Annotated in this window: 226 protein-coding genes, 1 tRNA gene and 2 pseudogenes (1 of these 229 only partly in view); 126 read left to right on the plus strand and 103 right to left on the minus strand. The window is 68.3% G+C overall.

From position 1 onward, the window contains the following. Positions 1 to 262: 262 nt before the first annotated feature. The 3 genes from IXW21_RS00010 to IXW21_RS00020 are packed head-to-tail and all read right to left on the minus strand — an operon-like array spanning position 263 to position 3,600. Positions 263 to 1,546 carry a glutaminase gene (locus IXW21_RS00010; protein ID WP_194762214.1) on the minus strand — a complete coding sequence of 428 codons (1,284 nt, stop codon included), beginning with the start codon at positions 1,544 to 1,546 and terminating at the stop codon, positions 263 to 265. 52 nt (positions 1,547 to 1,598) lie between these two features. Next, entirely contained in the window at positions 1,599 to 2,906 is a 1,308-nt protein-coding gene (locus IXW21_RS00015; RefSeq protein ID WP_194762215.1) for a sensor histidine kinase, read from the minus strand. Between the two features lie 16 nt (positions 2,907 to 2,922). Then, positions 2,923 to 3,600, minus strand: coding sequence for a response regulator transcription factor (locus tag IXW21_RS00020; RefSeq protein ID WP_194762216.1), 678 nt, complete (start codon positions 3,598 to 3,600; stop codon positions 2,923 to 2,925). 226 nt (positions 3,601 to 3,826) lie between these two features. Here IXW21_RS00020 and IXW21_RS00025 point away from each other — a divergent pair, with 226 nt between their 5' ends. Then, the gene (locus tag IXW21_RS00025; RefSeq protein ID WP_194762217.1) at positions 3,827 to 4,366 is read left to right on the plus strand and encodes a hypothetical protein; all 540 of its coding nucleotides are present in this window, start codon (positions 3,827 to 3,829) and stop codon (positions 4,364 to 4,366) included. Positions 4,367 to 4,390: 24 nt separating this feature from the next. Here the strand turns inward: IXW21_RS00025 and IXW21_RS00030 are convergent, their stop codons facing one another. Both IXW21_RS00030 and IXW21_RS00035 read right to left on the minus strand, forming a co-directional pair. Then, positions 4,391 to 4,597: a CDGSH iron-sulfur domain-containing protein gene (locus IXW21_RS00030; protein ID WP_194762218.1), complete on the minus strand. Its 207-nt coding sequence runs from the start codon at positions 4,595 to 4,597 to the stop codon at positions 4,391 to 4,393. Next, positions 4,594 to 5,634, minus strand: a complete 1,041-nt coding sequence (locus tag IXW21_RS00035) for an iron-containing redox enzyme family protein (RefSeq protein ID WP_194762219.1) — start codon at positions 5,632 to 5,634, stop codon at positions 4,594 to 4,596. Before IXW21_RS00035 ends, IXW21_RS00030 begins: the two co-directional genes overlap by 4 nt. A 143-nt stretch (positions 5,635 to 5,777) precedes the next feature. Between IXW21_RS00035 and IXW21_RS00040 the strand changes: the two genes are divergently transcribed. Continuing rightward, a complete protein-coding gene (locus IXW21_RS00040) occupies positions 5,778 to 5,957 on the plus strand; it encodes a hypothetical protein (RefSeq protein WP_056311101.1) in 180 nt (59 codons plus the stop codon). A gap of 16 nt (positions 5,958 to 5,973) precedes the next feature. Here the strand turns inward: IXW21_RS00040 and IXW21_RS00045 are convergent, their stop codons facing one another. The 3 genes from IXW21_RS00045 to IXW21_RS00055 all read right to left on the minus strand — a co-directional run bounded on the left by IXW21_RS00045 (position 5,974) and on the right by IXW21_RS00055 (position 8,762). After that, positions 5,974 to 7,359: an LLM class flavin-dependent oxidoreductase gene (locus tag IXW21_RS00045; RefSeq protein ID WP_194762220.1), complete on the minus strand. Its 1,386-nt coding sequence runs from the start codon at positions 7,357 to 7,359 to the stop codon at positions 5,974 to 5,976. 147 nt (positions 7,360 to 7,506) lie between these two features. Next, positions 7,507 to 8,238, minus strand: coding sequence for a nicotinamide riboside transporter PnuC (gene pnuC, locus IXW21_RS00050; RefSeq protein ID WP_194762221.1), 732 nt, complete (start codon positions 8,236 to 8,238; stop codon positions 7,507 to 7,509). Continuing rightward, entirely contained in the window at positions 8,235 to 8,762 is a 528-nt protein-coding gene (locus IXW21_RS00055) for a GNAT family N-acetyltransferase (RefSeq protein ID WP_194762222.1), read from the minus strand. Before IXW21_RS00055 ends, pnuC begins: the two co-directional genes overlap by 4 nt. An 83-nt stretch (positions 8,763 to 8,845) precedes the next feature. On the opposite strand from IXW21_RS00055, the gene IXW21_RS00060 reads away from it, so the two are divergent. Next, positions 8,846 to 9,733, plus strand: coding sequence for a serine hydrolase domain-containing protein (locus IXW21_RS00060; RefSeq protein WP_194762223.1), 888 nt, complete (start codon positions 8,846 to 8,848; stop codon positions 9,731 to 9,733). Between the two features lie 22 nt (positions 9,734 to 9,755). On the opposite strand, the gene sigJ is transcribed toward IXW21_RS00060, so the two are convergent. After that, positions 9,756 to 10,664, minus strand: a complete 909-nt coding sequence (gene sigJ, locus IXW21_RS00065; protein WP_194762224.1) for an RNA polymerase sigma factor SigJ — start codon at positions 10,662 to 10,664, stop codon at positions 9,756 to 9,758. A gap of 171 nt (positions 10,665 to 10,835) precedes the next feature. Between sigJ and IXW21_RS00070 the strand changes: the two genes are divergently transcribed. After that, the gene (locus IXW21_RS00070) at positions 10,836 to 11,588 is read left to right on the plus strand and encodes an SDR family oxidoreductase (RefSeq protein WP_194762225.1); all 753 of its coding nucleotides are present in this window, start codon (positions 10,836 to 10,838) and stop codon (positions 11,586 to 11,588) included. A gap of 80 nt (positions 11,589 to 11,668) precedes the next feature. Next, positions 11,669 to 13,018 (plus strand): HNH endonuclease signature motif containing protein, encoded by a 1,350-nt coding sequence (locus IXW21_RS00075; RefSeq protein WP_194762226.1) that lies wholly within the window; start codon positions 11,669 to 11,671, stop codon positions 13,016 to 13,018. A gap of 22 nt (positions 13,019 to 13,040) precedes the next feature. On the opposite strand, the gene IXW21_RS00080 is transcribed toward IXW21_RS00075, so the two are convergent. Further along, positions 13,041 to 13,958, minus strand: a complete 918-nt coding sequence (locus tag IXW21_RS00080) for a DUF808 domain-containing protein (RefSeq protein WP_194762227.1) — start codon at positions 13,956 to 13,958, stop codon at positions 13,041 to 13,043. Between the two features lie 149 nt (positions 13,959 to 14,107). Here IXW21_RS00080 and msrB point away from each other — a divergent pair, with 149 nt between their 5' ends. Both msrB and msrA read left to right on the plus strand, forming a co-directional pair. Further along, positions 14,108 to 14,578, plus strand: a complete 471-nt coding sequence (gene msrB, locus IXW21_RS00085; protein WP_194762228.1) for a peptide-methionine (R)-S-oxide reductase MsrB — start codon at positions 14,108 to 14,110, stop codon at positions 14,576 to 14,578. Beyond that, positions 14,575 to 15,120, plus strand: coding sequence for a peptide-methionine (S)-S-oxide reductase MsrA (gene msrA / locus IXW21_RS00090; protein WP_194762229.1), 546 nt, complete (start codon positions 14,575 to 14,577; stop codon positions 15,118 to 15,120). The genes msrB and msrA overlap by 4 nt, the downstream gene beginning before the upstream one ends. 6 nt (positions 15,121 to 15,126) lie before the next feature. Here msrA and IXW21_RS00095 read toward each other — a convergent pair whose 3' ends face one another. From IXW21_RS00095 to IXW21_RS00105, 3 genes are all read right to left on the minus strand, one after another. Continuing rightward, positions 15,127 to 15,936 carry an alpha/beta hydrolase gene (locus IXW21_RS00095; RefSeq protein WP_228528013.1) on the minus strand — a complete coding sequence of 270 codons (810 nt, stop codon included), beginning with the start codon at positions 15,934 to 15,936 and terminating at the stop codon, positions 15,127 to 15,129. Between the two features lie 90 nt (positions 15,937 to 16,026). After that, on the minus strand, positions 16,027 to 17,490 hold the full coding sequence (locus IXW21_RS00100; protein ID WP_194762231.1) for a catalase: 1,464 nt from the start codon (positions 17,488 to 17,490) through the stop codon (positions 16,027 to 16,029). Positions 17,491 to 17,551: 61 nt separating this feature from the next. Continuing rightward, entirely contained in the window at positions 17,552 to 17,974 is a 423-nt protein-coding gene (locus IXW21_RS00105) for a Fur family transcriptional regulator (protein WP_194762232.1), read from the minus strand. Positions 17,975 to 18,089: 115 nt separating this feature from the next. Here IXW21_RS00105 and IXW21_RS00110 point away from each other — a divergent pair, with 115 nt between their 5' ends. Then, positions 18,090 to 18,659, plus strand: a complete 570-nt coding sequence (locus IXW21_RS00110; protein WP_194762233.1) for a hypothetical protein — start codon at positions 18,090 to 18,092, stop codon at positions 18,657 to 18,659. Positions 18,660 to 18,764: 105 nt separating this feature from the next. On the opposite strand, the gene IXW21_RS00115 is transcribed toward IXW21_RS00110, so the two are convergent. From IXW21_RS00115 to cycA, 6 genes are all read right to left on the minus strand, one after another. After that, positions 18,765 to 19,430, minus strand: coding sequence for a histidine phosphatase family protein (locus IXW21_RS00115; RefSeq protein ID WP_323742121.1), 666 nt, complete (start codon positions 19,428 to 19,430; stop codon positions 18,765 to 18,767). A 134-nt stretch (positions 19,431 to 19,564) separates the two neighbouring features. After that, positions 19,565 to 20,545: a squalene cyclase gene (locus IXW21_RS00120; RefSeq protein WP_194762235.1), complete on the minus strand. Its 981-nt coding sequence runs from the start codon at positions 20,543 to 20,545 to the stop codon at positions 19,565 to 19,567. Between the two features lie 57 nt (positions 20,546 to 20,602). Further along, positions 20,603 to 21,532 carry a J domain-containing protein gene (locus tag IXW21_RS00125; protein WP_194762236.1) on the minus strand — a complete coding sequence of 310 codons (930 nt, stop codon included), beginning with the start codon at positions 21,530 to 21,532 and terminating at the stop codon, positions 20,603 to 20,605. Positions 21,533 to 21,602: 70 nt separating this feature from the next. Continuing rightward, on the minus strand, positions 21,603 to 22,256 hold the full coding sequence (locus IXW21_RS00130; protein ID WP_194762237.1) for an IMPACT family protein: 654 nt from the start codon (positions 22,254 to 22,256) through the stop codon (positions 21,603 to 21,605). A gap of 47 nt (positions 22,257 to 22,303) precedes the next feature. Then, positions 22,304 to 23,290: an aldo/keto reductase gene (locus IXW21_RS00135; RefSeq protein WP_194762238.1), complete on the minus strand. Its 987-nt coding sequence runs from the start codon at positions 23,288 to 23,290 to the stop codon at positions 22,304 to 22,306. A gap of 75 nt (positions 23,291 to 23,365) precedes the next feature. Continuing rightward, complete coding sequence (gene cycA, locus IXW21_RS00140) at positions 23,366 to 24,826, minus strand: D-serine/D-alanine/glycine transporter (protein ID WP_228528014.1); 1,461 nt, start codon at positions 24,824 to 24,826, stop codon at positions 23,366 to 23,368. 148 nt (positions 24,827 to 24,974) lie between these two features. On the opposite strand from cycA, the gene IXW21_RS00145 reads away from it, so the two are divergent. Together IXW21_RS00145 and IXW21_RS00150 are read left to right on the plus strand one after the other, a co-directional pair. Further along, positions 24,975 to 26,447 carry an MATE family efflux transporter gene (locus tag IXW21_RS00145; protein WP_194762239.1) on the plus strand — a complete coding sequence of 491 codons (1,473 nt, stop codon included), beginning with the start codon at positions 24,975 to 24,977 and terminating at the stop codon, positions 26,445 to 26,447. A gap of 130 nt (positions 26,448 to 26,577) precedes the next feature. Beyond that, positions 26,578 to 26,997 (plus strand): hypothetical protein, encoded by a 420-nt coding sequence (locus tag IXW21_RS00150; RefSeq protein WP_194762240.1) that lies wholly within the window; start codon positions 26,578 to 26,580, stop codon positions 26,995 to 26,997. Between the two features lie 10 nt (positions 26,998 to 27,007). Here the strand turns inward: IXW21_RS00150 and IXW21_RS00155 are convergent, their stop codons facing one another. The 3 genes from IXW21_RS00155 to IXW21_RS00165 form a co-directional block, all read right to left on the minus strand. Further along, positions 27,008 to 28,717 (minus strand): AMP-binding protein, encoded by a 1,710-nt coding sequence (locus tag IXW21_RS00155; protein ID WP_194762241.1) that lies wholly within the window; start codon positions 28,715 to 28,717, stop codon positions 27,008 to 27,010. A gap of 170 nt (positions 28,718 to 28,887) precedes the next feature. Continuing rightward, on the minus strand, positions 28,888 to 29,355 hold the full coding sequence (locus tag IXW21_RS00160) for an acyl-CoA thioesterase (protein WP_194762242.1): 468 nt from the start codon (positions 29,353 to 29,355) through the stop codon (positions 28,888 to 28,890). 186 nt (positions 29,356 to 29,541) lie between these two features. Next, positions 29,542 to 29,997 (minus strand): Lrp/AsnC family transcriptional regulator, encoded by a 456-nt coding sequence (locus IXW21_RS00165; protein WP_194762243.1) that lies wholly within the window; start codon positions 29,995 to 29,997, stop codon positions 29,542 to 29,544. 112 nt (positions 29,998 to 30,109) lie between these two features. Here IXW21_RS00165 and IXW21_RS00170 point away from each other — a divergent pair, with 112 nt between their 5' ends. Next, the gene (locus IXW21_RS00170; RefSeq protein WP_194762244.1) at positions 30,110 to 30,724 is read left to right on the plus strand and encodes a LysE family translocator; all 615 of its coding nucleotides are present in this window, start codon (positions 30,110 to 30,112) and stop codon (positions 30,722 to 30,724) included. A 20-nt stretch (positions 30,725 to 30,744) separates the two neighbouring features. After that, positions 30,745 to 31,530: a thioesterase family protein gene (locus IXW21_RS00175; RefSeq protein ID WP_323742122.1), complete on the plus strand. Its 786-nt coding sequence runs from the start codon at positions 30,745 to 30,747 to the stop codon at positions 31,528 to 31,530. 9 nt (positions 31,531 to 31,539) lie between these two features. Here the strand turns inward: IXW21_RS00175 and IXW21_RS00180 are convergent, their stop codons facing one another. The 3 genes from IXW21_RS00180 to IXW21_RS00190 all read right to left on the minus strand — a co-directional run bounded on the left by IXW21_RS00180 (position 31,540) and on the right by IXW21_RS00190 (position 33,708). Further along, the gene (locus IXW21_RS00180; RefSeq protein ID WP_416361083.1) at positions 31,540 to 32,439 is read right to left on the minus strand and encodes a helix-turn-helix transcriptional regulator; all 900 of its coding nucleotides are present in this window, start codon (positions 32,437 to 32,439) and stop codon (positions 31,540 to 31,542) included. Positions 32,440 to 32,575: 136 nt separating this feature from the next. Further along, positions 32,576 to 33,049 (minus strand): MarR family winged helix-turn-helix transcriptional regulator, encoded by a 474-nt coding sequence (locus IXW21_RS00185; RefSeq protein WP_194762564.1) that lies wholly within the window; start codon positions 33,047 to 33,049, stop codon positions 32,576 to 32,578. Continuing rightward, a complete protein-coding gene (locus IXW21_RS00190; protein ID WP_194762247.1) occupies positions 33,049 to 33,708 on the minus strand; it encodes a GTP cyclohydrolase II in 660 nt (219 codons plus the stop codon). Before IXW21_RS00190 ends, IXW21_RS00185 begins: the two co-directional genes overlap by 1 nt. Positions 33,709 to 33,824: 116 nt before the next feature. On the opposite strand from IXW21_RS00190, the gene IXW21_RS00195 reads away from it, so the two are divergent. Continuing rightward, the gene (locus IXW21_RS00195; protein ID WP_194762248.1) at positions 33,825 to 34,844 is read left to right on the plus strand and encodes a zinc-dependent alcohol dehydrogenase family protein; all 1,020 of its coding nucleotides are present in this window, start codon (positions 33,825 to 33,827) and stop codon (positions 34,842 to 34,844) included. 17 nt (positions 34,845 to 34,861) lie between these two features. Here the strand turns inward: IXW21_RS00195 and IXW21_RS00200 are convergent, their stop codons facing one another. Then, positions 34,862 to 35,791, minus strand: coding sequence for a DMT family transporter (locus IXW21_RS00200; RefSeq protein ID WP_228528015.1), 930 nt, complete (start codon positions 35,789 to 35,791; stop codon positions 34,862 to 34,864). A 134-nt stretch (positions 35,792 to 35,925) separates the two neighbouring features. On the opposite strand from IXW21_RS00200, the gene IXW21_RS00205 reads away from it, so the two are divergent. Continuing rightward, entirely contained in the window at positions 35,926 to 36,762 is an 837-nt protein-coding gene (locus IXW21_RS00205; RefSeq protein WP_194762249.1) for a sulfurtransferase, read from the plus strand. Between the two features lie 16 nt (positions 36,763 to 36,778). Here the strand turns inward: IXW21_RS00205 and IXW21_RS00210 are convergent, their stop codons facing one another. Beyond that, a complete protein-coding gene (locus IXW21_RS00210; protein WP_194762250.1) occupies positions 36,779 to 37,681 on the minus strand; it encodes a hypothetical protein in 903 nt (300 codons plus the stop codon). Between the two features lie 309 nt (positions 37,682 to 37,990). Between IXW21_RS00210 and IXW21_RS00215 the strand changes: the two genes are divergently transcribed. Next, positions 37,991 to 38,641, plus strand: coding sequence for an acyl-CoA synthetase (locus tag IXW21_RS00215; RefSeq protein ID WP_194762251.1), 651 nt, complete (start codon positions 37,991 to 37,993; stop codon positions 38,639 to 38,641). Beyond that, on the plus strand, positions 38,638 to 38,991 hold the full coding sequence (locus IXW21_RS00220) for a hypothetical protein (protein WP_194762252.1): 354 nt from the start codon (positions 38,638 to 38,640) through the stop codon (positions 38,989 to 38,991). Before IXW21_RS00215 ends, IXW21_RS00220 begins: the two co-directional genes overlap by 4 nt. Positions 38,992 to 39,143: 152 nt before the next feature. Here IXW21_RS00220 and purB read toward each other — a convergent pair whose 3' ends face one another. Together purB and IXW21_RS00230 are read right to left on the minus strand one after the other, a co-directional pair. After that, positions 39,144 to 40,526, minus strand: a complete 1,383-nt coding sequence (purB, locus tag IXW21_RS00225; RefSeq protein WP_194762566.1) for an adenylosuccinate lyase — start codon at positions 40,524 to 40,526, stop codon at positions 39,144 to 39,146. A gap of 14 nt (positions 40,527 to 40,540) precedes the next feature. Next, a complete protein-coding gene (locus tag IXW21_RS00230; RefSeq protein WP_194762567.1) occupies positions 40,541 to 41,038 on the minus strand; it encodes a low molecular weight protein-tyrosine-phosphatase in 498 nt (165 codons plus the stop codon). Between the two features lie 193 nt (positions 41,039 to 41,231). Here IXW21_RS00230 and IXW21_RS00235 point away from each other — a divergent pair, with 193 nt between their 5' ends. After that, positions 41,232 to 41,495, plus strand: a complete 264-nt coding sequence (locus tag IXW21_RS00235) for a hypothetical protein (protein ID WP_194762253.1) — start codon at positions 41,232 to 41,234, stop codon at positions 41,493 to 41,495. After that, positions 41,492 to 42,862 carry a hypothetical protein gene (locus IXW21_RS00240; RefSeq protein ID WP_194762254.1) on the plus strand — a complete coding sequence of 457 codons (1,371 nt, stop codon included), beginning with the start codon at positions 41,492 to 41,494 and terminating at the stop codon, positions 42,860 to 42,862. The genes IXW21_RS00235 and IXW21_RS00240 overlap by 4 nt, the downstream gene beginning before the upstream one ends. Here IXW21_RS00240 and IXW21_RS00245 read toward each other — a convergent pair. The 3 genes from IXW21_RS00245 to IXW21_RS00255 are packed head-to-tail and all read right to left on the minus strand — an operon-like array spanning position 42,825 to position 43,842. After that, complete coding sequence (locus IXW21_RS00245) at positions 42,825 to 43,226, minus strand: phage holin family protein (protein WP_194762255.1); 402 nt, start codon at positions 43,224 to 43,226, stop codon at positions 42,825 to 42,827. The genes IXW21_RS00240 and IXW21_RS00245 overlap by 38 nt on opposite strands. A gap of 44 nt (positions 43,227 to 43,270) precedes the next feature. Next, the gene (locus tag IXW21_RS00250) at positions 43,271 to 43,639 is read right to left on the minus strand and encodes a type II toxin-antitoxin system death-on-curing family toxin (protein WP_194762256.1); all 369 of its coding nucleotides are present in this window, start codon (positions 43,637 to 43,639) and stop codon (positions 43,271 to 43,273) included. Further along, positions 43,636 to 43,842 carry a ribbon-helix-helix protein, CopG family gene (locus IXW21_RS00255; protein ID WP_194762257.1) on the minus strand — a complete coding sequence of 69 codons (207 nt, stop codon included), beginning with the start codon at positions 43,840 to 43,842 and terminating at the stop codon, positions 43,636 to 43,638. The genes IXW21_RS00250 and IXW21_RS00255 overlap by 4 nt, the downstream gene beginning before the upstream one ends. Before the next feature lie 64 nt (positions 43,843 to 43,906). Here IXW21_RS00255 and IXW21_RS00260 point away from each other — a divergent pair, with 64 nt between their 5' ends. The 8 genes and pseudogenes from IXW21_RS00260 to IXW21_RS18635 form a co-directional block, all read left to right on the plus strand. After that, on the plus strand, positions 43,907 to 44,974 hold the full coding sequence (locus tag IXW21_RS00260; protein ID WP_194762258.1) for a histidinol-phosphate transaminase: 1,068 nt from the start codon (positions 43,907 to 43,909) through the stop codon (positions 44,972 to 44,974). Positions 44,975 to 45,069: 95 nt separating this feature from the next. Continuing rightward, entirely contained in the window at positions 45,070 to 46,197 is a 1,128-nt protein-coding gene (gene pdhA, locus IXW21_RS00265) for a pyruvate dehydrogenase (acetyl-transferring) E1 component subunit alpha (protein ID WP_194762259.1), read from the plus strand. 11 nt (positions 46,198 to 46,208) lie between these two features. Continuing rightward, entirely contained in the window at positions 46,209 to 47,174 is a 966-nt protein-coding gene (locus tag IXW21_RS00270; RefSeq protein WP_194762568.1) for an alpha-ketoacid dehydrogenase subunit beta, read from the plus strand. 36 nt (positions 47,175 to 47,210) lie between these two features. Beyond that, entirely contained in the window at positions 47,211 to 48,590 is a 1,380-nt protein-coding gene (locus IXW21_RS00275) for a dihydrolipoamide acetyltransferase family protein (protein ID WP_194762260.1), read from the plus strand. Between the two features lie 719 nt (positions 48,591 to 49,309). Further along, entirely contained in the window at positions 49,310 to 50,059 is a 750-nt protein-coding gene (locus tag IXW21_RS00280) for a hypothetical protein (protein WP_194762261.1), read from the plus strand. After that, positions 50,052 to 50,285 (plus strand): annotated as a pseudogene (locus IXW21_RS18630) (helix-turn-helix domain-containing protein); the annotation flags it as partial. The gene IXW21_RS00280 and the pseudogene IXW21_RS18630, both read left to right, overlap by 8 nt. After that, the gene (locus tag IXW21_RS00285) at positions 50,286 to 51,200 is read left to right on the plus strand and encodes an ImmA/IrrE family metallo-endopeptidase (protein WP_323742123.1); all 915 of its coding nucleotides are present in this window, start codon (positions 50,286 to 50,288) and stop codon (positions 51,198 to 51,200) included. Between the two features lie 694 nt (positions 51,201 to 51,894). After that, a pseudogene (locus tag IXW21_RS18635) lies at positions 51,895 to 52,086 on the plus strand (zinc-ribbon domain-containing protein); the annotation flags it as partial. Between the two features lie 381 nt (positions 52,087 to 52,467). On the opposite strand, the gene IXW21_RS00295 reads toward IXW21_RS18635, so the two are convergent. Both IXW21_RS00295 and IXW21_RS00300 read right to left on the minus strand, forming a co-directional pair. Then, positions 52,468 to 54,180 (minus strand): ATP-dependent nuclease, encoded by a 1,713-nt coding sequence (locus IXW21_RS00295; protein WP_194762263.1) that lies wholly within the window; start codon positions 54,178 to 54,180, stop codon positions 52,468 to 52,470. A 41-nt stretch (positions 54,181 to 54,221) separates the two neighbouring features. Continuing rightward, a complete protein-coding gene (locus tag IXW21_RS00300) occupies positions 54,222 to 54,680 on the minus strand; it encodes a hypothetical protein (protein WP_194762264.1) in 459 nt (152 codons plus the stop codon). A gap of 402 nt (positions 54,681 to 55,082) precedes the next feature. Here IXW21_RS00300 and IXW21_RS00305 point away from each other — a divergent pair, with 402 nt between their 5' ends. The 3 genes from IXW21_RS00305 to IXW21_RS00315 all read left to right on the plus strand — a co-directional run bounded on the left by IXW21_RS00305 (position 55,083) and on the right by IXW21_RS00315 (position 57,831). After that, entirely contained in the window at positions 55,083 to 56,036 is a 954-nt protein-coding gene (locus IXW21_RS00305) for an ATP-grasp domain-containing protein (RefSeq protein WP_194762265.1), read from the plus strand. Then, positions 56,033 to 56,665, plus strand: a complete 633-nt coding sequence (locus tag IXW21_RS00310) for a hypothetical protein (RefSeq protein ID WP_194762266.1) — start codon at positions 56,033 to 56,035, stop codon at positions 56,663 to 56,665. Before IXW21_RS00305 ends, IXW21_RS00310 begins: the two co-directional genes overlap by 4 nt. A gap of 251 nt (positions 56,666 to 56,916) precedes the next feature. After that, entirely contained in the window at positions 56,917 to 57,831 is a 915-nt protein-coding gene (locus IXW21_RS00315) for an aldo/keto reductase (RefSeq protein WP_194762267.1), read from the plus strand. On the opposite strand, the gene IXW21_RS00320 is transcribed toward IXW21_RS00315, so the two are convergent. Further along, complete coding sequence (locus tag IXW21_RS00320) at positions 57,822 to 58,763, minus strand: DMT family transporter (protein WP_194762268.1); 942 nt, start codon at positions 58,761 to 58,763, stop codon at positions 57,822 to 57,824. The genes IXW21_RS00315 and IXW21_RS00320 overlap by 10 nt on opposite strands. 71 nt (positions 58,764 to 58,834) lie before the next feature. Between IXW21_RS00320 and IXW21_RS00325 the strand changes: the two genes are divergently transcribed. Next, positions 58,835 to 59,737: a LysR family transcriptional regulator gene (locus IXW21_RS00325; RefSeq protein WP_194762269.1), complete on the plus strand. Its 903-nt coding sequence runs from the start codon at positions 58,835 to 58,837 to the stop codon at positions 59,735 to 59,737. 117 nt (positions 59,738 to 59,854) lie between these two features. Here the strand turns inward: IXW21_RS00325 and IXW21_RS00330 are convergent, their stop codons facing one another. Both IXW21_RS00330 and IXW21_RS00335 read right to left on the minus strand, forming a co-directional pair. Continuing rightward, entirely contained in the window at positions 59,855 to 60,394 is a 540-nt protein-coding gene (locus IXW21_RS00330) for a 2'-5' RNA ligase family protein (RefSeq protein WP_323742124.1), read from the minus strand. A gap of 141 nt (positions 60,395 to 60,535) precedes the next feature. Beyond that, positions 60,536 to 61,756, minus strand: a complete 1,221-nt coding sequence (locus tag IXW21_RS00335) for an ROK family protein (RefSeq protein ID WP_194762270.1) — start codon at positions 61,754 to 61,756, stop codon at positions 60,536 to 60,538. Positions 61,757 to 61,881: 125 nt separating this feature from the next. Here IXW21_RS00335 and IXW21_RS00340 point away from each other — a divergent pair, with 125 nt between their 5' ends. From IXW21_RS00340 to IXW21_RS00395, 12 genes are all read left to right on the plus strand, one after another. Then, positions 61,882 to 63,183 (plus strand): ABC transporter substrate-binding protein, encoded by a 1,302-nt coding sequence (locus IXW21_RS00340; RefSeq protein WP_194762271.1) that lies wholly within the window; start codon positions 61,882 to 61,884, stop codon positions 63,181 to 63,183. Then, positions 63,180 to 64,136: a carbohydrate ABC transporter permease gene (locus tag IXW21_RS00345; RefSeq protein ID WP_194762272.1), complete on the plus strand. Its 957-nt coding sequence runs from the start codon at positions 63,180 to 63,182 to the stop codon at positions 64,134 to 64,136. The genes IXW21_RS00340 and IXW21_RS00345 overlap by 4 nt, the downstream gene beginning before the upstream one ends. Further along, on the plus strand, positions 64,136 to 65,014 hold the full coding sequence (locus IXW21_RS00350) for a carbohydrate ABC transporter permease (RefSeq protein ID WP_194762273.1): 879 nt from the start codon (positions 64,136 to 64,138) through the stop codon (positions 65,012 to 65,014). The genes IXW21_RS00345 and IXW21_RS00350 overlap by 1 nt, the downstream gene beginning before the upstream one ends. Positions 65,015 to 65,176: 162 nt before the next feature. Beyond that, positions 65,177 to 66,859, plus strand: coding sequence for a glycoside hydrolase family 13 protein (locus tag IXW21_RS00355; protein ID WP_194762274.1), 1,683 nt, complete (start codon positions 65,177 to 65,179; stop codon positions 66,857 to 66,859). Between the two features lie 122 nt (positions 66,860 to 66,981). Next, positions 66,982 to 67,995 (plus strand): metal ABC transporter solute-binding protein, Zn/Mn family, encoded by a 1,014-nt coding sequence (locus tag IXW21_RS00360; RefSeq protein WP_194762275.1) that lies wholly within the window; start codon positions 66,982 to 66,984, stop codon positions 67,993 to 67,995. An 86-nt stretch (positions 67,996 to 68,081) separates the two neighbouring features. Next, positions 68,082 to 68,888: a metal ABC transporter ATP-binding protein gene (locus IXW21_RS00365; protein WP_194762276.1), complete on the plus strand. Its 807-nt coding sequence runs from the start codon at positions 68,082 to 68,084 to the stop codon at positions 68,886 to 68,888. Positions 68,889 to 68,893: 5 nt separating this feature from the next. Next, the gene (locus tag IXW21_RS00370; RefSeq protein WP_194762571.1) at positions 68,894 to 69,760 is read left to right on the plus strand and encodes a metal ABC transporter permease; all 867 of its coding nucleotides are present in this window, start codon (positions 68,894 to 68,896) and stop codon (positions 69,758 to 69,760) included. Between the two features lie 116 nt (positions 69,761 to 69,876). Beyond that, positions 69,877 to 70,293 (plus strand): Fur family transcriptional regulator, encoded by a 417-nt coding sequence (locus tag IXW21_RS00375; protein ID WP_194762277.1) that lies wholly within the window; start codon positions 69,877 to 69,879, stop codon positions 70,291 to 70,293. After that, a complete protein-coding gene (locus IXW21_RS00380; protein ID WP_194762278.1) occupies positions 70,290 to 71,336 on the plus strand; it encodes a permease in 1,047 nt (348 codons plus the stop codon). The genes IXW21_RS00375 and IXW21_RS00380 overlap by 4 nt, the downstream gene beginning before the upstream one ends. Next, the gene (locus IXW21_RS00385; protein ID WP_194762279.1) at positions 71,329 to 72,150 is read left to right on the plus strand and encodes a TIGR03943 family putative permease subunit; all 822 of its coding nucleotides are present in this window, start codon (positions 71,329 to 71,331) and stop codon (positions 72,148 to 72,150) included. The genes IXW21_RS00380 and IXW21_RS00385 overlap by 8 nt, the downstream gene beginning before the upstream one ends. After that, positions 72,140 to 73,999 carry an Ig-like domain-containing protein gene (locus IXW21_RS00390; protein WP_228528017.1) on the plus strand — a complete coding sequence of 620 codons (1,860 nt, stop codon included), beginning with the start codon at positions 72,140 to 72,142 and terminating at the stop codon, positions 73,997 to 73,999. The genes IXW21_RS00385 and IXW21_RS00390 overlap by 11 nt, the downstream gene beginning before the upstream one ends. 5 nt (positions 74,000 to 74,004) lie before the next feature. After that, the gene (locus IXW21_RS00395; protein ID WP_194762280.1) at positions 74,005 to 74,718 is read left to right on the plus strand and encodes a DNA-3-methyladenine glycosylase; all 714 of its coding nucleotides are present in this window, start codon (positions 74,005 to 74,007) and stop codon (positions 74,716 to 74,718) included. Positions 74,719 to 74,852: 134 nt separating this feature from the next. Here IXW21_RS00395 and IXW21_RS00400 read toward each other — a convergent pair whose 3' ends face one another. The 3 genes from IXW21_RS00400 to IXW21_RS00410 all read right to left on the minus strand — a co-directional run bounded on the left by IXW21_RS00400 (position 74,853) and on the right by IXW21_RS00410 (position 77,566). Continuing rightward, positions 74,853 to 75,044: a hypothetical protein gene (locus IXW21_RS00400; protein WP_194762281.1), complete on the minus strand. Its 192-nt coding sequence runs from the start codon at positions 75,042 to 75,044 to the stop codon at positions 74,853 to 74,855. Positions 75,045 to 75,436: 392 nt separating this feature from the next. Beyond that, positions 75,437 to 76,423: a hypothetical protein gene (locus IXW21_RS00405; RefSeq protein ID WP_194762282.1), complete on the minus strand. Its 987-nt coding sequence runs from the start codon at positions 76,421 to 76,423 to the stop codon at positions 75,437 to 75,439. A 132-nt stretch (positions 76,424 to 76,555) separates the two neighbouring features. Further along, the gene (locus IXW21_RS00410) at positions 76,556 to 77,566 is read right to left on the minus strand and encodes a LacI family DNA-binding transcriptional regulator (RefSeq protein ID WP_194762283.1); all 1,011 of its coding nucleotides are present in this window, start codon (positions 77,564 to 77,566) and stop codon (positions 76,556 to 76,558) included. 140 nt (positions 77,567 to 77,706) lie between these two features. Between IXW21_RS00410 and IXW21_RS00415 the strand changes: the two genes are divergently transcribed. From IXW21_RS00415 to IXW21_RS00465, 11 genes are all read left to right on the plus strand, one after another. Beyond that, the gene (locus IXW21_RS00415) at positions 77,707 to 79,716 is read left to right on the plus strand and encodes a beta-galactosidase (protein WP_194762284.1); all 2,010 of its coding nucleotides are present in this window, start codon (positions 77,707 to 77,709) and stop codon (positions 79,714 to 79,716) included. Beyond that, positions 79,713 to 80,642, plus strand: a complete 930-nt coding sequence (locus tag IXW21_RS00420; protein WP_194762285.1) for a carbohydrate ABC transporter permease — start codon at positions 79,713 to 79,715, stop codon at positions 80,640 to 80,642. The genes IXW21_RS00415 and IXW21_RS00420 overlap by 4 nt, the downstream gene beginning before the upstream one ends. 5 nt (positions 80,643 to 80,647) lie before the next feature. Further along, complete coding sequence (locus IXW21_RS00425) at positions 80,648 to 81,547, plus strand: carbohydrate ABC transporter permease (protein ID WP_416361084.1); 900 nt, start codon at positions 80,648 to 80,650, stop codon at positions 81,545 to 81,547. Positions 81,548 to 81,647: 100 nt separating this feature from the next. Beyond that, entirely contained in the window at positions 81,648 to 82,973 is a 1,326-nt protein-coding gene (locus IXW21_RS00430; RefSeq protein WP_194762286.1) for an ABC transporter substrate-binding protein, read from the plus strand. Positions 82,974 to 83,050: 77 nt separating this feature from the next. Beyond that, on the plus strand, positions 83,051 to 85,171 hold the full coding sequence (locus IXW21_RS00435; protein WP_194762287.1) for an alpha-galactosidase: 2,121 nt from the start codon (positions 83,051 to 83,053) through the stop codon (positions 85,169 to 85,171). 161 nt (positions 85,172 to 85,332) lie between these two features. Further along, positions 85,333 to 85,569: a 50S ribosomal protein L28 gene (gene rpmB / locus IXW21_RS00440; RefSeq protein WP_194762288.1), complete on the plus strand. Its 237-nt coding sequence runs from the start codon at positions 85,333 to 85,335 to the stop codon at positions 85,567 to 85,569. Then, on the plus strand, positions 85,569 to 85,739 hold the full coding sequence (rpmG, locus tag IXW21_RS00445) for a 50S ribosomal protein L33 (protein ID WP_194762289.1): 171 nt from the start codon (positions 85,569 to 85,571) through the stop codon (positions 85,737 to 85,739). The genes rpmB and rpmG overlap by 1 nt, the downstream gene beginning before the upstream one ends. A gap of 3 nt (positions 85,740 to 85,742) precedes the next feature. Beyond that, positions 85,743 to 86,048 carry a 30S ribosomal protein S14 gene (gene rpsN / locus IXW21_RS00450; RefSeq protein ID WP_017829734.1) on the plus strand — a complete coding sequence of 102 codons (306 nt, stop codon included), beginning with the start codon at positions 85,743 to 85,745 and terminating at the stop codon, positions 86,046 to 86,048. 256 nt (positions 86,049 to 86,304) lie between these two features. Continuing rightward, positions 86,305 to 87,132: an endonuclease domain-containing protein gene (locus IXW21_RS00455; protein WP_194762290.1), complete on the plus strand. Its 828-nt coding sequence runs from the start codon at positions 86,305 to 86,307 to the stop codon at positions 87,130 to 87,132. Between the two features lie 384 nt (positions 87,133 to 87,516). Further along, the gene (locus tag IXW21_RS00460) at positions 87,517 to 87,804 is read left to right on the plus strand and encodes an HU family DNA-binding protein (protein ID WP_042541574.1); all 288 of its coding nucleotides are present in this window, start codon (positions 87,517 to 87,519) and stop codon (positions 87,802 to 87,804) included. 126 nt (positions 87,805 to 87,930) lie between these two features. Then, entirely contained in the window at positions 87,931 to 89,952 is a 2,022-nt protein-coding gene (locus IXW21_RS00465) for a cytochrome c oxidase assembly protein (protein ID WP_323742125.1), read from the plus strand. A gap of 271 nt (positions 89,953 to 90,223) precedes the next feature. Here the strand turns inward: IXW21_RS00465 and IXW21_RS00470 are convergent, their stop codons facing one another. Continuing rightward, positions 90,224 to 91,297, minus strand: a complete 1,074-nt coding sequence (locus tag IXW21_RS00470) for a hypothetical protein (RefSeq protein WP_194762291.1) — start codon at positions 91,295 to 91,297, stop codon at positions 90,224 to 90,226. A 209-nt stretch (positions 91,298 to 91,506) separates the two neighbouring features. Between IXW21_RS00470 and IXW21_RS00475 the strand changes: the two genes are divergently transcribed. Continuing rightward, the gene (locus IXW21_RS00475) at positions 91,507 to 92,889 is read left to right on the plus strand and encodes an ATP-dependent DNA helicase (RefSeq protein WP_194762292.1); all 1,383 of its coding nucleotides are present in this window, start codon (positions 91,507 to 91,509) and stop codon (positions 92,887 to 92,889) included. 258 nt (positions 92,890 to 93,147) lie between these two features. On the opposite strand, the gene IXW21_RS00480 is transcribed toward IXW21_RS00475, so the two are convergent. Together IXW21_RS00480 and IXW21_RS00485 are read right to left on the minus strand one after the other, a co-directional pair. Continuing rightward, positions 93,148 to 93,801, minus strand: a complete 654-nt coding sequence (locus IXW21_RS00480) for a heme oxygenase (biliverdin-producing) (RefSeq protein WP_194762293.1) — start codon at positions 93,799 to 93,801, stop codon at positions 93,148 to 93,150. Between the two features lie 88 nt (positions 93,802 to 93,889). Beyond that, positions 93,890 to 94,204, minus strand: coding sequence for a DUF2470 domain-containing protein (locus IXW21_RS00485; RefSeq protein WP_194762294.1), 315 nt, complete (start codon positions 94,202 to 94,204; stop codon positions 93,890 to 93,892). An 89-nt stretch (positions 94,205 to 94,293) separates the two neighbouring features. Between IXW21_RS00485 and IXW21_RS00490 the strand changes: the two genes are divergently transcribed. The 11 genes from IXW21_RS00490 to IXW21_RS00540 all read left to right on the plus strand — a co-directional run bounded on the left by IXW21_RS00490 (position 94,294) and on the right by IXW21_RS00540 (position 110,235). Then, a complete protein-coding gene (locus IXW21_RS00490; protein WP_194762295.1) occupies positions 94,294 to 95,589 on the plus strand; it encodes a serine hydrolase domain-containing protein in 1,296 nt (431 codons plus the stop codon). 49 nt (positions 95,590 to 95,638) lie between these two features. Further along, complete coding sequence (gene corA, locus IXW21_RS00495) at positions 95,639 to 96,655, plus strand: magnesium/cobalt transporter CorA (protein ID WP_194762296.1); 1,017 nt, start codon at positions 95,639 to 95,641, stop codon at positions 96,653 to 96,655. 156 nt (positions 96,656 to 96,811) lie between these two features. Beyond that, a complete protein-coding gene (locus IXW21_RS00500; RefSeq protein ID WP_228528019.1) occupies positions 96,812 to 98,158 on the plus strand; it encodes an ABC transporter substrate-binding protein in 1,347 nt (448 codons plus the stop codon). 71 nt (positions 98,159 to 98,229) lie between these two features. Beyond that, on the plus strand, positions 98,230 to 99,141 hold the full coding sequence (locus IXW21_RS00505) for a carbohydrate ABC transporter permease (RefSeq protein WP_194762297.1): 912 nt from the start codon (positions 98,230 to 98,232) through the stop codon (positions 99,139 to 99,141). After that, positions 99,138 to 100,064, plus strand: a complete 927-nt coding sequence (locus tag IXW21_RS00510; protein ID WP_228528020.1) for a carbohydrate ABC transporter permease — start codon at positions 99,138 to 99,140, stop codon at positions 100,062 to 100,064. The genes IXW21_RS00505 and IXW21_RS00510 overlap by 4 nt, the downstream gene beginning before the upstream one ends. A gap of 5 nt (positions 100,065 to 100,069) precedes the next feature. Next, complete coding sequence (locus IXW21_RS00515; protein ID WP_194762298.1) at positions 100,070 to 100,756, plus strand: hypothetical protein; 687 nt, start codon at positions 100,070 to 100,072, stop codon at positions 100,754 to 100,756. Continuing rightward, positions 100,753 to 102,813 (plus strand): alpha-galactosidase, encoded by a 2,061-nt coding sequence (locus IXW21_RS00520; RefSeq protein WP_194762299.1) that lies wholly within the window; start codon positions 100,753 to 100,755, stop codon positions 102,811 to 102,813. Before IXW21_RS00515 ends, IXW21_RS00520 begins: the two co-directional genes overlap by 4 nt. Then, on the plus strand, positions 102,810 to 103,703 hold the full coding sequence (locus tag IXW21_RS00525) for a family 43 glycosylhydrolase (RefSeq protein WP_323742126.1): 894 nt from the start codon (positions 102,810 to 102,812) through the stop codon (positions 103,701 to 103,703). The genes IXW21_RS00520 and IXW21_RS00525 overlap by 4 nt, the downstream gene beginning before the upstream one ends. Beyond that, a complete protein-coding gene (locus IXW21_RS00530) occupies positions 103,700 to 104,701 on the plus strand; it encodes a hydroxyacid dehydrogenase (protein ID WP_323742127.1) in 1,002 nt (333 codons plus the stop codon). The genes IXW21_RS00525 and IXW21_RS00530 overlap by 4 nt, the downstream gene beginning before the upstream one ends. Continuing rightward, on the plus strand, positions 104,701 to 106,302 hold the full coding sequence (locus IXW21_RS00535) for a glycoside hydrolase family 43 protein (protein ID WP_194762300.1): 1,602 nt from the start codon (positions 104,701 to 104,703) through the stop codon (positions 106,300 to 106,302). Before IXW21_RS00530 ends, IXW21_RS00535 begins: the two co-directional genes overlap by 1 nt. Positions 106,303 to 106,395: 93 nt before the next feature. Then, positions 106,396 to 110,235 (plus strand): carbohydrate-binding protein, encoded by a 3,840-nt coding sequence (locus IXW21_RS00540; protein WP_194762301.1) that lies wholly within the window; start codon positions 106,396 to 106,398, stop codon positions 110,233 to 110,235. Between the two features lie 87 nt (positions 110,236 to 110,322). On the opposite strand, the gene IXW21_RS00545 is transcribed toward IXW21_RS00540, so the two are convergent. After that, the gene (locus IXW21_RS00545; RefSeq protein WP_194762302.1) at positions 110,323 to 111,411 is read right to left on the minus strand and encodes a LacI family DNA-binding transcriptional regulator; all 1,089 of its coding nucleotides are present in this window, start codon (positions 111,409 to 111,411) and stop codon (positions 110,323 to 110,325) included. Between the two features lie 64 nt (positions 111,412 to 111,475). After that, on the minus strand, positions 111,476 to 111,697 hold the full coding sequence (locus IXW21_RS00550) for a multidrug transporter (protein ID WP_194762303.1): 222 nt from the start codon (positions 111,695 to 111,697) through the stop codon (positions 111,476 to 111,478). A gap of 265 nt (positions 111,698 to 111,962) precedes the next feature. On the opposite strand from IXW21_RS00550, the gene IXW21_RS00555 reads away from it, so the two are divergent. After that, positions 111,963 to 112,607: an MIP/aquaporin family protein gene (locus IXW21_RS00555; RefSeq protein WP_194762304.1), complete on the plus strand. Its 645-nt coding sequence runs from the start codon at positions 111,963 to 111,965 to the stop codon at positions 112,605 to 112,607. Positions 112,608 to 112,722: 115 nt separating this feature from the next. Next, on the plus strand, positions 112,723 to 113,394 hold the full coding sequence (locus tag IXW21_RS00560) for a GOLPH3/VPS74 family protein (protein ID WP_194762305.1): 672 nt from the start codon (positions 112,723 to 112,725) through the stop codon (positions 113,392 to 113,394). A gap of 6 nt (positions 113,395 to 113,400) precedes the next feature. Here the strand turns inward: IXW21_RS00560 and IXW21_RS00565 are convergent, their stop codons facing one another. After that, positions 113,401 to 114,150, minus strand: coding sequence for a DeoR/GlpR family DNA-binding transcription regulator (locus tag IXW21_RS00565; RefSeq protein WP_194762306.1), 750 nt, complete (start codon positions 114,148 to 114,150; stop codon positions 113,401 to 113,403). A gap of 69 nt (positions 114,151 to 114,219) precedes the next feature. On the opposite strand from IXW21_RS00565, the gene IXW21_RS00570 reads away from it, so the two are divergent. Beyond that, positions 114,220 to 114,591, plus strand: coding sequence for a DUF4406 domain-containing protein (locus tag IXW21_RS00570; RefSeq protein ID WP_194762307.1), 372 nt, complete (start codon positions 114,220 to 114,222; stop codon positions 114,589 to 114,591). Between the two features lie 18 nt (positions 114,592 to 114,609). Here the strand turns inward: IXW21_RS00570 and IXW21_RS00575 are convergent, their stop codons facing one another. Then, entirely contained in the window at positions 114,610 to 115,062 is a 453-nt protein-coding gene (locus tag IXW21_RS00575; RefSeq protein WP_194762308.1) for an META domain-containing protein, read from the minus strand. A gap of 193 nt (positions 115,063 to 115,255) precedes the next feature. Between IXW21_RS00575 and IXW21_RS00580 the strand changes: the two genes are divergently transcribed. Together IXW21_RS00580 and IXW21_RS00585 are read left to right on the plus strand one after the other, a co-directional pair. Next, positions 115,256 to 117,538, plus strand: a complete 2,283-nt coding sequence (locus IXW21_RS00580) for a beta-galactosidase (RefSeq protein WP_194762309.1) — start codon at positions 115,256 to 115,258, stop codon at positions 117,536 to 117,538. A 68-nt stretch (positions 117,539 to 117,606) separates the two neighbouring features. Continuing rightward, a complete protein-coding gene (locus IXW21_RS00585) occupies positions 117,607 to 118,422 on the plus strand; it encodes a suppressor of fused domain protein (RefSeq protein ID WP_194762310.1) in 816 nt (271 codons plus the stop codon). Between the two features lie 4 nt (positions 118,423 to 118,426). Here the strand turns inward: IXW21_RS00585 and IXW21_RS00590 are convergent, their stop codons facing one another. After that, positions 118,427 to 119,329 (minus strand): SDR family NAD(P)-dependent oxidoreductase, encoded by a 903-nt coding sequence (locus IXW21_RS00590; protein WP_194762311.1) that lies wholly within the window; start codon positions 119,327 to 119,329, stop codon positions 118,427 to 118,429. 24 nt (positions 119,330 to 119,353) lie between these two features. Further along, complete coding sequence (locus IXW21_RS00595; RefSeq protein ID WP_194762312.1) at positions 119,354 to 119,926, minus strand: cysteine hydrolase family protein; 573 nt, start codon at positions 119,924 to 119,926, stop codon at positions 119,354 to 119,356. A gap of 212 nt (positions 119,927 to 120,138) precedes the next feature. Between IXW21_RS00595 and IXW21_RS00600 the strand changes: the two genes are divergently transcribed. From IXW21_RS00600 to IXW21_RS18485, 16 genes are all read left to right on the plus strand, one after another. Beyond that, positions 120,139 to 120,663, plus strand: a complete 525-nt coding sequence (locus IXW21_RS00600; RefSeq protein ID WP_194762313.1) for an Asp23/Gls24 family envelope stress response protein — start codon at positions 120,139 to 120,141, stop codon at positions 120,661 to 120,663. Beyond that, positions 120,660 to 120,848: a DUF2273 domain-containing protein gene (locus IXW21_RS00605; RefSeq protein ID WP_194762314.1), complete on the plus strand. Its 189-nt coding sequence runs from the start codon at positions 120,660 to 120,662 to the stop codon at positions 120,846 to 120,848. Before IXW21_RS00600 ends, IXW21_RS00605 begins: the two co-directional genes overlap by 4 nt. After that, the gene (locus IXW21_RS00610) at positions 120,848 to 121,243 is read left to right on the plus strand and encodes a hypothetical protein (protein ID WP_228528021.1); all 396 of its coding nucleotides are present in this window, start codon (positions 120,848 to 120,850) and stop codon (positions 121,241 to 121,243) included. Before IXW21_RS00605 ends, IXW21_RS00610 begins: the two co-directional genes overlap by 1 nt. Further along, the gene (locus IXW21_RS00615) at positions 121,240 to 121,824 is read left to right on the plus strand and encodes a DUF6286 domain-containing protein (RefSeq protein WP_194762315.1); all 585 of its coding nucleotides are present in this window, start codon (positions 121,240 to 121,242) and stop codon (positions 121,822 to 121,824) included. The genes IXW21_RS00610 and IXW21_RS00615 overlap by 4 nt, the downstream gene beginning before the upstream one ends. Next, entirely contained in the window at positions 121,821 to 122,435 is a 615-nt protein-coding gene (locus IXW21_RS00620) for a hypothetical protein (RefSeq protein WP_194762316.1), read from the plus strand. The genes IXW21_RS00615 and IXW21_RS00620 overlap by 4 nt, the downstream gene beginning before the upstream one ends. Before the next feature lie 20 nt (positions 122,436 to 122,455). Continuing rightward, positions 122,456 to 122,668, plus strand: a complete 213-nt coding sequence (locus tag IXW21_RS00625) for a hypothetical protein (RefSeq protein ID WP_194762317.1) — start codon at positions 122,456 to 122,458, stop codon at positions 122,666 to 122,668. Positions 122,669 to 122,767: 99 nt separating this feature from the next. After that, the gene (locus IXW21_RS00630; RefSeq protein ID WP_053098095.1) at positions 122,768 to 122,941 is read left to right on the plus strand and encodes a CsbD family protein; all 174 of its coding nucleotides are present in this window, start codon (positions 122,768 to 122,770) and stop codon (positions 122,939 to 122,941) included. An 89-nt stretch (positions 122,942 to 123,030) separates the two neighbouring features. Continuing rightward, complete coding sequence (locus IXW21_RS00635; RefSeq protein ID WP_194762318.1) at positions 123,031 to 123,849, plus strand: hypothetical protein; 819 nt, start codon at positions 123,031 to 123,033, stop codon at positions 123,847 to 123,849. Between the two features lie 77 nt (positions 123,850 to 123,926). Then, positions 123,927 to 124,214, plus strand: a complete 288-nt coding sequence (locus tag IXW21_RS00640) for a hypothetical protein (RefSeq protein WP_194762319.1) — start codon at positions 123,927 to 123,929, stop codon at positions 124,212 to 124,214. 149 nt (positions 124,215 to 124,363) lie between these two features. Continuing rightward, positions 124,364 to 125,095 (plus strand): alpha/beta fold hydrolase, encoded by a 732-nt coding sequence (locus IXW21_RS00645; RefSeq protein WP_194762320.1) that lies wholly within the window; start codon positions 124,364 to 124,366, stop codon positions 125,093 to 125,095. A 64-nt stretch (positions 125,096 to 125,159) separates the two neighbouring features. Continuing rightward, positions 125,160 to 125,471, plus strand: coding sequence for a DUF2277 domain-containing protein (locus tag IXW21_RS00650; RefSeq protein WP_194762321.1), 312 nt, complete (start codon positions 125,160 to 125,162; stop codon positions 125,469 to 125,471). 102 nt (positions 125,472 to 125,573) lie between these two features. Continuing rightward, a complete protein-coding gene (locus tag IXW21_RS00655) occupies positions 125,574 to 126,512 on the plus strand; it encodes an ABC transporter substrate-binding protein (protein WP_194762322.1) in 939 nt (312 codons plus the stop codon). After that, positions 126,509 to 127,567: an iron chelate uptake ABC transporter family permease subunit gene (locus IXW21_RS00660; RefSeq protein WP_228528022.1), complete on the plus strand. Its 1,059-nt coding sequence runs from the start codon at positions 126,509 to 126,511 to the stop codon at positions 127,565 to 127,567. Before IXW21_RS00655 ends, IXW21_RS00660 begins: the two co-directional genes overlap by 4 nt. Next, the gene (locus tag IXW21_RS00665) at positions 127,564 to 128,628 is read left to right on the plus strand and encodes a FecCD family ABC transporter permease (protein ID WP_323742128.1); all 1,065 of its coding nucleotides are present in this window, start codon (positions 127,564 to 127,566) and stop codon (positions 128,626 to 128,628) included. The genes IXW21_RS00660 and IXW21_RS00665 overlap by 4 nt, the downstream gene beginning before the upstream one ends. Next, entirely contained in the window at positions 128,621 to 129,475 is an 855-nt protein-coding gene (locus IXW21_RS00670) for an ABC transporter ATP-binding protein (protein WP_194762323.1), read from the plus strand. Before IXW21_RS00665 ends, IXW21_RS00670 begins: the two co-directional genes overlap by 8 nt. Beyond that, on the plus strand, positions 129,472 to 130,323 hold the full coding sequence (locus IXW21_RS18485; RefSeq protein WP_323742129.1) for a siderophore-interacting protein: 852 nt from the start codon (positions 129,472 to 129,474) through the stop codon (positions 130,321 to 130,323). The genes IXW21_RS00670 and IXW21_RS18485 overlap by 4 nt, the downstream gene beginning before the upstream one ends. A gap of 6 nt (positions 130,324 to 130,329) precedes the next feature. Here IXW21_RS18485 and IXW21_RS00680 read toward each other — a convergent pair whose 3' ends face one another. The 7 genes from IXW21_RS00680 to IXW21_RS00710 all read right to left on the minus strand — a co-directional run bounded on the left by IXW21_RS00680 (position 130,330) and on the right by IXW21_RS00710 (position 135,985). Then, positions 130,330 to 130,626: a WXG100 family type VII secretion target gene (locus IXW21_RS00680; RefSeq protein WP_194762324.1), complete on the minus strand. Its 297-nt coding sequence runs from the start codon at positions 130,624 to 130,626 to the stop codon at positions 130,330 to 130,332. Positions 130,627 to 130,685: 59 nt separating this feature from the next. After that, positions 130,686 to 131,078 carry a hypothetical protein gene (locus tag IXW21_RS00685; RefSeq protein ID WP_194762325.1) on the minus strand — a complete coding sequence of 131 codons (393 nt, stop codon included), beginning with the start codon at positions 131,076 to 131,078 and terminating at the stop codon, positions 130,686 to 130,688. A gap of 44 nt (positions 131,079 to 131,122) precedes the next feature. After that, positions 131,123 to 131,506, minus strand: coding sequence for a hypothetical protein (locus IXW21_RS00690; protein ID WP_194762326.1), 384 nt, complete (start codon positions 131,504 to 131,506; stop codon positions 131,123 to 131,125). Positions 131,507 to 131,510: 4 nt separating this feature from the next. Beyond that, positions 131,511 to 132,587, minus strand: coding sequence for a hypothetical protein (locus IXW21_RS00695; protein ID WP_194762327.1), 1,077 nt, complete (start codon positions 132,585 to 132,587; stop codon positions 131,511 to 131,513). A gap of 123 nt (positions 132,588 to 132,710) precedes the next feature. After that, positions 132,711 to 133,634 carry a DUF1295 domain-containing protein gene (locus tag IXW21_RS00700; protein ID WP_194762328.1) on the minus strand — a complete coding sequence of 308 codons (924 nt, stop codon included), beginning with the start codon at positions 133,632 to 133,634 and terminating at the stop codon, positions 132,711 to 132,713. Positions 133,635 to 133,651: 17 nt separating this feature from the next. Continuing rightward, entirely contained in the window at positions 133,652 to 135,481 is a 1,830-nt protein-coding gene (locus tag IXW21_RS00705) for an AMP-dependent synthetase/ligase (protein ID WP_194762329.1), read from the minus strand. 216 nt (positions 135,482 to 135,697) lie between these two features. Next, a complete protein-coding gene (locus IXW21_RS00710) occupies positions 135,698 to 135,985 on the minus strand; it encodes a hypothetical protein (RefSeq protein ID WP_228528023.1) in 288 nt (95 codons plus the stop codon). A 103-nt stretch (positions 135,986 to 136,088) separates the two neighbouring features. Here IXW21_RS00710 and IXW21_RS00715 point away from each other — a divergent pair, with 103 nt between their 5' ends. Beyond that, complete coding sequence (locus tag IXW21_RS00715) at positions 136,089 to 136,349, plus strand: hypothetical protein (protein WP_194762331.1); 261 nt, start codon at positions 136,089 to 136,091, stop codon at positions 136,347 to 136,349. Positions 136,350 to 136,438: 89 nt separating this feature from the next. Here IXW21_RS00715 and IXW21_RS00720 read toward each other — a convergent pair whose 3' ends face one another. Continuing rightward, complete coding sequence (locus tag IXW21_RS00720; protein ID WP_194762332.1) at positions 136,439 to 137,275, minus strand: alpha/beta fold hydrolase; 837 nt, start codon at positions 137,273 to 137,275, stop codon at positions 136,439 to 136,441. Positions 137,276 to 137,459: 184 nt separating this feature from the next. Between IXW21_RS00720 and IXW21_RS00725 the strand changes: the two genes are divergently transcribed. Further along, on the plus strand, positions 137,460 to 138,299 hold the full coding sequence (locus IXW21_RS00725) for an alpha/beta hydrolase (protein WP_194762333.1): 840 nt from the start codon (positions 137,460 to 137,462) through the stop codon (positions 138,297 to 138,299). An 81-nt stretch (positions 138,300 to 138,380) separates the two neighbouring features. Here IXW21_RS00725 and IXW21_RS00730 read toward each other — a convergent pair whose 3' ends face one another. From IXW21_RS00730 to IXW21_RS00745, 4 genes are read right to left on the minus strand one after another with little or no spacing between them, the layout of a single operon-like run. Continuing rightward, positions 138,381 to 139,103, minus strand: coding sequence for a YoaK family protein (locus tag IXW21_RS00730; RefSeq protein WP_194762334.1), 723 nt, complete (start codon positions 139,101 to 139,103; stop codon positions 138,381 to 138,383). Beyond that, positions 139,100 to 140,332, minus strand: a complete 1,233-nt coding sequence (locus tag IXW21_RS00735; protein WP_194762335.1) for a threonine/serine exporter family protein — start codon at positions 140,330 to 140,332, stop codon at positions 139,100 to 139,102. The genes IXW21_RS00730 and IXW21_RS00735 overlap by 4 nt, the downstream gene beginning before the upstream one ends. Before the next feature lie 32 nt (positions 140,333 to 140,364). After that, on the minus strand, positions 140,365 to 141,825 hold the full coding sequence (gene fumC / locus IXW21_RS00740; protein ID WP_194762336.1) for a class II fumarate hydratase: 1,461 nt from the start codon (positions 141,823 to 141,825) through the stop codon (positions 140,365 to 140,367). A 20-nt stretch (positions 141,826 to 141,845) separates the two neighbouring features. After that, positions 141,846 to 142,574 (minus strand): YoaK family protein, encoded by a 729-nt coding sequence (locus IXW21_RS00745; protein WP_194762337.1) that lies wholly within the window; start codon positions 142,572 to 142,574, stop codon positions 141,846 to 141,848. 156 nt (positions 142,575 to 142,730) lie between these two features. Between IXW21_RS00745 and IXW21_RS00750 the strand changes: the two genes are divergently transcribed. After that, on the plus strand, positions 142,731 to 143,942 hold the full coding sequence (locus IXW21_RS00750) for a cupin domain-containing protein (RefSeq protein ID WP_194762338.1): 1,212 nt from the start codon (positions 142,731 to 142,733) through the stop codon (positions 143,940 to 143,942). 39 nt (positions 143,943 to 143,981) lie between these two features. Here IXW21_RS00750 and IXW21_RS00755 read toward each other — a convergent pair whose 3' ends face one another. The 6 genes from IXW21_RS00755 to IXW21_RS00780 all read right to left on the minus strand — a co-directional run bounded on the left by IXW21_RS00755 (position 143,982) and on the right by IXW21_RS00780 (position 149,067). After that, positions 143,982 to 145,058, minus strand: coding sequence for an FUSC family protein (locus tag IXW21_RS00755; protein WP_194762339.1), 1,077 nt, complete (start codon positions 145,056 to 145,058; stop codon positions 143,982 to 143,984). Then, entirely contained in the window at positions 145,055 to 145,519 is a 465-nt protein-coding gene (locus IXW21_RS00760) for a lipocalin-like domain-containing protein (RefSeq protein WP_194762340.1), read from the minus strand. Before IXW21_RS00760 ends, IXW21_RS00755 begins: the two co-directional genes overlap by 4 nt. Next, positions 145,516 to 147,204 carry an MFS transporter gene (locus tag IXW21_RS00765; RefSeq protein ID WP_194762341.1) on the minus strand — a complete coding sequence of 563 codons (1,689 nt, stop codon included), beginning with the start codon at positions 147,202 to 147,204 and terminating at the stop codon, positions 145,516 to 145,518. The genes IXW21_RS00760 and IXW21_RS00765 overlap by 4 nt, the downstream gene beginning before the upstream one ends. Before the next feature lie 86 nt (positions 147,205 to 147,290). Continuing rightward, positions 147,291 to 148,277 carry an NAD(P)H-quinone oxidoreductase gene (locus tag IXW21_RS00770; protein WP_194762342.1) on the minus strand — a complete coding sequence of 329 codons (987 nt, stop codon included), beginning with the start codon at positions 148,275 to 148,277 and terminating at the stop codon, positions 147,291 to 147,293. Between the two features lie 68 nt (positions 148,278 to 148,345). Beyond that, positions 148,346 to 148,504, minus strand: coding sequence for a zinc transporter permease (locus IXW21_RS00775; protein ID WP_194762343.1), 159 nt, complete (start codon positions 148,502 to 148,504; stop codon positions 148,346 to 148,348). A gap of 2 nt (positions 148,505 to 148,506) precedes the next feature. Next, positions 148,507 to 149,067, minus strand: a complete 561-nt coding sequence (locus tag IXW21_RS00780; protein ID WP_194762344.1) for a hypothetical protein — start codon at positions 149,065 to 149,067, stop codon at positions 148,507 to 148,509. A 231-nt stretch (positions 149,068 to 149,298) separates the two neighbouring features. Between IXW21_RS00780 and IXW21_RS00785 the strand changes: the two genes are divergently transcribed. After that, entirely contained in the window at positions 149,299 to 152,157 is a 2,859-nt protein-coding gene (locus tag IXW21_RS00785) for a helix-turn-helix transcriptional regulator (protein ID WP_194762345.1), read from the plus strand. Here IXW21_RS00785 and IXW21_RS00790 read toward each other — a convergent pair. The 5 genes from IXW21_RS00790 to IXW21_RS00810 all read right to left on the minus strand — a co-directional run bounded on the left by IXW21_RS00790 (position 152,154) and on the right by IXW21_RS00810 (position 155,782). After that, positions 152,154 to 153,404, minus strand: coding sequence for an NAD(P)/FAD-dependent oxidoreductase (locus IXW21_RS00790; protein WP_194762346.1), 1,251 nt, complete (start codon positions 153,402 to 153,404; stop codon positions 152,154 to 152,156). The two genes, IXW21_RS00785 and IXW21_RS00790, sit on opposite strands and share 4 nt — an antisense overlap. Beyond that, positions 153,401 to 153,760 carry a UBP-type zinc finger domain-containing protein gene (locus IXW21_RS00795; RefSeq protein WP_194762347.1) on the minus strand — a complete coding sequence of 120 codons (360 nt, stop codon included), beginning with the start codon at positions 153,758 to 153,760 and terminating at the stop codon, positions 153,401 to 153,403. The genes IXW21_RS00790 and IXW21_RS00795 overlap by 4 nt, the downstream gene beginning before the upstream one ends. Before the next feature lie 61 nt (positions 153,761 to 153,821). Further along, positions 153,822 to 154,205: a nuclear transport factor 2 family protein gene (locus IXW21_RS00800; protein WP_194762348.1), complete on the minus strand. Its 384-nt coding sequence runs from the start codon at positions 154,203 to 154,205 to the stop codon at positions 153,822 to 153,824. 8 nt (positions 154,206 to 154,213) lie between these two features. Continuing rightward, complete coding sequence (locus IXW21_RS00805; RefSeq protein WP_194762349.1) at positions 154,214 to 154,726, minus strand: hypothetical protein; 513 nt, start codon at positions 154,724 to 154,726, stop codon at positions 154,214 to 154,216. Between the two features lie 114 nt (positions 154,727 to 154,840). After that, positions 154,841 to 155,782, minus strand: a complete 942-nt coding sequence (locus IXW21_RS00810) for a Dyp-type peroxidase (protein ID WP_194762350.1) — start codon at positions 155,780 to 155,782, stop codon at positions 154,841 to 154,843. 206 nt (positions 155,783 to 155,988) lie between these two features. On the opposite strand from IXW21_RS00810, the gene IXW21_RS00815 reads away from it, so the two are divergent. The 5 genes from IXW21_RS00815 (at position 155,989) to IXW21_RS00835 (ending at position 160,394) form a co-directional block, all read left to right on the plus strand. Continuing rightward, complete coding sequence (locus tag IXW21_RS00815) at positions 155,989 to 156,834, plus strand: helix-turn-helix domain-containing protein (RefSeq protein ID WP_194762351.1); 846 nt, start codon at positions 155,989 to 155,991, stop codon at positions 156,832 to 156,834. Continuing rightward, positions 156,831 to 158,144, plus strand: a complete 1,314-nt coding sequence (locus IXW21_RS00820) for a helix-turn-helix domain-containing protein (RefSeq protein ID WP_194762352.1) — start codon at positions 156,831 to 156,833, stop codon at positions 158,142 to 158,144. The genes IXW21_RS00815 and IXW21_RS00820 overlap by 4 nt, the downstream gene beginning before the upstream one ends. A 69-nt stretch (positions 158,145 to 158,213) precedes the next feature. Further along, a complete protein-coding gene (locus tag IXW21_RS00825) occupies positions 158,214 to 159,407 on the plus strand; it encodes an MFS transporter (protein WP_194762353.1) in 1,194 nt (397 codons plus the stop codon). A 127-nt stretch (positions 159,408 to 159,534) separates the two neighbouring features. Continuing rightward, on the plus strand, positions 159,535 to 160,098 hold the full coding sequence (locus tag IXW21_RS00830; protein ID WP_194762354.1) for a YbhB/YbcL family Raf kinase inhibitor-like protein: 564 nt from the start codon (positions 159,535 to 159,537) through the stop codon (positions 160,096 to 160,098). Further along, positions 160,095 to 160,394, plus strand: coding sequence for a Dabb family protein (locus tag IXW21_RS00835; RefSeq protein ID WP_194762355.1), 300 nt, complete (start codon positions 160,095 to 160,097; stop codon positions 160,392 to 160,394). The genes IXW21_RS00830 and IXW21_RS00835 overlap by 4 nt, the downstream gene beginning before the upstream one ends. Before the next feature lie 35 nt (positions 160,395 to 160,429). Here the strand turns inward: IXW21_RS00835 and IXW21_RS00840 are convergent. Then, a tRNA-Gly gene (locus IXW21_RS00840) sits at positions 160,430 to 160,503 on the minus strand. A 92-nt stretch (positions 160,504 to 160,595) separates the two neighbouring features. Here IXW21_RS00840 and dcd point away from each other — a divergent pair. Both dcd and IXW21_RS00850 read left to right on the plus strand, forming a co-directional pair. After that, positions 160,596 to 161,201: a dCTP deaminase gene (gene dcd, locus IXW21_RS00845; RefSeq protein WP_194762356.1), complete on the plus strand. Its 606-nt coding sequence runs from the start codon at positions 160,596 to 160,598 to the stop codon at positions 161,199 to 161,201. Between the two features lies 1 nt (position 161,202). Continuing rightward, on the plus strand, positions 161,203 to 161,661 hold the full coding sequence (locus IXW21_RS00850) for a hypothetical protein (protein WP_194762357.1): 459 nt from the start codon (positions 161,203 to 161,205) through the stop codon (positions 161,659 to 161,661). 192 nt (positions 161,662 to 161,853) lie between these two features. On the opposite strand, the gene IXW21_RS00855 is transcribed toward IXW21_RS00850, so the two are convergent. Then, positions 161,854 to 162,549, minus strand: coding sequence for a hypothetical protein (locus IXW21_RS00855; protein ID WP_194762358.1), 696 nt, complete (start codon positions 162,547 to 162,549; stop codon positions 161,854 to 161,856). A 105-nt stretch (positions 162,550 to 162,654) separates the two neighbouring features. On the opposite strand from IXW21_RS00855, the gene IXW21_RS00860 reads away from it, so the two are divergent. Further along, complete coding sequence (locus tag IXW21_RS00860; protein WP_323742130.1) at positions 162,655 to 163,221, plus strand: MarR family winged helix-turn-helix transcriptional regulator; 567 nt, start codon at positions 162,655 to 162,657, stop codon at positions 163,219 to 163,221. Between the two features lie 183 nt (positions 163,222 to 163,404). Continuing rightward, positions 163,405 to 164,931, plus strand: coding sequence for an HNH endonuclease signature motif containing protein (locus tag IXW21_RS00865; RefSeq protein ID WP_194762359.1), 1,527 nt, complete (start codon positions 163,405 to 163,407; stop codon positions 164,929 to 164,931). Positions 164,932 to 164,942: 11 nt separating this feature from the next. Here the strand turns inward: IXW21_RS00865 and IXW21_RS00870 are convergent, their stop codons facing one another. The 3 genes from IXW21_RS00870 to IXW21_RS18490 form a co-directional block, all read right to left on the minus strand. Further along, on the minus strand, positions 164,943 to 165,863 hold the full coding sequence (locus IXW21_RS00870; protein ID WP_194762360.1) for a cation diffusion facilitator family transporter: 921 nt from the start codon (positions 165,861 to 165,863) through the stop codon (positions 164,943 to 164,945). Positions 165,864 to 165,889: 26 nt separating this feature from the next. Beyond that, entirely contained in the window at positions 165,890 to 167,302 is a 1,413-nt protein-coding gene (locus IXW21_RS00875) for an MFS transporter (RefSeq protein ID WP_194762361.1), read from the minus strand. Positions 167,303 to 167,369: 67 nt separating this feature from the next. After that, complete coding sequence (locus tag IXW21_RS18490) at positions 167,370 to 168,290, minus strand: serine protein kinase RIO (protein WP_323742131.1); 921 nt, start codon at positions 168,288 to 168,290, stop codon at positions 167,370 to 167,372. A gap of 278 nt (positions 168,291 to 168,568) precedes the next feature. Between IXW21_RS18490 and IXW21_RS00885 the strand changes: the two genes are divergently transcribed. Continuing rightward, positions 168,569 to 169,774: an MFS transporter gene (locus IXW21_RS00885; protein WP_194762362.1), complete on the plus strand. Its 1,206-nt coding sequence runs from the start codon at positions 168,569 to 168,571 to the stop codon at positions 169,772 to 169,774. 5 nt (positions 169,775 to 169,779) lie between these two features. On the opposite strand, the gene IXW21_RS00890 is transcribed toward IXW21_RS00885, so the two are convergent. After that, a complete protein-coding gene (locus tag IXW21_RS00890; protein WP_194762363.1) occupies positions 169,780 to 170,697 on the minus strand; it encodes a helix-turn-helix transcriptional regulator in 918 nt (305 codons plus the stop codon). Positions 170,698 to 170,770: 73 nt separating this feature from the next. On the opposite strand from IXW21_RS00890, the gene IXW21_RS00895 reads away from it, so the two are divergent. Further along, positions 170,771 to 171,232 carry a DUF3817 domain-containing protein gene (locus IXW21_RS00895; RefSeq protein WP_194762364.1) on the plus strand — a complete coding sequence of 154 codons (462 nt, stop codon included), beginning with the start codon at positions 170,771 to 170,773 and terminating at the stop codon, positions 171,230 to 171,232. A 19-nt stretch (positions 171,233 to 171,251) separates the two neighbouring features. On the opposite strand, the gene IXW21_RS00900 is transcribed toward IXW21_RS00895, so the two are convergent. From IXW21_RS00900 to IXW21_RS00915, 4 genes are all read right to left on the minus strand, one after another. After that, positions 171,252 to 171,953, minus strand: a complete 702-nt coding sequence (locus IXW21_RS00900; RefSeq protein WP_194762365.1) for a hypothetical protein — start codon at positions 171,951 to 171,953, stop codon at positions 171,252 to 171,254. Between the two features lie 71 nt (positions 171,954 to 172,024). Further along, positions 172,025 to 172,954, minus strand: a complete 930-nt coding sequence (locus IXW21_RS00905) for an NAD(P)/FAD-dependent oxidoreductase (RefSeq protein ID WP_194762366.1) — start codon at positions 172,952 to 172,954, stop codon at positions 172,025 to 172,027. A 144-nt stretch (positions 172,955 to 173,098) separates the two neighbouring features. Beyond that, on the minus strand, positions 173,099 to 173,905 hold the full coding sequence (gene cobA, locus IXW21_RS00910) for a uroporphyrinogen-III C-methyltransferase (protein WP_194762367.1): 807 nt from the start codon (positions 173,903 to 173,905) through the stop codon (positions 173,099 to 173,101). Then, entirely contained in the window at positions 173,902 to 174,633 is a 732-nt protein-coding gene (locus IXW21_RS00915) for a sirohydrochlorin chelatase (RefSeq protein ID WP_194762368.1), read from the minus strand. Before IXW21_RS00915 ends, cobA begins: the two co-directional genes overlap by 4 nt. Positions 174,634 to 174,853: 220 nt before the next feature. Here IXW21_RS00915 and dnaK point away from each other — a divergent pair, with 220 nt between their 5' ends. From dnaK to IXW21_RS00935, 4 genes are read left to right on the plus strand one after another with little or no spacing between them, the layout of a single operon-like run. After that, a complete protein-coding gene (dnaK, locus tag IXW21_RS00920) occupies positions 174,854 to 176,716 on the plus strand; it encodes a molecular chaperone DnaK (RefSeq protein WP_194762369.1) in 1,863 nt (620 codons plus the stop codon). A 2-nt stretch (positions 176,717 to 176,718) separates the two neighbouring features. Then, on the plus strand, positions 176,719 to 177,390 hold the full coding sequence (locus IXW21_RS00925; RefSeq protein WP_194762370.1) for a nucleotide exchange factor GrpE: 672 nt from the start codon (positions 176,719 to 176,721) through the stop codon (positions 177,388 to 177,390). A gap of 7 nt (positions 177,391 to 177,397) precedes the next feature. Beyond that, the gene (locus tag IXW21_RS00930) at positions 177,398 to 178,381 is read left to right on the plus strand and encodes a DnaJ C-terminal domain-containing protein (RefSeq protein ID WP_194762371.1); all 984 of its coding nucleotides are present in this window, start codon (positions 177,398 to 177,400) and stop codon (positions 178,379 to 178,381) included. A 42-nt stretch (positions 178,382 to 178,423) separates the two neighbouring features. Next, positions 178,424 to 178,855: a heat shock protein transcriptional repressor HspR gene (locus IXW21_RS00935; protein WP_194762372.1), complete on the plus strand. Its 432-nt coding sequence runs from the start codon at positions 178,424 to 178,426 to the stop codon at positions 178,853 to 178,855. A gap of 32 nt (positions 178,856 to 178,887) precedes the next feature. Here the strand turns inward: IXW21_RS00935 and IXW21_RS00940 are convergent, their stop codons facing one another. Continuing rightward, positions 178,888 to 179,322 (minus strand): hypothetical protein, encoded by a 435-nt coding sequence (locus IXW21_RS00940; protein ID WP_194762373.1) that lies wholly within the window; start codon positions 179,320 to 179,322, stop codon positions 178,888 to 178,890. A 174-nt stretch (positions 179,323 to 179,496) separates the two neighbouring features. Here IXW21_RS00940 and IXW21_RS00945 point away from each other — a divergent pair, with 174 nt between their 5' ends. After that, the gene (locus tag IXW21_RS00945; protein WP_228528025.1) at positions 179,497 to 180,942 is read left to right on the plus strand and encodes a flavin monoamine oxidase family protein; all 1,446 of its coding nucleotides are present in this window, start codon (positions 179,497 to 179,499) and stop codon (positions 180,940 to 180,942) included. A 31-nt stretch (positions 180,943 to 180,973) separates the two neighbouring features. Here IXW21_RS00945 and IXW21_RS00950 read toward each other — a convergent pair whose 3' ends face one another. Next, a complete protein-coding gene (locus tag IXW21_RS00950; protein ID WP_194762375.1) occupies positions 180,974 to 181,618 on the minus strand; it encodes a Pr6Pr family membrane protein in 645 nt (214 codons plus the stop codon). A 241-nt stretch (positions 181,619 to 181,859) separates the two neighbouring features. Between IXW21_RS00950 and IXW21_RS00955 the strand changes: the two genes are divergently transcribed. After that, the gene (locus IXW21_RS00955) at positions 181,860 to 182,300 is read left to right on the plus strand and encodes a DoxX family protein (protein ID WP_194762376.1); all 441 of its coding nucleotides are present in this window, start codon (positions 181,860 to 181,862) and stop codon (positions 182,298 to 182,300) included. A gap of 53 nt (positions 182,301 to 182,353) precedes the next feature. On the opposite strand, the gene IXW21_RS00960 is transcribed toward IXW21_RS00955, so the two are convergent. The 4 genes from IXW21_RS00960 to IXW21_RS00975 are packed head-to-tail and all read right to left on the minus strand — an operon-like array spanning position 182,354 to position 186,197. After that, positions 182,354 to 182,776 (minus strand): ATP-binding protein, encoded by a 423-nt coding sequence (locus IXW21_RS00960; RefSeq protein ID WP_194762377.1) that lies wholly within the window; start codon positions 182,774 to 182,776, stop codon positions 182,354 to 182,356. After that, positions 182,766 to 183,098, minus strand: a complete 333-nt coding sequence (locus tag IXW21_RS00965) for an STAS domain-containing protein (protein ID WP_194762378.1) — start codon at positions 183,096 to 183,098, stop codon at positions 182,766 to 182,768. Before IXW21_RS00965 ends, IXW21_RS00960 begins: the two co-directional genes overlap by 11 nt. Next, the gene (locus tag IXW21_RS00970; RefSeq protein WP_194762379.1) at positions 183,082 to 185,043 is read right to left on the minus strand and encodes a glycosyltransferase family 2 protein; all 1,962 of its coding nucleotides are present in this window, start codon (positions 185,041 to 185,043) and stop codon (positions 183,082 to 183,084) included. Before IXW21_RS00970 ends, IXW21_RS00965 begins: the two co-directional genes overlap by 17 nt. Beyond that, positions 185,040 to 186,197, minus strand: coding sequence for a PP2C family protein-serine/threonine phosphatase (locus IXW21_RS00975; protein ID WP_194762380.1), 1,158 nt, complete (start codon positions 186,195 to 186,197; stop codon positions 185,040 to 185,042). The genes IXW21_RS00970 and IXW21_RS00975 overlap by 4 nt, the downstream gene beginning before the upstream one ends. Positions 186,198 to 186,387: 190 nt before the next feature. On the opposite strand from IXW21_RS00975, the gene IXW21_RS00980 reads away from it, so the two are divergent. From IXW21_RS00980 to IXW21_RS18135, 8 genes are all read left to right on the plus strand, one after another. Next, positions 186,388 to 186,726, plus strand: coding sequence for a WXG100 family type VII secretion target (locus tag IXW21_RS00980; protein ID WP_194762381.1), 339 nt, complete (start codon positions 186,388 to 186,390; stop codon positions 186,724 to 186,726). Further along, entirely contained in the window at positions 186,726 to 187,007 is a 282-nt protein-coding gene (locus tag IXW21_RS00985; protein WP_194762382.1) for a WXG100 family type VII secretion target, read from the plus strand. The genes IXW21_RS00980 and IXW21_RS00985 overlap by 1 nt, the downstream gene beginning before the upstream one ends. A 4-nt stretch (positions 187,008 to 187,011) precedes the next feature. Next, positions 187,012 to 188,424: a hypothetical protein gene (locus IXW21_RS00990; RefSeq protein WP_194762383.1), complete on the plus strand. Its 1,413-nt coding sequence runs from the start codon at positions 187,012 to 187,014 to the stop codon at positions 188,422 to 188,424. Beyond that, the gene (locus IXW21_RS00995) at positions 188,421 to 188,882 is read left to right on the plus strand and encodes a hypothetical protein (protein WP_194762384.1); all 462 of its coding nucleotides are present in this window, start codon (positions 188,421 to 188,423) and stop codon (positions 188,880 to 188,882) included. Before IXW21_RS00990 ends, IXW21_RS00995 begins: the two co-directional genes overlap by 4 nt. Before the next feature lie 697 nt (positions 188,883 to 189,579). After that, positions 189,580 to 189,762: a hypothetical protein gene (locus IXW21_RS01000; RefSeq protein ID WP_194762385.1), complete on the plus strand. Its 183-nt coding sequence runs from the start codon at positions 189,580 to 189,582 to the stop codon at positions 189,760 to 189,762. A gap of 116 nt (positions 189,763 to 189,878) precedes the next feature. Then, positions 189,879 to 190,226 (plus strand): hypothetical protein, encoded by a 348-nt coding sequence (locus IXW21_RS01005; RefSeq protein ID WP_194762386.1) that lies wholly within the window; start codon positions 189,879 to 189,881, stop codon positions 190,224 to 190,226. A gap of 57 nt (positions 190,227 to 190,283) precedes the next feature. Further along, positions 190,284 to 191,981, plus strand: coding sequence for a long-chain-fatty-acid--CoA ligase (locus IXW21_RS01010; protein WP_194762387.1), 1,698 nt, complete (start codon positions 190,284 to 190,286; stop codon positions 191,979 to 191,981). A gap of 149 nt (positions 191,982 to 192,130) precedes the next feature. Continuing rightward, a complete protein-coding gene (locus tag IXW21_RS18135) occupies positions 192,131 to 193,339 on the plus strand; it encodes an endo-beta-N-acetylglucosaminidase H (protein WP_228528026.1) in 1,209 nt (402 codons plus the stop codon). A gap of 19 nt (positions 193,340 to 193,358) precedes the next feature. Here IXW21_RS18135 and IXW21_RS01020 read toward each other — a convergent pair whose 3' ends face one another. The 4 genes from IXW21_RS01020 to IXW21_RS01035 are packed head-to-tail and all read right to left on the minus strand — an operon-like array spanning position 193,359 to position 199,793. Next, the gene (locus IXW21_RS01020) at positions 193,359 to 196,634 is read right to left on the minus strand and encodes a GH92 family glycosyl hydrolase (protein ID WP_194762388.1); all 3,276 of its coding nucleotides are present in this window, start codon (positions 196,632 to 196,634) and stop codon (positions 193,359 to 193,361) included. Continuing rightward, positions 196,631 to 197,566 (minus strand): carbohydrate ABC transporter permease, encoded by a 936-nt coding sequence (locus IXW21_RS01025; protein WP_194762389.1) that lies wholly within the window; start codon positions 197,564 to 197,566, stop codon positions 196,631 to 196,633. Before IXW21_RS01025 ends, IXW21_RS01020 begins: the two co-directional genes overlap by 4 nt. Beyond that, complete coding sequence (locus IXW21_RS01030) at positions 197,563 to 198,489, minus strand: carbohydrate ABC transporter permease (protein ID WP_194762390.1); 927 nt, start codon at positions 198,487 to 198,489, stop codon at positions 197,563 to 197,565. The genes IXW21_RS01025 and IXW21_RS01030 overlap by 4 nt, the downstream gene beginning before the upstream one ends. A gap of 2 nt (positions 198,490 to 198,491) precedes the next feature. Continuing rightward, positions 198,492 to 199,793, minus strand: a complete 1,302-nt coding sequence (locus IXW21_RS01035; RefSeq protein WP_194762391.1) for an ABC transporter substrate-binding protein — start codon at positions 199,791 to 199,793, stop codon at positions 198,492 to 198,494. A gap of 210 nt (positions 199,794 to 200,003) precedes the next feature. On the opposite strand from IXW21_RS01035, the gene IXW21_RS01040 reads away from it, so the two are divergent. Further along, complete coding sequence (locus tag IXW21_RS01040) at positions 200,004 to 201,314, plus strand: glycoside hydrolase 5 family protein (RefSeq protein WP_194762392.1); 1,311 nt, start codon at positions 200,004 to 200,006, stop codon at positions 201,312 to 201,314. Positions 201,315 to 201,377: 63 nt separating this feature from the next. Here the strand turns inward: IXW21_RS01040 and IXW21_RS01045 are convergent, their stop codons facing one another. After that, the gene (locus tag IXW21_RS01045; RefSeq protein WP_194762393.1) at positions 201,378 to 202,409 is read right to left on the minus strand and encodes a LacI family DNA-binding transcriptional regulator; all 1,032 of its coding nucleotides are present in this window, start codon (positions 202,407 to 202,409) and stop codon (positions 201,378 to 201,380) included. Between the two features lie 164 nt (positions 202,410 to 202,573). Between IXW21_RS01045 and IXW21_RS01050 the strand changes: the two genes are divergently transcribed. Beyond that, positions 202,574 to 205,567 carry an alpha-mannosidase gene (locus IXW21_RS01050; protein WP_194762394.1) on the plus strand — a complete coding sequence of 998 codons (2,994 nt, stop codon included), beginning with the start codon at positions 202,574 to 202,576 and terminating at the stop codon, positions 205,565 to 205,567. Positions 205,568 to 205,644: 77 nt separating this feature from the next. Then, a complete protein-coding gene (locus IXW21_RS01055) occupies positions 205,645 to 206,055 on the plus strand; it encodes an MmcQ/YjbR family DNA-binding protein (RefSeq protein ID WP_194762395.1) in 411 nt (136 codons plus the stop codon). Between the two features lie 63 nt (positions 206,056 to 206,118). On the opposite strand, the gene IXW21_RS01060 is transcribed toward IXW21_RS01055, so the two are convergent. Together IXW21_RS01060 and IXW21_RS01065 are read right to left on the minus strand one after the other, a co-directional pair. Continuing rightward, positions 206,119 to 206,778, minus strand: a complete 660-nt coding sequence (locus IXW21_RS01060) for a hypothetical protein (RefSeq protein WP_194762396.1) — start codon at positions 206,776 to 206,778, stop codon at positions 206,119 to 206,121. Then, positions 206,775 to 207,233: a MarR family winged helix-turn-helix transcriptional regulator gene (locus IXW21_RS01065; protein WP_194762397.1), complete on the minus strand. Its 459-nt coding sequence runs from the start codon at positions 207,231 to 207,233 to the stop codon at positions 206,775 to 206,777. Before IXW21_RS01065 ends, IXW21_RS01060 begins: the two co-directional genes overlap by 4 nt. A gap of 231 nt (positions 207,234 to 207,464) precedes the next feature. Between IXW21_RS01065 and IXW21_RS01070 the strand changes: the two genes are divergently transcribed. After that, the gene (locus tag IXW21_RS01070) at positions 207,465 to 209,090 is read left to right on the plus strand and encodes an HNH endonuclease signature motif containing protein (RefSeq protein WP_194762398.1); all 1,626 of its coding nucleotides are present in this window, start codon (positions 207,465 to 207,467) and stop codon (positions 209,088 to 209,090) included. A gap of 52 nt (positions 209,091 to 209,142) precedes the next feature. On the opposite strand, the gene IXW21_RS01075 is transcribed toward IXW21_RS01070, so the two are convergent. Next, positions 209,143 to 209,733, minus strand: coding sequence for a hypothetical protein (locus tag IXW21_RS01075; protein ID WP_194762399.1), 591 nt, complete (start codon positions 209,731 to 209,733; stop codon positions 209,143 to 209,145). A 121-nt stretch (positions 209,734 to 209,854) separates the two neighbouring features. Between IXW21_RS01075 and IXW21_RS01080 the strand changes: the two genes are divergently transcribed. Further along, complete coding sequence (locus tag IXW21_RS01080) at positions 209,855 to 211,069, plus strand: glycosyltransferase (protein ID WP_194762400.1); 1,215 nt, start codon at positions 209,855 to 209,857, stop codon at positions 211,067 to 211,069. Positions 211,070 to 211,080: 11 nt separating this feature from the next. Beyond that, the gene (locus IXW21_RS01085; RefSeq protein ID WP_194762401.1) at positions 211,081 to 212,286 is read left to right on the plus strand and encodes a glycosyltransferase; all 1,206 of its coding nucleotides are present in this window, start codon (positions 211,081 to 211,083) and stop codon (positions 212,284 to 212,286) included. Between the two features lie 37 nt (positions 212,287 to 212,323). Here the strand turns inward: IXW21_RS01085 and IXW21_RS01090 are convergent, their stop codons facing one another. The 3 genes from IXW21_RS01090 to IXW21_RS01100 form a co-directional block, all read right to left on the minus strand. Then, complete coding sequence (locus IXW21_RS01090) at positions 212,324 to 212,866, minus strand: hypothetical protein (RefSeq protein ID WP_194762593.1); 543 nt, start codon at positions 212,864 to 212,866, stop codon at positions 212,324 to 212,326. A gap of 16 nt (positions 212,867 to 212,882) precedes the next feature. After that, complete coding sequence (locus IXW21_RS01095) at positions 212,883 to 213,470, minus strand: hypothetical protein (protein WP_194762402.1); 588 nt, start codon at positions 213,468 to 213,470, stop codon at positions 212,883 to 212,885. A gap of 69 nt (positions 213,471 to 213,539) precedes the next feature. Beyond that, the gene (locus IXW21_RS01100; protein ID WP_194762403.1) at positions 213,540 to 213,701 is read right to left on the minus strand and encodes a hypothetical protein; all 162 of its coding nucleotides are present in this window, start codon (positions 213,699 to 213,701) and stop codon (positions 213,540 to 213,542) included. A gap of 90 nt (positions 213,702 to 213,791) precedes the next feature. On the opposite strand from IXW21_RS01100, the gene IXW21_RS01105 reads away from it, so the two are divergent. Further along, positions 213,792 to 214,766, plus strand: a complete 975-nt coding sequence (locus tag IXW21_RS01105; protein ID WP_194762404.1) for a GlxA family transcriptional regulator — start codon at positions 213,792 to 213,794, stop codon at positions 214,764 to 214,766. 43 nt (positions 214,767 to 214,809) lie between these two features. On the opposite strand, the gene IXW21_RS01110 is transcribed toward IXW21_RS01105, so the two are convergent. After that, a complete protein-coding gene (locus IXW21_RS01110; protein ID WP_194762405.1) occupies positions 214,810 to 215,511 on the minus strand; it encodes an NRDE family protein in 702 nt (233 codons plus the stop codon). A gap of 90 nt (positions 215,512 to 215,601) precedes the next feature. Between IXW21_RS01110 and coaBC the strand changes: the two genes are divergently transcribed. Next, positions 215,602 to 216,816, plus strand: coding sequence for a bifunctional phosphopantothenoylcysteine decarboxylase/phosphopantothenate--cysteine ligase CoaBC (gene coaBC, locus IXW21_RS01115; RefSeq protein WP_194762406.1), 1,215 nt, complete (start codon positions 215,602 to 215,604; stop codon positions 216,814 to 216,816). A gap of 75 nt (positions 216,817 to 216,891) precedes the next feature. Then, the gene (locus IXW21_RS01120; RefSeq protein WP_194762407.1) at positions 216,892 to 219,108 is read left to right on the plus strand and encodes an ATP-dependent Clp protease ATP-binding subunit; all 2,217 of its coding nucleotides are present in this window, start codon (positions 216,892 to 216,894) and stop codon (positions 219,106 to 219,108) included. Between the two features lie 46 nt (positions 219,109 to 219,154). Here the strand turns inward: IXW21_RS01120 and IXW21_RS01125 are convergent, their stop codons facing one another. Continuing rightward, entirely contained in the window at positions 219,155 to 220,666 is a 1,512-nt protein-coding gene (locus tag IXW21_RS01125) for an amino acid permease (protein WP_194762408.1), read from the minus strand. Positions 220,667 to 220,762: 96 nt separating this feature from the next. Beyond that, on the minus strand, positions 220,763 to 221,350 hold the full coding sequence (locus IXW21_RS01130) for a nitroreductase family protein (RefSeq protein WP_194762409.1): 588 nt from the start codon (positions 221,348 to 221,350) through the stop codon (positions 220,763 to 220,765). A gap of 201 nt (positions 221,351 to 221,551) precedes the next feature. On the opposite strand from IXW21_RS01130, the gene IXW21_RS01135 reads away from it, so the two are divergent. Next, positions 221,552 to 222,100, plus strand: coding sequence for a hypothetical protein (locus IXW21_RS01135; protein WP_194762410.1), 549 nt, complete (start codon positions 221,552 to 221,554; stop codon positions 222,098 to 222,100). A gap of 10 nt (positions 222,101 to 222,110) precedes the next feature. On the opposite strand, the gene IXW21_RS01140 is transcribed toward IXW21_RS01135, so the two are convergent. Further along, positions 222,111 to 223,019: a LysR family transcriptional regulator gene (locus IXW21_RS01140; protein ID WP_194762411.1), complete on the minus strand. Its 909-nt coding sequence runs from the start codon at positions 223,017 to 223,019 to the stop codon at positions 222,111 to 222,113. Between the two features lie 150 nt (positions 223,020 to 223,169). On the opposite strand from IXW21_RS01140, the gene IXW21_RS01145 reads away from it, so the two are divergent. After that, positions 223,170 to 223,890, plus strand: partial view of a bifunctional proline dehydrogenase/L-glutamate gamma-semialdehyde dehydrogenase gene (locus IXW21_RS01145; RefSeq protein WP_194762412.1) — the 5' end (the start) only. The gene runs 2,756 nt beyond the window's last position; only the first 721 of its 3,477 coding nucleotides appear in the window; its start codon is at positions 223,170 to 223,172; the stop codon falls past the right edge of the window.

Genomic DNA, 223,890 nt, shown 5'->3' on the forward strand with positions numbered 1-223,890 from the left:
GGGCAGCAGCGGGGGTGGCCGCCGCGTCGGAGGGAAGCGGCTCGACGGGAACGGTCTGGGCGTCGGATGCCTGAGCGGCCGGTGCGGGCGGTGCCGGCGGTGCGGGCGGAGCCGGCGGAGTCGTGCCTGCGGGCAGGTTCTCGGGCGTCTGGTCGGGGGTCGGGTTCTTGTCGTTCATGACTCGATGTTCTCCCGTGGGTGCTGAAGCCACCCTGAAGCCTCCTGAAGCGGTCTTCAGGAACGCTGCTGACCGGCACTCGGCTCAGCCGCGCACCGCGCTCGCCACGTCCGAGAAGGATGCCGGCACGAAGCCGCCGTGCGCCTGCTCGCCGTGCACGAGCTCGCCCGAGCCCGTCTCGGCACTGCCCAGCACGCCCCAGGGGTCGACGATCCGCACGTCGTGACCGTCGAGGTGCAGACGACGGACGCCTTCGAGCAGCATCCGCTGAGCGATGCTGTTGGCCCGCTGCACGCGGTCGAGGTCGATGACGACCGGGTCGTCGCCCGCCGGCTCCTCGGCGAAGCCGCGCAGCACCCGCTCGGCCTCCATGAAGTGCAGGTCGCCGGCGATCTCGTGCACCGCGACGCCGTCGTGCTCGACCCGACGCGACACCGAGCGGGCCGTGTCGGTCGAGGTCATCAGATGCAGCCCCAGATCGTGGTTCATGCGCTCGAACATGCGCACGCCGCGGGTGCTGTTGCCGTGCGGGTCGAGTCGCGGCGAGAACACGGCGATGCCCACCTGGCCGGGCAGCACCCCCATGAGCCCGCCCGCGACCCCGCTCTTGGCGGGGATGCCGACCGAGGTCAGCCAGTCTCCCGCGGAGTCGTACATGCCGCACGTCGTCATGACGCTGAGCACCTGCCGGTTGATGACGGGGTCGATGACCTGGTCGCCGTCGGGGGTGCGGCCGCCCGCCGCGAGCACCGACGCCATGCGCGCGAGGTCGCGCACCGTCACCGAGGCCGAGCACTGTCGCGTGTATCCGCGCACCACGTCGGCGGGGTCGGCGTCGAGGGTGCCCACGGTCCGGAGCATGTAGGCGAGCGCCATGTTGCGGTCGGCGGACGAGATCTCGGACTCGAACACGTCCTCCGCGATCGACAGCTCGCGCCCGGCCAGACGGCTGTAGAGGTCGAGGATGCGCCCGACACGAGCATCCGAATCGTCACCGCTGACCAGCGCATGCGCGGCGATCGCGCCCGCGTTGATCATCGGATTGCGCGGCCGGCCGGTCTCGGGCTCGAGGGAGATCTCGTTGAACGCGTCACCCGAGGGCTCGACGTCGATCCGCTCGAGCACGGCATCGAGGCCCTGGTCGGCGATCGCGAGGGCATACGTGAACGGCTTCGAGATCGACTGGATCGTGAACTCGACGTCGGCGTCGCCCGCGACGTAGACCTCGCCGTCGAGGGTGGCGACAGCGATGGCGAGCTGATCGGGGTCGGCCTGCGCGAGCTCGGGGATGTACGACGCGACCTCTCCGGCATCCTCCCCGCACGACTCCATCAGCACGTTCAGATAGTCGATCATGGGGGTCTGCATGTGCTCCATGCTCCCATGCGGGGTGCGGCCGGCTGTCGCGCCGGGCCGCTGCTCAGGTCGCGAGAGGCAGCGTCACCACGAATCGTGCGCCGTCCCAGCGGGAGTCGTCGACCGAAACGGTTCCGCCGCTGGCCGCGGCGATCCCCTGCACGATCGCGAGGCCGAGGCCACTGCCGCCGGCATCCCGACTGCGAGCTTCGTCGAGCCGCACGAAGCGCTCGAAGATGCGCTCGCGTTCGTCTGCAGGAACGCCGGCTCCGTCGTCCTCGACGGTCACGAAGACCCATGTGCCCTGCGGGATCACGCTGATCGCGACGTGCCCGGCGCTGTGCCTCGCCGCGTTGTCGGCGAGATTGCGCAGAAGCTGCCCGAGAAGGCGCGGGTCGCCCTCGACGCGGGCCGCCTGGATGCCGGACCCGTCGACCTCCACCCCGCGCGACCGCAGTCGACGTACCTCGCCGAGGGCCAGATCATCGAGGTCGACCGACTCGTCATGCGTGCCGCCGCCCTCGTCGAGCCGCGCGAGGAGCAGCAGCGATTCGACGATGCCCTGCAGCCGAAGGCCCTCGTCGGAGACGACCTCGGCGAGCTCGTCGATGCTCGTGGTGGCCGGGTGCGTCTGCGCGAGCTCGGCGTGCTGGCGGATCGTCGCGAGGGGCGAGCGCAGCTCGTGGGAGGCATCCGAGACGAAGCGTCGCTGCGCGGTCGCCGACGCGTCGAGGCGGTCGAGCATCCGGTTCATGGTGGTGGCGAGCGCCGCGATCTCGTCGGACGACGGCGGCACCTCGACGCGGTTGTGCAGGTGCTCGGCGGTGATGCCGTCGACCTCTTCGCGGATGCGGGTGACAGGCTTCAGGGCCCGGCCCACGACGAGCCAGGTCGTGACGGCGACGAGCACGAGCAGCAGGGGCAGCGCGACCGCGAGCAGCACGCCCACGGTCGACAGGGTCTCGTCGTCGTCCTCGATCGGGACGGCGAGCACGAGGGTCTGGTCGTCGTCGATGTCGTCCGAGACGACCAGCATCGGTGTGCCGTCGACCATCACCCGCCGCGGATCGCCGGAGATCGGCAGCGCGCTCGAGCCGAGGTCGTCACGGGCGTCTTCGCTCGCCGAGCGCACCGAGCCGTCGGCGCCGATGATCTGCACGAGTTCGTCGTCGAGGGTGTCGATGCCGCGGCCGCCACCAGGGCCTCCGCCGGGTCCGTCGAGACGCTCGGTCAGTTCGTCGAGGCGCTGTTCGGCGGCGCGCTCGGCGCTGGCATGGATGCTGGAACTCAGGATGCTGTAGAACGAGAACGCGCCGATGAGCAGTGCGACGGCGACGACGAGGGTCGCGCCGAGGGTCGTGCGGGCACGCACCGATTTCCAGGGCCGGCTAGCCACCGTCCGCCGCCAATCGGTAGCCGGCACCGCGGATGGTCTCGATCGCCTCGCGTCCGAAGGGCTTGTCGAGCTTGCGGCGCAGGTGGCCCACGTACACCTCGACGATGTTCGGGTCGCCGTCGAAGTCGTCGTCCCACACGCCCTCGATCAGCGAGCGCTTCGACAGCACCTGTCCGCGGTGGCGCATCAGGTACTCGAGCACGGCGAACTCGCGGGCCGTCAGCGTGACCGGCGTCTCGCCGCGCCAGACGTGGTGAGACGACGGATCGAGCTTCAGGTCGCCGGCTTCGAGCACGGCGGGTCGTGCGACGGCACCGCGGCGGACGAGGGCGCGGATGCGGGCGACGAGGATCGCGAAGGAGAACGGCTTCGTGACGTAGTCGTCGGCGCCCGTCTCGAGGGCCTCGACCTGATCCCACTCGCCGTCCTTCGCGGTGAGCATGAGCACGGGCGTCCAGTTCTCCTCGGCGCGCAACGCCTCGCACACCTTCCAGCCGCTCATGCCGGGCATCATGAGGTCGAGCACGATCGCGTCGTATCGGGTCTCGCGCGCACGCCACAGCCCGTCGACGCCGTTGTTCGCGACGTCCACCGCGAAACCCTCGGCCTCGAGCCCCCGGCGAACGGCGTCGGCCAACCGCACCTCGTCGTCCACCACCAGGATCCGCATTCCTCCAGTGTGGCGGGCGCACGCTGAATCCGCGCTGAAGCGGGGCAGATCGCCTCATGCTCGCGCTCTGCTGACAGCTCCGGTCGGGCGGAGAACTCCACCTTGGGCGGAGAGGGCGCCCGAGATCCACCGCCCCACAGGGAGATCACCGTTCCACAGGGAGGACATGCGAAGCGGAGCGCAGGGAAGGGTTGGCCCAGGGCAACCCCTGTGGTTGCATGAGGGCATGACCGGAATCCGGGGGGACAGGTCGAGAGGTGCACGTCTGCTTCTCGTCATCGCGACGACCACGCTGCTCGCGGGCTGCGCGACCGCGACGGCCGGCCCACCGGGAGCAGCATCGCCCTCTGCATCCCCGAGCCCCACTCCGACCGCCGCGTGTCCGCAGGTCGAAGGCGTCGAGCTGCCTCCGGACTGCGCTCCGTACGACCCTGACCACGCGATGGCGCAGAACGATCGCTACCGCGACCGGATGGAGCTCTCGGACGAGAGCCGAGGCGCCGCCGAGAAGCCGGCCGCTGACGTGCGCGCGGCGCTCGAGACGCTCCGGACCTCGGGGGCCATCTCGGTCGAGGCGGTGGAAGACGCGTTCGCGGATGCGGGCATCGACGGAGTCCAGACGATCGGCGACGAGCGAGCGGTCGCTTTCGGCGCCGCGGCGCCGGAGGGCGGCTGCATCTTCGGCGAGGTGTCGGCCGACGTGCTCACGGTCGAGATCGGCGGCATCATCATGGACGGCGGATGCCTGCCGGCGGTCGGACACTGATCCCGCCGCCGACAGACCCGGGGGTCACACGTCGGTGCGGAAGCCCGATGCCTTGTGCGTGCCGTCGCAGAACGGCTTGATCGTCGAGAGTCCGCAGCGGCACAGCGCCACCGTGCGTCGCGTCACCTCGATCGGCTCGCCGTCGGAGGTCTCGAGCACCGCGGCCCCGCGTACGAGCAACGGCCCGTCGGGGTAGGCCGTGATCGTGACGGCATCCTCGTGCCCGCTCATCGGGCATCCCGCTGTCGCAGCGACGATTCGCCGCGCATCCAGGAATCGAGCATGTGCCCGGCCGCCCAGCCGTCGACGGTGAGGCAGGCGGATGCTCCGAACATGATGTCGGCCAGCAGCTCGGGATGGTCCTCGGCCAGTCCGCCGGCGAGGTCGCGCGCCGCGATCTGCTCGTGCACGGCATCCGCTTCGACGTGCTCGTCGAAGTAGTCGGTGACGTCCTCTGTGAAGCCGAGACGCCGCAGGCCGTCGGCATACAGCCGGTTCGGGATCGACGAGGTCATCTCGAACGCGGCCAGGTGGCCGACGATCGCCCCGACGAGGCGGCGATTGAGGCCGAACATCGACATGGAGTTGAGCGAGGCGAGGGTGATCGCGGGCACGTCGTCGACGTAGCCGCCGTAGGTGTCGTCGAGTCCGGCACCGCGCATCGCCCGCGCGAAGATCGTCGCGTGCACACGGTCGGGGCGCCCCGCGCCGTACTCGTCGGACTGGATCTCGACGAGCGCCGCCTTCGCCCTGCCGCTGAGACGGGGGATCGCCCAGGAGTGCGGATCGGCCTCACGCAGCGTGTAGATCGAGCGCTGCATGAAGAACTCGTGCATCTGCTCCTCGGTCGCCTTCTTCGCGACGTACCGCGACAGGCTCGGGCCGGTGTCGGCCTCGGCGAGGGCGAAGAGCGCGCGGCCGACGGCATCCACCGTCGGCTCGGGCAGGTCAGGCATCGGCACGGACGCCCGTAGCGCCTGCTCGAACGCGTGCTCGAGAAGACCCCGCGCCGCGACGACACCCGGGTCCCACTCGAGGGTCGGGTCGAGGTCGGGCAGCGAGCCGTATGACGAGGCGTAGAGCACGAAGAGAGCGAGCTGGATGTCGTCGTCGCGCACGACATCGGCGCTCGCCGCCAGCGCCCCCTCGGCCTCAGCGCCGAGACCGACATCGTCGCCTCCGGTCAGACGGCGGATGACGGCGTCGCTGAGCGGGCCACGCGCGGTGATGCCGTGGAGTGCGGACGGGGTGAGTGCTGTCGCGGACATGGAAGCTCCCAAAGATCGGATGCTCTCACTCTCACCCCGGCTCGCCGATGCGAGAAGGGTCTTGACGGAACGCACCGCGTGGGGGAGGGTGCCCCTCACGCATCCGGATCTGCGACGTCTGCCGCGCCGCCTAGGCTGGAGACATGAACAAGAACTCGCTCTGGACCATCGTCGGCGTCATCCTCGCCGTGGTGATCGCCTGGTGGATCGTCAGCGCGCTGTTCTCGATCCTGTGGTTCATCGCCAAGCTCGCGATCGTGCTCGTCGTCGCGGTCGTGGTGTTCCTGGTGCTGCGGGGGCTCTTCAGCTCGAAGGCCGAGTAGCTCCGGTGGGCGCCGGTCAGGCGACCGGAGCCTTCGCGCCCACCCGGTAGCGGGCCGCGCGATGCGTGTCCTGCACGCGATCGCCCTTGCCCTGCAGCTTGTTACGCAGCGTGCCAGGGGTGTACTCGTTCGGGTAGACGCCGCGCTCTCGGAGCACCGGGATGACGTGCTCGATGACGTCCTGCCACGTGCCGGGGGTGACCGCGTAGGCGAGATTGAAGCCGTCGATGTCGGTCTCCTCGACCCACGACTGCAGCTCGTCGGCGATCTCCACGCCCGAACCGACGACGGTCGGCCCGAGACCGCCGATCGCGTTGTGGCGGCCGAAGTCGCCGACGGTCCACTCGCGTCCGAGGTCGGCCTCCTCCTTCAGATGCTGCAGCACCGACTGGATCGCATTCGACTCGACGTTGCCGACAGGCTCGTCCTCCGCATACTGCGAGAGGTCGACGCCCATCCAGCCGGACATGAAGGTCAATGCGCCCTCGGGGCTCGCATACGAGAGGTACTCGGCGTGCTTCGCCGCGGCATCCTCGCTCGTCGCCCCGGTGATGACCGTGAGCAGTGTGTAGATCTTCGCGTCGTACCGGTCGCGACCGGCATCCTCGAGGGCGTCGCGGATGCGCTTGACGGTGCCGGCGAGCACCTCCTTCGAGGGCGCGGCGACGAAGATCGCCTCGGCGTTCTCCGAGGCGAAGCGCACACCGCGGGGGCTGGCTCCGGCCTGGTAGATGACCGGCGTGCGCTGCGGCGACGGCTCGGAGATGTGGATGCCGGGAACGCTGAAGTGCTTTCCCTCATGGCCGATCGGGTGCACCTTCGCCGGGTCGGTGAAGATGCCGCGCTCGCGGTCCTCGACGACGGCGTCGTCTTCCCACGAGCCTTCCCACAGCTTGTAGAGCACCTCGACGTACTCGTCGGCGTGGTCGTAGCGATCGTCGTGCGCGAGCTGGTCGGTCTGGCCCATGTTGCGGGCGGCGCTGGGCAGGTAGCCGGTCACGACGTTCCATCCGACGCGTCCGTTGGTCAGGTGATCGAGCGTGCTGAGGCGTCGGGCGAACGGATACGGATGCTCGAACGCGGTGCCCGCCGTGATGCCGAAGCCGAGGTGCTCGGTGACGGCGGCCATGGCGCTCACGAGCAGGATCGGGTCGTTCACCGGAACCTGGGCGCCGTTGCGGATCGCCGCCTCGTTCGTGCCGCCGTAGACGTCGTAGGTGCCGAGGACGTCGGCGATGAAGATGCCGTCGAAGGTCGCGCTCTCGAGAAGCTTCGCGAGGTCGGTCCAGTACGAGATGGTGTTGTACTGACGCGAGCGGTCGTCGGGATGCCGCCACAGCCCGGACGACTGGTGGGCGACGCAGTTCATGTCGAAGGCGTTGAAGCGGATCTGACGGGTCATGGGGACTAGCAAACCCGCCGAGCACCTGACCGGCCACCCCCGTCGACACGAGCCGACACATTCCGGGCCGCCGCCCCCCATGCTTTCGAATCGCTCACCTTGCAGTTTCTGCCCGGCTCGACCTGCAAAGTGCGCTACTCGAAAGGGTCAGTGGTGGTCGCCGTCGACGGTCTTCATCGTGGAGGTGATCGGCCGCGGGTCGGGCATGAGCGTGTCGACCTGCGGTTTGTCATGCGCCTGCGCGCGGCACCAGACGACGAAGCCGACAGCCGTGAAGACGCCGTAGAAGACGTACATGAACCCGGTCGCGTAGAAGCCCGAGCTGAACAGCAGCGGCACGCCGACGATGTCGACCGCGATCCAGATCAGCCAGAACTCGGTCCACCCCTTGGCCATGCCGTAGGTGGCGAGCAGGGAGCCGACGAACGTCCAGGCATCCGCCCAGACCGGTTCGTACGAACCGAGCAGCCGGAACAGCGGGGTCAGCGCGACCGTGCCGATGATCATCACGAGCACCAGCCCGATGCGGGCGCTGTTCGGAGCCCATCGCGGGGTCACGCGTCCGCCGTCGGAGGCCGCCTGGCGCCAGCGCACCCAGCCGTAGATCGCGACGACGATGAACATCACCTGCCGGCCGGCCTGGCCCAGCAGGTGCGGCAGCTCGTGGTCGGGGTTCAGGATCGTGCCGAGGAACACCGTGAGCAGCAGCACGTTGCCGACGATGCCCACGGGCCACGCCCAGATCTTGCGGCGCATGCCGCCGAGCGCGCTCGCGAGGCCGAAGACGTTGCCGACGACCTCGCGCACGAGCAGCGCCTGCCCGCCCGGCAGCACCCACTGCGAGTTGAAGGCGTCGACGAGCCAGAGGAAGACGTTCACGAGATCTCGTCCGGGAACGGACGCTGATCGAGCACGAGCTGCAGGAACGTGAGGTCGAGCCAGCGGTCGAACTTGGCCCCGACCTGCGGCATGCGCCCGACCTGCATGAAGTCGAGGCGTTTGTGCATGATGATCGAGCCGGTGTTGCTGCTCTCGATCGCCGCGACCATGACGTGCTTGCCGAGTGCGCGGGCGCGGTGGATGAGCTCGATCATGAGCGCCTTGCCGATGCCGCGGCCGCGCTGCCCGTCGCGCACGTAGACCGAGTGCTCGACCGTGTGGCGGTAGCCGCTGTGCGGGCGCCAGTCGCCGAATGTCGCGTAGCCGAGCACGCCGGTGGCGTCGACGGCGACGAGCACCGGGTAACCGCGTTCAGTGCGCTCGGCGAGCCAGGCGGCGCGGTCATCGACCGTGACCGCCTCTTCGTTCCAGATCGCGGTGGTGGTCAGCACCGCGTCGTTGTAGATGGCGGTGATCGCCTCGACGTCGGCGGTCTCGGCATCCCTGATCTGGTGGTCGCTCATCGGGTCTCCTGCATCTGCGCTCGGGTGCGCACTGGACGACGGTAGCAGGATGCCGGCACGGCGGGATGCGGGAGACTGGCCTCATGTCTCAGGCTGAAACGGTTCGCGATCGCATCGTCCGCGCGATCGACGAGGAGCAACTGGGTGCGTACGGACTCCACGTGCTCATCGGCACCGAGGTCGCCGAGCACCGCTGGCGCAGCGATGATCGAGTGAACCTCTATTCGGTGTCCAAGGGGGTGAGCGCGCTCGCCGCAGGGATCGCCGTCGATGAGGGCATCCTGTCTTTGGACAGTCGAGCCGTCGATGCCCTCGGGGTTCGTGGGGCGGGTGCGGGCGTCGAGGGGGTGACTCTCGAGCATCTTCTCTCGATGACGAGTGGAATCGACTTCGAGTGGTTCGGCGACCAGGAGGTGCCCTGGCCCGACCTGGCCGGCGAGATGCTCGCCCGACCGAGTCGAGGACCGGGTGAGCACTTTCAGTACTCGGATGCCAGCACCTTTGTCGCCATGAGGATGCTCGGAGCGGCGGTCGGAGATGTGCGGGACTGGCTGATGCCCCGGCTGTTCGAGCCGCTCGGCATCCACAACCCGCAATGGCTGAGATGTCCGCACGGCTGGATAGTGGGCGGGAGCGGACTCGAATTGCGCACCGAGGAGATGGCTCGGATCGGCCGCGTTCTGCGGGATCGAGGGCGCTTCGGGAAACAGCGCATCGTGGCGGAGTGCTGGATCGAGAGGATGCGCTCCGAGTGGGTCGTCACGGGAGCGGACGGCCTGTACTCGTCGTACGGACTCGCGGCCTGGCGTGGGCCGCGCGACGGGTGGCGTCTCGACGGGCGATACGGACAGTACGTCTTCGTCGACGAGGCAGCGGATGCGGTCGTCACGATCACGGCCCACGAGGAGACGCGCGATCAGAGGCTGGTCGAGATCGCTGCCGACGCCGTCGCCGGCGCCCTGCCGGGGTGACGCGTCGCGGCCTCATCGGTCGTCAGCGGGGCAGCCAGTAGGTGAGCTTGGCGGGGTTGAGGACGATCCACAGTCGCGTGATCGCGCCGTCCTCGACGCGCAGGTTCATGACCGACACGACCTCGTCGTCCTCACGGAACACGAAACCGAGTCCATCGCCCAGCTGCTGCTGCTCCATCGACATTGCGGGACGCTTGGCGGCGATGCCGAGCAGGAAGCGCGCGACGTTCTCGGCGCCCGAGACGACGTTCCTCGCGGCGCTCACCACCCCTCCGCCGTCGCTGTGCAGTTCGACGTCAGGAGCCAGGAAGCGCAGCAGGGGAACGATCTCACCCGTGCTCGCCGCCTGCTGGAATGCCCGCACGACGCGGTCGTGCTCGGCGCGCGGAACCGCCGCGGCCCGGTTCTCGCGCACGTGCCGTCGCGCAGACGACGCCAGCTGTCGCACCGCGGCCGACGATCGGCCGACGGTCGCGGCGATCTCGTCGAACGGCACCCCGAAGACGTCGTGCAGCACGAACGCCACGCGTTCAGCGGGGGTCATGGCCTCGAGCACCACGAGCAGCGCGGTCGACACGTCGTCGTCGAGGGTGACGCGGTCGAGAGGGTCGTCGGATGACGTCGCGGTGCGAGAGCGGACGGCTCCGGCGAAGAGATCTGCCGGCACCGGCTCGGGCAACCAGGGGCCGATGTACTGCTCGCGTCGATGACGCGCCGAACCCAGCAGGTCGAGGGCGATGCGACCGGCCACGGTCGTGAGCCAACCTCCAGGGTTGGCGATGTCTGCGCGCTCGGAATCGCTGAGGCGATACCAGCGCAGGTAGGTCTCCTGAACCACGTCTTCGGCATCCGCCAGAGTGCCGGTCATCCGATACCCGAGGGCGAGCAGACGTCGACGCTCGTGGAACACGTCGTCGAGATCCTCGTGCATGCTGCGCCTTTCGTCGGCTGTGCGCCGCGGGGCGCCTTCGCAGGATATGACGATGCACGGTCACGATGTGTGAGGCATCACACTTTCTGCGGCTGTCTCGTCATCTGGTTCAGGCGGCGCGGACGCGCCACGGAGTGTCGCGGACGCGCCACGGAGTCGAAAGGGAGTCGGATGAGGATCGCTGTCGCAGGAGGAACGGGAGTCGTGGGCAGGCACGTGGTCGAGGCGGCATCGGCCGCAGGGCACGAGGTGGTGGTGCTGTCGCGGGCGAACGGAGCCGATGTGCTGACCGGCGTCGGTCTCGCTGAGCGGGTTCGCGGCGCGGATGCCGTGATCGATGTGGCGAACACGACGACCCTCTCGGCGGCGAAGGCGCGGGCGTTCTTCGAGACGGCGACCCGCAACCTGCTCGACGCCGAGGCACGAGGGGGCGTGGGGCACCACGTCGCGCTGTCGATCGTGGGGATCGATGGGATCGACGCCTCGTATTACGCGGGCAAGCTGGCACAGGAGCGTGCGGTGGCCGCGGGCGGGGTGCCGTTCACGATCGCGAGGGCCGGACAGTTCCACGAGTTCGCAGGCCAGCTGCTCTCCGGTATGTCGGGCCCGGTGGCGGTGATGCCGAAGCTGCTGATGCGACCCGTGGCGGCGCGCGAGGTCGGTGCCCATCTGGTGCGGGTGGCGGAGGCGGGTGCCGTGGGGCGTGCGCGTGATCTGGTGGGGCCGCGGGATGAGGTTCTCGCGGATGTCGCGCGAAGGCAGTCGGCGTTCGACGGAACGCGGCGGCATGTGCTGGAGGTGCGGCTCCCGGGTGCGTACGGTCGGGGGCTCGCGTCAGGATCGTTGAGAGGGGGGTCGGATGCGCTGCAGGGCGAGATCACTTTCGACGAGTGGCTGCGCGGGGAGGATCACCTGAGGGGTTAGGGGTCTGGGGGTCTGTCCGTCCGGTGCATCGGATGCTGGAATGCCACTCGATTCTCGAACATGTGTTCTAAAATGGGGTCATGCCCAGAACTCGCCTGACCCCGCTGCTCGAGGCCATCGAGCGCCTCGGTGGCGCATGGGCGCGGGCGGAGAACGGCATGGATCTGTCTCGGGCAGATCTGCTCGGGGCCCATGAGGCCGTCGGCGACGTCCAACGCTGTCTCGACGGCCTGCACGCCGAGCTCGCTGCCGCGATCGCGCACGAATCCCGTGCCGAGCTCGGTCCCGAAGGGTTGGCGAAGCAGCACGGTCATCGGAGTGCGGCGGCGATGATCTCAGCCGTGACAGGCGGCACGACGGGAGACGCGAAGCGCCTCATCACGGTCGGTCAGGCGACGGCACCGCGCACGAACCTGCTGGGCGAGAAGCTGCCGGCGAAGTATGCCGCGTTGGCGACGGCGCTCGCCGCGGGCGACATCTCCGTCGCTGCGGCCGCGATCATCGTCGCGCTGCTCGAGCGCGTCCGCCTGAAGGTCGATCCGGCGCGGGTCGATGAGGCCGAGCGTCTGCTCGTCGCCCGCGCGGCGGGGATGCCGCTCGCCGACGTCGGCAAGCTCGTGGCCCGCACCGAAGCCTGGCTCGACCCCGACGGGGTAGCCCCGAAAGAGCGAGAGGCGCGCGATCGTCGGTCGCTCACCATGTTCGAGCGCGATGGTTCCTTCCACCTGAACCTGCAGACCGACATCGCCTCGAGCGCGTCGATCAAGGCAGCGATCCAGGCCTACGTGTCGGCGACCTTCCAGGCGCGGATCACGGCACCCGATCCGGGTGCGCCCGACGCAGACCATCGCACGGTCGCGATGATCCAGGCCGACGCGCTCGCGGTGATCTGCGAGCACGCGATCGCCTGTGACAACGGGGGGATGCCCGCGACCGGCGCGACGGTGGTGGTGCGCGTGAACCTCGACGACCTCACCGCAGGGCTGGGCGCTGCGACGATCGACGGCAGCGACCAGCCCGTGAGCGTCAGCACGTGTCGGCGGATGGCCGCAGGGGGCGGAATCATCCCGGTGGTCCTCGGGTCAGCGGGGGAGATCCTCGACTGGGGGCGCGAGAAGAGACTCTTCACCCGTGCGCAGCGGCTGGCGCTGGTCGAGAGAGACGGGGGCTGTGCGATGTGTGGGCTCCCGCCGCAGATGACCAAGGCCCACCACATCAGATGGTGGCAGCGCGACGCGGGGCCGACCGATCTGAACAACGGAGTTCTGTTGTGCGAGTCGTGTCACCACCGCATCCACGACAACGGGTGGGACATCCGCATCGAAGGTGTCGGTGTCGCTGCGCGAGTGTGGCTCATTCCACCGCCGCACGTGGATCCGGCGAGGACTCCACGCCTCGGCGGGAGGGCGCGATATGACATCGCAGCGTGAGGTTTCCCCCGCGGTGCCGGAGTCAGACGTGCACGTCGGCAGGCGATTCCTCGCCCTCGTGGAAGCTCGGCTTCTTGCCGACCAGGCGACCGATGCCGAGGATGATCCCGACGATGAGAAGACCAGCGATCAGGCCGGCGATGGCCGAGAACAGAGTGTCGCCGATCCAGACGATCACGGCGCCGGCCGGCTCGAGGAAGTGCTCGATGCCGTGCAGGATGTCCTCTCCGAAGTGCACGCCGACCTCACCGAGGTTCACGAGCAGCAGGTGGCCGCCGACCCAGAGCATCGCGACCGTGCCGAGGATGCTGATGAAGCGGAAGACCGCGGGCATCGAGCGCACGATCCGCATGCCGGTGTGGCGCACGCGTGCGACCGGGTTCTTCGCCATCTTCAAGCCGATGTCGTCGATCTTCACCAGCAGTGCGACCGCGCCGTACACGACGCCGGTCATGAGCAGCGCGATCACGGCGAGGATCGCGAGGGTGGTCCAGATGTCGAGCCCCGCCTCGAGGTTCGCGAGAGAGATGAGCATGATCTCGGTCGAGAGGATGAGGTCGGTGCGCACCGCACCCCAGACCAGCTTGTTCTCGTTGCGAGCGCCCTCGTCGGCGTGGCCGTGCTGCACGCCGAACCACTCGAGCACCTTCTCGGCGCCCTCGAAGCACAGGTACGCGCCGCCGAGGATCAGGAGGTACGGCAGCACCCAGGGAGCGAAAGCGGTGAGCAGAAGCGCGATCGGGATGATGATCACGAACTTGTTCGCGAGCGATCCGAGGGCGATCTTCGCGACGACCGGCAGCTCACGTGCAGGAGTGATGCCCTGGACGTACTGCGGGGTCACGGCGGCATCGTCGATCACGACGCCGGCAGCCTTCGCCGAGGCCTTCATCGCCGCGCTGAGAATGTCGTCGACGACGGCGAGCAGTCCAACAGACATGTGCGTCTCCCTGTGGTGTGTGGCTGAGCAACTCTATCGACTGCTCGCAAACTCACAGCGCGCTCACAGTCCCGCGGGACCAAATGGGCGCACTCGGCGGTTGTGCTCTATGACGCCGCAGCCAGCTGCGTCGGACAAGGAGACAGATCATGTCGAACGAGTACAGCAAGACCCCCGGGGCCGTCAGCGACCTCACGCACCTGCAGTACGAGGTCACGCAGGAGGATGCCACCGAGCCTCCGTTCCGCAACGCGTACTGGAACAACCACGACGACGGCATCTACGTCGACGTCGTCTCGGGACAGCCGTTGTTCGCGTCGACCGACAAGTTCGACAGCGGCACCGGATGGCCGAGCTTCACGAAGCCGATCGAGGCCGACGCCGTCACCACCCGCACAGACCGTACGCTGTGGATGAAGCGCACCGAAGCGCGCTCCAGCGGCGCCGACAGCCACCTCGGGCACGTGTTCGACGACGGGCCGCGCGACGCCGGCGGGCTCCGCTACTGCATGAACTCCGCGGCCCTCCGCTTCATCCCGGCTGACAGCCTGGAAGATGAGGGGTACGGTCGCTACCGTCACCTCTTCCCCGCCACCCCCACCTCTGAGGAGCAGTCATGACCGACAACGGAACCATCACCCGCACCCCCGGGACCGAGACCGCCGTGCTCGCCGGCGGCTGCTTCTGGGGCATGGAAGACCTGATCCGCCGCCAGCCCGGCGTGCTCGACACGCGCGTCGGCTACACCGGTGGCCAGAACGACCACGCGACCTACCGCAACCACCCGGGTCACGCCGAGGCCGTCGAGATCGTCTTCGATCCGACCAAGACGACATACCGCGACATCCTCGCGTTCTTCTTCCAGATCCACGACCCGTCCACCAAGGACCGCCAGGGCAACGACATCGGCTCGAGCTACCGCTCGGCGATCTTCCCGCTCAGCCCCGAGCAGGAGTCCGTCGCGCGCGACACCATCGCCGATGTCGACGCCTCCGGTCTGTGGCCGGGCAAGGCCGTCACTACGATCGAGCCCGAGGGCCCGTTCTGGCAGGCCGAGGAAGAGCACCAGGACTACCTGATCAAGTACCCCAACGGCTACACCTGCCACTTCCCCCGCGCGGGATGGGTGCTGCCGAAGCGCGAAGAGAGCGCGACCGTCTGAGTCCGGTCAGGTCGCCGACAGGAACGCCAGCGCGGCTTCCTTGAAGGCGCGGGATCCCGGAGCGTTGAAGTGATTGCGGTCCGGGATCTCGAAAAACTGGCCCTGAGGGGCAGCAGACGACAGCGCGCGGGAGCCTTCGATGATCGCGTCCTTCGATCCGGTGGCGAAGAGCACCGGACTCGACGGAGCGTTCGACGGGTCGGGGTCGATCATCCGTGACGACCGCATCCCCTCGGCCAAGGCGACGAGCGCGCTCAGATCGTTTCCCGGCACACGCTCGGTCAGGGCGATGTAGTTCTGCGTCGTGGGATCGGCGACGGGTGTGCCGTCAGCCAGGTACGCGCGAACCTGGTCGAGATCGAGCCGCGCGAGCGGGATGCCGTCAGGCACGCCGCCGAGCACGGAGCGGCCGATGCGATGGGGCAGGTCGCGCACGACCTCCCAGCCGACGCGAGCGCCCAGTGAGTACCCGACGTAGAACGCCTCGTCGACGAGGTACGCATCCATGACGGTCTCGACGTCGGTCGCGAGGGTGCGGATGCCGTACGCATCCGCCTGATGGGGCTTCTCGCTGAGCCCATGGCCGCGCTGGTCGAGGGCGAGCACCCGGTATCCGGTTTTCGTGAGCTCGCGCACCCACCCGGTGAGAACCCAGGTGTCTCGGGCGCTCGACGCGAAGCCGTGCACGATCACCACCACGGGGGCGTCGAGCTCGCCCCATGTGTACGTCGCGAGGCGGGTGCCGTCAGCGGCGTACACCTGCTGGGGCTCGGGCATGACGGTCAGGTCGGAGAGAGGAACAGCCACGGCATCCATTGTCCTCCTGCTCCGGCGGCGGATACGCCGAGACCCACCGGCCGCGAGGGACGGTGGGTCTCGGCGTGAGCGGATCCGAGGGGATGCGGCTCAGAAGCGAGCGCGCAGCGCCTCACCCAGACCGGCGTCCACGTTCGTCCAGTACTGGAAGAAGCGCTCGCGGATCGCGTCGATCGTGATGCTCCGGCCCTGACCGGTCAGCGTGTCGATGAACCGGGCGCGCGCCTCGTCGTCGAACACCTCACGGTACAGGGTTCCGGCCTGGCCGAAGTCATCGTCGTCCGCGCGCAGGGTCGCCGCGGCGCGCATCAGCTCGCCGTCCGACTCCCAGCTCGCCTCGACACCGGCCGCCGGATCGGCGGTCGGGCCACCGGCGGGGCCGTAGGAGTTCGGCGTGTAGGTGCGGTGCTCGGCCGGGTTGAACCGGTACTGCATCTGGCCCTCGTGCATGTAGTTGCGCGTCTCCGCCGCGTGCGCCTGGTTGACCGGCAGCTGGTTGTAGTTCGCGCCGATGCGGTAGCGCTGCGCATCCGCGTAGGCGAACGCACGGGCCATCAACATCTTGTCGGGCGAGATGCCGGTTCCGGGCACCTGGTTGCCGGGCGAGAACGCCGCCTGCTCGATCTCGGCGAAGAAGTTCTGCGGGTTGCGGTCGAGCGTGAACGTGCCGACCTTGATGCGCGGGTAGTCCTTCTTCGACCACGTCTTGGTGAGGTCGAACGGGTTGAAGCGGTAGGTCTTGCCCTCTTCGTACGTCATGATCTGCACGTAGACGTCCCATGACGGAGCGTCGCCCCGAGAGATCGCGTCGAACAGGTCGCGACGGTAGTAGTCGGCATCCGAACCCGCGAGCTTCTCGGCCTCGGCGGCATCCATCCGCTCGACGCCCTGCTTCGACAGGAAGTGGTACTGCACCCAGAAGCGCTCACCTGCGGCATTGACCCACTGGTACGTGTGCGATCCGTAGCCGTTCATGTGGCGCCAGCTGCGGGGGAGGCCGCGGTCGCCCATCAGGTAGGTGACCTGGTGTGCGGTCTCGGGGGAGAGGGTCCAGAAGTCCCACTGCATGTCGGCGTCACGCAGACCCGAGTCGCCCAGGCGCTTCTGCGAGTGGATGAAGTCCGGGAACTTCATGGCGTCGCGCAGGAAGAACGTCGGGGTGTTGTTGCCGACGATGTCGAGGTTGCCCTCGCTCGTGTAGAAACGCAGTGCGAAGCCGCGCACGTCGCGCCACGTGTCGGGGGATCCCTGCTCACCGGCGACCGACGAGAAGCGCAGCAGCGTCTCGCTCACGGCTCCCGGCTGGAAGGCCGCGGCACGGGTGTAGGCCGAGACGTCTTCGGTGACGGTGAAGGTTCCGAAGGCTCCGCCGCCCTTGGCGTGGGGGTTGCGCTCCGGCACGCGCTCGCGGTTGAACGACGCGAGCTTCTCGACGAGGTAGCGGTCGTGCAGGACCGTGGGGCCGTCTGCGCCGACGGTCAGCGAGTGCGCGTCGCTGGCGACGGGGGTGCCCGTCTGGGTCGTGGTCGCGGGGGTGGTCGATGGGTCGGTCATGTTCTTCTCCTTCTGCGCGCAGTGTCGATCAACCCGGGTTGATTCGGGTGAGCGACGGATGCTACTGCGCGGCGTTCTGGCAACCGGGGCACAGGCCCCAGAAGGTCACTTCGGCTGTCTGGACGGTGAATCCCCCCGCCGAAGACGGGGTGAGACACGGCGCGTCGCCGACCACGCAGTCCACATCGCCGATCGCACCGCACCGGGTGCATACGACGTGATGGTGGTTGTCGCCGATGCGCCGTTCATAGAGCGCTGCGGAGCCTGCCGGTTCGATCCGGCGGAGCAGGCCCGCCGTCGTCAGGTCCGCGAGGATGTTGTGCACCGACTGGATCGAGGTGGTCGGCAGCACGGCGGATACGGCACGGTAGACCCGCTCCGCATCCGTGTGAGGCATGGACTCCATCGCCTCGAGCACCGCCACGCGGCCTGCGGTCGCCCGCAGTCCCGCGTCGCGAAGCGCGGAGTCGAAGTTGGTGTCCATGCCTCCACCGTACCCGTGTTTTGAACAACTAAAAAGAACGGGTGGTCAGTGGGCGTTTCGTCGCTGCCCGGCCCTGAGGGGTTGCATCGATCGAGCATCTCCGTAGCGTGGAGGGATGGAGACGACACGGAGGGCGATCGCCATAGGGACGCTCGCGACGGCAGCGGTGCTGCTGGTCGGATGCACGAGCGGGGGAGTGGATGCCGGCGGAGAGGGCTCGCCGACGCCGTCGCCCTCCGCGTCGGTGACCCTGACGGCGACCCCCACCCCGACCCCGAATCCGAGTGTCAGCGCGGAAGCGGCCGAGTTGCCGATCCCGCCGGACGAGATCACCGAATGGGCGAAGTCGGCGGTTCCGAGCACGGAGGACGACGCGTACACCGCCGGCTTCTCGGGCTGGATGAGCGCGAGCAGTGCCGCCCACCACACGACGGATCTGCGGTCTGTGGAGCCCGGCTCGTATCAGGCGCAGCTGGCCTGCCGGGGAGAGGGCACGATCTCGGTCGTCGCCGGCGAGCTGACGGATGACCTGGATGTCACCGGTATCCCTGGTGCGGAGCCGATCGCGTGCACGAACTCGACCATCGCCTTCGACATCACCACGGCCGAGACCGGAATGCGCATCGAGCTCGACCTCGACGGCGCCCCCACGATCTACGCGGTCTCGGTGCTGCGGGTCAGCTGATCAGCCGCGTCGCTGTGCGTTGCTCGGAAGGGCAGTTCGGTATCGGCCTCGGATGTCTCAGGCCTCGGATGTCTCAGGCCTCGGATGTCTCAGGACTGGGCGCCCTCAGGACTCGGATGGTGCGAGCGGCAGCTCGAGTCCGTAGTTCCAGGACAGGATCGCGGGCTGCTCGCGGTAGAAGCTCAGCACCGACACCGAACCGGCGTCGAGCGAGATCTGCGCACCGAACCGCGGCGCGAGCCGCAGGTACACCGCCGTGAGGATGCGCAGGAAGTGGCCGTGTGCGACCAGGGCCACGTCGCCCTCGACGAGCACGGGCATCACGCGGGTCAGCACGCGCGACGCGCGGGCGGCGACCTCCTCGACCGTCTCCCCCGGAGTCTCGCCGCGGATCACTCCGTGGGTGAAGGCGCTCCAGTCGTACCCGAGCTCGGCGCGGATGTCCTTCGTCGTGCGCCCCTCGTATCCGCCGTAGTCCCACTCGACGAGCAGCGGATCGACCTCGGCACGGAGCCCTGCGAGTTCGGCCGTGCGCCTCGCGCGCTCGAGCGGCGAGGACAGCACGAGTGAGAAGTCGTAGTCGGCGACGAGGCGTCCCGCGCCGCGGGCGAGGTCTTCGCCCCGGGGCGTGAGCGGGATGTCGGTGAGACCGGTGTGCAGCCCCGCCTTCGACCACTCCGTCTCGCCGTGGCGCAGCAGCACGAGCTTTCCCGAGGGGTTGTCGGGGGCTGGACGGTCGGGAAGCTGGTCGTACACAGGGAGCGCAGGCACATCGCCACCGTAGTCCGCGCCAGCTCTCCAGGCTTTCGAATCGCGCACTTTGCAAGAACCCATCCCCGTCTGTTGCAAGGTGCGCGATTCGAAAGAAGCAAAAGAAGGGCGAGCCGTCACGTCCGGGTGATGGATCACGCGTCGGGGAGGGAGCGGCCTTCGGCCCAGTCGAGGACTCGCGTGCCGATCAGAGTGAGCCAGCGCGACGGGTCGCCCTCGGCGACGTCGACGGGGAACCAGGTCCGTCCCGGCAGCGGCGGGCCCTGGAGCCAGGTCCCGTCTGCCTGGCGCGCCGCGCGCACGAGTCCGACGGCGGGCTCGATCCGCGGGTCGGGAGCGGTTCCGTCGGTGCGTGACGCGTCGCGGAAGTAATCGAGCGCCGTCAGTGCGCTGTACCGATACCTGCTCGGGTAGACGAAGTGGGTCACGAACCCATCGACGAGCTCGCCGGTGGACGCGCGGAACACCAGCTGCCTGCGCAGAAGGTACTCCTCGCCGGCGTGCCGGGTGGACTGCAGCGAGGTGTCGCCGGTCGACTGCTCGTAGAAGAGCATCCCGCGCAGCGCATTGAGCGTCGAGTGGAACGACGATCGCACCGAATCTCCCTCTTCGGCCTCGCAGTTCCAGCCGCCGTCGTCGAGACGATGCTCGGGGAACCATCGCACGAGCCGCGAGACGTCGGCTCCGAGCCATGCCCCGTTCGCAAGGGTGAACGCGTTGATGCACACGTCGACCTCGCCGCCCCAGAAGGGCATGTCGTCGTACTCCCACCGGCAGTTGCGTTCGAGGCGCTCAGCCGTGTCACTGAGAGCCTGCGCGGGGACCCCCCATTCCCGCAGCTGATTCAGCGACCAGCTCGTGGCCGTCCACGGTTGTCCCGGCTGCTCGGCCTCGTCGGACTCGAAGAAGCCGCCGGGGAAGTGCGCGCCACCGGCCCAGCGTCCGTCCGGGTCCTGCGCGGCGAGGAGCGCGGCCCCGAATCCCTCCGCCGCGACTCGGGCGCGCGTCGCCTGCCACACGGCATCCTCGGCGCCGAGCAGATCGCGTTCGGCCTGCCAGCGCACGGCCGGATCAGCATCGAGCAGCCACGACATCGTCGCCTCGGTCGTCGTCATGCGTGCAGGCTACTCCGGTCGACTCGGGGCCGGGAGTCCCTGGCCGGCGCGGATCACTCAGACGAAGGTGACGGTCTGCTGCAGGCGCGTGCGCACGTCGAACAGCTCGTTGCCGCCGATCGCACGGGCACCGGGCACGCCCTGACGCAGCACCATCGCCAGAGCACTGCGGCGCACGACCACGACCGGCACGCCGCGGCTGCTGCCGAGCGGGGTGACCGCCTGCGACAGATCGTCGTCGGGCAACACCATGATGACGCCGCCGAACTTGACGCGCGCCGCCTTGGCGACAGACCGCATGCGCGAGAGCGCCGCGGTGACGGGTGCTCTCGTGCCGAGGCTGGGGCCGGTGATCTCGCCGCGGCGGAATCCGACGACGCCGCCGAAGTCCTCCGACATCACCGCGTACAGACCCGACGGGCTGAGCACCACGTGGTCGAGCTTGTCGTCGGCATCCGCGCCGGTCGCGACGTCGTGCCACACCGTGAACCCCATGCCGAGCGCGCTCACGGTGCGCGCGGTCGCCTCTTCGGCGAGGGCGTCGGCGAGCAGTCGGCGCAGATCCCGCGGAGCGGAGCGCACCAGCGCGGGGTCGTATGGATCCGGCACCTCGACGCCGCGGCCGGCCCACTCGCGGATCAGCACCAGGTAGCGCTCGCGGCGCCATCCGCCGGGATGCCCGTAGGAGCGGGCGCGAGGCCGGGTGTCGGTGCGCGTGGCGGTCTGCGGTCGCCATCCGCTCGACGCGGAGTCGGTCTGGATGCCGGGATGCACCCCGCTGCGGCGATCGTAGGCTGCGCGGTCCTCGGGGGTGCCGACGAGCTCCCAGGCACGCTGCACCTGGATGAAGACCGCCGCGTCGCCGCCCGTGTCGGGGTGCGTCTGCCGCAATCTGAGGCGGTATGCGCGGCGCAGCTCGGCGTCGTCGACCGTGGCGTCCACACCGAGGATCTCGTAGGCAGAAGCCGAGAGCGGGCTGTCGAACATCGCTCTCCTTCCGAGATCGCGGCATCCAGAATATCCGGCTGCTGTTGTGGATCAGCCGTGGCGGTCGGGATCAGGCGGACACGTCGACGATGCGCTCGCCGCCGATCACCGGCACGACGGCTCCGGCGGAAGCCGCCGCGATGTCATCCGCGAGGCGGTCGAGCTGCTCGGCCGGAACCCATGCCTCGAGCGTCGCCAGCGCTCCGTATCGAGGTTCGCCGAGTGTCGCGCCGTGATGCAGCACCCAGTCGCGAAGCAGGTTGTCGAAGCGCCCCGCATCCGCGTGCGAGACGTCGATCGTGACCTGCGTGAGCGACCGTCGACGCACGAGCGCCGCCAGATCGAGCGCCTGAGAGACCGCGGTGGAGTACGCACGCACCAACCCGCCGGCACCGAGCTTCACCCCGCCGAAGTAGCGGGTCACGACCGCCACGAGATCTGTCAGCTCACGCCGCCGAAGCACCTCGAGCATCGGCACCCCCGCGGTGCCCGAGGGCTCGCCGTCATCGGATGACCGCGCCTGGTCGCCGAGAAGACCCGTCACCATCGCGGTGCAGTTGTGCCGCGCATCCCACCACTGCCTGCGGACCCGGGCGATCACCGCATCCGCATCCTCGACGGAGGCGACCGGCTCGACGGTGGCGATGAACCGTGACTTCTTGATGATGATCTCGTTCTGCACCGGGACGGCGATCGTGGCCGGGTAGCTGCGGGCGGAGGTCATCCGCCTCAGACTACCCAGCCGCGCAGACTACTCAGCCGCGTGCCGGCTCACTTGTCGACGAACGACATCTGCTGCGGGTTGTACCTGTCGCCCTGCACGCCGACGCGCGCCGCGAGCTGGTCGAGATCGGCGACCTCGTCGGCCGACAGCGGAACCGCCGACGAACCCGCGTTCTCGGCGATGCGCGAGGTGCGTCGCGTGCCCGGGATCGGCACGATCCACGGCTCTCGGGCGAGCAGCCACGCGAGAGCGATCTGGCCGGGCGAGGCGTCTTTCGACGCGGCGAGGTCCGCCACGTGTGCGACCAGCGCCTCGTTCGCCGAGCGGTTCTCCTCGCTGAAGCGCGGGATCGTGCCGCGGATGTCGCCCTCGCTGAACGAGGTGCTCCGGTCGACCGTTCCGGTGAGGAAGCCCTTGCCGAGAGGGCTGAACGGCACGAAGCCGATGCCGAGTTCGCCGAGCACGGGAAGGACCTCGGACTCGGGGTCGCGCGTCCACAGCGAGTACTCGCTCTGCAGTGCCGTGACCGGCTGTACCGAGTGCGCGCGGCGGATCGTCGAGGCGGATGCTTCGGAGAGACCGAAGTGACGCACCTTGCCCTCGGCGATCAGCTCGGCGACCGTGCCGGCGACGTCTTCGATCGGCACATCGGGGTCGACGCGATGCTGGTAGAACAGGTCGATCACGTCGGTGCGCAGGCGCCCGAGCGACTCTTCGGCGACGCGACGTATCTGCTCGGGACGACTGTTCAGGCCGACGCTCGTGCCGTCTTCGATGCGCCAGCCGAACTTCGTCGCGATCACGACCTGATCGCGGATCGGCTCGAGGGCCTCACCGACGAGCTCCTCATTGACATAGGGGCCGTAGACCTCCGCCGTGTCGAAGAACGTCACGCCGAGGTCGAGCGCCGACCGCAGCACGGCGATCATCTCGTCGCGCGTGCCGGGGTTCGGGCCGTAGCTCTGCGACATGCCCATGCAGCCGAGGCCGACAGCGGAGACTTCGAGGCCCTGTCCGAGTGTGCGAGTGTGCATCAGGTGTCCTTTCGTTGTGCCTGACGCTACGCCGGTGGGCACGCACGAGGGAGGGCCTGTCGGAACCTCCCTTCGCTACTCGGCGGACTCGTCGCGCAGGTACGCGATGTGCTTCGCGTGCCGCGTCAGATGGTTCTGCGTCCTCCGCACGAAGAACCAGGCCACGAGCAGAAGAGCGAACCAGATCGGCGTCACCAGCAGCGCGGTCAGCGTGTCGGGCTGGGTCGTCAGTGCCCAGAGGATGAACACGAAGAACGCGAGCACCACGTAGACCATGAAGACCCCGCCCGGCATCCGGAACGTCGAGGCCGCGACCTTCTCGGGGCGACCGCGCCGGTAGGCGAGGTAGCTGCAGAGGAAGATCGTCCAGACGAACATGAAGCACACGGCCGAGACCGTCGTGACCATGTCGAACGCCGTGCCGATGTCTTCACCTGCGTAGAGCAGCACGACGCCCGAGAGCAGCAGGATGCACGACAGGAACAGTGCGTTCTGCGGCACCCGGCGCTTCGACAGCCGACCGAAGATGCGCGGGGCATCGCCGTCCTGAGCGAGGCCGAACACCATGCGCGAGGTCGAGTAGATGCCCGAGTTCGCGCTCGACATCGCCGAGGTCAGCACGACGAGGTTCACGACGGTCGCCGCGATGCCGAGGCCCGCGAGGGCGAACATCGCGATGAAGGGGCTCTCGCCGGCGACGTACTCGGTCCACGGCGTGACCGCCATGAGGATGACGAGCGCGCCGACGTAGAAGAGCAGGATGCGGATCGGGATCGCGTTGATCGCCTTGGGCAGGTTCTTCTCGGGATCCTTGGTCTCGGCGGCCGCGGTGCCGACGAGCTCGACGCCCACGAACGCGAAGACGGCGATCTGGAAGCCGGCCACGAAGCCCATGAAGCCGTGCGGGAACATGCCGCCGTGCGACCACAGGTTCGCGAAGCTGGCGGTGCCCGCGTCGTGCTGGAAGCCGGTGATGATCATCACGAGGCCCGTGATGATGAGCGCGACGATCGCGACGATCTTGATCAGTGCGAACCAGAACTCCATCTCACCGAAGGCGGCGACCGTGGGAAGGTTCAGCGCGAGCAGGATGACGATCACGAGAAGCCCGGGGATCCACAACGGGATGCCGGGGAAGAGCGCATCCGTGTAGCCCGCGATCGCGATCACGTCGGCGACTCCGGTGACGACCCAGCAGAACCAGTACGTCCAGCCGGTGAAGAACCCGGCCCAGGGGCCGAGCAGGTCGCTCGCGAAATCGCTGAACGACTTGTACTTGAGGTTCGACAGCAGCAGCTCGCCCATCGCCCGCATGACGAAGAAGAGCATGAAGCCGATGATCATGTAGACGAAGATCACCGAGGGGCCGGCGACCGAGATCGTCTTGCCGCTGCCCATGAAGAGGCCGGTGCCGATCGCTCCGCCGATCGCGAGCAACTGGATGTGGCGGTTGCTCAGCGCACGCTTCAGGTGCTGCTCGTCTCCGTCGGCGGTCCCACCCACCCCGACGGTATCTCCGGTCTTCTCTGTGGTCATCGATCGAACCTCCGGTGTCCGTGCCGCGACCCGCTGCGGCATCCTTCCGACCGTACTTCCCGATCGGCTCTACCGGTTAACCGAATCGATTCGATATCCTGGAACCCTCCCCCGATCCTGCCCCGAGTCTCTGCGAGCCGCTTCCCCCATGGCCACCTCCCTCACCACGGGCCGCCCGTGGCGTGTCATCCTGTCGTTCTCGATCCCGCTGCTGCTCGGCAACGTCGTGCAGCAGATGTACCAGTTCGCCGACGCCGTCGTCGTCGGACGACACCTCGGCGTCCAGTCCCTCGCCGCCGTCGGTGCGACGGGAAGCCTGCTCTTCCTTCTCATCGGCTTCGCCTGGGGTCTCACGAGCGGTTTCGCGATCCCGATCGCACAGGCGTTCGGCGCCGGCGATGCCGCGGGTGTGCGCCGCTCGGTCGCGACGGGCGTGATCCTGACCGGCATCACGAGCGTCGTCCTGACGATCGCCGCGCCGCTGATCGCGCGCCCGGTGCTCGAGCTGCTGCAGACGCCGTCGGAGCTCATGACCGAGGCGACGATCTTCACGCAGATCAGCTTCATCGGCGCGAGCGCGACGATGTTCTTCAACTACCTCTCCGCGATCATCCGCGCCATCGGCGACTCGCGCACGCCGCTGATCTTCCTCACCGTATCGTGCGTCCTGAACGTCGGCCTGGTGGTGCTCATGGTCGGCCCGCTCGAGTGGGGGGTCGGCGGTGCTGCCATCGCGACCGTCGTCGCCCAGGCGGTGTCCGTGATCCTCTGCCTCGAGTTCGTCCGGCGCCGCCTGCCGATCCTGCACCTGCGCCGCGTCGACTGGCAGGTCACCCGCGACGACATCCGTGAGCACCTTCGTCTCGGTCTGCCGATGGGCTTCCAGGCCTCGATCATCGCGATCGGCACTCTGGCCGTGCAGGTGGCGCTGAACACGCTCGGTGCCGATGCGGTCGCCGCCTACACGACGGCATCCCGCGTCGACGGGCTCGCCGTGGCCTTCCTCTCGTCGCTCGGTCTCGCGGCCTCGATGTACGCGGCGCAGAATCTCGGCGGACGCCGCCCCGACCGCATCCGCCGGGGTGTCATCGAGGGCACCTGGATGGCGGTGATCACGGGGGCTCTGCTCGGGGTGATCATCATCGCCTTCGGCACCCCGATGGTGCGCCTGTTCATCGGCGAGGGATCCGACGACGTCGTCGAGCTCGCGCACCTCATGCTGATCATCAACGGCTGCGGCTACTGGATGCTCGGCATCCTCTTCGTGCTCCGCGGCGCGCTGCAGGGGCTGGGGCACACGCTGGTGCCCACGGTCACGGGCGTGATCGAGCTGGTGATGCGCGTGGGTGCCGCGGTGGTGCTCGGTGCGCTCATCGGCTTCGCGGGCGTCGCGCTCAGCAACCCGCTCGCCTGGCTCGGCGCGATCGTGCTGCTCGTGCCCGCCTACATCCGGGCGCACCGCGCGCTCGGGGCCATGCCCGTCGAGCCGCTCGAGGCGACCGAGACCTCGGCCATCGCGATCGTCGGGCCCACCGACGGGTCGATGGTCGTCGACGCCGTGATCACCCAGTCGGTGCCGGTGGTACGCGGCTCGCGTTTCGCGTGGTTGAAGCGCCGCTGAACGACTCGTCACGGTTGGGGAACATCATCCTTCAGATGGATGCCGTGTCACCCGATACTTCGTAATCTTGGTGATGCGGAGATACCGCTGACGGGGGGTCGTCATGACGTCATCGAGGATGGCACACGAGTTGGCAGCATTCCTGGTTCCACTGGGAATCATCGGAGCCGCAGTCGCCGTGCTGTGCGCGGTCATCGCGGGCATCGCGATCGCACGGGGTGCCGGAGGCCTCGCGGGGGGAGCGGTGGGTCTGTGGATCCCCGCCACCGTGCTGAGCCTGACCGCATCGTTCGCGCACGAGTGGACTCCGCTCATCGTGGCGGGTGCCGCGCTGGTGGGCATGCTCGTGGTCGGCACCGTACTGCGGGTGATCATCGGTTCCGCCGCATCGCGTGCGGCTCTGCATCCGGCGACGGCAGCGGCGGAGATCACGCCGATCTCCACAGCGTCGAGTGCCGTGTCGACGGCGACGTCTCACGCGCCCGCGACCGTCACGCCCCGTGTCGCAGCGTCGACGAGCACCGGCAGCGTGCCGGCGCTCGCGAGCTGAGACCGTCGACTCAGCGGTAGTCGCGGTCCCGGTGCTGCCCGGCGTCATCGCCTGATGCCACCCGCGCGGACTCTCGCGCGCGCAGCTCGACACGACGGATCTTGCCCGAGATGGTCTTCGGCAGCTCGGGAACGAACTCGATGAGGCGCACCCAGAGGTGCGACGACAGTCGGTCGTGCGCGTACGCGAAGATCGACCGCGCCGCCTCGGATTCGGCCTCGGCAGCGTCCGGCCGCAGGCACACGTACGCCTTCGGCACCGCGAGGCGCGTCGGGTCGGGACTCGGGATCACCGCCGCCTCGATCACGAACTCGTGCTCGAGAAGCACCGATTCGAGCTCGAACGGGGAGATCTTGTAGTCGGATGCCTTGAAGACGTCATCCGCCCGGCCGATGTAGGTGAGGTAGCCCTCGTCGTCTCGCACCGCGATGTCGCCGGTGTGGTGGTAGCCGCCCACCCGCGACTCGGCGGTCTTCTCGGGGTCGTCGTAGTACCCGGCCATGAGGCCGACCGGCGGCTGCGCGAGGTCGAGTGCGATCTCTCCCTCGGCATCCGCGACCTCGCCCGTGGCGGGGTCGAGCAGCACGACCGGGTAGCCCGGCAGCGGGCGGCCCATCGAACCGACCTTGACCGTCTGCCCGGGGGAGTTGCCGATGCAGGCCGTCATCTCGGTCTGCCCGAATCCGTCGCGGATCGTGCCGCCCCAGGCGTCGCGCACGCGGTCGATGACCTCGGGGTTCAGCGGCTCGCCCGCGCCGACGAGCTCGCGCGGCGGGTGGGTCAGTCGACCCAGATCCGCCTGGATCAGCATCCGCCACACCGTCGGCGGGGCGCAGAACGTCGAGACGTGATGCGTGTCCATGACCTGCATGAGGGTGTTCGCATCGAAGCGGTCGTAGTTGTAGACGAAGACGGTCGCCTCGGCGAGGAACGGGGAGTAGAAGCTCGACCAGGCGTGCTTCGCCCACCCCGGCGACGAGATGTTCAGGTGCACGTCATCAGGACGAACACCCAGCCACCACATGGTCGAGAGGTGCCCGATCGGGTACGACACGTGCGTGTGCTGCACGAGCTTGGGGCGATTGGTCGTGCCGCTCGTGAAGTACAGCAATGCGGTGTCGTCGGCGGGTGTCGGAGCATCCGGCTCGAACGCGGTCGGTGCGCTCGATGACTCGTCGAAGCGGCTCCAGCCCGAGGGGATGCCGTCGCCCACGCCGATGCGCAGCACGTCGGCGTCGATGTCGGCGATGCGCTCGGCCAGGCCGCCGGTCGTCACGATCGCGCGAGCCCTGCCGTGGTCGACGCGGTAGGCGAGGTCAGATGCCGAGAGCAGCGTCGAGGTGGGGATCGACACCGCGCCGATCTTGGTGATCGCGAGCATCACCTCCCACAGCTCGATCGTGTTGCCGAGCATCACGATCAGGTGGTCGCCGCGTCGGATTCCGAGCGAGGTGAGCCAGGCGGCGACCTGGTCGGAACGCGCGGAGAGCTGACCGTACGACCACGACTCGAGGCTGAGATCGGCGGACACGATCTGCACGGCAGGGCGGTCCGGCGTCTCGCCGGCGATCACGTCGAACCACTCGAGTGCGAAGTTGAACTCGGCGGGCTTCGGCCAGGAGAATCCATCGCGTGCCGCGGCGTAGTCGGTGGCGTTCGCGAAGAGGAAATCGCGCATCTCGCGGATCGCGGTGGTGGCTGCGGTGGCGGTGCGACTCATTCGGGGCTCCCTTGCTCGGCGGACGCACTCCATCCTCGCACCGGGTGCGGGCGCCTGGCCCCGCGCGCTCCGAAGGACTTGTCACGCATCGAAGGACGTGATCCGGCGTGCGCTCCTTCGCTGCGCGAGTTCTCCTTCCGAACGGGGCGCCGAGATGTCCGCAGGCCGACCTACGGCAGGCGGATGGTCCCCGTCGCGATGCGCTCGGTCGGCATCCGGTCGCGGTTGTAGGTGATCTCGTTGTAGCCGTGCGGGGTGGGGACGCCGTCTTCGTCGAGGCTGACGAACACGATCTTGTCGATCGTGAGGATGCGCTTGCGCGTGATCATGTTGCGGGCGACGGCGCGCATCGTGAGCGACGTGCGCCCGAAGTGGGTCGCCTGCAGGCCGATCTCGATCAGATCGCCCTGCACGGCCGACGCCTCGAAGTTGATCTCCGAAATGTGCTTGGTCACCGCGCGGTAGTTGCCCAGCTGCACGATCGCGTAGATCGCCGCCTCCTCGTCGATCCACTTCAGCAGGCTGCCGCCGAACAGCGAGCCGTTCGCGTTCAGGTCTTCCGGCCGCACCCACTTGCGGGTGCGGAAGTTGATGCCGTCTTCGGACCACTGCCACTCGGGTGTCTTCTGCTTCGCCATGCCTCGAGGGTAGAAGCGTCATGAGTCGGCGGTGTTACGGGTGCACATCCGTGCACGTCGATTTCGAGGCACTGCGAGGTCAGAAAGGCACCCAGTTCGGCCCGCGCGGGGGCTCTTTCGACCCCGGGTGCTTTTCTGAACCCGCGTACGACATCATCGGGGCACCACCAGAGCATCACCGGAGCATCAGCCCAGCGGTAGGGCACCGTCGTCGACGACCTTGCGCATCACGAGCGTCGAGCTGACCCGCTGCACGCCGGGGAGAGCGGTGAGCTGCTCGTCGTACAGACGCTGGAAGTGCTCGAGGTCTGCGGCGACGACGCGCAGCAGGTAGTCGGGGTCGCCGAACAGGCGGTGCGCCAGGGTGATGTTCGGGATGCGGGTCACGGCCTCCTCGAACGGGATGATCGAGTCGCGGTTCGCCTCTTTCATCGTGACGAAGACGAGGGTCTCGAATCCCAGCCCGAGGGCCTGGGCAGACAGGGTCGCGTGGTAGCCGGTGATGACTCCGGAGCGCTCCAGCTCGCGCAGTCGGCGGTGACAGGGAGACACGCTGAGCTGCACGCGCTCGGCGAGCTCGGTGATGCTCAGGCGCCCATCACGCTGCAGCTCGGCAAGAATCTTCCGGTCGATCGCATCCATGAAGAAGATTCTTGCGCAGAACGGCTCCGACCGTGCAAACAACGCAAACACCTTCCGCCGCTTCCTTCCTAGAGTTGCCCTCGCACCGCAGGACCGACGAAAGAGAACAGCCATGGCACCCACCGCGATCACCGCCTTCTGGGGTGTCTCGATGCTGTTCGTCGTCACCCCCGGGGCCGACTGGGCGTTCGCGATCTCGGCAGGGTTGCGCCGTCGAGCAGCTCCCGCAGTGCTGGGGATGCTGTCGGGCCACGTGCTCGCCGTGCTCATCGTCGCCGCGGGCGTCGGAGCGCTCGTCGCCCGGTACCCGCTCGCCCTCACCGTGCTGACGGTGGCCGGGGCGCTCTACCTGGTGTGGCTCGGCATCGGCACCCTCCGCACGCCCGCCGTCGTCCGCGAGGGCGCGGAACTCGTCGAGGCATCGCCGGGACGATGGATGCTCAAGGGGTTGGGCATCAGCGGATTGAACCCGAAGGTGACCCTGCTGTTCCTCGCGATCCTCCCGCAGTTCACCGCGGCCGACTCGTCCGTGCCGCTCGGGGTGCAGATCGTGGTGCTCGGCGCCGTGCACCTGGTGGGCTGCGCGGCGGTGTACTTCGCGGTCGGTTTCGGCGCCGGCGCCGTTCTCGGTGCCCGTCCCGCGGCCGCGCGCGCGGTGAGCATCGTCTCGGGCGTGGCCATGATCGTGATCGGCATGGTCCTGCTCGTCGGACAGCTCGTGCGATGACGACGTTCTACGATCCGAGGGTGACCGCATACTTCGAGCGCCTCTCCGACACCGCCTTCCGCGCCACGGAGGCCGTGCAGGGAGCCTGGAACACGTCCGAGCAGCACATCGCGCCGACCATCGGACTGCTGGCGCACCTCGTCGAGGTGCACCGCGATGCGCGGCGCGACGACGCGCTGGTCCTGGCCCGCGTCTCGTACGACATCCTCGGGGTGCTCCCGATCGATGTGGTCGATGTCGAGATCCGTGTGCTCCGACCGGGGCGCACGATCGAGCTCGTCGAGGCGACGCTGAGTCACGCCTCAAGGCCCGCGGTGATCCTCCGAGCCTGGCTGATGCAGACCGCCGACACGGCATCGATCGAAGGCGGCGCGCTGCCCGTGATGCCGCCCCTCGACGCGCACGCCGACTGGCAGGCGGGTGCGGTGTGGCCCGGCGCATTCGTGCGCTCGGGTGACTTCCGCCACCGCGAGGACGAGCCGGGTCGCGCCTCCGCGTGGGTGCGCCCCCATCACCCGCTGCTCGCCGATGAGCGGGTCAGCCCGACGGCACGCGCCCTCGGCGTCGTCGACCTCGCCAACGGCATGACTCCGCGAGTGCCGATCGGCTCGGCTTTCTTCCCTAACGTCGACCTCACCGCCCATCTGTTCCGCGAACCCGACGACGGATGGATCGGCCTCGACACGACCGTGACGTTCGGCGCCAACGGGGTCGGAATCACGCACTCCGTGCTCAACGACGCCTCGGGCCCGTTCGGCACGTCGGTGCAGAGCCTGACCGTGCGACCGGTCGCACTGCGGGACTGAGCGCAGTCGTCAGGCCTCGGCGCGATCCGACACCGCGGAGTCGGTGCCGGAAGACGCGGATGCCGCAGCATCCGTCGCCGCCCAGCTCGCGAGCATCCGCAGCTTCTCCTCGGACGCTGACCCCGGCTCCGCCGTGTAGGTCGACATCTGAAGCCCGGGGTCGGCCGGCAGCTCGAACGCCTCGTAGGTGAGTTCCATCTCGCCGACGACGGGGTGGTTGATGCGCTTGACCCCGCTGCGGTGGAAGCGCACGTTGTGCGCGGCCCACAGGGTGCGGAAGCGCTCGCTCCGGGTCGACAGCTCGCCCACGAGATCGGTGAGCGTGCGGTCGAACGGGTTGCGCCCGGCCTCGCCGCGCATCGCGGCGACGAGCTCCTGGGTGTTGCGCTCCCACTCCGGGTAGAACTCCTGCGCCGCCGGATCGAGAAAGGCGAAGCGGGCGCTGTTGGGAACCGGAGTCGTGAACAGCGGGGCGTAGAGCGCGCGGCCCAACGCGTTCGCGGCGAGATAGTCGAAGTAGTTGTTCCGCACGATCGCGGGCGCCTCGGTCATCGCGTCGAGCAGGCGCAGGATGCTGGGCCGCAGCGTCTCGACCTTCTTGCGCGGCTTGCGGGCGACCGGTGACGCGTTGGCCGTGCGGGCGAGGTCGAACAGATGCGCCGTCTCGGCTTCGTCGAGCTGCAGGGCGCGGGCGAGTGAGTCGAGCACGCTGTCGGAGACTCCGGACAGGTCACCGCGCTCGAGTCGGGTGTAGTAGTCGACGCTGACGCCGGCGAGCAGCGACACCTCTTCGCGCCGGAGCCCCGGAACGCGGCGGTTGCCGCCGTATGCGGGCAGGCCTGCCTGATCGGGGGTGATGCGGTCGCGCCTCGACGAGAGGAATTCGCGCACCTCGTTGCGGGTGTCCATGACTTCGACGGTACGCCCCCGCGCGGCACGAAGGGAGGTACTGGTGGACTCTCCCTCAGCGTGGATCATTCCGCGCACAGTGGAGGCATGACCATGAACATCACACTCAACAACGGCATCGAGATCCCCGCCTGAGCTAGAGAGCCGCGGTCACACCCGGGAGCAGCTTGGCCGCGATCGCGCCGAGCTGCTCCCGCTCGGCGTCGGTGAGCGGATCGAAGATCAGTTCACGGATCTGTGCGACGTGCACGGGGGCCGCCCCGCGCAGCAGCTCGCGGCCGGCATCCGTCAGCGCGGCTGTCAGCGTGCGCTTGTCGCTGCTGCACGAGGTGCGGGCGACCCAGCCGCGCTCCTCGAGAGAGTCGATCGCGTGACTGAGCCTCGAGCGGCTGAGCCCGGCGATCTGCGCGAGCTCGGTCATCGGGATCGGTCGGTCGTCCTGCCCGGCCAGCGAGACGAGGATCGCGTAGTGCGCGTGCTTGAGTCCGGTCTCGGCCTTCAGCGCGCGGTCGAGCACCTGCGGCAGCAGCTGCACGAAGCGGATGGTGGGCAGCCAGGTCTGCATCTCGGTGTCATCGAGCCGCCGGTCGTTCACCACCTGCGCGTTCATCACGCGGCGGAGAGATCGAGCGTGTGCGAGGTGTGGTCGCGCTTGGCCTCGAGGTAGCGGTGGTTCGCGTCAGACAGGTGCACGCCGGTGCGCACCTGCTCGGTGACGCGGATGCCGAGGGATTCGAGCTGCGCCGCCTTGTCGGGGTTGTTGCTCAGCAGGCGGATGCTGTCGGCACCCACCGCCTGCAGCATCTGCGCCGCGACGGTGTAGTCGCGCTCGTCCTCGCCGCGCCCGAGCGCCACGTTCGCCTCATACGTGTCGAGGCCCGAATCCTGCAGCGCGTAAGCGTCGAGCTTGGCGTACAGGCCGATGCCGCGACCTTCCTGGCGCAGGTAGAGCAGGAATCCGCCCTCCTCGGCGATGCGCTCGACGGCTTCCCGCAGCTGCGGACCGCAGTCGCAGCGCTCGGATCCGAACACGTCACCGGTCAGGCATTCGCTGTGCGGGCGCACAAGCGGAGCATCCCCGCCGTCGGCCGCACGGTCGAGCGCGCCCTTCCAGTCGCCGAGGCCGAGCAGCAGGTGCTCGCGCCCGTCGATGAGGCCGTCGAACGTCACGACATCTGCGGCGGTGGAGAACCCGTCGGCGAAGCGCATCGGCACGCGAACGCGCGTGCGCTCGGTGGCGACCGGAACGACGGTTGAAGTTTCAATCATGTGGGGTGAAACGCGGGCCGCCGGAGTCTATTCCCGTGAAAGGAGTTTTATCAGAACCTCCCGAGCCGGCTCGATGAGGCGTTGACTGGAGTCACAAGACCGAAGGAGCACCACTCATGCGTGGAGTAGTCATGTACGCCCCCGGCGACGTTCGCGTCGAGGATCGCGAGAAGCCGACCATCACCCGTCCGACCGATGCCGTGATCCGGATCGCCGCGACCTGCATCTGCGGATCCGACCTCTGGCCCTACCGGGGCGCGAACGAGGTCGACCACGACCCGATGGGTCACGAATACGTCGGCATCGTCGAGGAGATCGGCGCCGAGGTGAAGACCGTTAAGGTCGGCGACTTCGTCGTCGGGTCGTTCATGGCCTCGGACAACACCTGCGAGATCTGCCAGGCCGGATACCAGTCGCGCTGCGTGCACGTCGTGCCGATGGGTCGCTACGGCACACAGGCCGAGTACTCGCTGATCCCGCACGCCGACGGCACGCTCGTGGCGACGCCGGGGCAGCCCGACGCCGATCTGATCCCGTCGCTGCTCGCGGCATCCGACGTGCTGGGCACCGGCTGGTTCGCGGCCGTCGCCGCCGAAGTGGGCCCGGGCAAGACCGTGGCGGTCGTCGGTGACGGGGCGGTGGGTCTGCTCGGCATTCTCGCCGCGCGTGAGCTCGGCGCCGAGCGGATCATCGCGATGAGCCGTCACGCCGACCGCCAGGCGCTCGCCCGCGAGTTCGGCGCGACCGACATCGTCGAGGAGCGCGGAGACGAGGGCGTGGCCCGCATCAAGGAGCTCACGAACGGGCTCGGCGCGCACTCGGTGATCGAGGCGGTCGGCACGCAGGAGTCGATGATGCAGGCGATCCGCGCGACCCGACCCGGCGGTCACGTCGGGTACGTCGGCGTCTCGCATGATGTCGCGCTGCCAGGTGAGGAGCTCTTCCTCTCGGGGGTGCACCTGCACGGCGGCCCGGCTCCGGTGCGCCGCTTCCTTCCCGAGCTGATCCAGCTCATCTGGGACCGCAAGATCGACCCCGGCACGGTGTTCGACCTCACGCTTCCGCTCGAGGAGGCCGCCGAGGGCTACCGCGCCATGGACGAGCGCCGCGCCACCAAGGTGCTGCTCACGGTGTGAGCCGGACCTCCGGGCCGCTACTCCGGCGGAGGAGCTGGGGCCGGCTCCGATTCGGGAGCCGGTTCCTGCTCGCGGCGGCGCACGAGCTTGAGCTCGCTGGCCAGGATGCCGAGCACGACGAGCGCGCCGCCGATCAGCGCCGTGACCGGCAGGCGTTCGCCCGCGATGCGCCCGATCGCCGCTGCCCACACCGGCTCACCCGCGTAGATGATCGTGGCGCGGGTCGGCGATACCGACTTCTGCGCCCAGTTCATCGTGAGCTGGATGATGCAGCTCGCCGCCCCGAGCCCGACCGCGCAGCCGACCCAGATCCAGGAGAACTCGGGCAGCCCCTCGCCGACCACCGGCATCGTCAGGATGCCGAGCACGCCCGCGGTGAGCAGTTGGATGATCGTGATCCGGCCGAGGTCGATCCTGCCGGCGAACACGCTGATCAGGATGATCTCGGCCGCGATCGGCAGCGTGCTGATCATGGTGAGGATCTCGCCCGACCCCAGCGTGAGGGCGAACGCGTCGGGGCCGGCGATGAGCATCAGCCCGACGAAGGCGAGCCCGGCGCCCACGAATGCCATGGCCGGCGGTCGCTTGCGGAACACCGCCCACTGGGCGAGAGGCACGAGCGGGATGTACATCGCGGTGATGAAGGCAGAGGTGCTGGAGTCGATGGTCTGCAGCCCGACGGTCTGCAGGCCGTAGCCGAGATAGATCATGACGCCGATCGCGACGCCCGCACCGATGTCGCGCCAGCGGATGCCACGCAGCACGCGCCGGAAGATGACGACGCTGATCAGACCGGCGACCAGGAAGCGGATGCCGACGAAGAACCAGGGTCCCGAGTGCTGCATCGCCCAGTGCACGAGCAGGAACGTGCTGCCCCACACGGCCGTGACGGCGATGAGGGCGACCTCCTGACGGCGCAGGCTCATCCAGCGGAATCGAGTGGACATGCTGTCCTTTCCCGACGCGGCCCGGACGAGCTTATCGCCGCCTGTCTCGCCGTTCGAATCGCGCACTGTGCAGATGATGACGGTGGAAAACTGCCAAGTGCGCGATTCGAACGCCGTCTCGATAGCCTCGCACCATGAGCAACTTCGTGAGCGTCGACGAACTGAACGAGCTGCGGGCGTCGGAGACGCCGGTCCGGGTGATCGACGTGCGTTGGCGACTCGACCGCCCGGACGGTCACGCCGACTACCTCGAGGGCCACATCCCCGGAGCGGTCTACGTGCCCCTCGACACCGAGCTGGCCACGCACGGCGAGCCGTCGGAGGGCCGGCATCCGCTTCCCTCGACGCAGACGCTGCAGGATGCCGCGCGCCGCTGGGGTGTGAACCAGGGCGAGGTCGTCGTGGCCTATGACGACAGCAAGGGGCTCAGCGCCTCGCGTGCGTGGTGGCTGCTGCGGCAGGGCGGAGTCGACGTGCGCGTGCTCGACGGCGGCATCCGCGCCTGGACGGCGGCCGGGCTCCCGGTCGCGACCGACGACGTGCAGGTCGAACCCGGCGACGTGGTGCTCGACGAGATCGGCGGAGACGCGATCACGATCGACGAGGCGGCCGCGTTCCCGGCATCCGGTGTTCTGCTCGATGTGCGGGCTCCGGAGCGGTACCGCGGCGAGCACGAGCCGCTCGACCCGATCGCGGGGCACATTCCGGGCGCCCTCAACGTGCCGATGGCCGCTCACCTGAGCGCCGAGGGCAAGATCCTCGACGTCCACACTCTGCAGGCGACCTTCGCGGCCGTCGGCGTCACCGAGGGCACGCCGGTGGCGGCCTACTGCGGCTCGGGCATCACCGCGGCGCACACCGCGCTGGTGCTCGACGAGGCGGGTATCGAGGCCAAGGTCTTCCCCGGCTCGTGGAGCCAGTGGTCGAACACGCCAGGCCGTGCGGTGGCCCTGGGGGAACAGCCGGGATGACGGTCAGGTCGCTCGTTCAGCGACCGTCGTCGTAGCTCCAGCTGATCCCGAGAGCACCGGGTCCGAACGCCCGGCGCACCTGATGGATCGAGGTGCGCCCGCCCAGGTCGAGGATCGTCGTCTCCGCGCCGTTCGGCGTCTCGACGCGCTCCTCGATGCGGTCGGGCAGCGCATCCGGGTGGAATCGCGTCCACACCAGGAGCTCGCGGCTCTGTCGTGCCAGCGCGTGGCCGGTCTCGCGCTGCGGCGGGTACCCGGGCGGGTACTCGACCGACCACTCGACCATCGCCGTGTCGGGCGCGGTCAGCGGCACCTCGAGCTCGAACAGCACTCCGTGGACCTCGCCGTTCGGGTGCGAGTACCGCGCGGCGATCCGCCCGCCCGAGACCGCCTCGATGAACGGCGCCGGGGTGCTCTCGCCGGGAGTCAGTTCGAGGAAGGGGATCGCGTCGATGGTGCCGACCGTGGACTGCACGATGCTCCGCGTCAGGGACCGGCAGACGTTGCCCGCCTCGTCGACATCGGTCACCGAATGGGTGGTGAGTTCGCGAGAGGTGTCGGGGTACTCGGCCCCGAGCGCCGCGAACGCCTCCATCACCGCACGTTCGAGTTCCTCCTCGTCGAGGGGGAACTGGTTGGGCCCCAGCGGTCCGGTGCGGTTGGTCGCCCCGAGCAGTGCGGTCAAGGCGCCGCGTTCCAGGCCGAGCAACTCCTCGATGTCGCTGAGGGCCGCCATCGACTGCACGCCCTCGGGGCGCCGCGCGCCGGAGCGCCAGTAACTGAGTGTCGCCATCGAGACGCTGTTGCCGCGGATGCGCAGGAGCTCGTGGAGCCGGGCGAGCGTCAGCCCGCGCGCGTTGATGGCATCGCGGAAGGAACCGGAGAAGGCGTCCGCCGCCCTCCGGATCCCACTTTCCATACTCGTCACAGCACCCCTCCGGTATGTGAAGAAACGAGCCCTAGAGTGAGCTTACGACCACACCGGCGCTCCGTAGGGGACGAGGCGCTGTTTCTGGGGTCCAAGGGTTGTACCGCCGCAAGCAGGGTGCCCGACCTTGTGAGCGGTCACGACCCGACGCAGTGCCGCCCCCGTCGCTGCGTTTGTCGCGGGGCCTGACGATCGATCTGGGGAGATCCGTCGGGCCCCGCGAACAACTCCTCCGCGTCGGCATCCACCCAGCGCCCCCGCGTAGACTGGGGGGAACACCCCGGAGGACTCTGGATCGTCATGTCTGCCCCTGCCCGCGCGTTCACCGCGCGCCACGTCCAGCTGCTGCGCGCGCTCTTCGCCGCGGCCGCCGCCGTGATGATCACGTTCTCGCCCGACCATTCCGCGGCCGTGGGACTCTCTGTCTTCAGCGGCTTCGTGCTGACCACCGCACTGGTGATGATCGTCGCCGTCTGGCTCGTGTTCCCGGCGGGTCAGCGCTGGCCGTGGGTCGTGCTCGCACTGCTCGGCTTCGCCGCCGGCATGACCGCGGGCGTTCCCGTCTGGCGCACGGATGACATGTTCTTCATCGTCGTGATCGCCTGGGCGGCCACGACGGGACTCGTGGAGCTGATCGTGGGTCTGCGTGCACGCCGCGCGGGCGACATCACCGCGCGTGACTCCATCACGGTCGGCGCCCTCGGGCTGCTGCTCGCGGTGGTGCTGATCGCGATCCCGGCCGGCTTCGTGCAGCCCTACGCCATCGAGGGCGCGGGCGACTTCGTGCTCACCGGCATCATTCTCGGAGTCGGCATGTTCGGCGGATACGCGGCGATCGTCGCTGTCTTCCTCGGCATCGCCGGACTCACCCCGAAGCACGCGGACGCCGTCGATGTCGCCGCCGCCAATGACGTGAGCCCCGCGCCCGTCGACCACGGAGGAGACCGATGAGCGACGAGAAGCCCACCCGCAGCGACATCCTGCGCCCGCTGCACCTGCTCGGCATCGCACTGGCCTGCGGCATCTTCGCCGCCATCGTCACGCTCGTGTCCACCGGCGCCTTCACGTCGCGCGTCAACGCGGCGATCGCGAACGGCACCTACGACGGCCTGACCCCGATCGCACTCGGCCTGGTGGTGGGCGGCGGCGCGTTCATCGTGACGCTGCTGATCCTCGCGATGCTGATCCTCGTCGTCGACCCGGCCGACGTCACCAAGACGGTCGACCGCCCCGTGCTCTACGACCCCGAGACGCCGGACGAGCCGGACTCGGGCGCGACGGGACGCACCACCTCCTCCTGAGCCGGCCCCGCCCGCGACGCCGTATTCAGCCGAGGTCGATCGTGCACCGGAATCGAGGGATTCGGGTGCATGACTGACCCCGCTCGAGCCGGGGATACGCAACTGACCCCGCTCGAGCCGTGGGGCCGAGCGGGGTCAGGATGCGCGGACGATTACGTCGCGAGCTGCTCGGCGATGCCCGTGTAGGTCGCAGGGGTCAGAGCCAGCAGACGCTGCTTGGCGGCATCCCCGATCTCGAGCCCCTCGACGAACGCGGCCAGGTCTGCGGCACCGACGCGGTGACCGCGGGTGAGCTCCTTGAGCAGCGCGTAGGGGTCGGTGATCGACGAGCGCCCGGCGACGACCTCGGCACGGATGACGGTCTGGATCGCCTCGGCGAGGACCTCCCAGTTCACGTCGAGGTCGGCGAGCAGCACGTCGCGCGACAGCGAGATCGCGTTCAGTCCGCGGCGCAGGTTGTCGATCGCGAGCAGCGAGTGCCCGAACGCGACGCCGATGTTGCGCTGCGTCGTCGAGTCGGTGAGGTCGCGCTGCAGACGGCTCGTCACCAGCGTCTGGCCAAGGGAGGCGAGCAGTGCGCCCGAGATCTCGAGGTTCGCCTCGGCGTTCTCGAAGCGGATCGGGTTGATCTTGTGCGGCATGGTCGACGACCCGGTCGCTCCGGCGACGGGGATCTGCGCGAAGTAGCCGAGCGAGATGTAGGTCCAGATGTCGGTGGCGAGGTTGTGCAGGATGCCGCCGGCGTGACGCACGCGGTCGTAGAGCTCGACCTGCCAGTCGTGCGACTCGATCTGCGTGGTCAGCAGGTTGAAGCCCAGACCGAGGCCCTCGATGTACTCGCGCGAGATCGTCGGCCAGTCGGCGACGGGGTCCGCCGAGAGGTGCGCAGACCAGGTGCCGGTCGCGCCCGAGAACTTGGCGAGGTAGTCGGATGCCGCGATCTGCGCGCGCACGCGCTCGAGGCGCCACGCGAAGACCGCGAGCTCCTTGCCCATGGTCGACGGGGTCGCGGGCTGTCCGTGCGTGCGCGACAGCATCGCGGCGTCGGCGTGCTCAGCAGCCAGCTCGCGCAGCTTCGCGATCACGACGTCGAGGGCCGGAAGCCAGACCTCTTCGACGGCGCGCTTGACGGTGAGCGCGTACGACGCGGAGTTGATGTCCTCGCTCGTGCAGGCGAAGTGCGTGAGCTCGGCGATCGCGTCGAGGCCCAGCGCCGACAGGCGGTCGCGCATCAGGTACTCGATGGCCTTGACGTCGTGCTGGGTCACCGCTTCCTTCTCGGCGAGCCAGTCGATCTCGGCCTGGCCGAAGTCACGGTAGAGAGCGCGCAGGCGCTCCTTGTCGGCATCCGACAGCGGGCTCGTCTCGAAGAGCGAGCGGTCGGTGAGGGCGATCAGCCACTCGACCTCCACCTCGACGCGAGCGCGGTTGAGGCCCGCCTCCGAGAGGAAGTCGGCGAGTCCGGTGACGGCACCGCGGTAGCGGCCGTCGAGCGGGCTCAGGGGCTGCGGCGGGAGCGAGGGCTGGAAAGTCAGGGGAATCCTCCTGATCAGGCCCCGAGATCACGGGGCGTGCGGGGCTGGCGAAGGGCCGGTTCGAGCTGGCGGAACAACCCGCGGGTCGCCGCCTCAATCATACCGAGCACCGAATCGAACATCTCGGGGCCCGCGTAGTACGGATCGGGCACGTCCTGCGTCGAGGCCGCGGGGTCGAAGGCGAGCAGCAGGGTGACCTTGCCCTCTTCGTCTTCGTCGCGGGCCCATTCGCGGAGGTTGCGCTCGTGCGTGCGGTCGAGCGCGACGATCAGGTCGTTGTCGGCGAACGAGGCGAACGTGAACTGCTTCGCCCGGTGCTGGGAGCCGTCGTATCCGCGACGGGCGAGGGAATCGAGTGTGCGATGGTCGGCCTGCTCGCCGAGGTGCCAGTCGCCCGTGCCGGCGCTGCGCGAGACGATGCGTGACCCCAGCCCCTGGCGCTCGGCGAGATCACGGAAGACGACCTCCGCCATGGGGGATCGGCAGATGTTCCCCGTGCAGACGAAGATCACGCGAAAGGGATCCGGGGATGGCACTGTTCCATTGTGCCGGTCGAGGGCGGATCGCGCGATGCGAGAATCCCGAGCGCGGCGCGGGCTCCACCCGTTCTGCACATGCAGTCGCATCGAGAGCGGCGTTCACGCGGTCTGGGGGTTCGGGCTCCCCGCAGCTCGACGGGCGGTGCGAATCCCGGATGCTGGGCGCATGAACTCCATCGCACTGACGCAGATGTCCGCGGCCGAGGCCGAGTGGGCGAAGAATCAGGCTGCCCGCGAGCTGCGCGCGGCCGTCGACGCACTCGACGACGCTCGGGCATCGTTGAGGGGGCTGGCTGACGACACCGCCTGGCAGTCCGATGGCGTGCGAGCGATGCACGACGCCCTGGCCGACTACGGGCGGCGCACCCACGCCGAGGCATCCGACACGCAGGGGCGCGTGCACGAGGTGGCAGGGATCGACGTCTCGTGAGCGGGATCGACATCGGGCATGGCGGCGTGATCTCGGTCGACCCCGACGTCCTGCGCGCGGTCGCACGGCGGATGGATGCCGTCGCGTCCCGCTTCGACGACGCGCAGGATGCGATCGCGCGGGCATACCGGGTGATCGTCGATGCGCCGGGATTCAGTGCGTACGTCGACACCGTCTCGCTCTGGTCGTCGGGGGTGCGGGTGTCGCGCCTGCAGTCGGAGTGTCAGGAGACCACCGCGAGCACGCGGCTCATGGCCGACGTCTACGAGTACGTCGAGCTGCGAGCCGAGGCCGAGATGCTCGCGCGAACGGATCCGGCCACCGCACACCGCCTCACGGTTCAGGCCGACCGGTTGGCAGCGCGCGATGATCGCATTCCCGACATCGCGCAGCAGCTCGAGGCGCAGTGGGAGATCGACAGGTTCGAGGGGCTGTTCCCGGCGCCGTTCCTGCCGGCCGTCTACGGGCCCGTCTTCGCGGCCGCGGCGGCCGCCGGCGCCTTCTCGGGATTCGGGAAGGTGACCCCCGGCGAGACGCTGACCGGAAAGAGCGACCCGGTGACGGTCGCGCCGGTGAAGACGTCGACGCCCGCGTCGGCCCCGGGCGGCCTCGCGGCCGCGCTGAAGCGCATGCCGACCTCCGACGGGGCGCAGATCGCGGTCGAGAAATACACGTTTCCGGACGGCAGCACGAGGTTCGTCGCATTCATCAAAGGCACTCAGAGCGTGGGATTCGGCGGTGCGGAACCGTGGGACATGAAGTCGAACGTCGAGCTCTATCAGGGGCAGCGATCGGCCTCCTATCAGGCCACGGTCGAGGCGCTCAGGGCGGCGGGAGCAGGCCCCGGCGATCGGGTCGACGTCGTCGCGCACTCGCAGGCCGGCATGGTGACGGCGCATCTCTCCATGGAGAGCGAGTTCGACGTGCAGGTGCAGGTCACCGCCGGCAGTCCGGTCGAGCCGACTCTCGACGACGATCAGACCATCGTGCAGCTCCGGCACACCGATGATCCCGTTCCTGCTCTCAGCGGAGGGGGCTCGCCCGAGGGCACGGGATCCTCCGACAGCTTCACGGTGTCGCGTCAGGCTGATCCGGGTGCCAGCGTCGGTGACATCGTGCTCGGCCAGCACCTGCTCGATTCCTACACCGAGACGGCGGGAATGGCGGATGCGTCAGGAGACCCGCGCGTCGAGAAGCTCGACGGGTACTGGCAGGAGCTCGATCGGGCTGTGACGATCGAGCGGACCGAGTTCCACGCCGAGCGTGTGCAGGACGAGCCGCGCGATGCTGCGGCCGACGCCGCGACCGAGGCGCCGCCCGACGCCGGGATCAGTCGCGAGCGCGCTTCCGCTGCGGGCGCAGGATGAAGCCGAAGACGCCGTTGATCAGCGAGATGATCAGTGCCGCCAGAACGCCCCACCAGAAGCTTCCGACGGTGAGCCCCCAGCCGAAGCCGCTCGTGATCCAGGCCGTCAGCCACAGCAGGAAGCCGTTGATGACGAACCCGATCAGTCCGAGCGTGAGGATGTACAGGGGGAAGGCCACGATCTTCACGACCGTGCCGATGATCGTGTTCACCAGGGCGAAGATCGCGGCGACCGCGAGAAGGGTGAGCACGAGCTGCAGCGTCTCGCCCGGCGCGAATGCTCGGATCTGCACCTGCAGAGCGGGGATCAGCGTCACGACCCACAGGGCGAACGCGTTGACGACGACTCGGATGATGAAGCGCATGGTCAGGCCAGTCTCCCATGAGGGCGATGGGATGTCAGAGCGGATCACCCCGACCGGGTGTGTTCGGCGAAGGTTGCCGCGATCTCCTCGAGCGGAGCCATGCTCTGTGCAGTGCGCAGAACCAGGTCGAAAGCCGTGTCGAGGTCGATATCGACGACAACGCCGTTGAGCTCGAGAAACGTCATCGTCATGACCCAGGCGAAGCGCTCGTTTCCGTCGAACAGAGGATGGTTCTGACTCAATGACGACAGAAGCGCGGCCGCCTTCACCTCGATCTCGGGATACGCCTCCACGCCGAACATCGAACTCGACGGGCGGGCGAGGGCAGAGGAGAGCAGCCCGATATCTCGAACATGCAGTCCGAAGTCCTCGAGGATCCCGACCGCCTGCGGGAGCTCGAGGTATCGGGTCACGCGTCTTCCAGCTTCTTCAACAGGGCCGAGTATCGAGTCGCGACGCCACGGGCGATCTCGACCGCCTGCTCCGTCGTGACCTCTTCACGGAGGAAGCGATCTGCCGCCTCGATCAACAGCGCATGCTTCGACGTATGACGCCGCTCGGCGAGCGCGTTGAGCTGCGCATCGAGTTCCTCTGGGAGCCTGACGGTCATTGCCATACCAAAATGGTACTACTTCCGAACAAGAGCAGTCAGAGCCGGCGGAATCCATAGACTCATCCTTGTGACCGATCCGATCCTGCCGCGCATCCGCCCCGCCATCGCCGCTCTCGCGCCGTACCGCCAGGGCAAGCAGGCCGGCCCCGACGCCTTCAAGCTGTCGAGCAACGAGAACCCGTTCGAGCCGCTGCCGTCGGTCGCCGCGGCGCTGCAGCACACGACCCCGATCAACCGGTACCCGGATGCGACGGCCGGCCGCCTGCGCGAGCGACTCGGCGCGCGCTACGCCGTCGAGCCCGATCAGGTGCACGTCGCCGCAGGCAGCGTCTCGATCCTGCACCAGCTGATCCTCGCCACAGCATCCGTCGGCGACGAGGTCGTCTACGCGTGGCGCTCGTTCGAGGCGTACCCGAGCCTGCCGCTCGTCGCGGGCGCCACCGGAGTGCAGGTGCCCCTGACCGTCGACTCGCGTCATGACCTCGACGCGATGGCGGATGCCGTCACCGAGCGCACCCGTGCGATCATCCTGTGCACGCCGAACAACCCGACCGGTCCGATCATCACGAGCGACGAATTCGCGACATTCGTCGAGCGCGTGCCCGCCGACGTGCTGATCATCCTCGACGAGGCGTACGCCGAGTTCGTGACCGCACCGGACGCGGTCGACGGTCTCGCCGAGCGGGTCTTCGAACGGCACCCGAACGTCGTCGTGCTGCGCACCTTCTCGAAGGCCTACGGTCTCGCCGGCCTGCGCATCGGCTACGCGATCGGCAACGAGAAGGTCCTCGATGCCGCGCGCACCACCGGCATCCCGCTCTCGGTGACCTCGGCGGCGGAGAACGCGGCCATCGCCAGCCTCGACGCCGAGAGCGAGCTGCTCGAGCGCGTCGCCGTGATCGTCGAGCGGCGCACTCGTCTGCTCGAGGGGCTGCGCGCACAGGGCTGGGATGTCCCCGACTCTCAGGCCAACTTCGTCTGGCTGCCCACGGGTGAGCGCACCGACGAGGTCGCTGCGGCGTTCGTCGCGGGCGACCTGATCGTGCGGCCCTTCCCCGGCGACGGCATCCGCATCTCCGTCGGCGAAGAAGAGTCGGTCGCCCGCGTCCTCGACGTCGCCTCGACCCTGCTCTGAGCGTGCGCTGACCGCCGTTTCTCCGGTTTCCCGGGAGATGCGAGGACGTCCTAGGTATGCGTGACCGGGCATGCGCGCGGCGGTAGCGTGGCAGCGTGACCTCGTCAGAGACTGAACTCGTCCGCGTCCTGGAGAAGGACGGCCGTTTCGCACCCAGTCCGTCTGCCGAGAGGTATCTGCCGCTGATCGAGGCGATCAGCGATGCGGAGCTCGAGCAGTTCTACCGCGACATGGTGACCATCCGCGCGATCGACACCCAGGCGACCAACCTGCAGCGCCAGGGACAGCTCGCCCTCTGGCCGCCGAGCCGTGGCCAGGAGGCCGCGCAGGTGGGGTCGGGCCGTGCCGCACGCGCACAGGACACGATCTTCCCGTCGTACCGCGAGCACGTCGTGACGCGCATCCGCGGAGTCGACCCGCTCGACATCATCAAGCTCATGCGCGGCGTCTCGCACGGCGGCTGGGATCCGACCGACCCGAAGAACGGCAACACCCGCCTGTACACGCTGGTGCTCGGCTCGCAGACGCTGCACGCGGCCGGCTACGCCATGGGCCTGAACTTCGACGGACGCTCGGGCACCGGCGACCTCGACACGGATGAAGCGGTCATCACCTACTACGGCGACGGCGCGTCGAGCCAGGGCGACGTGCACGAGGCGATGGTCTTCGCCGCCAGCTACCAGGCGCCGACCGTCTTCTTCCTGCAGAACAACCACTGGGCGATCTCCGTGCCCGTGGCGACCCAGTCTCGCGTGCCGCTCGTCGAGCGCAGCGCCGGCTACGGCATCCCCAGCGTCCGCGTCGACGGCAACGACGTCCTCGCCAGCTACGCCGTCTCGCGCACCGCTCTCGACGAGGCGCGCAGCGGCGGTGGACCCCGCGCCATCGAAGCCGTGACCTACCGCCTCGGCGCGCACACCACCAGCGACGACCCCACCAAGTACCGCGGCTCCGACGAAGAGCAGTCGTGGGCAGAGCGCGACCCGATCGACCGCATGCGGGCGTTCCTCGAGAGCAGGGGAGCGTCGGCGCAGTTCTTCGCCGACGTGGATGCCGAGGCCGCCGACGCTGCCGAAGACCTGCGTTCGCGTTCGGTGGAGCTCGGACCGCCGACGGTCGACAAGATGTTCGACCACGTCTACAGCGAGCCTCATCCGCTCATCGCGGAGCAGAAGGCCTGGCACGCGCGCTACGAGGCATCGTTCGAAGGAGACGCCCAGTGACTCTCGAGACCATGCCCTTGAGCAAGGCGCTCAACGCGGGCCTGCGCAAGGCGATGGAGGACGATTCCAAGGTCCTGCTCATGGGCGAGGACATCGGCAAGCTCGGCGGTGTCTTTCGGGTGACCGAGCATCTGCAGCGCGACTTCGGCGACCGCCGGGTGCTCGACACCCCGCTCGCCGAGTCGGGGATCGTCGGCACCGCGATCGGGCTCGCGATGACCGGATTCCGTCCCGTCATCGAGATCCAGTTCGACGGCTTCGTGTTCCCCGCGTTCGACCAGATCACGACGCAGCTCGCGAAGCTCACGAACCGCCACGAAGGCGCACTGAGCGTGCCGATCGTCATCCGCATTCCGTACGGCGGACACATCGGCGCCGTCGAGCACCACCAGGAGAGCCCCGAGGCGTACTTCGCGCACACCCCGGGTCTGCGCGTGGTCTCCCCGTCGACGCCGAACGACGCGTACTGGATGATCCAGGAGGCCATCGCCTCGAACGACCCCGTGATCTTCATGGAGCCGAAGAGCCGCTACTGGACCAAGGGCGAGGTCGAGCTCGACGCGTCGGCTGCCCCGCTGCACTCGTCGCGCGTCGTGCGCACAGGGTCCGACGTGACCCTCGTCGGACACGGCGCCATGGTGACGACACTGCTGCAGGCGGCGGCGCTCGCCGAATCCGAGGGCACCAGCTGCGAGGTCGTCGACGTGCGCTCACTGTCGCCCATCGACTACGAGCCCATCCTGAACTCGGTGCGCAAGACCGGGCGCATGGTCTACGCGCAGGAGGCGCAAGGTTTCACGAGCATCGGCAGCGAGGTCGCGGCGACCGTCATGGAGCGCGCCTTCTACGCACTCGAGGCTCCGGTGCTGCGCGTCTCGGGCTACGACACCCCCTTCCCTCCTGCGAAGCTCGAGGGCTCCTACCTTCCGGATGCCGACCGCATCCTCGAGGCCGTCGATCGCTCGCTGGCCTACTGACCCTCACCCTGATCTCGCCGTTCCGAAAGGACCGAAATGAGCACGCAGAACTTCAACCTCCCCGATGTGGGCGAGGGCCTGACCGAGGCCGAGATCGTGACGTGGAAGGTCGCTCCCGGTGACACCGTCGCGATCAACGACGTCATCTGCGAGATCGAGACGGCCAAGTCGCTCGTCGAGCTGCCGTCGCCGCACGCCGGTGTCGTCGGCGAGCTGCTCGCCGCCGAAGGCACGACGGTCGAGGTCGGCTCGCCGATCATCACGTTCGTGACGGACCCTTCGACGAGCTCAGGGACCCAGGGAGGTGCGGCCGGACCCGGCGTGATCGCGACCGCCGAGGCCCCAGCGCCCGAAGAGGGCGGCGGCTCGGTGCTCGTCGGCTACGGCTCGGGAGGCGGCGCCACCTCACGCCGCAAGCGTCCGGCCGAGCGCCCGGTGCGCTCGTCGGTCGGCGTGATCGCGAAGCCTCCGATCCGCAAGCTCGCCCGCGACCTGGGCGTCGACCTCACGACCGTCACGCCGACCGGTGCCGACGGCGAGGTGACGCGCGACGACGTCATGACGCACGCGCAGCAGGCCAGCGTGTTCCGCAACATCGAGACCCCCGAGTGGGGTGCTGTGCGCGAAGAGACCGTGCCGGCGCCGCAGAATGCCCCGGCCGGCCTCGCCCGTGGAGTGTCGGCGTCGCCGGCATCCGCCTCCGGTCAGACCGATGACCGCACCGAATCGATCCCGGTCAAGGGTGTGCGCAAGGCGACGTCGTCGGCGATGGTGCAGAGCGCCTACTCGGCCCCGCACGTCACCGTGTGGAAGGAGATCGACGCGAGCCGCACGATGGAGCTCGTCAAGCGGCTCAAGGCCTCGCCCGACTACGCCGACATCCGCGTGTCGCCGCTGCTGATCATGGCTCGTGCCGTCATCTGGGCCGCTCGTCGCACCCCGATGGTCAACGCCGCGTGGATCGAGACCGAGGGCGGCGCCGAGATCTCGGTGCGCCACTACGTGAACCTCGGCATCGCCGCGGCCACGCCCCGCGGGCTACTCGTGCCGAACATCAAGGACGCACAGGACCTCAGCATGAAGGACCTCGCCCGCGCCCTGAACCGCCTCACGCTCACCGCCCGCGAGGGCAAGACGAGCCCTGCCGATCAGCAGGGCGGCACTATCACGATCACCAACATCGGCGTGTTCGGGATGGATGCCGGCACACCGATCATCAACCCCGGTGAGGCCGGAATCGTGGCGATGGGCACGATCAGCCAGAAGCCATGGGTCGTCGACGGCGAGGTGCGTCCCCGCTGGGTCACCACGGTCGCCGGCTCCTTCGATCACCGCGTGATCGACGGCGACGGCATGAGCCGCTTCATCGCCGACGTGGCATCTGTTCTCGAGGAGCCCGCGCTGCTCGTGGAGTGATGTGAGATGACCTTGAACCCGCGCCAACGGAGCACTCAAGTTGCTCCTGAAAATCAGATCTGCTCCAGATCTGGTAGTTGCTCCATGGAATCACTGGGATCTCCACAAGACGTCGCCGGAGGGTCCTGATGACAGAGCGAGTTCCTCGTAAGCCGCCGGCGGCTCTCGTGGATCAGTGGCCGGACACGCCGACCATCGATCCAGCAGCTGAGACAGCACGCCGATTCGTACTCAACCTCCACGATGCTCTCGGAGATCGAAGCATCCGCGGCGTCGCGCGTGATGCCGGGGTCAACGAGCGCACCATTCGCCACATACTTGCCGGTTCCGTGTGGCCCGACCTGCACACGATCTCAAATCTCAAAACTGCCCTCGGCCGAGCGCTCTACCCATCGCGGTGAGGGCGGGAGGCCGTGACTGTCGCTGGCCGTGCACTTGTTGGCCGCACTACCCGCCCTGACTCAGTCATACGGCGAGGCGACGGCGCCGGGGTTGAACACGTCGACCAGATCGCCATCGTCTCGCGGTTTACGTAGACATCGCATCCACTGTCGCGTACACCGCATCGACCCGGTCACTTGAGAGGGCTGACGCCTCCTCGCGTGGCACTACAGAGATCTTGACTCGGCCGTGTCAACTCGGGTGAAGCACGCCGCGCGGTGGTGACACACCAACGCCAGTGTCCGATTTTTGCCGGAACATGAAGTTATAGTGTTCGCATGGGGACGAACCGTGAAGGGGACGCGATGCAAGACAACGAGGGGCGCCTGTGGGCCGTTGAGACGTTCGGTGCCGACGGGGTGCAGGTCCGGACCTTGGCCCCGGTCATCGTTCGCGAGTGCCACGACAAGCTAGCTAACGCCCAGGTCGAGGCGGATATGGAGCACCAGGGTGTCTACGGCAACATCTGGCACCGGTGCCTGAAAGAATTCGCATCCCAGCTTGGCCGGCTTCCCTCGGCGGAGCGTGTCCCGGTGCCTGGCGCTGGTTACTCGGTGGTCGCGTTCGGCGATGTCGTCCTCTTCCCGTGGCGGTACTCGCGCGACGCGGGGGTCGAGATCGGCTCCCGGAAGTTCGCGGTCTCGGACGCACGCGTCTCCCTCTTCCGCACCGTCAACGACAAGCGCGGTCAGCAGCTTGACCTGGGGTTCGAGCACCCCGAGCTGACCGCGGAGGAGATGGAACTCGTCGACAAGCAACAGCACGAAGCGCTCGACGCGGTGATGCATCAGTACTCGCGCGTCGTGGTCGTCGGCTATGCGAGCAACTCCTCCGGCCTGCACAATGTCATGTGGGGTGAAGCGAGGCTCGGCCAGGACGGCTTCCTGGTCTTCTCCACCAGCGAATCGCTCATGGAACTCGCCTCGGCCGCTCTCGTCCACGTCAACGCCGAGGAGAGTTTCGACAGCGGAGACGTGCCCACCGCCATCCTGGAGGTGAAGGAAGCGCAGGGAGGGTCCGATGACTGAATGGGAGCCACCTCTCTCACTGTTCTCGTCCATCGACTCTGCCGTCGCCGGCGGGACCTTCGACGCGGAACGTCTGACGCAGGCCCGCTACGCCGCCGGCCTGTCCAAAGCAAAGCTGGCCGACCAGATCGGGGTGACCCCCGCTGCCATCGGACAGTACGAGTCGCGGCAGATGAGTCCGAGGGCAGACGTCCTCGCCTCGCTCAGCGAAGTGCTCGACGTCCCCGTGGACTTCTTCACCCTCACCGTCGGGCGACCGCTCACCCGTGTGGACGGGATGAAGGCCCACTTCCGAAGCCTGCGGTCGACCACGACCCGCGACCGGCAGAAGGCGCTCGCGTTCATCGAGCAGGTGTGGGAGCTCGCGAACGCGTTGGAGCGGCGGGTGCGGCTTCCTGACCTCGCGCTGCCGCCTGATCTCGACACCACCAGCCCTGCTGCTGCCGCGCAGGACCTGCGGGCGCGGTGGGGGTTGGGGGTGAAGCCCATCAAGCACCTAGTCGCTCAGCTGGAGACCCGCGGGCTCATCGTGTCGATCTTGTCGCTGGCGAGCGCCGACGTGGCTCGTGTGGGCGCCTTTTCTACCTCGCACCTGCCGCGGCCCGTGGTCGTCATCACCCCGGAACGGGCGATGTCTGTGTACGTGCATCGGTTCACCGTCGCGCACGAGCTCGGGCACCTGATCCTGCACCGTGACGCGGCGCCGGGCGACCCGCAACAGGAACGTGAGGCAGATCAGTTCGCCGCTGAGCTGCTGACCCCCCGCGCGCAGATCATCAATATGTTGCCGCGCACAGTCAACTTGCCGAAGCTCGCCGCCCTCTCCCAGCACTGGGGAGTGTCCGTAGACTCGCTTCTCATCCGGATGAAGGAGACGGGAACGGTATCCGAGGTGTCGGTGCGCCGTGGCTATCAGCGCCTCAATCAGCTCCGAGCTGCAGGTGGTGACCCAGCAGAGCCGGTCTCGAACTTTCCCGGAGAGATGCCGAGCATGCTCAGGCAAGCCGCGACGCTCGCCGACGCGACTGGGTACTCCATCGCGCACCTAGCCCGCGAGCTCAGATGGAAGCCCGCGCGAGTGCGCGAGGTGCTCGGCGTGGTGGACGAGCGTCCTCAGCTTCGCATCTTGCCGCCGGCGTAGCTAAGTGTCGAGCGTGACCGGCTGTGACGAGCTGCATCACATCCCAGATCTCACTGCATCGATGTGACTGGACACCTTTCGATAGTGTGCCGAGCATGAAGAAGCCTGATGACGTCTTACTGCTTGTCTCACTCGTACTGAGCGGGGTGGTCATCGGCGGAATGTCCGTTTTTCTGTTCTCGAGAGGTTGGACCGCCGAGTGGGTGGAGACGGCCGGGACCTGGGCGGGGGCTATAGGTACGGTCCTTGCCCTGGTGTGGGCGGTCCGAGTGTTTCGGTCAGAGCAGCGACGCAAAGCCACGCAAGAGCTGGCTGACCGAAGGTTCGCAGCCGAGCGAGTCGATCTGCGGCTCGTGGGTGGAGGTTCGATACACCCCAACCTACTGACGGATGGCCATATCGAGTTCTTCAACGATTCGGACTCACCCGTTCGAATCACTCGGGTGGACATCCCCACTCTCGAATTTAAGTCGCGGTTGCCGATCCCGATTCGATTGCGACCCCTCGGCGGCTGGAAGGAACACTTCCAGCCAGTCGCGCCAGTTCAAGTGGAGAAGGGAGAAACCGCTCAGCGCCCGATCCTCAGCCACCCATGGACAATGGAGTTTGAGTGCCGCGGGGAGACGTGGCGCCTGAGCTCGGATCGCACATTGGTCAACCAGAATGCAGTTGACTAGTCCACTTCTCTAGGAACGGCAGGTTCACCCCCGACAGCATCACGGCGGGATCGAGTGAACGCTTGTCCTGGATCTGTGAACTCGGCCACGACTGGCCCGCCGAGGTACGGAACCTCGCTCGGGGCTCACGATGCCTGTATTGCATCAACAAGTGGGTGTGGGTGGGGTTCAACGACATGGCGACCACCCGGCCAGACATGGCCGACTAGCGGGCAGCAGAAGGCTCGAGGCGCCAGCTGCCAGGACTGCCTTGCGGAGCGCATCGAGCGAGAACGGAAGCAGGTGCGAGCTGCAGCAGGAGTGTTGTCGCCTTCAATGATGCTGGGTCGGCTCGAGCGTACGTCTCGGCAACGCCAAGCGCCTCCTGCAAGCACCCGAACGTGATCTGGTCGCGCAGCTCTTGGAACTCACGGTTCACGTGACCGCATCTCAGTATGGGGCGCACGGTGACGGCGCCGGCTAGAGACAAGGTCGCCGACCTGATGCACAATGAAGACATCGAGAGTCAGGTTGTTGTCGGCCCCCGTGGGCCAGCCGCCGAACTCCACATTGCCAGCCCGCCGTCGGGCTGAGCTTCTTGGGTAGGGATTCTAGAGGAACGCCGAAGTCGGGACGCTCTCAAGAATCTTCACTACTTCAGCATCGAGCCAGCGAGCCAGCGCTTGCATATGGGGCCCGGGATCGCTTCCCTCACGAACGGCTTTCGCCAGTAGCGGCTTCTTTTCTTCGAGAACCTTGCGCTTGACCGCGTACCTGGCGTTGGGAAGGGCGTTCTCGAGGCCCAGTTTTGCTGACGTGACGACTGTCTCGATTAGATCAGTCGACAGGAACCGTTCTATGCCTACGAAGGTCTGATCCAACTGAGGGTTCGCGACGGCCTCGGGCGGGACAAGACAGACGGAATGAGGATGAACCGCGAGCACCTGGTTGTACTTCGGCGCGTCGGAATCCTCCCAGTCGCGAAGAACCAATACAGGGGCGGACAACGGGCGGGAAGCAACCACCTGCTTGTTGTACTTCAGGTACTGGAGCACGCTGTCGCCCCCGATCTCGTCGCCGAATGCAGCGCTTGGAGACAGCAACCGCCATCGTGGTCGAAGACCTGCTGCTTGAATCGCTGCGCGAATATGAACCTCGTCGAACTTTCCCTCGACAATCACGATGGGTTCGTTCGGATGTGTAAAGAGCGGATGGGCGAACGAAGTCACCGATGCGCGCATGCTGGCTTCGAGGGCTTGGCGCGCTGTCAGCTTTTCGTAAGCGGTGTCCGGATTCTTCGATGCGAACCAGGCGTGATTCGCCACACGCACGAACTCGTCCTGATGCGTAGTTACGAGCACCTGGCGCTTCGCGTCCGTCGAGTACGCATGGAGATCGGTAGAAAACTGTGCGCGAAGTGCGGCATGAAGAAAGGACTCGGGCTCCTCCATCGCCCAGACACTCGCCTGGACCCATCCGAAGCCGCCGCCCCGTCTCGTACGGTCAGCCAAGTCGAGCACATGAAGCAGCATAAAACTCTGCGCCCCCGAGCCTTCGAACTCGGGAGAGCGTGCAACATCGCCTTCTGCGATTGCGTTCACGCCCATCGTGAAGACGAGGTCGGCGAAATCACCAGGTAGGTCAGGTTCAAGCGCGAGCCCAGGAAGACCCTGGCCGAGTGCTGTTGAGGTATCGCCGAACATCCGGCTTCCCATGTCCCGCAACTCGGTCAACAGCACATCCACGGAAGACTCTCTGTAGGCCTTTGTGGACCGAAGTCGCGAGACAAGGTTCGAGCGGAGAGGTGCCAGCTCCGACTTGATGAGGTCTGCCGCTCGAGTGTGATTTGGTACGTAGACGAAACGAACCGCTCGAATGTGAGCCAACACGGATGCTAGGGCGTCGCCGGCTGCTTCGACGAGAGACTCCCGGTCTGCGCCGAATTGAAGAGTGTCAACGACCGTGGTCTTGTCAAACCCCAGACTCCATTGCCTGCGAATGAACAACTCGTCGCTTATGCCCGATTCCGCATGGAATGCCTCCTGGCCTCGAACCTTGAAGTCTTCACCGATTCGCAGTCCGACCGTAACTGAGATCGTCTTCTTCTTACGCTTGGGTGCGAAGCTGCTGAAGTCTTCGGTCATCACGAGAGTCGAGCGGTGCTCGTCTAGGAACCCATTGAAGAAGAGGTTCAGAGCTCGAAGAATATTCGACTTCCCGGCGCTATTGAGCCCAACGATGGCGGCGTAGTCCTCGAGCCCTTCAAGACTTGCCGAGCGAATCGAGCGAAAATTCTCCACGCCGACATAGGTGATGACCGTCATTAGTCCTCCGGCTCGACTGGGCTGGGCGGCGCTCTCGCGACCTAGCCTCGTCGTGGCGATTGCGATAGCGGCTTTGCAACGAAGATAGACGGCTCGTGCCCGACACCGCCAATCCGACCATGCTCCATGAGTCCGGCTCGACGCCAGAACCCATCCTGATCTGAGAAAACCACGAGCTGGTGCTGGGGCCACATTTCTCGGAGAGTTGCCACCGCCGCGCGTCCAATGCCGCAGCGGCGGCGGTCTCCGCGCACTTCAAAACGACTGATCTCTAGCGTCGGGTGTCGCGCATCGAAGTCGGCAATGGGCACTTGAATCTTGTGCTCGAGGATGACTGAACGAGCCACCTCTTCGTCCTCGACAAACGCAACGAGAAACTTCGGCTGCGCACTCATCGCCCAACCAAGATCTGACCACCAGTCACGTTCGTACCCCGGAACGCTCACGTCGAAAGCCCCGTTTACTCGATGAAGTTCTACGATTGCAACTCTCTCAGTCATGGGACAAGTGTGCATGGTGCGGCAAGTTGATCCACGACCGACGGCTGATGCAGCCGAGGACATGTAGTCTGCAGGCATCGACGGAGAAGGAGATAGCAGTGGGAAGTTCTGAGTCGCTGTTCACGACGCTCGCATCGGCGAACAGCAATCCGCGGCCGCGCCCTCAGCCTCAACCGTCCACCCTCACGGCAACCGTCGAGACGTCGGATCACGGATACGGGTATGGCGTAGCGCTGGTGGCGGGGCGCTGAACTTGGCATCCGCGACGCTGACCGTTCCGTCCCTCTACTCTGTTCTCGCGGTGGCTGCACGTCAGGATCTGTCCGGCGGTCGTGCGACAGCCACGATGACTGAAACGCTCGAAACCAGCGACAGTGACGAGTCTGTTTCGCATCTGCTTCGATGAAGCGTGACGCCACCAGCACGCCACTGATCGTTGGCGACATCGATGACCCACACGTCCAATCGGTGCGCGCGGCGCTGATCTCGCGAGACGCCGCGCCCGTGATCCTCGACCTCAATACCGTGATGAGCGCCGGTCTGACCATCTTCGAGGATCGCGCGGTAGTGAGCATCGACGGAGAATGGATCGAGACGAGTCGACTGCGAAGCGGGTGGCTGCGGCGCATGCACCGTGCGCAGTGGGGTCTCGGGGTGGAGACAGGAACTGTTGAAGCGCTGGAGCTCGGAACGTGGCACTCCGCCTACTCGTGGATGCTGGACGATGCCGAGATCCAGTGGGTAACGTCTCCGCGGAATCTGCGCAAAGCGGAAGGGAAGATAGACCAGTGGCGGGCGGCTCGGCAGCTGGGTGTTGACTACCCCCACACGATGTTGACCACCTCGGCGCAGGCCGTTCGCTCCGAGTATCAGTGCGAAGTCATTGTCAAGCCTCTCGGCTCTGGTCAGTTCCTCGACGGAACTCAGATGAAGACTGTCTACGCCGAGTCGATGCTTCCGACCGATCCTCGTCTCGAGAACCTCGGCAAGGCTCCATTCATCGTTCAGGAACGCATCAAGGCGAAGCGACACTGGCGCGTAGTTACCGTTGGTGCTCAGGTGTGGGCTGGTGTCCTTCCTGTGGAACCCGGGGACCCCGCCGATTGGCGCCGAACAGCCGAGAACCACACCTCGTTCGAGGAGCAGGGCGACGTGAACGCCGACATCGCCAACGGAGCGATTGCCGTCGCGGGGCACTTCGAGCTTGGCTACTCCAGTCAAGACTGGGTAGAGACTTCCGAAGGGCGCACCGTTCTGCTCGACGTAAACCCCTCAGGTCAATGGCTGTTCCTCCCGGAGCGCGTCGGGGAGGAGGTGGCGATGGCGCTCGCAGACCGGATCGCGGGAGCGATATGACGTCCGATGCCCTCATCGAGGGACGGATGATGCTGAGCACGATTGCCGGGCTATGGTTCGGGCGGAAGGTTTGGTTGCCGAAGGACCCGAAGCCGGCTGACAGCAGTTGGGTGGATGGAACGCACCGCAGGAACATCGACGGAATCACTGACCTCTACCGAGGACGTCTAGCGAGTGAGCGGGCCGGCATCGAAGCAGTGCGACGACGGGCCGAGTTTGCCCTCACCGCCGTCATCGCTGCCGCAGGACTGAGCGCCAGCGGATTCGAACGTCTGATGGCCGCATCGGCGTTCAGCTCGCTTCCGCTCCTTTTGTGGCTTGGCGGTCTCGCGGTCGAGATCTTCGCGATACTGGTTTTCGCAGGGGTCGCGGTATCGAGCAAATCGATAGGCGAGGTGGACGTTACCGCGTACAGCGCCATGAAACACGGAACGAGAGAGGAGCTTCGACAGTACGTATGGGCCACCCAAGTGACTTCTCGTACCCGTCGCGCTGTAGTGACGGTGTTCAGGGATGCGTTCCTTGTGGCCTTGCTCGGACTCATGCTGTTCGGTGGGGCTCACCTCGCGGCGTGGATGACGCCCGTTCCCGCTGACCCTCCCGTGGTCGTGAACGTCGTGACTCCCTGAGCGTGGCAGGGGGCTTGGCCTGGGCGCTGGAGTCCGCTCCAGCGGGCTCGCCGTCAGAGTTTCGCACTGGAGCATCTTTTCTGACGTGAAGGCCGCGTACCCAGTTCGACGGTTCTCACTGATTGCATGGAGCAGGCGCTACTTAGTTGATGCAGGTCGGAGGTCACCTCATAAGTGATGGCGGATCGTGCGGGGATACAGTGGCAGCAGAACCGCGACGACCGGCCCCCCGACAGAACGGACTCCAGCGGATGAAGATCGAACCCACGCCCATCACCCTCGGAACCTCCGGCCTCGGCCGGCACTCGGAGCCGGGGTCCGCCGAGGAGAGAGCGGCCGTCGAGGTCGCGATCGACCTGCTCACGAGCCGACACGGGTTCGTGGACACCTCGAACAACTACGCCGGCGGTCGCTCCGAGGCCGTGCTCGGGATCGCGCTGCGCGAGCTCGGGATGGACGGCTCGCGGGTGATCTCGAAGGTGGATCAAGACCCGGAGACCGGTGTGTTCGACCGCGACCGCGTGCTCCGCTCGTTCGAGGAGACCACCGCCCGGCTCGGGGTCGACCGCCTTCCGCTGTTGCACCTGCACGACCCGTACTCGGTGTCGTTCGAGGACACGATCTCGATCGGCGGCGCGGTGCAGGGTCTCATCGAACTCCGGAGCGCGGGCGTGGTGGACGCGATCGGCGTCGCGGCCGCTCCGGTGCCGCTGATGGCGAAGTACGTCGAGACGGGCGTGTTCGATGCCGTGCTGATCCACAACCGGTTCACGCTCGTCGACAGCTCGGCTGAGACGGTGTTCGCCGACGCCAAGGCCCGCGGCATGGCCGTGTTCAACGCGGCACCGTTCGGTTCGGGACTGCTCGTCAAGGGGCCGCATGCCGGTGCCCAGTACGCCTATCGACCTGCCACCGAAGAGCTGCTGGCGTGGACCGAGCGGCTGCAGCTTCTGTGCGCGGAGCACGGGACGTCGATGGCCGCCGCAGCGCTGCACTACTCGCTGCGATCGCCACTGGTCGACTCGACGGTCGTCGGGGTGTCGTCACCGCATCGTCGCGAGCAGCTCGACGAGCTGGTGCAGGCGGAGGTTCCGGAAGGGCTGTGGGATGCCGTCGAGAGCCTGGGGCCGGCGCCCTCCCCGGTGGACGACAGCGACTACGCCTGAACGCTCTCGCTGTTCAGCTGCGCGACCGGCGCCTCGAGCGCGCGGTGCCGGTGGCGTCGCTCGATCGCCTGCCCGGCGTAGGACGCGGCGACGATGAGAGCGGCGCCGAGCAGGCCGACGGCGCCGACGCTCTCCCCGCCGAGCACGATTCCGACCAGGAGTGCCCAGACCGGCTCTGTGCCCATGAGGATGCTGGCGCGCGTCGCCGAGGTGCGCCGCACCGCCCAGAGCTGAACGACGAACGCGAACACCGAGCACATCAAGCCCAGGAACAGGACGTTCGCCCACCCGAAGACGTCGAGTCGGGCGACCGCCGCGGGCAACTCCGCTCCTGCGACCAGTGATGCCGTAGCCGCGCAGACGATGAGCTGCACCAGGACGACCGCGAGAGTGCTGTCATCGCGCCCGCGGGTCAGCCTGGCGCTCGCGGTCACGTGAAACGCGCGGACGACCGCCGCCGCGACCACCAGGGCGTCGCCTGCGTTCGGCATCCGCAGCCCGCCGTCCGATACGAGAAGGGCGACCCCCACCACGGCTGCGACCGCCGCGACGAAGTACGAGCGCGGAAGCCATGACCGTGCGGCGAGACTCTCGAGCACCGGGGTGAAGATCAGCGCGAGGCTGATGAGCAGGCCGGCGTTGGTCGCCGAGGTGAGATGCACGCCCCAGGTCTCGAGTCCGATGATGGCGGCTTGAGAGAAGCCGAGCACGACGGCCACGGCGAGGCCGCGACCGCGCGGCATCCGCTCCCTGCGCGCCGCGCAGATCAGGCCGAGAGCGACCGCCGCGACGAGGAACCGGAGGGCGACCGCGGGGGCGACTCCGATGTCGAGCGCGAGACTCTTCGCAGCGACGAAGCTTGCTCCCCAGACGGCCGCGACGGCGATCAGCAGAACGTCGACGAGCAGGTCAAGAGGGTGACGGCGAGGCATTACTCCAGATTCTCGGCTTTCTCGATGAAGAGCCAGACTCAGTTGCTTAGCCATCCTTTAAGGTTGCCCTTATGGATCCCGCCCACCTCCGCCTGCTGCGCGAGCTGCGGGATCGGGGCAGCGTCACGGCGGTCGCCGGCGCCCTCGGCATCTCCGCCTCGGCGGTCTCGCAGCAGCTCTCGACGCTGCAGTCGAGCGCGGCGCTGCCGCTCACCGCGCGGCGAGGTCGCGTCCTGACGCTCACCGCGGCGGGCGAGGCGCTCGCCGCGGCGAGCACCCGTGTCGATGAGGCACTCACGGCGGCGCGTGATGCGGTGGGCGCTCTGCTCGACGCGGGCGACCGGCCGGTTCGGCTCTCGTCCTTCACCAGTGCGGGTCTCGCACTGTTCGGACCCCTGGTGCGAGAGCTCGGTGGCACTCCCTCGGTGCACCTCGCCGATGAGGACGTGGCGCACCGGGACTTCCCCGGCCTGACCGCCGACTACGACCTCGTGATCGCGCATCGGCTCGCTCACGATTCGCCCTGGCCGCTCGATCGTGTCGTCGCGACGCCGCTGATCGACGAACCGCTCGACATCGCGCTGCACGCCGAGCATCCTCTGGCGAATCGTGCGCAGATCGACCTCGACGATCTGGTGGACGAGGACTGGGTGTCGGTGCATCAGGGATTCCCGCTCGCCGGCGTGCTCGATCATCTGGCGGCGCGGGCCGGGCGGCCCTTTCGCATCGCACACCGCATCAACGAGTTCTCGGTGACGGCCGAGGTCGTCCGCGCCGGGGCGGCCATCGCCATCATGCCCCGCACGACCGCCTCGTCTCTGGCCGTCGACGGGCTCCTGCTGCGGCCGCTGGCCGGTATCGAGCTCGTGCGTCACCTCGATGTGCTCGCGCGGCCCGATGCGCTCGCCTACACCTCGGTGCGACGCGTGCTGCGTACGCTGCAGGTCGTCGCGGCGCGTGTGCAGCACGCCTGAGGGCGGGGAAACGGAGACCGATCGGGCGGATGCCGGCGCGTCGTGTGCCCGACCCGCGGGCACACGAGCTATTCGTCTGCGTTGTCCAGCTGGCCCGACGGACGGCGCCGGGGACGACTATGGGCGCCGCAGGTCAGCGAGGGTCGTGGTGAGCGCGGTGCCGGGATCCCAGTGCCGCACGGTGGCGGCATGAGCGCGGATGTCTCCGCCGACCAGCTCGAGCGCGGCCGGAAGATCGGCGATGCGCAGCCGGCGGGCGAGGGCGACGTGCGGCATCCACTCGCCCGGTGCGGTGTGCGGGGCATCGTCGCCCGACCCGGCGGCGGCGAGGATCGTCTCGCGAAGACCGAGCAGCTCTGCACTGGGAACGATGCTGCGTGCCAGCACACGCCGCTCGCCGGTGCCGAAGAGCAGGGGAGCGCCCAGCGTGACGGGGAACGACGGGATGCCGGCCAGGACACCCGGGTCGAGTGGTGACAGGTCGACGCGCGCGACAAGTGTGACGTGGGGTCGGTTGCTCGCCGACGTGTGCCTCGCGAGGCTCGACATTCCGCGGGTCGCAAGTGCATCCCACTCGGCCCGGATCGCGTTCTCGGCATCCCGGTCGAGGAGCAGTTCGATCGCCGCGGGGGAGATGCGGGGCTCTGGTTCGCGCACGGATCGATTATGTCGCGACCCCCGCCCGGCATCCGCCCGGGAAAACCCAGGCCGTTCCTGTCAGGGTCGGCGGGTCGTACCTCGACCCGCCGGGTTGGGCACGGATGGTCCCCGTTTTCCGACGAGAGACACGCCGCGACGTCAGCTCACCGCGGTGAGCCGCCGCTCCGCGAGCAGCGGCACGGCGACCTCGCGCGCGGCGCGGCGTGCGGTCGTGACGGCTCCGACCGACACGACCTCAGCACCGAGCGTCGAGGCGAGGATCTCGGGTGCCGGCAGGTGCAGCTCGGTCGGCAACACCTCGCGCGCGGCGGAGACGACGGGTGCGACGCTCTCGGCGACAGCGCCGCACACGATGACGCGCAAGGGGTCGTACATGCTGCCGAGCACGCCGACCACGCGGGCGAGCGTCGCGCCGACGCGCGACGTCGCGAGCAGTGCGTCGACATCGCCCGAGGCTGCCGCCGTCAGCACGATCCGCGGGTCCACCCGCTTCTCGGCCGCGAGTCGGCCGATCGCCGAGTCCGGGTCGATCTCTGCGCTGGCGACGGCGGCCCGCACCTCGTCCTGCAGGGCGTAGCTCAGGCCGAAGGCTGATCCGACCCCCACGATGTGGTCGAACACGATGCCCTCGCCGACCCCGCCGTGCGCGCCGTGCAGCACGTGGCCGTCGACGACGACGCCCCCTCCGAAGCGCTCGCCGGCGAGCAGGGCGACGTAGTCGCGGCATCCGACCGCCGCCCCCACCGATCCTTCGGCGATCGCGGCGAGCTGTGCGTCGTTCTTGATCTCGACGGCGGGCGCCCAGTCGGCCAGCGCCTCGGCGAGGCCCGGATTCGTGCGCTCCCAGAAGCCGTCGGGATGCGGGGGAGAGATGCCCGCGCGGTTCACCGGCGCCGCGACGCCGACGCAGATCGCGAGAATCGACTCGTGCGAGACGTCCGCCTCGGCGAGCGCCTGCTCCATCTGTTCGAGGATCGTCGCACGCCGTGTCGATGCCGACTGGGTCGAGTCGATGTCGGTGCGGTGGTGCACGAGAGTGCGGTCGAGCAGGTCGGCGATCGTCACGGCGACGTGGTTGTCACCGGCATCCACGCCGATCACCACGCCGAGATCGGATGCCAGCACGAAACGTCGTGCGGGCCGCCCGGCGCGGTAGCTCCCTGCTGCTCGCGCATTGGGCAGTTCGTGCAGCACCTCGGCGCGGACGAGCGTGTCGATCGCGTCGATCGCGGTGGAGCGGGTCAGCGAGGTGGCGGCCATGACCTCGGTCGCAGTGAACTCGCCTGCCGTCCACGCGAAGTCGAGCACGGTGCCGACGCTCGCGCGTCCGGTGCCGAGACCTGCGGATACTTCTGTCACGGGTCTTGACCTCACTCTCGTCCAGATGAGAGAGTACCGTTCATCGAAGTAAATTCGCTCACTAGATTTAGTCTGCGGATCTACAGGACGAAAGGACAACGGTGTCTCCGAAATCTCCATCCCCGGTGCGAATCGTGGCCGGCGCGGCCGCGCTCGTGCTGGTCGGGGCCGGGCTGGCCGGCTGCTCGACGTCAGGCGGTGCCGAGACGATCCGCTTCACGTTCAACAAGCGTGAGGCGATCGGTTTCATGACCGATCTGGTCTCTCAGTTCAACTCGTCGCAGAGCGACGTGCGTGTCGAGATCGACACGTCGGGTCCCGACGTCATCTCGGCGAGCTTCGTGCGGGGCAACCCGCCGGACCTCATCCTCGGCAACTACAACTATGAGATCGCGCGCTTCGTGCAGCGGTGCGCCATGAGCGATCTCTCCGGCACGGATGCCGCGGCATCCGTCCGCGACGACCTGCAGCCGCTCATGGATCAGTACGGCTCGTGCGAGGGCCGCACCAGCGCCCTGCCGTACTCGGTGATGGCCGCATCGGTCATCTACAACAAGGAGATCTTCGACGCTCAGGGGCTCGAGGTGCCGCAGACCTGGGACGAGCTGATCGCCGTGTGCGACCAGCTGAAGGAGGCGGGCATCGACCCGTTCTACGCGACCTTCAAGGACGACTGGACGGTCGGTCAGGGCTGGTACGACTACTCGATCGGCGGCTCGGTCGACACGATCGAGTTCTTCGACGCGATGGCCGAGGAGGGGGCTTCCGTCGGTCCCGACTCTCCCGTCTCGTTCGAGCAGGACTTCGCCGAGCCCATGGAGCAGATGATGCAGCTCGCTGACGGCTATACGAACGAGGATGCTGCGAGCCGCGGATACGGCGACGGCAACCTCGCCTTCAGCAAGGGCGAGGCCGCGATGTACATGCAGGGCCCCTGGGCCTTCAGCGAGATCGCCAAGACGGCGCCCGACCTCGAACTGGGCACCTTCCCGCTGCCGATGACCGATGACCCCGCCGACCTCGGCGTGCGCGTCAACATGGACCTGGGCGCCATGATCCCCGAAGGATCCACGCACCAGGAGGCGGCCCGGGAGTTCCTCGAGTACCTCTACCTGCCCGAGAACATCGAGGCGTACAACGAGTCGCAGCTCGGCTTCACGCCGACGAAAGACGCCCCGGCTCCGAATGACCCGCGCATCGAGGGGATGATCGAGTACTACGAGAACGGCCAGATCTATCAGGGGCCCTCGGTGCTCGTACCCAAGACGATCCCGGTGATGAACTACGCCCAGGCGATGGCGCTGGGTGCCTCCACCACCTCGACGCTGCGCACCATGGACGCGGACTGGGCACGCATCGCCTTCCGCGCGCCGATTCCCAAGACCGATGATGCGGCATCCGGCGAGACAGAGGAGTCCGCACCGTGAGCACCACCACCACCTCGAACACCACGAGGCCGAACAGCCCGACGACCGACACGACGTCGATCGTCACGGGGCAGGGGCGCAAGCTCCACCGTCGCAAGGGGCGCGTCGAACCCATCTACTACCTGTTCCTGCTGCCGACGCTCGTGATCTTCACGCTGGCGATCACGGTTCCGGCCGTCATGGGCATCTTCTTCAGCTTCACCGACTCGATCGGCATCGGCGAGTGGAGCTTCAGCGGACTGACCAACTACATCGCGATGTTCAGCGATCCGGCCATCCTGCAGAGCTACCTGTTCACGTTCGGGTTCTCGATCGCCACGGTGATCACGGTCAACGTGATCGCGTTCCTGCTCGCGGTGGGGCTGACCTCGCGCATCCGGTTCAAGACGGGCCTGCGCACGATCTTCGTGATCCCGATGGTGATCTCGGGCATCATCATCGCCTACGTCTTCAACTTCCTGTTCTCGAACTCGCTCCCCGCCGCGGGTGCCGCCGCCGGTATCCCATGGCTCGAGACGAGCCTTCTCGCCAATCCCGACCTGGCCTGGGTCGCGATCGTGATCGTCACCGCCTGGCAGGCCGTGCCCGGCGCTCTCTTGATCTACATCGCAGGGCTCCTGTCGGTTCCCAGCGAGGTCTACGAGGCTGCGAGCATCGACGGCGCGAGCAGGACGCAGCAGCTGACCCGCATCACGATCCCGCTGGTCGCGGGGTACGTGGTGATCAACGTGATCCTCGGATTCAAGGGGTTCCTCAACGCCTACGACATCATCGTCGGACTCACCAACGGCGGCCCCGGCACCTCGACCCGCAGCGTCGCGATGACGATCATCGCGGGCTTCAACGGCGGCGACTACGCCTACCAGATGGCGAACGCGACGATCTTCTTCATCGTCGCCGTGCTCATCTCCCTGCTGCAGCTCTCGCTGACCCGCGGAAGGAACACACTCTGATGTCGACGCAGACACTCACCACCATCCCGGCCTCGGGCAAGAAGCCCCGCACTCGCATGGAGCGCGTCAACTGGTCGACCACGATCATCCTGATCCTGTGCGCCGTGACCGTGCTGCTGCCGCTGTACGTCACGCTCTCGATGGCCTTCAAGACGACCGGTCAGGCCGTCGACGGCAACGCGTTCTCGCTGCCGGCCCCCTTCAGCATCGACGGCTTCGTCGAAGCATGGAACCTCACGAAGTTCCCGGTCGGCGCGGGCATCTCGCTGCTCGTCACGGCCGGAACGGTGATCGCGACGATCGTGCTCGCGGCCTTCGCGTCGTACGCGATCGTCCGCAACTGGGACCACCGCCTCTTCCGCTGGTCGTTCTTCTACCTGCTGGCCGCGATGTTCATCCCCTTCCCGGTTGTGGCGCTGCCGCAGATCCAGCTGACCGGACGCGTCGGACTGGACAATCCGTTCGGCGTGATCATCCTCGCGACCATGTTCCAGCTCAGCTTCAGCGTGCTGCTCTTCACGGCGTTCCTGCGGTCGATCCCGCTCGAGCTCGAAGAGAGCGCCCGCATGGACGGGGCCTCGACGTGGCAGACGTTCTGGCAGCTGATCTTCCCGCTGCTCGCACCCATGAGCGCCACGGTCGGCATCTTCGCCTTCCTCTACGCCTGGAACGACTTCATGATGCCGTCGCTGATCATCTCGGACCCTGCGATGCAGACGCTGCCGGTGCGGCAGAACCTGTTCCAGACTCAGTTCAGCAACAACTACAACGTGTCGTTCGCCTCGTACCTCATGGCGATGGCCCCGGCGATCCTCGCCTACCTGTTCACGCAGCGCTTCGTCATGGAGGGCGTGACGCAGGGCGCCGTCAAGGGCTGACGCTTCGACAGGCTCAGCGACCCATCGGTCCCTGAGCCTGTCGAAGGGTCGCCCTCTGGGTCCCTGAGCCTGTCGCAGGGCCGACCTCTGGGTCCCTGAGCCTGTCGAAGGGCCGCAGACCACACACACCGCAGACCGCAACACAAAGGAGCAACACCCCTCATGACCGATGCGCTTCTCACCGAGACCCGCGACGACACGACGGCAGCATGGTGGCGACAGGCCGCCGTGTATCAGATCTACCCCCGCAGCTTCGCGGACGCGAACGGCGACGGACTCGGCGACATCCCGGGCATCGTCTCGCGGGCCGACTACCTGCAGCAACTCGGCATCGATGCGGTGTGGCTGAGCCCGTTCTACCCCTCGGCTCTGGCCGACGGCGGCTACGACGTGGCCGACTACCGCAATGTCGATCCGCGCCTGGGCACGCTCGAGGACTTCGACGAGATGGTCGCCGCTCTGCACGAACGGGGCATCCGCGTCGTCGTCGACATCGTGCCGAACCATTCGTCCGACCTGCACGAGTGGTTCCAGGAGGCGCTCGCCGCAGGCCGCGGCTCGGCCGCCCGTGAGCGGTACATCTTCCGCGAGGGGTCCGGGCCCGACGGCGCCGAGCCGCCCACCGACTGGACCGCCGCGTTCGGAGGCTCGGCGTGGGAGCGGGTGGCCGACGGTCAGTGGTTCCTGCACAGCTTCGCCCCCGAGCAGCCCGACCTCAACTGGGATCACCCCGAGGTGCGGGAGGACTTCCTGACCACCCTGCGCTTCTGGTCGGACCGCGGTGTCGACGGCTTCCGCATCGACGTGGCGCACATGCTGACCAAGGACCTCAGCGAGCCGCTGCCCAGCACCGCCGAGCTCGAGCTGCTGCCGCACGACGGCAACCACCCGCTGCACGACCGCGATGACGTGCACGAGGTCTACGCCGAGTGGCGTCGGGTCTTCAACGAGTACGACCCGCCCCGCACGGCGGTGGCCGAGGCGTGGGTGAGCACCCCCGAGCGTCGGGCCAAGTACGCGTCGGCCGAGGGCCTCGGTCAGGCGTTCAACTTCGACCTGCTCGTCGCCGACTTCGACGCGACGCAGTTCCGCACGATCATCGCCGACAACCTGGCGCAGGCGCGCGAGACCGGGTCGTCGACGACCTGGGTGCTCTCGAACCATGACGTCACACGTCATGCCACGCGATACGGACTCGCGCAGCTGGCCGGTCGCAAGGGCGTCAAGCAGGGCGTCGAGTGGGTCGCCGCCGGCGGACCGGCCGACCAGCTCGACCGCGAACTCGGGCTCCGTCGGGCGCACGCCGCGACGCTGCTGCTGCTCGGCCTGCCCGGCAGCACCTACCTGTATCAGGGCGAGGAGCTCGGCCTGCAGGAGGTCGCCGAGATCGGACCCGACGATCGCCAGGACCCCGCGTTCTTCCGCGGGGCGGAGTTCGACGGACTCGGGCGCGACGGATGCCGCGTGCCGCTGCCGTGGACGGCATCCGGGTCGTCCTTCGGGTTCGGCGCGGGCGATGCGCACCTGCCGCAGCCGGAATGGTTCGCCGAGTATGCGGTCGACGTCGAGGAGGCTGACCCGTCGTCGACGCTGTCGCTCTACCGCGAGGCATTGCGCCTGCGCCGCGAACTGCAGACCGACGAGAGCCTCGAGTGGATCGAGACCGGACGCACCGATGTGCTGCGCTTCGCTCGCCCGAACGGCTGGCAGATCGTGACGAACTTCGGCTCGGAGCCTTTCGACCTCGGGGCTGATGCGGCGGATGTCGTGCTCGGCTCGGTCGAGGCCGGCGCCGTGCCGGCTGATTCGACCGTCTGGATCGCGCCGGCGGGTCTGACCCGCTGAGGCGTCTCGTCTCGTCGCTGCGCTCCTCGCTCAACGACCGGGCACTTCCGGTCGTTGAGCGAGCGCAGTGAGGCGAGCCGCTCGATTTGATAATGGTTCTCATTAGCTCGTACACTGAAGCAATGAAGAAGCCCGTCCTCGCCCTCGCCTTCGTGTCCGCCGCCGCTCTCGCGCTCGCCGGATGCTCCTCGACCCCCGCCGCGGGGGAGGGCGATGCCGACGGCACGATCCAGGTCGTGGCGAGCACCAACGTCTACGGCTCACTCGCCGCGCAGATCGGCGGCGACCGCGTCGAGGTCGAGTCGATCATCACCTCGGCATCACAGGACCCGCACTCGTACGAGGCATCGGCACGCGACCGTCTGACGGTGAAGGATGCCGATCTCGTGATCGAGAACGGCGGTGGCTACGACTCGTTCATCGACACGCTGCTGCAGGATGCCGGCGACGTGCACGTCGTGACGGCCGTCGAGTCGTCGCACGACTACCCGGGCAACGAGGGCCACGCCGACGAGGAGCACGCTGAGGACGAGCATGCCGCCGAAGAGGAGGCTCACGACCACGAGCACGCCGAGGGCGAAGAGGGTCACGAGGGCCACGATCACATCGAGGGCTTCAACGAGCACGTCTGGTTCGACCCGCACACGATGGTGCACGTGGTCGAGGCGATCGCCGCCGAGCTCTCGGCGATCGACCCTGACGGCGAGGCCGACTTCACGGCCAACGCCGAGAAGATCACGGCCGACCTCGAGGGCTTCGAGGCCGAGCTCGAGACGATCAAGACGGATGCCGCCGGTGCGAATGTCATCATCACCGAGCCGCTTCCCGGTTACATCGCCGCCGCTGCCGGGCTCACCGACGTCACGCCCGAGGGCTTCGCCGAGTCGGTCGAGGAGGGCACCGATGTCGCGCCCGCGACCCTGCTCGCCACACTGCAGGAGATCGAGGGCGGCGAGGTCACGGCCGTGCTGACCAACGCGCAGACCGGCGGTGCCGAGACGCAGCGCGTGGAGGATGCCGCGACGGATGCCGGAATCCCGGTTGTCGCGTTCACGGAGCTCCTGCCTGACGGATCGTCGTACTCTGAGTGGATGAGTGACGCGATCCAGAGCCTCGCCGACGCCCTCCAGTCGTGAGTGGGGGCCCTCGACACGATCAGGGACCCACGGGACCAGCCCGAGGCTCTTCGGGTGACGGGCGAGACAGTCACGGCCGCAGACCGGTGCTCGAGGTGCGCGGCGCCGCGCTCAGCCGCGGCGACCGTGAACTCTGGTCGGGTCTCGACCTGACGGTCGAGCCGGGCGAGTTCATCGCCGTTCTCGGGCCGTCCGGCTCGGGCAAGACCACCCTCCTGCGCAGCATCCTGGGTCTGCAGGCCCTGTCCGCCGGCACGATCGAGGTCGACGGCGAGCCTGTGCGCAAGGGCAACCGTCGCATCGGGTACATCCCCCAGCAGCGCTCGCTCGCGCCCGACACGAGCATGCGCGCTCGCGACCTCGTCGCCCTCGGCGTGCAGGGCAGCCGCTTCGGCTTCCCGATCCCGCACCGCGGCGACAAGGCCAAGGTCGACCAGCTGCTCGCCTCGGTGGGGGCCGCGCACTACGCCGACCGCCGCGTCGGACTGCTCTCGGGCGGCGAGCAGCAGCGTCTGCGCGTCGGTCAGGCGCTCGCCGACGAGCCGTCGCTGCTGCTGTGCGACGAGCCCCTGTCGAACCTCGACCTCGCGAACCAGGTCGCCGTCACCGACATCATCGACCGCCAGCGCCGTGAGCGCGACGCGGCGGTGCTGTTCGTCACGCACGATGTGAACCCCATCCTCGGCCGCGTCGACCGCATCCTGTACATCGCCGGCGGCCGATTCGTGCTGGGCACCCCCGAAGAGGTGCTGCAGACCCGCGTGCTCACCGAGCTGTACGGCACCCCGGTGTTCGTGCTGCGCGCCGGCGACCGGCTGGTGGTCGTCGGCGTACCGGATGCCGAGCCCCACCACGAGCATGCGCACGACCACGATCACGGAGGTGCCGCATGAACCTCATGACCGGCATCGTGCAGACGGTCGACTGGAGCGACGTCTTCTCGTTCCAGGACTACGGCGACCTCGTCGCCCTGCTCGCGAACTCGATCATCGCGGGTGCTGTTCTCGGCATCGTCGGCGGGCTCATCGGCGTCTTCGTGATGCAGCGCGACCTCGCGTTCGCGGTGCACGGCGTCAGCGAGCTGTCGTTCGCCGGTGCCGCGGCGGCTCTGCTGTTCGGCGGCAGCGTGGTGGCGGGATCTCTGGGTGGCGCCCTGATCGCCGCGATCCTCATCGGCGTGCTCGGCGCGAAGGCCCGCGATCGCAACTCGATCGTCGGGGTGCTCATGCCGTTCGGCCTCGGCCTCGGCATCCTCTTCCTGTCTCTGTACGACGGGCGCAGCGCCAACCGGTTCAGCCTGCTGACCGGGCAGATCGTCTCGGTGTCGAGCCCCGATCTCGGCTGGCTGCTCGGCATCAGCATCGTCGTGCTGCTCGGACTGCTGCTCATGTGGAACCCGCTGCGCTTCGACTCGCTCGACCCCGAGTCGGCTGCTGCCCGCGGCGTGCCCACCCGCGCCGTGAGCCTGCTCTTCATGGTGCTGCTCGGACTCATCGTCGCCGTGAGCGTGCACATCATCGGTGCGCTGCTCGTGATGGCGCTGCTCGTGACGCCGGCCGCCGCGGCGATGCGTATCACCGCGGGGCCGGTGGCCGTACCGCTGCTCGCGGCGCTGTTCGGCTTCGTGTCGGCCGTCGGCGGCATCCTGCTCGCGCTCGCCGGCACCCTGCCTGTGAGCCCGTACATCACGACCCTCTCGTTCACGATCTACGTCGTCTGCTGGATCATCCAGCGCACCCGCGCCCGGGTGCGGCGCACACGGTAGGCGTTCGAATCGCGCACTTGGCAGAAAATCCGTCGCCGGATCTGCAAAGTGAGCGATTCGAAAGACCGGTGCAGTTCCCAGGGCCTCGCAAGGACGGCGCGCCTAGAATCGTCGGTATGGCTCAACGGAACACCTGGCAGCGCGAACGCGTGCGCGAAGCCCTCGCCGATGCGCGCGGCTTCGTCAGCGCGCAGAGTCTGCACGCCGCGCTCCGTGACGAGAACACCGGCATCGGCCTGGCCACCGTCTACCGCGCGCTCGCGGGACTCGCCTCGTCGGGAGACGCGGACTCGCTGCAGAGCCCCGAGGGTGAGGCCCTCTACCGCGCCTGCACGACGCAGGGCCACCACCACCACCTGATCTGCCGCAACTGCGGGTTGACCGTCGAGATCGAGGCGACCGACGTCGAGCAGTGGGCGCACCGCACCGCGGCCCTGCACGGCTTCACGGATGCCGCACACGTCGTCGACATCTTCGGACTGTGCGCCCCGTGCACCAACAAGCGCGACGCAGAAGAGGCAGCGAACGCGTGACCGCTCAGGCCACGACGCGGCCGGGCCATGCGCACGGTTCCCACCGCACGCCCGTCCGCCCGCCGCGCTCGCCGTGGATCGGTGTTGGCATCGGGGCCGCGATCGTGGCCGCACTGTTTTTGATCGATCGGTTCCTGCCGACGCTGTTCACAGCCAGTCTTCCGGCCCGAGCCCAGGACGGACTCACTCTCGCGCTGAGCGTGCTGATCGAGGCGCTGCCGTTCGTGATCCTCGGCGTGCTGCTGTCGATCGTGGTGCAGGTGTGGCTGCCGGCCGACGTCATCCACCGCTGGCTGCCGAAGCGCGCCTGGGCCCGTCGTGCCGTGCTCTCGCTGCTGGGCATGCTGATCCCGGTGTGCGAGTGCGGCAACGTGCCGTTCGCCCGCGGCCTCATGATGCGCGGACTCGCTCCCGCCGAGGCGCTGACCTTCCTGATCGCCGCGCCGATCGTCAACCCGATCGTGATCCTCACCACGCACGCGGCGTTCGGTTTCGACGACGGCATCCTCGTCGCGCGTCTCATCGGCGGCTACCTGATCGCGAACCTGATCGGCTGGATCTACAGCCGCCACCCCTCGCCCGACTCCCTGCTCACGCAGCGCTTCGTGGACACCTGCGATCGGGTCACGCATGAGCCCGGCACCCCGGTGCGCCGCAGCCTGACGCAGTTCCTCGTCGAGCTGCGCGCGGTCATGCCCGCCCTGATCATCGGCTCGGCCCTCGCCGGAGCCGTGCAGGTGCTGATCCCGCGCGATCTGCTGCTGGCCATCGGATCGAACCCGGTGCTGTCGATCGTCGCGATGATGGCGCTCGCCATGACCGTCGCGATCTGCTCGAACGTCGACGCGTTCTTCGCGCTGTCGTTCGCGTCGACCTTCTCGTCGGGTGCACTCGTCGCCTTCCTGCTCGTCGGACCGCTCGTCGACGTCAAGATGCTCGCCCTCATGCGCACGACCTTCACGACCCGCACGCTCGCGGGCATCGTGGGCGTGGTCGTGCTCGCCGCCTTCGTGATCGGGATCGGGGTGAACGTCCTTGTCTGAGTCCTCTTCGTCAGAGCGCTCGGCCCGCCGCCGCGCGCTCGGCAGCCGCTGGCTGGGCATCGGTCTCGCCACGGTCGTCGCCGTCGTGACCCTCGGTCTCGGCCTCACGGGCCGCCTCACGCTCTACATCAGCCCCGAGTCGGTGTGGTTCGCCTGCGCCGCGGCGGTGGTGACGCTCGCCGGAGCGATCTGGTCGTGCACGCTGCCGCTCGGCGAAGAGGGCGACCACGGTCATGATCACGGGCACGGCGCGGGTCACGGGGCCGAGGCCGACCACGACGACGCCGAGCACGATGCTCCGTCGACGCGGCGTCGCACCCTGGCGCTCGCGGGAACCGTGACCGGAGGCGTCGTCGCCTCGGGCGTGGTCGTCGCGGCTCTCGTGCTGCCGCCAGCCTCGCTGTCGGTCGAGCTCGCGATGTCGCGCGTGGGCGAGCAGACCGCGCTGTTCCAGGGAGCAGACGACATCACGCTCGGCGTCGCCGACACCGCCACCTTCGGCGTCGGCGACTGGGCGAGTGTGTTCGCCACCGCGACGAACACCTCGGCGTACGACGGCAAGACGGTCACGCTGACCGGGTTCGTCACACCGACCGACGACGACGGCGTGAACCTCACGCGCATGGTCATCACGCACTGCGTGATCGACGCGCAGCCGGCCACGGTGCCGGTCACGATCGACGCCGGCGAGTTCGACACCGGCCAGTGGGTCGAGATCGAGGGCACGGTCAGGGCGGATGCCGATGGCGCGCTGCACGTCGACCCGACCACCGTGACGCCGATCGACGAGCCCGGGGACCCGTATGAGTACTGACGACGAGCGTCCCGAGACGCCCGCCGTTCCTCGCACCCGCGCCGAGATGCGCGCCGCCCGCGAGGCAGAGGCGGCAGCGGCCGCGGCGTCGGGGTCCGGGTCGTCGAGCGAGGACGGCGGAGCCGACCGAGACGACACGCGCTCCGCTCCGCATGAGCCCGCTCCGGAGTCGGACCGGCGCTTCACCCCGCCGGCGGCCGGCTCGACGACCGAGGATGAGACCGCTCCTTCCCGGTCGAGCGAGGCTGCGGGGGTGGTCCCTCCTGCCCGGTCGTCGAGCGAGGAAACGCGCGAGCCGGCTTCGTCCCGGTCGTCGAGCGAGGAAACGCGCGAGCCGGCTTCGTCCCGGTCGTCGAGCGAGGACGCCGGAGCCGACCGAGACGACACGCGCTCCGCTCCGCATGAGCCCGCTACGGATTCGGACCCCGGTTTCACCCCGCCCGCGGCCGGATCGACGACCGAGGGTGAGCCCGCCGCCCCGCGCGACCGCCGGTTCATCCTGGCGCTCGGTGCCGTGCTCGGCATCCTGGTGCTGGTCGGCGCGGGTCTCGGGGTGGTCAGCCTGACGCAGGGTCCCCGCATCACCGAGGTGCAGGTCGATCCGGCCCAGGCGATCGAGGCCTCGGGCAGCCGCATGATCCTCACGGCGAACCAGTCGCTCACGGCGATCGACGAGTCGCAGGTCACGGTCGAGCCCGCGGTGCCGTTCACGCTTGATGCGGCGGGCCGTGGCATCGGCATCCGCTTCACGGTTCCTCTCGACGACGACACGAAGTACACCGTGAGCATCGCCGACGTGCAGGGCGCGGGTGGCGGACCGTCGACGACGCTGACCCAGAGCTTCACGACGCAGGCGTCGAACATCTTCCTGCTGCGACGCGACGTCGACGGCAAGGACTCGATCTTCCGCACCGATCTCACGGGCGAGAAGGCCGTGGCGGTGTTCTCGGCAGACAAGATCAACGACTTCCGCGCGACGTCGACGCAGCTCGTCGTGTCGCTCGAAGAGGACGACGGCTCGAGGCTTCTCGTCATGAACCGCGACGGTTCCGAGCAGCGCGAGCTGGCCCTGCCGGGCGAGGGCTACGTCGGTGCGATCCAGGTCTCGGAGCGCGGCGGCTACGTGGGGTACAGCTACTCCGACAAGGAACTCAGCGACACGGAGGGCCGCGCGAGCGTGCTCGTCACCCAGTCGCTGAGCGGAGACGACGAGCCGGTGGTCACGGAGGTCGGAGGCGAGGAGGCGAACATCTTCGTGTGGCAGTTCGTGCCCGACAGCGCCGCGGTGCTGTTCATCGACTTCGACGGCGCCCTGTCGCTCGTCGACCGCTCGACGGATGCCGGTGTGCAGTCCCTCGGGCTCGCGACGACGATCCAGGGCATCAGCCGCGGCACCTACACGGCGATCGTCGAACGCCTCGACGGCTCGGTCGTCGAGCTCAACCTCGCGGACGGATCGGAGCAGCCCCTCGCGGCATCCTCTCCCGACTACGGCACCGCCACCACCATCACGCCGTTCCCCGGCGGAACCCTGCGCCACGTCGTCGCGCGCAGCGAGAGCGGCGTGCCGAACGGTCAGGCGATCATCAAGGTCAACGACGAGGGCGCCGCGACACCGCTGGTCGAGGTCGGGTCCACCGACTCGATCCTGCAGGCGTGCGCCTCGCCCAGCGGGCAGTATGCGGCTGTCGTGATCGCCCCCGACCTTGCTGACAACGCGTACGACCAGATGCTGCTGCCTCTGCCCGAGAACATGGAGACGCACCTGATCGACCTGCGCTCCGGCGACGAGCTCGTCGCGCTCACCGGTTTCGACGCCTCGTGGTGCCAGACGGCGCCGCAGTTCTAGACGCCATGTCGTCGGATGCGCTGCACCGCGCGACCCGCGCCGAGCTGACCGGTCTGGCGGTCGATGTCGCGCCGCTGCTGCTCGGGGCCGAGCTGCGCACTGTCGTGAGAGGGCTCGACGGCGCCGCCCCCGAGGTGCGTCTGCGCCTCACCGAGGTCGAGGCGTATCACGGGCACGGCACGGGCGCTCAGCCCGACCCGGGATCCCACGCCCGCATGGGGCGCACGGCACGCAACGCGACGATGTGGGGCGAACCCGGTCACCTGTACGTGTATCTGAGTCACGGCATCCACTCGTGCGTCAACGTCGTCTGCGGGCCCGAGGGGCAGGCCGGCGGAATCCTCATGCGCGCGGGCGAGATCGTCGGCGGGCTGGATGCGGCGGCGGTGCGCCGCGGCGTGACACCGCCCCTGCGACCGACCGCGCTGCGCGACCTCGCCCGCGGGCCGGGTCGGTTCGGCCAGGCGTCGGGGCTGCGGCATCCGATCCACGATGGGATCGACGCGGTCACCGGTGCGGAGTTCGCGGGTGCGACCGCCGAGCTGTGGCTGCGTGACGACCCGGTGCGCGATGTCGCGACCGGGCCGCGGGTCGGTGTCGCCGGCATCGCCGGGACCGAGGCGTTCCCCTGGCGCTTCTGGATCGCGGGCGACCCGACGGTCTCGCCGTTCCGCTGGGGGAGGGGCGCGCAGGTAGCATCCGCCGAGCGCGATTCTTGATGCGTCGGGACAAGAGACGCGATGTGGCCACGACCACCCAGCGGCTTGTATGATTGATACACGCCTCCCCCTGAGGGGTGCGAGGAAGTGAAGCCGGGACCCCCGCCGCAGGACGGGACCCGGCTTTCGCGCGTCTACAGCTCGAACATGGCCTCTTCAAGCTTGTCCTCGAAGCAGGCGCGATAGAGGGTGCGGCCGTCGTGAGCTGCGGCGACTGCGCCGGCTACTGCGTCGGGAACCCACAGAAGAGGTTCTTCCAAGGGCTTGGCGTGGTCGACGCGCAGTGTCGGAGGGAGCGCGTCTGTGGTGCGGAGGTTGGCGACCATCGCGAGGTCTCTTCTGTTGCCGATCTCATCTCGCGATTCGAACCAGACCTGTGTGACGCTCCCTGAAGCGAGCTTATGGAGCAGCTGCTGCATGCACTTTCGACGAGCGCGCTCCTGTCGCCGCGGATCGATCCGCGTGGCAGTGACGACGATGTTCGTCAGCGGCAGATCCCCGATGAGTCTGGAGATCCGGAGCCTGTCGCGCTCATCCTCACTGTTCCAGTGAGTTCTCCCGCGGGTGCGCCGTGCCATGGCCCGCAACCGTAGGCGGGTCGTGTCCAAGTCCTCGGCCGCTGCTGTCGTCACTGCCGCTGCAAGGAGGTAGAGGTTCGCTCTGACATGGATGGACTCATCGACCCACGCATGCAGTTCCGTGGTCGGGCGCGTATGCGTCACGAGTGCTTCCCCGGCCAGTCGATGTCAAAGTAGCCAGTTCTGGGCGAGCCGGGGCGACCATCCCAGACTTCGATGATCGATCGAGCGAACTCGTCAGGATCCACGGAGTCCGGGCCCTCGAGAGAGGCGGTGATGAAGAAGGTCAGCATCGCTCCGGGTTCGTTGATCATCGGTGGAGGCGCGGTCACCGACGAATCGATCCCCCTGCCGGCGATGCGGTAGTCGCGCGCGAGCCACACCAGCCACTCGGAGACCAGCCATCCCTCCGGTGACGGGCCGACGTCGCCTACTTGGAGGTTGGCGTCGGCTGACTCAATCGACCACCACAACTCCCATCGGTGATCATCGTCCCGAGTGTCCATTGAGGCCCATCCCCCAATGCCGGGCATGGCGTTGAGGACCTCGGAGAGCCACTGCAAACGAGGGGGAGCGCCGAACTCGCTAGAGCCATCCGGCTTAGGGGGCGTGGAGGGCTCGATGCTCGCGAGCTTGCTGAGATACTGCGCTCTCTTGAAGCCTCGATAAAGCGTCTCCCATGAGTCGCTGTCGCCGTCGGGGGGAGCCGCCAAGATCCAGATGCTGTCGAGTTCCGCGACGACGTGCGAGAGCACTCCTACGTTGGTCGAGCTCGCAATCACCGCTTTCGCATGTAGGAGCTCTGGGGAGTCTGGAGCAACGGATTCCGTGGCTCCGACCAGGTCGTGCAAGAGGTCAACGTCTCGTCGCCGGAACTCTGACGACGCCAAAGACACTGTCTTCGCAGACACGCCCAGCTCTTCTGCCACACTTCTCCCGGTAGCGCCCGGACGGAGGGTGGCCTCATAGATTGCCTGACGGCGCACCTGCGCCAACCGACCATGGACCGTTCGAAGCTCTTCACCCACAGCAACACACTCTCGCGCCCGCTCGATGGGGTCCGGTATCGCTGCAACGGAACGCACGAGACGTTCGAGCAGTTCTGACGAGGCCGGTTCCTGGTTCATGCGGCTATCGTATACCCACAGTTACCCCTAGGGGTAACGCCTGTACCGGTGGGGGTATCTAAACTCGAAGCGCTCGCTTCGACCGTTCTTGTCTCCGGTGAGAAATCGCCCGATGGCCCCCGCGAAGCCGGGTCAGGCCGACTCTCTCCACACGACCGGCGTCGGCAGCATGATGCCCGCCCGCGGGCGCTGATCGTCGCGCAGCTGCGCGAGGACGGATGCCGCGGCGGCCGCGCCGAGCCCCTGCGCGGGCTGGTCGACGGTCGACAGCTGCGGCGTCGTGCGGGTGGCCCAGGTGCTGTTGTCGAACCCGACGACGCCCACATCCTCCGGAACGCGTCGGCCCGCTTCGCGCAGGGCCCACATGGCGCCAGCGGCGACGGCATCCGAGGCGGCGAACACCCCGTCGATGTCGGGCACGCGCTCGAGCAGTCGCGTCATCGCGGCGGCGCCGTCGGCGTACGAGTACAGCGGCACCTCTTCGACGAGGGCCGGGTCGAAGGCGTCGCCGAGCGCGTCGGTGAAGCCCGCGAGACGGTCGGTGCCCGAGTCGCGGTCGAGCGCGGCCGCGATCATTCCGACGCGCCTCCGCCCCGTCGCCAGGAGGCGTGAGGTCACGGCCTTCGCGGCGCCGCGGTTGTCGACGCCGACCCAGGCGGCGTCCACGTCGGGCGGGTGGCCGACGTAGGCGACCGGCAGGTCGAGGCGCATGACGGCCTTGGTGATGGGGTCCTGCGCTCGCGCCGAGACGATCACGGCGCCGTCGACGAAGCCGCCGTTCAGATACCGTGCGACGCGTTCGGTGTCTCGCACCGAGTCCACCACGAGGCACACCATCTGATAGTCCGCCTCGGACAGCGTCTCGTTCGTGCCCAGCATGATCGCGCCGATGTTGGGGTCTTCGAGGAACAGCGCGTGCGGCTCGTGAACGATGAACGCGATGGCCTGGGTGCGCTGGCGCACGAGGTTCTGCGCGGCGGTGTTCGGCACGTAGCCGACCTCGCGGATCGCGTCTTCGATGGCGGTGCGCGCGGCATCCGACACGTAGCCGCCGTTGATCACCCGGCTGACGGTTCCCCTCGACACTCCGGCCACGCGCGCCACGTCGTGCACGGTGCTGCGACGACGGGCGGAAGTGCTCATGATCCACAGCCTAGCGACCCGGACTTGACGAGATTCGTCACGACATGCAACGATGTGTGCACGTTCACAGAAATCCCGATCGCTGTTCTCATGCCGCGAACTGTGCACGTGCACACATGATCCGCAAAGGAGCGCCTCGCATGGCCGCCGCAGTGTCCGACCGCATCGCCACCCTCTCCGCAGGGCGCGGCCTCGTCTTCGGATGCGACTACAACCCCGAGCAGTGGGACCGCAGCGTCTGGCCCGACGACGTGCGGCTCATGCAGCAGGCGGGCGTCGGACTCGTGGCGATCAACATCTTCGGCTGGTCGTCGATCAACCCGGCCAGGGGAGTGTGGGATTTCAGTGCGCTCGACGAGATCATCGCGCTGCTGCACTCGGCAGGGATTCGCATCAACCTCGGCACCGGCACGGCGTCACCCGCACCGTGGCTCACCGCCGCACACCCCGAGATCCTCCCGGTCGGCGAAGACGGCACGGTCTTCCAGCAGGGCGGACGCCAGGGCTACTGCCCGAGCTCGCCGATCTTCCGCGCCTACGCCGCCGAGGTCGTGACCCGCGTGGTCGAGCGCTACGGCGACCACCCCGCCGTGTCGCTCTGGCATGTGTCGAACGAGCTGGGCTGCCACAACGCTCTCTGCTACTGCGACACGAGCGCCGAGGCGTTCCGGGGCTGGCTGCGCGACCGCTACGACGACATCGACGCGCTCAACCGCGCGTGGGGCACCACATTCTGGAGCCAGCGCTACAGCGACTTCGACGACGTGCGCGTGCCCGCTCAGGCGCTGTCGCTGCGCAACCCCGGTCAGATCCTCGACTTCCAGCGCTTCAGCTCCGACGAGCAGCTCGCGCTCTACCGGGCCGAGGCGGCGATCCTGCGCGAGCGCAGCGACGTGCCGGTCACGACCAACTTCATGGTCACCGCGCACATCCGCAACCTCGACTACTGGACGTGGGCGGGCGACATGGATCTGATCGCCAACGACCACTACCTCGATCGCCGCCTCGACGACGCCCGAGAAGAGCTCTCGTTCGCCGCCGACCTCACCCGCGGTCTCGCCCAGGGTGCGCCCTGGCTGCTGATGGAGACATCGACCGGTGCCGTGAACTGGCAGCCGTACAACCTCGCCAAGGCCCCGGGTGAACTGCAGCGCAACATCGCCGCGCACGTCGCGCGCGGTGCCGACGGCATCTGCTTCTTCCAGTGGCGGGCGTCCACCCAGGGTGCCGAGAAGTATCACACGGCCCTCGTGCCGCACGCGGGTGAGGACTCCGATCAGTGGCGCGATGTCGTCGAGCTGGGCGGGCTGCTCGAGCGCCTCGGCGAGGTCGCGGGCACCCGCGTCGCCGCCGACGCCGCGCTGTTCTTCTCGTGGGAGAGCTGGTGGGCCGCCGAGAACGAGGGCCGTCCGAGTGAGGCGCTCACCTACCTCGGCCAGGTGCACGCGGCGCACGCGGCGCTGTCGGATGCCGGTGTCACCACCGACGTCGTGCGTCCGGGCGGCGATCTCGACGGCTACCGCCTGCTGATCGTCCCGGCGCTGCACCTCATCAGCGATGCGGATGCCGCGGCGATCGCCCGCGCCGTCGAGAACGGCGCGACCGCGCTGATCACCTTCTTCAGCGGCATCGTCGACGAGCAGGACCGGGTGCGCACCGGCGGATACCCCGGCGCGTTCCGCGACCTGCTCGGCATCCGCTCGGAGGAGTTCGCGCCCCTGCGTCCGGGGGAGACCGTGTTCCTCACCGACGGCACGAGCGGATCGGTATGGGCCGAGCGACTCAAGACGACGGATGCCGAGACCGTGGCGTCGTTCGCCGACGGCCCCGCCGCAGGCGGCCCCGCGCTCACCCGTCGCGAGGCGGGAAAGGGTGCGGCCTGGTTCGTCGCCACGCAGCCCGACCGCATCGCCTACCGGGATCTGATCGCGCGCCTCGCCTCGGACGCGGGCATCGCGACGCACACGGGGGCGAGCCGCGACGTCGAGATCGTCCGGCGCTCGGGGGAGAACGGCAGCTACCTGTTCGTCATCAACCACGGCGACTCCGGCGCCGAGGTCGTTGCCACGGGGCACGACCTCGTCACCGACGCACCCGCCACCGGCTTCGTCCCGGCCGGCGGAGTCCGCATCATCAAGGAGGATGTATGACCACCACGCTCACCGCTCCGGCGGTCGGCTCGGCGCCCCCGGCGCCCGGTCGCCGCCGCCGCATCCCGCACAAGGGCGCGATCGCGTTCCTCCTCGTGCCGTTCGGCGTGCTCTTCGCACTGTTCTACGTCGTGCCCATCGCCTATGCGTTCTGGCAGTCGCTGCTGGTCGTGAAGCGCGACGGCACCTTCGGCAAGGCCGAAGAGGTGTTCGGCGGCCTCACCCAGTACGTGCTCGTGTTCCAGAACGAGGCGTTCTGGGCCTCGATGGGGCGGATGCTGATGTTCGGGGTCGTGCAGGTGCCGGTCATGCTCGGCCTGGCCCTGGTCTTCGCGCTGCTGCTCGACTCGCCGCTCGTGCGCGGCAAGCGCTTCTTCCGCCTCGCGTTCTTCGTGCCGTACGCGGTGCCCGGCGTGATCGCCGCCATCATGTGGGGATCGCTGTTCTCGCCGAACCTGTCGCCGTTCACCGCGATCACGAAGAACATCGACTTCCTCGGCGCCGACCTGGTGCTGTGGTCGATCGCGAACGTCGTGACCTGGGTCTACGTCGGCTACAACATGCTGATCATCTACTCGGCGCTGCTCTCGATCCCGCAGGAGCTCTACGAAGCGGCTCGCCTCGACGGCGCGAGCCAGTGGCGCATCGCCTGGTCGATCAAGATCCCGCTGGTGCGCCCGGCGATCGTCATGACCGCGATCTTCTCGATCATCGGCACGCTGCAGCTGCTCGCCGAGCCGCAGGTGTTCCGGTCGTTCAGCTCCGCGGTCACCAGCACCTTCACCCCGAACATGACCGTCTACGCCACGGCATCCATCCCGAACACCAACCTGGCGGCGGCCTTCTCGGTCGTGCTCGCCGTGACGACCTTCGTGCTGTCGTTCGGCTTCATGAAGTACATGCAGCGCAAGGAGCAGAACGCATGAGCACCATGTCGATCGTCGCCCCGGGTCGCGCGTCGAAGCGCGGCACCGCCACGGGCGGAAAGGCCGCTCGCGAATCGGGCATCTCGCGCACCGCCGCGATGCTGATCATGGCCGTGTTCACGGTCTACTTCCTGCTGCCGCTGTGGTGGCTGCTCGTCGCGTCCAGCAAGGAGACCGGCGACATCCTGACCACGGCTCCGCTGTGGTTCGCCGACTTCCACCTGTTCGACAACATCGCCGAGCTGTTCACCTACCGCGACGGCATCTACCTGCGCTGGCTGCTGAACTCGGTGCTCTACGCCGCGCTCGGTGGTGCCATCGCCACGCTGCTCGCCGCCATGGCCGGCTACGCGCTGGCCAAGTACCGCTTCCCGGGTCGCGACCTGATGTTCGACATCGTGCTCGGTGGGGTTCTCGTGCCCGCGACCGCGCTCGCGCTGCCGCTGTTCCTGATCTTCAGCCAGGCGCAGCTGACCAACACGTTCTGGTCGGTCTTCCTGCCCTCGATCGTGAGTCCGTTCGGGGTGTACCTGGCGCGGATCTTCGCGAGCTCCTCGGTGCCCGACGAGCTGCTCGAGGCCAGCCGCCTCGACGGCGCGGGCGAGATCCGCACGTTCTTCACGGTCAGCATCCGTCTGATGACCCCGGCGCTTGTGACGATGTTCCTGTTCCAGTTCGTGGCCATCTGGAACAACTTCTTCCTGCCGATGATCATGCTGCGCAGCGAAGAGCTCTTCCCCGTCGTCTTCGGTCTCTACAACTGGAACAACCAGCTGAACCAGTTGCCCGAACTCCGCGGTCTCGTGCTGATCGGCGCTCTGCTGTCGGTCATCCCGCTGATCGTGACCTTCCTCCTGCTCCAGCGCTTCTGGCGCAACGGACTGGGCGCCGGCGCCCTGAAGTGAGCAGGCCGCCGCGCGGTTCGACCGCGCGGCACCGCACCACCCGCATCACCCCCACCCACAGCACCACACGCACCACATCGCATCCATGAAAGGGATCGAAATGCATTCGAAGAAGAAGGCAGCGGCCGTCATCGCCATCTCGGCGTTCGCGCTCGCAGGCTGCTCCGCCGGCGGCGGAGACAGCACCGGCGGCGATGCAGCCGTCGCATGCACCCCGGCTGACGGCGACGTCACGCTCGAGTTCACCTCCTGGATCCCCGGCATCGAAGACGTCGTGGAGATCTGGAACGACGCCAACCCGGAGATCCAGGTGAAGGTGCAGACCGGCCCGAACGGCAACGGTGGCACGTACCAGAACTTCTTCAACCAGATCAAGGCGGGCGACGCCCCGGACCTCGGCCAGATCGAGTACGACGCCCTGCCGAACTTCCTCGTGCAGGACGGCGTCGAAGACCTCAGCGCGTGCGAAGACGTCGTCGCCGCCGAGGACCAGTTCGTCGACTGGGCCTGGGGGCAGGTCACGCTCGGCACCGACAGCGTCTACGGCATCCCGCAGGACACCGGCCCCATGGCGCTGTTCTACCGTGCCGACCTGTTCGAGCAGAACGGCATCGCGATCCCCACCACCTGGGACGAGTACCGTGAGGCCGCCGTGAAGGTCCGCGAACTCGGCGGCTACATCACCATCTTCTCGCAGTCCGACATCAACCAGTTCGCCGGCTTCGCCTGGCAGGACGGCGCGCAGTGGTTCTCGAGCGACGACGCCGGGTGGACCGTGACCCTCGCCGACGACGCCACCACCACGGTCGCCGAGTTCTGGCAGGGCATGCTCGACGACGACCTCGTCGCGACGGTTCCCGCGTGGACCGACGAGTGGAACAACGCCTACAACTCGGGCGAGGTCTGGACCTGGAACTCCGCCGTCTGGGGAGCCAACTCGATCTCGAGCGGTGCACCCGACACGGCCGGCAACTGGGCCGTCGCACCGCTGCCGCAGTGGGAGGCCGGAGCGACGGCCGCCGGAAACTGGGGCGGATCGTCGACCGCCGTCCTCAAGGGCAGCGAGCACGTCTACGAGGCGACCAAGTTCGCGCTGTGGCTCAACACCTCCGACGAGGCGCTGACCGCGCTCGCCGAGGCCGCCAACCTCTACCCGGCCACCACCGCGGGCCTGACCCTGCCGGTCTACGCCGAGGGCGTGGACTTCTACGGCGGCCAGAAGATCTACGACGTGTTCGCCGAGGCGGCCACGCAGGTCTCGCCCGACTTCGCGTGGGGTCCGACCATGACGCAGACGTACGCCGACGTCTCCGACGGCTTCAAGGCCGCGGTCTCGGGCAGCGGCACCCTGCTCGACGCGATCGAAGAGGGGCAGACGTCGACGATCGACGCCCTCAAGGCGGCGTCGATCCCCGTCACCGAGTAACCACTCGGCGTCTGTAACACCCTGCGAGGCCCACCCGTATGCTCACGGGTGGGCCTCCCTTCTCGTCTGGAGCGGCAATGAGCGAACTCGTCCACCTGACCTCGGCCGGCGTGAGCGTCGTCATCGACACAGACCGTGCGCGTCTGCTGCACTGGGGCGCCGAGCTCGCCGACGCCGACCTCGCGGCCCTGCGCGCATCGTCGACGGGATCGGTCACGTTCAGTTCGTTCGATGCGCCCCGCACGGTTCCGCTGCTCGCCGTCGAGGCCGACGGGTGGTCGGGAGCGCCGGCGCTCGCGTGGCATCGGGGCGGACGGCACAGTGCACCCCTGCTGCGGTCGGCGGGGTGGGAGTCGACGCCCTCGACGCTGCGAGCCCGGTTCGAGGATGCCGGGGCGGGCGCTGTGGTCGTGCTCGATCTCGCGCTGGATGCCGGGGGAGCGCTGACCGCGCAGGTGTCGGTCACGAGCACCGCATCCGCCGACGAGCCGCTCGACCTGCTGGCCGCACGCGTGCTGCTGCCCATCCCCGCCTACGCGACCGAGGTGCTCGATCACACCGGACGCTGGACGGGGGAGCGCCACCCGCAGCGCGGACCCCTGCGCCACGGCGCGCACCTGCGACAGGTGCGGCGCGGTCGCGGCGGCCACGATTCCCCCTACCTCACGGTCGTCGGCGCCGACGGATTCGGCTTCCGTCGTGGCGAGGTGTGGGCCGCCCACGTCGCCTGGAGCGGCGACCTCGAGGTCGGTGTCGAGCGGCTGCCCGAGGGGGCAGGCGTGCACGGCGCGGTGCTCGGCGGCGGCGAGCTGCTGCTGCCGGGTGAGATCCGTCTCGCGGCGGGGGAGACCTACACCTCGCCGGTCGTGTACCTGGCCTACGGCGAGAGCGGGCTGGATGCCGTCTCGAACCGCCTGCACCGCGCCGCACGGGCGCTGCCCGGCCACCCCTCGACCCCGCGCCCGCTCGTGCTGAACACCTGGGAGGCCGTGTACTTCGACCACGACCCGGCGAAGATCCGCGCGCTTGCCGAAGCCGGAGCATCCGTCGGGGTCGAGCGGTTCGTGCTCGATGACGGCTGGTTCACGGGACGCCCCGACGACCGCTCGGGACTCGGAGACTGGTTCGTCGACGGTGAGAAGTGGCCCGACGGGCTGCGTCCGCTCGCCGACCACGTGCACGGACTCGGCATGCAGTTCGGCCTGTGGTTCGAGCCCGAGATGGTGAACCCCGTGTCCGAGCTCGCGCGACAGCATCCGGACTGGATCCTGCAGGCATCGGCGGACTCGGCGACCTGGCGGCACCAGAAGGTGCTCGACCTCACGAATCCGGATGCCGCGGCCTTCGTGCTCGAACGCATCAGCGCGCTCGTGACCGAGGTCGGCATCGACTTCATCAAGTGGGATCACAACCGTGACCTGCACGCCGCGGTGTCGCCTCTCACGGGGCGTGCGTCGGTGCACGCGCAGACCGCGGCGTTCTACGTGCTGCTCGACGCGCTGCGCGACCGGCATCCCTCGCTCGAGATCGAGTCGTGCGCGAGCGGAGGCGCCCGCGTCGACCTGGGCGTGCTCAGCCGTACGCAGCGGGTGTGGGCTTCGGATTCCAACGACCCGGTCGAGCGGCAGAGCATCCAGCGGTGGACGGGCACGCTCGTTCCGCCCGAGGTCGTGGGCTCGCATGTGGGGCCGGCGATCGCCGAGACCACGCATCGGGCGGCATCCCTGCCGTTCCGCATGACCTCCGCCCTGTTCGGCCACGCGGGGATCGAGTGGGACATCACGCTGTGCACTGATGAGGAGCGCGAGGCCCTGTCGAGATGGACGGCGCTCTACCGCGAGCTGCGACCGCTGCTGCACGGCGGCGTCACGGTGCGCTCCGACGAGGTCGACGACGAGACGCTGCTGCACGGGGTGGTCGCGCCCGACGGGTCTCGCGGAGTGTTCGCCTGGGTGCGGCTCGGCACCTCGGCCGACGGATTCACGCCACGCACCCGCATCCCGGGGCTGGAGGCGGGGGAGCGGTACCGCCTGCGCGTGCGCGAAGACCTCGGCCGGGTGTCGCGCCATCAGGTCGCCGACCCCGAATGGATCGAGACGGGGATCGAGGCGTCGGGAGCGTTCCTCGAGCGCGTCGGAGTGCCGCTGCCGCTGCTGGCGCCCGGGGCCGCGCTGCTGGTGGACGCCGTTCGGGTGTGAGTCTCTCGCGTGCTAGACTGACTCTTTGTCTGCGCACACTCCTGTGCGCAGTTCGCATGCTGTTCTCCTTCTGGGCCCTGAGCTCGTCGAAGGGGGCGGCGTGCAGACAAGGGATCTTGGGTGGGGCCGTCCGGCCTCACGGTATAGAAGGAGTCACCATCATGGCAGCAGTGTGCCAGGTGACCGGAGCTGTTCCCGGCTTCGGTCACAACGTCTCGCACTCGCACCGCCGGACGAAGCGTCGCTTCGACCCGAACGTGCAGAAGAAGACCTACTACGTCGCTTCGCTCGGTCGTAAGATCACGCTCAACGTGTCCGCCAAGGGCATCAAGGTGATCGACGTCCGCGGCATCGAGAACGTGGTCAAGGACCTCCAGGCGAAGGGTGTGAAGCTCTAATGGCCAAGAAGGCTCAGGACATCCGTCCGATCATCAAGCTGCGTTCGACGGCAGGTACGGGCTACACGTACGTGACCAAGAAGAACCGCCGCAACACCCCTGACCGCCTCGTGCTCAAGAAGTACGACCCGGTCGTCCGTCAGCACGTCGAATTCCGAGAGGAGCGTTGATCAATGGCTAAGAAGAGCAAGATCGCTCGCAACGAGCAGCGCAAGGTCATCGTCGAGCGTTACGCAGAGCGTCGCGCCGAGCTGAAGAAGACCCTGGTCGACCCGAACGCCACCGACGAGGCCCGCGAGGCCGCACGCGTCGGCCTGCAGAAGCTGCCGCGCAACGCGTCGCCGGCTCGCGTGCGTTCGCGCGACGTCATCGACGGCCGCCCCCGCGGTGTCCTCACGAAGTTCGGCATCTCGCGTGTCCGCTTCCGTGACATGGCACACCGTGGCGAGCTGCCCGGTGTCACCAAGTCGAGCTGGTAAGTCTCAGCAGACAGAAGGGGGCGAGGATCTTCGGATCCTCGCCCCTTTCGCGTGTCTGGGGCGAGTGGCCGCCGGTGGCGGCGGCGCGTCGGGCGGCCTTCTCGGCGTGGGGCGGCCTCTTGCAGGTGAAACCTCCGCCCAACGCGGTGTTCGCCGCCTGAAAGTGTCTCCTGCACAGACAGGGACCCGGTCCTCGGATCCACAGATGCCGGCTGCGCGGCGGCTGTGGACCGCACCGGGCGGGCATCATCGGCGGATGGATGTCGAAGGGATGCTGGCTGCGAGGCAGGGCGTCGCGCGAGTCGCCACGCTGCGTCGGCTGGGGGTGACGGAGCACGGGCTGCGGTCTGCGGTTCGAGGCGGCCGGGTCGTGTCGGTGTGCAGAGGGTGGGTGGCTCTTCGCGGAGCCGACCCGATGCTCGTCGCGGCTGCCAAGAGGGGCGTCGTGCTGAGCTGTGTGACGCTCGCGGGCCGGCGAGATCTGTGGGTGACGTCAGCCGGAGAGCCGCATGTGGCGGCGCCGGCCAACTCGGGCCATGCGGGGTCCGTCCGCGGTGTCGTCCATTGGAATCGGCCGATCTTCCCTCGGGATCCTGATGCACTGGAAGACTCGGTCGAGAATGCACTGGTCCTCGTCGCCCGGTGTCAGCCGCATGAGGATGCTCTGGCGACGTGGGAATCAGCGATGCGCACGAAGGCCGTCGACCCCGATGTGCTCGCTCGCGCCGCATTGCCTCCGGCTGCCCGAGAGCTGCTGGCTGAGGCCCGGCCCTTCGCCGACTCGGGGACCGAGACGATCTTCCAGACACGACTCCGCTGGCTGGATGTGCCTCTCACGCCGCAGGTCTGGATTCTCGGCCATCGCGTGGACCTTCTGATCGGAGAGCGTCTGGTCGTGCAGATCGACGGTGGGCATCACGTCGGAGGCCAACGAAGCAGTGACATCGCGCACGATGCCGAGCTGATGCTTCACGGCTATCACGTCATCCGCATCGGGTACGACCAGCTGATGAACCAATGGGGGTCGGTGCAGCACGTGATCCTCGCCGCGATCGCTCAGCGCCTGCATCTCCGTGATTGGTGACCTCCGTGTTGGGCGGCCTCCTCCATGTCGGGCGGCTTCCTCCGTGTCGAGCGGCCTGCCGGTGACCACCGTGTCGGGCGGCTTCCTCCGTGTTGGGCGGCCTCCCGCGGCCGATTCCTCCGCCCCTCGCAGAGTTCTCCGCCCCACGCGGTGCGGGCCAGAGGCGTGATGGGGTGGCCGACGGAACGCGGCCGATCAGGGTGTCTCAGGCGCCACTTTCGTCACATCTGCACCACGACACGCCCAGTAATAGCCCAAAACCCGCGAAATGACGCGGAAATGTCGGTCAGCGTTGGTACATTCGAGGCGGTCACTCGACCAACGGAGGGCAGTCGCCCTCCGCACCACAACGATGCGACGGTATCCTCGTCGCTGGAGGATGACATGGCTGACAAGTCCATCACCAAGACCGAGCTCGTCGCGAGCATCGCTTCCGCCACCGGCCAGAGCCAGGCCACCGTCTCGGGTGTCCTCGACGCGCTGTTCTCCTCGGTCTCCGACGCTGTTGCCAAGGGCAGCAAGGTCTCGATCCCGGGCTGGATCTCGTTCGAGCAGGTCGCGACCGCAGCTCGCACGGGCCGCAACCCGCAGACCGGCGCCGAGATCAAGATCCCGGCCGGCCACCGCGTCAAGGTGACCGCTGGTTCCAAGCTCAAGGCTGCCGTCAAGTAAGACCGCACCTCTTCGAAGGCCGCTCCCGACGTGTCGGGGGCGGCCTTCGGGCATCCGGCTTCGGATGCCCGCAAGCGCCTCCCTCAGGCGGGCGAGCGGTCAGCCGCCGCGGCTTAGGCTTGAGGGGTGACCTCCCGCGCCGTCCAGACCCGCACGAGCCCCGCGTACCGCGTGGTCGGTCTCGCGATCCTGGTGGGCGCCGGTCTGATCGGCGCGATCGCCGCCCTCGCCCTCGGTGGAGGTGCGGCGCCCCTGCTGCTGGGCGATCCCGGCCCGGCGGTGCGGTGGGCGATCCCGATCGTCAAACTGGCCATGAACGTCTCCGCGGCCGCGATGCTCGGCTCTCTCGTGCTGGCGCTGTTCGCTCTGCGCAGCGAGCAGAAGTCCTTCGACACGGCGCTGAACACGGCATCCATCGCGGCGGCGATCTTCACCGTGACCGCCGGCGTCAGTGCCTTCCTCGCCCTCGTCGCGGCGTTCAACCCGAAGATCAGCGCCGATCGCCAGTTCGGCGAACAGCTCGGTTTCTTCCTGCTGCAGACGGCTCTCGGGCAATCATGGCTGATCACGACGATCGTCGGATCCGTCATCACGGTGCTCGCGTTCGCGTGGCGCACCTGGACGCCGACGCTGATCACGGCGCTGCTCGCCGCCGCATCCTTCCTCCCGCTGGCGACGCAGGGGCATTCGGGCGATCTCGCGGGGCACACCGTCGCCGTGAACTCGATCCTGCTGCACACGATCGGCGCCGCGGTCTGGCTCGGCGGGCTCATCCTCGTGGTCATCCTGCGCGACCGCTCGGGCGTCGGCACCGCGGCTCTCGTCAGCCGCTATTCGAGTCTCGCGATCGCCGCGTTCGCGGTGGTCGCCGTCTCGGGTCTCGCCCGCTCGGTGGTCGCGCTCGGCGACATCAGTGAGCTTCTGACGCCGTATGGCGGCATCCTGATAGCGAAGGCCGTGCTGCTCGTCGGCATGGGGCTGCTCGGCGCCTGGTACCGCATCCGTCTGATCCCGCGCCTCGAAGGCGCGAACGCGTCGCGCTGGTTCTGGATGCTGGTGCTGTGCGAGATCGCACTGATGGGTCTCGCCTCGGGTGCGGCCGCCGCTCTTGCGCGCACGCCTCCGCCGACCGGCGAAGAGGCCGCGTTCGAGCAGACGCCGGCCGAGAACCTCACCCGCTCACCCCTGCCGCCCGAGTTCACGATCGACCGCTGGTTCACGGCCTGGGACATCGACATCCTCTGGCTGGTGGCCGCCGGCTTCGGACTGTTCTTCTACCTGGCGGGTGCATATCGACTCCGCAGGCGCGGCGACCGCTGGCCGATCCATCGCACGATCTTCTGGGTGCTCGGCATGCTGCTGCTCGTGTGGGTCACCTGCGGCCCGATCAACGCGTACCAGGAGTACCTCTTCAGCGTGCACATGCTCGGGCACATGATGCTGTCGATGGCGATCCCGCTGCTGCTGGTGTCGGGCGCACCGATCACCCTCGCGCTCCGCGCGGTCCACAAGCGCGACGACGGCACCCGGGGAGGCCGCGAGTGGATCATGTGGGCGGTGCACTCGCCGTTCGCGAAGGTGGTCACGCATCCGTTCGTCGCCGCGGGCATCTTCATCCTGTCGCTGTGGGCGTTCTACTTCACCGATCTGCTGCGGTGGTCGATGTATGAGCACCTGGGGCACGAGTGGATGGTCGCGCACTTCCTGATCTCGGGCTACCTGTTCGTGATGAGCCTCGTCGGCGCCGATCCGGTGCCGTACCGACTGCCGTATCCCGGTCGACTGATCACGCTCATCGCCGTGATGGCCATGCACGCGTTCTTCGGCATGGCGATGATGATGCAGGAGGGTCTGCTCGTCGCGGACTGGTTCGGCTCGATGGGGCGCACCTGGGGCCCGGAACCCATGGACGACCAGTACATCGGTGGCGGTATCGCATGGTCGATCGGAGAGATCCCGACCCTGATCCTCGCGATCACGGTGGCGATCCAGTGGAGTCGCAGCGACACCAAGCTGCAGAAGCGCCGCGACCGGCACGCCGACCGCACGGGTGAGGCGGAGCTCGAGGAGTACAACGCCCAGCTCGCGGCTCTCGCCGAGCGCGACCGGCGCGCGGCGGAGCGAGAGGCCGAGCGCCAGGCGCGCTGACCCCGGCTGCGAGAGGCTGCGGCGTGCAGCTTTCGGCTCCGTGTGGGGAGGCCTTCTCCGCGTGGGGAGGAGGATGCTGGCGCACGGNNCCGCCCATCACGGAGAAGGCCGCCCGACAGGGTGGGGCGGGGTGCGGGCCTCGGCTCCGTGTGGGGAGGCCTTNNCCGCGTGGGGAGGAGGATGCTGGCGCACGGCACCGCCCATCACGGAGAAGGCCGCCCGACAGGGTGCGGCTCAGCCGGGCAGGGGCAGGGATAGCCGCGCGACAGGGTCAGCCGACCGGCGGCTCCTGCTCGGGAGAGCCGACGCGGATCGAGGCCGACCCGTCGGGGAGGATCGTCACCGACCCGTTCACCTGGAAGGGCACGTCCTCCGCGATCGCCTGCACCCTGCCGTCGAACAGCGACCGGATCTCGACCTCGACGTGCGCCACGGCATCCGTCGGCGGGATCCGCCAGTGTCCGCCGTCAGGCGTGACCGTGACCTGCGGCTGCGCCGCGATCGACCACTGGGGCAGCGACGCGAGCCGGTTCGACACCTCGAGGCCGAACGGGCACGCGGTGGGCTGCAGCACTTCCTGCTCGGTGCACGCCAGCAGGAACTCCTCGACGCGCTCCTGCACGACGGCGACGAACTCGTCTGTCGGATCGGTCTGCACGTCGACCGGGGTCGTCGCGAGGGGAGAGTCGGCGAGCACCCCGACGCCCGGTGAGGTCGAGATCGGGGTGTCGACGGTCACCGAGTACAGGCCGGGCGTGAAGACGAGCATCGGCAGCGGGTCGAGAGGAGCCGCGTCGACGCCCGCGACCGAGATCTGGCGACGATCGACCTCGAAGCCGTTGACGGCGAAGCGGTCGGCGCCGCGCAGCGTGAGCTCCACGACGGCCAGCGGGCTGGTGGTGAAGCGCCAGTTCGGGGTCACGCCGGCCCACCCGTCCTGCGCGACCGTGAAGGTGGTCGTGCCCGCGTTCCCTCCGGCCTTGTACGACACCGTGACCGCGATGGCCTTTCCGTCGGGCTTCTCGGACACGACCTCGATGTCGGTGAGGGGTGCGAGGGTGGCGTGGCGCAGCATCGCCTCGGATGCCGTCGGGACGATGCCGGCGACCTCGAGCGTCTCGCGGTCGACCGCGACGCCGGGAACCCGCAGGGCATCGGCCGCACGCCCCTCGGACAGAAGGTCGAGATAGCGCACCACGAAGGCCGACGGCCCGTAGAACTGCTGGTAGAGCGTCGCGCCGCCGGCGGCCAGGGCGGCCACGAGCAGGAGGCCCACGACCGTCAGCATCGCCAGGTCGGCGACGAGCCGCGAGCGCCGGGGCGCCTTCGACTCGACTCGCTGCATGGCGTCAGTCTAGGAGGGCGGCCTGGGACGACGCCGAGCGCGTGGCGCACTGTGACGGAGCCGCAATGCGGGGCATCCGGCGGGGCATCCGCGTCGGTGTCGGGCGGATGCCGAGCCTGTGCGCCACGTAGCATGGAGGCGCGTGTTCGTACGCGCCCGCCGCGCTCCCGATCCCGTCGCCGTCCGCCGCCTTCCCGTCTGAGAGAACCGTGTCGCTTCCCGCCCTGTCCGATGAACAGCACGAGCTGTTCCGGCTGATCGAGGACACCAGCGAACACGTCTTCATCACCGGGCGAGCGGGAACCGGCAAGTCGACGCTGCTGCAGTACTTCTCGTGGAACACCAAGAAGCAGATCGCGATCTGCGCCCCCACCGGCGTCGCGGCGCTGAACGTCGAGGGGCAGACGATCCACTCGCTGTTCCGACTGCCGATCGGTCTGATCGGCGACTCGGACATCGACCAGAACGACAACACGCGCCGCATCCTCAACGCGATCGAGACCCTCGTGATCGACGAGATCTCGATGGTCAACGCCGACCTCATGGACGCGATCGACCGCTCGCTCCGTCAGGCGCGGGGCAAGCGCGGCATCCCCTTCGGCGGGGTGCAGATCGTCATGTTCGGCGATCCGTACCAGCTCGCGCCCGTGCCGCCGCGGGGTGACGAGCTGCGCTACGTCAAGGACCACTACCGCTCGTTCTGGTTCTTCGACGCGAAGGTCTGGGCAGGTCCCTGGAAGGACGACGAGTCGGATGCCGAGGAGGGTGACGGACTGTTCGTCGTCGACACCCGCGCCGAGCTGCACGTGCGCGAGCTCGTGCACATCCACCGGCAGTCGGACGACGGGTTCAAGGCCATGCTCAACGCCGTGCGCTATGGCCGGGTGACCGCTGAGATCGCGGGTGTGCTCAACACGCAGGGCGCCCGCACGCCTCCCGACCCCGAGCCCGGGGAGGTGCCGATGATCACGCTCGCCACGCGCAACGACATCGTGAACAGCATCAACAGCAGGCACCTCGCCGCGCTGCCGGGCAAGGAGCAGACCGCCAAGGCCGAGGTGAGCGGCGAGTTCGGTCGCGGTGAGGCGTCATTGCCCGCCGAGCCCGAGCTCAAGCTCAAGATCGGCGCGCAGGTCATGTTCCTGCGCAACGACACCTCGATGTCGGGGGAGCCGCCGCGGTGGGTGAACGGAACCATCGGCACGGTCGTGCGGATCCTCGGCGAGACCGTGCGCGTCGAGATCGACGGCGACGAGGTCGATGTCGAGCCCGCGGTCTGGGAACGGTTCCGATACTCGTACGAGCCGGCGACCAAGAAGCTCAGCCGCGACGTGGTCGCCGAGTTCACGCAGTTCCCGCTGCGGCTGGCGTGGGCGGTCACGATCCACAAATCGCAGGGCAAGACCTACGATCGGGCGATCATCGATCTGGGGTCCGGTGCGTTCGCACCCGGGCAGACCTATGTGGCGCTCTCACGCCTGACGTCGATCGACGGGCTGTACCTGTCGCGGGCGCTGCGACCGAGCGACATCCGCGTCGATGAGGACGTGCGGCGCTTCATGCGCGCCGCCTGGCTCGCCGCGCAGTCCTGACGGTCGTGGAGCTGCGGAGCACCCAGTGAGACCCGCATCCGGTGACGAGACCCATGCTGTGCAGGTGGGTCTCGTGGCCGATGACGGGTCTCGCACGCGCGTGGCGCGCGCATCCGGCGAGACCCACCTCTATCGCCGAGACCCATGTCGTGACGGTGGGTCTCGTCACCGGATGCGGGTTTCGCGGCAGAAAGGAGGTCTCACCGACTCACGTTGGCGTCTCGGTCGACGCCGTCGGCCTCGCTCGACGACCGGGGGTCAGGCGACGGCGGCGGAGCGGGCGTGGTCGAGGTCTTCGAACAGCTCGGTGTTGAACCGGTACGCCAGCAGCACCTCGTCGATCACGCGCTCGCGCTCGGCGTCATCCCACGGCGCGGCGTCGAGCTGCTCGCGGTAGACGTCCTTGAAGGCGGCGGGGTCGGCGATGTCGTCGAACAGGTAGAAGCCGATGCCGTTCGTCTCGAAGCCGAAGTGGCGGGCCATGACGCGGCCGATGAAGATGCCGCCCGACAGGTCGCCGAGGTATCGCGTGTAGTGGTGGGCGACGAAGCCGCCGGCCCACGTCGCGCCGACCTGGCGGATGCGCTCGACATACCGCTGAGTGGTGGGCAGGGCGACGATCCGTTCGCGCCAGTCCGCACCGAGCAGGAACTCGAGATCGGCCTCGAGGGCCGGCAGGCGGGTGAGCTTGTCGCTGAGGAAGACGGATGCCACGGGGTCGTGCCGCATGCGCTCACCCGCCGACTCGAGCGCCTCGTAGATGAAGTAGTGCTGCGCCACGAGAGAGATGTAGTCCTCGCGCGATCCCTCGCCCTTCAGCAGGTCGGACATGAAGCCCGCGCCCTCGCTGCGGGAGTGCGAGCTCGACGAGCGCTCGCGGAGCGCGGCGGAGAAGGAGAGGATCTCGGACATGACCCCAGTGTAAGGGTCACCTAACTTCGGCGGAACCCCCCGTTTCCTCCGAAGTCGCCATGCGATGTCGCGGGGCGGTCGGCCCGGGTCACGCGTGCGGACGCGGCTCGACGCCGAGACGCTCGCAGGCGAGGTCATACAGGGCGACGACCTCGCGGCGCACCGCCGGCCGCTCGGTGATCGCGCCGCCCGGCCAGGGCACCCGCAGTTCGGTCACGACACCGGCGCGGGTGATGTCCCACACCCCCGCCTCGCCGTCGAGACCGGTCATCACGGCATCCGTGATCTCGTCGCCGCCCTCGGGCGAGAAGGCGCGTGCGATGAGCAGATTGTCGTCGGTGTGGTCGCCGTTCATGTGGCGCAGGATCGCCGAGACCACCTCGGCATCGAAGATGTGGGGCATGGTGATCACCCTACGGCCGGGGCTCCGATGCCGACTTTCAGGATCCGCGTTCTAGACTCGGGAGACACGTCTTCCGGGGGTACCCTTTCATGCAGCTTCTCTCGTCGCGCAGGTTTCGCGCAGCAGCGGCCGGCGTCGCCGTGCTCGGGCTCTTCCTGACCGGATGCACCAGCGACACCACGTTCAGTTATACGCCGCCCGAGCAGGTCGACGGGGCTCTGCCCGACGACACCGTCACGGCCATGACGGATGCCGTCAACAATGCGCTCGCCGCATCCGGCGCCTCGGGCGCGGTCGTGGGTGTCTGGGTGCCGTGGAGCGGCAGCTGGGTCACGGGCGTCGGAACGCAGGATCCGGCCGGCGAGGGCGGCGAGGTCAGCACCGACATGGCCTTCCGCATCGGAGACGTCACCCGCCTGATGACCTGCGATGTGCTCTACGCCCTGGTCGACGAGGACATCGTCGAGCTCGACGACAAGGTGCCCGACTACGTGTCCGGCGTGCCCGACCTCGAGGACATCACTCTGCTCGACCTGTGCAACGGCACCAGCGGTGTCGGCTCGTCGGAGGAGATCGCTCAGGCGGCTTGGCGCAACACCCCCGAGCGCGTCTGGGCTCCGCTGGAGCTCGCGGCGTACGGCCTCGGTGCCGAGCGCACGGTGCCGCATACGACGTACCGCGGTTCCGACGTCAACTACCTGCTGCTCGGCATGGCTCTCGAGCACGCCACCGGCCTCACGGCATCCGAGCTCATCGCCGAGTACGTCACCGAGCCGCTCGGGCTCGGGGCGACCTCGCTGCCCCGCGCCACGCCGGCGCCGCCCTCGACCGGACCGGTCATGAACGGGCACTATCTCTCGGAGATCGAGGGCGGTTACGACTGCGCCGCCCCGATCGACATCACCACGCTCTCGTCGAGCACGGGCTACACCGACTCCGGCGTCGTCTCGACGATCGACGATCTCGGTCGCTATGCCCAGGCCCAGGCGCGGCAGGCTCTGCGCACGCAGGAGGAGCCGAACCGCTACGGCGCACCGCTGCCGGCCTTCGAGGGTGCGCCCTCGTGGCTGCAGGCCACCGGCGGCGGCCTCATGGTCGGCTCGCTGATTGGTCAGCAGGGCTGGACCCCCGGGTACGTCACCGCGGCCTACGCCGACCCGACGACCGGCTTCACGGTGGCCGTCTCGCTCAACAACTCGACTACCGGCGGCAACATCATCGGCAACCTCGCCTGGGAGCTGGCGGCCATCGCGTCGAAGGCCCCGGCTGCCGATGGGCAGACCGCCCCGGAGTTCGGCCTGCCGTTCACGGCCGAGCAGTACCACCAGGCGATCACGGATGCCGCGATCCCGTGCGTCGCCCCGCCGGCGCCGCCCGAGGGCTGATCCGCCGCGCGGTCGCCCGACGCGGCTGCGCTTCATCGAGGGGGCACCGATGGCGATCATCGACAACGCGATCTACGTCGACGGCGTCCGCACCGAGAACCCGCACAGCCTGAGCGAGACGTTCGAGGCGATGCGTGAGCGGGGTGGCCTCAGCTGGATCGGGCTGTACCGCCCGAGCGAGGCGGAGATCCGCGAGGTGGCCGACGAGTTCGGCATCCACGCCCTCGTCGTCGAGGATGCCCTCTCGGGTCATCAGCGGTCGAAGCTCGAGCGCTACGACGATGTGCTCTTCATGGTGCTGCGATCGGCCCGCTACCTCGACGAGACCGAGGAGGTCGAGTTCGGCGAGATCCACGTGCTCGTCGGCAAGGACTTCGTCGTCACGATCCGCCACGCAGAGTCGCCGGACCTCGCTCGGGTCCGGCGGCGGCTGGAGAGCGACCCCGCGCTGCTGAGGCTCGGACCTGAGGCCGTGCTCTATGCGATCCTCGACGAGGTGGTCGACGAGTACGCGCCGGTGCTCGCCGGGCTCGAGAACGACATCGACGAGATCGAGAGTCAGCTCTTCGAAGACGGGGTCGACGCGACGCAGCGCATCTACGAGCTGGGCCGCGAGGTCATCGACTTCCAGCGGGCGGTGCAGCCTCTCGCCGGGATGCTCGACGCGCTGCTGCGCGGATCCGCGAAGTACGAGGTCGACGAGGAGCTGCAGCGGTATCTGCGCGACGTGCTCGACCACACCCTGCGCGTCTCGGAGCGCGCGAACACCTTCCGCACGGTTCTCGACAACGCGCTGACGGTCGAGTCGACGATCGTCGCCCGGCGTCAGAACGAGGAGATGCGGCGGATGACGGAGCTCAGCATCCGTCAGAACGACGAGGTCAAGAAGATCTCGGGGTGGGCCGCGATCCTGTTCGCGCCGACCCTCGTCGGCACGGTGTACGGCATGAACTTCGACCACATGCCCGAGCTGCACTGGGCGCTCGGATACCCCATGGCGATCGCGCTCATGGTGGGTATGGGCGTCGGTCTGTACTGGGCTTTCAAGCGCAAGGGCTGGCTCTAGTCCTCTGATTCCGGGCGCGCCGAACGTCGCCAGAGTTGATTCTCCTGATTTTGCGAGTAAAGTGCAACTAGTTACAGAAAGTGCTTGGAAACCGCTATCCGCTCGGCTACCGTCGGTGTAGCCGACGAGAGTCCGGCACGAATCAAGGGAGATCACATGCACAACGCAATGACGCGGACGGCACGCAGCCGCCTCCTGCTGGTGACCGCCGGCCTTGCGACCTCTGCTCTCGCACTCGCCGGGTGCGCCGGTGGCTCGGGCGACGCGGCCGAGTCGGCGGAGACGACCACCATCCGGTTCCTCTACGCGACGGGTGACGAGACCTGGAACGCGGTCGTCGACAAGGTCGTCGCCGCCTTCAACGAGCAGAGCGACACCACAGAGGTCAAGCTCGACCCGCTGCCCGCCGGCTCCGACTACGCCACGGCGCTCAAGACCGTCGACGCCACGGGCAACTGGCCGGCCGTCGTCGACATGCGCGACACGCTCACCTACGTCAACGCGGGCAAGCTCGCCCCCGTGCCCGACGAGGTCACGGCACTGCTCGAGCCCGACGCCTTCGCCCCCGCCGAAGACGGCAACGTGTACACCGTGCCCTACAGCGCGCTCAACGGCGAGCTCGGCATGAACATCGTCTACAACAAGGCCTACTTCGAGGAGCACGACCTCGAGGTGCCCGAGACCTACGACGACTTCATCGATCTGCTCGACGAGATCAAGGCCAACGGCGATGTGCCGCTCGCCACCGCCGCGGCCGAGGTCTGGCCCTCCGACCAGCTGTGGAAGCCCCTCGCGGCTCCGACGTTCGCCGAGTACAGCGACGAGGGCGGCTTCTGGAACGCGGCCGCCGCGGGCGACGCCTCGGTCGCCGACCTGAAGGCACCGCTCGAAGAGCTCCAGAACATCATGGACAACTACGTGCTCGAGGGCTGGCAGTCCACGGCGGATGCGCAGACGACGACCCTGCTCGTCAACGAGCAGGCCGTGATGGCGACGTCGTCGGCCGGGCTCGGCCGCCTGATGGACATCAACAAGGTCGACCCGGAGTTCGACGCGGGGCTGTTCATCATCCCCGACGAGGACGGCAAGATCAACGTCCTCAAGAACAGCGTCGTCGGCGACACCGCCGGTGGTCTGGCGATCTCGGCGCAGGCTGCCGAGAACAAGGACGAGTACGCCTCCGCGGTCGAGTTCCTCACTTACTTCTACTCGGTCGACGCCGCGAACCTCATGGAGGAGAGCGGCTGGATCTCGCCCAACATCCTGGCGTCCGACGAGGTCACCCGCAACGACACCATTCCCGGCGCCGATGACTTCTTCGCGCTGCTCGAGAACCCGGACCTCGTCTGGTACGAGAACGCCCCGACGCTGAGCACCTTCAGCTCGGTCAACACCTTCTTCCGGCAGTCGCGCATCGAGATGCAGGACGGCCAGACCACGATCGACGAGACGATCGCGAAGGTCCAGGCGGAACTCGACGCGCAGGTCGCCGCAGCCGGCTGAGCCGCATCGCCGGGGCGCGCAACGGACCGCGCCCCGGCTTCCGGCGAGCGGTGATCGATCAAGGAGAGAACATGAGTGCACACACCGAGGTCAGAGCGAGGCCGCGATTCGGGCGAGGGCGCCTGGCGATGCTGGGCTTCGTCGTCCCCGCGCTGGCGATCTACCTCCTCATGGTGATCGTCCCCTCGCTGCAGACGCTGCAGCTGAGCCTCACCGACTGGGACGGCATCAGCGACGACTACGACTACGTCGGCATCCAGAACTACGAGGACATCGTCGCCAGCGGCCGGTTCTGGAACGCCGTGCGCAACACCCTCATCCTGGGGCTCGGCTCGGCCCTGATCATCAACGTGATCTCGCTGGCCGTGGCGCTCATGCTCGACAAGCTCAACCACGCGCAGGGCTTCTTCCGCACGGCGGTCTACCTGCCCGCCCTCGTCAGCGCCTTCATCATGGCGACGATCTGGAAGTACCTGCTCAACTACAACTTCGGCTCCGTGAACACGGTGCTCCGTGACATGGGGCTGCCCGAGTGGGCCCGTGACTGGCTGGGCGACAGCAGCATCGTGATCTGGGTGATCCTCTTCATCACCTGCTTCACCCTGGGCGGCAACACCACCCTCATCTACCTCGCGAACCTGCAGTCCGTGCCGCAGGAGCTCATCGAAGCCGCGCGCATCGACGGCGCGAGCGGGGCGAAGGTGTTCTGGAACGTGACGTGGCCGATGATCGCCGGTGCCGTCACCGTCAACATGACGCTCGCGATGATCGCCGGCTGGGTGATCTTCGATCAGGTGCTCGTGCTCACCTCGGGAGGCCCGGGGTTCGTGAGCGAGACCATGGCGTTCTTCATCTACAAGGTCGGCTTCGGCGAGTACCGGGCAGGGTTCGGATCGGCTGCCGCCGTCGTGCTCTTCCTCGTGGTGATCGTCAGTACCGTCGCCGCGAACGCCTACATGCGCAAGAGGGAGATCCAGGCATGACCGAGACGATGACCCAGGTCACCATGAAGATCGAGCCCGAGGCGCGACCGGCGGGGATCGCCCGCATCCCGCGCCCGCCGCGCGTGCGCCGCGAGAAGAAGAAGTGGTCGGTCGGCGAGATCGTCGTCATGGTGGTGCTCAGCATCCTGGTGCTGATCGTCGCCTCACCGGTGATCTACGCGCTGCTGAACTCCTTCCGCTCGTACGCCGAGATCACGAAGGACCCGATGGGGTTGCCCACGTCCTTCGCGTTCGACAACTACATCGCGCTGTTCCAGCAGACCGACTTCCTCGAGGCGGTGCTCAACACGCTCATCATCACGGTCGGCACGGTCGTGATGCTCGTGATCATCGTGCCCATGGCGGCCTACGGCATCGAGCGGGTCGGCGGCCGCACCTCGCGCTTCCTCTACGTGCTGTTCATCGCCGGGCTCATGATCCCGTTCCAGGTGCGCATGATCCCGCTCGTGAAGGGATTCGACGACGTCGGCCTCTACAGCACCCTGCTCTCGGTGATCCTCGTGCACCTGGGCGGGGCGGCGAGCTTCGGCATCCTGCTGTACTGCAGCTTCATCAAGGGCATCCCGATCGAGGTCGAAGAGGCCGCCCATGTCGACGGCGCAGGCCGCCTGCGCACGTTCTGGCTCATCGTCTTCCCGATGCTGCTGCCGGTCACCTCGGCCTTCGTGATCATCCAGTCGCTCGGTCTGTGGAACGACTTCTTCATCCCGCTGGTGTTCCTCGACTCGTCGTCGGCCGGAACCATCAACGTCGCGATCAACCGCATGGTGGGTCTGCTCACCTCGCAGTGGCAGCTGATCTACACGGGCGCGATCCTCGCGATCGTCCCCTCGGTGGCGATCTTCGCGGCCTTCCAGCGCTACTTCATCAAGGGCATGTCGGTCGGGGCGGTGAAGGGATGACGACCGTGACCATCTCGCGTCTCGGCCGGCTGCTCGGCTACGACGGCATCATCGCGACCCTGCTGCTCGGGGCGTTCCGGTACTTCCTCGTCTCGCTGTCGTTCGTCGCGTGCCTCGTGCCGATGCTGGCGTTCCAGGCGCTCGTCGGCTGGCAGGCGACGCACCTGGCGCTCTGGCTGGGCGCCGCCGCCGTGCTGCCCGTCGCTCCGGCGCTGCACGGTCTGAGCAGGGCCGCCGCCGCCCTGCTCGATTCGGAACCGCACGGGGCACAGAGCTTCTGGCGCGGATTCGCGGATGCCGTGCGCCACCGCTGGGGTTCGGCCCTGACGCTGAGCGCCGCGGTGCTCGTGCTCGGCTACGACGTCGCCCTGCTCGGGGCGGATGCCGGTGTGCTGCTGGGCGCCGTCGCCGTGGCCGCCGTCGTCGCCGCGACCGTCGTGGCGGGGGCCTTCCTGTCGGATTCCCCCCTGCGCGGTGCCGCGTTCGCGCTCGCCGCCGCGCGCATCGTGATGCAGCGCCCCCACCTCGCGCTCGTCTGGCTGCTGCTCGCCGGTCTCGCGGCGCTCGCCACCTCGCTGCCGGTCGTCGGTGCGGTCGCCTGGATGTCGATGCCGGCGCTCGCCGCCGTGGCGGCGACGATCTGCGCACGCACGCTCGGGTTCGACAGCGCACGCGAGCGGGTCGGCGCATGATCGCCCGCATCGGTGGTTTCACGATCGCCGGAGGCTCCGAGGGGCCGGTGACGCTCGCCCTGGGAGACGGACACCCGGCGGCGCTCGTCGAGATCTTCACCGCCACCGAGCAGCGCGCGCGCACCAGCCAGGCGTACGTGCGCTCGGCAGTCGGTGCGCGGCTGCGCCTCGAGAAGGCGGATGCCGAGCAGTCGCCGGATGCCGACACCCTCACGCTCGTGCAGCGCGACCCGCTCACCGGGCTCGAGGTGACGAGCACGCTCGCCCTGTCGGGCACCGCCGTGCGCGTGCAGCACACGCTGCGCGGCACCGCGGCCGAGCCGGTCATCGTCACCGCGGTCAGCTCGGCGACCGTCGGCGTCGGCGCGGGGCCGCACGCGGGGGAGGAGTATGACCTGCTCACCGCGCGCAGCGAGTGGCTGGCCGAGAACCGCTGGCACCGTCGCGCGCTCGCCGATGAGCTGCCGCCGCTGTCGCTGCCGATCCACGCGCAGGACGGTCGGGGCCACGCGACCCTGACCAGCCACGGCGCGTGGTCGACGGGCGAGCACCTGCCGGTCGGCGCCGTGGTGCACCGAGACGGCTCGGCCCTCGCCTGGCAGATCGAGAGTGGGGCAGGCTGGCACGTCGACCTGAGCCAGGGACTCGAGGGACTGACCCTCTCGCTACTCGGCCCCACCGATCTCGAGCACCAGTTCGCCCACGCGCTCGGGCAGGGCGACGAGTTCGTCACGGTGCCGGTCGCGCTCGCCGCCTCGGCGCAGGGTCTCGACACATCTCAGCCGATCACGGGCTTCGAGCGCGCGATCGCCGCGCTGACCTCGCACCGCCGCGCGATCCGACGCGTCGACGGTCCCGATCTGCCGATCGTCTACAACGACTTCATGAACACGCTCATGGGGCAGCCCTCCTCCGAGGCGCTGCGCCCCCTGATCAGCGCCGCCGCCGACGCCGGGGCCGAGGTGTTCTGCATCGACGCCGGCTGGTTCGCCGACCCCGCGATCGGGGACTGGTGGGACACGGTCGGCGAGTGGCAGGAGGCCGCGAGCCGGTTCGACGAGCACGGACTGCACGGCATCATCGACGAGATCCACGCCGCGGGCATGAGATCAGGTCTATGGCTCGAGCCCGAGGTCGTCGGGGTGAGCAGTCCCGTCGCGCAGACGCTGCCCGACGAGGCGTTCTTCCACCGGTTCGGCGTGCGCGTGCGCGAGCACGACCGGTACCACCTCGACTTCCGTCACCCTGCGGCGCGGGCGCACCTCGACGAGACCGTCGACCGGATCGTGCACGACTACGGGGTCAGCTTCCTGAAGCTCGACTACAACATCAACCCCGGCGCGGGCACCGCGTGGCAGGCGACCGCGGCCGGCGACGGCCTGCTCGGTCACATCCGCGCGGTGGGCGACTGGCTCGATGAGGTGCAGCAGCGGCATCCTGAGCTCCTGATCGAGAACTGCTCGTCGGGCGCGATGCGCGCCGACTACGCCCTGCTCTCGCGCACACATCTGCAGTCGACCACCGACCAGCAGGACTTCCGCCTGTATCCGCCGATCGCGGCATCCGCCCCCGCATCGATCCTTCCGGAGCAGGCGGGCAACTGGGCCTATCCGGCCGTCGGGATGACGGATGCCGAGACGGCGTTCACGCTCGTGACCGGTCTCAGCGGACGGCTCTATCTCTCGGGCTTCCTGGGTGCACTGCGCTCCTCGCAGCGAGCGCTCGTGGCCGAGGCCGTCGACCTGCACAAGGCGCTGCGTGGCCGGCTGTCGACGAGCGAGCCGTTCTGGCCCCTCGGGTTGCCGGCGTGGGACGACGATGTGGTCTGCCTCGGTCTTCGCGACCAGGAGCAGACTCTGCTCTTCGTGTGGGACCGCTCGGAGGAGCCGAACACGGTCACGATCCCCGGTCCTGCCGGCGTCGAGACGCTGTTCCCCGCGGCCTCGAGCCCCGACGCCCACGGCTGGGGAGCCGAGATCGTCGACGGCGGCATCCGCCTCTCGACGGACGCAGGACTCGGTGCCCGCGTCCTGCGGATCAGGGAGGTGCGCTCGTGACCACCACGATCCGCACCGGCGAGCTGTTCACCGACGACCGCGGGCGCATCGCCCAGCTGCACGGCATCGGCATCCAGCGCGTCGGCGCGCACTGGTACGCCTGGGGAGAGGACAAGACCGCGGGCGACCGGTTCACGGCGGTGGCCTGCTACCGGTCCGCCGACCTCGCGAACTGGGAGTACCTCGGCGACGCGCTCGCGGCGGGCACGGGAGATCTGGCCCCCGATCGCATCGTCGAGCGTCCCAAGGCGCTGCGTCGCCCGGACGGACGCTGGGTGCTGATCCTGCACATCGAGAGCGCCGACTACTCCGACGCCAGGGTCGGGTACGCGATCGCCGACCAGCCCCAGGGGCCCTACGACTATCTCGGCAGCGAGCGTCCGCTCGGCAACATCAGCCGTGACATCGGGGTCTACCAGGAAGACGGCATCGGGTACCTGCTCTCCGAGGACCGGGAGAACGGACTGCACATCTACCGGCTCCGCGAGGACTACTGCGGCGTCGAGTCGGTCGTCGCGACGCTGCGTCAGCAGGATCGTCCGGAGATCGGGTACGAGTCGCCGACCCTCGTGCGTCACGACGGCGTCTACTTCCTGTTCGGGTCCGACCTCACCGGCTGGGACCTCAACGACAACAAGTACTCGACCGCTCCGGCGCTCGAGGGGCCGTGGTCGCCGTGGTGCGACATCGCCCCCGCGGGCACGCGCACGTTCGACTCGCAGGTCAGCGTGGTGCTGCCGGTCGACGGCGGGCACGTCTACATCGGCGACCGCTGGGATCGCGACGATCTGGCGGCATCTGCTCCGGTCTGGCTGCCGTTGCGCGTCGAGGAGGGTCGCGCCGAACTCGTCTGGCGCGACGACTGGAGCATCGAGGAGCTGAAGAAGTGAACGCCCGACCCCGCGCGATCGTCGCGATGAACCCGCCGGCGCTCGCCGAGAACCTGTTCGGCCCGCATCGCGCCCGACTGTCGGGCCTGGTCGACGTGCCCGCAGAGGTGCTCACCGAGTTCGAGAGCGATCACGCGTCGCGTCTGCTCGGCGACGCCGAGGTCCTGCTCGCCGGGTGGGGCTGCCCCCGGGTCGACCGCGCGATGCTCGACCGCATGCCGCATCTGCGCGCCGTCGTCTTCGCGGGCGGAAACGCGAGCGCCGTGCTCGACACGGTCGAGGCCACGCTTCGCGGCATCGTGTTCACGAACGCCGGCGAGGGCAACGCGCAGGCGGTCGCCGAGTACACCGCGGCGACGATCGTGCTCGCCGGCAAACGCGCACGCTATGCCGAGCAGATCTACCGCGAAGGCCGTGCGTTCGTCGACCGCGAGGCCGATCTGCTCGACACCGGCAACTTCGGGCGGACGGTCGGCCTGGTCGGCGCCTCGCGCATCGGCCGGCGGGTGGCTCAGCTGCTGCTGGCCACCGACCTGCGGGTGCTGATCTACGACCCCTACGCCTCGGAGGAGGAGATCATCTCGCTCGGCGGGCTCAAGGTGACGCTCGACGAGCTGCTCGCGGCATCCGACATCGTCTCGCTGCACGCACCGGCCACGCTCGAGACCGCGCACATGATCGCCGCGCAGGAACTGGCGATCATGCGCGACGGCGCCGTGCTCATCAACACCGCGCGCGGCTCGCTGATCGACCACGATGCCCTGCGCACGCACCTGCGCTCGGGGCGCATCGACGCGATCCTCGACGTGACCGAGCCCGAGCCGCTCGCGGCCGATGACGAGCTGTGGAGCCTGCCGAACGTGACCCTCACCCCGCACATCGCAGGTGCCACGGGCAACGAGCTGCATCGCCTCGGGCGTGACGTGATCGACGAGGTCGCCCGTTTCGTCGCGGGCGAGGCCTTCGTCGGCTTCGAGCGGGTGCCGGGGGTCGTGTGATGGGCGTCGTGCGCAATCCGATCCTGCGCGGATTCAATCCCGACCCCTCGATAGTTCGGGTCGGCGGCGACTACTTCATCGCCACGAGCACGTTCGAGTTCCACCCGGCGGTGCGCATCCATCACTCCACCGACCTCGTGCACTGGACGGTTCGCGGGCATGCGCTCGACGAGGGCTTCGACCTGCGGGGCGTTCCCGATTCGGGTGGCGTGTGGGCGCCGAGCCTCTCGCACTCCGACGGCCTCTTCTGGCTCGCGTACTCGGTCGTGCGATCGATGGACGGCGACGACAAGGACATCGACAACTACCTCGTCACGGCCGAGAGCATCGAGGGGCCGTGGAGCGAGCCCGTGCATCTCGGCTCGCGCGGATTCGACTTCTCGTTCTTCCACGACCCGGACGGGACGCACTGGATCGTCGGTGTGCAGTGGGACCAGCGGCCCGAGCATCCCTCGTTCGCAGGTCTCGTGCTCGAGCAGTATCTGCCGGACGAGAAGCGCACCTCGGGGACGGCGACCGTCATCCACCGGGAGTCGACGCTGGTCGAGGGCCCCAACCTCTATCGCGTCGGCGACTGGTACCACCTGCTGATCGCCGCGGGCGGCTCCGGGTGGAACCATGCGATCACGGTGGCGCGCTCACGTCAGATCACCGGCCCCTATGAGCGCGACGCGCAGCCGTTCGTGCTCACGAGCCGCGATGCGCCCGGGATTCCGCTGCAGAAGGCGGGGCACGGCGAGCTCGTGCAGACGCCGAGCGGGGAGTGGATGCTGGTGCACCTCGCCAGCCGGCCGACGCTGCATCTCGGCGAGCGCTACAGCACCCTCGGACGCGAGACCTGCCTGCAGCGGGTCGTGTTCGACGACGGCTGGCTGCGGCTGGCGCACGGCGGGCATCACGCGGCCGTGCAGGTCGACGTGCAGGGAGAGGTGGGTGGGGACGTGGTCGACGGACCCGCCCGCGGTTTCGACGAGCGCTTCGCCGCCCCTGAGCTCGACTCGAGGCGCTGGTCGACTCTGCGCGCCGCGCTCGCGCCCGGCGTCGCCGACCCGGCAGCGCGGCCCGGCTGGCTGCGCGTGCGCGGCGGTCACTCGCCGGCATCCGTCTTCGCGCAGTCGATGATCGTGACCAGGGTCGAAGAGCATCAGGCCGTCTTCGACGCCACGATCGATGCCGAGCCCACGAGCACGCGCGAGCTCGCCGGTGTGATCGCCTGGTACGACCGCAACGGCTGGATCTGGCTGCAGTTGGGCTGGGATGCCGAGAACGGCCGGCATGTCCGCGTCGTGAGCCGCGACGGTTCGCGCACCACGCGTTCCGCTCCGGTCGCGGTGCCCGAGGCGGCGGTGCGGATGCGGGCGGCTCTCGACGGACCCGCGCTGCGATTCGCGGTGACCGGGGTCGGTGACGATCGCTGGATCGAGGTGCCGGGCGTGCACCCGGCCTGGACGCTGTCGGACGACCACGGCGACCGGCTGCGGTTCACCGGCCTCTTCGTCGGCATCCGCGCCGATGATCTCGACGGTCGCGGGTGGTCGGCTGACTTCAGCGACGTCTCGGTGCGGTTCGCGGACGACGACGCTTCTGCGGGGGAGGACTGACCCTCCCCACCTGAACACCTGAACGTCGCGAAGTTCCTGCTTGTGCATGCCCTCGCGCCGTCGCTCGACGGCGCCGTCACGGAAGAGAGATCGATGAAGATCGAACGACGCAGCATCCGAAAGACGGTCGGTGCGCTGACCGCCGGGGTGATCGCCCTCAGCGGGGCGCTCCTCGTCGCGCCGCCGGCCGCCGCCGCATCCCCGATCGCGGCGGCCCCCGCCGCATCCGCCTCCGTCCCCGCCGCCTCCGGATCCGCACCCGAGATCGTCGAGACCGTCAGCGATGCCGGCTTCGCGCATCCGGGAATAGGCTTCACGGCCGACCACCTCGAGAACATGCGCACGCAGGTGCTCGCCGGGGTCGACCCGTGGGCGAGCTACTACGACGCGATGGTCGACACCCGCTACGCCGCGCTCGACTACCGCGTCGAGAACGCGCAGCCCGGCACCGACGTCCCGAAGAACGACGCGTATGCCAGCGTCTCGATGCGGTCGATGGCGCAGCGTGACGGCATCGGTGTGATGACCCAGGCGCTCGAGTACGTCGTCACGGGCGACGAGCGGTACCGCGCGAACGCCCTGCACGGGCTGCGGGCGTGGAGCAGCCTCGACCCGGCGAAGTACGAGTACTTCGCCGACGCCCACATCCACACCGGCGTGCCGCTGTACTACATGCTGATCGCGGCAGAGCTGATCCGCAGCACCGAGCCGGCCGACGCCGACCTCGACGGGTACGACCTGCGGTGGACGGATGCCGACCAGCAGCGCATCGAGGACAATCTGATCCGCCCGGTGCTCGAGACCTTCCTGTCCTCGAAGAACCGGCTCTGGAACCAGCACCTCTACGGGGTGATCGGCATGATCTCGGCGGCGATCTTCCTCGACGACGCCGACCTCTATGCCGAGCGGGTGGAGTGGTTCACGGTCAATGCCGGATACGAGAGCGAGCACGACCTCTACGGCGGCAACGTGAACGGCTCACTGAAGCAGCTGTTCCGGGAGATCTCCGCGGATGCGGCCGGCAACACGACCGGCCAGCCGTTCGTGCAGCACATGGAGATGCTGCGTGACCAGGCGCACGGCCAGGGTGACGTCGACCTCTTCGTCGCCCTGGCCCGCATCGTCGACGCGCAGGGCACGAAGGTCGATCCGGATGCCGGAACCGTGTCGGAGGCAGCGGACGCGGTCTCGCCCTACGACTTCCTCGACCACCGCATCCTCGACGGCGCCGACACCTTCTACGCATTCATGATGGGCGAGGAGGTCCCCTACGTTCCGGCGAACGAGGGCGGAGCGATCTCGCAGGCGTACCGCGGCCGGCTGCAAGATCCGCTGAGCGAGGCGTATCTGCAGTATCGCTACGTCGCCGACGTCGATGTCGCCGCCGAGGCGCCCCATGTCGCCGAGCTCTACGAGCAGCGCGACGGGCCGCTGTACTACTACGGCACCGGCGTGCAGAACTTCTGGAACGACCGCGGCTCCGACTACACCGGTGCCGAGTATTGGGTCGCGTTCCCCGAGGAGCTCGCCGAGGTCGACGACTCGGTCGCACCGCTCGCGCCCGGTGCCGAGCTCTCGGTCGAGACCTTCGGCACCCCGCTCGGCGCGGGCGCCTCGCGGGACGAGGATGCCGACGGTGCGTCGTTCATCCGGCTCGATGCCGGTGCCGACGATGCGAACCTCGCGATCAGGCGTGCCGTCTGGGGCGACCGGGCCGCCGCCCAGTCGCTGGTGGGGGTGAAGGTGCGCAGCGACGGCACTGCGCGTCTGCTGGCCTCGCGTACTGCGGACGAGCCGCCGTTCGCCGAGATCGTCGTGCCCGACACGGGTGGTGAGTGGCGCTACGTCTGGCTGGATCTGGCGCTCGCGAAGACTCCCGCGGCGGTCGGCGACAACATCCTGTTCCTGCGTGCGACGGGGGCGGATGCGCAGGTCGACGTCGCGGGGCTGCTGGCGCAGGCAGGCGGAGTGCTCACGCCGCCGGCGTTCACGGATGCTCCCGCACTCGATGCCGTGCTGGTCGCGGGTGAACCCTGGACGCGCGCAGTCGAGACGACGGATGCCGCCGGCGAGACCGTCACGCTCTCGCTGCAGGATGCCCCCTCGGGGGTGGCGCTGCAGGGTGACGAGCTGAGCTGGACGCCGTCGCAGCCGAGCGCCGCGGCGATGACGCTCGCGGCATCCGACGGCACGACGGTGACGGCGCTGCCCGTGACGCTCACTGTCGCCGAGAGTCGCGATGCGGCGATCACCGAGCTGGTCGACCGCGTCGGCGAGAGCGCGGACTACACCTCGGCGAGCTGGACGCGGTTCCTCGAGGCACGTGCGGGTGCCGAGCAGGGAGTGGCGGGTGCGGATGCCGCGGCCTTCTCGGCACTGCTCGAGAGTCTCGGCGATGCCGTGTCGGGACTCGTGACGCTGAACCCCGTGCTGGCCGACGGCACGCTCGACTACCGCACGCTCGTGAGCGCTCCGCCGCTCACGGCCGCGCAGCTGACCGCCATCACCGACGGTGACAACCAGACGAGCTGGGGAGACCAGCGCGTGCCGAACATCGTGTTCGACTTCGGCTCGGCGTTCCGCGTCGATGCCGATCGGTTCGGCTTCCAGGCGAGGGACACGTTCCCGAACCGCGCCGAGGGCACGAACGTCTACGGCTCGAACGACGCAGCCACGTGGACGCTGCTCACCGAGCATCCGAACGGGGGTCAGGACTCCTCGATGGAGTGGGTCGAGGTTCGCGCCGAGGCACGTGACCAGGCGTTCCGCTTCGTGAAGTTCCAGGTCGACGAGCCCGGCGTCCCGTCGGACCCGGCGTACCCGGGCATCTGGAGCATCGCCGACATCCGCATCGACGGATCCCGCATCGAGGCCGTCGGGTCGATGGACACCGTCTCGATGTCGTCTGCCGACGCGGTCGCCGGGCGCGTGGTCGCCGGTGACGAGGTGGCGCTGTCGATCAGCGGTGACCCCCGCTCGACGGATGTCGCCGTGACGGTGCTCGGGGTGCCGGCCTCGGTCACCTCGCCCGAGCCCGGGCAGTGGGTCGCGCGGGCCGCGCTGCCCGACAGCACGGCGGCGGGGTCGGGGGTCGGGTTCACGCTTGACTTCACGACGGCCGACGGGCGACAGGCCGACACGGTGTACGCCACGACCGACGGATCGAAGCTGTTCCTGTCGAGCGATGACGGACGCGTCGACTCCGCGTTCCGGGAGGCGACGGTGCTGCGCCCCGACGGAGTCGTCGACGCCGCCTGGACGCAGTACACGGCCAGGATGCTCGACGGAGATCCGGCGACGCACTCCGACACCCGGCTCAACTCGGGCACCTACGGGAACGTGTGGGACTTCGGTGCTGACACGACCGTGTCGCTCCGCGGGGCCGACCTGCTCGTGCGTCAGGACGGGTACGGCACCTCGCGCATCGCGGACATGCGTCTGGAGGGATCGAACGACCTGCAGTCGTGGACGCGGCTCACCCCTGCGGCGCCCGTGAAGACGCTCGACTGGCAGCAGTGGACGGTGGCGGACGACACGGCCTTCCGCTACATCCGGCTGGTGAACGGTCAGATCCTGAACGTGGCGGAGCTCATCGTGTTCGGCGAGGTCACGACGGCCCCCACGGTGCCCGCCTGGGATCCTGCTGCGGTCTACGACTCCGGTGACGAGGTGTCGCACGACGGATCCGTGTACACCGCGCAGTGGTGGACGCGGAACGAACGGCCCGGCAGCACCGCGACCGGGTCGTGGATGCAGCAGGGCGCCCCGGTGCCCGAGGCGGGCGATGACGTTCGTGCGTGGACACCGTCATACGTCTACGTCGGCGGAGAGACGGTCGCGCACGAGGGGCACACCTTCCGCGCGGCCTGGTGGACCAGGAACCAGGAGCCGGGTGACCCGCACGGTCCGTGGCAGGATCTCGGGGCGTACTGAGGCTGCGAACGTGAGCGGTGCGGTCGGAGTTCTCCGGGCGCACCGCTTTGTCGCCGTGTCTGCGCTCCGCGGGGCGTCGTCCGGTTCTCAGGCCCGCACGGGGCCGGTCGAGCCGCGGACGATGAGTTCGCTCGGCAGCACCACGGCGCCGTCGTAGGCCCCGCCGACGGCGATGCGTCCGGCGAGCTCCCCGACGTCGTGGAACGGCGCCCGCACCGTCGTGAGCGAGGGCGTCAGGTCGGCCACGAGCTGCATGTCGTCGAAGCCGACGACCGAGATGTGCGCCGGAATGGCGATGCCCGCCTCGTGCAGCGCACGACAGACGCCCACCGCCATGACGTCGGTCTGGCACACGATGGCGGTGACGTCAGGGTGGCTCTCGAGGAATGCGACGGTGGCGGCGGCGGCCTCATCGGAGGAGTTGCCGCTCTGCACGGCCAGCGCGGCGTCGAACTCGATCCCGGCACCGGCGAGTCCGTCCTGATAGCCGAGGAAGCGCTGGTGAGGGGTGGTCATCTCGTCGAGCGAACCGACGAAGGCGATGCGGCGATGTCCGAGCTCGACGAGATGCTCGACGCCGCTCTGCACCCCACCACGGTGGTCGTAGTCGATCGATGCGATCTGCGGGTGATGGGGGAGTGCGGCACGGCCGCACAGGATCAGCCGGGCACCCACCCGTGCGAGGGTGGCCGCGTACCCCTGCGCGCGCTGCTCGAACTCCTCATTCGCGGGCGTCGACCCGACCAGCAGCACCGCGGCGACCCGCTGCTCGCTGAGAGTCTCGATCAGGGCGGCCTCCCGGTCGACGTCGCCGCCGGTCGTGCACATCGTGAACAGGTGGCCGTTCGCGGTCGCGACGTCTTCGGCGCCGCCGGCCATCGTGGCGAATGTGGGGCCGACCATGATGCTCGACACGAACGCGATGCTGCGACGTCCGACACCCATCATCGACCGGGCGAGACCGTTGACGACGTAGCCGAGCTCCTCGGCGGCGGCCAGCACGCGAGCGTGACTCGCCGACTTGCCCGCGGCCCTTCCCGCGAGCACGCGGGAGGCGGTGGCGCGCGAGACCTCGGCCAGTCGGGCGACATCGGCGAGAGTCGCTCCACCGCCGCGCTCCGGACCGGGCGAGGTTCCCCGGCGCGCGGGGATGTCGTCGTCGAGAGCGGTGGTCACAAGGGCAATCTACCCCGGAGTCGAGGCGCGGCCGCAGCGGACGCGCAACTAGTTCCGGGTGCTCCTACTCATCTTCGGCGTCGACGCCCGGCCCGGGGCCGGGCCGCACCGCGGCATCATCGAGGATGTCGATGCGCGTGCTGCCGTCATGCTCCGAGACCTCGACGCGCGGTGCGGCGTCGGCCTCCGTGGCATCCGGTGCAGAGGTCAGCTGGTCGTGCCGCTTCTGCTCACGGGACATCCCGTCGTGGCTCTCGTGGCTCTCGTGGCTCTCGTGGTGGGTCATGTCTCGACCATAGGAACGCACGGGTGGGGCGACGACGGGGTTGACAGAATGCATCCGCAGGTGGTGACTCGCGCGCGCGCTCAGGGCGATACATCAGCATCCCGACATGCTTGGTCGCTCGCGGTTTCCCACTGCCGCGCGGCGCTGCGGCGGCGGTTCGTCACGCCACTAGATTCAGGCTCGCACTGGAGGGGGCATCGGCCGCGGCACGCGCGCCGAGGGGCTCTGTCACCCTCCTTCGACATCCAGAAAACGGGGAACACGCATGACCGGAACACCTCGGAAGGCAGTTGCAGAAGCGATCGCGACCTTCCTCTTCGTCCTCGCCATCATCGCGGCGGTGAACAGCGAGAGTCCGCTGACTCCGCTCGCGATCGGCTTCACGCTCGCCGTGCTCGTCTACTCGACCGGGCACATCTCTGGCGCGCACCTCAACCCGGCCGTCTCGGTCGGCGTCTTCCTGCGTGGCGGCCTCAGCGTGGTCGACTTCGTCTCGTATCTCGTGGCCCAGTTCGTCGGCGGCACGCTCGCCGCGCTGGCGAGCCTCGCGGTCTGGCCTGCCGGCGGAGAGGCCAAGGTCATCGAGGTCGGCCCGGCGTTCTTCGTCGAAGCGCTGTTCACGCTGATCCTCGTGTGGGTCGTGCTCAACACCGCCACGTCGAAGGACACCGACGGCAACTCGTTCTACGGAATCGCGATCGGTGGCACCGTCTTCATCGGTGCGGCCACCGTCGGGTCGATCTCGGGCGGTGGCTTCAACCCGGCCGTCGCCCTCGGACTCTCGGTCGGCGGCTACTTCGACTGGGCGTCGCTGTGGCTCTACATCGTCGCCCCGGTGGTCGGCGGCGTCATCGCGGCTGTGCTCTTCCGCCTGCTCAACACCGACGACGCCAAGAAGATCGGCGCGTAGCCGTCGAGTGCCGATTCGAGCGCCGCGTCCTCCTCGGAGGGCGCGGCGTTCGTGCTTCCACAAGTCATCCGTTCGGGGGATGCCGCGGCGTCGGCGCTCGTCATAGCGTGGATGCATGCTGATCGTCGAAGAACTCCACATGCTGCTGCTCCGGTCCGACGGCCGCGTCGAGAGCGCGGTGAGCGTCAACCGAATGTACGGCGAGGTCGCCGCCGTGATCGTCGACCTCGCGCTGCACGGGCGGGTCACCGTGTCGAACGAGAAGAACCCCGTGGTCGACATCGTGTCGACCGAGCCCACCGGCAACCCGATCCTCGACACCACGCTCGAGCGTCTCGTGCCATTGCGCGGCAAGCGGCTGCAGTCTCTCGTCACACGACCGAAGCTCGACCCGCTCGAGGTCGTCGTGGAGTCGCTCGTCGTGCAGGGCGTGCTGGTCCGGGGCGAGCGCGGCTTCTTCGGATGGGGCGCTGCCCGCACTCCGGAGTCCGATTCCACGCCCGAGCAGACGCTGCGGGCCAGGCTGGCCGCCGTGCTCGCCGGAACCCTCGCCCCGACGCAGGCTGACCTGGCGCTGCTCTCGATCCTGCAGAACCTCAACGCGGCTCACGCGATCCTGCGCGAGGAGTGCGGTGGCGTCTCATCGCGTGACCTCAAGAAGCGGATCGAAGACCTCACCGCCGGATCCGCCGCGGGGAATGCCGTCGCCAAGGCCGTCAACGATGCGATCGCCGCCGCGATGATCGCCATCATGACCCCGACGATCGTGGCGGCCACCATCACCTGACGTCTGTCAGCGCAGCACGGGCACCCGCTCGGCGAGCGTGTCGGTGACGGGATTGCGGTCGTGCGGGTCGACGACCACGCCGGCGACCGCGTCGAGGTCGAGCACGGGGAAGTGCGAGGCCGCGCCGATCTTCTCCTCGCTGCCGAGCACGAACGTCTGCGCGCAGCGCCCGGCGATCGCCCGCTTCGTCGCGGCATCGTCGAGGTGACCGGTAGTGAGCCCATGCGCCGGGTCGATGCCGGTGACGCCGAGGAAGAACACGTCGGCGGCGAGATGCTGCACGGCCTCCATCGCCAGCGGACCGCTCGCGACCATCGAGAACCGGGCGAGTTCGCCGCCGATCATCACGATGCGTGCGTCGGAGTGCTCGGCGACCGCGATGGCGACCGCCGGGCTCGGCGTGATCACTGTGAGGTCGGCGCCGTGCGGCAGCATCCGCGCCATCGCGAGGGTGGTGGTGCCGGCATCCAGCACGATCGTGGATGCCGGGGCGATCAGATCGACGGCGCGGCGAGCCACGCGCTGCTTGCTGTCGGTCGACAGGGTGAGGCGCTGCTCGACGGGCCGATCGGCCGCGGGCACGGGAAGGGCGCCGCCGTACACGCGCACGAGTTCCCCCGCCTCGGCGAGCTCGCGCAGGTCGCGGCGGATCGAATCCTCCGACAGCCCGAGGTCGCGCGCCACGTCTTTCGCGACGATCCGGCCGTCTCTGCGGAGGGTCTCCCGCAGCAGGTCCTTGCGCTGTGCGCCCAGCATCCGACTCCTCAGATCTTGATTTTTCGTGAAGTTGCACGTTCTTGCACGGTTAACGCTACAGTCTTCCACATGACATCTCCACTCCTGATCCTGATCGCCGGTCCCTACCGTTCGGGCACCGGCGGGGACCCCGCACTCATCGCCCGCAACCTCGAGCGCCTCGAAGAGGCAGCCGCCCCCATCCACCGCCTCGGCCACGTGCCGATGATCGGCGAATGGGTCGCGCTGCCGATCCTCCGCGGCATGGACGGAGCGGATGCCGGCGGCCGGGATTCCGCCGACGGCGACGTCATGTACGAGACGGCGCACCGGCTGCTGCAGCACTGCGATGCCGTGCTGCGCCTGCCCGGCGACTCCGCCGGCGCGGACAAGGACGTCGAGATCGCCCACGAGCGAGGGCTGCCCGTGTATCGGTCGATCGACGAGATCGCGGCAGCCTGAGGGATGCGGTGACGGCGTTCAGCCGTCGGCCCTCACCAACGTGCCGGTCGGCCCATCCGCCGGCCCGTAGAGTCCGAGGGTGGCGTTCAGCGCCATCGCGCCGTCTGACAGCGCGAGCCATGCGTCGAAGTCCTCCGGGCACCCCTTCTCGGTGCTCGACTCGAACTGCAGCCGGATGGCGCCGCCCGAGAGATCGCTCCAGGTTCCCGAGTGGGTGTTGCATCCGTCGAAGCCGACCATCGTGCCGTCCGCCCCCAGGGTCAGCGTGACGTCGGGGTCGTCGGGTGACACCCAGTCGCCCACCAGGTCTTCACGAACGTCGGCGGAGGCAGACGCGGATGCCGACGGGGCGGGCTGTGCGGTGGAGGGGGCAGGCTCGTCCGCCTCCTGAGCGGTGCACCCCATCAGGGCGACTGCGACGACGATCGTGATGACGAGGCGGCCGCCCAGACCTGAACGGTGTGATCTCATCGCGATCTCCCCCATCGGAGTGGAGCACGCCGTCTCGGATGCGGCATGCGGTCTGATCCTCGCACGGCGTCGCGTGCTCTGCACGCATCCGGCGCACGGCCACCGATATTCAGCGTGACAGGTGCTCCGTCATCGATCGCCGCCGGAGATCCGTAGGCTCGGGGGAGCACGCCACGGCCTTCGAAGGAGAATCATGCCCGCGACGTCGACCCTGCGGACTCTCACCCTGCGCGACGATCGGCCGCCCCTCATCGAGCCGGCAATGAGCAACACCGAAGACGCGCACGAGCGGCTGCGTCTCACGAGCCGATGGATCGAGATCGACGGCACGCCCACGGTGCCCGTCACCGGCGAACTGCATTTCAGTCGCATCCCGCGCAGGCGGTGGGAGGAGGAGCTGCGGCTGCTCGTGTCATCCGGTCTCACCTCGGTGTCGACGTACGTCTTCTGGATCCATCACGAGCGAGAGCGCGGACACGTGCGGTTCGACGGCGCTCTCGACCTTGCGGCTTTCCTCGAGACGGCCGAGCGGGTGGGCATCGACGTGATCCTGCGGATCGGGCCCTGGTGCCACGGTGAGGTGCGCGGCGGTGGGCATCCCGATTGGGTGGTCGCCGCTCTCGGCGACCGTGCGCGCACGAACGATGCGGAGTATCTGGGGCTGGTCCGCGGCTGGTTCGGCAGCATCGCCGATCAGGTGCGCACCTTCTGCGGTCCAGACCGCCCGATCGTCGGCATCCAGCTCGAGAACGAGCTCCACGATCAGCCCGATCACATCGCGACGCTCAAGGCCATCGCCCGCGACGTCGGACTCACCGCTCCGCTGTGGACGGCGACCGGCTGGGGCGGCGCGATCCTGCCCCCGCACGACGTGTTCCCCCTGTACAGCGGGTACGCCGACGGCTTCTGGGCAGGCCAGGGATCCACGTGGGACGACAGCTTCCGCGACCACTTCCGCTTCACGCACGTGTGGGACGACCCGGGGGTGGGCGGCGACTTCCGCGACGCGGATGCCGAGATCGTCGTCCGGCCGGTCGACCCGGAGTTCCCGCCGTCGACCTGCGAACTGGGTGGCGGGATGGCGACCGCCTATCACCGACGCCCGATCGCCCGCGGTCGGGACATCGCGGCCCTCGCCAACGTGAAGATCGGCAACGGTTCGGCCTGGCAGGGGTTCTACATGTACGCGGGAGGGGTGAATCCCGAGGACGGGCTGCAGGAGAGCCTGGCCACCGGGTATCCGAACGACCTGCCCCGCTTCGACTACGACTTCCAGGCCGCATTCGGCGCGACCGGACGGCCGGGCCCGAGCCTGGGCGTGCTGCGCGATCACAACGCGTTCCTCGCCGCGTTCGGGCCCTTCCTCGCCGACACGTTCAGCTCTCTTCCCGATGGCGCGCCGGTCGAGGTGCACGATCTCGACACGCTCCGGTGGGCGGTGCGCGGTGATGGAGCGAGCGGGTTCCTCTTCGTGAACACGCATCAGCCCCACGAGCCGCTCTCGGGCTCGACCGACGTGCAGTTCCAGATTTCGCTTTCCGGCGGCGATCTGGTCGTCCCCGACCGCCCCATCGACATCCCGAGCGGAGTGATCGGGCGGTGGCCGCTGCGGCTTGACCTCGCCGGGGTGCGGCTCGAGTGGGCGACGGCATCCGTGTCGGGCCTCGTGGAGGGTGCGAGCGGGGAGCCGCCGACTCTCGTGCTGCGTGCGCATGACGGAGTCGCAGCGCGCCTGCAGCTCGGTGCAGGCGCGCGCGCTCTGCTCGGCGGCGTCGCGACGGATGCCGAAGCGCCGCTCGACCTGGTGCCGGGCGATGTCCTCTTGGTCGACGATGCGCTGCGCATTCTGGTCGTCGATGAGCGGCAGGCGGAGCGCCTCTGGTACCTCGGCCACGACCTGATCGATTCGACGGATGCCGTGTGGCGGGAGCCGGGCGGCATCGTCGTGCGCGCGGAGAACGAGCCCGCGAGCCTGGTGTGGCGTGACGGGCGCTTCGTGTCGCTCGAGCTGCGCACCGACGCGCAGGCCGGATCGACTCGGCTGGTGCTCGACGAGGCGCGGCCCGCCGGTGAGCCGCCTGCACGGTACGGCGAGTCGATGGGGCGTTCGGCCGCGCCGGACGCCGCGCAGTTCGACGAGGTCGCCGGTGTCTGGCGGGTCCTGCTGCCGACACCGCAGGATCGTGCGGACGGTGACCTCGTCGAGCTCGTGATCGAGTGGGAGGGCGACGTGGCTCAGCTCCGTGCCGACGGCGTCGTCATCCACGACCGCTTCTGGGACGGTCGGGACTGGCGCATCGACATCACCGAGCTCTCTTCCGCCGTCGACCTCACCCTGCACGTCGCGCCGATCGCCACGCACAGCGTGATCGACCTCGATGAGTCCGTGCGAGCGAGGGTCGATGAGGCGGGCCGCCTCGGTTCCGTCATCCGCGTCGCCCATGTCGTGTCGTCGCGGTGGACCGCGGCGCTGTGACTGCCGCAGGTCGAACCGCCGGATGAGGGGCGTTGCCGTCACCGGCGGCCGGCTGTGAGACTGAGGCGATGACAGACGGTCTCGAGTTCCCTCGCCATGTCTTCGATGCGCTCGGCGCGGATCCCATCGCCTGGGAGGACCGCATCGGGGGCGCGATCCGCGTGGTCGAGAAGCGCCCGGAGGGCGGACCGATCACGGTGATGACCTCGGGAGCGTCGCTGATGCCCACAGACTCGGGCGAGCGGGTCGAGCTGGCGGTCGAGGTGCTCGACGGCCAGCAGGGCGCGGCCCGTATCGCGCTCGGCATCGTGTGCGACGACATGCACGCGAACCGGCGGGTGCCCCCGGTCGGCGCACCGTGGCGCAACTCCGAGCCGTTCCTCACCGGGACCCGCATCTCGGCGATCGTGGTCACGCCGTCTCGCTGGGGAAGCTCGTTCGACGAGGTGCGCGCCGACGACGGCGCGGTGATCGGTCACGTGCGTACGCTGCGTCTGCTCACGGATGCCGAAGCCGGGTTCGTGTCGGCGCAGGGGTGGGAGGCGCTGGTCGCCGCCGCCGGGTCTGTGGACGCCCTGCTCGACGTCACCCGCGACGATGCAGTCTCCTCGTCGGGGCTGGCGGGCAACGCGCCGGTCTTCCTCTCGAAGCTGCACGCAGAGCATCCGCCGCGCTGGATCACCTTCACCGGGCGCGACCTGCAGTCGGTCACCGGGCTCGAATCGGAGGCGTACATGAACGACTCCGCGAACCATGAGGTGTGGTCGGTCGACTCGTTCATCGCCCGGTTCCCGTGGGTCGCCGAGTTCGTCCGTCAGGCGCGGGCAGGCCAGACCGGGCGATTCACCGATGCGTCCGGCGCCTATGTGATCGAAGACGCCTGAGCGCTCAGACCGCGAAGCGCACTCCGGTGAGCTCCTCGGCCACCGACCACAGCTCGGCGCCGACGTCGCGCGACCGCACCTGCTCGCTCGCGCGCACCCGCGTCGGCGCGCCCCGGAACTCCAGCAGTCCGCCCGGCCCCCAGTAGTCGCCGCCCGTGGCGTCGGCCCCGACAGTCGCATGCACGATCGGCGCGGCTCCGGCATCCTTGCCCTGCACGAGCGGGCGGCTGAGCGCGGCGAGGGCGCGCGTCACCGACGAGACATCGGCGAGTCCATCGCGGTGCGGGGTGAGCGGATCGACCGCGTAGCCCGGATGCGCGCAGAGCGCGGAGCGCGCGGTGCCCCGCCACCGACGGTCGAGCTCGAAGGTGAGAGCCATGAGCGCGGCTTTCGACCGGCCGTACTGACGCAGCGATGCTCCGGTCCAGGGCTGTGCCAGCGTCGGGGGATCGATCTGCGCGAAGCGGTGCGCCAGCGAGCCGACCGCCACGACCCTGGCGTCGTCGGCGAGCACGCCTCCGAGCTGAGCGAGCAGCGCGAAGTGGCCGAGCGCGTTGGTGCCGACCATCAGGTCGAGCCCGTCGACGGTGCGCGTGGCGCGGTCGGCCGCCTTGACGCCGGCGTTGCAGATCACGGCGTCCACGCGTTCGTGCAGCGCAGAGGCCGCAGCGGCGATGCTCGCGAGAGACCCGAGATCGACCTGCACGACGCTGAGATCGGCGTCCGGCACGTGGGCGCGGATCGCGGAGACCGCGACCTCGGCCCGCTCGACCGACCGGCATCCGAGCAGCACGCGGGCGCCGCGTGCGGCGAGGATCTCGGCGCACCAGTATCCGATGCCCGCGTTCGCGCCGGTCACGAGGATCGTGCGTCCGTCGAGGCGGGGGAGAGCGGTCGAGGAGAGCATGTCCTCCAACCTAGGCGCTGGGCCTCAGACCGCGACGCCCACGCGGTCGGCCGTGCGGATCACGGTTGCGAACCCTCGCGCGGCGAGGATGCTCTCGGTGCGGCGCAGGATGTCGTCGCCCGAGACCGCCGACAGGGCACCGCTCGCCTCGATCGCGGAGGTCGTCGTCGCATCGGTGACGAACTCGACGGCGAAGCCCAGATCGCTCGCCATGCGGGCGGTCGTCTCGCAGCACTGTTCGGTGCGGATGCCGCAGATGACCACCGTCTCGACATCGAGGTCGCGCAGACGACGTTCCAGATCGGTCGAGGTGAAGGCGTTCACCGTGGTCTTGGTCACGGCGATCTCGTCGTCATGAGGATGGAGCTCGGCGAACACTCGCACGAAGCCGAGCTCGGGGTCGAACACCCCACCGGTGCCGGGCTCGGAATGGGTGACCCATGCCACCGGATCGCCGGCCCGCCGTGCGTGCTCGACCAGGCGTGCGATGTTGTCGACGGCATCCGGGTTGGCGGTGGCGGCCCACTCGTCGGGCCGCTGACGGAAAGACTCCTGCGCGTCGATGACCAGCAGGGCGGTGGCGGAAGCAGTGTTCATCCGTTCATCCTCGTGCCGAACGGGCAGGCGGGACAGAGCCACGGCGGTCATGATGCGCACGTTCTCCGCCATGTCGAGACAGCGTCGAAAAAGATTCCGACGAATCTGTGACGAATCCGCACCCCCGTGCGTCCTATCTGTGAGCGACCGAAACGCTCCCGGTGAGGCCACCAGGTCTCGCAGCCGGACACACGTGAGACGAAGGATTTGTCATGGCAACTCAGGATCAGAACACCGCCGCCACTCCCGCAGAGAAGGAGCTGGCTCCGACCCCCGCAGCGCCCAAGGCGCAGAGCTCCACGTCTCGCGTGGACCGCTCGTCGTCGTTCTCGTCGTCGCGGATCCCCGCCGACGCGGATGCCGCGGGCAAGACGGTCATCGCCGACGGCGTGGTCGCCAAGGTCGCAGGCATCGCCGCCCGTGAGGTCGCCGGAGTCTTCGCACTCGGCGGCGGCGGAGCACGTGCCTTCGGCGCGATCCGCGACGTGATCAACGCCACCGACCTCGCGCAGGGCGTCAAGGTCGAGGTCGGCGAGACCCAGGCCGCTGCCGACATCACGATCGTCGTCGAGTACCCGGCTCCGATCCAGGAGGTCGCGAACAACGTGCGCGCCGCCGTCGCCGGAGCCATCACCCGCCTGGTCGGTCTCGAGGTCGTCGAGGTCAACGTCGAGGTCAACGACGTGCACGTCCCCGGTGACGACACGACTGAGAACGAGGAGTCGCGAGTCTCATGACACCCACCACGACCGGCGCGCTGATCGGCGCGCTCCTGGCCCTGGCGGCACTGATGTTCGGATTCTGGGGATTCCTCCTCATGGCTCTGTTCGCCGGTGTCGGCGCGATCATCGGACGCATCATGTCCGGCAAGATCGACGTCCGCGGCCTCGCGGACGCCTTCACAGGGCGGCGCACCTCCTGATGCGTGTCGACCAGCACATCGCCACCGGTGGCGGCCCCGTGGGGGTCGCCACCGGAGAGGCCACCGTCCCGGGTCGCGTCGACGTCAAGGAGCGCGTGTACCGCACGGTCACCGAGCAGGCGTCCGCGACCCTGATCGGCGTGCCACGCGGTGACGTGAAGGTCGATGTCGCCGAGCACCCCGGCGGGATCGCCATCCGCATCGCGACCCCGCTCCCCGTTCCCGATCTCGACGACACCGTCGCGATCTCCCAGAGCGTTCCCGTTCTCGAACGCGCCCGACAGCTGCAGGAGCAGCTGCAGCAGGATCTCTCGGGCGTCCTCGGTCGGAACGTCACCAGGATCACCCTCACCATCACCGGTGCCACCATTCCCGAAAGGAGACGAGTGCGATGACCACCCCGGTCCTGCGTCGTGTCGTACGGCGTGAAACGCATTCACCGCGCACCGTCGCGATGTTCGTCGCCGTCGTGCTCCTGATCCTCGCGCTCGCATACATCGGGCTGGAGATCGTGCTCAGTCTCGCCGCGCAGCCGGCGCTGCTGCTGGGTCCGGCCGCGGCGGGCGGATGGCTGGTGGGACTTCCCACCGCGCAGCCTGCGGGCCTCGTGATCGCAGGCAGCGTCGTGCTCGCCCTGATCGGTCTGGTCTTCATCGTCCTGGCCATCACGCCCGGGCGGCTCTCGAAGCACACGCTCGAGGCGGGTGATCGAGCGGTCGTCGTCGACAACGGCGTGATCGCCAGCGCGCTCGCCCAGCATGTGTCGGAGGAGACCGGTCTCGCTCGCGAGAACGTCACCGTCGGTGTCGGCCACCGCAGCGTCGACATCACCGTGCGCCCCGGCGCCGGCATCCCGTTGGAGGCGAGCGCCGTGAAGTCCGCCGCCGAGGCGCAGCTGCAGAACTACCGCTTGGGCACGGCCGTGCGCACCCGCGTGCGGATCGAGCGCCCCACCGAGACGGAGGACGAGCTGTGAACAACACCAACCGTGCGCTGAACCGCACGCTGCTGCTCATCATCGGGCTGCTGTTCCTCGCGCTCGGAGCGCTCGGCGTCGCCATCATGAGCTGGCCGACGGCGGCCGACGTCTGGACGTCGGCGGGCGACGGCGCTCTCTCCTGGCTCGACCAGGCGATCGCGGCCACCGCGATCGCGGGAGGCGCTCTCTCATGGATCGGCATCGGCGCCGTGGCGGCCATCGTCGTCGTGATCGTGCTGCTGGTCGTCGCCCTCGTCAGCATCGCCGGTCGCCGCTCCAAGACGGCATTCCGTTCGAGCGGAGAGCAGAACCCGCTCGGACGCGTCACCGTCACCGAGTCGTTCGTGTCGGATGCCGTGAAGAACTCGCTCGCCACGCGCGACGAGATCCTCTCGGCCCAGGTCACCGCCAACGACATCCGGCGCCAGCCCGTGCTGCACGTGGCGGTCACTCCGCGGCAGAACACCGACCCGCGTGAGCTCGTCGATCTCGTCGATCGGCTGCTCACCAACCTCGCCACCCTGACCGGGCGCGAGACCGCGACCTACGTGTCGATCCACACCGGGCTTCGGGCGCGCCTCGCGCACGACCAGCGACGTCTGTCGTGACCGGAAGACAGGAGAACACCATGCGAAACAAGATCCTCATCATCGGAGCGATAGCGTTCGTCGCCTACATCCTGGGCAGCCGGTCGGCGACCGTGCAGGTGAACAAGGGCGAGTCGGTGCGACACCAGCTGGTGCGCATGTGGAACGACCCGAAGGCGAAGAAGGAACGGAAGAAAAAGGCCGAGAAGGCCGCCAAGGCGGCGGAGAAGGCACTCGACAGAGTGCGCCGCTGACACCCTCCACGGACTTATCGTCGGTCGCGAAGAGCAACGGCGATAAGACTGCGGGAATCCTCCCGCAGTCAACGATCACCCTCTCGAAAGGAGCTCCTCATGGGACTCGATGACAAGATCAAGAACGCCGCTCAGGACATCGCCGGCAAGGCGAAGGAAGCGATCGGAAACGCGACCGACAACGACAAGCTCGCCGCCGAAGGCAAGGCCGATCAGGTCAAGGCCGACGCGAAGAAGGCGGGCGAGAACGTCAAGGACGCGTTCAAGAAGTAAGCCCCCCGGCGCGGGCGGGTGGAGGGCGATTCACACCTCCATCCGCCCGTTGTCGTGTGTGCCGACGATGACGTGAGACGATGCCTCAGATGGACGCTGCTGCCGAGAGAGAGCTGCGCGAGCTTCGTGCTCGTGCCTACGGGCGCGACGCCGATATCGCGATGGATGCTGCGGCGGCCGGTCGGCTGCAGGAGCTCGAATCCGAGCGGAGCGCCCCGGCGGGCCCTGCGGACCTGAGGGCTTCGCAGGCACCGGCACCGGCGACGACAGCGTCGGCGGAGCAGGAGCCGGAGGACACCGACGACCTGCTCGCGATCGAGAAGTCCGCGAACGACGATGCCACGCCGCAGTATGCCGACACCGAAACGGCCCGCCGGGATGAGCGGCGCATCCGCCGCCGCGCGACGTGGTGGGCGGCATCCGTCGTCGCATCCGCCGCCGTGGCCGCGGTCGTGACCTTCACGCTCTCGTCCACCGTGCCCGTGTCCGCGTCGTCGGGAGCGCCGCAGATCGAGACGCTCCAGCTCGAACCGGCATCCGACCGCATCCCGCAGGAATGGTTCGGCGTCCAGGACGACACGATCGGGGCCGACTTCCTCGGGTTCACGGTCTTCACCATCCCCGGCTGGTCCGGGCAAGACGACTCCGGCTCGACGGGGCCGAACTGCATAGCGGTCGTGGAGACCGCTCAGATCCCGCCTGTCGACGACTTCGACCAGTACGACTGGACCTACGGCGGCGACTTCTACTCCGGATGCGGCATCGGCGTCTTCCCCGCCACGGTCGAGGTGCCGATCCGAGGCGGCGCTCCCGACGAGATGCTCGGGCGGTACCCCGCGGCCGAGGCGCTGCAGTTCGTGCTCGACGGCGACCGGGTCGGGGTCTTCCTCGATGAAGGCTCCGACTGACCCCCGGGGTGCATGCGCACGACGGAGCGAAGAGCAACCCCGTTCCCTCTGGTGCGTTCCGCGACGAGCCTCGCGGGATGGGAACCCTTGAGTACAACAGCTCGCATCCGGCGATCGAAGTGGATGACCTCACCCTCGCGCATCTGAAGATCGTCATCGGCACGAAGCTGCGCCGGCAGGAGAGCTTCATGATGACGTGGTCTCCCGGCGGCGAGGGCCCGGCCCGTCTGAGCGCCTGGATCCACCCGAGCATCCCCCTCGTGATCGCGTTCGACGACGCGGCCCACGCTCCCATCGACGCGGCGCGCGTCACGAAGATGTTGGAGCACCTCAACGCTCACGGCGAGATCGTCGTCTCCAGCTGACCCGGCATCGGATGCTCGGCACGGCAGAGGGCCACGACGACGGCTCTGACGAGGTGCGGACGACCGAGACGCCGAGTTCTTCGATGCCGTTCGCCGTGGGGGGACGGGAACAGGTCAGCGACGAGAACGTCGGATGACACAATGACGGGATGCAGCTGCACACAGCGACCTCAGGCTCAGGCGAGCACCATGTGGGACTGATCCATGGCCTGGGAGCCGACGGCACGACGTGGCAGCCGCTGATCGAGCAGATGCTCGCCACCGGCCGGTACACCGTGACGGCGGTCGACCTGCGGGGGCATGGGCGCAGCGACCGCGCATCGTCGTACACGCTGGGCGAACTAGCCGACGACGTCGTGGAGTCGCTGCCGCAGGGGCTGCACAGCGTCGTCGGGCACTCGCTGGGTGGCGCGGTGCTCGTCCGCGCGGTCGAACGGCTTCGCCCTTCGCATGCGGTCTACCTCGACCCCGGCTTCGGCCTCGCGCTCCCCACCACGGGCCTCGCCGGCCGTGCCTTCTGGGCGATTCCCGCGCTGACGCTGGGCGTCGTCGGGGCGCGACAGGCACGGCGCAGCGCATCGCAGCGGGCGGTCTACCCCGAGAGCATCCGGGAATCGATGAGGGAGAGCCAGCGACGATTCGACGCGAAGATGGCGATCGGGGTCTTTCGGGAGATCGCGTTCCACCCGGTCACGATCGCAGCGCCCGCGGTGCCGTCGACCATCGTGCTCTCCGACGAATCTCCGGCGGTGCTGCCCGAGGCCATGGCCACCGGGCTCGAACGCGAAGGGTGGGATATCCGCAGGATCCCGGGCGTCCACCATGACATGCACCTGGAAGACTCCGAGCGGGTCTTCGGTGTCGTCGCGGACGTGCTCTGAGGCACAGGCCCGATCGCGGTCGAGTGATCTTGACTCCTGTGCTCAGCGATCTAGCCTGACTGTCATGTGCCGCAACATCATCCCCCTCAACAACCTCGAGCCGCCGGTATCCGACGACGAGTGCCACGAGGCCGCCGTGCAGTTCGTGCGCAAGATCTCGGGCACGAATGCCCCCTCGCGTGCGAACAGGGAGGTCTTCGACCGGGCCGTGGCCGAGATCGAGCACTCGGTGCGTCAGCTGCTCGACGGTCTCGTGACCGCCGCACCCCCGAAGAATCGCGACGAGCAGCGCGAGAAGCGCCAGGCGCGCTCGGCCGAGAGGTACGAGGCGATCCGCGTCTTCCAAGAGGCGAAGCGCGCCGCTCGGGTGGAGTGACGTCACGCTCGCTGTGCGGGCGGAAGGTTCCTGTTAGGGTTGCCTAACCAACATCGATCGTCTCGGTGTCGTCCCCTTCCCGGTCCCGAAAGGTCATTCCCCATGCCCTCCCGCCTCCGTCGTCGCGCCGTCACGGCCATCGCCGCTTCGTCCTGTGCACTGCTCCTGCTCGCCGGCTGCGCCGCCGAGCCGACTGCCGCCACCGACGAACCCACCGCCGCCGCATCCGGCGCGCACGAGGTCGAGCACGCCCGCGGCACCACCGAGGTCCCCGACGACCCGCAGCGCGTGGTCACGCTCGAGCCGCTCGAGCTCGATACCGCGGTCGCGGTCGGCATCGAGCCGGTCGGGGCCGCGGTGGCCAGCAACGTCACCGGTGCACCGGCCTACCTCGAGGTCGACGGCGTCGAGCCCGTCGGCACGGTGCCCGAGCCCGACCTCGAGGCGATCGCGGCGCTCAAGCCCGATCTGATCCTCGGCACCGAGGCGCGGCACTCCGAGCTCTACGAGCAGCTCGCCGCGATCGCCCCGACAGTGTTCATCGAGACCCAGGCCGACCCGTGGCGTGACAACGCGCTGCTCATCGGCGAGGCCCTCGGTCGCGAAGACGAGGTCGCCGATCTGCTGTCGGCGGTCGAGGACCGCTGCGAGGCGCTGGCAGACGAGTACGACGTCGACGGTCAGACCGCGCAGCTGATCCGTCCGCGCGATGAGACGACGCTGAGCCTCTACGGTCCGGTGTCGTTCTCGGGCAGTCTGCTCGAGTGCGTCGGATTCACGATCCCCGAGCAGGACTGGGCCGACGGACTGCAGGCCGACCTCTCGCCCGAGAACATCCTCTCGGCGCAGGCCGATCACGTGTTCGTCACCGTGACCGACGTCGATGACGCCTCTGAGATCCCCGCGGCGATCACTCAGAACCCCGAGGCCTTCCCCTCGGTGACACCGGTCGACACGAGCTACTGGGTGTCGGGCGTCGGGCCCAAGGGCGCGCAGACCGTGCTCGATGACATCGAGACGTATCTCGAAGAGAGCCGTTGACCGCTCTCTCCCTGACCGAGACGCCGGCGCCGCCCACGCGGCGTCGGCGTTCTCCGCGCCGCGGCCTGCGTACGGTGGGGGGAACGATCGTCCTCCTCGCAGCCCTCGCGCTGGCCGTCGTGCTCTCTCTCACGGTCGGCGCGAACCCGCTCTCTCCGCAGACGGTGTGGACCACGCTGCAGGGCAGCGGGACCCCCGAGACCGACTACATCGTGTTCGACCTCCGCATCCCCCGCACCGTCACGGGTCTCGTGGCCGGTGCCGCGCTGGGGGTGGCGGGTGCGCTGATCCAGGCGTTCACCCGCAATCCGCTCGCCGATCCCGGCATCCTCGGCGTCAACGCGGGTGCGGCGCTCGCCGTCGCGTTGGGCGTGACCTTCCTCGGCCTGCGCGATGTGTCGCAGTTCGTGTGGCTCGCATTCCTCGGCGCCCTCGTGGTCACGGTGGCCGTGTACCTGATCGGATCCTCGGGACGAGGCTCCGCCGACCCGCTGCGGCTCACTCTCGCCGGCGTCGCGCTCGGCGCCGTGCTCTCGGGCATCACGACCGGGCTGTCGCTGAGCGACCCGGATGCCTTCGACTCGATGCGCAGCTGGAACGCCGGGTCGCTTCTCGGCCGCGGCTTCGACGTCATCCTGCCGGTGCTGCCGTTCGTGGTCGCCGGACTCGTGCTCGCGCTCCTGCTCGCCCCCGGTCTCAATGCGATCGGCCTCGGTGAAGACGTCGCCCGCGCGCAGGGCGCCAACGTCGCGGGCATCCGCATCGGCGTCATCGCCGCCGTCACGCTGCTCGCCGGCGCCGCCACAGCCCTCGCCGGCCCGATCTCGTTCATCGGCCTCATGGTGCCGCACGTGATCCGGTGGACGTTCGGCGTCGATCAGCGCCTCATCCTTCCTCTCTCGGCCGTGCTCGCACCCGTCATCCTGCTGCTCGCCGATGTGCTCGGTCGCATCATCATCGCCCCGGCCGAGGTGCCGGTCGGCATCGTGGCGGCGTTCGTCGGGGCTCCCGTGCTGATCGTGCTGGCCCGCAGGCGCAAGGCGAGTGCGCTGTGAGTTCATCGCGGGTGGTCACGCCCACCGACGTCGGGTACCGACGGCGGATCCTTCGTCTCGGCCCCCTGCGGATGCCGGTGCGTCAGCGCAGCATCCTCGTGGGTGTCGCGGCGGTCGGTGTTCTCGTCGTGCTGACGGTGCTGGCGCTCGGGCTCGGCACCTATCCGCTCACGCCGCCGCAGGTGGTGCAGACGCTGCTCGGCGGCGGTGACGCCATGGACCGCACGGTCGTGATCGACTGGCGACTCCCGCGGGCGGTCGCCGCCATCACGGTCGGCGCGCTCCTGGGCATCGCGGGTGCGCTGTTCCAGACCGTGACGAGGAATCCACTCGCGAGTCCCGACATCCTCGGCCTCTCCAATGGCGCGTTCACCGGCATGCTGCTCGCGCTGGTGCTGGTCTCGGGAAGCTGGCCTGTGCTGACCGTCGGCTCGCTCGTCGGCGGATTCGCCACGGCCGCGGTGATCTGGCTGCTGTCCGCTCGCGGGGGCGTGCAGGGCTTCCGCCTGATCGTGGTCGGAATCGGGGTCTCCGCGGTCCTCGCCTCGCTGAACACCTGGATGCTGCTGCAGATCGAGCTGGAGACGGCGATGTTCGCCTCGGCGTGGGGGACCGGGTCGCTGAACGGCGTCACCGCCGGCCCACTCGCGGGGGCACTCGCGTGCGCCCTGCCGTTCGTCGTCGCCGCCCTGCTGCTCGTGCCGCGGCTGCGTCAGCTCGGTCTCGGCGACGACATGGCGGCGTCGACCGGCGCTCGACCGGGCGCGATCCGGGCCGGCGCACTGCTCGTCGGCGTCGCGCTGGTCGCCGCGGCCACCACGGTCGCAGGTCCCGTCGCGTTCGTCGCCCTCGCCGCACCGCAGATCGCCCGCCTCGTCGCCCGCACCCCGCACCTGTCGCTCATGCTCTCGGGGCTCTTCGGCGGCGTGCTGCTGCTCGGCGCTGACCTCATCGCGCAGCACGTGCTGCCCACCGCCCTGCCCGTCGGCGTCGTCACCGTGTCGGTCGGCGGCGCCTACCTCGTTCTCATGATCATCCTGGAGATCCGTCGCCGTGCCTGACACCCCGTCCCCTGCCGAGCCCGCCGCCGCTCCGCGCCTGAGCGCCGAGCGCATCTCGCTGTCGTACGACCGCACCGAGATCGTCCGCGACCTGTCGGTCGAGGTGCCCGACGGTGGCTTCACCGTCATCATCGGTCCGAACGCATGCGGCAAATCGACGCTCCTTCGAGGCCTGTCGCGGCTGCTCGCGCCATCGAGCGGGCGTGTCGTGCTCGATGGACAGACGATCGGCTCGTATCCGGCGAAGGAGGTCGCCCGCAGGCTCGGTCTGCTGCCGCAGAGCGCCACGGCACCCGATGGCATCACGGTCGCCGATCTGGTCGCCCGGGGCAGATATCCGCATCAGAACCTGATGCGTCAGTGGTCGGATGCCGACGAGCTGGCCGTGCAGCACGCGCTGGAGGCCACCGGCACTGCCGATCTGGCAGCGCGCCCGGTCGACGCGCTCTCGGGCGGGCAGCGCCAACGGGTGTGGGTGGCGATGGTGCTCGCGCAGGAGACCGACCTGCTGCTGCTCGACGAGCCGACCACGTTCCTCGACGTCGCGCATCAGGTCGAGCTCATGGAGCTGTTCGCTCATCTCAACGCGCAGGGCCGCACGCTCGTCGCCGTGCTGCACGACCTCAATCACGCCGCCCGCTACGCGACCCACATCATCGCCATGCGCGAGGGACGCATCCTCGCCGAGGGGCCGCCGCACGAGGTGATCACGAGCGAACGCGTGCACGAGGTCTTCGGTCTCGAGAACGTCGTGATCGCCGATCCGGTCACGGGCGGACCGCTCGTGGTGCCGCTGCGCGGGTCCGTGCCCGCGGTCGGCGCCGCGCAGAGGGGAGTGCGGTCGTGAGCGCCGATCGCCCCTGGGCCTACAGCGCGTTCCCCGTCGAGGTGCGCCGCCGCGCGATGCTGAGCCCGCGCTTCGTCCGGCTGACACTCGCCGGAGAGAGCCTGCGGAACTTCGCCGCCTGGGGCATGGATCAGCGCATCAAGGTCGTGCTGCCCCTGCCCGACGGCAGCATCGCCGACTTCGGACTGCTCGACGAACCCACGCCTCATCCCTCCGACTGGTACACGCGCTGGAAGGCACTGCCCGAGGGCGAGCGCAACGTGCTGCGCACCTACACGCCGTCGGCGATCAGGGCGGATGCCGGTGAGATCGACATCGACTTCTATCTGCACGAGCCGGCAGGACCGGCATCCGCGTGGGCCGCGGCGGCGCAGCCCGGCGATCACCTCGTGGTCAACGGGCCCGACGTGCGCATGGGGTGGACCGGGTACGGCCTGCACTGGCAGCCGGGCGATGCGCGCCGCTTCGTGCTCGTCGCCGATGAGACGGCGTTCCCGGCCGTACGCGGCATCCTCGATTCACTCGATCCGGATGCCTCGGCCGACGTCTTCCTCGAGTGCGATGATCCCGCCGACGACGTGGTGTCGGCGGATTCTCCCGTCAACGTGCGCGTCCAGGTCGTCGCGCGGGGAAGCGGCGAGGAATCCGGTGTGGAGCGTGCGGTGCGGGACTGGCTCGACGAGCGGCAGGGCGAGCTGCGCGACGACCCCGACCTCTACGTGTGGCTCGCGGGGGAGTCGGGCGTCACCACGCGCCTCCGCCGCCACCTCACCACCGAGGTCGGGATCGCGAAGGATCGCGTGTCGTTCCTCGGATACTGGAAGGTCGGCGGTCCGCTCGTCGGGTGAGCGACCTCAGATCTGCCAGACCTGCGCCGCCCGCCGGTCCTGATCCTGGAATCGGGAGTTCGACGAGTGCGCGACGGCGCTCATCGCCTGCGCGATCGCATTGAGCTGCCGCACGGACTCATCCCAGCGCGCATGCGCGATGTCGAAGGCCTCGCGGGCCTCGCCGTCCCAACTGGCCCGCAGCACGGCGGCGCGGGACTCGAGGTGATCGAGGCCCTGCTCGATCACGTCGATCGTCTCCTCGATCGACGTGAGTGCAGCGGTCACCGAGTCGTGCGAGACCGAGATCTTGCGAGTGTCCATGGTTCCCCCTCAGGTGCACCGGGTGGTTCCGGTGCGTCGTCATCAGTGGCAGGCGGTCATCAGTTGCAGGTGATCGTTCCGTCGAGCGTCGCCTCGACGCCGGCGCTCGTCGCCCTCTCGCCGTTCAGCGACTCCGCCACGAATCCGGGCAGCGCATCGAAGGTGACCGTCGAGCCCGAGGCGTCGAACTTCGCGGTCGATACGAACGAGTAGTCGCCGAGCCAGAACGAGATCGCATAGGCGTCGCGACCGTCGGTGGGAGCGCTGGCGAGGAACTCGTTCTCGCCGGAGCTGAGAGTGGACTCGCTCACGAACACCCGATTCACACTCGAGGTCCGGCACGCCAGGTCGCTGAACGAGACCTCCTGGATGGTCTGCTCGGCGCCGTCGGTGAAGGTCACGGTCAGCGAGGCGGTCGAGGGGGATGCGGTGCAGCCCGTGAGCCCCGCCACGACGGCAGCGCCAAGTGTCAGAAGGGCCGCGCCCCTGCGGCGTCTCACGAGGGCGATCCCGCGCCGGGCATGCCGAACGGACCCGAGAAGCGCTCGCGCAGGGTGCGTGCCATCTCGTCCTTCTCTTCCTGGCTCATCGCCGCGAGCTCTTCGCGGAACCGCCGCGCGGCGGCCTCGCGCATCTCCGTGAACGCCGGTGTCTCGAGCACGTCGCGCAGCGTTCCGTCCCCGCGCAGCGCCTGCCCGGCCCGTTCGCGGACCTCCTTCGGCAGGTTCTGGTCGTGCTGGAAGCGACCCAGGAGTTCGCGTGCCTCGAGGTCGAGGAGGCTGCCGGACTGCGAGCTCGCGAGCACGCGCTTCTGGGTCGGATCCTCGCCGCCCGGCGCGACGGTGGGCGGAACGGAACGGAAGTCGTCGGGAGTCGTCATCGGGTCACACCTGGGTGTTGTCGTAGGAGGAGATCTGGGGGAGCGTGTCGGTGGCGAGCAGGAACGACATGGCCAGACCGATCAGGCTGGTGAGCCCGTCGAGCATCGCGTAGAGGTTCTGGCAGAGCGTGAACAGCTCGTAGAGCGCGTACACCGCGACGCCGACTGCTCCGGTGCCGCAGATGCCGCCGATGATCGCCCCGATACCGGTCGCCGCGGTGGCGCCGCCGACGGCGTAGCACCCCCATGCGATCAGGGAGGCGTCGATGATCGTCGCCATGAGGCCGGTCGCGAGGTTCGCCGACGAGCGCATGCCGCGCACGAGAGCGTCGAACTCGGGCTGGGTGTCCTTCAGCTTGCTCGCCGCTTCGTCGAGCACCTCGCCCTGCCGGGCGAAGAACGTCGTCGCGGCCGTGGCCGCCTCGCCCTCCCAGCTCTCGGCCGTCGTGGCCATCGCGGTGCGACGGGCATCGGCCTGCCGCTCGAGGTAGGTGGCGAGGTTCTTGGCGCTCTCACCGCTCTCGTAGAGGTGGTCCCAGTCTCCGCTGAAGCTCTTTCCGACGCGTTCGAAGGGGCTGTCGAGCCCGAAGAGGCCGGTGATCAGGCCGATCGCCTGGTCGAGGATCGTCGACGGGCTGAGCCAGTTGGTCGTGAGGATCTCGGTGGCGAGATCGGTCGGTGCCGAGGTCGGCGGAGCCACCAGTGCAGTCTCGGGCGGGGCGATGCACACGGCGCCGGGGGAGCTGTCGGCGGGCAGGGGTACTGCGGCGCCGGAGTCGGGGTATGCGGCGTCGAGTTCGGCCTCGACCGCGTCGTCGAGCTCGATCGACCGTGCGGCTGTGGCGTCGAGCTCGGTGGCCGAGGCGGTGTCGGCGGTGTGGAGCGTGTCGAGGTACGACCTGATGCCGTCGCGCAGCTCATGCACCTTGCCCCGCGCCTGCTGGAAGACGAGACCCATCTCGTACAGCTCGAGGGTCAGGTGCTCCGAGGCGTAGGACTTGGCCGTCGACGTGGATTCCGCACAGGTCCGCAGAGCGGACGCATGGTCGGTGAGTGCCGCCGGTGATATCGCGAATGACATGTGTTCCCCCCTGAACATGGCCGTGACGAGGCTCGATGAGCGTCACCACGGGAGCCTAATGCACCGGGATTCTGATCTCCCTGAGGGCGGGGCCGGGCGTCGGCGGCCGCCCTCAGGCATCCGCTAGGCGGTGGTCGTGCGCACAGCCGGCCGGGTCAGCCGCGGGATCAGCGACGGCGTGTTCTCGCGGTACTCGATGTAGTCGGCGCGGTCTCCCCACTTCTTCTCGGCGCGGGCCTCGAGCAGCGGGATCCCGCTCACCCGGGTGAGCAGCAGGATCACGAACAGCGGCGACAGGATCGCGACCCACTGCCACCCGGCGAGCACGGGTGCCGCGGTGAGGAAGACGCCGACCCAGATCACGATCTCGCCGAAGTAGTTGGGGTGGCGCGAGCGCGACCACAGGCCGGTGCGGATGAACTCGTCCTTGTTGGCAGGGTTCGCGCGGAACGCCGACTTCTGCGCGTCGGCGACGATCTCGATGGTCATCCCGAGAACCCACACGATGATTCCCACGATCGTCAGCCATCCGATGGGGGCTCGCGATGCGGCATCCGTGCTGATCGCGATCCAGGCGGCTGCGGCGGTGATCGACACCCACGCGCCCTGGATCACCCAGACCTGCAGGAAGCGCACGGGGGAGCCCTTGATCTCGTCGAAACGACCGTCGGACCCTGCCTTGTGCACGCGCATGGCGAGGAACGATCCGAGGCGCGCGGCCCACAGGATCACCATCGCCGCGAGGATCCAGCTGCGCGCGTCGGGCATGGGCGTCAGCAGCACGAGCGCCACGGAGATGGCCAGGAAGGTCAGGCTGCCGGTCAGGTCGAAGAACCGCTCGGTGCGCAGGATCATCGCCGGAATGAAGGCGAGGATCTGGATCGCGTACGCCGCGGCGACGGCGAGGGCGAACAGCGGGATGCCGCCGAGCACCGCACCGCCCTGGCTGCCGGCGAGCGCGACGAGCGCTCCGATGACGAGCGCGACGATGATCGCGATCAGGGACGCCCGCGAGGACTTGGCGTTGGTGGGGGTGGGGGAGGACATCGTGTTCTTTCCGGTTCTCAGAGGTACAGGTCTTCGACGGTGACGGCCGCGCGATCGAGCACGACGCTCCGCTTGAGCTTCATGGTGGGTGTGACCAGACCGCGGTCTTCGAGGTCGGCGAACACCACGCTGAAGCGACGCACCTGCTCGCTGCGGGCGACGAGTGCATTGGCGGCGTCGACGGCGCGCTGCAGGTGGGCATGCAGCGTCGGGTCCGTCACGGCACGGATGTCCGTCTCGACGATCAGAGGGATGCTGACGCCCTCGGCATCCGCCCACGCCAATGCCTGCTCGGGGTCGAGCACGAGCAGCGCAGACAGATAGGGCTTGCCCTCGCCGACCATGACCGCGTGCGACACGAGTGGATCCGCTTCGACGGCGCTCTCCCAGCGGGTCGGCACGATCGTCTTGCCGTTCGAGGTCACGATCACGTCTTTGAGTCGGCCCTCGAGCACGAGCCGTCCGCGCTCATCGAGTCTCCCGAGGTCGCCGGTGCGGAAGAAGCCGTCGATGAAGGCTCCTTCGTCGTGGGCCGGATTGCGGTAGCCGTCGAAGACGCCGACGCCGCGGGCGAGCACCTCGCCCTCATCGCTGATGCGCACGGTGAGACCGGGGAGGGGCGGGCCGACGGTTCCCGAGGCGATGCGTCCGGGCAGGTTGCCGGTGAGCGGCGCCGTCGTCTCGGTGAGCCCGTAGCCCTCGATGACGGGCACCCCGATGCCGCGGAAGAAGAGCGACAGGTCCGCATCGAGTGCGGCTCCGCCCGACAGGATGTAGCCGACGCGTCCGCCCATGACGGTGCGCAGGCGCTTGTAGAAGAGAGCGTCGAAGAAGCGGTGCCGCACCGTGAGGCCGAGGTCCTCCGAGATGCGGCGGCCCGCATCGATCCGCTCTTCGCGGCGGCCCCAGGCGAGGGCCGTCGAGACGGCCTTCGCCCAGACACCCGAGAGACCCTTGGCGGCTGCCTTGTCGGCGGCCGCCGCCTGGATCTTCTGCAGCACGCGCGGCACGACGACGAGGAACGTCGGACGCAGGGTGTCGAGCGTCGCGACGACCGTCGACGGGTCGGAGAGGTGCGCGATGCGCATGCCGCTGGCCAGGCAGATGAGCTGCAGTCCGCGGGCCAGCACGTGGGCGAGCGGAAGGAAGATGACGGTGTTGCCGTTCTCGTTCACGATCTCGCGGTACGCGGCGGCGATGTTGAGCACCTGTCCGAGGAAGTTCCGGTGCGTGAGCACGACACCCTTGGGCTCACCCGTGGTGCCCGACGTGTAGACGATCGTCGCGGGGTCGTCCTGGGTGGCGAGCGCCCGGCGGTCCTCGAGCTCCTCGTCGGTCACGTCGACGCCCTGCGAGACCAGGTCGGGGAGAGTGCCGGATGCCGCGGCATCCATGGTCCATGCGCCGAAGGTCTCGTCGTCGGTCTGCGCGAGCGCCGCGTCGAGCAGCGCCACGTGATCCGCGGTGCCTCCGACCGCCAGACGCACGCCGGCATCCGCGATGATCGCGTTCACCTGCGAGGGCGACGAGGTCTCGTAGATCGGCACGACGACGGCTCCGGCGAACCAGGCGGCGAGGTCGGCGACGGCCCATTCGTAGCGGGTCGGGGCCATGATGGCGATCGGATCGCCGGCCCGGATGCCCTGAGCGATGAAGCCCTTGGCGAGAGCGCGCACCTGATCCGAGAACTCCCGGGTCGTGATCGGGCGCCACGCGGCAGTGGCATCCGCTCCCGAGACTTCGAAGGCCACGTGGTCAGGAGCCGCTGAGGCGCGCGCGACCAGCAGGTCGGTGATGTTGCGATACCCGTCGAGGGATGCAAGCGGCGGGGTCGATGACTCGATCATCGGGGCTCCTCTCGGGCGCGCGGGAACGGGCCCATCTCCTTCTGTTCGGAGCCGAGGAGGAATCGGATGGGAGATGGCCACCCTATCTCGCGCCGAGCCTGGAGGAGGAGGCGGGGGCGGCACGTACACGATCGATGGCGACGACGTGATGGTCGAGTTCACCCCCTGGGACGAGCTCTGACGGTTCCGCGCTCGGTCGCTCCGGTGATGCCGCATCTAGAGGCGGGTCTCATCGTCGGCAGACACGGCGTTGCCCCAGACCCAGCAGCGGAAGGTGGTGTCGCCGGCGCGGAACTCGATTCCTGCGGCGGTCGGTGTGGAGCGGGCGAGCTTGGCGTCGACGCGGATGGCCTCCGGCCCGAACCGCACCCACGCCCGCACCATTCGGTAGGGCTGCGGGTAGATGGTGAGGGGTTGTTCTCGGAGGGCGAGTTCGCGGTCGGTGAGTGACTGGAGCGGTCCGGATCGGGCGGCCGTGAGGATCGCCTGATGCTGTGAGCGCATGTCGTAATGCTCTGCCAAGCGCCTGCTCGTGCCCATGCCGGCTCCCTTTCTCCGGCCTGGAACCAGGGTAGCAACATTCGAATCTATGTTCTATTCTAGAATCATGCGACCGGCGACCGATCACCTCCCCACGACCCTATGGATGGTCGACGACATTCCCTCGCGCATGGTGTTCGCCGGGCGCCGGTGGAGAGTGTCCGACACGCCCACGCGCCTGCGCCACTCGATCTGGACGGCGTCACCGGATCAGAACCACGGACTCTACGGGTGGCGTTTCCAGGGCACGGACGACGACGGTCTGTCGCTGGTGTTCGACGTGTTCAAGGGTGAAGACGGCTGGCACGTGCATCGGAGCTACAGCTAGAAGGCGCGTGTGCCGGGGGAGCCGAGCAAGCACACCCGAGAGGCCGTGCGTTCGACAATGTCGACCACACGGCCTCGGGGCGAAGCGGGTCAGCCCTGGATGAAGGCGAGGATGTCGGGGTTGATGACATCCGCATGTGTGGTGAGCATGCCGTGCGGATACCCCTCGTAGATCTTGATCTCGGAGTTCGGGAGGAGCTCGTGCTGCTTGATGGCGGCGTCCTTGAAGGGGACGACCTGGTCATCGTCGCCCTGGAGCACGAGCACCGGAACCGAGATGGCCTTGAGGTCCTCGGTCTGGTCGGTCTCGGAGAACGCCTTGATGCCCTCGTAGTGAGCGAGCGCGCTGCCCGTCATACCCTGACGCCACCAGTTGGCGACCACGGGCTCGGAGAGCTGCGCGCCCTCGCGGTTGAATCCGTAGAACGGTCCGGAAGCGACTGCCTGGAAGAATTCGGCGCGGTTGGCGGCGAGCGCTTCGCGGAAGCCGTCGAACACCGAGATCGGAGTGCCCTCGGGATTGGTGTCGGTCTGCACCATGAGCGGAGGGACAGAGGAGACCAGGACGGCCTTGGCGACACGGCCCTGTGGTTCACCGTACTTCGCGACGTAACGGGCCACCTGTCCGCCGCCGGTCGAGTGACCGATGTGGACGGCGTTGCGGAGGTCGAGGTGCTCGACGACGGCGTTCACGTCGCTGGCGTAGTGGTCCATGTCGTGTCCGATGCTGGTCTGCGAGGAACGACCGTGGCCGCGACGGTCACTGGCGATGACGCGGTACCCCTTGCCGAGGAAGTAGAGCATCTGGGCGTCCCAGTCGTCCGACGAGAGCGGCCAGCCATGGTGGAACATGATGGGCTGGGCGTCGCGGGGGCCCCAGTCCTTGAAGTAGATGTCGGTTCCGTCGTCCGTGGTCACAAAAGGCATGAGCAACTCCAGGTTGTGGTGAGCCGGCCCGACGCCGGCATCTATCGCGAGTCATCCGCACGGGTCGGCGGACCTCTCTCACGCTAATGACGAGCCGGAAAGCCTCAGTGCGACGATTGTCGAATACTCATCCGTCGTCGCGGCGACTTTTTCTCGCGCTTGGCGAACCCGCTACTGTGACGACGTGCACATCGAGATTCCGTACACACGGCTTCCGGTCGACCTCGAGAACATCACCTACCAGTTCGGTCCGGATTCGGCACCGCGACCGGGTGTGATTCCCGGTCAGACCGTCGAGTTCGCCCTCGAAGACAGCGTCGTCTACCCGGGCACGTCCCGCCGCTGCTGGATCCACGTGCCAGCTGGTTACGATGCCAAGTCTCCCGCAGCGCTGATGCTGTTCAACGACGGGTGGTGGTACCTGGACCCCGAGGGTGACGTCCGCGGCGGCATCGTCCTTGACAACCTCGTGCACCGAGGGGAGATGCCGATGACCATCGGGGTCTTCGTCGACCCGGGCACGAGGAACGGCGCCGACGACCCCAAGAATCGCAACATCGAGTATGACGCGTTCGACGACCGATACGTGACGTTCCTCACTACCGAAGTTCTTCCAGCGGTGAGGGCGAAGTACGCGATCTCCGAGGACCCCGCACTGCATGGGATCTGCGGCGGGAGCTCGGGAGGCAACGCAGCGTTCACCGCCGCGTGGGAACGTCCCGATGAGTTCACGCGCGTCATCGCGTACCTGTCGAGCTTCGCGCAGATGCCGGGCGGCAACCCTTATCCGGAACTCCTCGCAGCGACTCCGCCCAAAGCGCTCCGGATTCTCCTTCAGGCCGGTCACCGGGACGACGGATGGAACCAGCGTGAGATGAACTGGCTGGCGGAGAACCTGTCAGTCGCTGCGGCACTCGCACGTGCGGGCTACGACTTCAGGCTGGTTCTCGGAAACGGTGGGCACAGTCCGAATCATGGCGGCGTGCTGCTCCCTGATGCGCTGCGTTGGATCTGGCGCCCCTGAACCCGGAGCGCCCGGGCGATGCCGCGGCCACCTTCGAGGAGTCGTAGGTGGCTCGCGAGACTTCTCTCGTGCTCCGAATTCTCATGACTTCACGTCTTTCAGTGCGGTGTCGGACGTCGGAGCGGAGAGGCCGGCCGGCTTCGGGCCGAGCGTGGTCAAGAACAACGCCAAGGCGAGGAGGGCGGGCAGGGCGGCCGAGTGGTCGCCGAAAAGTGTCGCTCCCGCAGCGCCGACCAAGCACCCGCCGATGAATCCGGCAAGCAACGGCCATGTCTGCGCCCATCGTCGCCGAGCCTGCTGGTCTCGCCCACGTGACCGAGCAATGTCCGTGACAGCGACGGTCGCTGCGACCAGGTTGCCGGTCATCACTGCCGTCGACAATGAGCGGTTTGGGACGAGATGGAGGTATGCGTTCTGTGCGGCCATTGCGCACACCGCGAGCATCCCGATGAGGACAGCGATTCCCGACTTCGGATGTGCCGATGCCTGTGCGGTGAATGACAGGACGGCTGCTGCAATGAGGAACGCTGCCTGAACTCCGAGTAGCAGTTGGTTCGTGGTGGGAGCACGGGCGCCTACTCGTCGTGCGATCAGGGTTGAAAGCATGGTGGCGACTATGAACACCGGCACGGCCAGCAGAGAGGCGAGGTCAGGGAGCTCCCCACGCACCACGTCTGCCGCGATCACTACGAGATTGCCGGTAACGTGCGCAGAGAAGAAACCGCCGAGCAGGAGCCAACTCGTGACGTCGGTGACACCAGCGATCACCGCAAGCGCGGCAGGCATCGAGGTCTGTCGGTTCATGTTGCGCGCCTCCGCCGAATGAGCTCGTAGAACCGCATCGGAATCACGAGTCCCGCCGCCATCGCCATGATGACGAAGACAGCCGTCGCGCCGTCGGTGAGCGCTCCAAGCGATGGGGACGAGCCGCCGGCGAACGTCAGTACTCCCAACGCATCGATGGTGCGGAAGATGTACACACCCGGGACGAGTGAAACGACGGCCGCGAAGCCGATGCCTGCGAAGGGGATGTGCGTGGCCCGCGCCACGGGGGCCAGCGCGAATCCGACGAACAAGCACGCGACGAGAGCTCCCGCGGCGATGTTCCACCCCCAGACGTCCATCACCACCCATCGAAGTCCGTGCGCGACCGCTCCGACGACGACAGGCCACCAGATCAGGCGAAGTGGCATCGCGAAGTACACCGGGTATGACGCGGCGGCGATGCCCGCAGCGAGGACGTCGAGGCCGAGTGCAACCTCGCGTCCCGGCGGAGTAGGGGGGAGTCCCGTGCCGAAAGCTGCCAAGCCGATCGCAAGCCCCGTCCCGATGGACAGCAGGAGCAGGGCGGCGTATCCGAGACGCGCGAAGCCGAGCGGGATCCGCAGACTCAGCAGATCGAGCGCAGCGTTGAGAATGTGAGGTCCAGGGACGAGGATCATGGCAGGACAGACGGCGATGAGCCTCAGGGCGGAGCTGAGATCTGCGTGCACGGCGAAGCCGCCGATGAGCCCCGCTATGAGAGCGGCGGTGAAGACCTGGCCGATGGGGCCGACGTGCAGGTGTGCGAGCGTGCGTCGGGCGACACCACCGAGCACTGCGCTGCCCGCCGCGAGCCCGACAGCCGTCGCATCTTGCGCTCCGAAGATGACCGCCAACGCGGCGGAACCGGTGGCGCAGGCGAGGAGGAAGAGCCAGATGTCGGCCGGCCGCATCTTCCTCGCGTCGGCGAGTGCCGCTGCGAGATCGGACTCGGTCGCCGACCCGACGCCGACCTTGTCGATCGTTCGCGTGAGCGTCGACACGGCGTTCATGGCGATCCCGGTCGGAGGCGCGAGAACGATGCGGGGAGCGGTGGCTACGCCGGTGCTGCGTCCGCGTTCCGCGAGGGTCACGGACGTCCAGGCGGGGATGAGTTCCGCGTCGGTGTCCAGGCCGTGGTTCATCCGGTCGACGGCGGCGAGCGTCACCGACGTGGACTCGCCTGAGGCGTGCAACGTCGCTGATGCGCTGGCGATGAGGTCGTGCCTCACCGCCCGCGCATCAGCATCCTCCTGGGGCTGCATCAGGCTCCGCCGACTCCGCGACCGACGAGGTCGCCCGGCACGACGATGGAGTCGAACTGCTCTGCGGTGACTTTGCCGGAAGCGAGCGCCGCTTCGCGAAGCGTCTGGTCTTTCGCCAGGGCGTCCTCTGCGATGTGTGCAGCGTTCTGGTATCCGATGACGGGGCTGAGCGCTGTCACGAGCATGAGGCTCTCGCCGACGTAGGAGCTGATCTTCTTCTCGTTCAGTTCCGTGCCCGACACCGAGTATTCGAGGAACTTCGCCATCCCGTCGCCGAGGATCCGTGCGGAGTGGAGGAAGTTGTTGATGATGATGGGGCGCATCGCGTTGAGCTCGAAGTTGCCCTGCGAGCCCGCGAATGCCACAGCGGCGTCGTCTCCGATGACCTGGATGGAGATCATCACGATTGCTTCGCACTGGGTCGGGTTGACCTTGCCCGGCATGATGGACGAGCCCGGTTCGTTGGACGGGAGCACGAGTTCTGCGAACCCGGTCCGCGGCCCCGAGGCGAGCCAGCGCATGTCGTTGGCGATCTTCATCAGCGACACGGCAAGTCCGCGCAGCGCCGCGTGAGCGCGAACCATCGCATCCAGTGAGCCCTGTGCCTCGAACTTGTTCGGGGCGGTGACGAACTTCTTGCCTGTCAGCTCGGCGATCTTCGCCGCGACCTGTACAGAGAAACCCTCGGGCGCGTTCAGGCCCGTACCGACCGCGGTTCCGCCGAGGGCGAGCTTCAGCAGGTCTTCACGGCTGTGTTCGATGTCGCGGATGCCCGATTCCAGCTGCGCCGCATAGCCTGACCACTCCTGTCCGACCGTCAGCGGAACAGCGTCCTCGAGGTGGGTGCGTCCGATCTTCACGACGTCCATCCACTGCGTGGATTTGCGTGCGATCTCTGCGTGCAGCGCCCGCAGGCTTGGCAGCAGCCGGTCGTCGATCTCGGTCAGCGCGGCGACGTGCATCGCCGCGGGGAACGAGTCGTTGCTGGACTGAGCCATGTTGACGTCGTCGTTGGGGCCTACGGGGTGCTGGGTGCCGAGCTCGCCGCCGAGGAGCTGGATGGCGCGGTTGGAGATGACCTCGTTGACGTTCATGTTGCTCTGCGTGCCGGATCCGGTCTGCCAGACGTAGAGGGGAAACTCTGCATCCAGGTCACCGGCGATGACCTCGTCGGATGCCTGCACGATGGCCTTGGTCTTCCACGGCGCGAGACGACCGGCGTCCTCGTTCACGAGCGCCGCGGCCTTCTTCACGACGCCGTATGCGCGGTACACCTCGATGGGCATGTGGTCGTGTCCGATGGAGAAGTGCTGCAGGGAGCGCTGGGTCTGTGCGCCCCAGTAGCGTTCGGCGGGAACGTCGACAGTTCCCATGCTGTCGAACTCGCTTCGCTGGCCGGTCTGTCCGGTGCCGATGGGCACGTTCTGGTACTCGGGGGTGTTCGTGTCGGTGGTGGTCATGGGCTGCTCCTGCTCGGTTTTCAGGGGGTGGGGTTGTTCTGCGTGGGGTCGATGGGGCCACGCGCCGACGATGCCGCGATGAACAGGACGAGGAGGACGACTGCGGCAGTGGCGAGCGACGCTCCGGCCCCCAGCTCATCGATGACGAAGCCCGCGCCGCCACCGACCACGAAGGCGACGAGGACGACGAAGTACGCGCCGGCAGGTCGCATGTGTGCTTCACCGTCGTCGGAGATACGGCGTCCCAGTGCCCGGGCGACGAGGCTCGCAGCCATCTGGACGACGGACGTCACGGCGATGTTGCCGTAGAGCATGCCGGTTTCGCGGTGGAAGGCGTTGCCCTGCACACCCGCGATGAAACTGACCGTCCAGGCGACCGCCCACGGGCTGATGTGGGTCGTGGCCGTGAGAACCGCGAGAACGGCGACGAGCGCGACTTCGAAGACGAGGACTTCGGCGGAGTAGGGCTTGTCCTCACGCGCGCGCCATAGAACGTAGATGCTGCAGACGAACGCGCCGAACGCGAACACGACGACGCTGGTCGCTGCGAGGAGCACACGTCCCGGGTTGCCGTCGGCGAGGAAGTATCCGACGGACAGCAGGTTGCCGGACTGGACGGTGGCGAACGTGCCCACCTGGCCGAACGTCCAGGCGTTGAGAAGCCCGGACACGAGAGCGAGCGCAACTGCTGCCGGCGCCGTCTCAAGTAGGGGGTAGCGGCGGGTGTGAGTGCGGGTTGACTTCGTCATGCGGCCTCCGAGTGGGTGCTTCTCATGAGAATGCCGATTGCGCTGAGGCCCTTGCGACGAGAGTCGAATGTGCATTCGTCACGATTCGGTGCGCTCCGAGCCGCCCGCTGGGCAGACTCCTGGGTATCGTCCGGAATCGTTACGAAGGAGCACCGCATGGACACGTCCGAGACCCCCGAGGTGGGTCACGAAGTCCCCTCGCTGGGCAACCCCGACCTGCCGCAGGAAGGCGAGATCAACATCGCCGACCGCCCGCAGAGCAACACCATGACCGGCCCGCAGAACGAGGCCATCGAGTCGCAGTTCCCGAACCAGATGCATGCGCCTGCGACGGACATCAGCACGCAGCCATTCTTCTGGTCGTCGTTCAACATCTCACCCCGCCGGGTGCAGCGCGGCGGCTGGGCTCGCGAGCTCACGAAGCAGGACTTCCACATCTCCGACGAGATCGCCGGTGTGAACATGTACCTCGAGCCCGGCGGCATCCGCGAGCTGCACTGGCACCAGACGGCCGAGTGGGCGGTGATGACCCGCGGCAAGGCCCGCGTCACGACGCTCAGCCGCTCCGGCCTGCCTGCTGTCGAAGATGTGGAGGAAGGCGACCTGTGGTTCTTCCCCGCCGGCACCCCGCACTCCCTGCAGGGACTGGGCCCGGACGGTGCCGAGTTCGTCCTCGCGTTCGACGACGGCGACCAGTCCGAATCGAACACGCTGCTGCTGACCGACTGGTTCGCCCACACCCCGCCCGAGGTTCTCGCGAAGAACTTCGGCGTCGCCCAGGAGGTCTTCTCCGACATCCCCCTGCACAACCTTTGGATCTTCCCCGGCGACGAGCCCCCGGCGCTCGACATCGACCAAGCCGCCGCGGGTGTCGAATGGGGCATGGAGCCCGTCATCTTTCGACTGTCACGCTCGAAGCCGCTCTACCAGAACACGGGCGGCAGCATCCAGATCGCCGATTCCACCAACTACGCCTATTCGAGCACCGTCGCCGCGGCGCTCGTCACGGTCGAACCGGGCTCGATGCGCGAACTGCACTGGCACCCGAACGCCGATGAGTGGCAGTACTACCTGCGCGGCTCGGCCCGCATGACCGTGTTCAACACCGGCCCGCACGCGAACACGACCGATTTCCGCGCCGGAGACGTGGGCGTCGTGCGCAAGAACTTCGGTCACTACATCGAGAACACCGGCGACGATGTGCTGCAATTCCTCGAGGTGTTCCGCACCGACAGGTACGAGGAGATCTCGCTGGCGAACTGGCTGTCGCACGTGCCGCCGCAGCTCGTGTCGGCGCACCTCAACGTCGACCCCGCCGTCCTCGCGACGTTCCCCCGCGGAGCCCAGGGCATCACCCCGCTGCGCTGAGAGAGGACCCGGTGATGAAAGGGGGTGCGATGGTCGACGTCACACCCCCTTCTTCACGTTCGGACGTCGATCTCCGCTGAGCTTCCACCGACGAGAGACCGCGACCGTGCAGAGCACGACCCCGGCGACGGCACCTCCGACGACGGTGTCGATGATCCGTGTGCCGATGGACGCCTCGAGGAGCGGACGACTGCCGCCCGCTACAAGAAGCAGAGCCATCGGAGTCACCACCATGAGCGCAAACATGAGGTTGCTGCGGAGGAAGAACACGAACCCGAACACGAGTCCACCGACGACGGCGACCAGCGCGAACCCCTCGGGCATCCAGAGCATGAAGACCAGCGCGATGCAGACACCGAGAGCTGTGCCGATGATCCGCTGAGCCATCCGGAGAGTCCCGAGGTGCAGGTCGGAGTCCTTCTGCAGGATGCCGATGACGGCGAGAAGCACCCAGCCGACGTGGTGGAGCCCCAGCCATGCGCTCACAAGCACCGCGAGTACGACCGCGACAGTGAGGCGCGCGAAGATACGTGCAGAATCCGGCTCCCAGCTGTACGTCCAGCGGTAGTCGTGAGGGAGCTTGGCATCGTCTGCTCGCACGCGAGTCAGCGCGAGCGGCGCGACGATCACGACGTACCCGGTGACAACGCCCAGCGCCACAACCGAGATGACGAGAAGCGGGTCCACTCCACCTCCGCCCATCGACACGGGTGCCGTCAGCTGCCCCATGGAGCCGGCAGTGAGGACCGGGAAGATGGCGCCGGGCGGTCCGACGCTGAACGTCAAGCTCACGTACGAGAAGACGACAGCGACGATGCTCATAGCGAGCAGGCTTGTCGGCAGCGAGCTTCCCGTGCTGATGCCGATGACGGTACCCACGAGAAAGCCGACCGCTATGACCGGCAGCTTCGCCGCGCGCTCTCGTCGGCTCTTGCCTGAGAGGTACAGGACGATGAGTGCCCCGAACGATGCGAGGAGCCCCAGTCGCAGTTGCCCGAGCGCAGCGAACACCGCAGGTGGTCCGGCGATAGCGATAGCCGCCTGAGTGGCGGGAACCCACGCACCCGACACGGGGGCGAAATCCACCAGCGCTCGTGCGATGCGCGATGCGCTCATGAATCAGGTGTCGCGCGCGCCACCACTCGCGTCCAGTGGAGTTCGCTGTGGAACGAGAGTCCGTCGATGGTGGTCCGTGGAGATCCTGTGATGAACAGATCGTTGCCTTCGATGCGGGCGTGCCGCGCCTGGGGCTTTCCTTCCCATCCGGTGAACAGGGCGACGTCTACGTGGTGAGTGACCGTATCGCTCGCGGAGTCTACGGTGTATGGCCCGGCGTAAGCGATGAATCCTCCAGCCATGAGCGCCAGGTTCGCGGTCGAGACGGACTGTGGGTCAGGGTCGTTCGTACGAGCCCGATCCGTCGACCCCAGGGTCGCTGAGACGATGCCATCGGGGCTGTACGAGAGGTAACCGTTCACGTGGGGACCGAACTCCGGCATCCGTACGCCGTCGGCGAAGACCTCCGTAGCGCTGACGAGCCGCCATGCGCCGACGAGGTCCGAGGCTGAGAGTGTCATGAGGTCTTGTCCTGTCGGGTGCCTGCTGACACGGTGGCGTCTTTGCGTCGCGGCTTCGTGCGTGAGCCGTCAACACTGTCGTGCTCGATGAGGTGGTTGACGTCGACGGACTGTGCGAGCGCGCCGGCCGTCTCGATGACGACCTGGTCGTACTGCGTGAGACGGGTCTGGTGCTGTTGGAGATGCTCACTCCAGCTGCCGACGCCGAAGACCTCGACCCACGTGCCGTCTTCCCGGTCCTGGTACAACGCCCACGTGCGGGCACCCGTGCGTCGACGACTGTGCTCGACGGCATTCATCTGCTGCACGAACGCGTCTTCCTGCTCGCCTGCTACGTCGTAGCGGACGAGGACGAGAGTGGGGCTGTGCCCGTCGATGTCTTGGACGGCGTCCGCCAACGGGAGCGCGAAGGTGTCTCGCTTCTTGTCCGCGGTTTCCAGAAGAGGCCAGAGGAGCTGAGACGCAGCGACGACGAGCGTCGCCGCCCCCGCGATGGCGCTGGTGGCGATGGCGCCGATCCACCCAGCGATGAGTCCGCTCGCGAGACCGCCCGCGGCCATGGCTCCGTAGAGCACCATCTGGTAGACGGACAGACCTCGTGCGCGCACCCAGACGGGAAGGAAGGACTGAACGGCACCGTTCAGCGTGGCGACGACGCCGATCCACGCGGCTCCAGCCATGGCGAGGATCGGCAGCGTCAGGAAGAGCCATGGGGATACGGCAACCCCGATGGTCGCGGCCCCGAACAGCACCGATGACAGAAACACTGTCCGGTTCGCGCCCAGCGCGTGGAACCACGGGATGAGAAACGCCGCGCCGACTGAACCGACGCCGAGCCCCGCAAGCAGGAGCCCGTACCCGGCGGAGTCAAGGTTCACGCGCTGCGTGGCGATGAGCGGGAGCAGTGCGTACAACACGCTGGCCGGGACGACGAACGCTCCGAGGCGCACGTACATGCGGCGAACGACGGCAGCTTGCGTGACGTATCGAAGGCCTGCACGTGCCGCGTCTACGAACCGCTCGGCCTGATGAGGGTTCGGGTGGTAGGTGCGCCAGCTGATGAGGACGATGAGGAATGCGGCGAACGACAGCAGGTTCATCCCGAAGACGAATGCGACCCCGAAACCGGAGAGGAGGACACCGGCGACGGCGGGCCCGATGGCACGGGCGACGTTGACGGAGACGGCGCTGAGGGATGCCGCCATCGGCACCATACGGAGCGGAACGATCTCGGTGGCCAGCGCCTGGTAGGCGGGAAGCTGCACGGCCGTTGCCGCGCCGAGGAGGACGGTGATGAGCAGCAGCAGATACGGCGTCATCTCGCCCGTCGCGGTCAGCGTCACGAGAGCTGCGCTCAGCAGCACTTGGAGAGTCTGCATCCAGATGAGGATGGAGCGACGGTTCAGGAATTCTCCGAGCACTCCCGCTGGGATGCCGAGGAGCAGCACCGGGGCCGCGGACGCCGTCTGGATGAGGGCGATGAGAAGAGGGTGGGTGTGCTGCTCGACCATGAACCATTGCGCCCCGACGGTCTGCATCCAGGTGCCGATGTTGCTGACCAGCGCCGTCACCCACAGTGCTCGGAAGATCGGCACAGCAAGGGGCGCCCAGATCGACGTGCGCGGGGCGGTGTCGTCGGACGTCGTGACGTCGCCGGTTGCGGGACGGGGTGCCGGTGTGTTCATGGCGATGCCTCCAAAGTCGATGTGATCTGTCGGGAGCAGCAACCCCCGTTCGATGCCGCTGCCCGACAGATCCAGCCCCAGACGGGCTACTGCTCGAGGGCGTTCAGCACGACCTTCCCCACGGTCTGCCCGCCTTCGAGAAGTTCATGTGCGCGGTTCGCTTCTGCGAGCGGGAACACCGCGTCGACTGCGCCGCGGATTGCGCCGCTTTCGATGAGCGGGAGGACGTCGCGCGTGACACCGGCGATGATCTCGGCCTTCTGGGCTGCGGGGCGCGCCCGCAGGAGGGTGGCGGAGATGCTGGCTCGGCGCGACATCAGCTCCCACAGGTCCAGCGTCGCGGGACCTGTGGAGCCGCCGATGATGACGAGGTGGCCGTCGTCGGCGAGGCATTCGATGTTGCTCTCGAGGTACGGCGTTCCGACGATGTCGAGGATGGCGTCGACGCCGCGCCCGTTCGTCACGTCACGCGTGACCGAGGCGAAGTCCTCGTTGCGATAGTTGATGGCTACGGATGCTCCGAAGCCGATGGCGGCATCCGTCTTCGGCTTACTTCCGGCGGTGCCGATCACCCGGGCGCCGATGGCCGTCGCCCACTGTGTGGCGAAGGAGCCGATACCTCCGGCCGCACCGTGGATGAGGACCGTCTGCCCCGCTTTCAGGCCCGCGATCATGGCGAGGTTCGAATAGACGGTGCAGGCGACCTCGGGAAGGCCTGCCGCTTCGAGCATGGTCATGGTGGTCGGCTTCGGCATCACCTGAGTGGCGGGGACGACGACCTCCTCCGCATAGCCGCCACCGGTGAGGAGCGCACAGACTTCGTCTCCGACCTTCCACCCGGTGACGTCCGCCCCGATGGCGTCGATGACGCCGGCGCATTCGAGCCCGAGTCCGGGAGGAGCTCCAGGCGGTACCGGGTAGTGGCCGCGACGTTCGAGCAGGTCAGCGTTGTTGATGCCGGCGGCGTGGACGCTGATGCGCACCTCGTGAGGTGCGGGGTGGGGTCGGTCCACCGAGATCAGGCGGAGCACGTCAGGTGAACCGGGGCGGGTGAACCGTACTGCGGAAGTCATCGAAGTCCTTCGTTCTCGGGGTGAGGGGGGTGGAGGGGACATTGTGCCCCCTCCACCCCCACGGGTTCTCAGTGCTCGTCGTAGTGGTCGCCGTGAAGCGCGTGACGGTGGTCGTCGTGGACGTAGTCGACGTGGTCGCCGTGGGCGACCGCCTCGTGTCCACAGCTCGCGCCATGTTCGTGCTCGGCGACCGTGTGATGCTCGGCGTGCGTGTCAGTGGTAGCCATGGTCACTCCGCTCGGGCGGATGCGTGGGCCTTGGCGTACGCGACGATGCTCTGCGCGTAGTGCGGCGTCTCGAGCTCGCAGTGACGACCCGAGGCCTCCTGGCGGGCGGCGGCGGCTTCCTCGAACGTCTGCCCGCTGGCCGTGATGAACTCCAGGAACTCCTCCGTGGGGTGCGACGTGACGGTGTTCACGTAGCGCAGCTGGTCGCCCTCGAGCTGCTCCATGCCGAGCTCCCAGATCACCTGGGTGGTGGTCCAGCCGGCGGGGGAGAGCACGTCAGAGATGGAGACCATCTTGCAGTAGTGCTTGCTGGCGACCTCGTAGCGGTAGTTCTGGATGACGAGGCCCGCACCGATGACCTCGACGTTGATCGACATGGGCGTGCCGTCGTCGTCGACCGTGTAGCCGGCGGCCTTGTGGTCGCCGGGCGCACAGCGCTGGTACTCGTGGGTGGGGAGGTTCTTCAGCCACGCTTCGATGTCGATGTCATCGAAGTTGCCGGTGACGTCAGACGTGACCACGGCGTGCGAGAGCACGAGGTCGGGGCGAGGGGTTGCAGCCATGAGTGGCTCCTTCGTTTCATGCCGGTGTCCGGCGGGAGAGTGGATTGGCACGAGCCGCCGATCCGGCGTTCGCAGATGCGACGCTATGCGGCGGTTTCAGGGCGTACATCCCCCGGGCCCCACCGGCACATCGCATGTTCTATTCGCGCACCCTCTGGCCGAAGCGCGTTGCGACGATTGGCGAAATTCGCTTCGTCTCGTGTTCAGCCGTTGCGCGAGTATCGTGAGTGCGTGCCCCCCTCCCGCAAGCCATATCGCGCCAGCAACCGCGACGCGCTGGCGGGGAGCGCAGCCGACCTCTACCTGGTTCCCGTTCGCGGTCGAAAATCAGAGGTGCACGCGATTGAGCGGGGGTTCGACCTTGCGTTCACCGGGCAGAACGCTGTCACGGTTTTCTCCGGCGATCCCGGAATGGGCAAAACCCGTCTGCTGCAGCATGCTTTGCAACTTGCGCACGGACGAGCATGGTCGACGCTGGTCGTGGCACCGGATTACGACTCGCAGTTGTCGCCGTTAGGTGCCCTCATCAGTGCGGTGACCGAGGCGGCCCCACCCCTGCTGAGCGCTGACGAGCTGCACGCGACCATTCAGGGAACTTCGCCGCAATACTGGATCACGCGCGTCCTCGGCGACACACTGGAATCCGCCAGTTCCCGGGCCGGGGTGCTCGTCGTCGTCGACGACCTGCAGTGGTTGGACTCAGGGTCGCTCTCGGTCCTCACCGCTCTGCTGCGAACCCTTGAGGGCCTCCCCGTTTACTGGGTCTTTGCCACACGCAGCGGAGCGTACGGCCCCGAACATCGACGGTTCCTCGTCAATCTTCGAGAGTTCGCCTCTGTCATCGATCTCTTTTCGCTTGACGTGGATGCTGTCGATGCGATGGCCCGCGACATTCTCGGCGCCGCCCCCGGACCGAAGGTCGAGGCCGCAATACGCAGGACCGGTGGATCACCACTTCTGATTCTCGAGATGCTTCGCGGGATGGAAGAGGAGGGGCTTCTGCATCCGTCCCGTGGCATGGTCGATCTCGAGAAAGATGCGGTTCCTGCCCGTTACGGCGCATCGGTGCGAGAACGGATCGCGGCGCTCGACCCTGATGCCCGTCGATTCGCCCAGATCGGCAGTCTCTTCGGTCGAGAGTTCCCCCTCAGTGGCGTCTTGGATGTCATCGGCCAATCCGCCGCGCAGGCCGTCCCCGCGGTGCAACAACTCCTTGACCTCGGACTCGTCGTTGACACCGGAAGCAGCTTCGCCTTCCGTCACGACACAATCCAGGCTGCGGCATACGACAGCCTGTCTCCCACAGTGCGGCGGGCGGTCGCTCGAGAAGTCCTGCAGCATCGGTTGCGGTCCGGAGAGTCGGTGTCTTCATTGGCGTCCCCGATTTCAGCCGCGGCTGAAGCCGGAGATGACGCGTCCATTGATCTGCTTTTCACCGCGGCTACGGAACTAGCCCCCATCGACGCACGCGGCGCGGCAGAGTTGACGGTGCGGGGGGCACAGTTGGCGCAGGGGCGGACCCACCATTCCGCGCGCGTGGTCGAGCTGCTTCCGTTGGTACTCGCCGGCGGCCTACAGGACGATGCCCATCTCATACGTGAGTCGCTCGCCCCCGGCCTCAGTGCGGACGAGCGCGCACGGGTCGGCCTCGCCTTCGCCAGGCAACTCACGGAGTCAGACTTCGGCAAGGCTATTGAGGAGACGGAAACAGCGCTGGCTCTTGGAGGGGTCTCTCAGAAGACCGTCGTGGAGTTGCTCGCGGTTCGTGCACTCAACTACGCGAACAAGGCCGACGCGGTCGGTCTGCGCGACAGCCTGGCACGCGCCCGGCAGAACGCCGATGATGAACGCGATCTCCTCGCGGTTGCCACCGTGGACGCCACCGAGTCGGTGCTTCTGTTCAACGAGAATCGCTTCGATGATGCGCAACGGTTGCAAGAATCGGCGCTCGAGAAGCTCGAACGCGCCGGCAGATCCGCGGCGCTGTGGGTACCGGAGGGCCTGTGGATGGCCTTCATGCTGAACAGCAGAGGCGACTGCGTGGACGCTCTTCGGCTTGTTGACGACGGTCTGCGTGATGCGAGAACTGCGAAGTACGTCGTCGCCGAGGCGTTCTGGATGATGGTGCGCTCCCGAGTCCTCTACGACCTTGGTCGATTGGATCAAGCGCGCGAGCAAGCAGAGACCGTCCTCGACCTCGCTGAGCTCCTTCACCTCGGCGATTTCGCTAATGCCACAGCGGGGGTGGTGCTGCACCGGATCGCATTGGACACCGGCGATGTCGAGCTGCGGCAGAATGTTCGATCCCTCGTGGAACAACTTGCGGATGGCATGAGTCTGACCAGAACCGGCAAGTGGAGCCTGGCGCTCGAAGCGTTCGATCTCGGCGATATCGAGATGGCCTACGGGTACACGGCACTGGCCCGCGAATGCGTGAACGTGCCGATCCCCTCGATGACGAGTCCCGCAGACTTCTCCGACGATGTGTACCTGGCCTATCTGAGCAAGAAGATGGGCGACGACGCCGCCGTGGAGAAGGTCGCCCGGCACGCGGCCAGTCGCGCGTCCCAGAATCCCGACAATGCGTACGTCTCGGCGGTGTCCTTGGCTGTGCAGGCGGTGCGCGATGGATCGTTCTCCGTTGTCATGGAAGCAGTCGCGTTGATGGAGGAGGTAGAGCGACCACTGATTCGTGCTCGGTTGCTCGAACTCGCTGGCAGCCTCGCCCCGACGGACGATGAAGCGGCGGGCTGCTACGTGCGAGGGATGCGCCTCTTCGAGGAGTTGGGTGCGGCCCGCGAAGTGAGTCGCGTGCTCCGAACGCTCCGAAACCGCGGAGTTCGGACGAGGGCGAAGTCGGTCAGCGACGGCCCGATGGGGTTGTCTTCACGCGAGTATCAGGTCGCCGAACGTATTGCAGCGGGGCTGACGACACAGAAGATCGCCGAGGATCTCATGGTGTCCCCGCATACGGTCGTCACGCACATTCGCCACATCTTCTCGAAATGGGGCGTGAACACGAGGCGCGAGGCGGCACATCGATTCCAGGAGGAATCCGCCGGCTCAGTAAGCTCCTCTCGCCCGGGTTAGTCCGGTTCCGCCAGGTATCGGTGGATCAGAGTGACGGCCATCGCGCCCTCGCCGACGGCCGAGGCGACTCGTTTGACCGATTTCGCGCGTACGTCGCCGGCGGCGAAGATCCCAGGGACGGAGGTTTCCAGATAGAACGGTGGCCGGGCAATCGGCCACCGCTCGAGATCGGCGGGGGCCAGGTCCACACCGGTCAGGACGAAGCCACGACTGTCGAGTCGGACATCGGTGGTCTCTGCCCACTCGGTGTTCGGGGCGCCGCCGATGCAGACGAACAGGTGGGTCGCGGGCACGCGTGCCGTTGTGCCGGCCTGGTCAAGAGTGATCTCCTGCAGGTGGTCGCCGCCGCCGACGGCGACGACGCGGGTGTGGACGAGGATCGTGACATTCGGCTGTGCAGCGAGACGGTTGAGCAGGTAGGCCGACATGGTCGAGGAGAGCGATGCTCCGCGCACCAGGACGGTGACGTGCGCGGCGTGGGCCGCCAGGTTCATCGCAGCCTGCCCCGCGGAGTTGGCGCCACCGACGACGTATACGTGCAACCCGATGCAGGTGGAAGCTTCGCTCGTCCCTGCGCCGTAGTAGATCCCCGCCCCTTCCCACTCGTGCTCACCATCCACGTCGAGTCGCCTCCAGCGCACACCCGTCGCCGAGAGAGCCGACCGGGCTCGGATCTCCGATCCGTCGGCGAGCACGGCGCGCACATCATGGTCCTTGAATGTGCGGGCGATGCCGTGGCGCATGAGGACAAGGTCCGTGCCGAACGAGACGGCCTGCCGGCGGGCGCGCTCTGCGAGATCTGCTCCGGAGATCCCGCCGGGAAAGCCGAGGTAGTTCTCGATGAGGCTGCTGAATCCCGCCTGACCGCCGACGGCGTCGCGTTCGACGACGGCAACGCTGAGCCCTTCGGACGCCGCGTACACGGCCGCCGAGAGTCCCGCGGGACCCGCCCCATGGATGATGAGATCGTAGGTCGACCGCGATGGAGACTTCACCCATCCCAAGGCGGCCGCCACCCGAGCGGGCGTGGGGTGCTCGAGGAGCTGGCCGTCGGCGAACAGCACCAGCGGAAGCTGGCGACCGGTCAGAGGAATGCCTTCCGCCGTCTGCGAGCTGGTCGGCACACTGATGGACAGGAAGGGCACCTCGCTACGTGTCAGATAGTCACGCAGGGCATACTCGTCTCGCCCGTCCACGTCGGTGATGAGTTTGAGGGGCAGCTTGCCGCCAGAGGCGATGCTCGTCATGCGTTTTCAGCGAGTTGGTCTTCCCAATCTCTCGGCACCCGGTTCGCAGGCCCGGGAGTGGGTTGAGATCGTGGGTGGCTTCGCGGAGGCGCAAGGACAGGCCCCTCGAATGCTGTCTCGGTGCCGAAGTCCCAGAACCAGTCCTCGCCTGGTTCGAAGCTCTGAATCACGCGATGGCCGCTCGTGTGAGCGTGCGTGGTGGCGTGCTTATGCAGGGAGTCGTCGCAGCATCCGATATGCCCGCACAACGCGCATCGGCGCAGGTGCAGCCACCACGACTCGATCTCCTCACAGTCCACGCACCCCGGTCCGGATGGCGGTACGTCCGTACGGATGAAGTCATTGAGGTCGCTCATGAGTGGTCCTCCTATCGTCGGTGTGCTGTCGGGGTCATCGTGACTGGAATCATGTCGGCACTCATGCGTGTACCTGGTGCCAGGCACTGATTCTGAAGTTGTCCACGCGGAAGCTGGCGAACCCCATGACCCATTGAGGCCCGGTGGCGGGGAGCGTGAGACACAGTGCCAGTTCGGCCAGAACCACCTGGCCCGAGACCGCCAAGCTCACGAGTTCCGTGTGCCAGTCAGCGAACGTGTTCCGGATGTCGCAGATCATCGACACGACGGCCACGCGCCCGCGAATGATCTCCCGCGCGGAGGGCTGGTAGGTGACATCCTCGGTCAGGAATGCGTGGATGTCGTGGTCGCTACCCTCGTTCAAGATGGTGACGAAATCGCGGATGACGAGTTCGATCTCCAGCAATTCGATGGCGGTCAGTGGACGTTCCCAGTGCTCGTGCATATCGACCTCTATGCCGTGCTGATTCGGAGGGCAGAGATCGTGTCCCCGCCGGTGGAGAAGGTCAGGGTGGCCGGACCGTTGTAGCCGTCTCCGTGCACTTGGGTGTGCACGGCAAGCTCGGTGCCGTCCCAGGCGTGCAGGAGGTCCGTGAATTGCACGCGGTTTTCGATGATCCATTTCTCAATCCACACGGTGATGCCCTGGAAACCCTCGAACAACATCCCCCACGCGTCGACGTGCGCGTCGGAATGAAAGCACCGGGTGAGAGCGTCAGCGTTCTGCGCGTTTGCGGCGTGCAGGGCATCGGTGACCACGGAGGGCACGTGTCCTTCAAGACGTCGCACATGCTCGAGCGCGGAGCCGCCGGCTGCTTCGGCGGGAGCAGAACGGGTGGTCTGAGGGTTCATGTCACGGATGAGGAACGTCCCCATGCCCTCGCCGATACCGCGGATGACGGGGTGGCGAACGGATGCGACCGGCTTCGGGGCGTCGGCCATGGGCGGTGCGGCGAGGGTGGTCATGGATGCTCTCTGTCGGGTCGGAGGTGCGGTGGATGGTTGCGACGGTAGGTCGGGGATGGGAGGTGGGACATCCCCCGGCAGGGGAGGGGGCATCACCTGTGTGACTTGTCGCCGTCAATCCGGGGAACGAAGTGAGGCGAGAACGTCCGCACGCGGTGCGAAGAAGACCGAGCCGGTGACGGCGGTGGAAAAGTCGAGGAGTTGGTCGTGCAGCCCCGGCGGATCGCCGATGAACATGCGCTCGAGCATCGTCTGGATGACGGAGAGGTCTCGCGAGTACCCGAGGAAGTATGTGCCGAACTCTCCGTGACCGGGGCGACCGAACGGCATGTTGTCCCGTTGAATGTCGTGTTCGGTGCCGTCGTCATCCGTGACGGTCGCGAGCGTCTTATGCGATTTCTGACCCCGTTCCGCGTCGTCGAGTTCGAGGCCTTCGAGTTTCGTCCGGCCGATGATGGCCTCTTGCCTCTCCGTCGGAAGAGCACGCCAGGAAGGGAGAGGGTGAAGATACTTCTGAGTGACGACATAGGTGCCCCCTGCGTTGCCCGGGTCCTCATCGCCGACGAGGACTGCGTCGTCGGCATCAGGTCCGACAGGGTTCGCAGTGCCGTCGACGAACCCCAGCAGATCTCTGCGGTCGAATGAGCGGAACCCGACTGTTTCGTCCTCGACACTGACCGCATACCCGAGGGCGTCGAGAATCTGCCGCTCGAGCTCGAAGCACACGTCGGCGCGCTCCGCACGGATGTGGAACAGCAGATCTCCCGGCGTGGCGGGGGCAGTGTGCGCGGCACCGATGACCGGCGTGAAGTCGCGCAGTTGTGCAGGCGTCGGCAGCCCGGTGATCTCAGCCCAGATGCGATTCCCGATCCCGACCGTGCACGTGAGCATCGTTTCCGGGAATCGAAAAGTGAGGGTCTTGAGCGTGTCTGCGAGATCGACGATGACATCGCGCGCGCTGTCGATGCCGCCCGAGACCACTGACACGACCAGGAACACGGCGTTCGCAGTCAGCGGCGTCGTCAGCGCCTGCACAGCTCCAGTTGTGTCGGACACGCATCCCTCTCTCCCGGTCCGCTCGTATGGCGGGACCTGGAGACAGTGTGAGCAGCAACGGCCGACCTCGGCATCCGACAGTTGTCGAGGATGGACTCGACCCTCACGGCATGCGATATCCGGCTTCCGGACAGGTGATGTGGCCGCTCATCTCAGGTCGATACGTTGCAGTCTCAACGTTGGACACCTACCCCCGAGGACAACGCATGGACACTGCGCTCACCGCTCTTGGCGACTACTTCCGAGCACGGCGTGCTGTGCTCGCACCCGAGGATGTCGGTCTACCCCGCATGAGAGGTCGGCGCGTACCTGGTCTCCGCCGTGACGAAGTCGCAGAACTCGCCGGGATCAGCAACGACTACTACCTGCGGATCGAGCAGGGCCGAGGCGCGCGTCCTTCCGACCAGGTCATCGGGGCTGTCGCTCGAGCGCTACGTCTGGACGTAGAATCCACCGCCTACGCGTTTCGGTTGGTTTCCGGGCAGATGCCGCGTGGGGGCGTGATGCGCGACGCGGACACACCCGACCGCATCTCCAGAACCCTCGCCCAGTGGACTCACACACCCGCATACGTGTCCGACCCCCACCGGGACATCATCGCGTCGAACCCCCTCGCCACGATCTTCGGAGAAGGTGGATTGGCTGCAGGATCGAATCAGGTTGCAGCGCTGTTCAACGAAAGAATGCGCCGCAACCTCGTGGAATGGGAGCCGATGACGCGCTCCGCCGTTGCGACCCTGCGACGCGACGCTCATCCGGAATCCCCGAGGCTGCGCGAACTCCTCCAGCAGCTTTCGGTCGATGACGACTTCGTGCGCATCTGGGCCCGGCACGACGTGTCCGGGCCGGAGGACGCGACGTTCCGTTTCGCCTTCGACGGTGTCGGCGAGATCGCCATCGATGCGCAGAACTTCGCCGTCCGGAGCATGCCGGGCTATCAGCTCACGGTGCTGTCTGCACAGCCGGGCGGTCGCGGAGCCGAGATCTTTGCTCACCTTGCCAAGTCGCTCCCTGACGGCAACTCCGCGAGCATGACCCAGGTAAGACGATGACTCTCGACGCTGGGTGGTACAACGCGGACCTGGATTCCGTGACCGGCTCCTCCGTAGCGTCGTTGGTGTGGCCAAATCAGCAACAAGCGACCATTGACGACCAGCGCCGTCCCGACCTGATCCCGCTCCCTTCAGGAGGTGGCGCGACGAGCCTGCAAGACCTCGTCGACGAGCTCTCCGAAGTCCTCGGCCGCTCGGTGATGATCCAGGACTCGAGATTCCATCTCATCGCAGCCAGCGCGCAGGGTGACGATATCGACGAGCTACAGATGCGGACGCTTCTCACACGAGTAACCCCTCGCGGTGCGTGCGACGTGATGGAAGAAGCCGGCGTCATCCGCAGCCGGCATCCTATGAGCGTCGACTTTTCGGGTTACGGCGCTCACGACCGCTTCATAGTTCCCATTTGGGCAGACGACGAGCACCTGGGGACGATCTGGCTCATCAAGACGGGGCTCCCGTCATTGAGGGAGGACGACTTCCGCGCCATCGACGCTACTGCGATCGTTGCCAGCTCTCTCCTGCAGGCGCGTCTTCGAGGGACCGCCAGAAGTGCGCGCGAGCTCGTCTTTCGCACCCTTCTGGCGGGAGATCAGTCCGCGCGTCATGAAGCGCTCGCCACCGCAGTGCGGAGCCACGGGATCACGCGTGGACCGGAGACTGTCGTGCGTGCAGTGACGTTCGGCGAGGATGCGCCGGTGATTCAGCGCGCGGCGTTCTGCCGTGCCTTGGAGACGAGTACACGCCAGGCGATGACCTTCATCGGCGAGCTCGACTCAGCTCTGCTGTTCGTCGGTCGCCGGCACGCACAGGAGAACATCGACGCGCTGATCCGTTCCGAAGCGGAACGGGCGGGAGTCCCGCTCAAAGCCGTCGGAATCTCTCATCTCTCCGAGAACGAGACGGATCTGCTCGCAGTCGCGGCCCGCGCAGTCGCAACAGCCGCAGTCGTAGAGATGCTGCCCGACCTGGGTATCAGCGCACGATCCGATGAGGTGGGCCCCTGGTTGTTGCTTGCTGATGTCCTCGCCAGCCCGGAACGGCTGCAGTGGTATTCGCCGGCGGCCTATGCGCTCATTCATGACGTGGATCCGATGCGTCGCCGGACGGTGGAAGTGCTTCTCGACGCTGCGAACCACATCCGTGAGGCGTGCGACTCGCTTCACATTCACCGCACAACCCTGTACTACCGGCTCGAGAATATGCCTGATGTCGTCAAGACCGCACTCGATGACGGAATGCAGCGCAGTGCGCTTCATCTCGCGCTGAAACTCGCGACCTATTGGGAAAACGCCGGTTACATTCGCTAGCTCCGCATCAAGACGGCACCGTCCCGCGGCGCTCGTCTCAACGACAACCAGTCACCGAGGAAGACAACCATGACGACGTTGAACAGCACGCGACCTCACACCACCGGTTTCTGGGTCGTTGCCGTCACGTTCCTTCTCGTGATGGCGTACTCCACGGTGCCCACACCTCTCTACCCGCTCTACCAACAGGAGGACGGGTTCCCGGTCGCCACGATCACCGTCATCTTCGCCGCTTACGCGGTCGGCGTGGTCGCGAGCCTCTTCCTCCTCGGCCACGTCAGCGACTGGATGGGCAGGCGACGGATGCTCGTCATCGCTGTCCTCGTCTCCACGCTCTCAGCTGTGCTGTTCATGGTGTTCACTCACGTCGCGGGCCTCCTCGTCGCGCGTGTCATCAACGGCGTCAGCATCGGTGTCCTCACGGCTACGGCGACCGCGCATCTCAGCGAGTTGAGAGCCCGCTCTCGGCCCGATGAGAACAGCATCGTGGCTGCATCTGTCGCCGGGGGCGCGAACCTGGGCGGCCTCGCTCTCGGCCCCGTGATCGGCGGGCTCTTCGCGGACTACCTCCCCGACCCGTTGCACCTGCCGCACACCGTGTTCGCCATCGTGCTGATCCTCCTGGCCATCGCCGTCACCTTGGTTCCCGAGACGGTGAGGAGGTCGTCCCGTACGTACCGCGTGCAACGGGTCGCCGTCCCGTCTGCGTCCCGGAGGTCATTCCTTGTCGCCGGGTTCGCGGCGTTCGCCGGATTCGCCCTGTTCGGCCTGTTCACATCCCTCGCCCCGAGCATCCTCATCGGCACGTTCGACGAGACCGGGCACCTGACCGCCGGGCTGACGGTGTTCGTCGTGTTCGGGTCCGCTGCCGCGGCGCAGGTCGCTCTCACGCCGATCCCGAGAAAGACCCAGCTTCTGTTCGCGGCGCTCGCGTGCGGGGCGGGCCTCATCTGCATCGCGCTCGGCGCGGTGTTGGTGTTGTTCGCACTGTTCCTCGTGGGTGGCATCATCTCGGGAGCGGGCGTCGGTGCCCTCTTCAAGAGCTCGCTCGCCGTCGCCGGTGAACTCGCCGAGCCGGAACGTCGCGGTGAGACCCTCGCCGCGATCTTCCTCGTCGCCTACTGCGGGCTGGCGTTGCCGGTGCTCGCAATCGGAGCCGCGCTCACCGTCGCGCCGCAGATCGCCGTGCTGCTGGTGTTCGTCGTGCTGGTCGGGCTCGTCACGGTCATTGCGGCGCTGCGCATGCGCGCCCAAGCGGCCTGAGCGACGTCATCCGCGGTCGTATGGGTGCGCGGGGAGCCGTGGGTGGTTCACTCCTCCCGACGAATGTAGGAGCAGCATCCGACTCCTGGTCGAGGCTGAAGCCAGCACGCCAGCGTTGACTGGGGGTATGACCAACGACCCGAACTGGAAGCTCCCTGACGTTCCTTCCTTCTCGCTCACCAGCCCGGACTTCGCGGCGGGCGCTCACCTTCCCGGTTGGGCTCGCGGATCCGCGTCGGGCGGAGAAGACAGGTCGCCCGCCCTCGAATGGACCGGCGCCCCAGTGGGTACGCAGAGCTACGTGCTCACCGTGTTCGACCCCGATGCCCCGTCCGGCTCCGGCTTCTGGCACTGGACGCTCATCGACATCCCGGCGGGCGTGACCGCTCTCGTCCGAGGCGCGGGCACCGAAGACGACCTTCTGCCTCCGAAAGCCCGGCGCCGACGCAATGAGTACGGCACGGACATCTTCATCGGCGCCGCCCCGCCCGCCGGACACGGCCCTCACCGCTACGTCTACACTCTCAGCGCTTTGGACATCCCTGCCCTCGAGGTGGCCGCGGACGCCACCCCGGCGATCATCGGGCTCCGGCTCCGCCCGCACATCATCGGGCGCGCACAGATGATCGGGTATCAGGAGACGAACGCCGACGGCACCCCTGCGTACGGCCAGGACGGAGCACACGCATGATTCACCACCTTGTGTCGTGGAAGCTCCGCGAAGACGTCGACCGCGCAGAATCCGTCCGACGCACTCGTGAACTTCTGCTCGGTCTGGTCGGCATCGTCGACTCGATCCGATCCATCGACATCATCGAGAACGTCGCGTTTCCCGAGATCAACCATGACCTCGCCGTTCTCGCCACCTTCGACGACATCGCGGGTCTCGAGGCCTTCGCGAACAATCCCATCCACCGCGCGGCGGTCGTCGAGATCCACACGTTCATCACCGAGCGAGGCGGCATCGACTGGGAGACGCGGGCCTGACCCCGGCGCGGTCACACAGGCTCGAGGACGGACAGTGGAGGGGCTGACGGGAATCGAACCCGCGCTATCTGCTTGGGAAGCAGAAGTTCTGCCATTGAACTACAGCCCCGTACCTGCATCCGAGGAGCAGGTCACGCCAGCCTACCCGCACGATCCGTCATGACCAAAGTGTCGTCGGCGTGTGGTGACTAGGCTGGTGCCGTGCTTCTCAGCGACCGCGACATCAGAGCAGAACTCGCATCCGGCCGTATCGGCCTGGATCCGCATGAGCCGGAGATGATCCAGCCGTCGAGCATCGACGTGCGTCTGGACCGCTACTTCCGCCTCTTCGACAACCACAAGTATCCGTTCATCGATCCGTCGGTCGATCAGCCCGAGCTGACGAGGCTGATCGAGGTCGACCCCGATGAGCCGTTCATCCTGCACCCGGGGGAGTTCGCGCTCGGCGCGACCTTCGAGCAGGTCTCCCTCGCTGACGACATCGCCGCGCGCCTGGAGGGCAAGTCGTCGCTCGGTCGCCTCGGACTCATCACGCATTCGACGGCCGGCTTCATCGACCCCGGATTCACGGGGCACGTCACGCTCGAGCTCGCGAACGTGGCGACGCTGCCGATCAAGCTGTGGCCCGGCATGAAGATCGGTCAGCTGTGCTTCTTCCGTCTGACCTCGCCGGCCGAGAACCCGTACGGCTCGGGCCCGTACGGCAATCGATATCAGGGGCAGCGTGGGCCGACGGCATCCCGATCGTTCCAGAACTTCCACAAGACGGACGTCGGTACGACCGACGTCGGAGCCGTAGGGGGCTGACATGAGCGGTGACAGCAGAGACCCGAACATCCCGTCGGAGGATGCTGTCATCCCGCCGCCTCCGCGCGAGGTGCCCGTCCCGGACGGACTGCTCTCACCGCCCTCCACGGAGGCGTCGATTCCGGACGCCGTCATACCGCCGGCCGACGTGGTGATCCCGCCTCCTCCGCCCGAGGCCATGCTGCCGACGACTCGCAGATCACGTCCGAAGCCCGCGATCCTCACCGGCGAGCAGCCGGCGCCGGTCGCCGCGGACTGGGCACAGCCCTCGGTGGCGCCGGAGGTGCCGACATCCGGTGGGTACCGAGTGCTGTCGGCGGTGATCTTCGGGTTCCTGGTGGTGCTTCTGGTCGCCGCGATCGCGGCGGCGTTCTATCTCGGCACCGTCACCTTCGCCCTCGGCGAGGTCTCCGACTCCTTCACGTCGGCCGCGGCTCAGTGGCAGGGGTGGCATGGGTGATGTGAGGTACGACCCCGAGGTCGACTCGGCCTAGGAAGACATCGAGCGGACCTGAGCCCCGAGCAGCTCCTGGCGGGGACGGAAGAGCACCCGCTGTGGCCGATTCGGGTGCCCTTTCGACCCGCACCGACAGAAACGGCACCCCTCCGATCGGAATCGAAGGGGTGCCGTGAGATGCGGATGCGGATGCCGTCAGGCGTCGCGACCGCGGCTGAAGCCGGCGTCGAAGCCGCGCTCGTAGGCGTGCTGCGCCACTCGAGCGGTCCGGTGCGCGCCGTGGAGGTCGTGGCCGCCGTGACCGTGGCGGTGGGTCTCGCCGTGACCGTGGCGACGCCCGCAGTCGTGGTCGCCGAACGCGGTGTCGGAGCCGTGCTCGGCATCCGCTCCGTGCTCGTGGCCCGGCCCGAAACCGTGGCGCCCGAAGCTTCGTCCGAACCCTCGAGGTCCGAATCCGTGACGGCGCCCGCGTCCACGGGGGAGCGGGGACTCCTCGTCCCAGCCGAAAGCGCGGGCGATCTGCTCGAGCGAGGCGATCGTGGTCGCGAGGTCTTCGGGTGAGACGGCGTCGGTGACGGTGGCGCGAATGTTCTCGACGATGCCGCCGAGGCGTTCCTTGGCCTCGCGACCGTCGTCGGTGAGCGTCCAGCCGTCGCCGTCGGCGACGACCCAGCCGCGATCGACGAGGTCGTGCAGCTTGTGGGCATTCAGCGGACGGCGGGCGGGTGCCGTGCCGTCGACGATGTTGAGGAGGCGCCAGTCGCGGCGGCTCGCCTGCTCGCCCTCGAAGGCCGAGACGAATTCGGCGGCCATCAGGCGGTCGACGGCTGTGATCCAGAAGCCGAACGGGCGGGAGGTGGTGTCTGTGTTCTGAGTGTCAGAGGTGTTCATGGGTGATGTCCTTAGATGTCATGGAGCATGTGCTTGTCACTATGCATGTATATGTAGTGTGACATGCAGTGTCGATGCATGTCAAGTCGCATGTAAAATTGACGGGTGAGCGCCGCAGAGAACGACCCCGCCGAGGCCATCGCCCGCGCCCTGTCCCGCCTTCGTGGACGTCGTCCGGGCGACCGCGGCCGCGGTCCGCGCGGTATGGGCGGGCCGCGGGGCTGGCATGGAGGTCCGCATCCCGACCATTTCGAGCACGGCGACGGGCACCGGCATGGCGAGGGGTCGGGCATGCCGGGGATGCCGCCGTGGGCGAGCGACCCGTCCGGCCGCTTCGGCGGACCGGCGCGGATGCGGATGCTCGAGGCGCTGGCCGCGGCATCCACCCCACTGAGCGTGAGCGACCTCGGCGCCGCGATCGGCGTCGATCAGCCGCGTGCCTCACGACTCGTGCAGCAGGGGGTCGCGCACGGGTTCGTGCGGCGTGAGGCGGATCCGGATGACGCGCGGCGCACGCGCATCGCGCTGACCGACGAGGGGCGCGCGGTCGCCCGTGGCATGCGCGGAGAGCGGCGCGAAGCTCTCGGCAAGGCACTCGCTGCCTTCACCGACGACGAGCGCGAGCAGCTCGCGATGCTGCTGAACAAGCTCGCCGACAACTGGGAGAACTGAGCCCGGGCGGGCCGCTGCCGGCCGTGCTCGGCGTGTGTCGGCCGCGGTCGGCGCGGGCAGGTGTCTTGTCTCCTGCCGATGTTCCGGAACGCTGCTCCATAGTTCCGGAATGCACGTCTGATCTGGCCGAAAAGCGGTCGATTTCGTCGTTCCAATGTCGGTGGCCCCGTGTGGGATGGAGTCATGGCATCCGGCACACTCGCCCTCATCGATCAGGTCGTCTCCGACCTCGATCGGGTGCTGGGCGACGGCGCGCTCGCCGCGCTGCCCGACGCTGAGCGGATAGAGGTCCTGCAGGCGGCGGGTGCCGCATTCCGGCGAATCGAGGCCACGGTGGTCGAAACGATCGCCACCGGGGATGCGGTCGACTTCCCGCACTCCACGGGGTGCCGCACCCAGAACGAGCTGCTGCAGCGCACTCTCCTCACCGATCTGCGCGGGGCGACTCGCGTCGCCAAGGTCGTCGCTCTGGTCCGGCGCGAGGTGAGCCTGGCGTCCGGTGATCGGCTGCCTGCACGGTGGCCGGCATTGCGCGAGGCCATGCTCGACGGCGCGATCGGTGTCGCGGGGATGCTGGCCGCGACCGAGCCGATCGAGAAGGTGTCACATCGCATCAGCGTCGACGATCGACTGCGCGCAGACAGGTGTCTTGCACGTGCGGCGCGGGGCTTTCGCCCTGATCCTGACGGTGGACCCGACGCCGAGGTTCAGGGCCCGGCTCCCACTCTCGACGAACTTACGCTCCTCGCCGAGACGCTGGTCGCACTGCTCGACCCCGACGGCGATGAGCCTGGTGACGAACCTGCGCGACGGCGGGGGATCACGCTCGGGCGCGTGCGTGACGGACTGCGCTCGATCAAGGGGTATCTGACACCCGAGGTCGCTGCGCAGCTGGAGCTGATCCTCGATGCGTTCAACAACCCCAAAGGCGATGGACCGCCGACGCCGGGTGTGGCTTTCACTCCCGGAGATGACGACGAGGCCGACGAGGACGCTGAAGACGACACCGAACGCGCAGACGGCGACACTGAGGGGGCAGGCGGGCAGCCCGCCGATGAGGACCCGTACAACTCCGATCCGCGGTGCGTCATCGACGGCCGCACGGCGGCGCAGAAGCGGCATGATGCTCTCGCCGCAGCCCTGGCGATCGCCGCTCGCCACCGAGACATGCCCACGATCGGTGGCGCCGGGCCGGTGCTGGTCGTGACGGTCGATGCCAAGGACCTCGCGAACGGCACCGGGCGTGCAAGCGTCAGCGGTGCGTGGGGGCAGCTTCCTCTCGGCGTCGCCGCGCACGTCGGATGCACGGGCACGATCCAGAGGGTTCTGTTCGACGAGGGGCGGATCATCGGGATCACGACCACGGATCGGGTCTTCACGGTCCATCAGAGACGGGCGATCATCGCTCGCGACAGGGAGTGCCTGATTCCGGGGTGCCATGTACCGGCGTCATGGTGTGAGATCCACCATGTCACCGAGCATTCGCAGGGTGGGCCGACGCACACGGACAACGGTGTGCCGTTGTGCTGGTGGCACCACCGGAGTCTCGGCACATCCGGGTGGGAGATCCGGATGGACGACGGCGTGCCGCAGGTACGCGGGCCGGGGTGGTGGGACCCCGAACAGCGATGGCGCACCCCACGGCTCAGTCTCCCCACACGAGAGAAGGCGCGAGGTGCACCCGCGACTCCCGCGCAGAGGGTGGCGTGACCGACGTGGAGTCAGGGCTCCGCGCCGAAGACGAGGGACTCCTCATCGTCGACCGAGAGCGACAGCACCACGGTCTCGACGACCTCGTGCGCCTCGATCTGCTGCTCGATCGCTCGCAGGCTCCGGGCGACATCGTGTTCGCGGGCATCGCCGGTCAGATCGACCTCGGCCACGATGAACAGTCGGTTCGGGCCCACGTACTCGATGTGCAGGTACGTGAGGCGCTGAATCTGCGGCGACCCGAGCAGTGCGCGTCCCACCCGATCACGCAGATCCGGCGACGCATTCGAGCCGACGAGGAACGCTATGTTGCGTCCGATCAGGATGATCGCCACCACACCCAGCAGGATGCCGACGAGGATCGATCCCACGGCATCCCAGGCGGCGACCCCGGTGATCTGATGCATCGCGATCGCACCGGCTGCGATGGCGAGCCCGATCAGGGCGGCCATGTCCTCGAAGAACACCGCGCGCAGGGTCGTGTCGCTCGTGTCGAGCACGTAGTCCCACGTCGACGACCCTCGCTCTCGCGCCAACCGCCGCGACTTCACCATCGCCTGCGTGAACGACGCGCCCTCCAGGACGAACGCGATGCCGAGCACTGTGTACGCCACAGCGGGACTTTCGACAGGTCCGGTCTCGGACAGCTCCTGCACGCCATGCATGACCGACACGATCGACCCGGCGGTGAAGATGCCGAAGGCGGCGATCAGCGACCAGACGAACGCCGCACGCCCGTACCCCAGCGGATGCCGCGCATCTTTCGCCCGCGCGCCGCGGCGGTCGGCTATGAGCAGGAAGATCTCGTTCCCCGCATCCGCCCACGAATGCGCGGCCTCAGCCACCATCGACGCGGACGAGGTCAGCACGGCCGCGACGGTCTTGGCGATCGCGACGAGGATGTTGGCAAGGAAAGCGATGATGACCGTCACGCGGTCAGGCTACTCTGCCGCGGCGCTCAGGCCTTCTGCGTCGCCTTCACCGGAAGCAGCAGCAGGAATCCGGCGATCAAGACGAGCACGATGCCCAGGATGCCGAAGGCGGTCGACCCCGAGAGCACGATCAGCAGCGTCCAGGCGCCGGATGCCATCCAGCTCGCCGCCCGCCCGGTCGTGGCGTAGAGGCCGAAGATCTCGCCCTCGCGCCCGGCCGGGGTGATGCGGGCGAGGAACGACCTCGATGCCGCCTGAGCGGGGCCGACGAAAGCGCACAGCAGCAGGCCGCCGATCCAGAACACGACGGTTCCGGCATCCACCAGGAAGAAGACCGCGAGTCCGGCGATGACCATGGCGGCGAGCGAGACGAGGATGATGCGCTTCGGACCGAAGCGGTCGTCGTAGCGTCCGGCGATGATCGTCGAGACGCCGGCGATGAGGTTCGCCGCGATGCCGAAGATCACGAGGTCGAGGAAGGCGAAATCGAAGACCTGCCCGGCGATGATCGCGCCGAAGGCGAAGACGCCGCCGAGGCCGTCGCGGAACACCGCGCTCGACAGCAGGAACCAGAAGGTCTGGCGGGTGTCGGGGTTGCGGTACAGCCCGGTGACGTCCCTCACGAGCAGACCGTACGACGCGAAGAAGCCGACCTCGCGCTCGGGGCGTCCGAGCGACGGCTCCGGCACGTTGAGGAAGATCGGGATGGAGAACACGATCGCCCAGATCGCGCAGCCGACGGCGATGATGCGGAACGGCAGACCGCCGTCCTCCGGCAGGCCGAACCAGTCGAGCATGTAGAAGACGACGACGAGGACCAGCGCGATGATGCCGCCGATGTAGCCGAATCCCCAGCCGAGGCCCGAGATGCGGCCGACGGTCTTCGGATTCGCAATGCCGATCAGCATGGCGTTCGAGTTGACCGCGGCGATCTCGCCGAACACGGATCCGGCCGAGATCAGCGCGACGCCGAGCCAGAACAGCGTCGGTGTCGGCTCGACGAACCACAGGCCGAACATGCACGCGATGAGCGCTCCGGTGCCGATCCCGAGCCAGAGCTTCTGGCGCCCCGCCGCATCCGCTCGCTGACCGAGCACAGGCGCGATCAGGAGGATCGCGATGCCGGCGATCGTCGAGCCGAGCCCCAGTCCCGAGGCGAGGTCGGCCTCGGCGGCCTCGCGGATCGGGTCCTTCGCATCGAGTGCCGCGATCGACGCCGGCAGGAACGCCTCGGTCGTGAGGTAGAGGGCGGTGAAGATGAAGGTGAGGATGACGGTGTTGAACGGCTGCGTCGCCCAGTCCCACAGTGCCCACGAGTAGACCTGCTTCTTGGGGGCCGGGGTCTCGCCGCGCAGGTCGAGGCCGATCACGCCGACCGCGCCGCTGTTGGCCGTCGCGGCCGGCTCGGGCACAGCGCCGCGCTGGGGGGAATCACTCATGGTCGAAGTCTGTCGGCGTGCGGTGAACGGACGGTGACGGCGCGCCGTGCGGGTGAGCTGTGTCCGCTCACGTGTACGACACCGCGAGCATCTCGGCGAACAGCGCTTCGGCGTCGCGCTCGACGTGGCGGCGAGTGAACCAGTCGCAGATGTTCACGCAGTCGCGGTGCAGCAGGTCGAGGCCCTGCGGGTTCGCGATGATGTCGACGATCTGCGGGAGGTCGATCACGCGCACACGCCCTTCGTGCACGAGCAGGTTGTACGCCGAGAGGTCGCCGTGGGCGAAGCCTGCGGCCGCGAAGATGCGCATCAGGTCGACGATCTGGTCGTACAGATCCGCCAGCTCGGCCCGGTCGCTGCGCACCGCCGCGAGTCGGGGAGCGGCGACACCGTGCGCGTCGCCGACGAACTCCATCAGAAGCTCGGTGCCGTTGACCTGCACGGGGTAGGGCACGGGGGCGCCCAGCTCCCACATGCGGCACAGCGCATCGAACTCGGCGAACGACCACTGCGCGGCGGCGACAGCCCGGCCGTGCTCGGACTTCTTGGCGAGAGCCCTGGTGTCGCGGGTGTTCCTGGTGCTGCGGCCCTCGGTGTAGACCCCCGAGCGGTGGAAGCTGCTGTGGTCGCTGTCGCGATAGCGCTTCGCCGCGAGCAGGGTGCGCTGCGCAGGGTCGTCCGGCACCGCCCGTTCGAGCAGGAACACGTCGGCCTCCTTGCCGGTCTTGAGGATGCCGAGTTCGGTGTCGAGCGCGCCCGCGCTCGTCACGATCCAGGCGGGCCAGGGCCGCGGTCCGCGCTCCGAGGGGGTGATCGCGGGCCAGGTGGTCCATCTCTGGCCGTCGCCGGGTTCGACGTCGGCGAAGGTCGGGACGGAGTCGAAGGGGGATGCGTCGAAGGTCGACGCGGGGGAGGGACGCGAAGAGGAGAGACGGGCAGGGGAGAGACGGGAAGAGGATGCTTCCGAAGAAGCGATGTGATCAGACACGGTGTGGCTCCGAGAGAGGGAGGCCACCGCGGATCAGGAGCGGGCGGCCTCGAGAGGAAGGATGTCGGCGAGGGTCACGACAGAGACGGTGTTCATGTCATCCACTCCTCTCGCTCGTGCGTTCCGGGAGAACGTCGGAAGCCTTCCGGGAGAACCCCGGGGCGTCGTCGAGCCTAGGGGGTGGGCGCGGATGCTGTCCAGACCCGATCCGGACGAATGGTCGGATGCCGTGGACGCTGCGTCGGGCGGAGCCGTGGCCACCCTGGGAGTCTTGAACCATGACGACGACCGCGCCCGTTCCCGTGACGACCGCCCGCACGGGGAGCATCCGCTACGGTGGGCTCATCGTGCTGATGCTGATGGGCTTCCTGCTCGTCACCGCGGAGTTCCTGCCCAACGGCGTGCTCACCGAGATGGCCGACGCCCTCGGTGTCACGCCCGGTCAGGCGGGGCAGACCGTGACGGTCACTGCGCTCGTCGGACTCATCGTCGCGCCGACCGTCGGCCTGATCTTCCCTCGCCTCGACCGGCGGTCGCTGCTCGTCTGGATGGCGCTCGCCGCCGCCGCATCCAACCTGATCGTCGCGATCGCGCCGAACCTCATCATCGTGCTGCTCGCGCGGTTCCTGCTGGGCGCGGCGATCAGCGCGTTCTGGGCGATGTCGATCACGGTCGCCGTGCGGCTCGCGGGCCCCGAGCACCTCGGACGCGGTGTCATGTTCACCTCGGCCGGAGTCTCTCTCGCCACGGTCGCGGGCGTTCCCCTGGGTGTGATGCTCAGCGAGATCGTCGACTGGCAGACGGTCTTCGCGATCGCCGGAGTGCTCATGGTGCTGCTCGCCGTGGCGCTGCGGTTCATGCTGCCCTCTGTTCCGGCCGAGCAGGCATCGAGCATCCGACTTCTCGTCGACACCCTGCGTCGCCCCGGGATCGGGCTCGGAATGGTCGGGCACGTGCTCGTGGTTCTCGGGCACTTCCTCGCCTACACGTACGTGCGGCTGGCGCTCGAGCGCATCCCCGAGGTCGAGCCGTCGACGATCATCCTGCTGCTCGCGCTCTTCGGTGTCGGCGGTCTCGCCGGCAACCTCGGGCTCGGGTTCTTCATCGACCGCAGCTTCGCGTTCTTCGCGGTGTTCGCACCGCTGGTCATCGCGGCGGCCGTGCTCTCGATGATCTTCTTCTCGGGTTCCGTGTTCGGCATCGCGGTCGTGGTCGTCGCCTGGGGCTTCTTCTTCTCATCGTGGCTTCTCGTGATCAACACCTGGGTCGGACACCGCACCCCAGACCGCCTCGAGGCAGGTGGCAGCCTGGTCGTCGTCGGCTTCCAGGGGGCGATCACGATCGCGGCCGGTCTCGGCGGACTGCTCGTCGACACGCTCGACGTCGAGTTCGTCTATGTGCTCGGAGCGGTGTCGTTGCTCGTCGGCGCCGTGCTCTTCGGGCTCTCGAACCGCCGGAGCACCGCGGCGGCCACGCTCGCCTGAGCGGATTAGGCGGGGACGGCGGTGAGCTCGGAAGCCCGCCAGGCCGACGGCGTCATGCCGGTGCGGCGGCGGAAGGCGCGGCTGAACCCCTCGTCCGAGGCATAGCCGAGCTCGCGCGAGGTCTCGCTGACGGATCGGCCTGCTGCGAGCATCCGCTTGGCCGCGTCGATGCGCACCTCGGTGACGTAGTCGGCGGGGGAGCGGCCGATCGCGCTGCGGAAGCGCTCGGCGAAGACCGAGCGCGACATCGCACCGACGCTCGCGAGGCGCTCGACGGTCCATTCGCGGCCGGGCTGCTCGTGGATGGCCTCGACGACGCGGTCGAGGAACGGGTCCTTCGAGACCGACGGCCATCCGGCGGGCGCGCAGCCGTTCGCGGCCCACGCACGGATGACGCTGAGCAACACGGTCTGCGCCATCATCCGGCAGATCACCGGATCGCCCTGGCGCTCGGGCCACGAGGGCGGATCGGTCGGCCCCATGCTGCCGGCGAGGGCGGCGGCTGCGGGCTCGAGCGCATCGAACGACATGACCGTGATGGGGTCGGGGAGCACGGCTGCGAGCATCGAGGCGCTGTCCGAGAACTCGAGGTCGACCACGACGAGGTCGGTGGCCGCATCGGCTTCGAGGGCGACAGGTGCGCGGCCGAGGGTGAGGAAGGCGTCGCCCGCGACGAGGTTCGAGCTCGTCGGCCGCTCGTCGACGGCCACGACCTGCGAGGCGCGGTCGACGTCGAGACGGCAGGCGCCGGTCAGGGGCGGATGCCCGCTCACCGATCCACTCGCGATGTACACGAGCGTCACCGATCCCGAGGTGAGCGGCAGCACGCGACCGGCCGCGAGCGCGACCCGCCTGGCCACACCGATGCGCAGATCGACGGAGTCGAGAATCTGCCCCAGCGCTGCGGAATCGACGGTCACCATGCCTTCGGCAACGCCCAGGGGTGCACAGCTATTCCGGATACGCTGGACGGACCCCCCCCACCCGAGGAGTCCTGTGTTCCGCACACCCGACCGCCTGTTCCGAGTCCTCGCGATCGCCGAGGCGATCACCTGGACCATCCTCATCTCGGCGATCATCGCCCGCGCCGTCGGCGCCCCCGGCGTCGTCGTGACGATCGGCGGCGGCATCCACGGTTTCGTGTTCCTCGCCTACGCGGCGACCGCCGTGCTGGTCGCACTGAACCAGCGCTGGAACGTGGGTGTCGCCATCCTCGCGGTCGTGAGCGCGATCGTGCCCTACGCCACCATCCCGATGGAGATCTGGCTGCACCGCACCGGCCGACTCGCCGGAGAGTGGCGACTGGAGCAGACCGCAGACCCCCGCGACGCGCGCTGGTACGACCGTCTGATGCGCTGGTTCCTGCGTCGCCCGTGGGCACTCGCGATCCTGCTCGTGGTGGGCATCGCCGCGCTGTACGTCATCCTGCTGCTGGTGGGTCCTCCCGGCGGCAAGTGATCGACGCCGGAATCGAGCGTCACTGGATGACGACGGCGTTCTTCTCGACGACCTCGGCCATCGTCGCCTCGACGTCGCCACCCGTGCAGTCGACGATCACGTAGAGCCCGACGCCGGTCGCCGTGAAGGCGCGTGCGGCCATGATCCACCGGCGGTCGCCGCCGTCGTCGCAGAGGAGCCTTCTGGCCTCGATGTCGGAGTTGCCGCCGATCTGGTAGCTGAACGATCCCGTCGTCGCGGCCGTCGAGATCGCCGCGACGTCGCTCTCACCGAGGATCACCGCCAGCATCGCGTCGGAGCTCGGACTGTCGTCTCCCGGCACGGTCGGCACGTCGGGGATCAGCCCCTGCCAGAACTGTGCGGTGCATGTGTCGTCGACCGTGCCGTACGTCCAGCCGCCGTTGCCGTCGTCGGGCTTGACCGTCTTCCAGCCCTCGTCGACGATGAGCCCGTCGCCCCACTGGATGTAGGCGGAGGACGGCACTGCGACGCCGTCGGCGAACGACATCGACGCCGGCAGGTCGCCGGCGGGAGCATCCGACGGCTCGTCCGAGGGGAGATCCGACGGGCCGGCCGTGGGCACCGGGTCGGGGCCCTCGCCGCTCGGGACGTCCGTCGGTATCTGCGCGTACAGGCATCCGCTGAGCGGCAGCACCGCGAGGGCGACCACCGCGACGGCGGTCAGGCGGAGCAGAGGCGAGACCTGCGAGATGCGCGTCATGCCGGTCAGCCTAGTCCGCAGGGGCGGCGGGCCGGAGGACGGATGCGGGCCGGAGGACGGATGCGACGCGCTCAGTGCGCCGTCGCGATGCCCACGGCATCCTGCACCATCACCGACGCGACGCGCGCGCCGGCGCCCGCGGCCACGATGAGCTGCTGAGGTCCGGGGATCGCCGCATCCCCGGCGGCGTAGAGCCCCTGCACGTCGGTGCGGCCGGAGCGATCGGTCACGAGGTGCCCGTCGGCATCGAGGGCGGGCGTGAACCCGCGCAGGAACGAGACGTCGGTCTCCCACTCCGGGCGGACGAATCCCCCCTCGACGGCGACGATCGTGCCGTCCGTCAGGCGGATCGCCTCGATGCGCCCGCGGTCGCCCACCAGCTCGGAGATCGGATGCCGCAGCACGGCGACGCCCGAGGCTGCGAGCTCGGCCTCCTCGGCGGCGGTGACGGTGTCGGCACCGAGCGTGAACACCGTGAGACTCTCGGTCCAGCGCGAGATGAGCCGAGCCCGGTCGGCGATGTCCCGCGTCTCGCCGATGAGTGCGAGCCGGCGCCCGCGCATCTCCCACGCATCGCACGCGGCGCAGCTGAACAGGGTGATGCCGTAGAAGCCGCGCAGGTTCGGCACCTCGGGCAGCGTCTCGCGCAAGCCGGTCGCGAGCAGCACGGATCGCGCAGCGACCGTCTCGGTCGGATCCTTGCGGCCGATGGATGCCGTGAACCCGGAGTCCTCCTGACGCAGCTCGAGCACGCGGACGCGCGTACGCACCTCGATGTTGGGATATGCGCCGAGTTCGTCACGCGCGATGCGTCGCAGTTCGTGCGGCGCCACGCCGTCTCGCGTGAGGAAGCCGTGCGAGTTCAGCGTCGCGGCGTTGCGGGGGCGGTCGGCATCGACCACCAGCACTCGCATGAGCGACCGTCCGAGGTTGAGCGCCGCCGAGAGGCCGGCCGGACCGCCGCCGATCACGAGCACGTCGTAGGCATCGGTCTCAGTCATCGCACCCTCCATCGAGAAGGGCGGTGTCCACCGTGCGGTCGACGCGGGCGCGCCGACCGTGGCGGCGCCGCCGGCGGGGAGCTCGTCTGGTGAGCATCCGTCCGCTGGCTCCAGTCTGCCACGGTCGAGCTGAGGGTGGCCTAACTAGACGACGGTCGACGCGTGCGGACTCAGCATCACGACGTCGCCGATCACGACGACCGCGGGCGAGCGCACCTGCCGCGCGGCGGCGAGATGCGCGATCGTGCCCAGCGTGCCGATCGTGACCCGCTGGCGCTCGCCGAACCCGTCCTCGATGATCGCGACGGGGCACTCATCTCCGCGCGGGCCGGCGGCGAGCACGTGTGCCGAATGGCCGAGCGTGTTCACGCCCATCAGCAGCACGATCGTGTGGTCGCGACCGCCGCCGAGCGCATCGATCTGATCGTGCGCGCTCGCGACCGTGAACGTCTCGGCGACGCCGCGCTGGGTCAGGGGGATGCCGGCGAGGGCGGGCACGGCCACCGCGCTCGTGACACCTGACACCACCTCGACCGGGATGCCGGCAGCTTCGCAGAACAGCTGCTCCTCGCGTCCGCGGCCGAACACGAAGGGGTCGCCGCCTTTGAGTCGCACCACGCGGCGGCCCTGCCTGGCGAGGTCGACGAGGATCTGATTGATGCCGTCCTGCGGCACGGGGTGATGGCCCGGCAGCTTGCCGACGTCGATGACCTCGGCCGTGATCGTGTGCCCCTCGTCGGCGAGTCGGGCGAGCACGGCGCGGGCCCCGAGGCGGTCGGCCACGATGACATCGGCATCCTGCAGTGCGCGCAGTCCGCGCAGGGTCAGCAGCCCCGCGTCGCCGGGACCCGCGCCGACCAGGGTCACGGTGCCGAGCGCTGTGCTGGGGCCGAGGGCTGTGCTGGGGCCGAGGGCTGTGCTGGGGCCGAGCCCTGTGCTGGCGTCGGTCATGCGCTGCCGATGTCCGCGAGCAGATGCGCCGCCGCCTCGTCGTAGCGGGCGACGACCAGGTCGATCAGTGCCTGCGGCACTGTGATGCCGTCGAGCAGAGGAGGAGTGATCGTCCGACCGGATGCCTGACGCGCGGTGAGATCGAAGAAGAAACCGCGGGCGAGCAGGTAGGTCGAGATCACGGCATCGGGATGCGACGCGATCGCGGTCGGAAGGTCGGGCTCGCGTGCAGCGAGGTAGGCGAGCTCGACCTTCTCGCCCAGGCGCACCGAGAGCAGGGACGCCATCGCCTCGGCATCCGTGAGCGAGGCGGGATCGCGCGAGCCGGCGACGGCGAGGATCACGGGGGAGTCAGAGGAGTCGGCTTCTGCGGCATCCGGCCCGTTCGCGGAGGATGCGGCGGCGAGGCGATCCGCGAGGACTTCGGCGAGCCGCGGGTCGGGGCCCATCGCGGCGCTGACGACGGCATCCGCCTTCTTCGCCGCCATCCCGTGCAGGTCGTGGTGCACGTGGAAGCCGCGGGAGAGCAGCAGCGGAACGATCACGACGGGTCCGTCGATGGTCGGCAGCAGGTCTGCGGCATCCGGCTGCTGCACGTCGACGAAGGCGCTGCGCACCTCGACGTCGGGACGTGCCGCGGCGACGGCATCGACCAGGCCGGCGATCGCGCGGGCGCCCTCGGCATCCGAGGTGCCGTGCGAGACGGCGAGCAGGACGGGGCGACTCATGCCAGGACTCTAGGTGAGGAGTGTGTCGGGCGTGTTTCGAGGATCTCGCCGACCGAGCGGTCGATCCGTGAGCCCCGGAACCCAAAGTTGAGCCAATTCATATCAACTTTGTTTGACAGTGTTCCGAGGTCGGAGTACAGTTGAGCCATCGCGACTCAGGTTTTCCTGATCGCCCCGGATTTCCAGACCCACATCAACCTCAGCAACAAAGGAGAATCACATGGCACGTGCTGTTGGAATCGACCTCGGTACGACGAACTCCGTCGTCAGCGTCCTCGAGGGTGGCGAGCCGAAGGTCATCGCCAACGCCGAGGGCTTCCGCACGACCCCCTCGGTGGTCGCGTTCACGAAGGACGGCGAGGTGCTCGTCGGTGAGACCGCGAAGCGCCAGGCCGTCACGAACGTCGACCGCACCATCGCATCCGTCAAGCGTCACGTCGGCACCGACTGGTCGTTCGACGTCGACGGCAAGAAGTGGACGCCGCAGGAGATCTCCGCGCGCATCCTCCAGAAGCTCAAGCGCGACGCCGAGTCGTACCTGGGCGACACGGTGACCGACGCGGTCATCACCGTTCCCGCATACTTCAACGACGCCGAGCGTCAGGCCACCAAGGAGGCCGGAGAGATCTCGGGCCTCAACGTCCTGCGCATCATCAACGAGCCCACCGCTGCGGCGCTCGCCTACGGCCTCGACAAGGGCAAGGAAGACGAGCTCATCCTGGTCTTCGACCTCGGTGGCGGAACCTTCGACGTCTCGCTGCTCGAGGTGGGCAAGGACGACGACTTCTCGACCATCCAGGTGCGCTCGACCGCCGGCGACAACCGCCTCGGTGGAGACGACTGGGACCAGCGTCTCGTCGATCACCTGATCACGCAGTTCAAGGAGACCACGGGCGTCGACGTCTCGGGTGACAAGATCGCCCTGCAGCGTCTGAAGGAGGCTGCGGAGCAGGCCAAGAAGGAGCTCTCCTCCTCGACCTCGACCAGCATCAACCTGCCGTACCTGTCGCTGACCGAGTCGGGCCCCGTCTCGCTCTCCGAGACCATCACCCGCGCGAAGTTCGAGGACCTGACGAAGGACCTGCTCGACCGCACCAAGAAGCCGTTCGAGGACGTCATCCGCGAAGCCGGCATCAAGGTCGCCGACATCGACCACATCGTGCTCGTGGGTGGATCGACCCGTATGCCCGCCGTCGCCGAGCTCGTCAAGCGCGAGACCGGCAAGGAGGCCAACAAGGGCGTCAACCCCGATGAGGTCGTCGCCGTGGGCGCCGCCCTTCAGGCCGGTGTCCTCAAGGGTGAGCGCAAGGACGTCCTGCTCATCGACGTCACCCCCCTCAGCCTCGGCATCGAGACCAAGGGCGGCATGATGACCAAGCTCATCGAGCGCAACACGGCCATCCCGACGAAGCGCAGCGAGACCTTCACCACGGCAGACGACAACCAGCCGTCTGTCGCGATCCAGGTCTTCCAGGGCGAGCGCGACTTCACCCGCGACAACAAGCCGCTCGGAACCTTCGAGCTCACCGGAATCGCCCCGGCTCCCCGTGGCATCCCGCAGATCGAGGTCACGTTCGACATCGACGCCAACGGCATCGTGCACGTGTCCGCCAAGGACAAGGGCACCGGCACCGAGAAGTCGATCGTCATCTCCGGCGGCTCGTCGCTGTCGAAGGAGGACATCGAGCGCATGGTGCGCGAGGCCGAGGAGCACGCGGCTGAGGACAAGGCGCGCCGTGAGGCCGCCGAGGTCCGCAACCAGGCCGAGACGCTCGCGTACTCGATCGACAAGCTGATCACCGAGAACGACGACAAGCTGCCCGAAGACGTCAAGACTGAGGTCAAGGCCGACGTCGACGCGCTCAAGACGGCTCTGGCCGGCGAAGACGACGAGGCCGTGAAGACCGCGTTCGACAAGCTGAACCAGTCGCAGGGCAAGATCGGCGAGGCCATCTACGCACAGTCCCAGGCAGAGGGCGCCCCGAGCGCCGACGCCGCGGGTGAGGCTCCGGCCGATGACAGCTCCTCCGATGAGGACGTCATCGACGCCGAGGTCGTCGACGACGAGGACGAGAAGAAGTAATCATGACGGACAAGAACTTCGACAACGACTCGGTCCCTGAGCCGGTCGAAGGGCCCAGCGAGGGGTCGGATGCTCATGGCACCGGCCCTTCGCCGCAGAACCCCGACTCGCGTGAGGCCGCGGCGGCCGAAGGATCCGACGAGACGCCGGTCGACGGCGCCCCGACTCCTGAGCCTGCCGACGACCTGACGGTCGACGACATCCTGGGTGCGACGCAGACCGGTGAGGCCGCGGCGGAGGACGCCGTGCTCGCCGACCTGGAGTCGACCCTGCTCAACGACCTCAAGCGTCTCCAGGCCGAGTACGCCAACTACCGCCGCCGCACCGAGGAGCAGCGCCAGGTCGAGATCGAGCGCGCGAAGGGCGAGGCCGCGAAGGGCCTCATCCCCGTGCTCGACGATCTCGCTCGCGCCGCTCAGCACGGAGACCTCGTCGAGGGCACGCCCTTCGCCGTGATCGCCGAGAAGGTGCGCGCGGTGGTCGAGCGGCTCGGTGTCGTCTCGTACGGCGAGAAGGGCGAGGAATTCGACCCGCAGCGTCACGAGGCGATCTTCCAGCAGCCCACCCCGGGCGCCGACAAGACCACGGTGCTCGAGGTCGTCGAGGTGGGCTACCGCCTCGGTGATGTCGAGCTGCGCCCTGCGAAGGTCGTCGTCGCCGTACCCGCAGAGTAGGTGATCGATGGCTAGCCAGGACTGGTTCGACAAGGACTTCTACAAGACCCTCGGGGTCTCGAAGGACGTCAGCGACGCTGATCTCAAGAAGACGTACCGCAAGCTCGCCCGCAAATATCACCCCGACTCCAATCAGGGTGATGAGAAGGCCGAGGCGAAGTTCAAGGAGATCAGCGAGGCCTACTCGGTGCTCTCCGACGCCGAACAGCGCAAGGAGTACGACGAGATCCGCGCCATGGGATCGGGCGCCCGCTTCACGGCGGGCGGCCAGTCCGGCGGCGGCTTCGAAGACGTCTTCAGCCGGTTCGGCCAGCAGGGACGCGGGCAGTCCGCCGACTTCGAGGACATCTTCGCGATGTTCAATCAGGGGCAGGGCGGCACGTTCGGCTCCGGTCGTTTCGGGCAGACCTCGGGCGGTTTCCGTGGCTTCGGCGGCCCTCAGAAGGGCGCCGACGTCACGGCCCGCACCACCCTCGACTTCGCCACCGCCGTGCAGGGCGAGACCATCACCCTGCAGGGCGACGACGGCAAGCCGTTCAAGGTGAAGATCCCCGCGGGGGTCGCCGACGGTCAGAAGATCAGACTCCGCGGTCGCGGGCGTCCCTCGCCCGACGGCGGAGAGAGCGGCGACGTCGTGGTGCAGATCGCAGTGCGACCGCATCCGGTCTTCACCCGTGAGGGACTCAACCTGCGCGTCGTCGTGCCGGTGACCTTCACCGAGGCCGCGCTCGGCGCGACCATCGAGGTGCCCACGCTCAGCGGCGACACGGTCAAGCTCCGCGTCGCTCCGGGAACGCCGTCGGGACGCGTGCTGCGCGTCAAGGGGCGCGGTGTCACCACTGCGAAGGGCACGGGAGATCTGCTCGCCGAGCTGCAGATCGCGGTGCCCGCGCACCTCGACGACGCCGCCCGCGAGGCGCTGGAGAAGTTCCAATCCCTCGAGCCCGCAGAGAACCCGCGCGCCGACCTGATGGCGAAGGCACGGCGGTGATGATGACCCAGACGACGATCGCGAACACCGGAGGAGGACGCCATGGCTGACCAGCGCATGGACTCCGACACTCCGGTGTTCGCGATCGCCGTCGCGGCGCAGCTCGCGGGCATGCACCCGCAGACGCTTCGCCAGTACGACCGCATCGGTCTGGTCGTCCCAGGACGGACCTCGGGCGGTTCACGCCGCTACTCGACCCGCAACATCGAACAGCTCCGCGAGGTCGCCCAGCTCTCCTCCGAGGGGATGAGCCTTCCCGCCATCGCGCGGCTGCTCGACCTGGAGGACGAGAACCGGATGCTGCGGCGCCGCGTCGCCGAACTCGATGCCGCCCTGAGGGCTGAGCGCGAGAACCGTCCCGGTGTCCGCGTCTTCGCGGCCGGATCCTCCGGCGTCATACCCGTGCCCGGTGGGCGTCGACTCCGCCGATCCGCTGAGGTCGTTCTCTGGCACCCCGGCGCCGGGCGCGACTGACCCTCTGAGGGCGAGGCCCCGGGCCGCCTGCGCTACGGCGCGCCGAAGAACCGAGTCGCGATATCCGAGACCTCTTTGTCGAGAGTGTCGATACGGCCGGACAGCTTCGCGTCGAGTGCGTCGATCTGTCCGGTGAGGCGGTGGTCGAGGGATTCGATCTGGCCGGTGAGGCGGTGGTCGAGCGCCTCGATCTGTCCGGAGAGGCGGTGGTCGAGCGCCTCGATCTGGCCGGAGAGTCTTCCGTCGAGTGCGTCGATCTGGCCGCTGAGACGGTGGTCGAGCGCCTCGATCTTGCCGGAGAGTCTTCCGTCGAGAGCCTCGATCTTGCCGGACAGTGTTCCCTCGACACGACCGATCTCAGATCGCACGACCTTGCCGAAATGCGTCGTCACGAAGGTGAAGCCGCCGAGCAGCGCGGCGCCGAACACTCCGATCAGCGTCCAGATCTGGGGGTCGTTCATCGTCATGACTCCATCCTGTGAACGTGGCGCCAGAATGGCAGTGTTGCGTCCTCCGGCGCAGCGCGTCCGGGCGCCATCTCGCGCTCCTGAGGACACGAGCCGCGAGATCGGCGTCGGTGCAGGAGGGGTCGCCGCACCCGCGCGTCCGTCTGCGCGCGGTATCGTTGCGACACGATGAGGATGACGCGTCGCACACTGCTGATCGGCGCCGGAGCCGGCGTCCTGGGAGTCCTGCTGGCCTCCTGCACGCCCGAGCCGGTGCCCACTCCCACGCCCGACCGCTCGCCGACCCCGAAGCCGACCGCCGACAGCGTCACGCCCGCTGCCTTCGTGCGCAGCTCGTGGACGAACGACCCCTTCTCCCTCGGCGCGGCGAGCTTCACGCCGGTCGGCATCCAGGCCGCCGCGCGCGAGGCGCTGGCCGAGCCCGTCGACGACCGCCTCTTCATCGCCGGCGAGGCGACCGATGTCGATGCCCCAGGCACGATGGCCGCCGCGCTGCGTTCCGGCGAACGTGCCGCCGAGCTGCTGCGCCGCGCGGCGGATGACGGCGAGCGGGTCGCGATCGTGGGTGCCGGGCTCGCCGGTGCCGCCGCCGCGGCGCGTCTCGTCGCCGATGGTCTCGAGGTCACGGTCTTCGAGGCGCGCGACCGCGTCGGCGGACGAGTGCATTCCCTCGTCGACGATGACGACTGGCCCATCCCCGCCCAACTGGGTGGCTGGTTGCTGGGAGCATCCGACGGCGCGCTGCGCGAGAACCTCGAGACCCTCGACGTCCGCACGGCCTCGATCTCGGGGGCAGTATGGCGCTCTGCCGAGGGCGAGGTCGCGCCGGCGACGACAGAGCCTGTGCAGGCCGCGATCGCCGGTGCTCAGCAGGGGCTGACCGACACCTCGCTCGAGGACGCTCTGACGGCTGCGGGCGCCGATCCGACCGAACCCGGGCTCGCGGCCCTGCTCGCGTCGATCGCCGCGTGGTCCGGAGCGGACGCCGCCGACGTCTCGACCTGGTTCCCCCCGCTGCTCCCGCCCGACGAGGTCACCGCCGCGCTCGGCGATCTCACTCCGGTCATCGAGGGGATGCTCGAGGGGGCGCGCCTGAGTCTGTCGTCTCCCGTGAGTCGCGTCGCCTACGACGAGGCCGGCGTCAGCCTGGGCATCGCCTCAGGGGAGTCGCTGTCTTTCGATCGCGTGCTCATCACGGTGCCGCTCGGGGTGCTGCAGAGCGAGGGCCTGCAGTTCGCGCCCGCCCTGCCGTTCAGCCACCGTGGAGCGATCGCCGAACTCGGCATGGGCCGCATCGAGACGGTCTGGATGCGCGTCGACGAGCCGCTGTTCGCCGCCGCGCCCGACAGAGCCCCGACTTCCGAGCCGCAGACGGAGCCGGACGCAGATGCCGAGGCCGGCACGGATGACGCTGCGGCGGCCGAGCCGTCTGTCTGGCACGTCGTCGGGGGAGACACGATGATCCGCACCTGGATCGACCTCGCTCCGTCGACGGGAGAGAACATCCTCGTCGGGATCGTCGGTGGAGAGGCCGCCGGAGAGTTCGCGGAACTCGACGACGAGAAGGCTCTGGCGGCGGCCGTCGCCTCGCTCGCCCCGTTCCGCGCATCCGCCGGTTAGACCGTCTCCGCCGGTCGACCGGGCGTGCCGCTCACGGCTTCCGGCGCGACCGTTCTCGCCACTGCATCCGACTGATGAGCACGATCACCGTGGCGACCAGCGCGAAGATCGCCAGCGCGATGCCGCTGGTGATCAGGAACTCCGGCGGGCCGGACACCTGCCGCGGGTCGAGGAAGTAGTACGGGTACCAGCCGACCGACGGGCCACGCCACAGAGTGACTCCGCCCCAGGCCAACGGGAACGCCAGCGCGGTCGGCACGACCCACCAGGGCACTCCGCGGTGCCCAGGCGTGAGCACCCAGGCGAGCGCGGTGCACGCCGGCAGGTAGAAGTGGAGCACCTGATCGGACCACGGCACGTCGACGCGGATGCCGCGGAGGCCCGCCTGCCACACGATCAGCGCGAACGCCAGGCCGGCCGTGATGGTCCAGGTGAGCACGAGAGCGAGGGCGACGGTGAACCAGCGAGGGTCTGTGGCCCGCGCGAACGCGAGAACCGCGCCGACGAGCAGCACGACGACGAGAGCACAGTTGGACTGCACGGTCAGGTAGGCGAAGAAGTTCTCTCCCGCGATGGTGCGTGAGCTCAGGCCCCAGAACAGGCGATGGACGAGGGCCACGGTGCAGACGGTGGCTGTGACCAGGCGCAGCACGCCGAACGCTGATCGTGCCTTCACCGTCTCTCAGTCCCTTTCCGTCCGTGAGATCCTTTCGCGTGGATGCTGTCGTCCGGCCCCGCCATCCGGCCCCCGCCATCCGGAACGCGCCATCCGGCGAGTCTACGGAAGCCTGCTGGCACAGGCTCCGAGGCGACCCGCATTCAGCGGATGGAAAACCTCGATTCCCTAGCGTGGAGGTAGGGATAGCCCCTGCTCCGCGCCTGGCGCGCGGTGTCCTGCCACGAAGGAACACCTCCTCATGACGAACACCACCGCCCCCTCTGCCGCCGCGTCGCTGGGACTCCTCGTCCTGCGCATCGTGGTCGGCGCCGTCTTCGCCGCTCACGGAGCGCAGAAGATCTTCGAGTACACGATTCCCGGCACCATCGGCAGCTTCGCGGGCATGGGGGTGCCCATGCCCGAGATCGCGGCGCCCTTCGTCGCCTTCGTCGAGCTGATCGGCGGCATCCTGCTGGTGCTCGGACTCTTCACGCGCCTGGCCGGCATCCTGCTCGCGATCGACATGATCGTGGCGCTGGTGCTCGTGCACCTCTCGGCAGGGCTCTGGGTGGGCGAGGGCGGATACGAGTTCGTCGCCGTGCTCGGTGCGGGCGCGCTGGCTCTCGCGCTCACCGGCGCCGGGCGCTTCTCGCTGGACCGCGCCTTCCTGCGCGGCCGCGTTCCCGCCTGGCTCAGCTGAGGGAACGAGCGAGGGAGCGCCGTGGTGGGCGCTCTCTCGCGTCGTGCCCGCACTCAGCGGGAAGGTGCGAGGCGTCGTCGCAGAACCCAGGTGTTGCCGGTCGCGTCGCCGCTGTGCTCGAAGTCGTCGAGCACAGCCGTCGTCAGGGCCAGACCGCGTCCGCTCTCGCTGTCGACGCCGGGCATCGTCACCGCATCCCAGTCGATCCTGGCAGGGTCGGCCGTGTCGACGAAGGTGGCGACGAGGTCGTCGGCGCTCACCGCGAGGTCGACCTCGACCGTGATGCCCAGCTCGGATTCGCCATGTGCGGCGATGTTCGTCGACACCTCGCTTACTGCCAGCGCGAACAGCGTACGGTCCTCGGGGGCCACGTGCGGAGACACCTCCCACAGCGCATCGAGGGCGTCGAGGACGTGCTCGACGAGGGCGGGTCCGGCGAGGCCCGCGACGTGTGCGGTGCGCTGGTCACTGCCCATCGAACGCCGATTCCGGCGTGGGGTGATCGCGCAGGACGCGGTCGAGGTTGGTGAGGTGCAGCACGGTCCGCACCGCCTCGGGCACGGCGGCGATGCGGAGGTCGCCGCCGGCGACTCGAGCGCTCTTCAATGCGCCGACCAGGGCGCCGAGGCCCGACGAGTCCACGAACTGCAGTGCCGCCATGTCGACGACGATCCGCGCGTCGCCCGACGCCACGAGATCCGTCACCGCCTTGCGCAGCAGCGGGGCTCCGGTGGCGGTGAGGCGCCCGGAGAGCGCGATCACGGCATAGCCGTCGCGGATGTCAGTGCTGATGTCCAAGGGACTCCTCCTCGAGGATTCGGGCCGGTCCGCGGTAGCGGGCGGCGTGGATGATGACGCTGAGCACGACGAGGTCGTAGAGCACCCACACCGTGTTCACGAGGGTGCCGGTGCCGTCGCCTGTGCCGATGATCACGCGCGTCACGCCGATCACGAGAGCGATGCTGAGCGCGACCATCGCCGTGAGCTGGGGCCAGATCTCGCGCCACGGAACACCCCGCGGATCGCGTCCGTCCTTGCGGGTGACGGCGAACGAGAGCGGACGGCCGAGCACGACGTTCGCGAAGGCCGTCCAGCATGCCCGGATCCACACCGGGAACAGAGCCAGCGAGTACTGCTGTCCCCGCCAGGTTCTGATGCCTTTCGCGACCACGAGGAACAGCAGCTGATTGACCAGGAAGTACGGCAGGAACCGCACGAAGAAGTCCACCGACCACGCGGTGACCGGCAGCACGCCGAACACGAGATACACGACCGGAGCCGTGAGATACACGACGGCGGCGAAGCCCGAGAGGTAGCTCCACATGGTGGCGAAGTACATGAGCCGCTGCCCGACCGACAGGCCGCGCTTGACGAGCGGATTGTCGCGCAGCATCACCTGCAGCGTTCCCTGCGCCCACCGCAGGCGCTGCGTGAGCATCGTGCGCAGATCTTCGGGAGCGAGCCCCTTCGCGAGGATCTCGTGGTGGTAGACGCTGCGCCAGCCGAGCGAGTGCAGCTGCATGGCGGTGGCCATGTCCTCCGTCACCGAGATGGTCGCGAGAGGGAGGATCGGCTGCGCCTCGTCGCCGCGGTCGAGTCGCAGCGCGTCGAGCAGGGCCCTGACCGCGTCGATCGCCGTGATGGGGGAGAGCTCGGACGCCGCCAGCGCGGCGAGCCCCGCCTCGTCGACGACGATGGCGTCGAGCTGTGCGTCGTGCTCGATGGGCAGAGTGCCGAGCTCGGCGAGATCGGCGCGGATGCCCGCGAGGTCCTTCGCGACGAGGATGGCGGATGCGTTGTCGACGGCGGCGCGCACCGCGGCCGCGACGTCGGCGACCGGAGCGCCGGATGCGAGGTCACGGCGGGCCGTGCGGATGGCGACCTCGATCGCGAAGAGCTCGCGATGCAGATCGGGATCGGAGGCGGCGCGCAGCTCCTTGCCGATCAGCTCCTCAGAGGCGCGGAGCGCACGTGCGGCGCTGTCGGTGACCTCACGCACGTAGCCGATGATGCCCAGCTGCATGAGCGCCTCACGGCGGAGCACGGCGTTCGAACCGCAGAAGAACGCGGCGTTCCAGCCGTCCTTGCCCTGCTGGATCGGCCCGTAGAAGAGGGGAGCCTGCGCACCGAGCGGGTCGGCCTCGTCGACGTTCATGAACCACTGGGGCGTCTGCACGACCGCGACCTCGGGGTCGTCGGCGAAGTATCCGAGTGTGCGGTGCAGGATCAGCGGGTCGGGGATCTGGTCGGCGTCGAGGATCAGAAGGAACTCGCCGTCGGTCTCGAAGAGCGCGCTGTTCAGGTTGCCGGCCTTCGCGTGGCGGGGCTTGCCGATCCAGTCGTCCGATCGCGTGAGGTAGCCGACCCCGGCATCGCGAGCCGCCTGTGCGAGTTCGGGACGCGCGCCGTCGTCGAGGATCCAGGTGGTGTGCGGGTAGGCGATCTGGCGGGCGGCGCGGGCTGTCGTCATCACGAGCTCGATCGGCTCGTCGTAGGTGGTGATGAAGACGTCGACCGTGCCCTGCGGCGGCGACACCGGTGCGGGGCGCTCCTTGGCCTTCCACATCGTCAGGCAGAACAGGAAGGTGTCGATGAGGCTGTACGTCTCGGCGATCACCAGGGGCACGGCGATCCACCAGGCCGACCAGTTGACCGATTCCAGCCAGCGCCAGGTGACGTAGTTGATGCCGAGCAGCACCGACAGCAGGGCGATGATGCGGATGGCCGCGAAGCGGGCGGTCACGCATCCCTCCGCACGACCACGACCGTGACATCGTCGGTGGCGGTCTCGCCCGCAGCCAGACGCAGCGCCTCGCGGATCGCGCCGTCGGGTCCGAGCGTCGTCAGCACGCGGTAGACGTGCGCGTAGGGGTCGTCGGGGTCGAGCACGTCGAGCAGGCCGTCACTGCAGCAGACGAACGCGTCGCCGGGACCGAGACGGGTCGTCCTCGGTTCCCTGACCTCGGCGATCGACCCCAGGCTCATGCCGAGGGGAAGGCTCGTGGAGCGCAGATGCTCCCACGACCCGTCTGCCCGCAGGATGAAGGCGAGGCTGTGGCCGGCGTCGATGATCTGCAGCTCGCCGCTCTCGGGCTCGAGTTCGGCGTGCACGGCGGTGACGAACATCGATGTGTCGGCGAAGTCCGCCTCCAGCAGGCGGTCGGCCTCGGCGATCGCCTCGGCGATCGAGCGCTCCGGGGCGGTGCGCAGCGAGGCGCGCACGCTCGCGGCGATCAGCGCCGGGCCCATCCCCTTGCCCATCGCATCCGCCAGAGTGATCCGCAGCGAGCCGTTTTGCAGGCTCAGGTCGTAGAAGTCGCCGGCCAGTCGTCCGCGTGACGCGGCACCGCCGGCGATCGTGTACCCGGGCAGAGTCGGGTGCGTATGGGGGCGCAGCGCGCTCTGGATCACCGCCGCGTGATCGAGTTCGGCGTCGTTCGCGAGCTCGGTCTGCACCCAGAACGCCAGGTCGCGCAGCAGATCGCGCTGCTCGTCGCTGAACTCGTGAGGTTCGGTGTCGAGCACGCAGAGGGTGCCGACCGGCTCACCGCCCGGTGCGTGCAGCGGGTGGCCCGCGTAGAACCTCAGGTGCGGATCGCCGATCACGAACGGGTTGTCGGCGAAGAGCTCGGTGTCGGTGGCATCCTCGATGATCACCGTGCGGTCCTGCCGCACCGTGTAGTCGCAGAAGGAGTCCTGTCGCTGGGCCTCGGATTCGCCGAGTCCGATCTCGGACTTGCGCCACTGGCGGTCGCGGTCGATGAGCGACACGCTCACCATGGGCACCCCGAACATCTCCTTGGCCAGCCGTGCGACGCGATCCACGCGCTCATCGCGTGGTGTATCGAGGATGTTCATCGCATCCAGGGCTCGCTGTCTCGTGAGTTCGTCGATCATTGGGGCTCCCCTCCCGCAGTACTGCTGCCATCTTGCCACCGTGGAAGCGTTGAGAGCACGGCGGCTGTCATGTCGACCCAGGCTGATGTCTCGCCGGCCGTCGCTCGTCGTGGAGCGGGGTCTTCGAGAACACCGGCATACGATCAGCGACGTCGTCATATGACGACTTTTAGACTGCTAGCGTCGCCACATGATCATCCGGGGGGATTTCGGAGCACTCGCCAGCGAGGCGGGCCGGCTCGACGACATCGCTGACCGCATCGACGAGCGCGTGGCCGGCGCGCGGCGAGACATGGACGACTTCCTCGCCTCTGGCTGGACGGGATCCGCAGCGGTGCAGTTCCGTGCGGCGTTCGAGCGATGGCTCGACGCGGCCACCGCAGGATCTGCCGAGCTGCACGACCTCGTCGAGGCGATACGTGGCGCGACCCGCGACCTCGTCGCGACCGAGCAGGCCACTGCGCAGGTGTCGGACTCGGCGGTGCCCGCGGTCAGTGATGTGTTCGCGCGCCTGATGGGAGCTCGCTGATGTTCGCGTTCCATGTCGCGCGAGCCGAGCAGATGCTCGATGACACCCTGCGCACCAGCACCGCCCTCGTCGAGGCCCTCGATGAGGCCGACGCGGCGGCCGCCAGGGTGGGCATCGCCTGGGCCGGTGAGACGGCCGGTGCTCACGGGGGCGCACACGAGCACTGGCACGATGACGCGCGACGCATGGCCGAGGCGCTCGACGAGATGCGCGGCGTGCTGCAGGGCGCGCACGCGAACTACTCGTCCGCGGCATCCGTGAATCTCGCGATGTGGGGGTGAGCGCATGCTGATCTGCGTCGACCCGACGGCCTACGCCTCGGCCGCTGAGACGTTCGGAGACCACCTGGCGAGCGACGTGCGCCGGGTGGCAGAGAGGCTCACCGGGTCGCTCTCGGGCATGGGGGCGGTCGCGGGTCATGACCCGGCGGGCAGAGCCTGGGCGGATTCATACGATGCCGTCGCGCCACAGACGGTGCAGGCGATCGACCAGCTCAGCCGCGCGAGTGTCAACGTCGGCGCGCTGCTGCAGCAGGCGGGCTTCAACCATGCGAGGGCTGAGGCGTACTCCGACGTCACGGGTGGTGGTGCGCTGCCGCCCGAGACCCTGTCGTTCGAGCCCGGCGCGCCGATGTCGGTCGATCTGCCGAGTGCCGAGGGTGGGGCGATCGCGGATCCGCCCGCCGGATGGGAATGGCTGCAGGACGTCTGCGGGCTCATCTGGCCCGACGGCGACCCCGGCCGACTGCGTGAGATGGGTGCGGTGTGGGCGCGCGCCGCCGACGAGCTCGATGCGGGATGGATGCTCGTCTCGCAGGGCATCACGGCGCTCGACGAGCAGGATGCGCCCGAGATCGAGAGCGCGCGCGGCGTGTGCCGCCTGCTCGGCGAGACCCTGAGCGAGCTGGCGGCTCAGTGCCGCGCGATCGGGACCGCCTGCGACGACCTCGCCGGCCATATCGAGTCGGCGCGGTCAGAGCTGATCACCGAGGTCAACCTCATGCTCGCCTCGATCATCGCGATCGAGGTCGCGGCGGGGCTGGCCGGCTCGCTCACTGCCGGGGTCGGCGCTTTCGCGATGCAGGCCGCAGCATACGGAGCGGTGGTCGCCGCGGGTACCCGTATCTCGCTGATCATCGCACGGCTACTAGACATGGCGACGCTCACAGGCAGTTCCTTGGTCTGGGTCAGCGCGGATGCCGTCGGAGATGGCTTGCGCGCTGTCCTGCTATTGACGCCGAGAGTGGCGGCGATGACTCCGGTCACCGGGACGCTCACGGTGCTCGATGACCTAGCCAACAGGCTTTCGAAGTCGCCGTGGCCGATGGGGCCGTCGCCGCGAGGTTTCGAGATCGAGAGTCGCCTAGGAGGAAACCTTCCAGCGGGCTTTCCGACGATCGACAAGTTCGACTGGAGCACAGGGCTGGCGACGAGCATCAAGACAGTGGATCTCGGATCGAAGACCTATCAGAACGCCTCGCGACTGAGGAGCCTGCTCAAACGATACATCGACAAGATGGCGGCGTTCGAGAGCGGTCGCGTCGGAAACTACCAAATCCGCCCGAGCGATGTCCGATTCAGGTCGCTGCTGGTAGCCACGCCGCAGGACGCCTCGCCAGCGCAACGGGCCGTGATCGAAGAAATGAAGCGATACGCGTCGGAAAGAGGTGCACCGATGGTCGTGGAGGTCGTCCGTTGAAGAAGCGCAACGTGAATGTGATGTTGTACCGAGATAGACGCGTTTTTCTTTTCGTCTACTCAGACTGTGTAAACGGGCCAAGCGTATCGCTCGGACTGCCGAAGGTGGTTCCTGCTTTGACAGACGCTGATGCGCTCGGATCTGCGATCTTGCAAGGACTCCGTGAATCCAACGCGACCGTTCATCCCGCACGCGATTGGCGCGCCGACCCGCCCGATCGAGAATTCCTGGAGTGGTTGGGGCTGGCGAATTACAGACAGTACCAACGAGGAGTGCGGAGCGTTGACGTGAGTGCGGCATTCGACCACGAACCTAAAGAGATCGAGGTCATGCCGGAACGCAACGAGCGGCGGGGAGGTTTCACGCCGATCTCCCGATGGCGTCGCATGCTCACCTTCGAGAGTCCTGAGCAGCTCGGCCGTGCCGTGCAAGAGGCGATGCAGAAGGCGACGGCATGACTCCGACGGGAGTGACGGTGGGCGCGTTGGCGAGGGAGGTGATGCGGTGATGCTGCGGATCGCGAGCGTCGCTCTGGTCCCCGACGGACGGGTGCTCCTTCAGCCGTTCTCCGCGACGGCTGGCGGGCCCGTGGTGTACGACGGCCTGCCGTTGGTGCTTCCTTCGATGTCGAGTGAGCGCGAGCTGGGACGCGCAGCAGTAGCTGCGCTCACGGCGTCGAATCGGCGTGTGCTTCCGGCTCGGGATCTCCGTCGAGATCCAGCCGATCGTGAGTTCCTCGACTGGTACGGGGTCGCCACTTACGGCGAGTATTCGAGGGGCGTGCGTTCGGTCGGGCTCTCGGCGTCTTCTGTCGATGTCATTGACCGGGTGCGCGTTCGTCCTAACCGCAATCTGGGTCCGCGCGGTGGCTTTGAGGGGATCGCGAACGAACTGAGAGTCGTAGAGTTCACTGATCGTGAGCATCTCGGTCTCGAGATTCAGGATGCCATGACGAAGGCGACGCCCGGTCGCGGTTCGGGGTTCAGATGGACGCGGGGCTAGTCGCATCGTGTCTGTCTACCGTTTCACTGATGGGTGTGTTCTCGTGCAGCCGTTGGTGGGCGCATCGGAAGGCTTCGATACCGCTGACGGTCTGCTCCACGTGCTTGATGAGCTGGTCATACACGGTGCAAGAGGCGATGAAGAAGGCGATTGATGGCTGCTTTCGTTGGCGACAAGCGCGCGAACGTCGAGGTTTCGGAGGCGCAGATCACGGAGCGCGTGCTTTTCGTTGCCGTGCCTCGGGGGGCCACCATCGAACAGCAGGCGGTTCTCGAGGAGATTGCGACCTACGCCGAGCAGCGGGGAGTCAAGTTCGACGTGGAGGTCATGAGATGAGAGATCGCTCGGTGAGTGTCGAGCTCCAAAAGAATGGACGTGTCTTCGTCCAGCCCTACTCGAAGACCTTCGAGGGAGCAAATATTGGGGACGGGCTGCCCGCAGTGATCGCGAGCATGACTGACGCGCAAGTTCTGGGTTCATCGATCGTGGCGGGGCTTCATGCCTCCAACCGTAGGCCGCTTCCGAACCGCAATCTCCGCGTCGATCCGCCCGATCGCGAGCTCCTCGAGTGGCTGGGACTGCGCACATACGGGCAGTACATGAGAGGCGTGCGCACATTGAGTGTGAGGGCGACGTACGACAACACCGACATCGCGGAAGTCACGATCACGCCGGAAAGAAACGAGGGCCCTCGCGGCGGATTCACTCCGATCCTCGAGGAGCGCTTCTCGATCGACTTCGAGAGCCCGGAACAGCTCGGCCGTGCCGTGCAGGAGGCGATGAAGAAGGCGCGAGCCTGAGGGTCGGGGCCGCGCGATCCGGATGATCGGCACAGGTGACACGGGCAGGATGGAGCCATGTCCGATTCGCCCTACGCCTCCCGTCCCTGGCTCGACTCCTACGCCGACGGCGTGCCCGCCGAGATCGACGCCCCGACGCAGACGTTGCCCGAGATGATGTCGGCGAGCGTCGCGGCGTTCGGGCGACGACCTGCACTCGAGTTCTTCGGCGCCGTCACGACCTACCGCGAGCTCGGCGATCAGATCGCGCGCGCGGCCGAGGGGCTACGGCGGCTGGGGGTGCACAAGGGCGATCGTGTCGCGCTGGTGCTGCCCAACTGCCCGCAGCACGTCGTGGCCTTCTATGCCGCGCTGCGCCTCGGGGCGATCGTCGTCGAGCACAACCCGCTCTATACGGCGAGGGAGCTGCGCCACCAGTTCGAGGACCACGAAGCCAAGGTCGCGATCGTGTGGGACAAGACGGTCGACACGATCGCCGAGTTCCCCTCCGATCTGCGGGTCGAGCACATCGTGAGCGTCGACCTGACCGAGGCCATGCCGGCCGCCCAACGGATGCTGCTGCGGCTGCCGATCCCCAAGGCGCGCGCCGCTCGGGCGAAGCTGACGGCCAGCCCGAAGTCGCGGCGAGCACTGGCTTGGAAGAAGCTCGTCGACCATCGTGCTCTGTCGCGCAAGGTCGAGGGCCCCGAACTCGGCGACACGGCCCTGCTGCAGTACACGAGCGGAACCACCGGCACGCCGAAGGGGGCGATCCTCACGCACGCGAACCTTCGCGCGAACGCGATGCAGGGGCGGGCGTGGGTGCCGGGTCTGGTCGACGGCGAGGAGACGTTCTATGGTGTCCTGCCGCTGTTCCACGCCTACGGCATGACACTGTGTCTCACCTTCGCGATGAGCATCGGGGCGAAGCTGGTGCTGTTCCCCACGTTCGACCTCGGTCTCGTCGCGGAGGCCGCCCGCACGAGTCCGCCGTCCTTCCTGCCCGCGGTCCCGCCCATCTACGATCAGCTCGCTCGAGCCGCATCGCGGGGGACCATCGACCTCTCGACGGTCCGCTTCGCGATCTCCGGGGCGATGAGCCTTCCGGTGGCGACGGTGCAGCGGTGGGAGGAGGCGACCGGCGGGTTGCTCGTCGAGGGATACGGCATGACCGAGAGCTCGCCCGTCGCGCTGGGCAATCCGATGGGCCGCAGCCGTCGCCCGGGAACCGTGGGCGTGCCGTTCCCGAGCACGGAGATCCGCGTCGTCGACCCCGACGACACTGACGTCGATGTCCCGGTGGGTGAGCGAGGAGAGTTGCTCGTGCGCGGACCCCAGGTCTTCCAGGGGTACTGGCGTCGTCCGGGTGACACCGCCGACGCCCTGCTCGCGGACGGGTGGCTGCGCACGGGTGACATCGCCGAGGTCTCGGCCGACGGCTTCGTGACCATCGTCGACCGCCTGAAGGAGCTCATCATCACCGGCGGGTTCAACGTGTCGCCCAGTGAGGTGGAGGATGCCCTGCTCGCGCACCCCGATGTGGTCGCGGCCGCGGTCGTCGGCCTTCCGCGGGCGAGCGGGGGCGAGGAGATCGCCGCCGCGATCGTGCTCCGAGAGGGCGCGCAACTCGACGTCGGCGCGCTTCGTGACTTCTGCCGCACGCGGCTCACGCCCTACAAGGTTCCGAAGCGCATCACGGTCGTCGACGAGCTGCCGCGTTCCCTGATCGGCAAGGTGCTGCGCCGTCAGGTGAGGGATCGGATGCTGGCGGACTGACCCGGCCGTCGCGGTCATCCGTTCGCTGCCGTTCACCGTTCGCTCCGTCGGGTCCGTCCTTCCGCCTGCACTGCTTAAGCGCTATAGTCAGCGGCGGGTCGCGATGACGCGACCGGATTCGACAACGACGCCGAAGGAGACGATCGGTCATGAATCAGAACGTCAGCAAGAATCGCCTGCGACGAAGCATCGCGGGACTCGGAGTCCTCTCCACCGCGGTGGCGGGCATCTTCACCGGGGCAGCAGGCGCTGCCGCGGAGGAGGCCGAGCCGGCTGACCCGAAGCTCGCGGTCTATGTCGAGGTGAACTCGAACGATTTAGCGAATGTCGCCGACTACACCCTCGCTGAGAGCGGGGAGGCCGCGATCGACATGGCGATGATTTTCGCCGCGAACATCAATTACGACGGGGAGAAGGCGTATCTGCACTTCAACGAGCGGGTCACTGAGACGCTCGAGAATGCCGCCACGCAGATCCGGCCCGTGCAGGAGAACGGCACGAAGGTGCTGCTCTCGGTTCTCGGCAACCATCAGGGCGCGGGCTTCGCGAATTTCACGTCGTTCGCGCAGGCGGATGCCTTCGCGGCCCAGCTCGCCGACGCCGTGACGACCTATGGACTCGACGGCATCGATTTCGACGATGAGTGGACGAACTACGGAGCGAACGGCACGCCGCAGCCCAACGCCGAATCGTTCGGCTGGCTGGCCACGGCGCTGCGCGATCGTCTCGGCCCCGACAAGATCATCAGCCTGTATGCGATCGGACCGAGCTACATGACAACCGACTTCACGCTGTTCGACGCCGACAGCGTGCTCGACTTCGCATGGAACCCGTACTACCCGACCTACGATGCCCCGACCGTGCCGGGGCTCGACGACCGCGCACGCCTGGGCGCCGCCGCGATCGACCTTTCCCAGACGAGCGCCGCGACGGCGGCCGACTTCGCGACGCGCACCGTCGCCGACGGGTACGGCGTGTACGTCGCGTACAACCTCACCGCGACAGACCAGTCGGCGTATCTCTCGGGTATCACCGAAGCGCTCAAGGGAGAGGCGACCGAATACCGGGCGGCTCCCCGCGACACGACGCCACCGACCGTCACGATCAAGGAGGGCGCGCAGTTCACCAAGGTCCGGGCTGACGGCGCGTACCAGCGCGTGAGCTTCAAGCTATACGACACGGGCGAGATCGACAGGCTCTACGTCAACGGCGTGCTCAAGGATCTCACCGACGACACCTGGAGCGACCTGAACTTCGTGAAGCCCGGCGTCTTCGGCGCGGTCGCGGGTGCGAACACGCTCACGGTGCTCGACGTCGCGGGCAACACCACCGAGGTGTCGTTCGTCCTGTCGAAGTGATCATCCGAGGTAGGACTCATCACCCGAGGTCGAAGACCTCGATCTGACGGATCGTGACCCCGGCTTCCGCCCTCACGCGGATCGCCGGGGTCACGATGCGTGACGCCAACGTGAAGGGAGTCGTGCGATCGGCCAGGAGATCCTCCAGGTGCGTGGTCGCCACCTCGGACCAGTCCCCGCGGTCGTCCATGATCTCCCACCTGAGAGACGGTGACGGAGACGGAGTCGTCACCGTCACCGTGACATCCGACACGGAGCGGGGCTCGGCGAAACGCCACCCCACCCACTCGCCGGATGCCAGAGCGACGCCGTCCGATCCGCTCGGATCGCCGTCGTCGACGACGCGTGCGGGCCCGACGACGGATGCTGACGCGATCACCTCCCCGCCGCCATTCGTCAGATCGCGGCACCAGTCCCTGACGTCCGGAACTGCGTCGGCGCCCCCTTCGAGAGCATCCGAGGGGTCTGTGCCGAAGATCAGCTCGAGCTCGGCGTCGCCGTCGAGTGTGTCGATCGGCAGTTCGGCTCGGGCAAGCTCGATCCCATCGAGGCGGGCACCCGTCAGGACATGAGCCGACGGCTCGCTGCGGCGCGAGCGGATGTGAAGAGACGAGCCGTCGGCCCGGTCGACCCTGATGTCGTCGAGCAGGGGCGATCCGATTCGCAGCACTCCCGCGGCGAGTTCGAGCGGATAGAGTCCGAGCGCGGCCCAGAGCCACCACGCGCTCATCTCGCCGTTGTCCTCATCCCCGGGGAACCCCTGGCCGATGTGGGCTCCCGCGAAGAGGCGGCCGGCCAGCTCGTGCACGATCTCTCCGCTGCGCCACGGCCGATCGCTGAACGCATACATGAACGGGATGTGGTGCGCGGGCTGATTCGAGATGGCGCACATGCCCGAGCGCAGTGCCCGCGCTTCGCGCTGCTCGTGGATCACCGTGCCGTACGCGCCGCCGAACCGCTCATCGGCCGTCTCCGGTTCGGTGAAGAGTGCATCCAGGTGTTGACCGAAGGCATCGGGACCACCGTGCAGCGCGGCGAGGCCCGCGCCGTCGTGCACGGCGCCGACCGACATGCCCCACGCGTTCGTCTCGACGTTGTCGCCGCCCCACACACGGGGATCGAAGCCCGCTGCGAAGCATCCGGCGGCATCCCTGCCGCGGAGGAAACCGGAGTCGGCGTCGAACAGTGGGCGGTACGACAGCGCCCGGTTGGCGAAGTATCGAGAGAAGGAGCGGTAGCGGGCGGCATCGTGCCTTGATCGCGCATCGGCGGCGGATGCGTCGGCAGCGGATGCATCGGCGTCGGATGCCGCATCTCCGGCGAGCTGCGCGGCGAACCGCCCCAGTGCCGCATCGCTCACCGCGTTCTCGATGGTCCAGCTCATGCCCTCGGGCACCTCGGACGCGATGTACCCGGTGAATCGCCCTCGGTCGATGCCCTTGCGGCCGCGCCGCGCATCGGGGCCCGGCTCGCAGGCATTGCGCCAGCCGGTCTCGAACGCCTCCGCGCGGTCGAACGCCACACCCCACCGGGCGGCATCGGCGAAGATCTGATCGCTCGACGTGCCGACCATGCTGTCGACGTACCCCGGAGCGCTCCATCTGGCCATCCAGCCTCCACGGCGATGCTGCTCGAGCTGCCCGTCGAGCAGTCTGCCGGTCAGCGCAGGATCGAGCAGCGCGAGGGCAGGCCATTCGGTGCGATAGGTGTCCCAGTAGCCGTTGTTCACCACGAGCTCGCCGTCGATCACCGGAGCGCTCGTCGCCCGATCGCCGAACGGCTCACGCGGCGCGAACACGTCGGCGAAGCGGGGTGCCGGGGCATCCGCCGTGCCGGCGTTCTCGGCCGCGGTGCTCGGATAGAGGTGCATCCGGTACAGCGCTGCGGCGATCCGGTCGCGGTTCTCGTCGTCGGCCAGGCCCCGGTACGGCACCTCGGCGGCGGGGAGCGGCGGGATGGTGACTCGTCCCAGCACCCGATTCCAGGTTGCCGCAGCGGCATCTCGCAGCTCTTCGTACGTCGATTCTTCCGGCGCCTCGAACTCGAGGCTGCGCCGGGCCTGCTCGACGGAGAGGAACGACACCGCCACACGCACCTCGAGCGACCCGACGCCTGCGACGTATCCCGCGACGCGCCCTCGGCCGTCGTCGTCGAGTGCACCGCGGGAGCCGCGTGCATCGCCGCTCCGGTGCCGCACGGTCCCGGCGAAGTAGCAGCGTGGCGCGTTGCCCCAGTCCTCCCTGCCCTCCGGCATCCAGCCCTCGAAGCCGCCGGAATCCGTCCAGACGAGTCGTCCCTCGTCCGTCGGCTGATCGATCACGAACCCGACGACAGCCTCGGGGTCATCGCCGTGCACCCGGAAGGCGGCGGCGTGCGAGGTCGCCGTCATCTCGGCGCGCAGACCGCCACCGAGATCGGCCGCGTACTCGTGGGGGCGAGCGCGCTCGGTGCCGGGGGTGATCCAGCGACGTCGTCCGGCCCGCGACGAGGTCGGGCGTCCGTCGAACGGCATGAACTGCAGCACGGAGCGGTCGCCGATCCAGGGACTCGGCTGATGCGAGAACTGCATCGCCTCCAGGCGCCGCCCCGGCGGGTCATCGTGGATGCCGGACCGATACGGCCAGCGGGTGTCTGCGGCATCCGTGGCGGGGGTGACGAAGGTGAAGCCGTGAGGCACGGCCACCGCGGGGATCGTGTTGCCGCGGGAGAAGCGCGGGCCGGAGTGGGTGCCGCGGCGGGTGTCGACGCGTTCGACGGGAGCGAGCGCATCGGTGATGAGATGAACCGGAACCTGCTCGAGCAGCACCTGCACGAATCCCGTGACGCGCGCCGGAAGCCCCGGTACGGCGGCCAGCCCGGCGGTGCCGAAGACCAGCTCGACTGAGCCGCTGGTGTGCGGCATCGGAGCCAGCGACACCGTATCGGCGTTCCACTGCTCGGGAAGGCTCCACCGTGCGGCGAACTGCGCGTCTGCCGTGATCGGGAAGTCATACCGATCGCGCACGGCGGCGATGTCACTCACCCGGGTGCCGTCGGCGCCGCGCACGTCGGCGGTCACCGCCAGCGCCGCATGCGGGGCGAGCGTCGCCTCGTCGCCGTCGGCGTAGAACGCCCAGTGCAGCAGCGTGTCGGACGTGACCGGGATGCCGCTGAGCCCCGGCGCGTCGATCCGCTGCTCGCCCGCCGAAGGGTCGAACGAGAACGCGAAGACCGGGCCGCGGAGCACCCCGGCTCGAGGGCGCGACGAGGGAGGATCGGCGGGGCCGTCTGCCGGGGAGAGCTGCACGGCGCTCACCCCTTGATCGCACCCTCCTGCACGCCCCTGAAGAAGAAGCGCTGCGTGAAGGAGAACATGATGACGATCGGCACGAGGGCGATCATGGTGCCCGCCGCGATCAAGCGGGGATCGACCGAGAAGCTGCTGTTCAGGTAGGCCATGCCGACGGTCAGCGTGTACTTCGAGGGGTCCGACAGCACGATGAGCGGCCACAGGTAGTCGTCCCACGCACCGATGAAGGCGAAGATGGCGACCACCGAGACCATGCCGCGGATGTTCGGCCAGACGATGTGACGGATGCGCTGCCAGGTCGTGGCGCCGTCGACGGTCGCGGCGTCGAGCACGTCCTTCGGGATCATGCGGCAGGCGGTGGCGACGAGCAGCACGTTCATGGCGCTGATGGCACCGGGCAGGAACACTCCCCACAGGGTGTCGGCGAGGCCGAGCGCGCGGATCGTGAGGAAGTTGCTCGTCACGGTCACCTCACCCGGGAACAGCAGGGTCGACAGCAGGATCGCCATGACGATCCACTTGCCGCGGAACCGCATGCATCCGAGCGCGTAGCCGGCGAAGGTCGCGAGCACCACGTTGCTCACGACCGTGCCCACCGAGACGAGCAGCGAGTGCCAGGCGTAGAGGTATACGGGGACGATCTCGGCGACCGTGGCGTAGTTCTGCAGCGTCGGCTCGCGCGGGATGAGGTCCGGGGGGAACGAGTAGATGTTCTCCTGCGGTCCCTTGAACGAGGTCGACAGCTGCCAGACGAACGGCCCGATCACGAGTACCAGCACGAGCAGCAGGAGGGCGTATCGACCGATCAGACCGCCGAGCGTCGGCGTGCTGAAGTCGCCCGAGCCGCGGCGGCGGAAGATGCGCTCGCGAGCGGTGCGATCCGATCGGTGCTCGGACTGGATCTCTTGGTCGACCCGGGGTGGGGTGAGAGTGCTCATGCGGAGACCTTCGCCTTCTTCTCGCGATTCATGAAGGCGATCGCGGCCAGGGGGACGAGTGTGAGGAGGAACAGGGCGACGCTGATCGCCGAGGCGTAGCCGATGTTGCCGTTGAGGCCGGAGCCGACCTGACGGATCAGCATGACCAGCGACATGTCGTAGCCGCCCGGACCGCCCGTGCCCTTGGAGAGCACGTCGAGCTCGGCGAAGACCCTCATCGCCGAGACGGCGATGAGCACGGCGATGAGCAGCATCGCGCCGCGCACCGAGGGGATCGTCACCGACAGGAAGCGGCGGAAGGAGCCTGCTCCGTCGAGCATGGCCGCCTCATGCAGCTCCTTGCCGACATTCCCGAGGGCGGCGAGGTATACGACCATGTAGTAGCCGAGACCCTTCCACACCGTCAGCAGGATCGCGCAGCCGAGCAGCAGCCAGCGATCGACGAGGAAGGCCAGGGGCGCGTCGATGACCCCGAGGAACTCGAGGGTCTGGTTGATGATGCCGCGGCTGTCGAACAGCCAGGTCCAGATGAGAGCGACCACGACGACCGAGGCGATGACGGGGAAATAGAACGTGGTGCGGAAGAAGGCGATGCCCGGCAGCTTCTTCTGCACGAGGAGCGCCAGCAGCAGCGGGAGGATCGTGAGCAGCGGCACGCAGACCACCACGTAGAGGATGCAGGTGGTCAGGGCGTTCCAGAACATCTCGTCGCCGAGCATCCGCTCGTAGTTCGCTCCGCCGACGAATCCGGGGGTGCGCAGCGGGCGTGCGTCGGTGAAGCTCAGGAAGACGGTGTTCAGGAATGGCCAGAGCGCGAACACCAGCACCCAGATGACGGCGGGGCCGAGGAGCAGCCAGGGGGTGAACCACCGGTGCGACGTGATGGTCTTCGTCCGGCTGCGGATGCTGGTGTTCGCGCTCATGCTCACTGGTCCACGCGGTTGGCGTTGGCGTACTCGACGATCTTGTCGAGCTGAGCCTTTGCGTCGGCCTCGCCATTGACGGCGAGAGCGATCTGCTGGGTCATGTACGTCGCCATGTCCGACGTCCACTGGAACGGGATGGCCTTGGCGTCCTCCATCGCGGTGAACACGGTGTCGATCGCGGAGAGCTGCTTCTCATCGGTGATCGACGACGAGATGTTCTCGACCACGGTGTCGCCGCCGGCCGAGGTGCCCGGCGCCGTGCCGACCGCGAGCGACGAGAACGCGACCTGGTTCTCCTCGTTCGTGGCGAACTCGGCGAAGGCGAGGGCGGCCTCCTTGTTGTCGGAGTCGGCCGAGATGTTGAGCCCCTGCACGTAGAGCGGCGGGATGCCGAGCCGCTGGGTGGCGACGGTGTTCTCGAGCAGCGCGGGCGCATCCTTGGCGAGGTCGGTCGTGAAGCCGGTGCCGCCGGTCGTGAAGGCGACCTTCTCCTGGATGTACGCCTCGGCGTTTCCGCCGTAGTCGCCGGTCAGGGCCTCGGCGGGCATCGCCCCCGCCGCGTAGGCGTCGGCGTACTTGTCGATGATCGCCGCGGCCTCGTCGGTGTTGAAGTCGAACTCGCCCTCGTCGTTGATGACCTCCATGCCCGCCGAGGTGAAGGTGTCGAGCGCGGGGATCGACGACAGCAGCTGGACCTTGCCTCCGGATTCGGTGGCCACGTCCTTCGCGAGCGTGAGCAGCTCGTCGACCGTCGTGGGGAGCGTGTCCTGGGTCACGCCGTAGGGGGCGAGCTGCGCGAGGTTCCACCACGAGGCGTCGCTCGAGAGGTACCAGGGCAGGCCATAGGTGCCCTCGACGCCCGGGTACTGGCTGTACGCATCCCAGGCGCCCGCGTTGTAGGCAGACTTCAGCTCGGGGTCGGCCGTCTCGACATCGACGAGCTTTCCGGCGGCGACGAGGGGGTACGCGATGTCCGGCGGCAGGTTCAGCACGTCGGGGAGGGTGTCGGCGTTCGCCTGGCTCAGGATCTTCTCCTGGTAGCCGTCGCCCGGCTGGTCGAGCCACTCGACCGTGACGTCGGGGTGCTCCTTCTCGAACGCATCGATGAGGTCCTCGAAGTACGGCGTGAACTTCTCGTTCTTCAGCGACCACGTCTGGAACTGGATGGTTCCACTCAGCTCTCCCGACGTGTCGATCGGTCCGGCGGCACCGGGTGTGGTGCCCCCTCCGGTGCAACCGGCGAGCGCCATGGCGCCGATCGTGAATGTTGCCAGAGCGACAATGCGTGCGGGAACTTTCATCGTGCTTCTTCCTCGAGGCGGGCGATTGGCGGTGTCCGTCCGGCGGACTACAACGCTTTAGCAGATGAAACCATCCGATCCTCCGACTGTCAAGGCCGCTGTGCGTGTCCGCGCCACGAATGGCGAAATCCCGGTAGGCCCGTCGGTGCTCAAGCGTTATAGTGATGCGATCCGCCCTCGCCGGAGGGCCCGTCGGAAAGGTCCGGACACATGACGCAGCGCCGCGCTCTCGATGATCACCTGAGATTCGGGGCGAACTACACGCCGTCGAAGGACTGGATGCACTCCTGGCTCGACTTCACGCCGGATGACGTGCGGCGTGATTTCGCGGCCCTCGCCGATCTGGGTCTCGATCACGTCCGGGTGTTCCCGCTGTGGACCGTGCTGCAGCCGAACCGCACGCTGATCCGCGCGAAGGCGATCGGCGACGTCCGCACCATGGTCGACATCGGAGCCGAGTTCGGGCTCGATGTGAGCGTCGACGTGGTCCAGGGGCACCTGTCGAGTTTCGACTTCGTGCCCTCGTGGCTCTACACCTGGCATGACCGCAACATGTTCACCGACCCGAAGGCCCTCAGCGGACAGGTCGAGCTCGTGACGAGACTTGCGGGTGCACTGGGCGACGCGGACAACTTCCTCGGGCTGACCCTCGGCAATGAGACGAATCAGTTCTCGGCGCACACCCACCCGTCTCCCTGGCCCGTCACGACCGAGGAGGCCGGCAGCTGGATCGAGTCGCTGCTCTCGGCAGCCGAGAGCGCGGCACCCGGCCTGCCGCACGTGCACAGCGAGTACGACGCGGTCTGGTACATGGACGGCCACGGCTTCACTCCTGCGCACGCCTCGCGACTGGGCGCGATGACCACGATCCACTCCTGGATCTTCAATGGCACCGCCCAGCGCTACGGCGGTCGTTCGGTCGCCTCCGACCGCCACGCCGAATACCTCATCGAGCTCTCGCGGGCCTTCGCCACGGATGCCGATCGGCCGGTGTGGCTGCAGGAGGTCGGTGCGCCGTCGAACTGCCTCGACGAGAGCGAGATGCCCGGCTTCCTCGAGGCGACTCTGCGATCCGCTCTCCGTACCGAGAACCTCTGGGGTGTGACGTGGTGGTGCTCGCACGATGTGAGCAGGGAGCTGGCTGACTTCCCCGAGCTGGAGTACTCGCTGGGCCTGATCGATCAGGGCGGCGCAGCCAAGCCCATCGGGCGTCGCTTCGCCGAGTTGATCCCCGAGCTGCGAGCCCGCGCCGCGGCACCCGTGCGCGACACCGCGATCGTGATCGAGGTCGACGAGCGCGAGGTTCCGGTGAGTCGCGCCGCGCTCAGCCCCGGTGGCGCGGTCTTCCACGCCTGGGTGGATGCGTGCGCCGACGGCCTCGATCCCGCGTTCGTGACCTCGCTGACGGCGCGCGATGACGCGGCGCTCGCCGCGCGCGGCATCCGTCGGCTGATCCGTCCCGATCTCGCAGAGAGCACCGTCGACCCCTACGGCTCCGTCAACACCGTCGTCGGGGGCTGACACCGTCAGTGGGGCTGAGCCCTGCGCCGAGGGCTGAGGTCGACGTCGGGGCTGAGTCCTGCGTCAGGAGGCGGAGGCCGGCGGAGCCGTGCTCTCGCGCGCGGTGAGGGTCGGCGTCGGGCCCTGGGCGCTCGGCAGGTTGGCACCGGCGAGGATCTGCTGCAGCAGCAGTGTCGCCGCCTGCTCGCCCAGCTCGAAGGTGTCGCGGGTCATCGCGGTGATCGAGGGGTTGATGAGGCCGGCGATGACCGAGTCGTCGAACGAGGCGATCGACACGTCGCGCGGCACTGACCTGCCCATCTCCTGCGCCACCCGCAGCCCCGCCACGGCCATCACGTCGTTGTCGTAGACGACCGCCGTCGGCCGGAGGCGCCCGGACAGCTGAGCCCTCGTCACCGACGACGCCCGAGCGGGGGAGAAGTCGGTCGAGATCACCTCGCCGCTGATGCCGTCCGATGCCATGCCCTGCAGCACCGCGGCGCGCAGCCGTGTGTGCTCGAGCTCGGCGGGCCCTGCGACGTAGGCGATGCGCGTATGGCCGAGGGCGGCGAGGTACGAGAAGAGCGTCTCGGCCACCTCGTCGTCGGCGATCCAGACGCTGGGCACGGCGCCCTCGGGAGACGGCTTCGAGCCGATCATGACGGCGCGGGCGTCGAGCGCGGCGATGCGGTCGCTGCGGGGGTCGTCGTCGCGGGGGTCGATGAGGATGATGCCGTCGACCTGGTTCGACGACCGCCACTGCCGATGCACCTCCATCTCTTCGGCGATGTCGGACACCAGGCGCAGCTGGAGGCTCACCTTGCTCTCGGAGAGCCGGGACTCGATCCCGGCGATGAGGTCGGTGAAGAACGCCTCGGATCCGAGTGAGCGGGCGGGGCGGGCGAGCGCGAAGCCGACGGTGTTGGCCCGCGCGCCGACGAGAGCCCTCGCGGCTGAGCTCGGCTGCCAGCCGTTCTCCTCGACGATCGAGAGGATCCGCTGCCGCGTCTCGTCGCTGACGCCGGGGCGACCGTTCAGTGCGAAGGACACGGCGCCCGGGGAGACTCCGGCCATGCGCGCGATGTCCGCGATCGTCACGCGTTTGCCGGTTGTCATGGCCCTCACCCTACTTGATCGGTTTAGCCGCTCGGAAGCCGGATGACGCCCCGAGAAGATCGATACTAGATCGCTTTAGTAAATCAGATAGCATTGTCGGCATCCGCCCTTCCCCGGGGCGCGAATCACGTCCCCCTCACCGTCGAGCCCGGAGAAACGCACCCATGCATGACGACACCTCGCTCACCGTCGGACGCGTCACGCGCGTGCTCGACGAGCGCATCCGCCCGGCCATCCACTCGGCCTCCGTGCCGCTCACGGTGGAGGTCAATGAGATTCCGGGGGAGCCGATCAGCCCCGCGGACGGTCTGGCGCTCGAGTTCGCCGAGACGACGGTGCCGAGCATGTGGGGTCCGGCCTGGTCGACGACGTGGTTCAAGCTGACGGGTCGCGTTCCCGCCGAGTGGGCGGGGCGCCGCGTCGAGGCCGTCATCGACCTCGGCTTCGACATCAACATGCCCGGGTTCCAGTGCGAGGCGCTGGTCTACCGGGCCGACGGCACGCCGGTGAAGAGCATCAACCCTCGCAACCAGTGGCTGCCGATCGTCGAGACCGCCGAGGGTGACGAGTCCGTCGAGCTCTATCTCGAAGCGGCGGCCAACCCGGTGCTGCTCGACTATCACCCCTTCCTGCCGACGCAGGAGGGCGACATCCGCACCTCCTCGCGCGAGCCTCTGTACCGCACCCGCCGCATCGATCTGGCCGTCTTCGAGCAGGAGGTGTTCGAGCTGTCCCTCGACCTCGAGGTGCTGTTCGAGCTGCAGGCGGAACTGCCGGCGACGTCGCCGCGCCGCATGCGCATCCTGCAGGCGATGGACGACGCGCTCGACGTTCTCGACCTGCAGCGCATCGCCGAGACCGCGGCGGATGCTCGCGCGCAGCTGGCCGACGTGATCGCAGCCCCCGCCGAGGCGAGCGCCCACCGCATCTCGGCCGTCGGGCACGCGCACATCGACTCGGCGTGGCTGTGGCCGGTGCGCGAGACGATCCGCAAGGTCGCTCGCACCACCTCGTCGATGACCACGCTCATCGAGGAGCAGCCCGACTTCCTCTACGGAATGTCGAGCGCCCAGCAGTACGCCTGGATCAAGGAGCATCGCCCCGAGGTCTACGCGCGCGTGAAGGCCGCCGTGGCGCAGAGGCGCTTCCTGCCGCTCGGCGGCATGTGGGTCGAGTCCGACACGGTGATGCCGACCGGGGAATCTCTCGTCCGCCAGTTCTCGTACGGGCAGCGCTTCTTCGAGCGCGAGTTCGGCATCCGCTCGAAGGGCGTGTGGCTGCCCGACAGCTTCGGCTACTCGCCGGCGCTGCCGCAGCTCATGCGTCGGGCGGGATTCGAGTGGTTCTTCACGCAGAAGATCTCGTGGAACCAGCAGAACGTGTTCCCGCACCACAGCTTCCTCTGGGAGGGCATCGACGGCTCGCAGGTGTTCACGCACTTCCCGTCGATGGACACCTACAACTCGCAGCTCAGCGGCATGGAGGTCGCCAAGGCCTCGCGGCAGTTCAAGGAGAACCGCGTGAGCTCGCGGTCGATCGCCCCGGTCGGCTGGGGTGACGGCGGGGGCGGCACGACGCGCGAGATGACCGGCAAGGCGAAGCGCCTCGAGAACCTCGAGGGCAGCGCGCAGGTCGTGTGGGAGCATCCCGACACCTTCTTCGACGCCGCTCGCGCCGAGATACCGAATCCGGCGGTGTGGGTCGGCGAGCTCTACCTCGAGCTGCACCGCGGAACCCTCACCAGCCAGCACGCCACGAAGGCGTTGCATCGTTGGGCGGAGCACGCGCTGGTCGAAGCCGAGCTGTGGGCGGCGACGGATGCCGTGCGCACAGGCGCCGCATACCCGCAGGCCGAGTTCGACCGGCTGTGGCAGATCGTGCTGCTGCACGAGTTCCACGACATCCTGCCCGGCACGTCGATCGCCTGGGTGCACCGCGAGGCCGTCGAGGTGCTTTCGGGTGTGCTGTCCGACGCACGGGATCTGGCGGATGCCGCCCGGCGATCGCTCGTCGGCGACGGCGACCGCGAACTGCTGTTCGTGCCGCACTCGACCGGCGAGGGACGCGCGCTCGGTGCGGGCTTCGTCGAGGCGCCCGCCCCGGCATCCGTCCTGCTCTCGGGAGAAGACGGCGGGTGGCGACTCGAGAACGAGCTCGTCTCCGTGCTGATCTCAGCCGACGGTCTCATCGTGTCGGCGGTCGACAAGGCGTCGGGTCGCGAGGCGGTGGCTGAGGGACGCGCGGCGAACCTGTTCCAGCTGCACCAGGACTTCCCGAACATGTGGGACGCGTGGGACATCGACAAGTACTACCGCAACAGCGTCGACGACCTCACCGCGGTCGAGTCGATGTCGGCATCCGTCGTCGACGGGGTCGCGACCGTCGTCGTGACCCGGGCGTTCTCGGAGTCGACGATCGTGCAGACGATCCTTCTCGCTCCCGGTTCCCGCACGGTCGCGCTGCGCAACGACATCGACTGGCACGAGACCGAGAAGCTGCTCAAGCTCGCCTTCCCGCTCGACATCCAGGCGACGCACACCGAAGCCGAGACGCAGTTCGGCTACCAGGCGCGCGTGACGCACACGAACACCAGCTGGGAGACGGCGAAGTTCGAGACCTCGATGCACCGCTTCGTGCTGGTCCGCGAGCAGGACTTCGGCGTCGCCCTCGTGAACGACTCGATCTACGGCTACGACACCTCGCGCGAGGTGTCGGACGACGCGGTCGCCACCACCGTGCGACTGTCGTTGCTGCGGGCGCCTCGGTTCCCCGACCCCGACACGGACCACGGCCACCATGAGATCGAGATCGGCTTCGTGGTCGGCGCGGATGCCGCGATCGCGACGGCCGAGGGCATCCGACTCAACAGCCCGGCCACGGTCGTGCGTGGCGGGCGCGAGGTCGCACCGCTGGTGTCGGTCGACGGCGAGGGCATCGTGGTCTCCGGGGTCAAGCTGGCCGACGACGGCTCGGGCGACGTGATCGTGCGTCTCTACGAGGCGCTCGGACGCCGTGCGGTCGGGTCGCTCGCCGTCGACTTCGCGCACTCGGAGATCCGTGAGGTCTCGCTCATCGAGGATGCTCTCGACGACGCTCGCGTGGGCGGAGAGCTGCGTCTGCGGCCGTTCGAAGTGCGCACGCTGCGCATCGTGCGCTGAGCGTCGGTCGGACGCGGCGGGGTGCCCGCTGAACTCCGCCGTTGCGGCGACCGCCGCGCGGGGAGGACTATGGGCGGATGGCCACCCTCGACGACGTCCGCGAGATCGCTCTCGCTCTCCCCGGCGTGACCGAACAGATCGGCGGTCACACCGGGGAACCGTCGTGGCGTCTGCCCAACGGTCAGATCGCGTGGGTTCGCGGGCCCAGCACGGTCGACCTGCGCCAGCTCGCCGACCTCGGTCTCGAATGGCCCGACGGTCCGGTCATCGGGGTGCGCGTGGCGAGTCTCGAAGAGAAGGCGACCCTGCTCGCCGCCGAGCCCACAGGACTCTTCTCCATCCCGCACTTCGACGGATATCCGGGACTGCTCGTGCAGCTCGAGGCGGTCGAGCGCGACCGGCTCGCCGAGATCATCGCGGATGCCTGGCTGATGCGCGCCCCGGTGCTCGTCGCGAAGAGATGGCTCGAGGAGCGCGGGCTCGACTGACCGGTCAGGTCGCCCCTTCGTCGATGAGACGCACCGACGAGTCCAGACGCGCGAGGCAGATGCTCACCCGGCGGCCATGAGGAACGGCCGAGCGGCGTCGAGGAAGGCACGAGGGTCGTCGGCCCAGAGCCGGATGCGGTCGACCCGATGCGTTCCGCCCTTCGGTGCGAGGCCGGGCAGCCTGATCTCTACCGGGCGCTCGAGCTCGACCTCGATGTTCGTCTCGTCCTGCATCCGCTCGGCATACTCCGACCCGGCGATGCGTGGCTGTTTGGGGTCATCGACGCGACGGCTGATCGCGACCGACGCGATGTCGGCCCAGCCGATCGGCACATCGAGCTCGAGCCCGCTGCGGACGCGGATGCCGTCTGGTCCCACGGTGTGCGGGCGCATGAGCATCGCACAGAGCAGACCCACCATCCAGGTGACTCCCCAGATGCCGAGGACCAACAGCGTGATGCGCACGGCCGGCCATCGGTGGACGATGAGGTCGAGGATCGGGATCTCGACCGCCGAGAGTCCGATGAAGACGAACAGCACCGTGAGCACCGGGCGGTGGTAGCCGATGCCCGTGCCGCCCCGCGGCACCGCGGGGCGACGGGCGATCGCGCGGGCGATGCTCGAGTAGACGCGGAGCTCGGCGATCCACGCCCGGTGGAGGACGTTGAGGATGCGGGCGAGGCGGGGCGGCCGGGGAGTGGCCGCCCGCAACTGCTCGGTCATCGCGCCTCCTCGGGCGCGGTGGTCGCGGCCGCCGCGACGAGGCTCTGCAGATGCGCGACGACGGCTGACAGGCCGCGCTCGACGGCGGGGCGGTCTGCCGGATCGATCGCGTTCAGCAGCGTCGCATCGAGGTGGTCGTGCTCCTCCTGCATCCGCGTCATCGTCTCGACGGCGGTGGATGTCAGCTCGACCAGAACCGCGCGGCGGTCGGTCGGGTGCGGGGACCGGCGGACGTGTCCCGACCTCTCGAGCGCGTCGACGAGCCCGGTGATGTTGCGAGGGCTGACCTCGCAGAGCTGGGCCAGGGACTGCTGGGTCGACGGTCCTGCGTGCTGCAGTACCCACAGCAGGTGCACCCGGGCCGTTGTGAGTCCGGTGCCGTCGAAGGCGTGGGCCATGTCTCGCTGGAGGAGATCGGTGATCTGCAGCAGACGGTCGACGAAGAGCGGTTCCATGGTCGTGATGGTACTACATTGTTACCTATCTTCACTAGTTGCGCGCTCCGCTTCCGCGTTCTTCCCTGCCCCTGTCGTCTCGACCTTTCTCGTCTTGTCTTCGTGCTGCTCGCGGTCGCCGTCCGCTTCTTCGGTGCGCTGTATCGGGAGATCGGAATACGGCTTTGAACTGGGGTAATCCGGCGCGTTCTCAGGCCGTGAATGTCGGTGCCTGCGTGTTGACTCAGGGGTATGAACAGCACTGCAGAGCTTCTGGATCGGGTCATCGCCGACCTCGATGCGGTGCTGTCCGACGACGGGCTGGCGGCGTTGTCGGACGCGGAGCGGGTCGCGGTGCTGCAGGGGGCGGGGGCTGCGTTCCGGCGTGCCGAGGCGGTCATCGTCGAGACGGTCGCGACCGGCGACGCCGTTGACTTTCCGCATTCGGCGGGGTGTCGGGGGCTGCGCGAGTTGTTGCAGCGCACCGTGCGCGTGGATGTGCGTGGCGCGAGCAGGGTCGACAGGGTCGTCGATCTGGTGCGGAGACCACTGAGTCTGGCGGGGGAGCGGATGCCGGCGCGGTGGTCGGAGATGCGGTTGGCGCTGCTGGACGGGGTGGTCGGGGTCGAGGGGTTCCTGGCGGCGACGGGGCCGATCGAGAAGGTGTGGGATCGGCTCACGGTCGAGCAGCGGTTGGCGGCGGATGTCGCGTTGGCGGGGTGTGCGCGAGGCCACGGCCTCGAGGTAGGCGCCGAGGACGCCTCAGATGCGGTCGGCGGCCCCGATTCGGATGGTGGCGAGGGTGCGGCGGGTCCTGCGCCGACGGCGCAGGACCTGACGGCTCTCGCGGAGGATCTCGCGTCGATGTTCGATCCGGATGGTGAGGAGCCGAAGGATGAAGACGCGCGGCGTCGTCGGGGCGTCACGATCGGCCGGTTGAAGGATGGCGTGCACGCGATCCGGGGATATCTGACCCCCGAGGTCGCGGCGCAGTTCCAGTTGATCCTGGATGCGATCCTCAACCCCAAGGGCGAAGGGGCGCCCATGCCCGGGGTGCACTTCGCCCCCAGCGGTGGTAGCGCCGCGTCCGACGATGCGGATGCGGATGCGGATGCTGAGTCCGGCCCGGACGCGGATGGGGATGGGGAGGGGGAGGGTGCTGATCCGTTCAACTCGGATCCGCGGTGCGTACTCGATGACCGCACTGCGGCGCAGAAGCGGCACGACGCCCTCGCCATGATCTTCGCCATCGCTGCCCGTCACAACGAGATGCCCACGCTCGGCGGATCCGCACCCGTCCTCGTGGTGAACGTCGACGCGGCTGACCTCGCCGCTCATTCCGCCGGTGCCGCCGGTGCCGTCGGTGCCGCCGGTGCCGGTTTCGGATCGATGAGCAGAAGCGGTGGCGCAGGAGGGTGGGCGACGATCCCCGGGTCCGGTGCGCATGTGCCCGTCTCGGTCGCCGCGCACGTCGGCTGTGCCGGAACGATCCAGCGCGTCCTGTTCGATGAGGAACGGATCATCGGCATCACGACCACCGACCGGGTGTTCACCGTGCATCAGCGGCGGGCGATCGTCGCCCGCGACAAGGAGTGCCTGATCCCGGGCTGTCACGTCCCGGCATCCTGGTGCGAGATCCACCACGTCACGGAACATGCCAGAGGTGGTCCGACGCATACGGACAACGGCGTGCCGTTGTGCTGGTGGCACCACCGATCCCTCGGCGTCTCCGGATGGGAGATCCGGATGGAAGGAGGAGTCCCGCAGGTCCGCGGGCCGAGCTGGTGGGACCCCGAACGACGATGGCGCACACCGAAACTCAGTCTCCGGAAACTCGGGGGAGGAGAGAAGGTGCGGAATGCGCGAAGCCGGATCTGAGGCTGGCATGCGCCGGGTGTTCTCGCGCACCCCGAGAGCGCGAGAGCGACGGTCAGGCCGGATCGAGCCTCAGCACCTCGGGCGATTCCCCGCCGGAGAGTTCGTCGGCGACGCGGATGCTGCGGGCCAGCTCGTCGAGCGCGCCGTCGAGAGTGCCGAAACGCTCCTTGTCGCTGCACACCGCCGTGAGCGTCACGAGATGGGTGCCGGTGTCCCACGTGTAGGTGACGAACGGAGGGGAGGCGGGCGTCGGCGGCATCGCGACCACGAGCTTCTCGCCCGAGCCCAGCCAGCGGCTCGAGAAAGACTGGGTGTCGTCGTAGTCCATCGGCATCGAGGCCCGCGCGATGCGCACTTCGGGGGTCAGCGCCTGCACGGTGGCCATCGCCACCACGAGCTCGGGTTCTGCCTTCCACGTCCAGACCAGCACGCGGCCGTCGGCACGGCGCATCAGCATCGGAGTCGCCTGGCTCATGGCCCACGCTCCGAGCTTCGAACCCGGGCGCTCTGTCGCGCCCATCGCCGAGTTCACCTGACCCAGCAGCATCCGGATCGCCGCCTTGCGATGCCGTCGCCCCTTCCACCCGAGCGAGTCGGTGACGGGGATCCACTGTCGGGGGTCGGCGTCGGCAGTCAGTCGCATGGCCTCCACGCTAGAGGGTGAGGCTGGGGGAAGGCGGTATGCCTCGGCTGCTCGATCAGGCCCCTCCGGTAGAGTGGCCAGCGCCCGACCGGGCTCCCTGGCCGCCGTACCGTAAGGCAGAATGTCTTCCTCTCCCTCCGATTCGACGAGTGCTCCCGAGACCGGGTCGCGTCCGCTGCGCATCCTGATCGGATGCGACACGTTCTCCCCCGACATCAACGGCGCCGCCCGCTTCGCCGAGCGTCTCGCGGCGGGGCTCGTGCAGCGCGGTCACGACGTGCATGTGGTCGCCCCGAACCTCGTGTACCGACGCACTCCGGCTCGCACCGAGGTGATCGAGGGCGAGCCGATGACGATGCATCGACTCCCGTCGGTGCGGTGGGCGCCCCATGACTGGCTGCGCTTCGTGTGGCCGTGGCGCGTGAAGCACTACGCCCGAAGGATCCTCGACGACGTGCAGCCCGACGTCGTGCACATCCAGTCGCACATCGTGATCGGTCGCGGTCTCTCGCGCATCGCGCACGAGCGGGGCATCCCGGTGATCGCCACGAACCATGTGATGGCCGAGAACATCCTCGATCACACCACGATGCCGAAGTTCGTCGACGACCTCGTGCTGCGGTGGGCATGGGGCGACGCGAAGCGCACGTTCGCCCTGACCCGCGCGATCACGACACCCACCCGCCGCGCCGCCGACTTCCTCGAGCGCACCGTCGAGGTCGAGGGTGTCGTCCCGGTCAGCTGCGGCATCGACCGCACCCAGTACACGCCGGTGATCGCTCCGCGCGACAAGAACCGCATCGTCTTCGTCGGCCGCCTGACCGCCGAGAAGCAGGTCGAGGTCATCCTCGAGGCCATGACGAAGCTCGATCCTGCACTCGACGCGACCTTCGACATCGTCGGCGGCGGCGATCAGCGCAAGAACCTCGAGAACCTCACGAACCAGCTGGGCCTCGCCGACCGCGTGACCTTCCACGGACGCACGACCGATGAAGAACTCCGGGCACTGCTCTCACGCGCCTCGGTGTTCACGATCGCCTCGATCGCCGAGCTGCAGTCCATCGCCACGATGGAGGCCATGGCCTCGGCACTGCCGATCGTCGCGGCGGATGCCGTCGCCCTGCCGCACCTCGTACACGACGGCGAGAACGGCTATCTCTTCGAGCCCGGCAACGCCGATGCGCTCGCCGCGAGACTCACCGACGTGCTGACGGCGTCGCCGGGAGAGTACGCGCGGATGCAGCAGGCATCGCTCGACGGCGTCGCGATCCACGACATCAACCGCACGCTCGACACGTTCGAGGCGCTGTACCGCGACGAGCCGCTGCCCGAGTGACGGCGCGCGCCATGCACATCGTCTTCTTCGGCGATCAGCACCTCGACTCGCTCGGCGGGGCACAGGTGTCGATGCGGTTGCAGCGCGAGTTCCTCGAGCGCGCGGGCCACACCGTGACGGTGGTCGCTCCGAGGATGCACGGACCGCGCGCATCCGGTCTCGACGACCCGTCGAACGTCGATCTGCCGTCCCTGCCGATCACCCTCGACCGCGAGTACTCGATGAGCTGGCCCGGACGAGCGACCGATCGCGTCGTCGACCGTGCGATGACGCACCGCCCACCCGTCGATCTCGTGCACGTGCAGGCCGACTTCTGGGGTGCGTTCATAGGCCATCGATACGCCGCGCGGCACGGGATCCCCGTGGTGCACACCATGCACAACCGGGTCGACGTCGGCATCGCCGCGGTGACGCCGCTGCATCGGCCGGTGCTGTCGGTTCTCAACGTCTGGCGTCGGTCCGCGCTCCGTGTGCTCGGCGAGCCGGCGCGCGGCAGCGACGGCTGGGCCTTCCTGCGCGGCATCGCGAGCGGAGCCTCGGCGGTGACCGCGCCCTCGACGCACTTCGCCCGGCGCCTCGAGGAGAACGGCGTCTTCAGCCCGGTCGATGTCGTCTGGAACGGCATCGACGATGACCTGCGCGAGCAGACCCTCGCCGCGGCCCCCGCCGAGCGTGCTCCGGGTCGCCCCCGGTTCGTATGGCTCGGCCGCATGAGCCCTGAGAAGCGGCTGCTGCCCTTCCTCGAGGCGTTCGTCGAATCCGGAGTCGATGCCGACCTCGAGATCATCGGCGGCGGGGCCCAACGCGCGGCCGCCGAGAAGATCGTCGCGGGGATGCCGAACGTGCGCTTCGCCGGCACGCTCACCTACCCGCAGACGCTGGCTCGCATCGCTGCGGCCGATGCTCTGGTGCAGACGTCCATCGGATTCGAGACCCAGGGCATGACGCCCTTCGAAGCCGCGACACTCGGGACCCCGTCGGTGATCAGCGACCCCGACATCGCCGCCGAACTGGGCGGTGGCCTCTGGGCCGTTCCCGGAGCGGCGGGGACGGAAGACCAGCGTCGAGCGGGCCTGGTCGAGACGCTGCGGCGCGCGGCAGCCGACATCGCCGCAGGCACCGCGCCGGCGCCGATGCGCGAGGTGTCGGAGGCTTTCCGGCAGTCGTCGCGCACGGCCGCGATGATCGAGGTCTACGAGCGGGTGCTCGCGGGCTGACCGGGCGCGTGTCCCGCGCCTGTAGCCGCGGCTCGTCTCAGCTGAAGTACGTCGCCATGCACGAGAGCCATCCGCCGACGGCGCCGACCATGATGCTCAGCGCGAGGCCGATCGCGACGGCGGCGAGCAGGGGGGACGCCCTGCGGCGCAGTGCAGCGATGCCCAGCGCCAGGCCGGCGATCGCGACGGCGAGGGCGACGAGGTTCACGAGGACCGAGAGGATGTCGGTGACGTAGCCGACGGCCATGTACAGGACCGGGGTCACGAGGCGCAGGGCCAGACTGAATCCGACCGCGACCGCACTGGCGACCAACGCGGTGCGCCCGAGGTCGGCGGAGCGGGGCGCGGGAGCGGCAGCGGCAGGGGCGGGCGCGTCGAACGGGTTCTGGCCCGCAGCGTAGGGCTGGCCGGGATGCGTGTACGGCTGGCCGGGCTGCGCGTGCGGCTGGCCGGGCTGCGCGTGCGGTTGGCCGGTCTGGGTGTAGGGCTGGCCGGGCTGTGCGTGCGGCTGGCCGGGCTGTGCGTGCGGCTGGCCGGGCTGTGCGTATGGCTGGCCGGGCTGCCGGTGCGGATCGCTCATGCGGCTCTCTACGGGCTCAGAACGGCAGGGCGTAGAACAGGTTCGAGACCCACGAGATCAGGATGCCGGCGAGCTGGGCGGCCGTGATGCCGATGGCGATGCCGGGGAGGATCTTCGATCCCGGCTTCTTCGCGGCCACGATGCCCAGCAGGAGTCCCGCCAATGCGACGAGGAAGACCAGTCCGTTGCCGACGGTTCCGAAGGCGCCGATCACGACCGGGTCGTAGGACCATCGGAAGATCAGCGGGTACGAGACGGTCGTCACCAGGCCGAGGCCGAGCGACACGACGGCGAGGATGAACGCGAGGCGCCCGGGCTTGGTGGCCGGGGCGGCAGGCGACGCATCCGGGTACGGCGACGCATTCGGGTACGGCGACGCATTCTGGTACTGCGGGGAGCTCGGATACGGCTGGGCGGCCGGGTACGGCTGGCCGGCCGGATACTGCGGAGGCGCCGCGTCGCGAGAGGGTGCCGGGTACTGCGGAGGCGCCGCGTCGTGAGGGGGTGCCGGGTACTGCGGAGGCGCCGCGTCGTGAGGGGGTGCCGCGTGCTGCGGCGGTGGACTTCCGTACGGCTGCGCGGGGGGCTGCTGCGGCTCGCTCATGCAGTCGAGCGTAGCCGTGCCCGGCGCGGTGCGGGAGACGGCTCGACGGAGTCCGCCGTGACGGTCGACTCAGCGGTAGACGTGTCCTGCTTCGGCGCCGTCGATCGCGTCGCGGTCGGCGACTCGTGACCAGTCGGTGGGTACAGGGCGGTAGCCGTCTCGGCGGAGTTCGACGACGGTGGCGACCAGCGCCCACGCGACGAGGGCGAGGAGTGCGAGGAGAATGAACATGGCAGAAAGGCTATGTTCGCTCTTGATCCGCCACGAGTGGCAGAATAGACTGCGAGCGTACGAAAACTGCCATCGTCGGGAGAAGCCATGATGAAGACCGTCGCCTGCGTCGTTCAGGACGGATTCGCGCCGTTCGAGTTCGGGCTCGCCTGCGAGGCGTTCGGTCTCGACCGCTCGAACGACGGCGTGCCGAACTTCGATTTCCGCGTCATCGCTCCGCATCCGGGGGTCGTGGCCTCGAAGCTCGGCTTCTCGATCAATGTCGAGCACGATCTCTCGTTCGCCTATGAGGCCGACCTCGTCATCTTCTGTCCCGTGCCGCGGGAATACTGGTCGCGGATCGACCCTCTGCTGCTCGAGCTCGCGCGAGACGCGGTGGCGCGCGGCGCCTGGGTGCTGACGATTTGCAGTGCGTCGTTCATCCTCGGCGCGGCGGGCGTGCTCGACGGGCGCCGGGCGACGACCCACTGGATGTACTCCGACATCATGGCCGAGATGTACCCGCAAATCGACATCGACCCCGATGTGCTGTTCGTGCAGGACGAGCGCATCATCACGAGCGCCGGCACCGCCGCCGGTATCGATGCGTGCCTGCACCTGCTGCGCCAGGAGCTGGGCGCCGAGCTCACGAACCGCATCGCGCGCCGCATGGTGGTGCCGCCGCAGCGCGACGGCGGCCAGGCGCAGTTCATCGATCGGCCGATCCCGGTGGTCCCCAGTGATTCGCTCGCCGCCGTTGCCGACTGGGCGGTCGAGCACCTCCGCGACGACTTGGGCGTCGATCAGCTGGCAGCGCGAGCGCTGATGTCGCCGCGCACGTTCGCCCGTCGTTTCAAGGCCGAGTACGGGGCGACTCCGGCCGCCTGGCTCGCGCGACAGCGCGTGCTGCACGCCCAGCGGCTGTTGGAGCGCAGCGACCTCGCGCTCGACCAGATCGCCGACGAGTGCGGTTTCGGTTCCGCCGCGGTGCTGCGGCAGAACTTCGCCAGGGTGCTCGGAACGACCCCGACCGCCTATCGCGCGCGTTTCTCGTGCGTCGACGATGCGGAGACCAGCGCGGCCTGAGCGCATGCCCCGGTGGCCGTCGCGGTCGCTGTCGCCGTCGCGGTCAGTGGTCCCAGTGGCCGGGGCTCGGGAGCGCTCGATAGTCCATGTCGACGGCCGCAGGGGTGACGGATGCCGTGCAGTACAGCAGCGACTGCGTGGGGTAGCCGTGCGGACGGTTGTCGCGGATGATCGCCCGGTCGTCTTCGGGGTCGAGTCGTGCCGACGCGCCGAGCAGCGTGGTCCACTCGGCCGGCCAGTCGAGGCTGTCGGCGGCCGGGCCCAGGGCGCGGAACTCGGGCAGCCAGGCCGCGATGCGAGGGGTCTCGAGGTCATCGAGATCGTCGTGGGCGATCATGTGGATGCCGTCGCTGATCGCCGTCTCGCGCAGGTCGGCCCCATCCCAGCTCAGTACACGCGACCCCTCGGGGCGCACCTCGAGCAGATTGAAGCCGTGCATCGGCAGCGGTGCGACCGGTGCGCGGCCCATCACCGATTCCAGGGCGAGCGAGCCGCGCGACACAGCGACATCGGCGGCCAGATCGACGACGTCGGCGCGGTTGAGCAGCACGGCGAGTCGTCGCTCGGCCGGGTTCACCGCGAGCCAGGCGCCGCCCGCCCGCCGGTCGCGGATGCCCGAGACACCGGGGTAGGCATCGGGCCACCACTCGCCGAGAGCATCCCATTCCCGCTGCGGGTCCTCATCGCGCACGGCGAGGAGCCGCGCGGTATCGGGTCGGGCCACATCGATCACCACAGTGCACACGGGGTCAAGTCTAGGAGCGGGTGAGAGCGTGCAGACGGTCCTCGGGCAGGCGCCAACCCGCCGGTGCGGATGCTGGGGCAGAATCGAACCGTGAACATCGTCGTCGGGGTTACGGGTGGCATCGCCGCATACAAGACAGTGCACCTGGTGCGTCTGCTGACCAAGGCGGGTCACGATGTGACCGTCGTGCCGACCGAAGACGCGCTGCGTTTCGTCGGCACGCCGACGTGGGAGGCGCTCAGTCGGCATCCGGTCACGACGAGCGTGCATGACGATGTCGCCCGCGTGCGCCACGTCGCGCTCGGACAGAACGCCGATCTGGTGATCGTCGCCCCGGCCACGGCCAACACGATCGCCAAGATCACGGCGGGCATCGCCGACGATCTGCTCGGTACGACCTTGCTCGCGACCGAGGCTCCCGTGCTGCTCGCGCCCGCCATGCACGCCGAGATGTGGCGCAATGCCGCCACCCAGGCGAACATCGCGACGCTTCGCGCGCGCGGAGTCCACCTGGTGGGTCCGGCCGACGGCGAGCTCGCCGGGGGAGACAGCGGACCGGGACGCATGGTCGAGCCCGAGGAGATCGTCGAGGCCGCTCTCGCGCTCATCGCCCCGCAGGATCTGGTCGGGGTGCGCCTCGCGATCTCGGCCGGCGGCACCCGGGAGCCCATCGACCCGGTGCGGTTCCTCGGCAACCGATCGAGCGGTCGGCAGGGCATCGCGCTCGCCGCCGATGCCGCTGCGCGCGGAGGCCTCGTGACGCTCGTCGCGGCGAACATCTCGGGTGACGTCCTGGCCGAGTCGCGGCATCCGTCGATCCGGGTGATCGCGGTCGGCACCGCAGCCGAGCTCGCCACGGCGATGACGGACGCGGCGACCACGGCCGACATCGTGATCATGGCCGCCGCGGTCGCGGACTACCGGCCGGCATCCGTGTCGGACCAGAAGCTCACGAAGGAGCAGGGCGTGCTCACTCACCTGGAGCTGGTCGAGAACGACGACGTGGTGGCGGCCCTCGCGGCGGCACGGGTCGCGGGCGCGGCGCCGGAGGGGCAGACGATCGTCGCCTTCGCCGCCGAGACCTCGGAATCGGCCGACGAGCGCCGGGATCGCGCCCGTCGCAAGCGGGGGCGCAAGGGCGTCGACCTGCTCGCCGTCAACCTCGCGAACGCCGAGCAGGGCTTCGAGCGCCACGACAACACGGTCGAGATCGTCGGCGACGGCGGCGAGGTCGTGGCATCCGCGGCGGGGCCGAAGCGCGAGGTCGCTCGAGTGATCCTGGATACTGTCCGCTCGGTGCGCTAAACTTGAGTCACGTCCACTCAAGTTTTCGGATGACGACCACAGGAAGTGACCAGAAGGAGTCTCCCAGGAGGAAGCATGCCAGGCCCACAGAGCGCGCAGAACGACGACCAGCAGTCCGCCCTCGAGCAGTTCGGAATCAATCTCACCGATCGCGCCCGCCAGGGAAAGCTCGACCCGGTGATCGGGCGAGACAGTGAGATCCGGCGAGTCAGCCAGGTGCTCACCCGCCGCACCAAGAACAACCCGGTGCTCATCGGCGAGCCGGGCGTCGGCAAGACGGCCGTCGTCGAGGGCCTCGCCCAGCGCATCGTCGCGGGCGACGTGGCCGAGTCGCTCAAGGACAAGCAGCTGGTGTCGCTCGACATCTCCGCGCTCGTCGCCGGCGCGATGTACCGGGGGCAGTTCGAAGAGCGGCTGAAGAGCGTGCTCAAGGAGATCACCGAGTCCGAGGGTCGCATCATCACCTTCATCGACGAGCTGCACGTGCTCATGGGTGCGGGTGGCGGCGAGGGCTCGGTGGCCGCGTCGAACATGCTGAAGCCCATGCTCGCCCGGGGTGAGCTGCGTCTGATCGGCGCCACGACGCTCAACGAGTACCGCGAGTTCATCGAGAAGGATGCGGCGCTCGAGCGACGCTTCCAGCAGGTCTATGTCGGAGAGCCGACGGTCGAAGACACGATCGCGATCCTCCGCGGACTCAAGGGCCGGTACGAGGCGCACCACGGTGTGACGATCTCCGACAGTGCGCTGGTCGCCTCGGCGGCCCTCTCGAACCGCTATCTGCCGGCACGGCAGCTGCCCGACAAGGCGATCGACCTGATCGACGAGTCGATGTCGCGGCTCAAGATGGAGATCGACTCGTCTCCCGTCGAGATCGACCAGCTCAAGCGCCAGGTCGACCGCATGAAGCTCGAAGAGCTGGCTCTCAAGCGCGAGAAGGATGCCGCGTCGAAGGAGCGCCTCGTCGCCCTGCGCGAGCAGCTCGTCGGCATGGAGAAGGAGCTCGCCGAGCTCGAAGCCCGCTGGGCGCGCGAGCGACAGGGGCTCAACCGGGTCGGCGACCTCAAGAAGCAGCTCGATGAGGCGGTCACGCAGCGAGACCTCGCGATGCGCGAAGCCGACTACACGCGTGCCTCGAAGCTCGAGTACGAGACCATCAAGCGCCTCGAGCGCGACATCGCCGAGGCCGAGCAGGCCGAGGCGACCGCGTCGTCGGAGCCGCGCATGGTGAACGAACAGGTCACCGATGAGGACATCGCCGCCGTGATCGCAGCGTGGACCGGCATCCCGGTCGGCCGCCTGCTGCAGGGCGAGAGCGAGAAGCTGCTGAACCTCGAGTCCGAACTCGGGCGCCGCCTGATCGGGCAGAAGGATGCGGTCAAGGCCGTGTCCGACGCGGTCCGCCGCTCCCGCGCGGGCATCAGCGACCCCGGTCGCCCGACCGGATCGTTCCTGTTCCTCGGACCGACCGGTGTCGGCAAGACCGAGCTCGCGAAGGCGCTCGCGCAGTTCCTCTTCGACGACGAGCACGCCATGGTGCGCATCGACATGTCGGAGTACGGCGAGAAGCACTCGGTCTCGCGGCTCGTCGGCGCCCCTCCCGGATACGTCGGCTACGAGCAGGGCGGTCAGCTGACCGAGGCCGTTCGTCGCCGTCCGTACAGCGTGATCCTGCTCGACGAGGTCGAGAAGGCGCACCCCGAGGTCTTCGACGTGCTGCTGCAGGTGCTCGATGACGGCCGTCTGACCGACGGTCAGGGGCGCACGGTCGACTTCTCGAACGTCATCCTGATCCTCACCTCCAACCTCGGCTCGCCGATCCTCATCGACCCGACGCTGTCGCCCGATGCGAAGCGCGAACAGGTGATGGCGCTCGTGCACCAGGCCTTCCGCCCGGAGTTCCTGAACAGGCTCGACGACATCGTGATGTTCTCGGCGCTCAGCCAGGACGACCTGGCGCAGATCGTCGAGCTCTCGATCGACCAGCTGCACGACAGGCTGCGGGATCGCCGGCTCACCCTCGCCGTCACCCCGGACGCGCGGTCGTGGCTGGCCGAGCGGGGGTACGACCCGATGTTCGGAGCCCGCCCGCTGCGCCGCCTGATCCAGTCCGAGGTGCAGAACAAGCTGGCCACCGCGCTGCTCTCGGGCGGCGTGCACGACGGCGACACCGTGCGCGTCGACGTGGCGGTCGACGGCACGGGCCTCGTGCTCACCTCGACCGCTCCGGAGCCGGACGTCGACCAGGATCCGGACGACGACGTGATCGAGGCCGAGCTGCTCGACGACTAGAGCCGAGTGCGCGACCGCGCCGCGGCCGCGGAGTGGTGAGTGCGTGTCAGCCGCCTGTCGGTCGACGGATGCCCTTCAGTGCGTCGGTCTCGAGCTCCTGTCCGAGGATCGAATGCCGTCGCGAGTAGGCGAAGTAGATCACCATGCCGATCGCGAGCCAGATCCCGAATCGCAGCCAGGTCTCGGTGCTGAGGTTCAGCATCAGCCAGAAGCAGGCGAGAGCCGAGATCCAGGGCAGCCACGGCGAGAGCGGCACCGTGAAGGGGCGCTCGAGGTCGGGGCGGCTCTTACGCAGGATCGGCACGCCGATGCTGACGAGCACGAAGGCCGACAGGGTGCCGATGTTGATCATGTCGCCGAGCACCTGCACGTCGGTGAAGCCGGCGATGAGCGCGATGACCACGCCGACGATGAGCTGGATGCGGATCGGCGTGCCGCGCTTGGCGTCGGTGACGCTGAGTGAGCGCGGCAGCAGGCCGTCGCGGCTCATCGCGAAGATCACGCGGGCGAGACCCATGAGCAGCACCATCACGACGGTCGTGAGGCCCACGAGGCTGCCGATCGCGATGATCTGCGCAGCCCAGGTCGCGCCGACCAGCTCGAACGCGCTGGCGAGCGACGGCTCCTCGAGCTTCGCCAGCTCGGTGTACGACACCATTCCGGTGATCACGATCGCGACCAGCACGTAGAGCACGGTGACGATGACGAGGCCGAGGATGATGCCGCGCGGCACCGTGCGTTTCGGGTCCTTGGTCTCCTCGGCGCTGGTGGCGACCACGTCGAAGCCGATGAAGGCGAAGAACACCAGGGCGGCACCGCTGAGGATGCCGAAGACGCCGTACATCGTCGGCTCGGAGCCGGTCATGAACGAGAAGAGCGACTGCGTCCATGCGCTCTCGGTCGCGGCGCCCGACTGCGCCGGGGGCACGAAGGGCGTGTAGTTGGCGCCGTTGACGAAGAAGAAGCCGGCGACGATGACGAACAGCACGATCGCGACCTTGATCACGGTGAACACGCTGTTGACGCGGCTCGACAGCTGCGTACCCAGGGCGAGCAGCACCGTGAAGATCGCGACGATGACCACGGGGCCCCAGTCGAACGAGAGCGGGCCGAGCTGCAGCGTCATCGGGATCTCGAGGTCGAACAGCGACACCGCGTCGCCCAGGTACACGCCCCAGTACTTCGCGATCACGGCCGACGCCATGAGCATCTCGAGGATCAGGTCCCAGCCGATGATCCAGGCGAGGAACTCGCCCAGGGTCGAGTACGTGAACGTGTAGGCGGAGCCCGCGACGGGGATCGATGACGCGAACTCGGCGTAGCAGAGGATGGCGAGGCCGCACACCGCCGCCGCGATGATGAACGAGATGATCACGGCGGGACCGGAGTGGCGGGCGGAGGCCTCGGCGCCCACCGAGAAGATGCCGGCTCCGACAGCCACGGCGACGCCCATCACCGCCAGGTCCCAGACGCCGAGGGAGCGCTTCAGCGAGCGTTTCTCGTCGTGCGTCTCGGCCATCGACTGCTCGACCGATTTGATCCTTCGCTGAATCGCCATGCGGACGAGTCTAGATCTGCGGGCACCGCGCACGAAGGGCGCCACCCGTATATCGGGTGACGCCCTTCGTGGTGGGGCTGCCGGTGCGGCCGGCCCTCAGGCGCTGAGGATGACCGTCTCGTCGATCGGGCGACGCACGCGCGGTGCGGTCTCTCCCTGCTGCAGGCCCTCGGGAAGACCGGCGGCGTCGCCGTACTCGCCGACGGCGATCACGGTGATGGCCGAGAAGCGCGGCGACAGGTCGGCGAACTCGCGGACGACCTCCGGGTCGAAGCCGCTCATCTGGTGCACGAGGAGGCCCTCGTGGTGCGCCTGCACCGAGAAGTGCGCCACGGCCTGGCCGAGGTCGTACACCGCGTGGCTGATGGCCTTGCCCTCTTCGGACTCGGTCTCGGCGATCGCGACGATGAGCGCCGAGGCCTTCGACGCCCAGAGCTGGTTGAACTCGACGAGGGAGCTGACCACCTGGTCGAACAGCGCGGTGCCGCGGCGAGCGACGATGAAGCGCCACGGCTGCAGGTTGTATGCCGACGGCGACCAGCGCGCGGCCTCGAGGGCGGCGTTCAGCTTGGCGTCGTCGATCGTGTTCTCGGCGTCATAGGCCCGCGGGCTCCAGCGCCCGGCGAGGACGTCGAGGACGGGGTGCTCGGTGGGGGCGGTGCGGTCGACGACGGGAGTGCTCATGGAAATGCCTTTCGAGAAGGAGAGGGATCGGACTCCTTCGTCCGGGCTACATCGAGTGTAAACAGGTACATGCGGGCACATATTCCCGATCTTCCGGAATGTATCCACATGGCGACGAAAAGACCTTATGAGGGTGCGTAGAGTTCCCGAATGCGAACAGAAGACACATGTCGCCGGGAGTCGACCGTGAGGGATCCGGTGGTGCCGGGACTCTCGTGGGAGTACGCGAGCGCGGTGCTCGGGGTCCTCGACGATCGTCCGCGAGCCGACGCCGAGCAGCATCTGCTCGAGTGTCTGAAGATGCTCGTGCTGAGTGATGTCTGCCTGCTGGTGGTCGAGACCTCGCGAGAGCTCGAGACGGTGCGGGATGCGCTCGCCGCGCGGCCGACGGAGTACGCAGGACTGCGAGACGCGATCGCTCGGGGTGGCGGAGGTGGATGCCGATGCAGGTGCACAGGCGGAGCCGGCTGCGGCGTGTCGGGAGGCTCGGGTGACAGCGAGCACCTGGATGTGCGGGGTGTCGCAGGTGTCGAGCCGATCCGATGTGCGGCGGCATACGTGCAGACCTTCGGCCCGTTCACCCCGCGCACCGTGCGGCTCTGGCCCGATGCTCAGGCGGTGATGGGCGAGGTGGGAGCCGGTCTCTCGGGACTCAACGATGCCGCGGCCGGCTGGTGCGACGAGCACGCGTCGTTGTCGCCCTCGCCGTGGCGGCGATGGGGCGAGGTCTCGCGCCTCTCCGAGCTCTGACGTGGTGGGGTCAGTCGGGGAGGATGCGCGTCGCGGCTCCCGCGAGCGCGCGACGCACGGCGCGGATCGATGGTGCCGCCGCCGACACCTGCCGGGCCGACGAGAAGATCTCGCGGCGGGGGGCAGCGGGCAGCGCGGTGATGTCGACCGACGGGGTGTCTCCCGCCCAGACGAGTTCGGGAAGCAGTCCGACGGCGAGCCCGGCATGGATGAGTCGCACGTGCGCGGTGAGGTCGGCGATCTCGAACCGCACGTCGGGTTCGAAGCCTGCGGTGCGGCAGAGCTGCTCGGCCCACGCGCGCGATGCCGTGCCTGCGGGTTCGAGCACCCACGGCTGCTCGCGGGTCTCCCACAGTGCCGCGGCAGGATCGGCCTCGGGGGCCGAGGCGGGGGTGCGCGCGAGGGTGATGGCGTCGTGCGCGAGGACCACACGATCGAGGTCGGCATGGATCGGCCGCGTGTGGCCCGGGTACTGCTCGGCGAGGATCAGGTCGTAATCGCGGCTCGAGACGCCGACGAGCCCTGTCTCGGGGTCGCACTCGGTCACCTCGACACGGAGGGCCGGATGCTCGTGACGCAGCGCGTCGAGCGTCTGGGGGAGCAGCGAGTGCGCGGCCGACTGGAAGACCGCGACGTGCACGGTGCCGGTGACCTCGGTGAGCGACTCGGCCACAGCGACCTCGGCCTGCTCGAGCTGATCGAGGATGCCGATGGCCTCGGCGACGAGCACGGTGCCCTGCGGAGTGAACTGCACGCCTCGGCCGACTCTGCGCAGCAGCGGCACGCCCACCTCGCGCTCGAGCGCGCTGAGCTGCTGCGACACCGAGGCCTTGCTGTACGAGAGCGCGTCGGCGACCGCCGAGAGGGTGCCGCGGCGGGAGAGCTCCACGAGCAGTCTGAGTCGATTGACGTCGAGCATTCGCCGCTGTCTCCTGCCGTCGGAAGGTTAAGTAGAACCGAACAGAAGAGGCGCAGATCGGTTGATAGACGTAGCCTACTCACGCGCCTGAGAATGATCGAGCCGCACACGAATCCCGGGTGTGCGATCCCCCGAAAAAAGGCCACACCGATGACCGTCGCCGCCGACACCACCGCCGTCAGCACCCCGCGCACCGAAGACGTCGCTGCCCTCGTGCAGCGCTGGCTCGCCGAGAGCGAGACCCACCCCGTCGAACCCGCAGCCCAGCGCCTGGCCGAGGTCCTGAAGGACCCGAACGGCCTCGCATTCACCGTCGGCTTCGTCGACGGCGTGATGCGTCCCGAAGACCTCGGCGTCGCCGGTCGCAAGCTCGCCGAGATCTCCGACCTCACCCCGTCGCTTCTGCCCGGCTACCTGCGCGCGGCGATCAGGACCGGTGGCTTCTGGGCACCGAAGCTCCCCGGAGTCGTGGTGCCGATCTCGCGTCGCGTGCTGCGTGCCATGGTCGGACACCTCGTGCTCGACGCCACCCCCTCGAAGCTCGGCCCGGCGATCGCCAAGCTGCGCAAGAGCGGCAACCGCCTGAACCTCAACCTGCTCGGCGAGGCCGTTCTCGGCGAGCGCGAGGCGGGGCACCGTCTGCAGGGCACCTACGACTTCCTCGCGCGCAAGGACGTGGACTACGTCTCGATCAAGGTCTCGAGCGTCGTGAGCCAGCTGTCGATGTGGTCGTTCGACGAGGCCGTCGCCGACGTCGTCGAGAAGCTGACCCCCCTCTACCGCCTCGCCGCGTCGTCGGAGGCCGCCGGCAAGACCAAGTTCATCAACCTCGACATGGAGGAGTACCGCGACCTCGACCTGACGATCGCGG

It is taken from the genome of Microbacterium sp. UFMG61 (assembly GCF_015354505.1).
GTDB lineage: Bacteria > Actinomycetota > Actinomycetes > Actinomycetales > Microbacteriaceae > Microbacterium.

Coding starts and splice junctions, on each gene's coding strand:
- IXW21_RS00010 (WP_194762214.1), bottom strand. CDS start 1,546: ATGCAGACCCCCATGATCGACTATCTGAACGTGCTGATGGAGTCGTGC.
- IXW21_RS00020 (WP_194762216.1), bottom strand. CDS start 3,600: ATGCGGATCCTGGTGGTGGACGACGAGGTGCGGTTGGCCGACGCCGTT.
- IXW21_RS00025 (WP_194762217.1), top strand. CDS start 3,827: ATGACCGGAATCCGGGGGGACAGGTCGAGAGGTGCACGTCTGCTTCTC.
- IXW21_RS00030 (WP_194762218.1), bottom strand. CDS start 4,597: ATGAGCGGGCACGAGGATGCCGTCACGATCACGGCCTACCCCGACGGG.
- IXW21_RS00035 (WP_194762219.1), bottom strand. CDS start 5,634: ATGTCCGCGACAGCACTCACCCCGTCCGCACTCCACGGCATCACCGCG.
- IXW21_RS00040 (WP_056311101.1), top strand. CDS start 5,778: ATGAACAAGAACTCGCTCTGGACCATCGTCGGCGTCATCCTCGCCGTG.
- IXW21_RS00045 (WP_194762220.1), bottom strand. CDS start 7,359: ATGACCCGTCAGATCCGCTTCAACGCCTTCGACATGAACTGCGTCGCC.
- IXW21_RS00055 (WP_194762222.1), bottom strand. CDS start 8,762: ATGAGCGACCACCAGATCAGGGATGCCGAGACCGCCGACGTCGAGGCG.
- IXW21_RS00060 (WP_194762223.1), top strand. CDS start 8,846: ATGTCTCAGGCTGAAACGGTTCGCGATCGCATCGTCCGCGCGATCGAC.
- sigJ (WP_194762224.1), bottom strand. CDS start 10,664: ATGCACGAGGATCTCGACGACGTGTTCCACGAGCGTCGACGTCTGCTC.
- IXW21_RS00070 (WP_194762225.1), top strand. CDS start 10,836: ATGAGGATCGCTGTCGCAGGAGGAACGGGAGTCGTGGGCAGGCACGTG.
- IXW21_RS00075 (WP_194762226.1), top strand. CDS start 11,669: ATGCCCAGAACTCGCCTGACCCCGCTGCTCGAGGCCATCGAGCGCCTC.
- IXW21_RS00080 (WP_194762227.1), bottom strand. CDS start 13,958: ATGTCTGTTGGACTGCTCGCCGTCGTCGACGACATTCTCAGCGCGGCG.
- msrB (WP_194762228.1), top strand. CDS start 14,108: ATGTCGAACGAGTACAGCAAGACCCCCGGGGCCGTCAGCGACCTCACG.
- msrA (WP_194762229.1), top strand. CDS start 14,575: ATGACCGACAACGGAACCATCACCCGCACCCCCGGGACCGAGACCGCC.
- IXW21_RS00095 (WP_228528013.1), bottom strand. CDS start 15,936: ATGGATGCCGTGGCTGTTCCTCTCTCCGACCTGACCGTCATGCCCGAG.
- IXW21_RS00100 (WP_194762231.1), bottom strand. CDS start 17,490: ATGACCGACCCATCGACCACCCCCGCGACCACGACCCAGACGGGCACC.
- IXW21_RS00105 (WP_194762232.1), bottom strand. CDS start 17,974: ATGGACACCAACTTCGACTCCGCGCTTCGCGACGCGGGACTGCGGGCG.
- IXW21_RS00110 (WP_194762233.1), top strand. CDS start 18,090: ATGGAGACGACACGGAGGGCGATCGCCATAGGGACGCTCGCGACGGCA.
- IXW21_RS00120 (WP_194762235.1), bottom strand. CDS start 20,545: ATGACGACGACCGAGGCGACGATGTCGTGGCTGCTCGATGCTGATCCG.
- IXW21_RS00125 (WP_194762236.1), bottom strand. CDS start 21,532: ATGTTCGACAGCCCGCTCTCGGCTTCTGCCTACGAGATCCTCGGTGTG.
- IXW21_RS00130 (WP_194762237.1), bottom strand. CDS start 22,256: ATGACCTCCGCCCGCAGCTACCCGGCCACGATCGCCGTCCCGGTGCAG.
- IXW21_RS00135 (WP_194762238.1), bottom strand. CDS start 23,290: ATGCACACTCGCACACTCGGACAGGGCCTCGAAGTCTCCGCTGTCGGC.
- cycA (WP_228528014.1), bottom strand. CDS start 24,826: ATGACCACAGAGAAGACCGGAGATACCGTCGGGGTGGGTGGGACCGCC.
- IXW21_RS00145 (WP_194762239.1), top strand. CDS start 24,975: ATGGCCACCTCCCTCACCACGGGCCGCCCGTGGCGTGTCATCCTGTCG.
- IXW21_RS00155 (WP_194762241.1), bottom strand. CDS start 28,717: ATGAGTCGCACCGCCACCGCAGCCACCACCGCGATCCGCGAGATGCGC.
- IXW21_RS00160 (WP_194762242.1), bottom strand. CDS start 29,355: ATGGCGAAGCAGAAGACACCCGAGTGGCAGTGGTCCGAAGACGGCATC.
- IXW21_RS00165 (WP_194762243.1), bottom strand. CDS start 29,997: ATGGATGCGATCGACCGGAAGATTCTTGCCGAGCTGCAGCGTGATGGG.
- IXW21_RS00170 (WP_194762244.1), top strand. CDS start 30,110: ATGGCACCCACCGCGATCACCGCCTTCTGGGGTGTCTCGATGCTGTTC.
- IXW21_RS00180 (WP_416361083.1), bottom strand. CDS start 32,439: ATGGACACCCGCAACGAGGTGCGCGAATTCCTCTCGTCGAGGCGCGAC.
- IXW21_RS00185 (WP_194762564.1), bottom strand. CDS start 33,049: ATGAACGCGCAGGTGGTGAACGACCGGCGGCTCGATGACACCGAGATG.
- IXW21_RS00190 (WP_194762247.1), bottom strand. CDS start 33,708: ATGATTGAAACTTCAACCGTCGTTCCGGTCGCCACCGAGCGCACGCGC.
- IXW21_RS00195 (WP_194762248.1), top strand. CDS start 33,825: ATGCGTGGAGTAGTCATGTACGCCCCCGGCGACGTTCGCGTCGAGGAT.
- IXW21_RS00200 (WP_228528015.1), bottom strand. CDS start 35,791: ATGTCCACTCGATTCCGCTGGATGAGCCTGCGCCGTCAGGAGGTCGCC.
- IXW21_RS00205 (WP_194762249.1), top strand. CDS start 35,926: ATGAGCAACTTCGTGAGCGTCGACGAACTGAACGAGCTGCGGGCGTCG.
- IXW21_RS00210 (WP_194762250.1), bottom strand. CDS start 37,681: ATGGAAAGTGGGATCCGGAGGGCGGCGGACGCCTTCTCCGGTTCCTTC.
- IXW21_RS00215 (WP_194762251.1), top strand. CDS start 37,991: ATGTCTGCCCCTGCCCGCGCGTTCACCGCGCGCCACGTCCAGCTGCTG.
- IXW21_RS00220 (WP_194762252.1), top strand. CDS start 38,638: ATGAGCGACGAGAAGCCCACCCGCAGCGACATCCTGCGCCCGCTGCAC.
- IXW21_RS00235 (WP_194762253.1), top strand. CDS start 41,232: ATGAACTCCATCGCACTGACGCAGATGTCCGCGGCCGAGGCCGAGTGG.
- IXW21_RS00245 (WP_194762255.1), bottom strand. CDS start 43,226: ATGCGCTTCATCATCCGAGTCGTCGTCAACGCGTTCGCCCTGTGGGTC.
- IXW21_RS00255 (WP_194762257.1), bottom strand. CDS start 43,842: ATGGCAATGACCGTCAGGCTCCCAGAGGAACTCGATGCGCAGCTCAAC.
- IXW21_RS00270 (WP_194762568.1), top strand. CDS start 46,209: ATGCCCTTGAGCAAGGCGCTCAACGCGGGCCTGCGCAAGGCGATGGAG.
- IXW21_RS00275 (WP_194762260.1), top strand. CDS start 47,211: ATGAGCACGCAGAACTTCAACCTCCCCGATGTGGGCGAGGGCCTGACC.
- IXW21_RS00280 (WP_194762261.1), top strand. CDS start 49,310: ATGGGGACGAACCGTGAAGGGGACGCGATGCAAGACAACGAGGGGCGC.
- IXW21_RS00295 (WP_194762263.1), bottom strand. CDS start 54,180: ATGACGGTCATCACCTATGTCGGCGTGGAGAATTTTCGCTCGATTCGC.
- IXW21_RS00300 (WP_194762264.1), bottom strand. CDS start 54,680: ATGACTGAGAGAGTTGCAATCGTAGAACTTCATCGAGTAAACGGGGCT.
- IXW21_RS00305 (WP_194762265.1), top strand. CDS start 55,083: ATGAAGCGTGACGCCACCAGCACGCCACTGATCGTTGGCGACATCGAT.
- IXW21_RS00310 (WP_194762266.1), top strand. CDS start 56,033: ATGACGTCCGATGCCCTCATCGAGGGACGGATGATGCTGAGCACGATT.
- IXW21_RS00315 (WP_194762267.1), top strand. CDS start 56,917: ATGAAGATCGAACCCACGCCCATCACCCTCGGAACCTCCGGCCTCGGC.
- IXW21_RS00320 (WP_194762268.1), bottom strand. CDS start 58,763: ATGCCTCGCCGTCACCCTCTTGACCTGCTCGTCGACGTTCTGCTGATC.
- IXW21_RS00325 (WP_194762269.1), top strand. CDS start 58,835: ATGGATCCCGCCCACCTCCGCCTGCTGCGCGAGCTGCGGGATCGGGGC.
- IXW21_RS00350 (WP_194762273.1), top strand. CDS start 64,136: ATGTCGACGCAGACACTCACCACCATCCCGGCCTCGGGCAAGAAGCCC.
- IXW21_RS00355 (WP_194762274.1), top strand. CDS start 65,177: ATGACCGATGCGCTTCTCACCGAGACCCGCGACGACACGACGGCAGCA.
- IXW21_RS00360 (WP_194762275.1), top strand. CDS start 66,982: ATGAAGAAGCCCGTCCTCGCCCTCGCCTTCGTGTCCGCCGCCGCTCTC.
- IXW21_RS00370 (WP_194762571.1), top strand. CDS start 68,894: ATGACCGGCATCGTGCAGACGGTCGACTGGAGCGACGTCTTCTCGTTC.
- IXW21_RS00375 (WP_194762277.1), top strand. CDS start 69,877: ATGGCTCAACGGAACACCTGGCAGCGCGAACGCGTGCGCGAAGCCCTC.
- IXW21_RS00390 (WP_228528017.1), top strand. CDS start 72,140: ATGAGTACTGACGACGAGCGTCCCGAGACGCCCGCCGTTCCTCGCACC.
- IXW21_RS00395 (WP_194762280.1), top strand. CDS start 74,005: ATGTCGTCGGATGCGCTGCACCGCGCGACCCGCGCCGAGCTGACCGGT.
- IXW21_RS00400 (WP_194762281.1), bottom strand. CDS start 75,044: ATGGTCGCCAACCTCCGCACCACAGACGCGCTCCCTCCGACACTGCGC.
- IXW21_RS00405 (WP_194762282.1), bottom strand. CDS start 76,423: ATGAACCAGGAACCGGCCTCGTCAGAACTGCTCGAACGTCTCGTGCGT.
- IXW21_RS00410 (WP_194762283.1), bottom strand. CDS start 77,566: ATGAGCACTTCCGCCCGTCGTCGCAGCACCGTGCACGACGTGGCGCGC.
- IXW21_RS00415 (WP_194762284.1), top strand. CDS start 77,707: ATGGCCGCCGCAGTGTCCGACCGCATCGCCACCCTCTCCGCAGGGCGC.
- IXW21_RS00420 (WP_194762285.1), top strand. CDS start 79,713: ATGACCACCACGCTCACCGCTCCGGCGGTCGGCTCGGCGCCCCCGGCG.
- IXW21_RS00425 (WP_416361084.1), top strand. CDS start 80,648: ATGTCGATCGTCGCCCCGGGTCGCGCGTCGAAGCGCGGCACCGCCACG.
- IXW21_RS00430 (WP_194762286.1), top strand. CDS start 81,648: ATGCATTCGAAGAAGAAGGCAGCGGCCGTCATCGCCATCTCGGCGTTC.
- IXW21_RS00435 (WP_194762287.1), top strand. CDS start 83,051: ATGAGCGAACTCGTCCACCTGACCTCGGCCGGCGTGAGCGTCGTCATC.
- rpmB (WP_194762288.1), top strand. CDS start 85,333: ATGGCAGCAGTGTGCCAGGTGACCGGAGCTGTTCCCGGCTTCGGTCAC.
- rpmG (WP_194762289.1), top strand. CDS start 85,569: ATGGCCAAGAAGGCTCAGGACATCCGTCCGATCATCAAGCTGCGTTCG.
- rpsN (WP_017829734.1), top strand. CDS start 85,743: ATGGCTAAGAAGAGCAAGATCGCTCGCAACGAGCAGCGCAAGGTCATC.
- IXW21_RS00455 (WP_194762290.1), top strand. CDS start 86,305: ATGGATGTCGAAGGGATGCTGGCTGCGAGGCAGGGCGTCGCGCGAGTC.
- IXW21_RS00460 (WP_042541574.1), top strand. CDS start 87,517: ATGGCTGACAAGTCCATCACCAAGACCGAGCTCGTCGCGAGCATCGCT.
- IXW21_RS00470 (WP_194762291.1), bottom strand. CDS start 91,297: ATGCAGCGAGTCGAGTCGAAGGCGCCCCGGCGCTCGCGGCTCGTCGCC.
- IXW21_RS00480 (WP_194762293.1), bottom strand. CDS start 93,801: ATGTCCGAGATCCTCTCCTTCTCCGCCGCGCTCCGCGAGCGCTCGTCG.
- IXW21_RS00485 (WP_194762294.1), bottom strand. CDS start 94,204: ATGCCCCACATCTTCGATGCCGAGGTGGTCTCGGCGATCCTGCGCCAC.
- IXW21_RS00490 (WP_194762295.1), top strand. CDS start 94,294: ATGCAGCTTCTCTCGTCGCGCAGGTTTCGCGCAGCAGCGGCCGGCGTC.
- corA (WP_194762296.1), top strand. CDS start 95,639: ATGGCGATCATCGACAACGCGATCTACGTCGACGGCGTCCGCACCGAG.
- IXW21_RS00500 (WP_228528019.1), top strand. CDS start 96,812: ATGCACAACGCAATGACGCGGACGGCACGCAGCCGCCTCCTGCTGGTG.
- IXW21_RS00505 (WP_194762297.1), top strand. CDS start 98,230: ATGAGTGCACACACCGAGGTCAGAGCGAGGCCGCGATTCGGGCGAGGG.
- IXW21_RS00510 (WP_228528020.1), top strand. CDS start 99,138: ATGACCGAGACGATGACCCAGGTCACCATGAAGATCGAGCCCGAGGCG.
- IXW21_RS00520 (WP_194762299.1), top strand. CDS start 100,753: ATGATCGCCCGCATCGGTGGTTTCACGATCGCCGGAGGCTCCGAGGGG.
- IXW21_RS00535 (WP_194762300.1), top strand. CDS start 104,701: ATGGGCGTCGTGCGCAATCCGATCCTGCGCGGATTCAATCCCGACCCC.
- IXW21_RS00540 (WP_194762301.1), top strand. CDS start 106,396: ATGAAGATCGAACGACGCAGCATCCGAAAGACGGTCGGTGCGCTGACC.
- IXW21_RS00550 (WP_194762303.1), bottom strand. CDS start 111,697: ATGACCCACCACGAGAGCCACGAGAGCCACGAGAGCCACGACGGGATG.
- IXW21_RS00555 (WP_194762304.1), top strand. CDS start 111,963: ATGACCGGAACACCTCGGAAGGCAGTTGCAGAAGCGATCGCGACCTTC.
- IXW21_RS00560 (WP_194762305.1), top strand. CDS start 112,723: ATGCTGATCGTCGAAGAACTCCACATGCTGCTGCTCCGGTCCGACGGC.
- IXW21_RS00565 (WP_194762306.1), bottom strand. CDS start 114,150: ATGCTGGGCGCACAGCGCAAGGACCTGCTGCGGGAGACCCTCCGCAGA.
- IXW21_RS00570 (WP_194762307.1), top strand. CDS start 114,220: ATGACATCTCCACTCCTGATCCTGATCGCCGGTCCCTACCGTTCGGGC.
- IXW21_RS00575 (WP_194762308.1), bottom strand. CDS start 115,062: ATGAGATCACACCGTTCAGGTCTGGGCGGCCGCCTCGTCATCACGATC.
- IXW21_RS00580 (WP_194762309.1), top strand. CDS start 115,256: ATGCCCGCGACGTCGACCCTGCGGACTCTCACCCTGCGCGACGATCGG.
- IXW21_RS00585 (WP_194762310.1), top strand. CDS start 117,607: ATGACAGACGGTCTCGAGTTCCCTCGCCATGTCTTCGATGCGCTCGGC.
- IXW21_RS00590 (WP_194762311.1), bottom strand. CDS start 119,329: ATGCTCTCCTCGACCGCTCTCCCCCGCCTCGACGGACGCACGATCCTC.
- IXW21_RS00595 (WP_194762312.1), bottom strand. CDS start 119,926: ATGAACACTGCTTCCGCCACCGCCCTGCTGGTCATCGACGCGCAGGAG.
- IXW21_RS00600 (WP_194762313.1), top strand. CDS start 120,139: ATGGCAACTCAGGATCAGAACACCGCCGCCACTCCCGCAGAGAAGGAG.
- IXW21_RS00605 (WP_194762314.1), top strand. CDS start 120,660: ATGACACCCACCACGACCGGCGCGCTGATCGGCGCGCTCCTGGCCCTG.
- IXW21_RS00610 (WP_228528021.1), top strand. CDS start 120,848: ATGCGTGTCGACCAGCACATCGCCACCGGTGGCGGCCCCGTGGGGGTC.
- IXW21_RS00615 (WP_194762315.1), top strand. CDS start 121,240: ATGACCACCCCGGTCCTGCGTCGTGTCGTACGGCGTGAAACGCATTCA.
- IXW21_RS00625 (WP_194762317.1), top strand. CDS start 122,456: ATGCGAAACAAGATCCTCATCATCGGAGCGATAGCGTTCGTCGCCTAC.
- IXW21_RS00630 (WP_053098095.1), top strand. CDS start 122,768: ATGGGACTCGATGACAAGATCAAGAACGCCGCTCAGGACATCGCCGGC.
- IXW21_RS00635 (WP_194762318.1), top strand. CDS start 123,031: ATGGACGCTGCTGCCGAGAGAGAGCTGCGCGAGCTTCGTGCTCGTGCC.
- IXW21_RS00640 (WP_194762319.1), top strand. CDS start 123,927: ATGGGAACCCTTGAGTACAACAGCTCGCATCCGGCGATCGAAGTGGAT.
- IXW21_RS00645 (WP_194762320.1), top strand. CDS start 124,364: ATGCAGCTGCACACAGCGACCTCAGGCTCAGGCGAGCACCATGTGGGA.
- IXW21_RS00650 (WP_194762321.1), top strand. CDS start 125,160: ATGTGCCGCAACATCATCCCCCTCAACAACCTCGAGCCGCCGGTATCC.
- IXW21_RS00655 (WP_194762322.1), top strand. CDS start 125,574: ATGCCCTCCCGCCTCCGTCGTCGCGCCGTCACGGCCATCGCCGCTTCG.
- IXW21_RS00680 (WP_194762324.1), bottom strand. CDS start 130,626: ATGGACACTCGCAAGATCTCGGTCTCGCACGACTCGGTGACCGCTGCA.
- IXW21_RS00690 (WP_194762326.1), bottom strand. CDS start 131,506: ATGACGACTCCCGACGACTTCCGTTCCGTTCCGCCCACCGTCGCGCCG.
- IXW21_RS00695 (WP_194762327.1), bottom strand. CDS start 132,587: ATGTCATTCGCGATATCACCGGCGGCACTCACCGACCATGCGTCCGCT.
- IXW21_RS00700 (WP_194762328.1), bottom strand. CDS start 133,634: ATGTCCTCCCCCACCCCCACCAACGCCAAGTCCTCGCGGGCGTCCCTG.
- IXW21_RS00705 (WP_194762329.1), bottom strand. CDS start 135,481: ATGATCGAGTCATCGACCCCGCCGCTTGCATCCCTCGACGGGTATCGC.
- IXW21_RS00710 (WP_228528023.1), bottom strand. CDS start 135,985: ATGCGCTCACAGCATCAGGCGATCCTCACGGCCGCCCGATCCGGACCG.
- IXW21_RS00715 (WP_194762331.1), top strand. CDS start 136,089: ATGCGACCGGCGACCGATCACCTCCCCACGACCCTATGGATGGTCGAC.
- IXW21_RS00720 (WP_194762332.1), bottom strand. CDS start 137,275: ATGCCTTTTGTGACCACGGACGACGGAACCGACATCTACTTCAAGGAC.
- IXW21_RS00730 (WP_194762334.1), bottom strand. CDS start 139,103: ATGAACCGACAGACCTCGATGCCTGCCGCGCTTGCGGTGATCGCTGGT.
- fumC (WP_194762336.1), bottom strand. CDS start 141,825: ATGACCACCACCGACACGAACACCCCCGAGTACCAGAACGTGCCCATC.
- IXW21_RS00745 (WP_194762337.1), bottom strand. CDS start 142,574: ATGACGAAGTCAACCCGCACTCACACCCGCCGCTACCCCCTACTTGAG.
- IXW21_RS00750 (WP_194762338.1), top strand. CDS start 142,731: ATGGACACGTCCGAGACCCCCGAGGTGGGTCACGAAGTCCCCTCGCTG.
- IXW21_RS00755 (WP_194762339.1), bottom strand. CDS start 145,058: ATGAGCGCATCGCGCATCGCACGAGCGCTGGTGGATTTCGCCCCCGTG.
- IXW21_RS00760 (WP_194762340.1), bottom strand. CDS start 145,519: ATGACACTCTCAGCCTCGGACCTCGTCGGCGCATGGCGGCTCGTCAGC.
- IXW21_RS00765 (WP_194762341.1), bottom strand. CDS start 147,204: ATGAACACACCGGCACCCCGTCCCGCAACCGGCGACGTCACGACGTCC.
- IXW21_RS00770 (WP_194762342.1), bottom strand. CDS start 148,277: ATGACTTCCGCAGTACGGTTCACCCGCCCCGGTTCACCTGACGTGCTC.
- IXW21_RS00775 (WP_194762343.1), bottom strand. CDS start 148,504: ATGGCTACCACTGACACGCACGCCGAGCATCACACGGTCGCCGAGCAC.
- IXW21_RS00780 (WP_194762344.1), bottom strand. CDS start 149,067: ATGGCTGCAACCCCTCGCCCCGACCTCGTGCTCTCGCACGCCGTGGTC.
- IXW21_RS00790 (WP_194762346.1), bottom strand. CDS start 153,404: ATGACGAGCATCGCCTCTGGCGGCAAGCTGCCCCTCAAACTCATCACC.
- IXW21_RS00795 (WP_194762347.1), bottom strand. CDS start 153,760: ATGAGCGACCTCAATGACTTCATCCGTACGGACGTACCGCCATCCGGA.
- IXW21_RS00800 (WP_194762348.1), bottom strand. CDS start 154,205: ATGCACGAGCACTGGGAACGTCCACTGACCGCCATCGAATTGCTGGAG.
- IXW21_RS00805 (WP_194762349.1), bottom strand. CDS start 154,726: ATGACCACCCTCGCCGCACCGCCCATGGCCGACGCCCCGAAGCCGGTC.
- IXW21_RS00815 (WP_194762351.1), top strand. CDS start 155,989: ATGGACACTGCGCTCACCGCTCTTGGCGACTACTTCCGAGCACGGCGT.
- IXW21_RS00820 (WP_194762352.1), top strand. CDS start 156,831: ATGACTCTCGACGCTGGGTGGTACAACGCGGACCTGGATTCCGTGACC.
- IXW21_RS00825 (WP_194762353.1), top strand. CDS start 158,214: ATGACGACGTTGAACAGCACGCGACCTCACACCACCGGTTTCTGGGTC.
- IXW21_RS00830 (WP_194762354.1), top strand. CDS start 159,535: ATGACCAACGACCCGAACTGGAAGCTCCCTGACGTTCCTTCCTTCTCG.
- IXW21_RS00835 (WP_194762355.1), top strand. CDS start 160,095: ATGATTCACCACCTTGTGTCGTGGAAGCTCCGCGAAGACGTCGACCGC.
- IXW21_RS00850 (WP_194762357.1), top strand. CDS start 161,203: ATGAGCGGTGACAGCAGAGACCCGAACATCCCGTCGGAGGATGCTGTC.
- IXW21_RS00855 (WP_194762358.1), bottom strand. CDS start 162,549: ATGAACACCTCTGACACTCAGAACACAGACACCACCTCCCGCCCGTTC.
- IXW21_RS00865 (WP_194762359.1), top strand. CDS start 163,405: ATGGCATCCGGCACACTCGCCCTCATCGATCAGGTCGTCTCCGACCTC.
- IXW21_RS00875 (WP_194762361.1), bottom strand. CDS start 167,302: ATGAGTGATTCCCCCCAGCGCGGCGCTGTGCCCGAGCCGGCCGCGACG.
- IXW21_RS00885 (WP_194762362.1), top strand. CDS start 168,569: ATGACGACGACCGCGCCCGTTCCCGTGACGACCGCCCGCACGGGGAGC.
- IXW21_RS00890 (WP_194762363.1), bottom strand. CDS start 170,697: ATGGTGACCGTCGATTCCGCAGCGCTGGGGCAGATTCTCGACTCCGTC.
- IXW21_RS00900 (WP_194762365.1), bottom strand. CDS start 171,953: ATGACGCGCATCTCGCAGGTCTCGCCTCTGCTCCGCCTGACCGCCGTC.
- IXW21_RS00905 (WP_194762366.1), bottom strand. CDS start 172,954: ATGACTGAGACCGATGCCTACGACGTGCTCGTGATCGGCGGCGGTCCG.
- cobA (WP_194762367.1), bottom strand. CDS start 173,905: ATGACCGACGCCAGCACAGGGCTCGGCCCCAGCACAGCCCTCGGCCCC.
- IXW21_RS00915 (WP_194762368.1), bottom strand. CDS start 174,633: ATGAGTCGCCCCGTCCTGCTCGCCGTCTCGCACGGCACCTCGGATGCC.
- dnaK (WP_194762369.1), top strand. CDS start 174,854: ATGGCACGTGCTGTTGGAATCGACCTCGGTACGACGAACTCCGTCGTC.
- IXW21_RS00925 (WP_194762370.1), top strand. CDS start 176,719: ATGACGGACAAGAACTTCGACAACGACTCGGTCCCTGAGCCGGTCGAA.
- IXW21_RS00930 (WP_194762371.1), top strand. CDS start 177,398: ATGGCTAGCCAGGACTGGTTCGACAAGGACTTCTACAAGACCCTCGGG.
- IXW21_RS00935 (WP_194762372.1), top strand. CDS start 178,424: ATGGCTGACCAGCGCATGGACTCCGACACTCCGGTGTTCGCGATCGCC.
- IXW21_RS00940 (WP_194762373.1), bottom strand. CDS start 179,322: ATGACGATGAACGACCCCCAGATCTGGACGCTGATCGGAGTGTTCGGC.
- IXW21_RS00945 (WP_228528025.1), top strand. CDS start 179,497: ATGACGCGTCGCACACTGCTGATCGGCGCCGGAGCCGGCGTCCTGGGA.
- IXW21_RS00955 (WP_194762376.1), top strand. CDS start 181,860: ATGACGAACACCACCGCCCCCTCTGCCGCCGCGTCGCTGGGACTCCTC.
- IXW21_RS00960 (WP_194762377.1), bottom strand. CDS start 182,776: ATGGGCAGTGACCAGCGCACCGCACACGTCGCGGGCCTCGCCGGACCC.
- IXW21_RS00975 (WP_194762380.1), bottom strand. CDS start 186,197: ATGATCGACGAACTCACGAGACAGCGAGCCCTGGATGCGATGAACATC.
- IXW21_RS00980 (WP_194762381.1), top strand. CDS start 186,388: ATGATCATCCGGGGGGATTTCGGAGCACTCGCCAGCGAGGCGGGCCGG.
- IXW21_RS00985 (WP_194762382.1), top strand. CDS start 186,726: ATGTTCGCGTTCCATGTCGCGCGAGCCGAGCAGATGCTCGATGACACC.
- IXW21_RS00990 (WP_194762383.1), top strand. CDS start 187,012: ATGCTGATCTGCGTCGACCCGACGGCCTACGCCTCGGCCGCTGAGACG.
- IXW21_RS01000 (WP_194762385.1), top strand. CDS start 189,580: ATGGCTGCTTTCGTTGGCGACAAGCGCGCGAACGTCGAGGTTTCGGAG.
- IXW21_RS01005 (WP_194762386.1), top strand. CDS start 189,879: ATGACTGACGCGCAAGTTCTGGGTTCATCGATCGTGGCGGGGCTTCAT.
- IXW21_RS01010 (WP_194762387.1), top strand. CDS start 190,284: ATGTCCGATTCGCCCTACGCCTCCCGTCCCTGGCTCGACTCCTACGCC.
- IXW21_RS18135 (WP_228528026.1), top strand. CDS start 192,131: ATGAATCAGAACGTCAGCAAGAATCGCCTGCGACGAAGCATCGCGGGA.
- IXW21_RS01025 (WP_194762389.1), bottom strand. CDS start 197,566: ATGAGCACTCTCACCCCACCCCGGGTCGACCAAGAGATCCAGTCCGAG.
- IXW21_RS01030 (WP_194762390.1), bottom strand. CDS start 198,489: ATGAGCGCGAACACCAGCATCCGCAGCCGGACGAAGACCATCACGTCG.
- IXW21_RS01035 (WP_194762391.1), bottom strand. CDS start 199,793: ATGAAAGTTCCCGCACGCATTGTCGCTCTGGCAACATTCACGATCGGC.
- IXW21_RS01040 (WP_194762392.1), top strand. CDS start 200,004: ATGACGCAGCGCCGCGCTCTCGATGATCACCTGAGATTCGGGGCGAAC.
- IXW21_RS01045 (WP_194762393.1), bottom strand. CDS start 202,409: ATGACAACCGGCAAACGCGTGACGATCGCGGACATCGCGCGCATGGCC.
- IXW21_RS01050 (WP_194762394.1), top strand. CDS start 202,574: ATGCATGACGACACCTCGCTCACCGTCGGACGCGTCACGCGCGTGCTC.
- IXW21_RS01055 (WP_194762395.1), top strand. CDS start 205,645: ATGGCCACCCTCGACGACGTCCGCGAGATCGCTCTCGCTCTCCCCGGC.
- IXW21_RS01060 (WP_194762396.1), bottom strand. CDS start 206,778: ATGACCGAGCAGTTGCGGGCGGCCACTCCCCGGCCGCCCCGCCTCGCC.
- IXW21_RS01065 (WP_194762397.1), bottom strand. CDS start 207,233: ATGGAACCGCTCTTCGTCGACCGTCTGCTGCAGATCACCGATCTCCTC.
- IXW21_RS01070 (WP_194762398.1), top strand. CDS start 207,465: ATGAACAGCACTGCAGAGCTTCTGGATCGGGTCATCGCCGACCTCGAT.
- IXW21_RS01075 (WP_194762399.1), bottom strand. CDS start 209,733: ATGCGACTGACTGCCGACGCCGACCCCCGACAGTGGATCCCCGTCACC.
- IXW21_RS01080 (WP_194762400.1), top strand. CDS start 209,855: ATGTCTTCCTCTCCCTCCGATTCGACGAGTGCTCCCGAGACCGGGTCG.
- IXW21_RS01085 (WP_194762401.1), top strand. CDS start 211,081: ATGCACATCGTCTTCTTCGGCGATCAGCACCTCGACTCGCTCGGCGGG.
- IXW21_RS01090 (WP_194762593.1), bottom strand. CDS start 212,866: ATGAGCGATCCGCACCGGCAGCCCGGCCAGCCATACGCACAGCCCGGC.
- IXW21_RS01095 (WP_194762402.1), bottom strand. CDS start 213,470: ATGAGCGAGCCGCAGCAGCCCCCCGCGCAGCCGTACGGAAGTCCACCG.
- IXW21_RS01100 (WP_194762403.1), bottom strand. CDS start 213,701: ATGTTCATTCTCCTCGCACTCCTCGCCCTCGTCGCGTGGGCGCTGGTC.
- IXW21_RS01105 (WP_194762404.1), top strand. CDS start 213,792: ATGAAGACCGTCGCCTGCGTCGTTCAGGACGGATTCGCGCCGTTCGAG.
- IXW21_RS01120 (WP_194762407.1), top strand. CDS start 216,892: ATGCCAGGCCCACAGAGCGCGCAGAACGACGACCAGCAGTCCGCCCTC.
- IXW21_RS01125 (WP_194762408.1), bottom strand. CDS start 220,666: ATGGCGATTCAGCGAAGGATCAAATCGGTCGAGCAGTCGATGGCCGAG.
- IXW21_RS01130 (WP_194762409.1), bottom strand. CDS start 221,350: ATGAGCACTCCCGTCGTCGACCGCACCGCCCCCACCGAGCACCCCGTC.
- IXW21_RS01140 (WP_194762411.1), bottom strand. CDS start 223,019: ATGCTCGACGTCAATCGACTCAGACTGCTCGTGGAGCTCTCCCGCCGC.